The 226,688-nt window shown below is 68.3% G+C and carries 208 protein-coding genes, 1 tRNA gene, 2 pseudogenes and 2 riboswitches (1 of these 213 running past the window's edge); of the genes and pseudogenes, 102 read left to right on the forward strand and 109 right to left on the reverse strand.

Annotation, left to right across the window (positions count from 1 at the left end):
* The 3 genes from BP05_RS06110 to BP05_RS06120 all read right to left on the reverse strand — a co-directional run.
* A partial coding sequence (locus tag BP05_RS06110; protein WP_496361537.1) for a dTDP-glucose 4,6-dehydratase occupies positions 1-503 on the reverse strand: 503 nt, incomplete at its 3' end.
* A 76-nt stretch (positions 504-579) separates the two neighbouring features.
* Positions 580-1,065, reverse strand: coding sequence for a single-stranded DNA-binding protein (gene ssb / locus BP05_RS06115; protein ID WP_496361538.1), 486 nt, complete (start codon positions 1,063-1,065; stop codon positions 580-582).
* 244 nt (positions 1,066-1,309) lie between these two features.
* Positions 1,310-2,221 (reverse strand): helix-turn-helix domain-containing protein, encoded by a 912-nt coding sequence (locus tag BP05_RS06120; protein WP_496361540.1) that lies wholly within the window; start codon positions 2,219-2,221, stop codon positions 1,310-1,312.
* A gap of 345 nt (positions 2,222-2,566) precedes the next feature.
* Here BP05_RS06120 and BP05_RS06125 point away from each other — a divergent pair, with 345 nt between their 5' ends.
* The 3 genes from BP05_RS06125 to BP05_RS06135 are packed head-to-tail and all read left to right on the forward strand — an operon-like array spanning position 2,567 to position 5,536.
* Positions 2,567-3,694, forward strand: coding sequence for a sensor histidine kinase (locus BP05_RS06125; protein WP_496361542.1), 1,128 nt, complete (start codon positions 2,567-2,569; stop codon positions 3,692-3,694).
* Positions 3,691-4,482: a LytR/AlgR family response regulator transcription factor gene (locus BP05_RS06130; protein ID WP_496361544.1), complete on the forward strand. Its 792-nt coding sequence runs from the start codon at positions 3,691-3,693 to the stop codon at positions 4,480-4,482. The genes BP05_RS06125 and BP05_RS06130 overlap by 4 nt, the downstream gene beginning before the upstream one ends.
* A gap of 43 nt (positions 4,483-4,525) precedes the next feature.
* The gene (locus BP05_RS06135; protein WP_496361546.1) at positions 4,526-5,536 is read left to right on the forward strand and encodes a polyprenyl synthetase family protein; all 1,011 of its coding nucleotides are present in this window, start codon (positions 4,526-4,528) and stop codon (positions 5,534-5,536) included.
* A gap of 108 nt (positions 5,537-5,644) precedes the next feature.
* Here the strand turns inward: BP05_RS06135 and BP05_RS06140 are convergent, their stop codons facing one another.
* From BP05_RS06140 to BP05_RS06155, 4 genes are all read right to left on the reverse strand, one after another.
* Positions 5,645-6,424, reverse strand: coding sequence for a dienelactone hydrolase family protein (locus BP05_RS06140; protein WP_496361548.1), 780 nt, complete (start codon positions 6,422-6,424; stop codon positions 5,645-5,647).
* Positions 6,425-6,545: 121 nt separating this feature from the next.
* Positions 6,546-8,006 carry a UDP-N-acetylmuramoyl-L-alanine--D-glutamate ligase gene (gene murD, locus BP05_RS06145; RefSeq protein WP_496361550.1) on the reverse strand — a complete coding sequence of 487 codons (1,461 nt, stop codon included), beginning with the start codon at positions 8,004-8,006 and terminating at the stop codon, positions 6,546-6,548.
* Positions 7,945-9,306: a UDP-N-acetyl-alpha-D-muramoyl-L-alanyl-L-glutamate epimerase gene (murL, locus tag BP05_RS06150; protein ID WP_496361552.1), complete on the reverse strand. Its 1,362-nt coding sequence runs from the start codon at positions 9,304-9,306 to the stop codon at positions 7,945-7,947. Before murL ends, murD begins: the two co-directional genes overlap by 62 nt.
* Positions 9,307-9,378: 72 nt before the next feature.
* Complete coding sequence (locus BP05_RS06155) at positions 9,379-11,961, reverse strand: bifunctional aspartate kinase/diaminopimelate decarboxylase (protein WP_496361553.1); 2,583 nt, start codon at positions 11,959-11,961, stop codon at positions 9,379-9,381.
* A gap of 172 nt (positions 11,962-12,133) precedes the next feature.
* On the opposite strand from BP05_RS06155, the gene BP05_RS06160 reads away from it, so the two are divergent.
* Both BP05_RS06160 and BP05_RS06165 read left to right on the forward strand, forming a co-directional pair.
* On the forward strand, positions 12,134-13,018 hold the full coding sequence (locus BP05_RS06160) for a PhzF family phenazine biosynthesis protein (RefSeq protein WP_496361555.1): 885 nt from the start codon (positions 12,134-12,136) through the stop codon (positions 13,016-13,018).
* Between the two features lie 106 nt (positions 13,019-13,124).
* Positions 13,125-13,922: an SDR family oxidoreductase gene (locus BP05_RS06165; protein ID WP_496361557.1), complete on the forward strand. Its 798-nt coding sequence runs from the start codon at positions 13,125-13,127 to the stop codon at positions 13,920-13,922.
* Positions 13,923-13,970: 48 nt separating this feature from the next.
* On the opposite strand, the gene BP05_RS06170 is transcribed toward BP05_RS06165, so the two are convergent.
* The 3 genes from BP05_RS06170 to BP05_RS06180 form a co-directional block, all read right to left on the reverse strand.
* On the reverse strand, positions 13,971-14,714 hold the full coding sequence (locus BP05_RS06170; protein WP_496361559.1) for a glycine zipper 2TM domain-containing protein: 744 nt from the start codon (positions 14,712-14,714) through the stop codon (positions 13,971-13,973).
* Positions 14,715-14,806: 92 nt separating this feature from the next.
* A complete protein-coding gene (locus tag BP05_RS06175) occupies positions 14,807-15,493 on the reverse strand; it encodes an alpha/beta fold hydrolase (RefSeq protein ID WP_496361561.1) in 687 nt (228 codons plus the stop codon).
* A gap of 11 nt (positions 15,494-15,504) precedes the next feature.
* Positions 15,505-15,942 carry an OsmC family protein gene (locus BP05_RS06180; protein ID WP_496361563.1) on the reverse strand — a complete coding sequence of 146 codons (438 nt, stop codon included), beginning with the start codon at positions 15,940-15,942 and terminating at the stop codon, positions 15,505-15,507.
* Positions 15,943-16,191: 249 nt separating this feature from the next.
* Here BP05_RS06180 and fusA point away from each other — a divergent pair, with 249 nt between their 5' ends.
* The 7 genes from fusA (at position 16,192) to BP05_RS06215 (ending at position 21,941) form a co-directional block, all read left to right on the forward strand.
* Complete coding sequence (gene fusA / locus BP05_RS06185; RefSeq protein WP_496361565.1) at positions 16,192-18,255, forward strand: elongation factor G; 2,064 nt, start codon at positions 16,192-16,194, stop codon at positions 18,253-18,255.
* Positions 18,256-18,478: 223 nt separating this feature from the next.
* Positions 18,479-18,601, forward strand: a complete 123-nt coding sequence (locus tag BP05_RS06190; RefSeq protein ID WP_496361567.1) for a hypothetical protein — start codon at positions 18,479-18,481, stop codon at positions 18,599-18,601.
* 181 nt (positions 18,602-18,782) lie between these two features.
* On the forward strand, positions 18,783-19,433 hold the full coding sequence (locus tag BP05_RS06195; RefSeq protein WP_496361569.1) for a LysE family translocator: 651 nt from the start codon (positions 18,783-18,785) through the stop codon (positions 19,431-19,433).
* Positions 19,434-19,510: 77 nt separating this feature from the next.
* Positions 19,511-20,083 carry a YceB family lipoprotein gene (locus BP05_RS06200; RefSeq protein WP_496361571.1) on the forward strand — a complete coding sequence of 191 codons (573 nt, stop codon included), beginning with the start codon at positions 19,511-19,513 and terminating at the stop codon, positions 20,081-20,083.
* Positions 20,084-20,095: 12 nt separating this feature from the next.
* Positions 20,096-20,746, forward strand: coding sequence for a hypothetical protein (locus BP05_RS06205; RefSeq protein WP_496361572.1), 651 nt, complete (start codon positions 20,096-20,098; stop codon positions 20,744-20,746).
* Entirely contained in the window at positions 20,743-21,462 is a 720-nt protein-coding gene (locus BP05_RS06210; protein ID WP_496361574.1) for a hypothetical protein, read from the forward strand. Before BP05_RS06205 ends, BP05_RS06210 begins: the two co-directional genes overlap by 4 nt.
* Before the next feature lie 8 nt (positions 21,463-21,470).
* Positions 21,471-21,941: a putative toxin-antitoxin system toxin component, PIN family gene (locus BP05_RS06215; protein ID WP_496361576.1), complete on the forward strand. Its 471-nt coding sequence runs from the start codon at positions 21,471-21,473 to the stop codon at positions 21,939-21,941.
* Here the strand turns inward: BP05_RS06215 and BP05_RS06220 are convergent, their stop codons facing one another.
* Positions 21,942-24,248, reverse strand: coding sequence for a DUF5916 domain-containing protein (locus tag BP05_RS06220; RefSeq protein WP_496361578.1), 2,307 nt, complete (start codon positions 24,246-24,248; stop codon positions 21,942-21,944).
* Positions 24,249-24,615: 367 nt separating this feature from the next.
* Positions 24,616-25,080 (reverse strand): annotated as a pseudogene (locus BP05_RS06225) (SET domain-containing protein); the annotation flags it as partial.
* A 734-nt stretch (positions 25,081-25,814) separates the two neighbouring features.
* On the opposite strand from BP05_RS06225, the gene BP05_RS06230 reads away from it, so the two are divergent.
* The 10 genes from BP05_RS06230 (at position 25,815) to BP05_RS06275 (ending at position 35,430) form a co-directional block, all read left to right on the forward strand.
* A complete protein-coding gene (locus BP05_RS06230) occupies positions 25,815-26,282 on the forward strand; it encodes an SUF system Fe-S cluster assembly regulator (RefSeq protein WP_496361580.1) in 468 nt (155 codons plus the stop codon).
* A gap of 43 nt (positions 26,283-26,325) precedes the next feature.
* Positions 26,326-27,807, forward strand: a complete 1,482-nt coding sequence (gene sufB, locus BP05_RS06235) for a Fe-S cluster assembly protein SufB (RefSeq protein ID WP_496361582.1) — start codon at positions 26,326-26,328, stop codon at positions 27,805-27,807.
* A gap of 123 nt (positions 27,808-27,930) precedes the next feature.
* Positions 27,931-28,695, forward strand: a complete 765-nt coding sequence (gene sufC / locus BP05_RS06240; protein ID WP_496361583.1) for a Fe-S cluster assembly ATPase SufC — start codon at positions 27,931-27,933, stop codon at positions 28,693-28,695.
* A gap of 1 nt (position 28,696) precedes the next feature.
* Positions 28,697-30,007 (forward strand): Fe-S cluster assembly protein SufD, encoded by a 1,311-nt coding sequence (gene sufD, locus BP05_RS06245; RefSeq protein WP_496361585.1) that lies wholly within the window; start codon positions 28,697-28,699, stop codon positions 30,005-30,007.
* On the forward strand, positions 30,004-31,239 hold the full coding sequence (locus tag BP05_RS06250; RefSeq protein WP_496361587.1) for a cysteine desulfurase: 1,236 nt from the start codon (positions 30,004-30,006) through the stop codon (positions 31,237-31,239). The genes sufD and BP05_RS06250 overlap by 4 nt, the downstream gene beginning before the upstream one ends.
* An 84-nt stretch (positions 31,240-31,323) precedes the next feature.
* Positions 31,324-31,581: a hypothetical protein gene (locus BP05_RS06255; protein WP_496361589.1), complete on the forward strand. Its 258-nt coding sequence runs from the start codon at positions 31,324-31,326 to the stop codon at positions 31,579-31,581.
* Entirely contained in the window at positions 31,578-32,126 is a 549-nt protein-coding gene (locus tag BP05_RS06260) for a GNAT family N-acetyltransferase (protein WP_496361591.1), read from the forward strand. The genes BP05_RS06255 and BP05_RS06260 overlap by 4 nt, the downstream gene beginning before the upstream one ends.
* A 1-nt stretch (position 32,127) precedes the next feature.
* On the forward strand, positions 32,128-32,451 hold the full coding sequence (locus tag BP05_RS06265; RefSeq protein WP_496361593.1) for a non-heme iron oxygenase ferredoxin subunit: 324 nt from the start codon (positions 32,128-32,130) through the stop codon (positions 32,449-32,451).
* A gap of 92 nt (positions 32,452-32,543) precedes the next feature.
* Positions 32,544-34,706 carry a TonB-dependent receptor gene (locus BP05_RS06270; protein WP_496361595.1) on the forward strand — a complete coding sequence of 721 codons (2,163 nt, stop codon included), beginning with the start codon at positions 32,544-32,546 and terminating at the stop codon, positions 34,704-34,706.
* A 79-nt stretch (positions 34,707-34,785) separates the two neighbouring features.
* Complete coding sequence (locus BP05_RS06275; RefSeq protein WP_496361597.1) at positions 34,786-35,430, forward strand: PepSY-associated TM helix domain-containing protein; 645 nt, start codon at positions 34,786-34,788, stop codon at positions 35,428-35,430.
* Positions 35,431-35,457: 27 nt separating this feature from the next.
* Here BP05_RS06275 and BP05_RS06280 read toward each other — a convergent pair whose 3' ends face one another.
* Positions 35,458-36,078 carry a HutD/Ves family protein gene (locus BP05_RS06280; protein WP_496361599.1) on the reverse strand — a complete coding sequence of 207 codons (621 nt, stop codon included), beginning with the start codon at positions 36,076-36,078 and terminating at the stop codon, positions 35,458-35,460.
* 164 nt (positions 36,079-36,242) lie between these two features.
* Positions 36,243-36,584 (reverse strand): ComEA family DNA-binding protein, encoded by a 342-nt coding sequence (locus tag BP05_RS06285; RefSeq protein ID WP_496361601.1) that lies wholly within the window; start codon positions 36,582-36,584, stop codon positions 36,243-36,245.
* Positions 36,585-36,821: 237 nt separating this feature from the next.
* Here BP05_RS06285 and BP05_RS06290 point away from each other — a divergent pair, with 237 nt between their 5' ends.
* The gene (locus BP05_RS06290; protein WP_496361603.1) at positions 36,822-38,312 is read left to right on the forward strand and encodes a M20 family metallopeptidase; all 1,491 of its coding nucleotides are present in this window, start codon (positions 36,822-36,824) and stop codon (positions 38,310-38,312) included.
* Positions 38,313-38,477: 165 nt separating this feature from the next.
* Positions 38,478-38,738, forward strand: coding sequence for a GlsB/YeaQ/YmgE family stress response membrane protein (locus BP05_RS06295; RefSeq protein WP_496361605.1), 261 nt, complete (start codon positions 38,478-38,480; stop codon positions 38,736-38,738).
* 74 nt (positions 38,739-38,812) lie between these two features.
* Here the strand turns inward: BP05_RS06295 and cysN are convergent, their stop codons facing one another.
* Positions 38,813-40,714: a sulfate adenylyltransferase subunit CysN gene (cysN, locus tag BP05_RS06300; RefSeq protein WP_496361607.1), complete on the reverse strand. Its 1,902-nt coding sequence runs from the start codon at positions 40,712-40,714 to the stop codon at positions 38,813-38,815.
* Entirely contained in the window at positions 40,714-41,664 is a 951-nt protein-coding gene (gene cysD / locus BP05_RS06305; protein WP_496361609.1) for a sulfate adenylyltransferase subunit CysD, read from the reverse strand. The genes cysN and cysD overlap by 1 nt, the downstream gene beginning before the upstream one ends.
* A gap of 258 nt (positions 41,665-41,922) precedes the next feature.
* Between cysD and BP05_RS06310 the strand changes: the two genes are divergently transcribed.
* The 3 genes from BP05_RS06310 to BP05_RS06320 are packed head-to-tail and all read left to right on the forward strand — an operon-like array spanning position 41,923 to position 46,283.
* The gene (locus tag BP05_RS06310; RefSeq protein WP_496361611.1) at positions 41,923-43,791 is read left to right on the forward strand and encodes an assimilatory sulfite reductase (NADPH) flavoprotein subunit; all 1,869 of its coding nucleotides are present in this window, start codon (positions 41,923-41,925) and stop codon (positions 43,789-43,791) included.
* Positions 43,792-43,800: 9 nt separating this feature from the next.
* Positions 43,801-45,546, forward strand: a complete 1,746-nt coding sequence (cysI, locus tag BP05_RS06315) for an assimilatory sulfite reductase (NADPH) hemoprotein subunit (RefSeq protein ID WP_496361613.1) — start codon at positions 43,801-43,803, stop codon at positions 45,544-45,546.
* Entirely contained in the window at positions 45,543-46,283 is a 741-nt protein-coding gene (locus BP05_RS06320; RefSeq protein ID WP_496361615.1) for a phosphoadenylyl-sulfate reductase, read from the forward strand. Before cysI ends, BP05_RS06320 begins: the two co-directional genes overlap by 4 nt.
* A 49-nt stretch (positions 46,284-46,332) precedes the next feature.
* Here the strand turns inward: BP05_RS06320 and BP05_RS06325 are convergent, their stop codons facing one another.
* Positions 46,333-47,325 carry a LysR family transcriptional regulator gene (locus BP05_RS06325; protein WP_496361617.1) on the reverse strand — a complete coding sequence of 331 codons (993 nt, stop codon included), beginning with the start codon at positions 47,323-47,325 and terminating at the stop codon, positions 46,333-46,335.
* A gap of 269 nt (positions 47,326-47,594) precedes the next feature.
* Here BP05_RS06325 and cysG point away from each other — a divergent pair, with 269 nt between their 5' ends.
* From cysG to BP05_RS06350, 5 genes are all read left to right on the forward strand, one after another.
* Positions 47,595-49,046, forward strand: a complete 1,452-nt coding sequence (gene cysG / locus BP05_RS06330) for a siroheme synthase CysG (protein WP_496361619.1) — start codon at positions 47,595-47,597, stop codon at positions 49,044-49,046.
* A gap of 34 nt (positions 49,047-49,080) precedes the next feature.
* Positions 49,081-50,058: a cysteine synthase A gene (cysK, locus tag BP05_RS06335; RefSeq protein ID WP_496361621.1), complete on the forward strand. Its 978-nt coding sequence runs from the start codon at positions 49,081-49,083 to the stop codon at positions 50,056-50,058.
* 118 nt (positions 50,059-50,176) lie between these two features.
* Positions 50,177-51,211, forward strand: coding sequence for an aminoglycoside phosphotransferase family protein (locus BP05_RS06340; RefSeq protein ID WP_496361623.1), 1,035 nt, complete (start codon positions 50,177-50,179; stop codon positions 51,209-51,211).
* A 22-nt stretch (positions 51,212-51,233) separates the two neighbouring features.
* Positions 51,234-51,950: an N-acetylmuramate alpha-1-phosphate uridylyltransferase MurU gene (murU, locus tag BP05_RS06345; RefSeq protein WP_496361625.1), complete on the forward strand. Its 717-nt coding sequence runs from the start codon at positions 51,234-51,236 to the stop codon at positions 51,948-51,950.
* 37 nt (positions 51,951-51,987) lie between these two features.
* Entirely contained in the window at positions 51,988-52,524 is a 537-nt protein-coding gene (locus BP05_RS06350) for a Cif family virulence factor (protein ID WP_496361627.1), read from the forward strand.
* A gap of 38 nt (positions 52,525-52,562) precedes the next feature.
* Here BP05_RS06350 and hda read toward each other — a convergent pair whose 3' ends face one another.
* Genes hda through BP05_RS06365 form a run of 3 tightly spaced genes read right to left on the reverse strand, consistent with a single transcriptional unit; the run spans position 52,563 to position 55,515 of the window.
* The gene (gene hda / locus BP05_RS06355) at positions 52,563-53,285 is read right to left on the reverse strand and encodes a DnaA regulatory inactivator Hda (RefSeq protein WP_496361629.1); all 723 of its coding nucleotides are present in this window, start codon (positions 53,283-53,285) and stop codon (positions 52,563-52,565) included.
* Positions 53,282-54,454, reverse strand: a complete 1,173-nt coding sequence (locus BP05_RS06360; RefSeq protein ID WP_496361631.1) for an AI-2E family transporter — start codon at positions 54,452-54,454, stop codon at positions 53,282-53,284. Before BP05_RS06360 ends, hda begins: the two co-directional genes overlap by 4 nt.
* The gene (locus tag BP05_RS06365) at positions 54,454-55,515 is read right to left on the reverse strand and encodes a DUF2066 domain-containing protein (RefSeq protein WP_496361633.1); all 1,062 of its coding nucleotides are present in this window, start codon (positions 55,513-55,515) and stop codon (positions 54,454-54,456) included. The genes BP05_RS06360 and BP05_RS06365 overlap by 1 nt, the downstream gene beginning before the upstream one ends.
* Before the next feature lie 105 nt (positions 55,516-55,620).
* On the opposite strand from BP05_RS06365, the gene purM reads away from it, so the two are divergent.
* Genes purM through BP05_RS06390 form a run of 5 tightly spaced genes read left to right on the forward strand, consistent with a single transcriptional unit; the run spans position 55,621 to position 59,277 of the window.
* Positions 55,621-56,682 (forward strand): phosphoribosylformylglycinamidine cyclo-ligase, encoded by a 1,062-nt coding sequence (gene purM / locus BP05_RS06370; protein ID WP_496361635.1) that lies wholly within the window; start codon positions 55,621-55,623, stop codon positions 56,680-56,682.
* Positions 56,683-56,742: 60 nt separating this feature from the next.
* Entirely contained in the window at positions 56,743-57,165 is a 423-nt protein-coding gene (locus BP05_RS06375) for a hypothetical protein (protein ID WP_496361637.1), read from the forward strand.
* Positions 57,165-57,830, forward strand: a complete 666-nt coding sequence (purN, locus tag BP05_RS06380; protein ID WP_496361639.1) for a phosphoribosylglycinamide formyltransferase — start codon at positions 57,165-57,167, stop codon at positions 57,828-57,830. Before BP05_RS06375 ends, purN begins: the two co-directional genes overlap by 1 nt.
* Positions 57,827-58,579, forward strand: a complete 753-nt coding sequence (locus BP05_RS06385) for a DUF3108 domain-containing protein (protein WP_496361641.1) — start codon at positions 57,827-57,829, stop codon at positions 58,577-58,579. Before purN ends, BP05_RS06385 begins: the two co-directional genes overlap by 4 nt.
* 8 nt (positions 58,580-58,587) lie before the next feature.
* On the forward strand, positions 58,588-59,277 hold the full coding sequence (locus tag BP05_RS06390; RefSeq protein ID WP_496362298.1) for a DUF3108 domain-containing protein: 690 nt from the start codon (positions 58,588-58,590) through the stop codon (positions 59,275-59,277).
* 66 nt (positions 59,278-59,343) lie between these two features.
* On the opposite strand, the gene murA is transcribed toward BP05_RS06390, so the two are convergent.
* On the reverse strand, positions 59,344-60,621 hold the full coding sequence (murA, locus tag BP05_RS06395) for a UDP-N-acetylglucosamine 1-carboxyvinyltransferase (RefSeq protein ID WP_496361643.1): 1,278 nt from the start codon (positions 60,619-60,621) through the stop codon (positions 59,344-59,346).
* Position 60,622: 1 nt separating this feature from the next.
* Positions 60,623-60,859, reverse strand: a complete 237-nt coding sequence (locus BP05_RS06400) for a BolA family protein (protein WP_496362300.1) — start codon at positions 60,857-60,859, stop codon at positions 60,623-60,625.
* Positions 60,860-60,969: 110 nt separating this feature from the next.
* On the opposite strand from BP05_RS06400, the gene BP05_RS06405 reads away from it, so the two are divergent.
* From BP05_RS06405 to BP05_RS06430, 6 genes are all read left to right on the forward strand, one after another.
* Positions 60,970-61,986, forward strand: coding sequence for a KpsF/GutQ family sugar-phosphate isomerase (locus BP05_RS06405; RefSeq protein WP_496361645.1), 1,017 nt, complete (start codon positions 60,970-60,972; stop codon positions 61,984-61,986).
* A 77-nt stretch (positions 61,987-62,063) separates the two neighbouring features.
* The gene (locus tag BP05_RS06410) at positions 62,064-62,642 is read left to right on the forward strand and encodes a KdsC family phosphatase (RefSeq protein ID WP_496361647.1); all 579 of its coding nucleotides are present in this window, start codon (positions 62,064-62,066) and stop codon (positions 62,640-62,642) included.
* Positions 62,639-63,208 (forward strand): LPS export ABC transporter periplasmic protein LptC, encoded by a 570-nt coding sequence (lptC, locus tag BP05_RS06415; protein WP_496361649.1) that lies wholly within the window; start codon positions 62,639-62,641, stop codon positions 63,206-63,208. Before BP05_RS06410 ends, lptC begins: the two co-directional genes overlap by 4 nt.
* Positions 63,189-63,734, forward strand: coding sequence for a lipopolysaccharide transport periplasmic protein LptA (gene lptA, locus BP05_RS06420; protein WP_496361651.1), 546 nt, complete (start codon positions 63,189-63,191; stop codon positions 63,732-63,734). Before lptC ends, lptA begins: the two co-directional genes overlap by 20 nt.
* Positions 63,734-64,453, forward strand: a complete 720-nt coding sequence (lptB, locus tag BP05_RS06425; protein ID WP_496361653.1) for an LPS export ABC transporter ATP-binding protein — start codon at positions 63,734-63,736, stop codon at positions 64,451-64,453. The genes lptA and lptB overlap by 1 nt, the downstream gene beginning before the upstream one ends.
* Before the next feature lie 151 nt (positions 64,454-64,604).
* Positions 64,605-66,041, forward strand: a complete 1,437-nt coding sequence (locus BP05_RS06430; RefSeq protein ID WP_496361655.1) for an RNA polymerase factor sigma-54 — start codon at positions 64,605-64,607, stop codon at positions 66,039-66,041.
* Here BP05_RS06430 and BP05_RS06435 read toward each other — a convergent pair.
* The gene (locus BP05_RS06435) at positions 66,015-66,236 is read right to left on the reverse strand and encodes a hypothetical protein (protein ID WP_496361657.1); all 222 of its coding nucleotides are present in this window, start codon (positions 66,234-66,236) and stop codon (positions 66,015-66,017) included. The two genes, BP05_RS06430 and BP05_RS06435, sit on opposite strands and share 27 nt — an antisense overlap.
* Here BP05_RS06435 and hpf point away from each other — a divergent pair.
* The 7 genes from hpf (at position 66,235) to mgtE (ending at position 72,627) form a co-directional block, all read left to right on the forward strand.
* Positions 66,235-66,561: a ribosome hibernation-promoting factor, HPF/YfiA family gene (hpf, locus tag BP05_RS06440; RefSeq protein ID WP_496361659.1), complete on the forward strand. Its 327-nt coding sequence runs from the start codon at positions 66,235-66,237 to the stop codon at positions 66,559-66,561. The genes BP05_RS06435 and hpf overlap by 2 nt on opposite strands.
* A 158-nt stretch (positions 66,562-66,719) precedes the next feature.
* Positions 66,720-67,670 (forward strand): HPr(Ser) kinase/phosphatase, encoded by a 951-nt coding sequence (gene hprK, locus BP05_RS06445; RefSeq protein WP_496361661.1) that lies wholly within the window; start codon positions 66,720-66,722, stop codon positions 67,668-67,670.
* A gap of 43 nt (positions 67,671-67,713) precedes the next feature.
* Positions 67,714-68,583 carry an RNase adapter RapZ gene (gene rapZ, locus BP05_RS06450; RefSeq protein WP_496361663.1) on the forward strand — a complete coding sequence of 290 codons (870 nt, stop codon included), beginning with the start codon at positions 67,714-67,716 and terminating at the stop codon, positions 68,581-68,583.
* Positions 68,584-68,659: 76 nt separating this feature from the next.
* Entirely contained in the window at positions 68,660-69,052 is a 393-nt protein-coding gene (locus BP05_RS06455) for a PTS sugar transporter subunit IIA (protein WP_496361665.1), read from the forward strand.
* 78 nt (positions 69,053-69,130) lie between these two features.
* On the forward strand, positions 69,131-69,400 hold the full coding sequence (locus BP05_RS06460; RefSeq protein WP_496361667.1) for an HPr family phosphocarrier protein: 270 nt from the start codon (positions 69,131-69,133) through the stop codon (positions 69,398-69,400).
* A 10-nt stretch (positions 69,401-69,410) separates the two neighbouring features.
* Positions 69,411-71,135 carry a phosphoenolpyruvate--protein phosphotransferase gene (gene ptsP / locus BP05_RS06465; RefSeq protein WP_496361669.1) on the forward strand — a complete coding sequence of 575 codons (1,725 nt, stop codon included), beginning with the start codon at positions 69,411-69,413 and terminating at the stop codon, positions 71,133-71,135.
* A 130-nt stretch (positions 71,136-71,265) separates the two neighbouring features.
* Positions 71,266-72,627, forward strand: a complete 1,362-nt coding sequence (mgtE, locus tag BP05_RS06470) for a magnesium transporter (RefSeq protein WP_496361671.1) — start codon at positions 71,266-71,268, stop codon at positions 72,625-72,627.
* Between the two features lie 47 nt (positions 72,628-72,674).
* Here the strand turns inward: mgtE and BP05_RS06475 are convergent, their stop codons facing one another.
* From BP05_RS06475 to BP05_RS06485, 3 genes are read right to left on the reverse strand one after another with little or no spacing between them, the layout of a single operon-like run.
* Positions 72,675-73,580 (reverse strand): aspartate carbamoyltransferase catalytic subunit, encoded by a 906-nt coding sequence (locus BP05_RS06475; protein ID WP_496361673.1) that lies wholly within the window; start codon positions 73,578-73,580, stop codon positions 72,675-72,677.
* A gap of 34 nt (positions 73,581-73,614) precedes the next feature.
* Entirely contained in the window at positions 73,615-74,076 is a 462-nt protein-coding gene (gene ruvX / locus BP05_RS06480) for a Holliday junction resolvase RuvX (RefSeq protein WP_496361675.1), read from the reverse strand.
* Positions 74,073-74,639: a YqgE/AlgH family protein gene (locus BP05_RS06485; protein ID WP_496361677.1), complete on the reverse strand. Its 567-nt coding sequence runs from the start codon at positions 74,637-74,639 to the stop codon at positions 74,073-74,075. The genes ruvX and BP05_RS06485 overlap by 4 nt, the downstream gene beginning before the upstream one ends.
* A gap of 97 nt (positions 74,640-74,736) precedes the next feature.
* Here BP05_RS06485 and BP05_RS06490 point away from each other — a divergent pair, with 97 nt between their 5' ends.
* The 4 genes from BP05_RS06490 to BP05_RS06505 all read left to right on the forward strand — a co-directional run bounded on the left by BP05_RS06490 (position 74,737) and on the right by BP05_RS06505 (position 77,868).
* Positions 74,737-76,455, forward strand: coding sequence for a DUF8614 domain-containing protein (locus BP05_RS06490; protein WP_496361679.1), 1,719 nt, complete (start codon positions 74,737-74,739; stop codon positions 76,453-76,455).
* Position 76,456: 1 nt separating this feature from the next.
* Positions 76,457-77,020 carry a DNA-3-methyladenine glycosylase I gene (locus BP05_RS06495; protein WP_496361681.1) on the forward strand — a complete coding sequence of 188 codons (564 nt, stop codon included), beginning with the start codon at positions 76,457-76,459 and terminating at the stop codon, positions 77,018-77,020.
* Positions 77,021-77,361: 341 nt separating this feature from the next.
* Positions 77,362-77,511, forward strand: coding sequence for a hypothetical protein (locus BP05_RS06500; RefSeq protein ID WP_496361683.1), 150 nt, complete (start codon positions 77,362-77,364; stop codon positions 77,509-77,511).
* 111 nt (positions 77,512-77,622) lie between these two features.
* A complete protein-coding gene (locus BP05_RS06505) occupies positions 77,623-77,868 on the forward strand; it encodes a hypothetical protein (RefSeq protein ID WP_496361685.1) in 246 nt (81 codons plus the stop codon).
* A gap of 65 nt (positions 77,869-77,933) precedes the next feature.
* Here the strand turns inward: BP05_RS06505 and BP05_RS06510 are convergent, their stop codons facing one another.
* Both BP05_RS06510 and BP05_RS06515 read right to left on the reverse strand, forming a co-directional pair.
* Positions 77,934-79,064 (reverse strand): PilT/PilU family type 4a pilus ATPase, encoded by a 1,131-nt coding sequence (locus tag BP05_RS06510; RefSeq protein WP_496361687.1) that lies wholly within the window; start codon positions 79,062-79,064, stop codon positions 77,934-77,936.
* Between the two features lie 46 nt (positions 79,065-79,110).
* A complete protein-coding gene (locus BP05_RS06515; protein WP_460726572.1) occupies positions 79,111-80,148 on the reverse strand; it encodes a type IV pilus twitching motility protein PilT in 1,038 nt (345 codons plus the stop codon).
* 195 nt (positions 80,149-80,343) lie between these two features.
* Here BP05_RS06515 and BP05_RS06520 point away from each other — a divergent pair, with 195 nt between their 5' ends.
* From BP05_RS06520 to BP05_RS06530, 3 genes are all read left to right on the forward strand, one after another.
* On the forward strand, positions 80,344-80,988 hold the full coding sequence (locus BP05_RS06520) for a YggS family pyridoxal phosphate-dependent enzyme (protein ID WP_496362302.1): 645 nt from the start codon (positions 80,344-80,346) through the stop codon (positions 80,986-80,988).
* 68 nt (positions 80,989-81,056) lie between these two features.
* Entirely contained in the window at positions 81,057-81,914 is an 858-nt protein-coding gene (gene proC / locus BP05_RS06525; protein ID WP_496361689.1) for a pyrroline-5-carboxylate reductase, read from the forward strand.
* Positions 81,915-81,927: 13 nt separating this feature from the next.
* The gene (locus BP05_RS06530; protein WP_496361691.1) at positions 81,928-82,395 is read left to right on the forward strand and encodes a DUF4426 domain-containing protein; all 468 of its coding nucleotides are present in this window, start codon (positions 81,928-81,930) and stop codon (positions 82,393-82,395) included.
* 12 nt (positions 82,396-82,407) lie between these two features.
* Here BP05_RS06530 and BP05_RS06535 read toward each other — a convergent pair whose 3' ends face one another.
* The 3 genes from BP05_RS06535 to BP05_RS06545 all read right to left on the reverse strand — a co-directional run bounded on the left by BP05_RS06535 (position 82,408) and on the right by BP05_RS06545 (position 84,065).
* Positions 82,408-83,205, reverse strand: a complete 798-nt coding sequence (locus tag BP05_RS06535; RefSeq protein WP_496361693.1) for a cobalamin-binding protein — start codon at positions 83,203-83,205, stop codon at positions 82,408-82,410.
* Positions 83,202-83,798, reverse strand: coding sequence for a pyridoxamine 5'-phosphate oxidase (gene pdxH / locus BP05_RS06540; RefSeq protein WP_496362304.1), 597 nt, complete (start codon positions 83,796-83,798; stop codon positions 83,202-83,204). The genes BP05_RS06535 and pdxH overlap by 4 nt, the downstream gene beginning before the upstream one ends.
* A gap of 63 nt (positions 83,799-83,861) precedes the next feature.
* Positions 83,862-84,065: a dodecin family protein gene (locus tag BP05_RS06545; protein ID WP_496361694.1), complete on the reverse strand. Its 204-nt coding sequence runs from the start codon at positions 84,063-84,065 to the stop codon at positions 83,862-83,864.
* 112 nt (positions 84,066-84,177) lie between these two features.
* On the opposite strand from BP05_RS06545, the gene BP05_RS06550 reads away from it, so the two are divergent.
* The 4 genes from BP05_RS06550 to hemE all read left to right on the forward strand — a co-directional run bounded on the left by BP05_RS06550 (position 84,178) and on the right by hemE (position 87,389).
* Complete coding sequence (locus BP05_RS06550) at positions 84,178-84,720, forward strand: shikimate kinase (RefSeq protein ID WP_496361696.1); 543 nt, start codon at positions 84,178-84,180, stop codon at positions 84,718-84,720.
* Positions 84,717-85,856, forward strand: coding sequence for a 3-dehydroquinate synthase (gene aroB / locus BP05_RS06555; RefSeq protein ID WP_496361698.1), 1,140 nt, complete (start codon positions 84,717-84,719; stop codon positions 85,854-85,856). The genes BP05_RS06550 and aroB overlap by 4 nt, the downstream gene beginning before the upstream one ends.
* A 66-nt stretch (positions 85,857-85,922) precedes the next feature.
* Positions 85,923-86,177, forward strand: coding sequence for a WGR domain-containing protein (locus tag BP05_RS06560; RefSeq protein WP_496361700.1), 255 nt, complete (start codon positions 85,923-85,925; stop codon positions 86,175-86,177).
* A 138-nt stretch (positions 86,178-86,315) separates the two neighbouring features.
* On the forward strand, positions 86,316-87,389 hold the full coding sequence (gene hemE / locus BP05_RS06565; protein ID WP_496361702.1) for a uroporphyrinogen decarboxylase: 1,074 nt from the start codon (positions 86,316-86,318) through the stop codon (positions 87,387-87,389).
* 13 nt (positions 87,390-87,402) lie between these two features.
* Here hemE and BP05_RS06570 read toward each other — a convergent pair whose 3' ends face one another.
* Positions 87,403-91,035 carry a hybrid sensor histidine kinase/response regulator gene (locus tag BP05_RS06570; RefSeq protein ID WP_496361704.1) on the reverse strand — a complete coding sequence of 1,211 codons (3,633 nt, stop codon included), beginning with the start codon at positions 91,033-91,035 and terminating at the stop codon, positions 87,403-87,405.
* Positions 91,036-91,175: 140 nt separating this feature from the next.
* Here BP05_RS06570 and BP05_RS06575 point away from each other — a divergent pair, with 140 nt between their 5' ends.
* From BP05_RS06575 to BP05_RS06585, 3 genes are read left to right on the forward strand one after another with little or no spacing between them, the layout of a single operon-like run.
* On the forward strand, positions 91,176-91,883 hold the full coding sequence (locus BP05_RS06575; RefSeq protein ID WP_496361706.1) for a YceI family protein: 708 nt from the start codon (positions 91,176-91,178) through the stop codon (positions 91,881-91,883).
* Positions 91,884-91,920: 37 nt separating this feature from the next.
* Positions 91,921-92,526: a cytochrome b gene (locus BP05_RS06580; RefSeq protein ID WP_496361708.1), complete on the forward strand. Its 606-nt coding sequence runs from the start codon at positions 91,921-91,923 to the stop codon at positions 92,524-92,526.
* Complete coding sequence (locus BP05_RS06585) at positions 92,516-93,064, forward strand: YceI family protein (protein WP_496361710.1); 549 nt, start codon at positions 92,516-92,518, stop codon at positions 93,062-93,064. The genes BP05_RS06580 and BP05_RS06585 overlap by 11 nt, the downstream gene beginning before the upstream one ends.
* A 27-nt stretch (positions 93,065-93,091) precedes the next feature.
* On the opposite strand, the gene BP05_RS06590 is transcribed toward BP05_RS06585, so the two are convergent.
* Complete coding sequence (locus tag BP05_RS06590; protein WP_496361712.1) at positions 93,092-93,355, reverse strand: glutaredoxin family protein; 264 nt, start codon at positions 93,353-93,355, stop codon at positions 93,092-93,094.
* Between the two features lie 111 nt (positions 93,356-93,466).
* Between BP05_RS06590 and BP05_RS06595 the strand changes: the two genes are divergently transcribed.
* Together BP05_RS06595 and BP05_RS06600 are read left to right on the forward strand one after the other, a co-directional pair.
* On the forward strand, positions 93,467-94,849 hold the full coding sequence (locus tag BP05_RS06595; protein ID WP_496361714.1) for an L-serine ammonia-lyase: 1,383 nt from the start codon (positions 93,467-93,469) through the stop codon (positions 94,847-94,849).
* Between the two features lie 115 nt (positions 94,850-94,964).
* A complete protein-coding gene (locus tag BP05_RS06600) occupies positions 94,965-97,157 on the forward strand; it encodes a putative bifunctional diguanylate cyclase/phosphodiesterase (RefSeq protein ID WP_496361716.1) in 2,193 nt (730 codons plus the stop codon).
* 12 nt (positions 97,158-97,169) lie between these two features.
* Here BP05_RS06600 and BP05_RS06605 read toward each other — a convergent pair whose 3' ends face one another.
* The 3 genes from BP05_RS06605 to metX are packed head-to-tail and all read right to left on the reverse strand — an operon-like array spanning position 97,170 to position 100,626.
* Positions 97,170-98,315, reverse strand: coding sequence for a Rossmann-fold NAD(P)-binding domain-containing protein (locus BP05_RS06605; protein WP_496362306.1), 1,146 nt, complete (start codon positions 98,313-98,315; stop codon positions 97,170-97,172).
* Between the two features lie 26 nt (positions 98,316-98,341).
* Positions 98,342-99,553, reverse strand: a complete 1,212-nt coding sequence (locus tag BP05_RS06610; RefSeq protein ID WP_496361718.1) for an O-succinylhomoserine (thiol)-lyase — start codon at positions 99,551-99,553, stop codon at positions 98,342-98,344.
* Positions 99,550-100,626, reverse strand: coding sequence for a homoserine O-succinyltransferase MetX (gene metX / locus BP05_RS06615; RefSeq protein ID WP_496361720.1), 1,077 nt, complete (start codon positions 100,624-100,626; stop codon positions 99,550-99,552). Before metX ends, BP05_RS06610 begins: the two co-directional genes overlap by 4 nt.
* Before the next feature lie 68 nt (positions 100,627-100,694).
* Positions 100,695-100,823: riboswitch (SAM riboswitch) on the reverse strand.
* A gap of 193 nt (positions 100,824-101,016) precedes the next feature.
* Between metX and BP05_RS06620 the strand changes: the two genes are divergently transcribed.
* The 4 genes from BP05_RS06620 (at position 101,017) to BP05_RS06635 (ending at position 105,108) form a co-directional block, all read left to right on the forward strand.
* Entirely contained in the window at positions 101,017-102,111 is a 1,095-nt protein-coding gene (locus BP05_RS06620; RefSeq protein ID WP_496361722.1) for a phytase, read from the forward strand.
* A gap of 7 nt (positions 102,112-102,118) precedes the next feature.
* Entirely contained in the window at positions 102,119-103,048 is a 930-nt protein-coding gene (locus BP05_RS06625) for a peptidoglycan DD-metalloendopeptidase family protein (RefSeq protein ID WP_496361724.1), read from the forward strand.
* A 108-nt stretch (positions 103,049-103,156) separates the two neighbouring features.
* A complete protein-coding gene (locus BP05_RS06630) occupies positions 103,157-104,761 on the forward strand; it encodes a peptide chain release factor 3 (protein WP_496361726.1) in 1,605 nt (534 codons plus the stop codon).
* A gap of 95 nt (positions 104,762-104,856) precedes the next feature.
* Positions 104,857-105,108, forward strand: a complete 252-nt coding sequence (locus tag BP05_RS06635) for a hypothetical protein (RefSeq protein WP_496361728.1) — start codon at positions 104,857-104,859, stop codon at positions 105,106-105,108.
* 58 nt (positions 105,109-105,166) lie between these two features.
* Here BP05_RS06635 and BP05_RS06640 read toward each other — a convergent pair whose 3' ends face one another.
* A complete protein-coding gene (locus BP05_RS06640; RefSeq protein ID WP_496361730.1) occupies positions 105,167-105,790 on the reverse strand; it encodes a sulfotransferase family 2 domain-containing protein in 624 nt (207 codons plus the stop codon).
* Positions 105,791-105,893: 103 nt separating this feature from the next.
* Between BP05_RS06640 and trhA the strand changes: the two genes are divergently transcribed.
* Together trhA and BP05_RS06650 are read left to right on the forward strand one after the other, a co-directional pair.
* A complete protein-coding gene (gene trhA, locus BP05_RS06645) occupies positions 105,894-106,544 on the forward strand; it encodes a PAQR family membrane homeostasis protein TrhA (RefSeq protein WP_496361732.1) in 651 nt (216 codons plus the stop codon).
* Positions 106,545-106,671: 127 nt separating this feature from the next.
* Positions 106,672-108,636, forward strand: coding sequence for an AsmA family protein (locus BP05_RS06650; RefSeq protein WP_496361734.1), 1,965 nt, complete (start codon positions 106,672-106,674; stop codon positions 108,634-108,636).
* Positions 108,637-108,648: 12 nt separating this feature from the next.
* On the opposite strand, the gene BP05_RS06655 is transcribed toward BP05_RS06650, so the two are convergent.
* The 3 genes from BP05_RS06655 to mtgA are packed head-to-tail and all read right to left on the reverse strand — an operon-like array spanning position 108,649 to position 110,879.
* Positions 108,649-109,077 carry a CBS domain-containing protein gene (locus tag BP05_RS06655; protein WP_496361736.1) on the reverse strand — a complete coding sequence of 143 codons (429 nt, stop codon included), beginning with the start codon at positions 109,075-109,077 and terminating at the stop codon, positions 108,649-108,651.
* Positions 109,037-110,056, reverse strand: coding sequence for a glycosyltransferase family 2 protein (locus BP05_RS06660; protein WP_496361738.1), 1,020 nt, complete (start codon positions 110,054-110,056; stop codon positions 109,037-109,039). Before BP05_RS06660 ends, BP05_RS06655 begins: the two co-directional genes overlap by 41 nt.
* 43 nt (positions 110,057-110,099) lie before the next feature.
* Positions 110,100-110,879: a monofunctional biosynthetic peptidoglycan transglycosylase gene (mtgA, locus tag BP05_RS06665; protein ID WP_496362308.1), complete on the reverse strand. Its 780-nt coding sequence runs from the start codon at positions 110,877-110,879 to the stop codon at positions 110,100-110,102.
* 101 nt (positions 110,880-110,980) lie between these two features.
* Here mtgA and hslO point away from each other — a divergent pair, with 101 nt between their 5' ends.
* From hslO to BP05_RS06685, 4 genes are all read left to right on the forward strand, one after another.
* A complete protein-coding gene (gene hslO, locus BP05_RS06670) occupies positions 110,981-111,877 on the forward strand; it encodes an Hsp33 family molecular chaperone HslO (protein ID WP_496361740.1) in 897 nt (298 codons plus the stop codon).
* 143 nt (positions 111,878-112,020) lie between these two features.
* Entirely contained in the window at positions 112,021-112,830 is an 810-nt protein-coding gene (locus BP05_RS06675) for an XOO1806 family protein (protein ID WP_496362310.1), read from the forward strand.
* 229 nt (positions 112,831-113,059) lie between these two features.
* Positions 113,060-115,990, forward strand: coding sequence for a TonB-dependent receptor domain-containing protein (locus BP05_RS06680; RefSeq protein ID WP_496361742.1), 2,931 nt, complete (start codon positions 113,060-113,062; stop codon positions 115,988-115,990).
* A gap of 109 nt (positions 115,991-116,099) precedes the next feature.
* Complete coding sequence (locus BP05_RS06685) at positions 116,100-116,789, forward strand: putative 2OG-Fe(II) oxygenase (protein ID WP_496361744.1); 690 nt, start codon at positions 116,100-116,102, stop codon at positions 116,787-116,789.
* Here BP05_RS06685 and BP05_RS06690 read toward each other — a convergent pair.
* From BP05_RS06690 to BP05_RS06710, 5 genes are read right to left on the reverse strand one after another with little or no spacing between them, the layout of a single operon-like run.
* On the reverse strand, positions 116,786-118,366 hold the full coding sequence (locus BP05_RS06690) for a tetratricopeptide repeat-containing sulfotransferase family protein (protein WP_496361746.1): 1,581 nt from the start codon (positions 118,364-118,366) through the stop codon (positions 116,786-116,788). The genes BP05_RS06685 and BP05_RS06690 overlap by 4 nt on opposite strands.
* Entirely contained in the window at positions 118,363-119,376 is a 1,014-nt protein-coding gene (locus tag BP05_RS06695; protein WP_496361748.1) for a hypothetical protein, read from the reverse strand. The genes BP05_RS06690 and BP05_RS06695 overlap by 4 nt, the downstream gene beginning before the upstream one ends.
* The gene (locus tag BP05_RS06700; protein ID WP_496361750.1) at positions 119,376-119,957 is read right to left on the reverse strand and encodes a 2OG-Fe(II) oxygenase; all 582 of its coding nucleotides are present in this window, start codon (positions 119,955-119,957) and stop codon (positions 119,376-119,378) included. The genes BP05_RS06695 and BP05_RS06700 overlap by 1 nt, the downstream gene beginning before the upstream one ends.
* Positions 119,958-119,965: 8 nt before the next feature.
* Positions 119,966-121,756, reverse strand: coding sequence for a phosphoenolpyruvate carboxykinase (GTP) (locus tag BP05_RS06705; RefSeq protein ID WP_496361752.1), 1,791 nt, complete (start codon positions 121,754-121,756; stop codon positions 119,966-119,968).
* A gap of 12 nt (positions 121,757-121,768) precedes the next feature.
* Complete coding sequence (locus BP05_RS06710; protein WP_496361753.1) at positions 121,769-122,383, reverse strand: TetR/AcrR family transcriptional regulator; 615 nt, start codon at positions 122,381-122,383, stop codon at positions 121,769-121,771.
* A 238-nt stretch (positions 122,384-122,621) separates the two neighbouring features.
* Between BP05_RS06710 and BP05_RS06715 the strand changes: the two genes are divergently transcribed.
* Together BP05_RS06715 and BP05_RS06720 are read left to right on the forward strand one after the other, a co-directional pair.
* Positions 122,622-125,090: an acyl-CoA dehydrogenase gene (locus BP05_RS06715; protein WP_496361755.1), complete on the forward strand. Its 2,469-nt coding sequence runs from the start codon at positions 122,622-122,624 to the stop codon at positions 125,088-125,090.
* Positions 125,091-125,159: 69 nt separating this feature from the next.
* Positions 125,160-125,654 (forward strand): hotdog fold domain-containing protein, encoded by a 495-nt coding sequence (locus BP05_RS06720; protein ID WP_496361757.1) that lies wholly within the window; start codon positions 125,160-125,162, stop codon positions 125,652-125,654.
* Here BP05_RS06720 and BP05_RS06725 read toward each other — a convergent pair.
* Positions 125,622-125,972: a DUF1304 domain-containing protein gene (locus BP05_RS06725; RefSeq protein ID WP_496361759.1), complete on the reverse strand. Its 351-nt coding sequence runs from the start codon at positions 125,970-125,972 to the stop codon at positions 125,622-125,624. The two genes, BP05_RS06720 and BP05_RS06725, sit on opposite strands and share 33 nt — an antisense overlap.
* Positions 125,973-126,025: 53 nt before the next feature.
* Positions 126,026-127,444, reverse strand: a complete 1,419-nt coding sequence (locus BP05_RS06730) for an NTP/NDP exchange transporter (protein WP_496361761.1) — start codon at positions 127,442-127,444, stop codon at positions 126,026-126,028.
* A gap of 180 nt (positions 127,445-127,624) precedes the next feature.
* Between BP05_RS06730 and BP05_RS06735 the strand changes: the two genes are divergently transcribed.
* Positions 127,625-129,211: a GMC family oxidoreductase gene (locus tag BP05_RS06735; RefSeq protein WP_496361763.1), complete on the forward strand. Its 1,587-nt coding sequence runs from the start codon at positions 127,625-127,627 to the stop codon at positions 129,209-129,211.
* Between the two features lie 15 nt (positions 129,212-129,226).
* Here BP05_RS06735 and BP05_RS06740 read toward each other — a convergent pair whose 3' ends face one another.
* Positions 129,227-131,122 carry a M48 family metallopeptidase gene (locus BP05_RS06740; protein ID WP_496361765.1) on the reverse strand — a complete coding sequence of 632 codons (1,896 nt, stop codon included), beginning with the start codon at positions 131,120-131,122 and terminating at the stop codon, positions 129,227-129,229.
* A 118-nt stretch (positions 131,123-131,240) separates the two neighbouring features.
* A complete protein-coding gene (locus BP05_RS06745) occupies positions 131,241-131,837 on the reverse strand; it encodes a LemA family protein (RefSeq protein ID WP_496361767.1) in 597 nt (198 codons plus the stop codon).
* 73 nt (positions 131,838-131,910) lie between these two features.
* Here BP05_RS06745 and BP05_RS06750 point away from each other — a divergent pair, with 73 nt between their 5' ends.
* The 7 genes from BP05_RS06750 (at position 131,911) to BP05_RS06780 (ending at position 140,662) form a co-directional block, all read left to right on the forward strand.
* Positions 131,911-133,302, forward strand: coding sequence for a serine hydrolase domain-containing protein (locus BP05_RS06750; RefSeq protein WP_496362312.1), 1,392 nt, complete (start codon positions 131,911-131,913; stop codon positions 133,300-133,302).
* Between the two features lie 249 nt (positions 133,303-133,551).
* Positions 133,552-136,011, forward strand: a complete 2,460-nt coding sequence (gene lptD / locus BP05_RS06755; RefSeq protein ID WP_496361769.1) for an LPS-assembly protein LptD — start codon at positions 133,552-133,554, stop codon at positions 136,009-136,011.
* Positions 136,008-137,375 (forward strand): peptidylprolyl isomerase, encoded by a 1,368-nt coding sequence (locus tag BP05_RS06760; protein ID WP_496361771.1) that lies wholly within the window; start codon positions 136,008-136,010, stop codon positions 137,373-137,375. Before lptD ends, BP05_RS06760 begins: the two co-directional genes overlap by 4 nt.
* A 3-nt stretch (positions 137,376-137,378) precedes the next feature.
* Positions 137,379-138,359, forward strand: a complete 981-nt coding sequence (pdxA, locus tag BP05_RS06765; RefSeq protein ID WP_496361773.1) for a 4-hydroxythreonine-4-phosphate dehydrogenase PdxA — start codon at positions 137,379-137,381, stop codon at positions 138,357-138,359.
* A gap of 33 nt (positions 138,360-138,392) precedes the next feature.
* Entirely contained in the window at positions 138,393-139,199 is an 807-nt protein-coding gene (gene rsmA, locus BP05_RS06770) for a 16S rRNA (adenine(1518)-N(6)/adenine(1519)-N(6))-dimethyltransferase RsmA (RefSeq protein WP_496361775.1), read from the forward strand.
* A 199-nt stretch (positions 139,200-139,398) separates the two neighbouring features.
* The gene (gene apaG / locus BP05_RS06775) at positions 139,399-139,776 is read left to right on the forward strand and encodes a Co2+/Mg2+ efflux facilitator ApaG/CorD (protein WP_496361778.1); all 378 of its coding nucleotides are present in this window, start codon (positions 139,399-139,401) and stop codon (positions 139,774-139,776) included.
* Between the two features lie 13 nt (positions 139,777-139,789).
* A complete protein-coding gene (locus tag BP05_RS06780) occupies positions 139,790-140,662 on the forward strand; it encodes a symmetrical bis(5'-nucleosyl)-tetraphosphatase (RefSeq protein WP_496361780.1) in 873 nt (290 codons plus the stop codon).
* A gap of 37 nt (positions 140,663-140,699) precedes the next feature.
* Here the strand turns inward: BP05_RS06780 and BP05_RS06785 are convergent, their stop codons facing one another.
* The 14 genes from BP05_RS06785 to BP05_RS06850 all read right to left on the reverse strand — a co-directional run bounded on the left by BP05_RS06785 (position 140,700) and on the right by BP05_RS06850 (position 153,440).
* On the reverse strand, positions 140,700-141,206 hold the full coding sequence (locus BP05_RS06785) for a dihydrofolate reductase (protein ID WP_496361782.1): 507 nt from the start codon (positions 141,204-141,206) through the stop codon (positions 140,700-140,702).
* Positions 141,207-141,226: 20 nt separating this feature from the next.
* Positions 141,227-142,021 carry a thymidylate synthase gene (locus BP05_RS06790; protein ID WP_496361784.1) on the reverse strand — a complete coding sequence of 265 codons (795 nt, stop codon included), beginning with the start codon at positions 142,019-142,021 and terminating at the stop codon, positions 141,227-141,229.
* Positions 142,022-142,034: 13 nt separating this feature from the next.
* Positions 142,035-142,931, reverse strand: a complete 897-nt coding sequence (gene lgt, locus BP05_RS06795; protein ID WP_496361786.1) for a prolipoprotein diacylglyceryl transferase — start codon at positions 142,929-142,931, stop codon at positions 142,035-142,037.
* Positions 142,932-143,038: 107 nt separating this feature from the next.
* The gene (locus BP05_RS06800; protein WP_496361788.1) at positions 143,039-143,527 is read right to left on the reverse strand and encodes a TPM domain-containing protein; all 489 of its coding nucleotides are present in this window, start codon (positions 143,525-143,527) and stop codon (positions 143,039-143,041) included.
* Positions 143,528-143,535: 8 nt separating this feature from the next.
* A complete protein-coding gene (locus BP05_RS06805) occupies positions 143,536-144,429 on the reverse strand; it encodes a TPM domain-containing protein (protein ID WP_496361790.1) in 894 nt (297 codons plus the stop codon).
* A 20-nt stretch (positions 144,430-144,449) separates the two neighbouring features.
* Positions 144,450-145,112 carry a LemA family protein gene (locus BP05_RS06810; protein WP_496361792.1) on the reverse strand — a complete coding sequence of 221 codons (663 nt, stop codon included), beginning with the start codon at positions 145,110-145,112 and terminating at the stop codon, positions 144,450-144,452.
* 168 nt (positions 145,113-145,280) lie between these two features.
* On the reverse strand, positions 145,281-146,015 hold the full coding sequence (locus BP05_RS06815; protein ID WP_496361794.1) for a TerC family protein: 735 nt from the start codon (positions 146,013-146,015) through the stop codon (positions 145,281-145,283).
* A 60-nt stretch (positions 146,016-146,075) separates the two neighbouring features.
* Positions 146,076-146,456, reverse strand: a complete 381-nt coding sequence (locus tag BP05_RS06820; protein WP_496361796.1) for a diacylglycerol kinase — start codon at positions 146,454-146,456, stop codon at positions 146,076-146,078.
* Between the two features lie 220 nt (positions 146,457-146,676).
* A complete protein-coding gene (locus BP05_RS06825) occupies positions 146,677-147,672 on the reverse strand; it encodes an isoaspartyl peptidase/L-asparaginase family protein (RefSeq protein ID WP_496361798.1) in 996 nt (331 codons plus the stop codon).
* Positions 147,673-147,741: 69 nt separating this feature from the next.
* Positions 147,742-148,974 (reverse strand): ABC transporter permease, encoded by a 1,233-nt coding sequence (locus BP05_RS06830; RefSeq protein ID WP_496361800.1) that lies wholly within the window; start codon positions 148,972-148,974, stop codon positions 147,742-147,744.
* A gap of 123 nt (positions 148,975-149,097) precedes the next feature.
* Entirely contained in the window at positions 149,098-149,802 is a 705-nt protein-coding gene (locus BP05_RS06835) for an ABC transporter ATP-binding protein (RefSeq protein ID WP_496361802.1), read from the reverse strand.
* Entirely contained in the window at positions 149,799-151,325 is a 1,527-nt protein-coding gene (locus tag BP05_RS06840; protein WP_496361804.1) for an efflux RND transporter periplasmic adaptor subunit, read from the reverse strand. Before BP05_RS06840 ends, BP05_RS06835 begins: the two co-directional genes overlap by 4 nt.
* Positions 151,326-151,451: 126 nt before the next feature.
* Positions 151,452-152,720, reverse strand: coding sequence for a sensor histidine kinase (locus tag BP05_RS06845; RefSeq protein ID WP_496361806.1), 1,269 nt, complete (start codon positions 152,718-152,720; stop codon positions 151,452-151,454).
* Positions 152,721-152,729: 9 nt separating this feature from the next.
* On the reverse strand, positions 152,730-153,440 hold the full coding sequence (locus tag BP05_RS06850; protein WP_056134602.1) for a response regulator transcription factor: 711 nt from the start codon (positions 153,438-153,440) through the stop codon (positions 152,730-152,732).
* Positions 153,441-153,571: 131 nt separating this feature from the next.
* On the opposite strand from BP05_RS06850, the gene BP05_RS06855 reads away from it, so the two are divergent.
* The gene (locus BP05_RS06855; RefSeq protein WP_496361809.1) at positions 153,572-153,910 is read left to right on the forward strand and encodes a DMT family protein; all 339 of its coding nucleotides are present in this window, start codon (positions 153,572-153,574) and stop codon (positions 153,908-153,910) included.
* Between the two features lie 55 nt (positions 153,911-153,965).
* On the opposite strand, the gene BP05_RS06860 is transcribed toward BP05_RS06855, so the two are convergent.
* From BP05_RS06860 to nudE, 4 genes are read right to left on the reverse strand one after another with little or no spacing between them, the layout of a single operon-like run.
* Positions 153,966-154,268 (reverse strand): Mpo1-like protein, encoded by a 303-nt coding sequence (locus tag BP05_RS06860; protein ID WP_496361811.1) that lies wholly within the window; start codon positions 154,266-154,268, stop codon positions 153,966-153,968.
* 35 nt (positions 154,269-154,303) lie between these two features.
* Entirely contained in the window at positions 154,304-155,206 is a 903-nt protein-coding gene (gene mazG / locus BP05_RS06865) for a nucleoside triphosphate pyrophosphohydrolase (protein WP_496361813.1), read from the reverse strand.
* 4 nt (positions 155,207-155,210) lie between these two features.
* Complete coding sequence (gene cysQ / locus BP05_RS06870; RefSeq protein ID WP_496361815.1) at positions 155,211-156,023, reverse strand: 3'(2'),5'-bisphosphate nucleotidase CysQ; 813 nt, start codon at positions 156,021-156,023, stop codon at positions 155,211-155,213.
* Positions 156,002-156,550, reverse strand: coding sequence for an ADP compounds hydrolase NudE (nudE, locus tag BP05_RS06875; RefSeq protein ID WP_496361817.1), 549 nt, complete (start codon positions 156,548-156,550; stop codon positions 156,002-156,004). The genes cysQ and nudE overlap by 22 nt, the downstream gene beginning before the upstream one ends.
* Positions 156,551-156,624: 74 nt before the next feature.
* Here nudE and bioA point away from each other — a divergent pair, with 74 nt between their 5' ends.
* Together bioA and BP05_RS06885 are read left to right on the forward strand one after the other, a co-directional pair.
* The gene (bioA, locus tag BP05_RS06880) at positions 156,625-158,058 is read left to right on the forward strand and encodes an adenosylmethionine--8-amino-7-oxononanoate transaminase (RefSeq protein ID WP_496361819.1); all 1,434 of its coding nucleotides are present in this window, start codon (positions 156,625-156,627) and stop codon (positions 158,056-158,058) included.
* Complete coding sequence (locus BP05_RS06885; protein ID WP_496361821.1) at positions 158,058-158,795, forward strand: 16S rRNA (uracil(1498)-N(3))-methyltransferase; 738 nt, start codon at positions 158,058-158,060, stop codon at positions 158,793-158,795. The genes bioA and BP05_RS06885 overlap by 1 nt, the downstream gene beginning before the upstream one ends.
* Before the next feature lie 211 nt (positions 158,796-159,006).
* Here BP05_RS06885 and BP05_RS06890 read toward each other — a convergent pair whose 3' ends face one another.
* From BP05_RS06890 to BP05_RS06900, 3 genes are read right to left on the reverse strand one after another with little or no spacing between them, the layout of a single operon-like run.
* Complete coding sequence (locus BP05_RS06890; protein ID WP_496361823.1) at positions 159,007-159,495, reverse strand: chemotaxis protein CheW; 489 nt, start codon at positions 159,493-159,495, stop codon at positions 159,007-159,009.
* Positions 159,496-159,524: 29 nt separating this feature from the next.
* Positions 159,525-160,958: a chemotaxis protein CheB gene (locus tag BP05_RS06895; RefSeq protein WP_496361825.1), complete on the reverse strand. Its 1,434-nt coding sequence runs from the start codon at positions 160,956-160,958 to the stop codon at positions 159,525-159,527.
* Positions 160,951-163,623, reverse strand: a complete 2,673-nt coding sequence (locus tag BP05_RS06900; protein WP_496362314.1) for a response regulator — start codon at positions 163,621-163,623, stop codon at positions 160,951-160,953. Before BP05_RS06900 ends, BP05_RS06895 begins: the two co-directional genes overlap by 8 nt.
* Between BP05_RS06900 and BP05_RS06905 the strand changes: the two genes are divergently transcribed.
* A complete protein-coding gene (locus tag BP05_RS06905; RefSeq protein WP_496362316.1) occupies positions 163,545-164,177 on the forward strand; it encodes a pentapeptide repeat-containing protein in 633 nt (210 codons plus the stop codon). The genes BP05_RS06900 and BP05_RS06905 overlap by 79 nt on opposite strands.
* A gap of 781 nt (positions 164,178-164,958) precedes the next feature.
* Here BP05_RS06905 and BP05_RS06910 read toward each other — a convergent pair.
* The 5 genes and pseudogenes from BP05_RS06910 to pilG all read right to left on the reverse strand — a co-directional run.
* Positions 164,959-167,142 (reverse strand): annotated as a pseudogene (locus BP05_RS06910) (FimL-related protein); the annotation flags it as partial.
* Positions 167,143-167,255: 113 nt separating this feature from the next.
* On the reverse strand, positions 167,256-169,268 hold the full coding sequence (locus BP05_RS06915; RefSeq protein ID WP_496361827.1) for a methyl-accepting chemotaxis protein: 2,013 nt from the start codon (positions 169,266-169,268) through the stop codon (positions 167,256-167,258).
* Between the two features lie 53 nt (positions 169,269-169,321).
* The gene (locus BP05_RS06920; RefSeq protein WP_496361829.1) at positions 169,322-169,885 is read right to left on the reverse strand and encodes a chemotaxis protein CheW; all 564 of its coding nucleotides are present in this window, start codon (positions 169,883-169,885) and stop codon (positions 169,322-169,324) included.
* A 13-nt stretch (positions 169,886-169,898) separates the two neighbouring features.
* Complete coding sequence (locus BP05_RS06925) at positions 169,899-170,264, reverse strand: response regulator transcription factor (RefSeq protein WP_496361831.1); 366 nt, start codon at positions 170,262-170,264, stop codon at positions 169,899-169,901.
* Positions 170,265-170,282: 18 nt separating this feature from the next.
* Complete coding sequence (gene pilG / locus BP05_RS06930) at positions 170,283-170,678, reverse strand: twitching motility response regulator PilG (protein WP_496362318.1); 396 nt, start codon at positions 170,676-170,678, stop codon at positions 170,283-170,285.
* A 238-nt stretch (positions 170,679-170,916) separates the two neighbouring features.
* On the opposite strand from pilG, the gene gshB reads away from it, so the two are divergent.
* Positions 170,917-171,879 carry a glutathione synthase gene (gshB, locus tag BP05_RS06935; RefSeq protein ID WP_496361833.1) on the forward strand — a complete coding sequence of 321 codons (963 nt, stop codon included), beginning with the start codon at positions 170,917-170,919 and terminating at the stop codon, positions 171,877-171,879.
* A complete protein-coding gene (locus BP05_RS06940) occupies positions 171,876-172,769 on the forward strand; it encodes an energy transducer TonB (protein ID WP_496361835.1) in 894 nt (297 codons plus the stop codon). Before gshB ends, BP05_RS06940 begins: the two co-directional genes overlap by 4 nt.
* Positions 172,770-172,788: 19 nt before the next feature.
* Here the strand turns inward: BP05_RS06940 and lepB are convergent, their stop codons facing one another.
* From lepB to mrcB, 5 genes are read right to left on the reverse strand one after another with little or no spacing between them, the layout of a single operon-like run.
* Complete coding sequence (gene lepB / locus BP05_RS06945) at positions 172,789-173,406, reverse strand: signal peptidase I (RefSeq protein ID WP_496361837.1); 618 nt, start codon at positions 173,404-173,406, stop codon at positions 172,789-172,791.
* A 56-nt stretch (positions 173,407-173,462) separates the two neighbouring features.
* Positions 173,463-174,158: a tRNA (adenosine(37)-N6)-threonylcarbamoyltransferase complex dimerization subunit type 1 TsaB gene (gene tsaB, locus BP05_RS06950; RefSeq protein ID WP_496361839.1), complete on the reverse strand. Its 696-nt coding sequence runs from the start codon at positions 174,156-174,158 to the stop codon at positions 173,463-173,465.
* Positions 174,155-176,215, reverse strand: coding sequence for a DNA repair helicase YoaA (gene yoaA, locus BP05_RS06955; RefSeq protein ID WP_496361841.1), 2,061 nt, complete (start codon positions 176,213-176,215; stop codon positions 174,155-174,157). The genes tsaB and yoaA overlap by 4 nt, the downstream gene beginning before the upstream one ends.
* 41 nt (positions 176,216-176,256) lie before the next feature.
* Positions 176,257-176,847: a hypothetical protein gene (locus tag BP05_RS06960; protein WP_496361843.1), complete on the reverse strand. Its 591-nt coding sequence runs from the start codon at positions 176,845-176,847 to the stop codon at positions 176,257-176,259.
* 5 nt (positions 176,848-176,852) lie between these two features.
* Positions 176,853-179,237, reverse strand: a complete 2,385-nt coding sequence (gene mrcB, locus BP05_RS06965) for a penicillin-binding protein 1B (RefSeq protein WP_496362320.1) — start codon at positions 179,235-179,237, stop codon at positions 176,853-176,855.
* Positions 179,238-179,401: 164 nt separating this feature from the next.
* Here mrcB and BP05_RS06970 point away from each other — a divergent pair, with 164 nt between their 5' ends.
* On the forward strand, positions 179,402-181,507 hold the full coding sequence (locus BP05_RS06970; protein WP_496361845.1) for a glycosyltransferase: 2,106 nt from the start codon (positions 179,402-179,404) through the stop codon (positions 181,505-181,507).
* A 10-nt stretch (positions 181,508-181,517) separates the two neighbouring features.
* Here the strand turns inward: BP05_RS06970 and BP05_RS06975 are convergent, their stop codons facing one another.
* The gene (locus BP05_RS06975) at positions 181,518-183,092 is read right to left on the reverse strand and encodes a hypothetical protein (protein ID WP_496361847.1); all 1,575 of its coding nucleotides are present in this window, start codon (positions 183,090-183,092) and stop codon (positions 181,518-181,520) included.
* Between the two features lie 124 nt (positions 183,093-183,216).
* On the reverse strand, positions 183,217-185,364 hold the full coding sequence (locus BP05_RS06980) for a RelA/SpoT family protein (protein ID WP_496361849.1): 2,148 nt from the start codon (positions 185,362-185,364) through the stop codon (positions 183,217-183,219).
* A gap of 57 nt (positions 185,365-185,421) precedes the next feature.
* Here BP05_RS06980 and BP05_RS06985 point away from each other — a divergent pair, with 57 nt between their 5' ends.
* The 3 genes from BP05_RS06985 (at position 185,422) to BP05_RS06995 (ending at position 186,962) form a co-directional block, all read left to right on the forward strand.
* Positions 185,422-185,922, forward strand: coding sequence for a hypothetical protein (locus tag BP05_RS06985; RefSeq protein ID WP_496361851.1), 501 nt, complete (start codon positions 185,422-185,424; stop codon positions 185,920-185,922).
* 53 nt (positions 185,923-185,975) lie between these two features.
* A complete protein-coding gene (locus BP05_RS06990; protein ID WP_496361853.1) occupies positions 185,976-186,398 on the forward strand; it encodes a hypothetical protein in 423 nt (140 codons plus the stop codon).
* Between the two features lie 90 nt (positions 186,399-186,488).
* The gene (locus BP05_RS06995) at positions 186,489-186,962 is read left to right on the forward strand and encodes a hypothetical protein (RefSeq protein ID WP_496361855.1); all 474 of its coding nucleotides are present in this window, start codon (positions 186,489-186,491) and stop codon (positions 186,960-186,962) included.
* Between the two features lie 18 nt (positions 186,963-186,980).
* Here BP05_RS06995 and hrpA read toward each other — a convergent pair whose 3' ends face one another.
* The gene (gene hrpA / locus BP05_RS07000) at positions 186,981-191,015 is read right to left on the reverse strand and encodes an ATP-dependent RNA helicase HrpA (RefSeq protein ID WP_496361857.1); all 4,035 of its coding nucleotides are present in this window, start codon (positions 191,013-191,015) and stop codon (positions 186,981-186,983) included.
* Between the two features lie 76 nt (positions 191,016-191,091).
* On the opposite strand from hrpA, the gene BP05_RS07005 reads away from it, so the two are divergent.
* The 3 genes from BP05_RS07005 (at position 191,092) to BP05_RS07015 (ending at position 194,753) form a co-directional block, all read left to right on the forward strand.
* Positions 191,092-191,652, forward strand: a complete 561-nt coding sequence (locus tag BP05_RS07005) for a Dps family protein (protein ID WP_496361859.1) — start codon at positions 191,092-191,094, stop codon at positions 191,650-191,652.
* Positions 191,653-191,793: 141 nt separating this feature from the next.
* A complete protein-coding gene (recQ, locus tag BP05_RS07010) occupies positions 191,794-193,599 on the forward strand; it encodes a DNA helicase RecQ (RefSeq protein ID WP_496361861.1) in 1,806 nt (601 codons plus the stop codon).
* Positions 193,600-193,955: 356 nt separating this feature from the next.
* Positions 193,956-194,753, forward strand: coding sequence for a class I SAM-dependent methyltransferase (locus BP05_RS07015; protein WP_496361863.1), 798 nt, complete (start codon positions 193,956-193,958; stop codon positions 194,751-194,753).
* A 302-nt stretch (positions 194,754-195,055) separates the two neighbouring features.
* On the opposite strand, the gene BP05_RS07020 is transcribed toward BP05_RS07015, so the two are convergent.
* From BP05_RS07020 to aspS, 20 genes are all read right to left on the reverse strand, one after another.
* Positions 195,056-196,330 (reverse strand): FG-GAP repeat domain-containing protein, encoded by a 1,275-nt coding sequence (locus tag BP05_RS07020; protein ID WP_496361865.1) that lies wholly within the window; start codon positions 196,328-196,330, stop codon positions 195,056-195,058.
* 466 nt (positions 196,331-196,796) lie between these two features.
* Positions 196,797-196,872: transfer RNA gene (locus tag BP05_RS07025), tRNA-Lys, on the reverse strand.
* A gap of 96 nt (positions 196,873-196,968) precedes the next feature.
* The gene (gene queC / locus BP05_RS07030) at positions 196,969-197,667 is read right to left on the reverse strand and encodes a 7-cyano-7-deazaguanine synthase QueC (RefSeq protein ID WP_496361867.1); all 699 of its coding nucleotides are present in this window, start codon (positions 197,665-197,667) and stop codon (positions 196,969-196,971) included.
* A gap of 47 nt (positions 197,668-197,714) precedes the next feature.
* Positions 197,715-198,401: a 7-carboxy-7-deazaguanine synthase QueE gene (gene queE / locus BP05_RS07035; protein ID WP_496361869.1), complete on the reverse strand. Its 687-nt coding sequence runs from the start codon at positions 198,399-198,401 to the stop codon at positions 197,715-197,717.
* 41 nt (positions 198,402-198,442) lie between these two features.
* Positions 198,443-199,255, reverse strand: a complete 813-nt coding sequence (gene ybgF / locus BP05_RS07040) for a tol-pal system protein YbgF (RefSeq protein WP_496361871.1) — start codon at positions 199,253-199,255, stop codon at positions 198,443-198,445.
* Positions 199,256-199,332: 77 nt separating this feature from the next.
* On the reverse strand, positions 199,333-199,851 hold the full coding sequence (pal, locus tag BP05_RS07045; RefSeq protein WP_496361873.1) for a peptidoglycan-associated lipoprotein Pal: 519 nt from the start codon (positions 199,849-199,851) through the stop codon (positions 199,333-199,335).
* A gap of 158 nt (positions 199,852-200,009) precedes the next feature.
* Entirely contained in the window at positions 200,010-201,338 is a 1,329-nt protein-coding gene (gene tolB, locus BP05_RS07050; protein ID WP_496361874.1) for a Tol-Pal system beta propeller repeat protein TolB, read from the reverse strand.
* 136 nt (positions 201,339-201,474) lie between these two features.
* Positions 201,475-202,383 carry a cell envelope integrity TolA family protein gene (locus BP05_RS07055; RefSeq protein WP_496361875.1) on the reverse strand — a complete coding sequence of 303 codons (909 nt, stop codon included), beginning with the start codon at positions 202,381-202,383 and terminating at the stop codon, positions 201,475-201,477.
* A complete protein-coding gene (gene tolR, locus BP05_RS07060; protein WP_496361876.1) occupies positions 202,380-202,820 on the reverse strand; it encodes a protein TolR in 441 nt (146 codons plus the stop codon). The genes BP05_RS07055 and tolR overlap by 4 nt, the downstream gene beginning before the upstream one ends.
* 70 nt (positions 202,821-202,890) lie before the next feature.
* Positions 202,891-203,691 carry a protein TolQ gene (gene tolQ, locus BP05_RS07065; RefSeq protein ID WP_496361877.1) on the reverse strand — a complete coding sequence of 267 codons (801 nt, stop codon included), beginning with the start codon at positions 203,689-203,691 and terminating at the stop codon, positions 202,891-202,893.
* Complete coding sequence (gene ybgC / locus BP05_RS07070) at positions 203,688-204,095, reverse strand: tol-pal system-associated acyl-CoA thioesterase (RefSeq protein WP_496361878.1); 408 nt, start codon at positions 204,093-204,095, stop codon at positions 203,688-203,690. Before ybgC ends, tolQ begins: the two co-directional genes overlap by 4 nt.
* Before the next feature lie 152 nt (positions 204,096-204,247).
* Positions 204,248-205,291 (reverse strand): Holliday junction branch migration DNA helicase RuvB, encoded by a 1,044-nt coding sequence (gene ruvB / locus BP05_RS07075; protein WP_496361880.1) that lies wholly within the window; start codon positions 205,289-205,291, stop codon positions 204,248-204,250.
* A 127-nt stretch (positions 205,292-205,418) separates the two neighbouring features.
* Entirely contained in the window at positions 205,419-207,338 is a 1,920-nt protein-coding gene (locus BP05_RS07080; protein WP_496361882.1) for a potassium transporter Kup, read from the reverse strand.
* A gap of 37 nt (positions 207,339-207,375) precedes the next feature.
* Complete coding sequence (ruvA, locus tag BP05_RS07085) at positions 207,376-207,966, reverse strand: Holliday junction branch migration protein RuvA (protein ID WP_496361884.1); 591 nt, start codon at positions 207,964-207,966, stop codon at positions 207,376-207,378.
* A 13-nt stretch (positions 207,967-207,979) separates the two neighbouring features.
* Entirely contained in the window at positions 207,980-208,501 is a 522-nt protein-coding gene (gene ruvC / locus BP05_RS07090) for a crossover junction endodeoxyribonuclease RuvC (RefSeq protein WP_496361886.1), read from the reverse strand.
* 18 nt (positions 208,502-208,519) lie between these two features.
* Positions 208,520-209,251: a YebC/PmpR family DNA-binding transcriptional regulator gene (locus tag BP05_RS07095; RefSeq protein ID WP_496361887.1), complete on the reverse strand. Its 732-nt coding sequence runs from the start codon at positions 209,249-209,251 to the stop codon at positions 208,520-208,522.
* A gap of 95 nt (positions 209,252-209,346) precedes the next feature.
* A complete protein-coding gene (locus tag BP05_RS07100) occupies positions 209,347-209,991 on the reverse strand; it encodes an esterase/lipase family protein (RefSeq protein WP_496361889.1) in 645 nt (214 codons plus the stop codon).
* A gap of 31 nt (positions 209,992-210,022) precedes the next feature.
* Positions 210,023-210,538, reverse strand: a complete 516-nt coding sequence (locus tag BP05_RS07105; protein ID WP_496361891.1) for a GNAT family N-acetyltransferase — start codon at positions 210,536-210,538, stop codon at positions 210,023-210,025.
* Between the two features lies 1 nt (position 210,539).
* Positions 210,540-210,833 (reverse strand): DNA primase, encoded by a 294-nt coding sequence (locus BP05_RS07110; RefSeq protein WP_496361893.1) that lies wholly within the window; start codon positions 210,831-210,833, stop codon positions 210,540-210,542.
* 5 nt (positions 210,834-210,838) lie between these two features.
* Positions 210,839-212,614 carry an aspartate--tRNA ligase gene (gene aspS, locus BP05_RS07115; protein WP_496361895.1) on the reverse strand — a complete coding sequence of 592 codons (1,776 nt, stop codon included), beginning with the start codon at positions 212,612-212,614 and terminating at the stop codon, positions 210,839-210,841.
* A 192-nt stretch (positions 212,615-212,806) separates the two neighbouring features.
* Between aspS and BP05_RS07120 the strand changes: the two genes are divergently transcribed.
* On the forward strand, positions 212,807-213,697 hold the full coding sequence (locus BP05_RS07120; RefSeq protein ID WP_496361897.1) for a DUF3011 domain-containing protein: 891 nt from the start codon (positions 212,807-212,809) through the stop codon (positions 213,695-213,697).
* A gap of 75 nt (positions 213,698-213,772) precedes the next feature.
* Here the strand turns inward: BP05_RS07120 and BP05_RS07125 are convergent, their stop codons facing one another.
* The 3 genes from BP05_RS07125 to BP05_RS07135 all read right to left on the reverse strand — a co-directional run bounded on the left by BP05_RS07125 (position 213,773) and on the right by BP05_RS07135 (position 218,195).
* A complete protein-coding gene (locus BP05_RS07125; protein WP_496361898.1) occupies positions 213,773-214,114 on the reverse strand; it encodes an FmdB family zinc ribbon protein in 342 nt (113 codons plus the stop codon).
* Positions 214,115-214,220: 106 nt separating this feature from the next.
* On the reverse strand, positions 214,221-216,248 hold the full coding sequence (locus BP05_RS07130; RefSeq protein WP_496361900.1) for a hypothetical protein: 2,028 nt from the start codon (positions 216,246-216,248) through the stop codon (positions 214,221-214,223).
* 96 nt (positions 216,249-216,344) lie between these two features.
* On the reverse strand, positions 216,345-218,195 hold the full coding sequence (locus BP05_RS07135) for an ABC-F family ATP-binding cassette domain-containing protein (protein WP_496361902.1): 1,851 nt from the start codon (positions 218,193-218,195) through the stop codon (positions 216,345-216,347).
* A gap of 200 nt (positions 218,196-218,395) precedes the next feature.
* Here BP05_RS07135 and ybaL point away from each other — a divergent pair, with 200 nt between their 5' ends.
* A complete protein-coding gene (gene ybaL, locus BP05_RS07140; RefSeq protein WP_496361904.1) occupies positions 218,396-220,078 on the forward strand; it encodes a YbaL family putative K(+) efflux transporter in 1,683 nt (560 codons plus the stop codon).
* A 13-nt stretch (positions 220,079-220,091) separates the two neighbouring features.
* A complete protein-coding gene (locus tag BP05_RS07145; protein ID WP_496361906.1) occupies positions 220,092-220,736 on the forward strand; it encodes a YceH family protein in 645 nt (214 codons plus the stop codon).
* A 64-nt stretch (positions 220,737-220,800) separates the two neighbouring features.
* On the opposite strand, the gene BP05_RS07150 is transcribed toward BP05_RS07145, so the two are convergent.
* From BP05_RS07150 to clpB, 3 genes are all read right to left on the reverse strand, one after another.
* Positions 220,801-222,096 carry a cobyrinic acid a,c-diamide synthase CobB gene (locus BP05_RS07150; RefSeq protein WP_496361908.1) on the reverse strand — a complete coding sequence of 432 codons (1,296 nt, stop codon included), beginning with the start codon at positions 222,094-222,096 and terminating at the stop codon, positions 220,801-220,803.
* A gap of 83 nt (positions 222,097-222,179) precedes the next feature.
* Positions 222,180-224,069 carry a TonB-dependent vitamin B12 receptor gene (gene btuB, locus BP05_RS07155; RefSeq protein WP_496361910.1) on the reverse strand — a complete coding sequence of 630 codons (1,890 nt, stop codon included), beginning with the start codon at positions 224,067-224,069 and terminating at the stop codon, positions 222,180-222,182.
* Positions 224,070-224,181: 112 nt separating this feature from the next.
* A riboswitch (cobalamin riboswitch) is annotated at positions 224,182-224,425 on the reverse strand.
* A 196-nt stretch (positions 224,426-224,621) separates the two neighbouring features.
* Positions 224,622-226,688 carry the 3' portion of an ATP-dependent chaperone ClpB gene (clpB, locus tag BP05_RS07160; RefSeq protein WP_496361912.1) on the reverse strand. It continues 519 nt past the right edge of the window, so 2,067 of the gene's 2,586 nt are visible here — the last part of the coding sequence; the start codon falls outside the window, past its right edge; its stop codon occupies positions 224,622-224,624.

Below are 226,688 nucleotides of genomic sequence, written 5' to 3' on the forward strand. Positions count from 1 at the left end.
AGGTGATCGGACGCAGCCTTGGAAGCCGAGTACGGCGAATTCGGCGCGAACGCGGTCGTTTCGGTGAACTTGCCGGTGTCGCCCAGCGTGCCGTACACCTCGTCGGTGGAGACGTGCAGGAAGCGGAAGGCATCGCGCGCCGGCGCGTCGAGCGATTTCCAGTAGTCGCGCGTCTTCTCCAGCAGGTTGAGCGTGCCCACGACATTCGTCTGCACGAACGCCGCGGGACCGTCGATGGAGCGGTCCACGTGGCTTTCGGCGGCGAAGTTGATCACGGCGTCCGGGCGGTGCTCGCGCAGCAGGCGTTCGACCAACTGCGCATCACCGATGTCGCCCTGCACGAAGACGTGGTCGGGATTGCCCTCCAGGGGCGACAGCGTGTCGCGATTGCCCGCGTAGGTCAGCAGGTCGAGGTTGACGACGCGCACCCCGCGCTGAACCGCCTCCAGGACGAAATTGCCGCCAATGAACCCGGCGCCACCGGTCACAAGCCAAGTTGCCACTCGAAACTCCCTTCAATTTCCAGACGATCCAGGTGCCGCAGCCATGCCGGCGCGGTGACGCGCCGGCAGGACGTTCTCAGAACGGAATGTCGTCGTCTGCGAAGTCGGCCCCGAAATCGCTCGCCTTGGCCGGCGCCTGCTCGCGGCGCGGTGCGCCACCCTGCGGCTGCGAGGGACGCGAGGGACGGGATTCGCCGCCGCCGAACTCGCGGCGCGGAGCCCCGCCCTCGGCGCCGCCGCCCAGCATCTGCATGTCGTCGGCGACGATGTCCGTGGTGTAGTGCTTGACGCCGTCCTTCTCGTACGAGCCGTACTCGAGGCGGCCCTCGATGTAGACCTGGCGCCCCTTGCGCAGGTATTCGCCGGCGATCTCGCCCAGCTTGCCGAACAGCTTGACGCGGTGCCATTCGGTCTTTTCCTGGGTATTGCCGTCACGGTCCTTGCGGACCGAAGTGGTCGCCAGGCTCAACGTCGTGATGGCCATGCCGCCCTGGGTGTACTTGGTTTCGGGGTCGTTGCCGAGGTTGCCGACCAGGATGACCTTGTTGATGCCACGTGCCATGGAGTTTGCGGTCCTTTGGAAGGAGATCCCCGCAATGGGGACCCCGGTAGGAGGAGATCGGGACGTCCGTTCCGGCTCGGAGCCGGCCGTGGAGCGGACGCATGCCATCACAGTATATCCGCCGCCCTGAAGCGATCAGGGCGCGGCGCGGGGGCGGGTAGGAAATCCCCGATCGGGGCAAACTGCCGGCCGCCCCTTCCGGGTCGGGAGGGAGCGGCCGTCAAGCCGGGACGCGTGAGCCCGGTCAGACGGAGGCGGTCATCGGCGCATCCGCACCCAGCCCGGCGTCCATCGCCCCCGGCTGGTGACGCGCGCGCCAGGACGAAGCTGTTTCCCCGTGCCAGGCCTTGAACTGGCGGGCGAAGCTGCACGGGTCGTGGAAGCCGCAGGCTTCGGCGAGTTCGGTGATCGACAGCTGGCTGTCGTGGAGGAGGTCACGTGCGCGCTGCATGCGCAGGCGCATCGATGCCTTCTGAAGGGTCTCGTGGTAGACCGCGTGGAAGGTCTTGGACAGCCACCAGCTGGAAAACCGGGTGAGCTCCATCAGGTCCTCGATCCGCAGCATGCGCTGCGGGTTGCCTTCCAGGCACAGCCGCGCCTTCTGAATGCGGGAGAAGATCCGCGTCTTGCGGTGGAAGGACCGGCCGGGGCAGCGCTCGATCATCTCCGCGAATGGCTCCTGCGCGGCCTGCCAGCACTTGAGCAGCGGCTTGAGCGAGCGCATCACCGCGGCGGCGCCGGCGTCATTGGGCAGCCTGGCGCACTGGCGCCACAGCCGCAGGGCGACCCGGCGTTCGGCCAGCGGCATCGAGCCGCGGCCTACCAGCAGCCCGCGGTCCGTCGGGTCCAGCGCGCCGTGCATGACGTCCGCCGGCAGGACGAGTGCGACCGCGAAGCCGTGGTTGTCGGTCTGGATTTCCGGCGCGGACCCCCGTTCCAGGGCGATCCAGTCGCCCGCCCGCAGGGTGAAGCTGCCCTCCAGCGCGGTGACCTGGGCGCTGCCCCGCAGCTGCAGCCAGAACGAGAACATCGTCGCCGGCGCGCGGACCCGTTCGGCGCGGGACACGGCCGTGAAGCGAACCGGCATGGCGGCGGCGCCCGCCGCTTGGGGGGACGGCATGCGCGCGTCGTGCGCGGTGACGAAGGTGTCGGGCATGGCGGGCTCCTGGACGAGGCGGACCTGACGATCGCTGGCGATACGCATTGCAGGGACTGGCGAGGATGTTTGTAGCGCCACCTGGTCTGGGATGCGCGAGGTATTCGGCGAGTTGCCCGAAAAGGCCGACCAGCAGCGGAAAAATCGACGAAACCGCCTTTTGCGCCGACGAAACAACCTCCGAGCGCGTCCTGCGCGCTCATGGGCATGGCGCTAGCGCGCAGCCGCCCGCACCAGCGTGCCGCTGCCCGTCCGTCCGGGTGGCGGCGGCCCGCTTGCATCGCGCGGCCGTCGCGGTTACATCACAGCGCCGGCACGAATCTCGTGGCCACTACCGAAGGTGCAATGACCAGTTCCCGCCAACGCGCCATCGAGGCCATCCCCGGCTTGCGCCGGCTCGACCCGCTCGGCCGTACCGTGCTCGCGCTGACGCTCGCCGTCTGGGCGATGCACTACGCCATGCGCACGATGCTCAGCCTGATGCCCGGCGACAGCTGGATCGAACCGGGCAGCCTCATGGCGCGCACCGTGGCCAGCACCCTGGGCATCGTCCTGTGCCTGGCGATCCACGCGGCGCTCAAGAAGGCCGACAGCAACCGCCCGTGGCGGCTGCTCGGCTACACCCTGGCCCTGAGCTTCCCGGCCGCGCTGCTGCTGACCTGGGCGGGCGAATACATCTTCCGCTACTTCACCGACTACTACGCGATGTATCCGGATCGCTGGATGTCGAGCATGGAACTGGGCGAGACCTACAAGGCCTACCAGTGGAATTTCTTCGCCTGGTGCGCGCTGTACGCCGCCGCGCGCAACAACGCCGAGGTGCGGCGCCGCGACCAGCAACTGGCCGCCGCCACCAATGCCGCGCAACAGGCGCAGCTGCTGGCGTTGCGCCTGCAGGTCAACCCGCACTTCCTGTTCAACACGCTCAACACCCTCGCCGGCCTGATCGTGCTGGGTCGCACCAGCGAGTCGGAGAAGATGGTGCTGAGCCTGTCGCGCTTCCTGCGCTACACCCTGTCGCGCACGCCCTCGCAACTGACCACGCTGGCGGACGAGGTCGGCATGCTGCGGCAATACCTGGAAATCGAAGCCGCGCGCTTCTCCGACCGCCTCAAGGTCACCTGGGACATCCCGCCGTCGTGCATGCAGGCCATGGTGCCGAGCCTGATCCTGCTGCCGCTGGTCGAAAACGCCTTGAAGTACGGGCTGGGCGGCTCCGATCGCCCGGTCGAGATCGCCATCGGCGCGCGCGCCGAACACGGCCAGCTGGTGCTCAGTGTCGAGGACGACGGCGGTAGCGTTCACGGCAATGCCGGCAGCGGGCTTGGCATCGGCCTGTCCAACGCCCGCCAGCGGCTCGCGGCCCTGTACGGCGACGACGCCCGCCTCGACAGCGCGCCGCTCGAGCACGGCTGGCGCAGCGTGATCCGGGTGCCGTTGCAGGAAGACCTGGCGCTGGATCCGGCGGCGTGATCCGGATCCTGCTCGCCGACGACGAGCCGATCGCGCTCGACCGCCTGGAGCTGGCCGTTGCCGGCATTCCCGACGCCGAACTTGTCGCCAAGGCGCGCAACGGCAAGGAAGCGCTGACCCTGATCCGCGAACTGAAACCGGACATCGCGGTGCTCGACATCCAGATGCCGGTAAAGGACGGTTTCGCCGCGATCGCCGAACTCAAGCCCGGCGAACACCTGCCGGAGATCATCTTCGTCACCGCCTACCAGGAGCACGCCGTGCGCGCATTCGAGGTGCACGCGGTGGACTACCTGCTCAAGCCGGTCTCGTTCGAGCGTTTCCGCGAAGCGGTGCGGCTGGCGCGCACCCGGCTGGAAGCGCGCGCCGCCGAGGTGCGCTTCGCCGAACTGCAGCAGCTGATCGCCAGCCTGCGCGCCTCGGGCACGCCCGAGAACGGCGCCGCCTACGAGCGCGAGTTCTGGGTGCGCACGCGCGACGGCATCGTGCGCGTCGCCGCCGACAACATCGAGGCCATCACCGCCGAGGGCGATTACGTGCTGCTGCACGTAGGCGGGAAGTCGCACCTGCTCAAGGAAACGATCAGCTCGCTGGCATCGCGGCTCGACCCTGCGGTCCACCTGCGCGTGCACCGTTCGACCATCGTCAACCTGCGCCAGGTCGCGAGCCTGCACCGGCGCGGTCCCAAGGGACTGTCGCTGACGCTGGCGTCGGGCGGCGACTACGCGATCGGCCCCAACTACGTGGAAACCGTGCTCAAGGTCGTCAACGCGCGACGCTGGCGCTGACCGGACCGTGGCCGCTTGCGCACGGCCCGTATAATCACGGGCTATGTCCGCCGATTCCTCCCTGCGCCCCGTCGCCACGCCACTGCCCGACCTCGCCGCCATCCAGGCCCTCGCCCGCGAGGACATGGCCGCGGTCGATGCGCTGATCCGCCACCGCCTCGCGTCGGACGTGGTGCTGATCAACCAGGTCGCCGAATACATCGTCGGCGCCGGCGGCAAGCGCCTGCGCCCGATGCTGCTGCTCCTGGCCGCGGGCGCGCTGGGGCATCGCGGTCCCGACGCGCACCAGCTCGCGGCCGTGGTCGAATTCATCCACACCGCGACCCTGCTACACGACGACGTGGTCGACGAATCCGACCTGCGCCGCGGCCGCAAGACCGCCAACGCCGTCTGGGGCAATGCCGCCAGCGTGCTGGTCGGCGACTTCCTGTACTCGCGCAGCTTCCAGCTGATGGTCGAACTCGACCGCATGGAAGTCATGCGCATCCTCGCCGACACCACCAACCGCATCGCCGAGGGCGAGGTGCTGCAGCTGCTGCACGTGCGCAACCCCGACACCGACGAGGCCGCGTACCTGCGCGTGATCGAGCGCAAGACCGCGGTGCTGTTCGCGGCGGCGACGCGCCTGGGCGCCCTCCTCTCGGGCGCCGATGCGGCTACCTGCGACGCGCTGCACGACTACGGCATGAACCTGGGCTACGCGTTCCAGATCGCCGACGACGTGCTCGATTACGCCTCGGATGCGGAAACCCTCGGCAAGAACCTCGGCGACGACCTCGCCGAAGGCAAGGCCACGCTGCCGCTCATCCACGCCATGCTGCACAGCGATGCCGACGTGCGCGGCCGCCTGCGCCACGCGGTCGAACACGGCGACACCGGCGCGCTGCCGGACGTGCTGCAGGCCATCCGCGCCACCGGCGGCCTGGAATACAGCCGCCAGCGCGCGTTCGAGTACGCGGATGCCGCCGGGCGTGCGCTGGAAGGGATCGCCGACAACAGCTACACGGCCGCGCTGCGGGGCCTGGCGCGCTACGCGGTCAACCGCGACCACTGAGCGCCGCGACACGCCGCGCCGCGACACGCCTGCCCTAGCGAAAACTTTCATCGCGCCGCAGCGCGCGACGAGGGTCAACTACGAGCCTTTTCCCCGCTCGCCCCGCCCTCACTTCACCCCGAACTTCTCCGCGAAGAAGTCATCCATCATGCGGAATGCGCGCGTCGCCGAACGCTCGTTGTAGCGGCAGTTGCCTTCCGCCTCCTCCGGCTCGGTGTAGCAGTGCACGGTGCCGCCGAAGTCGAGGAACTGCCAGTCCGCCTTCGCCTCGTTCATCTGCTTGACGAAGTTGCCGCGGTCCTCCGCGGTGACGTTGGCGTCGTCCGCGCCGTTGAGGACCAGCACGCTCGCCTTGATGCCTTCCGGCCCGGGTTTCGCGGAGGCCTTGAGGTTGCCGTGGAAGCTGACCACGCCGGCGACGTCGGCGCCGCTGCGGGCCAAGTCGAGCACCGCGCCGCCGCCGAAGCAGAAACCGATCGCGCCGATCCGCTGCGGGTCCAACGGCGCCTTGCCCTGCTGCTTGAGCACCTCCACCGCCTTGGCGACGCGCGCGGCCAGGCCTTCCGGCGCGGCGTAGGCGGACTGCAATGCCTTCATCGCCTCGCCATGGTCCTTGGGATGCACGCCCTTGCCGTACACGTCCGCGAGCAGGATCACGTACTTGTCGCCGGCGATGCGCTTGGCCTTCTCGACCGCGCCGGCATTGACCCCCATCCAGTTGGGCACCATCACCAGGCCCGGCCGCTTGCCCTTCGCTGCATCGTCGTAGACGACGTAGCCGGCGAACGACTGCTTGCCGATCGACCACTCCACCGGCCTGGCCTGCATGGCGGCAAAGGCAGGCACGCTGGAGACGAGCAACAGGGCGGCAACGGCAAGACGGCGCATGGCGGGCTCCTTAGGGGCGGTGGCGGAAGCGTAGGCAGCCCTGGTTCGAGCTGCGTGAAGCCGCGATGGTGCCAGCGCCGGAGCAAGGAGCCATGGCGCACGCTGGCGGCATTTGCCCGGGTCAGGCGATGCCCAGCCCCGGGATGGCGCTGATGCTCTCGGGATCGAAGCCGGCGAGCTCGGCGAAGTGGCGGCCGCGAGCGACGTAATCGCGGTACGCGCCGAAACTCGGCGCTCCAGGTGACAACAGCAGCACGCCATCGCCACCGAGCGCGCGCTCCGCCTGTTTCATCGCGTCGGCCAGATCGGTGGCGGCACCGAGCACGAAGCCGCGTTCGCGCGCCACCGGCGCGAGCAGGTCGTGGATGCGCGGCCCGTTCTGGCCCATGGTCACGATCGCCAACGGCGCGGAGGTCTGCATGGCCCTTGCGAACTCATCCCAGGGCAGACCGCGATCGTGTCCGCCGACCAGCAGGGCCACGCGCCGGCCGCGGAAGACACCCAGCGCGGCCAGGCTCGCGTGCGGCGTGGTGCTGATCGAATCGTTGACGTAGGTGATCCCGTCGCGCACGCCGATGGTCTGCAGGCGATTGGGCAAGGGACGGAAACCGGCGGCGTGCGGCGCCAGCGCGGCGGCGTCGAGCCCGAGCGCCTCGATCGCGGTGAGCACGGCGCAGAGGTTGCCGCGGTTATGGCGGCCCGGCAGCGGCAGCGGGATCGTGTCCATCACGAAGCGCTCGCCGCGATACAGCGCGTCCTCGCGCAGGTGCCAGCCGTCCTCGCGGCCGAACCAGCGCACCTCGCTGTCCGGCAGGTGCAGCGCGGACAGGATCGGATCGTCGGCATTGAGCACGGCGATCCGCGGCCTCGCCTCGGTAAGCAGGCGCAGCTTGTCGGCGACGTAGCGCTCGTGCGAGCCGTGCCAGTCGAGATGCTCCGGGAAGATGTTGAGCGCGACCGCGACGCCGGGGCGCGCCCCGCTCGCGGCGACGTCGCCGGTCTGGTAGCTGGACAGCTCGATCGCCCAGTACTCCGGTACGGGCGTCGGATCGAGCACTTCCAGCAGCGGCAATCCGATGTTGCCGGCCAGCGCAGTCGTGTGCCCGCCCGCGCGCAGCAGGTGTGCGAGCAGCGAGGTGGTCGTGCTCTTGCCCTTGGTGCCGGTGACGCACACGGCGTTGTCGACGCCGCCGGCGGCATCGGCGTGCTCGCCGAACCACAGCGCGGTGCCGCCGATGAAGCGCGTGCCCTGCGCGGCCGCGGCGAGGGCTTCGTCCTTGTAGGGACTGATGCCCGGCGACTTCACCACGATCTGATAGCCGCCCAGGCGCGCCGCATCCGCCTCGTTCTCGATGGTCAGCAGCGTGTCGCCGCTTGCGATCGCGTCGGCGGTCTCCTCGACATTGCAGAACAGCGTCAGCGGCAGCTGCGGCAGGCGCGCGCGGATCGCGTGGTAGGCGGCGCGGCCCTCGCGGCCCCAGCCCCAGAGCGCGACCCTGCGACCCTCGAGTTGCGCGATATCAAGCGGCGAACTGGGCACGCAGGCGTTCCCACAGTTTGGCCGGGATGCGGTGCTCGTCATCGATCACCAGCAGCGGCTCGATGCGCAGTTCCGCGTCATTGAGCTGGGGCCGGATCTCGCGCGCGAAGCGTTCGACCAGCGCGTCCTCGCGCCATTCGGGCCGGCTGCCCAGCGCCGCCATCGCCGCGCGCGACTCGCGGCCCTCGCCGACGCATTCGAACGGCTTGTGGTCCTGGAATTCCAGCAGCGCGTCATACCCGGCCGTCTGCGCGGGATCGTCGAGCAGGTTGCGGCCGAAGATGCCGACCAGGCGCGGCTTGGGCATGAACGGCGCCAGCGCGAGGAACACGAAGTGGCACTTCGGGCACACGCCGCACCAGCGGTTGGCCGGGCGTTCGCCGAGGATGTGGAAGTTGCGGTTGCAGCTGGAGAAGTGCGCGTCGTAGCGGTCGGTCCTGGCGAACTGCCGGGCCACGGCGAGCTCGCTGAGCGGACGCAGCAAGGAGTAGTAGTGCAGGTCGGCGGCGATCTCGCGCTGCACGTAGTCGCCGAAGGCCGACTCGCAGGCCCAGCCCTTCGACCACTGGTGGTTCACCTCGCCGGTACCCTCGATCATGCTGCCGTAGCTGGCCGAGCGTTCGTTGGAGAACACCACTTGGTCGACGCCGAGCAGGACCGCGGCGAACACCATGATCGCCGAGTTCAGTACGGTGACCGGGATGTGCCCGTTCCAGGCGCCTTCGCGGTTGTAGTCGAACAGTTGCGGGGCGAGCGCGCGACCCAGGTTGAGCGTCGGCAGCCCGGTGCGTTCGGCGCAGGCCTTGATCAGTTGCGAACCGCCGATCCAGGTGACGGTCTGCTCGACGCCGAGCGCGCGCAGGGCCTCGATGCTGACCAGCGAATCCTTGCCACCGCCGATCGCGACCAGCGCCTGCTCGCGCAGGCCGAGCGCCGGTGCCGCGGCACGCGGCGTGGCCTCGCTCGGGAAACGGATCCTGCCGTGCAGGTTGAGGCCGTTGCGGTAGGCGAACTCGCCCAGGCCGTTTACGTAGATCAGCTCCAGCATCGCCGCGGTGCCGGCGTCGATCGCGTACGACTCGATGCGGATGTCCTGCGGCACGGCGGCCTTGTAGTAGCTCACGCCGGCGATCAGGTGCAGCAGCTGCAAGGCGCGCTGCGCGGCCGCCGCGCGTTCGCCTTCGAGTTCGAAGGGCGCACCGGGCACGGTGATCGTCTCGATCAGCTCGGGGCCGTCGTCGAAGGCGTACACCAGTTGCGCAATGCCGGTCGCCGCATCGAACGTGCAACGCACGAAGCGGAAGGCCTTGATCGCGTCGCGTTGGAATTTCCAGTCAGTCATTTCGGAACCATCGTGGGGCGGGCCGGGGCCCGCCGTTGGAACATCGTCATCGCCGTGGCGGGCCAGCCCGCCTTACAGCACGTCCTCGGCCGGCAGGGCCCGCAGGTTGTAGGTGTTCGCCATTGCCATGCCGTAGGCGCCGGCGTCGGCAACCAGCAGCACGTCGCCTTCGCTCGTCGCCACGGGCAGCAGCCGGCTGCGGCCGAGCACGTCGCCGCTTTCGCAGATCGGGCCGACCACGTCGAAGGCCGCGGTCGCCTCGTCGTCCAGCCGCGTGAGGTTGTGGATCGCGTGGTAGGCCTCGTACATCGCCGGACGCACCAGCGCGTTCATGCCGGCATCGGCGCCGACGCGACGCACGCCATCCTTCTCCACGACCTGGGTCACGCCCAGCAGCAGCACGCCCGCCTCGGCGACGAGGTAGCGCCCCGGCTCGACCACCAGGCCGTAGCGCGGGTACGCCGACTTGATCTCGTCCAGGCCCGCGCGCCAGGTCGCGAGGTCGAAATCCTGCGCATCGGGCGTGTACGGAATCGGCAGGCCGCCACCGATGTCGATGGTCTCGACCGTGCCGACGTTGTCGGCGAGCCCCGCCAGCTCGGCGTACACGCCGCGCCAGTGCCGCGGATCGTCGATGCCGCTGCCCAGGTGCGCGTGCAGGCCGCTGATGCGCACGCCGAGCTTGCGCGCCTCCGCCAGGAAGGCGTCGAAGCGCGCGACCGGCAGGCCGAACTTCGCGGCGACGCCGCCGGTCTTCACCTTCTCGTGGTGGCCTTCGCCGTGACCGAGGTCGAGGCGCAGCCACAGCGTGCGGTCGCGGAACGTCTCCGGCCAGCGCTGCAGGGCCTCGACGTTGTCGAGCGTGACGGTGACGCCGCGCGCGAACGCCGCTTCGTACTCGCGGCGCGGCGCGAAGCTGGGCGTGAACAGCACGCGCTGCGGCGACAGGTTCGGCACCGTGGCGAAGACGTGGTCGAGTTCGGCCTGCGACACGCATTCCAGGCCGAGGCCCTCGCCCACCAGCGTGCGCAGGATGTCCGGGTTCGCGTTCGCCTTGATCGCGTAGAAGCAGCGATCGATGGCCGGCACCGACAGCAGGTTGCGGGCGCGCTCGCGCACGGTCGCCAGGTTGTAGGCGTAACGCGGCGTGCCCGCCTGTGCGTGCTGCAGCAGGGTCGCGCGCGCGTCCACCCACCAGGCCGGTGCGCGCTCGGCCTTGCCGTGCGCGATCTCGCGCCAGCTCGGCCCGAACACCGTGGCGTCCAGCACCGGCATCGCGCCGCCGCGGATCAGCTCCGCGTGCAGTTGCGGCAGCATGCCGTCGGCATCGGCCTCGTCGATGACGAAGGTCAGGTTGAGGTCGTTGGACGACTGCGAGATCAGGTGCACGCGCTCGCGCCCGAACGTCGCCCAGATGTCCGACAGCTTGTGCAGCAGCGAGCGCATGCCGCGGCCGACCAGGGTGATCGCCGCGCACGGCGCGATCACCTTGACCCGGCAGATCTCGGCCAGGTCGGCGCTGAGCGCTTCGAGCACGTTGGAAGTGACGAGGTTCTCGCTGGGATCCAGCGACACCGTGACGTTGGTTTCCGACGAACCGATGAGGTCGACCGAGAGGCCATGGCGCTTGAAGCGCTCGAACACGTCGGCGAGGAAGCCGACCTGCTGCCACATGCCGATGCTTTCCATCGACACCAGCACGATGCCGTTGCGGCGGCTGATCGCCTTCACCCCCGGCACGGTCGCGGCCGACGCATCGATGCGCGTGCCCGGCAGGTCGAAGCGCTCGGTGTCGAGGATCGCCATCGGCACGCCCGCGTCGCGGCACGGCGCGATCGAGCGCGGGTGCAGCACCTTGGCGCCGGTGGTCGCGATTTCCTGCGCTTCGGCGTAGTCCAGGCGCGTGAGCAGGCGCGCATCGGGCACGTCGCGCGGATTGGCGGTGAACATGCCCGGCACGTCGGTCCAGATCTCCACGCGCCTGGCCTTGAGCAGCGCGCCGAAGTACGCCGCCGACGTATCCGAGCCACCGCGGCCGAGGATCGCGGTGCCGCCATCGCCATGCCGGGCGATGAAGCCCTGGGTGAGCAGCATCGGCGCAGGCTGCCGGGCGAAGCGCTCGACGAAGCCCGCATCGCCGCTGTGGCGGCAGTTCACCGCCAGGCGCTGCGCCCATGGGCTCGCATTGGGCAGCGACACCGCATCGAGCCACTGCCGTGCGTCGCACCAGCCGAAGTCGTGGCCCTGCGTGCGCAGGTAGGCCGCGCCGAGCGTCGAGGACAGCAGCTCGCCCTGCGCCAGCACCTCGGCCTGCCAGTCCAGCGTGCGCTGTGCGGCGCGCGGGTCGGTCGCCAGCGCCTGCAGCGCGGCGAGGCGCTCGCCCAGCACCGCGTCGGCATCGAGGTCGAGTTCGGCACAGAACGCACGATGGCGTTCGACCAGCGCGGCGACGCGGGCGGCGATGTCGTCACCGTTCGCTATCGCCTGCAGCTCGTTGGTCACGCCCGAGAGCGCGGACACCACCACCAGCACGCGCGCGCCGTCCTCGGCCATGCGTTTGGAAGCGAGGCGTCCGATGGTGTCCCAACGATTGCGGCGCGATACGGAGGTTCCGCCGAACTTGAGTACAACCCAGGGATGCGCTCCCGCTGTCACTGATGTGTGTCCTTGTCTTGGTGATGAGGAAAGAAAATGTCCATGCGCCGCCGCGGACCTCTAGAATCCGGCCCTGGCCCACGCCGCGCACGAAACCGCAATTCTAGTCGAAGCGCCCGGCCCCTTCCCCCACTGGACCCGTGCCCTGCGGGTTCCAACCAGAATCCCCCACATGAAACGTCGTTATCTGCAGTTGGACGTCTTCGCCGGCAATCCGGGCGATGGCAACCCCCTGGCCGTCGTACTTGACGCGCAGGGCCTGGACGATGCCGCCATGCAGGCCATCGCCAAGTGGACGCGCCTGCCGGAAACGACTTTCGTCTTCCCGCCCACCCAGCCCGGTGCGAGCTACCGCATCCGCATGTTCAGCCCGCGCCGCGAAGTGCCCTTCGCCGGGCATCCGAGCGTCGGCACCGCCCACGCGGTCCTCGAGGCCGGGCTGGCTACGCCCCGCGACGGCCTGCTGCACCAGGAAGGCATTGCCGGGGTGCTCCCGCTGCAGGTGGTCGGCGAGGGGCGCACGCGCACGATCGCGGTGCGCACGCCGCGCGCCCGGGTGGTGGAGGTCGCCTCTGCCGACGACCCGCGCCTGGCGCCAGCACTGCGCGGCCTGCGACTGGGCACGTTGCCGCCGGTGCTGATGGACGGCGGGCGCCGCTGGTGGCTGGCGGAGATCGCCGACGAAACCGCCCTGCGCGCCGCCACGCCCAACTGGGATGCGATCGCAGAATTGGCGCTGGCCACCGAAGCGATGGGCCTGTTCGTCTACGCCCGCAGCACCGACCCCGTCTACTACTACGCCGTGCGCGCGTTCGTGGGCGCGCCGGCGCGCTTCGAGGATGCGGCTTCGGGCGCGGCCAACGCCACGCTGGCGGCCTGGCTGGCGTCGCGCAATGCCCTGCCCAATGCCGAGGGTCGCTACCGCATCAGCCAGGGCCGCGAAGTCGGCCATGACGCGATCATCGATCTGCACGTTGACGCCGAGGGCGAGGTCTGGTCCGGCGGCCGCGTCTGCGACGTGGTAACGGGCCACATCGACTGGCCCGCCCGCGACTGAACTCGCCAGCGACAGGGCACAAGCCGCGCGGGCGGCCCACGAAACCACAAGCCTCGGGCGTCTGACGCTGCACGCCACCAACGCCGTTCACATGCAGGAAACTCCCATGACCCAACTCGCCAACAAGGTCGTCTGGATCACCGGCGCTTCCAGCGGCATCGGCGAGGCCCTGGCGAAGCTGGCGGCGCAACGCGGGGCCAGACTGGTGCTGTCCTCGCGCCGCGCCACCGAACTTGAACGCGTGCGCCAGGCCTGCCCGCGCCCGGATGAAGTCGCCGTGCTCCCGGTCGACCTCGCCGACTTCGGCGACGCCGATGTGCTCGCCGCGGCGGCCGCCCGCTTCTTCGGCCCGATCGACGTGCTGGTGAACAACGCCGGCATTTCCCAGCGCACCGCGATGCTCGACACCACGATGCCGGCCTACCGCCAGTTGATGGAGATCGACCTGTTCGCACCGATCGCCCTGACCAAGGCGCTGGCGCCCGGCTGGGTCGCGGGCGGCGGCGGCCACGTCGTCGTCGTGAGTTCCGTGTTCGGCACCATCGCCATGGCGCGGCGCACCGGCTATGCCGCGGCCAAGCATGCGCTGCATGGCTTCTTCGACAGCGCGCGCATCGAACTCGGCCATCGCGGGGTGAAGTTCACCCTCGCCTGCCCCGGCTTCGTGCGCACCAACGTGTCGGTGAATGCGCTGGGTCCCGGTGGCCTGCCCAATGGCAAGTCGGACCACGACATCGACGCCGGCATGGACCCGCGGGTCTGCGCCGAGAAGATCTGGCGGGCGGTCGAGGCAGATCGTTACGAGGTCACCATCGCCGGCATCGAGCGTGTCGCGGTGCTGATCAAGCGCTTCCTGCCGTTGCGCTGGTACACGGCGTTTGCGCGGCGATTGAAGATCAACTGAGAAACAGGAAGGGGCCCCGCGGGGCCCCTTTCCGTCCGACGCGTCGGGTCACTCCGCCCGCACATCCACGCGCACGCGGATGCGGTCGCCGGGGTGGTAGTTGGTACGGGTGGTGTACTGGTGGCCAGCGTACTCGTAGGTCACGTCGTACGCGTTCACCGAGCGGTCGTTGCTGCTGTAGTAGCCGCTGCCGGCGGGCTGCGGATCGCACACCGTCACCGTGCCGACGCGGTCGGGCACGCGCTCGCGCTGGCGCTGGCGCTGCTCGTAGATCTGCCGGCCGGCCATGCCGCCGACCATCGAACCGATCGCCGAAGTCGCGTAGCGCGCGCTGCCGCCACCGACCTGGCTGCCGACCGCCGCACCGATGATGCCGCCCACCACGGTCGCCACGGTGGCGCCGGTCTGGGTGCCGCCGCTGCGGCGGCGGTAGTTGCCGTACTGGTCGTAGTAGCCGTCGCGATCGTTCCCGTAGCCGTTGCCGGCGTAGTAGCCGTCGTTGCGGTAGTACCCGTCGTTGTAGCCGTCATTGCGGTAGGTGCCGCCGCCGCCGCGCACGTAGCTGTTGCGCTGGTAGCAGCGCTGCGATTGCGAGGTCGGATACGCCGAGCCGTAGCGCGAATCCAGCACCGGATCGACCCGGATCACGCGGGCGTAGTCGTAGCGGACGTTGGCGTCCTGCACGTAGGTCGGCGCGGAGCTGTACGGCGTTGAACGATAGGTCTGCGCCGAGGCGAGGCCGGTGGTCGCCGCGAGGCACAGCGCCAGGGTGGAAACGGTCAGACGCTTCATGTGAAGAACTCCGCAACGCCGGATGGCGTGCGCGGATCGTGGGTCGGGGGCGGGCAATACAGGCTGAACCCAGCCGGCTCCACGGCTACGGTTTACCTCGCCGACAGCCAGGCCACGACCTGCTCCGCCAGGGCCGCCGCGCCGCGCCCGAGCAGGGGGCCGACATGGCTGGGCGAAGCCGCTTCGATCAGGTCCGCGCCCCAGTCCGCCGCGAGGCTGCGAGTCGTCGCCGGCGGTACATCCTCGTCGGCGGTCGAGACGACGCATAGCACGGGGCAGCGCGGCCGCGCGACATCGATTCCGGCATGCACGGCGCGCAACACCGCGCCGGATTCGTCGCGCCAACGCGCGAAGGCGAACAGCGCCGTTGCCTCGTCGGCATCGGGCAAGGCGCGACGCGTCGATGCCAGCCGCGCATCGCGCCGCCACGGCACCAGCGCAGGCCATTCGCGCGCCGGCAGCGCCTGCGCCCACGGCGCCGGTGGCAAGGGATTCACCAGCACCAGCGCGTCGGCGTCCTCCGCGCACTGCGCCGCCAGCAGCCCGCCCAGGCTGGCGCCGATCAATGCACGCGGCCGGGGCAACGCCAAGAGCGTGGCGAGCGCCTGCCGCCGGTAGTCATCGAGGGTCGTGGCCGCCAGTCCGTCCGCTGCCGGCTGCAGGTCCGGCGTGGACACGTCGATGCGCGCCGCGGTGAGCACGCCGCGCCACAGGTTCCATTCCCAGCCGCCGCCGCCCGCCCCGTGCAGCAGGAGCGCGTGCCCGATCCGCGGTCGCACGCGCGCCGGACTCAGCCCTGTAGCGTCGCCGACAGCGTCACCGGGACCGACAGCGCGCGCGAGATCACGCAGCCGGCCTTGGCGGCCTCGGCGATCTGCTGGAACTGGTCGGCTGTGATGCCCGGCACCTTGGCGTTCACGATCAGGTTGACGCCGGTGATGGTCGGGCCCGGATCCATGCCGGGATCCATGGTGGCCTCGGCGCGGGTTTCGATCTTGTCCGGGGTGAAGCCGGACTTGCCCAGCGTCGCCGACAACGCCATCGAGAAGCAGCCCGCGTGCGCCGCGGCCAGCAGCTCCTCCGGATTGGTGCCCTTCTCGTCGCCGAAGCGGGTCTTGAACGAGTAGTTCTGGTTGGCGAACAGGCCGCTCTGCGGCGTGCTCATGCTGCCCTTGCCGGCTTGCAGGTCGCCTTGCCAGACCGCTTCCGCGAAACGCTTGAAGGCCATGTCCGCTGCTCCATGAAAAGGGGCGCACAGGGTAGCGCCGCGGCCGTTAGCTTTGTGATGCAGGCGTCATGGCGCGAGGGCGCCAGACCCCGGCCTTGACCGGCCGCAGCGGCTGCGGGATGGTTGTTCCCCGGCTTCCGCCGGCACCCCGCCATGACCGCCCTCGCCGAGCGACTGCTCGGACGGCATCGCTTCCGACGCGGACAGCCATGACGGCCTTTCGAACCCAGCCCTGGGAGAAACGGCCTCATGTCGTACAGCACACAGGACATCCGCAACGTGGCCTTGGCAGGCCACCCCGCCGCCGGCAAGACGACGCTCTTCGAAGCCCTGCTGCACGCCGGCGGCGCCATCCAGACAGCAGGCACCATTGAACGCGGCAGCACCGTCTCCGACTTCGATCCGATCGAGAAGGAACGCGGCCATTCCCTCGACGTCGGCATCGCTTCCATCGACCACGGCACGGCGCCCGACAAGCTCGTCCACGTCAACCTGATCGACACCCCCGGCTATCCCGATTTCCGCGGCCCCGCGCTGTCCGCGCTGGCGGCGGTGGAAACCGTGGCGATCGTGGTGGATGCCGACAGCGGCGTCGAATACGGCACGCGCCGCATGATGGAGTACGCCAAGGCGCGCAACCTGTGCCGCGTGCTGGTGGTCAACAAGATCGACCACGCCGACGCGGACAGCGCCCGCGTGCTCGACGAACTGCGCGACACCTTCGGCAACGAATGCCTCCCGCTCAACCTGCCGGCGGACGGCGGCAAGGGCGTGATCGACTGCTTTTCCAACACCCAGGGCGACAGCGACCTGGGTCCGGTCGCCGACTGGCACCAGAAGATCATCGACCAGGTGGTCGAGATCAACGAGACGGTGATGGAGCACTACCTCGACCTCGGCGAGGGCGGCCTCTCCGGCCAGGAGCTGCACGACGCCTTCGAGCAGTGCCTGCGCGAGGGCCACCTCGTGCCGGTGCTGTTCTGCTCGGCGCGCAGCGGCGTCGGCATCAAGGAATTGCTGGACGTCGCCGAACGCTTGTTCCCCAATCCGAGCGAGGCCAATCCACCGTCGTTCCACAAGCTCAACGGCCACGGGCCCGAACCGATCGCGGCCGCCCCCGACCCGGCGAAGCACGTGATCGCCGACGTCTTCAAGATCGTCAACGATCCCTTCGTGGGCAAGCTCGGGATCTTCCGGGTCTACCAGGGCACGGTGAAGAAGGACACGCAGCTGTTCGTCGACGACGGCAAGAAGCCGTTCAAGGTCGGCCACCTGTTCAAGCTCAAGGGCAAGGACCACATCGAGGTCGACCAGGCCGTGCCCGGGGACATCGCCGCGATCGCCAAGGTCGACGAACTGCATTTCGACGCGGTGCTGCACGACAGCCACGACGAGGACCAGATCCACCTGGAACCGCTCGACTTCCCCAAGCCGATGTTCGGCCTGGCGGTGGAAGCCGCGCACAAGGGCCAGGAGCAGAAACTTGCGACGGCGTTGCACAAGCTGGCCGAGGAAGATCCGTGCTTCACCGTCGAGCACGAAGCCGAGACCAACGAGACGGTGATCCGTGGGCTCTCCGACCTGCACCTGCGCGTCAACCTCGACCGCTTGAAGGACAAGCACGGCGTGGAAGTGAAATCGCGGCCGCCGCGCATCGCCTACCGCGAAACCGTCAGCGGCAAGGCCGAAGGCCACCATCGCCACAAGAAGCAGACCGGCGGCGCGGGCCAGTTCGGCGAGGTCTTCCTGCGCATCGAGCCGTTGCCACGCGGTGGCGGCTTCGAGTTCGTCGACGAGGTGAAGGGCGGCACCATCCCCGGCCAGTTCATGCCCGCGGTGGAGAAAGGCGTGCGCCAGGTGCTGGGCCACGGCGCCGTCGCCGGCTATCCGATGCAGGACGTACGAGTGATCGTCTACGACGGCAAGCACCACAGCGTGGACAGCAAGGAAGTCGCGTTCGTCGCCGCCGGCAAGAAGGCCTTCCTCGACGCGATCGCCAAGGCGCGCCCGCAGGTGCTCGAGCCCATCGTCGACCTCGAGGTGAATGCGCCGGAACAGCACATGGGCGACATCAGCGGCGGCCTGGCCAGCAAGCGCGCGCGCATCAACGGCACCGATTCGACGCGTGGCAACGAGATCGTGGTCCGCGCGCAGGTGCCGCTGTCGGAGCTGGAGGGTTACGCGGCGGAACTGAAGTCGGTAACCGCCGGGCGCGGACGTTACTCGCTGGACTTCAGCCATTACGAGCCGGTCCCGGCGCAGGTGCAGCAGAAGCTGGTCGAGGCGTACAAGCCCAAGGCCGAAGAGGACTGAAGCCCGCGCGCATCCGGGCCGCCGTCACAGGCCCGGATGCCCGCTGCCGGGAAGCCGCGGCACCTACACGTTGCTGACCGCGGCAACGGCGGCCGTGAAAATGCGATGCGCGGCACCAACCGGGGAAGTCGCGGGGCCGGCTGCCGAGCCCTGTGATCCGGATCGCAGAACCGGGCCGGCTTCGGGCGTTTCATCCCCCTGCACCCACGGGGGGTCCACCACCATGAACGCCGGAAAGCCAACCCGGTCCACCGACCGGATCGAACGTCTAGCCCGCAGCATGCTCGGAGCCGCGCTGCTCATCGCCGTCACCTGGGCCGTCATCGGTCACACCGCCCTGGCGTAATGCCGGGATCGGATCGGCTGCCCGCGCAGCCGAGTCCGGACAAGATGGTCGCGATGTAGGGCACTGCTCCACGCGCGCAGGCGAGTCGCCCGCCCGCACGCCGCACGACGTCACCCGCCGACGCTCCGCAACCTTGCCCGGGACACCGACCGCCGGGGGCGCGTGGGCGGATAATGCGGCCATGCACCTGTTCGACGCTCCCACCCTGCTCGCCTTCCTCGCCGCGGCCGTCGTGCTGGTGATCATTCCCGGCCCCGGCACCGCGTGGATCGTCGCGCAGACGGTGGCAGGCGGCACCGCGCGCGGACTGCGCGCCGGACTGGGCCTGGAAACGGCCACCCTCATCCATGCCCTCGCCGCCGGCCTCGGACTGTCGGCGGTGCTCGCCACCTCGGCGCTCGCCTTCGAAGTGCTGAAGTACGCCGGCGCGTTCTACCTGGTCTGGCTGGGCATCAAGGCCTGGCGCGGTGGCAGCGACGGCGCCGGCGCGGAGCTGCACCCCGCCCCCGCCCAGGCCTCCGCTGCAACCACCGGCGCCGTGTACTGGCGCTCGGTGATGACCGGCGTGCTCAACCCCAAGGTGGCCTTGTTCTTCCTCGCATTCCTGCCGCAGTTCGTGCATCCCGAGCGCGGGCTGGTGTGGCTGCAGTTCCTCGTGCTCGGCGCGCTGCTGTCGCTGATCGGCTTCAGCCATAGCGCCTTCCTCAGCACCATGATCGGCCGGTTCGGACGCAAGCTGCGTGGCAGCGGGCGCTTCGCGCATTGGCGGCAGCGCGCGTTGGGCGCGTTCTTCATCGGCCTCGGCCTGCGCCTGGCGCTGCAGCAGCGCTGAGGCCCGCCGCAGGTTCACTTGCGATGCCCGGGGACGCGCGTATCGTCCGCACACCCTCGCTTCAACGGGACCCGCCCATGAACCCGCGCCGTCGCTTCCTTACCGCCGCCGCCTTCGGCACCGCACTGGCGCTGGCCGGCTGCTCGACGCTCAGCGCCGTCACCGCGCTGCTCGGCAACCAGGTCAATTTCTCCCAGCCGCAACTGCAGCAGGCGCTCAGTCGCAACTTCCCCAAGCATTACGACAAGCTCGGCGGGCTGGTCTCGATGACCCTGCTCAACCCGCGCCTGTCGATCCCCCAGGGCACCAACCGGCTGCGCCTGGATTTCGATCTCGGCGTTGGCGCGCTCGGCAGCGACAGCAGCCGCCCCAATGGCCACTTCGCCCTGACCAGCGCGGTGCGCTACGACCCCAGCACGCGCGGGCTGCACCTGCAGGATCCGGCGATCGAGCAGGTGAACGTGCCGGCCATGGGCGGCATGATGAACAGCTCGGCGCGCGGCCTGCTCAACAACTGGCTGGCCGGCTACGCCCGCGACGAACCCATCTACCGCTTCGACAACACCCTGCTCGATCGCCTCGGTTCGCGCCGCATCGGCCGCACCGACATCGAGGACGGCCAGGTCGTGGTGCACCTCGACGACAACTGACCCCAGCATCCGATGCGTAACCATTTCAGCGCCCTCCTTTTGCTCTCCACCCTGCTGCTTGGCGCCTGCGGCGACGAAGCGGCCAAGCGCACCGCGGCCGATGGCAGCGGACCCGCCGAACAACTGCCGACACCGGCGGGGACCTCGGGCGGCGTGACCGGCATGCCCGATCGTCCCGGGCCCGGCCATGTCGGCCCGCCCGTCGCGGAAGCGCCCGCGGTGCCGGTGGACGAGGACGGCAATCCGCTCGTTCCCGACGCACCCGAGGGGGACACGGCGGCCGCCGGCGAACCCACGCCGGAGGACGCCGTCGCCGTCGTTCGCGACTACTACGGCGCGATCAACAGCGGCGACTTCGGCCGCGCCTATGCACTGTGGTCGGATGCAGGCCGCTCGAGCGGACAGTCGCCGCAGCAGTTCGCCGCCGGTTTCGCCGACACCACGGGCGTGTCGGTCGAGATGCAGGCGCCGGGCGACGTCGATGCGGCCGCGGGGTCGCGCTACATCGAAATACCGGTGACGATCACCGCGACCCGTCGCGACGGCAGCCAGCAACGCTTCACCGGCGCGTACACGCTGCGCCGCGCGGTGGTCGATGGCGCGACGCCGGAACAGCGCCAGTGGCGGATCGCCTCGGCCAACCTGCAGGAAGCCGGACCGTGACAGCGCGCCGGCTCGGCGCGTTCGCCCTCGCCCTGCTGCTCGCGGCATGCAACCGGCCGGCGCCATCGGTCGAAGCGACGGCGCAGCCCCCGGCCAGCGTCGCGACCACCCCGGCGGATGCGCCGGCCGTTGCGCCGCCCGCCGACGCCTCGTCCGACGCGCTGGTGCTGCCCGGCCCGTTCGCCGCGGACAGCACGCCTGACTCGCTGCGTCGGATCTTCGGCGCAGGCAACGTCCGCATCGGCAACGTGCCGGGCGCGGAAGGCGAGACCTCGCGTGGCGTGATCCTCTTCCCGGACGACCCGGGCCGGCGCGCGTACCTGTATTTCCAGGACGAATCCACGTTGCGCGGCTTGTCGCTGGTGCGCGTCTTCGATCCAGAGTCGCGCTGGCGAATGGACGACGGCATCGCCATCGGCACGCCGCTGGCGGAACTGGTCAGGCGCAACGGCAAGCCGATCACCTACAGCGGCCTGGGCTGGGATTACGGCGGCGTCGCGCAGGACTTCGGCGGCGGCACGCTGGAGGCGAACGGGAACGACCCGGTGCGGCGCAGCTGGCGCCTGGGCCCGAAAGACGACAAGGACGATCCCGCCGACGCGTATCCCATCGGCGAGGGCAGCTACCGCAGCGACGACCCGCGCTATCCGCGCCAGGGCGATACGGTCGTGGTGAACGAGCTGTCGGTGACGTTCCCGGGCGAGGACGACCTGTAGTCCGCGCCGTGGCTTCCTTCGACGCCACCACGGCGACGCCGATGGTCGTCCTGGACACCAACGTGTGCCTGGACCTGTTCGTATTCGACGATCCGCGCTGCGTCCCCCTGCACCAGGCGCTGCACGCGAACGAGCTGGTTGCCGTGACCGATGCCGCCTGCCGCGAGGAATGGCGTCGCGTGCTGTCCTATCCGGTGCTGCGCCTGGACGACACCGGGCGCGCGATCGCGCTGGCCCGCTTCGATGCCCTCATACGCTGCGTGCCGATGGAAGGCAGCACGGACCCGGCCGCGCCAACGCTGCGCTGCCGCGATCCGGACGACCAGAAATTCCTCGACCTGGCCCTGCGCGCAGGCGCGCGCTGGCTGCTCAGCCGCGACGCCCACCTGCTGTCCCTGGCGCGCCGCACCCGGCGCAGCGGACTGTTCGCAATCCTGACGCCGGAGGCCTGGCTGGCGGCGCGCCCCGCCAGCCCGTGATCAAAGTTCGAAGCGGTAGGAAAGCTTCACCAGCAGCTGCTCGCTGTCGCGCAGGCTGAAGGCGTCCTGGAACTCGTCGCGCGCGCGGAAGCCGCCGCCTTCGAGTTCCTCGAAGAACGAACCGCCGCGCACGTAGGCGATGTAGAGGTACGACAGCGGCGCGAGCTCGTAGCGGTAGCGCACCTGGAAGCCCAGGTTGCGCAGGCCGACATCCGGAATCGCTTCGGCCGCGGCCACCGGCTCGCCGTTGGCGGCCACGCGGTACGCCTGCCGCGCCTTGGCGTCCAGGCCGATCGCTTCCAGGCGGACGCGCAGTTCCTGCTTGTCGCTGATCAGGAACACGCTGCCCGCGTTGAGCAGGATCATGTCCTCTTCATAACTGCCCAGCAGGTTGCCACCGCGCCACAGCAGCCAGTCCGGGTTGTGCTCGAAGTACCAGGAAGTGAAGAAGCGCAAGCGGTCGTTGACGTGGAAGGTCGGCTCGAAATCGAGCTGGAGCTGGCCCTTGTGCGGCGTATCCAGGCCTTCGGACGTCCAGCGCGCGTTGCCGTAGAACTCCCAGTGGCCATCGCCCTGGCGCGGGCGATTGCGTTCGTAGAACAGGAAGTACTTCGCCGGCATGTTGACGATGCCGTTGCCGCGCAGGATGCGGTCGTCGTGGCCCGACGACCACCAGGCGATCTCGAAGAAGTCGTTGCCGCCGTCGTGCAGCTGGCCATTGCGGTTCATCGCGAAGGCGTCGGCGATGTGCAGGCCATGGTCGTTGAAGCGCCGCGACGTGGCCCAGTGCCAGTCGGCCGCGCTGTAGCGCGAGGTTTCCGGCAGGTTGGTGAAGCGCTTGCCGAGGTCGTAGCGCGCGTAGTTGAAGTTGTTGCGTTCCAGGAAGCCGAAGTCGTTGAGCTGCAGCTTGTCGCCCAGGTGCAGCATGTACAGCTGCTGGCGCCAGCCCTCGCCCATGTCCCAGTCGATGCGCATCTGCGCGCCCATGTCGCTGCCGGACTCGCGCGGATCGCGCCGGCCGAACGCATCCGTGCCCAGGCCGTCGACGTCGGAGCCGACCAGCGTGGTGCGGATCGACCACTGCGGGCTCGGGGTCCAGCGGTGGTCGACCTCGTAGACATTGGCTTCGCGCCCGATGCAGCCCGCGGCGTCCTGCCCGTAGCAGGGCCGCTCGACCCGCGTGACCATCGCGCCGATACCTTGGGTGTCGCCGTCGTGCGAGGTGCGCACCGCGTAGAAGTCGCGCCCGGCTTCATCGGCCTCGGTCGCGGCGAACACGCCGTAGTTCAATGCCCCGAGGCTGCCGTTGACCTTGACCGCGGCGGTGACGTCGCCGGCCCCGCTGCCATCGTCGGCGTTGGCGCCGATGCGGCGGGTGTAGATCAGCTTGTTGGAGGTGTTGAGCGAGCCGAACGGGATGTCGAAGTAGCTCTGGTTCTCGGTGAAGAACGGGCGCTTGTCGCTGAAGAAGGTCTCGTTGGCGCTGAAGTTCACCACCAGCTGGTCGCTTTCGACCTGGCCGAAGTCGGGATTCAGCGTGGCGCTGAGCTGGAACTTGCCGTTGGGCTTCCAGAAGATGTCGGCACCGGCGTCGAAGTCCGCCTTGTTGGCGATGTTGTCGTACACGACCGACGTGTACGGCGTGATCGCCAGCAGCGACTGACTGAACGCCGGCACCTGCACTTTGTTGAGCGCGGTGAGGAAGCGCGTTTCCTGGAAACTCACCGCCGGCCACGACGCGCGTTCGCCGGTGGCGCCGATGACGCGGTCGAGCTGGATCCCCAGCGTGCGCGTGCCGTTTTCGACGTCACGCATCGGGGCGATGTGCCAGGGGATCAGCATCTCCACCGACCAGCCCGCCTCGTCCTCGCTGGTGGCGTGGCGCCAGTCGCCGTCCCAGTCGGTGTTGAACTGGTTCTCGTTGGAGATGGTGGTGTCGATGATGCTGTTGGAGAGCAGCACCGTGAAGTTGTAGCCACTGCGGCCGTCGCCATCGAAGTCGACGTACAGGTTGACCCGGTCGGCCTGCGCGCCCTGGTCGCGCTGGGCCTGTTGGCGCGTGCGCGCGATCCCGGGTTCCTGCAGGTTGCGGAACGCCACGGCCAGGCCTTCCTCGGTCGCGAGGATCCAGGCCTCGGTCGGCTGCGGCGCCGGCGCGCGCGACAGCGGCTGGGTGAGGCGGAAATCGGTGATGTGCTGGGCGCCCTGCCATTCGGCCGGGTCGATGCGGCCATCGACTTCGACGGCGGCAAAAGCGGAAGGCGCGGCGAGCGCGGCCAGGATGGCGGTGGTCAGCGTTGCACGCATGGAAAGTCCGGAAAGTGGAAAGGCGACGGCGTCCGTTTGCGCTGCCCGCCGGGATCGTCGTCCCGGCTGGCCCGCAGGGTATGGCCGACCCGGGCCATTACCGACTGGCGGAAGTCATGCCAACCAATTGCCTACGTCGCGCATCGCGGCAGGCGATGGCGGATGAACAGGAAGTGGAAGCGCCCCGGGGATCGCCCCGGGGATCGCCCCGGGGATCGCCGCGAGGACGCTGGCGGCGCCGCGCACAACCCGCAAAAAAGAAGCGCCGGGACGAACCCGGCGCTGGCAGGGGAAGGACCGGTCAGTCCTTCTTGCCCTTGCCCTTCTTTTTCTTCTTGTCCTTTTTCTTCTTTTTTTCGGACTTGTCTTTCTTTGGCTGCAGCATCGTGCCGGTGCAGTTCGGGGAGCCGCAGCGGCATTCCCAGATCTTCTTCAGCTCCTTGGTGTGCTTCTCCTCCAGGCGGATGCCGTAGTTGTACGACAGCTCCTCGCCGGGCGCGATGTTGCGCATAGCCTCGATGAACACCCGGTCCTTGCGGCGATCGTCGCCGTCATCCTCTTCCAGCACCGCCTCGCAGTTCGGATCGCAGCTGTGGTTGATCCAACGCGCCGAATTGCCTTCGTAGTTGGCGTCGATCACGTACTTGTCGTTGAGCGTGAACAGGAAGGTATGCCCTGAATCGACGTCGCCGGTGTCGCCTTCGTCGACTTCCTCGTGGGTGCGGCGGCGGCCCTTGTACTCGATCAGGCGCTCGCCCTTCTTGATCGGCGCGACGGCGAACATGCCGTTGCCATGGATGTTGGAACGACGGGTGGCGATCTTGCGGGGCATGCAGGGTCCGGGCGGAAAGGAATTGGCGAAAGGCGGCGATTGTGCTTGAAAGCGAGGATGCCGTCATCGCGGGCACGAAGGCGCGAAGACGGGCCTGTCCGGATGAGCTGCCTGGCCGAGTGACCAACCACGCGACCTCGCGAGCGGCCGGCCGCGCCGCGAGGTCGAAAGGGCCCGCTTGTCCTTCGTGTCGGTGCAGCCTCGTGAGCGGTCGCCGGAGGCTCCTCGCCGGATGACACCTGCCTCGTCGCTGACCGCAACGGCCTCGTCGTTTGACCCCACAGCCTCGGCGTTGACGCGCGCCGACCTCGTCGCCGGAGCTCACCCGCCGCGTCGTTGGACCTCACCGGCCTCGTCGTCCGACCTCGCCGGCCTCATCGTCGAACGCTCGGGCCTCGGCGTCGCGGCTCACCGGCCGCGTCGTCGCATTCCATTCGCCTCGTCGATGCAGCTCACCTGCCTTTTCGTTGGGCCTCACCTGCCTCGTCGTAGGGCCTCGCCTGCCTCGTCGGTGGAGCTCGAAGGCCCGTCGCTGACGCCCTTCTGCCTGGTCGGTGGAGGGCCTGAACCCCGGCGTTGCAGCTCACCTGCCCCGTCGCCGGCCCTCTCCACCCTCGCCGTCGCGCCCCAAGGGCTCGCATTCGCGCCTCCGCGGGGGCGGCGGCGGGGCCCGGCTCGACCCGGCGCAGCCAAATCAGTACAATTCCAGTACGAATTAAACCCGGCCTTGCCGCATGCTCCGAGTCGCCAAGCTCACCGACTACGCCACCGTGGTCATGACCGTGCTCGCCGCCCACCAGGTTGGCGCGCCCGAAGTCGTGCTCAGCGCCACCGAACTGGCTGAACGGGCTGGACTGGAGACGCCGACGGTCGCCAAGGTGCTCAAGCCGCTGGCGCAGGCCGGGCTGGTCTCGGCGGCCCGCGGCGCCAACGGCGGCTACCGGCTGTCGCGGCCGGCCGCGGCAATCGGGCTGATCGAGATCGTCGAAGCCCTGGAAGGCCCGCTCGGCATGACCGAGTGCAGCGTCCACAGCGGCAACTGCGGCATCGAGCAGTCCTGCGGCGTGCGCGCCAACTGGAACCGCATCAACGACGTGGTGATCGACGCCCTGCGCGGCATCACCCTCGCGCAGATGCTGGCCCCGCCCCCTCCCCACCCTGCATCGGCGAAGCGCATCGACCTGCGCCTCGCCGCCACCTAGGACGGCTCCCGCCGTCCGGCCCGACGTTCCATAGGCAGCCACCATGGCCACCGAAGCAACCACCGCCAACATCGCCGAAACTCCGGCGGAAACGAATCGCGAGATCCGTGAACAGCTCGGCCGCAAGTACGAGGCCGGCTTCGTCACCCAGATCGAATCCGAATCGCTGCCGCCCGGCCTGAACGAAGACGTCATCCGTGCGATCTCCGAGCGCAAGAACGAACCGGAGTGGATGACGCAGTGGCGCCTGGCCGCGTACCGCCACTGGCTGACCATGACCGAGCCGCACTGGGCCAAGCTCGACATCGCCCCGATCGACTTCCAGGCGATCAGCTACTACTCCGCGCCCAAGGGCCCGAAGTACAAGTCGCTGGATGAAGTGCCGCAGGAGCTGCTCGACACCTACGAGAAGCTCGGCGTGCCGTTGCACGAACGCGCCAAGCTGGCCGGCGTCGCGGTCGACGCGGTGTTCGACTCGGTGTCCGTGGGCACCACGTTCCGCAAGGAACTGGCCGAAAAGGGCGTGATCTTCTGCTCGATGTCGGAGGCGGTGCGCGAATACCCCGAACTGGTGCAGAAGTACCTGGGCAGCGTCGTCCCCACCCACGACAACTACTTCGCCGCGCTCAATTCGGCGGTGTTTTCCGACGGCTCGTTCGTGTTCATCCCCAAGGGCGTGCGCTGCCCGATGGAGCTGAGCACCTACTTCCGCATCAACGCCAGCGAGACCGGCCAGTTCGAGCGCACCCTGATCGTGTGCGAGGAAAAGGCCTACGTCTCCTACCTGGAAGGCTGCACCGCGCCGCAGCGCGACGAGAACCAGCTGCACGCCGCGGTGGTGGAACTGGTCGCGCTGGACGACGCCGAGATCAAGTATTCGACCGTGCAGAACTGGTACCCGGGCGACGAGAACGGCGTCGGCGGCATCTACAACTTCGTGACCAAGCGCGGCGAATGCCGCGGCGCGCGCAGCAAGATCACCTGGACCCAGGTGGAGACCGGCTCGGCGATCACCTGGAAGTACCCGTCGTGCGTGCTGCTCGGCGACGACTCGGTGGGCGAGTTCCACTCGGTGGCCCTGACCCATCACCGGCAGCAGGCCGACACCGGCACCAAGATGATCCACATCGGCAAGCGCACCAAGTCGAAGATCGTCAGCAAGGGCATCAGCGCCGGTCGCGGCCAGAACACCTACCGCGGCCTCGTCCGGGTGGAGAAGAACGCCGAGGGCGCGCGCAACCACACCCAGTGCGATTCGCTGCTGATCGGCAAGAAATGCGGCGCGCACACGTTCCCGTACATCGAAGTGAAGCATCCCTCGGCGACGGTGGAGCACGAGGCGACGACTTCGAAGATCAGCGACGACCAGCTCTTCTACTGCCGATCGCGCGGCATCGGCGAAGAGGACGCGGTGTCGATGATCGTCGACGGCTTCTGCAAGTCGGTGTTCAAGGAGCTGCCGATGGAGTTCGCGGTGGAAGCCAAGAAGCTGCTGGAAGTCTCCCTCGAGGGCGCGGTGGGGTAAGCACCCACGCCTGGCCGGTACCCAGCCGGCATCGGCTGCGCCGGCCAAGGCCGACCGTACCCCGGCTAGCGCAAGCCAGATTTTTTCGCCACGTGTGGCGACCGAATTCACCAGAGAAACGAAATGCTGAAGATCGAAAACCTCCACGTCCGCGTCGCCGGCAAGGAAATCCTCAAGGGCCTCTCGCTGGAGGTGAATCCGGGCGAAGTCCACGCGATCATGGGCCCCAACGGCGCCGGCAAGTCCACGCTCGGCAACGTGATCGCCGGCCGCGAGGGCTACGAGATCGTCGAGGGCTCCGTCGAATTCGAAGGCCGCGACCTGCTCGCGCTGGCCCCGGAAGAGCGTGCCGCCGCCGGCGTGTTCCTCGCCTTCCAATACCCGGTCGAGATTCCCGGCGTGAACAACACCTACTTCCTGCGCGCCGCGCTCAATGCGCAGCGCAAGGCGCGCGGCGAGAGCGAGCTGGACTCGATGCAGTTCCTGAAGAAGGTGCGCGAGAAGCTGGCGGTGCTGCACCTCAAGGACGACCTGCTGCAGCGCGCGGTCAACGAGGGCTTCAGCGGCGGCGAGAAGAAGCGCAACGAGATCTTCCAGCTTGCCCTGCTCGAACCGAAGCTGGCCATCCTGGACGAGACCGACAGCGGGCTCGACATCGACGCGCTGAAGAACGTCGCCGAGGGCGTCAACGCGTTGCGCTCGGCCGCGCGGGCCTTCCTCGTCGTCACCCACTACCAGCGCCTGCTCGACTACATCAAGCCCGACGTGGTGCACGTGCTGGCCGATGGCCGCATCGTCGAGACCGGCGGCCCCGAACTCGCCCTGCAACTGGAAGAACACGGCTACGCCTGGGTCAAGGACCGCGTCGCCCCCGGAGCGGCGGCCTGACATGAGCGCCCTGCTTGACTCCTTCGCATCCGCCCTCGATGCCCTGCCCGGCCGCGATGCCGCCGGCCTGGGCGAATCGCGCCGCGACGCCCTGGCGGCCGCGCTGCGCGACGGCCTGCCCGGCAGCCGCAGCGAACGCTGGAAGTACACGCCCCTGCGTGCCTTCGAGCGCCGCGCATTCGCCCCGGCGGCCGCGGTGCCGGCCGTGCTGGACGCCGCCCTGCTCGCCGGCATTCCCGCGCCGAGGCTGGTGTTCGTCAACGGTCGTTTCGACGCCGCGCACAGCGACCTGTCCGGCTTGCCCAAGGGCGTGACCCTGCAACCGCTGTCGCAGGCGCTGGCCGACGGCCACGAACGCGAGGTGAACTTCCTCGCCCGCCGCTTCGAGCGCGCCGACGAAGTCTTCGCCCGGCTCAACGCCGCCCTCGCGGACGAGGGCGCGATCCTGCGCGCCGAGGAAGGCGCGTCTTCGACCACTCCCATCCACCTGGTGTTCGCCGGCGCATCCGCGGAGCGCGACCTGGCGTCCCACTCGCGCCACTTCATCGAGCTGCGCGGCGACGCGGAACTGACCGTGGTCGAGCACCACCTCGCCGCAGGCGCGAACGCGCATCTCGCCAACCACTTCGTCCACGTGCACCTGGCCGCGCGCTCACGCCTCACCCATGTGCGCGTGCAGGATGAAGCCGTGACCGCCACGCTGCTGACGCGCACCGATGCCGTGCTGGCGCGCAGCGCCACCTATTTGCGGCTCGATCTCGAACTCGGCGGCGCGCTGTCGCGCCATGAGCTCAATGCGTCGCTGCAAGGCGAAGGCGCCCAGGTGATCGCCAACGGGGTATTGCTCGCGGACGGCAAGCGCCATCTGGACACCCGCTTGGCCATCGAACACGTGGCGCGAAACACCCGCTGCGAACTGCTGTGGCGCGGTCTCGGCGCGGGCCGCTCGAAGGCCGCCTTCCATGGCGGCATCACCATCCGCGAGGGTGCCGATGGCAGCGTCGCCGAGCTGTCCAACAAGAATCTGCTGCTTTCCGAAGGCGCCGAGATCGACACCCAGCCGGTGCTGGAGATCCACGCGGACGAAGTTCAGGCCGCGCACGGCGCCGCCGTGGGCCAGCTCGATCCGACCTCCATGTTCTACCTGCGCAGCCGCGGCATTCCCGAGCCCCAGGCGCGGGCGCTGCTGACCGCGGCGTTCTGTCGCGAGGCGCTTGCCGTCATCGAGGACGCGCCGTTGCGGGATGCGTTGACGGCGAAACTCGACTCGGCCCTGGCGCGCACGGGACACGCACCATCGGAGCCGGCATGAACGCAGCGTCGAACCCCATCATCGACTGGGCCGGCGTCCGCGCCGACTTCCCGCTGCTCACCCGCGAGGTGCACGGCAAGCCGCTGATCTACCTCGACTCCGCCAACACCGGGCAGAAGCCGGCCGCCGTGATCGATGCGGTCGATGATTTCTACCGGCACCACAACGCCAACGTCAGTCGCGCCGTTCACACGCTGGGCACGGAGGCGACGGATGCGTACGAAGGCGCGCGGCGCAAGCTGGCGACGTTCTTCAACGTCCGCGCCGATGAGCTCGTGCTGTGCAGCGGCACCACCTTCGCATTGAACCTGGTGGCGTACTCCTGGGCCCTGCCGCGGCTGCAGCCCGGCGATGCGATCGTGCTCACGCGCATGGAGCACCACGCCAACATCGTGCCTTGGCAGCTCGTTGCCGAACGCACCGGCGCGACGATCAAGGTCGCCGACATCAACGATGCCGGCGAACTCGACCTTGATGCGCTGTATCGGCTGCTCATGCCCGAAGTGAAGCTGCTTTCGCTCACGCACGTCTCCAACGTGCTGGGCACGGTCAATCCGGTGCGGGAGATCTGCCGCGAGGCCCGGCGCCGCGGCATCGTCACCGCGATCGATGGCTCGCAGGCCGCGCCGCACCGGCCCGTGGACATCGCCGCGATCGGCTGCGACTTCTACGCCTTCACCGGGCACAAGATGTGCGGCCCGACCGGCACCGGCGCGCTATGGGCGCGGCGCGAGCACCTCGCCGCCATGCCGCCCTTCATCGGCGGCGGCGAGATGATCAAGGAGGTGCGCTTCGAAGGGACCGTCTACAACGACGCGCCACACAAGTTCGAGGCCGGAACGCCCAACATCGCCGGTTTCGTCGGCCTTGGCGCGGCGGTGGACTACCTGTCATCGCTGGGCATGCACCACGCCGAAGCACGGGAACAGGAACTGCTGCGGCATGCGACCGAGGAGCTGGACAAGGTCGAAGGGCTGCGCATCTTCGGGCGCGCGGGCGAGAAGGCTGCGGTCGTGAGCTTCCTCGTGCAGGGCGCGCATGCGCACGACCTGGCCACCCTGCTCGACCTCGAGGGCGTGGCGATCCGCTCCGGCCACCATTGCGCGCACCCGCTGATGCACCATTTCGGCGTTCCGGCGACGTGCCGTGCCTCGTTCGCGTTCTACAACACGCATGCGGAAGTCGAGGCCTTCGTGGCGGCGCTGCACAAGGTGCGCAAGCTGCTCGCCTGACGTCCCACTGTTGGCAAGTCGCGGACTTGCGCCCGCGTCGGCCAACCTGCGTTACGCTTTTGCCGACCACCTCCGGCAGCCCCCATGTCCGAACAAGCTGAAACACTCGCCCTGCTCCGCGAGATCCGCGACAACCAACGCGAAGCGCTGGCGGTGCAGCGCGAGCACATCACGCTCTACCAGCGCCAACTGGACCGGATCGAGCGCATCAACGACCGCGCCGAGGCCATCCAGGGGCGCGCCGCAAAGGCGGTCCGGGTGATCCTGCTGATCGCCATCCCGCTGGTGTGCCTGCTGTTGGTGCTGATGATGCTTCCCTACGTCTTCCGACTCTTCGCATGAGCCACGAAACCGCATTGAAATTCCGCAGCGCCACCCATGCCGACACCGACGCACTGGTGGCGCTGGTCGAGTCCGCCTACCGCGGCGACGTCAGCAGGCAGGGCTGGACCACCGAGGCGGACATGCTGGAGGGGCGCCGCACTGGCGCCGACGACGTCCAGGCCTGCCTGGGCCGGCCCGACAGCCGCATCCTGATCGGCGAGCGCATCTCCGCGGAAGGTATGCCCGAACTGCTGGCCTGCGCCCACGTGGCAATCGAAGACGGCGCCGGCTATTTCGGCATGTTCTCGGTGCGCCCCCACCTGCAGGGCGCTGGCATCGGCAAAGCGATGCTCGCCGAGGCCGAGCGCGTCGCCCGCGAGGAATGGAAGCTCCCGGCGATGCGCATGACCGTGATCGACATCCGCGACGAGCTCATCGCCTTCTACGAACGCCGCGGCTACCACCGTACCGGCATCAAGAAGGCGTTTCCCTACGGCGACGAACGCTTCGGCGTGCCCAAGCGCCAGGACCTGCGCTTCGAAGTGCTGGAAAAGGCCCTCTGACATGGGCGACTGGGTCTTTGTCTGCGCAACGTCACAACTGCTGCCCGGTGAAACCACCGTTGTGTGGGACGGCGACACGCCGATCCTGGTGGTGAACTACGACGGCGATTACTACGCGATGGAAGACAAGTGCTCGCACGAGGACTTCGAGCTCTCCGCCGGCCATTTTGATGGCGAAGACGCGACCATCGAATGCGCCTTGCATGGGGCGAAGTTCGACGTGCGCGACGGCCGGCCGCTGTGCGCGCCCGCGTATGAGCCGGTGGTGAGGTTTCCGGTCAAGGTCGACGAAACCGGCGTCTGGACCCGCGACGACCGCGACTAGCCATTTCGGCAAACGCGAATCGTTTGCATTTGCGAGCCACTCTCATTAAGATTCGGCGCGACGCGGCTGCGGCCGCACTCAGATTGCCGAACATGATCAACAGCAAGTTTCCGGCCGCCGCCCCGCTGGCCGCCGCCCTCGCGCTCGTCCTTTGTTCGCAGGCCAGCGCGGAACCACTCGATTCGGCCAGCGCCACCGACATCGACGCAGTCCAGGTCTATGGAACGGTCGACTACGGCTATGTCCAGAAGCGCTCCACGACGGCCACCAAGACCGATACCGAACTGAAGGATGTGCCCCAGTCGGTGACCGTGGTCACCGAGGACCTGATCCGCGACCAAGCGATGCAGAACCTCGCCGACGTGGTGCGCTACGTGCCGGGGATCACCATGGCGCAGGGCGAAGGCAACCGCGACACCCCCGTGATGCGCGGCAACAGCTCGACCGCCGACATGTTCGTCGACGGCGTCCGCGACGACACGCAGTACTTCCGCGACCTCTACAACATCGAGCGCGTCGAAGCCCTCAAGGGCCCCAACGCCATGATCTTCGGCCGCGGCGGTAGCGGCGGCGTGCTCAACCGGGTCAGCAAGCAGGCCGACTGGGACACCGTGCGCGGGCTGAACCTGCAACTGGGATCGTGGAACAAACGCCGCATCGCCGGCGATTTCGGCCAAGGCATCAATGACGCGTCGGCCTTCCGCGTCACCGGCATGTTCGAGGATTCCGAAAGCTACCGCGACGGCTACGAGGCGCGCCGCTGGGGCATCAACCCGACCTTTGCCTTCAAGGCCGGCGAGAACACCACGATTACCCTCGGCTACGAACACTTCGAGGACGAGCGCGTCGCGGACCGCGGCGTTCCGTCTTCCCCGAACGCGTTCAATGGCCGCCGCCTGCCGGTGGAAACGGCCCCCTCGACCTTCTTCGGCGATCCGGATCGCAGCTCCGCCACCGCAGACGTGGATGCGTTCAGCGCGCTGGTCGACCACGATTTCGGCAACGGCATGACGTTGCGCAACCGCACCCGCATCGCCGACTACGACAAGTTCTACCAGAACGTGTATCCGGGCGGCCCCATCACGTTCGTAGGCGGCACGCCGATGGCCGATATTCGCGCCTACAACAACGCCACCCAGCGCAGGAACGTGTTCAACCAGACCGACTTCGTCTGGGAGCTCGACGGCGACATCAAGCAGACGCTGTTGTTCGGGGCGGAACTTGGCCGTCAGGAAACCGACAACCTGCGCAAGACGGGCGTCTTCCCTTTGAACGCAACCTGCGGCGCCAACGCGACCAACAAGGTTTGCGTGCCGTTCTCGGACCCGATCTACACCGGCCCGCTCTCATTCGCGCCGTCGTCCAGTGATGCCGACAACCATACGGTGGCCAGGGTCGCCGGGCTTTACGTGCAGGACCAGATCGAGTTCTCGCCGCAATGGCTGGCGATCCTCGGCCTGCGGTATGACCGCTTCGACGTCGACTTCGAAGACCACCGCGCATCAACGCTTCCGGAAAACCGGAATCTGTCGTCCACCGACGACCTGCTCTCGCCCCGCGTCGGCCTGGTCTACAAGCCGGCGGAGCCGTTGTCGCTGTACGCGAGCTACAGCATGACCTACCTGCCCCGCTCCGGTGACCAGATGTCGTCGCTGAGCCCCAGCAACCAGGCGTTCGACCCGGAAGAATCGCGCAACCAGGAAATCGGCGCGAAGTGGGACGTGATTCCCGGCATGTCGCTGACGGCCGCGGTCTATCGCCTCGACAAGAAGAACGTCATCGCAACCGATCCCAACGACCCGACCCACTCGATCCTGACCGATGGCCAGCGCATCGACGGCGTCGAGATCGGGCTGGCCGGCAACATCACCAAGGCCTGGAGCGTCATGGGCGGCTACGCCTGGCAGGACGGCGAGGTCCTCCTTACCGGGCCCAATCGCGGGCACAGGCCGGCGCAGTTGCCGGAGCGCACGGCGTCGCTGTGGAATCGCTACGACTTCAACAGCCACTGGGGCGCCGGGCTGGGCGCCGTCTATCGCAGCGAGCTCTATCCCAACATCGACAACCAGGTCGTGGTGAAGGGCTACACCCGCTACGACGCCGCGGTCTTCTTCCAGGTCAACGAGTTGCTCGGCCTCCAGCTCAACATCGAGAACGTCTTCGACAAAAAGTACTTCGTTTCGGCCAACAGCAACGACAACATCACCCCGGGATCGCCGCGGGCCGCCTACCTGAGCGTCAATTTCAAGTTCTGATCTCAGCCATCGAAACGACCAAGGGAGCCTGCTCTTGAGCAGGGCTCCCTTGGTTTTTCTAAACCCACGGACGTCGCCAATGAACACCACGACCAGCACGGCCGATCTGGCCCGCCGCCGCAGCAACGCCACCTACCGCTGGGTGCGCCAATTGCACCTGTGGGTCGGCGCCTGGGGTGCGCTCGCGGCGATCGTCTATGGCTTCACCGGGTTGGTGATGAACAACCGTTTCGGCGATAACGCCTGGCCGCAGGGCGAGACCAGCGAAGCCGGCCGCACGACGCTGCAGATCCCGGCCGCCGCGCGACGGACTCCGGAAGAACTCTCTCTATGGCTGCGCGAAACCCAGCGCCTCGACGCCCAGGTCATCCGCAAGGGCGGCAAGGACGGTAAGGAGGGCAAGCAATCGCCGAAGTGGAACCTGAGCGGCGGCACGGCGAGCGCATCCTGGTCGCTGGAATACAGCCCAGGACAGGGAACCGCCGAACTCAAGCGCAGTTCGCACACCCCGCTCGCGGCGATCACCCGCCTGCACAAGGGCGTCGGTGGCGGTTGGGCCTGGAACCTGCTGGCCGACAGCTTCGCCGTCGGACTGTTGCTGCTCGGTCTGTCAGGCATCTGGATGTGGGCGCGCGGCCGTACGCCGCGGCAGATGATCGTGAGCGTGCTCGGGGTGTCGGTAGCGATACTGCTGGTCGTGCTGGGCCCCGCGCTGGCCGGATGAGCTGCCGCGTCAGGGCAAGCCGTCGCGCTAGGGCGAGCCGTCCGTTGCATGGTGCGGACTCACGCGCACCAGCAGGAGTTCGCCGCCGCCTTCGACCACGTGCCGCAGCCGTTCCGCGCCGGCCTGCAGGATCGCCGTATCGCCCGCCTCCAGTGCCGGCAGGCCCGAATCGTCGGCAAAACGCGCGCGCCCGGCGAGCAGGTGGACGGCCCAGGTCGTGCCCGCCTCGGCGAAGATCACCATCGGCCCCACCAGCGGCCGGTGCCACAGGTCGGCGTGCACGCGCTCGCGCCGCCACATCAGGTTGAAATCGTGCGTCGGTCCGTCGACCAGTTCACCGGTGACCGCCTGTTCGCCGGCGAAGCGCAGCTTGCCGTGCGGTGGATGCAGCTCGTGCACCTCGCCGTCCGCAAAGCGCAGGCGCAGCCCGTTGCCTGAGAGCAGTACCAACTCGCGGTCGACACCGGGAAACGAGGAGAACGCGGAGTCCCGCTCGATTTCCGCGATGGACAACCGCCAGTCCCACTCGTCCCGATCCAGCGCCTTGTAGATCTCGCGCGTCCAACCCATCTGGTTGCGCCAACGCTCGCGGCGATACTCGTTGGCGGGAATCACCCAGGAGCGAGCGAGGGAAGCGGATTCGACCATGCCCCAGTTTAACGGGCGCGATCCCGGCTGTCGGCCACGCGCCTTGGTTGCAGCCCGCACAGAGATTCGCCCGGCCACGCGTCCCTTCGTGGCCGGGCGACACACATCCTTGTCCAGGCCTGGGCCCGATTTCCCGGGGCATCCTGCCCCGGCCAAACCAGCGATCAGCGCTTGGCCGTCGCCGGGCGGGCCACGGGCACGGCGGGCTTGCGTGCCGGTGCCGGCGCCGGCGCGCCCCCGGCGACCACGATCCGGTCGCGGTTCTTCTCGACGGTCTTCAGGCCGATGCCCTTGACCAGCGTGAGCTGCTCGGCGCTCCTGAAGGCGCCGTTGGCCTTGCGGTAGGCCACGATGGCCTCGGCCTTGCTCTTGCCGATGTTCAGCAGCACACGGTCGATCGTCGCGGCATCGGCGGTATTGATGTTGACCCTCTCGGCAGCGAGCGCGCTACCGGCGAACAGCAGCGAGAGCAGAAGGGTGTGCAGCAGCGTGGCGAACTTGGACATACATGCTCCTTGTGGTGGTCATTCCTGGGTTTTGACGGCCCAACCGGTGGGCCCCGGTCCGTGGGCCGGTGAGGACAGTGTCCGCATCCACCCCACCCGCTCCCATCAGCAAAAGGCCGGCATTGCCCCGGAAACGGCCCGGACTTGAGGTAGGAAAAATCCGGCGTGCGCTAAACTGCCGCACCAATCCCACCCCCGGGCTTTTCCTGCGAAAGGTCCGCAAGCCGGAAAGCCCCGATGGATAGCCGCAAGATCGAGCAGTTCGTATCCGCCAAGTGGGACGAGGAAATCGTTCCGCAACTGGTCGAATACATCCGCATCCCCAACAAGTCGCCGATGTTCGACGCGGACTGGGTCAAGCACGGCTACATGGACGCCGCGGTCGCCCTCATGGAGAAATGGGGACGCGCTCAGGCCATCCCGGGCATGCAGCTTGAAGTCGTGCGGCTCGAGGGCCGCACGCCGCTGATCTTCATCGACATCCCGGCCGCGAACGGCGGCAGCAACGAGGACTGCGTGATCCTCTACGGCCACCTCGACAAGCAGCCGGAAATGACCGGCTGGGACGAGGACCTCGGCCCGTGGAAGCCGGTGATCAAGGGCGACCGCCTGTACGGCCGCGGCGGCGCCGACGACGGCTACGCGATCTTCGGTTCGCTCGCGGCGATCATGGCGCTGCAGGAACAGGGCGTGCCGCACTCGCGTTGCGTGGTGCTGATCGAAGCCTGCGAGGAGTCCGGCAGCTACGACCTGCCCGCCTACGTCGACCACCTGGCCGACCGCATTGGCAAGCCGTCGCTGGTCGTCTGCCTCGATTCGGGTTGCGGCAACTACGAACAGCTGTGGTGCACCACCTCGCTGCGCGGCCTGGCCGGCGGCAACTTCACCGTCAAGGTGCTGGAGGAAGGCGTTCACTCCGGCGACGCATCGGGCATCGTCCCGTCGAGCTTCCGCCTGCTGCGCCAGCTGCTCTCGCGCATCGAGGACGAAAAGACCGGGCGCATCATCCTCGACGGGCTGCATGTCGAAGTCCCGGCCGAACGTCTCGAGCAGGCCAAGGAAGCCGCGCGGGTGCTCGATACCGCGGTGTTCGACAAGTTCCCGCTACTGCCCGGCCTCAAGCCCATGGCGGACGAACTGAGTGAACTCGTGCTCAACCGCACCTGGCGCCCGGCGCTGTCGGTGACCGGCGTGGACGGCATGCCGCCATTGTCGTCCGCCGGCAACGTGCTGCGACCGTTCACCGCGGTGAAGCTCTCGCTGCGCCTGCCGCCGACGCTCGAAGGCAAGAAGGCCGGCGAACTCCTGAAGCAGACGCTCGAAGCCAACCCGCCCAACGGCGCGACGGTCACGCTGGAACTGGAGAAGGCGAGCACCGGCTGGAACGCGCCGGCGATGTCGTCGTGGCTGTCCAACGCGATCGACACGGCGAGCCAGGAGTTCTTCGGCCAGCCCGCGATGTACATGGGCGAAGGCGGCACGATCCCGTTCATGGGCATGCTCGGCGAGAAGTTCCCGGGCGCGCAGTTCATGATCACCGGCGTACTCGGGCCGCACTCGAACGCGCACGGTCCGAACGAGTTCCTGCACATCCCGATGGGCAAGCGCGTCACCGCCTCGGTGTCGCGCGTGATCGCCGAACACCACCTGGCGAGCCAGCGCGGCGAAACGCGCGGGGTAGCCGCGGTGGCCGGCGGGGATCACCACGGCGACCACGGCTGCTGCTGATCCCGCAGTTGCTCAGGAAAAAGCCCGGCTCCGTCCGGGCTTTTTCATTCCGGACGAGCGCCTGGCGCGTGCGCCGCCACGTTGCAGCGCAGCGTGCTGGCGCCCGAAGGCCTGCATAGGATGGCCGCGCCCCACACCAACCAACGATTCAACAGGAGTATCTCCATGTTCGAAGGCGTCATTGGTTACATCATCGGCGGCGCAGTCGTCGGCATCCTCGCGCGCTTCTTCAAGCCAGGCGCGGACCCGATGGGCTGGATCCTCACCATCCTGCTAGGCATCGCCGGCGCCCTGCTCGGCAGCCGGCTCGCCGGGATGCTCAACCTCACCAGCACCGTCATGGTCTGGGTCTGCGCGATCGTGACGGCGATCGTCCTGTTGTTCCTCTACGAAGCCATTCGCAGGAAGACGCCACGCGCGGCCTGAATTGGCGAGCCAGCAAGACAAAACCCCGGCATGCGCCGGGGTTTTGTTTTTTTCCGGCCAGCCTGCGCCGACGCTCAGTCGAGCAGGTGTGCGATCACCTGCTGCGCGAGCGCCTCCGGCGTGGCGTGCACGGTGTCGAGAACGACCTCCGCCCGCTCCGGAATTTCATACGGCGAATCGATGCCGGTGAAGTTCGGAATCTTGCCGGCCCGCGCCTTGGCGTACAGGCCCTTCACGTCGCGCTGCTCGGCCACCGCCAGTGGAGTATCGACGAACACCTCGACGAACTCGCCCGGCGCGAACAGCTCGCGCGCCATCCGCCGTTCCGCGCGGAACGGCGAGATGAAGCTCACCAGCACGATCAGGCCCGCGTCGACCATGAGCCTGGCGACTTCGGCCACGCGGCGGATGTTCTCCACGCGGTCCTCGTCGGTGAAGCCCAGGTCCTTGTTCAACCCGTGGCGCACGTTGTCGCCGTCGAGGATGTAGCAATGGTGCCCCATCGCGTGCAGGCGCTTTTCGACCAGGTTCGCAACGGTCGACTTGCCGGATCCGGACAGGCCGGTGAACCACACGCAACGCGGCACCTGCGCCTTGCTGCGGGCGCGCGCGGCCTTGTCGACGTCGACGTGCTGCCAATGGATGTTGCCGGCACGGCGCAGGGCGAAGTCGATCGTGCCGGCCGCGACGGTGGCGTTGCTCTGGCGGTCGATGAGGATGAAGCCGCCCAGCTCGCGATTGTCGGCGTAGGCCTCGAAGGCAATGGCATGGTCGAGGTAGAGGTTGCAGTAGCCCACCTCGTTGAGTTCGAGGTGCTTGGCGGCGAGCTGCTCCTGCGTGTTGACGTCGACCTTGTGCTTGATCTCGGTGACGCTCGCGCTGACGGTGCGCGTGCCGATCTTCAGCCAGTACGGGCGTCCCGGGAGCAGGCGCTGCTCGCCCATCCACAGCACGTGCGCGGCGAACTGGTCGGCGACCTGCGGCGGCTGTTGCGCCGCGGCAATGACATCGCCACGGCTGATGTCGAGTTCGTCGACGAGGGTCAGCGTAATCGCCTGGCCCGCGACCGCCACCTCCTGGTCACCCTGGGTGCCGATCACGCGGGCGACCTTCGAGCGCCGTCCCGAAGGCAGCGCGACGATCTCGTCGCCCGGCTTCACCGAACCCGCCGCAACGCTGCCGGCGAAGCCGCGGAAATCCTGGTTGGGGCGATTCACCCACTGGATCGGCAGGCGGAAGCCAAGCGCCGCGTCGCGTTCGCCCGGCTCGACGGTTTCGAGGTATTCGAGCAGGCTCGTGCCCCGGTACCACGGCGTGTTGGCCGAGCGTTGCAGGAGGTTGTCGCCCTGGAGCGCGGACAGCGGGATGGCAGTGACGTGATCGATGCCGAGTTGTTCGGCCAGTTCGCGGTAACCGGCCACGATCTCGTCGTACACCACCTGGTCGTAGCCGACGAGGTCCATCTTGTTCACGGCCAGCACCACGTTGCGGATGCCCAGCAACGACACGATGTAGCTGTGGCGGCGCGTCTGCGTCAGCAGGCCCTTGCGCGCATCGACCAGCACCACGGCAAGGTCGGCCGTCGACGCGCCGGTCGCCATGTTGCGCGTGTACTGCTCGTGCCCCGGGCAGTCGGCGACGATGAACTTGCGCTTGTCGGTGCTGAAGAAGCGGTAGGCGACGTCGATGGTGATGCCCTGCTCGCGTTCGGCGGCGAGGCCGTCCAGCAGCAGCGCGTAGTCGATCCCGCCGCCTTGCGTGCCGTGGCGACGGCTGTCCTTGTCGAGCGCGGCCAACTGGTCTTCGAACAGGCCCTTGCTCTCGTACAGCAGCCGCCCGATCAACGTGCTCTTGCCGTCATCGACGCTGCCGCAGGTGATGAAGCGCAGCAGGCCCTTGGTTTCGTGCTGGTGCAGGTAGGCGGAGACGGCGGCCGCGGCATCGCCGCGATCGGCAAACTGGTTCGCGGCATTCATCAGAAGTAGCCCTCCTGCTTCTTCTTCTCCATCGACGCGGACGGGTCGTGGTCGATGACACGTCCCTGGCGCTCGGACGTGGTCGCCACCAGCATCTCGGCGATGATCTTCTCCAGCGTGTCGGCTTCCGACTCGATCGCGCCCGTGAGCGGATAGCAGCCCAGGGTGCGGAAACGCACCTGCCTGAGCACCGGCGTTTCACCGTCGCGCAGCGGCAGGCGCTCGTCGTCGGCCATGATCAGCGCGCCGTCGCGTTCGACCACCGGGCGCTGCGCCGCGAAATACAGCGACGGCACCGGGATCTTCTCGCGGAAGATGTATAGCCACACGTCCAGCTCGGTCCAGTTGGAGATCGGGAAGACGCGCACCGATTCGCCCTTGTGGATGCGGGTGTTGTAGAGGTTCCACAGTTCGGGGCGCTGGTTCTTCGGATCCCAGCGGTGCTGCTCGTTGCGGAAGGAGAAGATGCGCTCCTTCGCGCGCGACTTCTCCTCGTCGCGCCTTGCACCGCCGATGGCCGCATCGAAGCCAAACCGCTCCAGCGCCTGCTTCAGCGCCTGCGTCTTCATCACGTCGGTGTGCACGGTGGCGCCGTGGCTGATCGGCCCGATGCCCTGCGCGAGGCCTTCGGGATTGGTGTGCACGTGCAGGGTGACGCCGGTCTCGGCGGCGCGGCGGTCGCGGAAGGCGATCATCTCGCGGAACTTCCAGCCGGTATCCACGTGCAGCAGCGGAATCGGCGGCTTGCCGGGGGCGAACGCCTTGCCCAGCAGGTGCAGCAGCACGGAGCTGTCCTTGCCGACCGAATACAGCATCACCGGATTGCGGAAGCCGGCGGCGACTTCACGCAGGACGTGGATGCTCTCGGCTTCGAGCCGGTCGAGATGGCTGAGGGCGGCCCGGCTGGGGACGACGGGATTCAGGACTTGGCTCAAGGACGGCAGGGACATCGGCGGGAGGCGGCGCTCATTGGCGCCAATCGTGACGCAATTCGGGGCGGCGTGCCCGGGTCGGCACGCTGGCTGGCGGCCAGTATGTCGTCTGGCTCCGGCCCGCGAGATGCAGGCTCGGCATAAGCGCATAGCGGCAAGTCCTTTCTCCCGCGGCGCCGGCCTAACTAGCCTCGCAGCATCGCCTGACTCCCGAGCTGCACGATGTCCGCCTCGCCTGCCCCCGCTGCGGTTCCGACCGGTGCACTGCCGAACGGCATGCTTGGCCTCGTCGCGCCGCCCTCCCTGCTTTCGCAGGAGCAGGCCGCCCAGCTCGATCTGTTGACCGGCGGCCTGGATGACGCGGGCCTGTGGTGGCTGTCGGGCTATGCCGCGGGCCTCGCGCGATCACAGGCGCTGGCCGCCCCGCGGCCATCCGCCGTTGCGGGCGCGGAGCCGCAGGTCGCCGCGCAGCTGACCATCGTCTACGGCAGCCAGACCGGCAACGCGAAGCGTGTCGCCGGGCAACTCGCGCAGCAGGTCGAAGCCGCGGGCCTGGGTGCGCGCCTGGTCCGCGCCGACGCCTACGCCACGCGCGAACTGAAGAACGAGCGCCACCTCGCCATCGTCATCAGCACCCAGGGCGACGGCGACCCACCGGACGACGCCCGCGGGTTCTTCGAGTTCGTTACCGGCAAGCGCGCGCCGCAGCTGCCCGAGCTGCGTTACGCAGTGCTGGCGCTCGGCGATTCCAGTTATCCGCAGTTCTGCGCCATCGGCCGCCGCCTCGACGACCGCCTGGCCGAGCTCGGCGCCAGGCGCTGGTTCGCACGCGGCGACGCCGACCTCGACATCGATGCCGTGGCGACGCCCTGGCTCGCCAGCGTCCTCGCCGCGGCGAAGGACGCGCTGAAGCCGCAGGCCCCGCTGGCCACGGTCACGCCGCTGCGCCCGCTGGCGAGCCTCTACACGCGCGAGCATCCGTTCCAAGCCGAACTGCTGGTCAACCAGCGCATCACCGGCCGCGGCCACGGCGGCGGCAAGGCGGCTTCAGACAAGGCGGCTTCAAACAAGGCGGCTTCAAGCAAGGATGTCCGCCATATCGAGCTGTCGCTGGAAGGTTCGGGCCTGCGCTACGAACCCGGCGACGCGCTGGGCATCTGGCCGGTCAATCCGCCGCGTCTGGTCGATGCGGTCCTGGCCACGCTCGAACTCGACGGCCAACAGGCCGTCACTGTCGGCGAGCAGACCCTGCCGCTGCGGGAGTGGCTGTCGCATCGGCGCGAACTCACGCGGCTGTCGCGCCCGTTCGTGGCGACGCACGCCGCGCATGCGCAGAGCGCGGAGCTCAACGCCCTGCTCGCACCGGATCGCGCCGCCGACTTCGCCCGCCTACTGGCCGAGCGACAGGTGCTCGACCTGCTGCAAGCGCATCCCGCTGCCTGGACGGGCGAGGAACTCGTCGCCGCGCTGCGTCCGCTGGCGCCACGGCTGTATTCGATCGCCTCCAGCGCCAGGGCCGTCGGCGAGGAGGAAGTCCATCTCACCGTGGCGCATGTCGAATACGAAGTCGCCGGCGGCAACCCGGATGACCGCCTGCGCTGGGGCGCGGCTTCCAACTACCTGGCGCGTGCCGCCGAGGGCGAGAAGCTGCCGGTCTTCATCGAGCACAACGAGCGCTTCCGCTTGCCGAAGGACGGGACGCGCGACGTCATCCTGGTCGGTCCGGGCACCGGCGTCGCCCCGTTTCGCGGCTTCGTGCAGGAGCGTGCCGCCTCCGGTGCGACCGGGCGCAACTGGCTGTTCTTCGGCAACCCGCACGCACGCAGCGACTTCCTCTACCAGTTGGAATGGCAGGAGGCGCTCAAGCGCGGCGCATTGCACCGCCTCGACCTCGCCTTCTCGCGCGACCAGGCGCACCAGGTCTACGTGCAGGACCGCCTGCGCGAACACAGCCACGACGTCTTCGCCTGGCTGGAAGGCGGCGCCCACCTGTACGTATGCGGCGATGCCACGCGCATGGCGAAGGACGTGCACGCCGCACTGCTGGAGATCGTCGCCACGCACGGCGGGATATCGGCCGAGGACGCCTCGGCCTACCTCAACCAGCTGCAGGCCCAGGGCCGTTACGCCCGGGACGTGTACTGAAACGACGCCATGAGCACGCATTCGGTCGAAGACATCAAGAAATCCAGCGCGCGCCTGCGCGGCACGCTGCTGGCCTCGCTCGCCAACCCGGTCACCGGCGCGCTCGCCGACGACGACCAGACCCTGATCAAGTACCACGGCAGCTACCAGCAGGACGATCGCGACCTGCGCGAGGAACGGCGCCAGCAGAAGCTGGAACCGGCCTGGCAGTTCATGATCCGCACGCGCACCCCGGGCGGCGTGGTCACGCCGGAGCAGTGGCTCAAGCTCGACCGCATCGCCACCACGTACGCGGAGCGCGGCCTGCGCATCACCACGCGCCAGGCGTTCCAGTTCCACGGCGTGATCAAGCGCGAACTCAAGGCGACGATGCAGGCGATCAACGCCGCGCTGATCGACACGCTGGCGGCATGCGGCGACGTCAACCGCAACATCGCCGTGTCGGCGAACCCGCACGAGTCCGCCGCGCACGCGTTCGTGCACGCGCAGGCCGCTGCGCTGTCGACGCGGCTGCTGCCCAATACCCGCGCCTACTACGAGATCTGGCTCGACGAGGAACGCGTCGCCGGCAGCGGCGAGGAAGAGGACCGGATCTACGGCGAGGCCTACCTGCCGCGCAAGTTCAAGATCGGCTTCGCCATCCCGCCGTACAACGATGTCGACGTGTTCGCCCAGGACCTGGGCTTCATCGCGATCGTCGAAATGAGCTCGTCAGGAGAGCGCGAGGTCGTCGGCTACAACGTCAGCGTCGGCGGCGGCATGGGCGCGACCCATGGCGATGCGGAAACCTACCCGCGCCTGGCCGACGTGATCGGCTTCATCCGTCCCGACCAGCTCACGGCCGTCGCCGAGGCCGTGCTGACCACGCAGCGCGACTGGGGCAACCGCGTCGTGCGCAAGCGGGCGCGGCTGAAGTACACGATCGACGATCGCGGCCTCGACGCGTTCAAGGCCGAAGTGGAACGCCGCACCGGGTTCTCCCTCGAGCCGGCGCGGCGCTTCGACTTCGTCCACAACGGCGACCGCTTCGGCTGGATCCGGGGCGATGACCGCGAAGGCCACGACGGCCCGTGGCATCTGACCCTGCGCATCGTCGCCGGCCGCATCTGGGATCGCGAACAGCCGCACCTCACCGGGCTGCGCGAGATCGCCAAGGCGTTGCTGCACACCGATGCCGCGCCGGCGCCCGAATTCCGCATGACCGCGAACCAGAACCTGGTCATCGCCAATATCCCCGCCGACCGGCGCCGGCATATCGATTCGCTGGTCGCATCGCACGGCCTGGACGAACACCTGCTCGCATCGCCGGTGCGCCTCAACGCGATCGCCTGCGTCGCGCTGCCGACCTGCAGCCTGGCGATGGCCGAGGCCGAGCGTTACCTGCCCGACTTCCTAACCCGCGTCGAAGCGCTGCTCGACACCCATGGCCTGCGCGACACGCCGATCAACCTGCGTATCAGCGGCTGCCCGAACGGCTGCTCGCGCCCGTACCTGGGCGAGATCGCGCTCGTGGGCAAGGCGCCGGGCCGCTACAACCTGATGCTCGGCGCTTCGCACAAGGGCGAGCGCCTCAACACGCTGTATCGCGAAAACATCGACGAAGCCGCAATCCTGGCCGCGCTCGATGCGTTGTTCGCGCGCTACGCCTCCGGCCGCGAAAGCGGCGAACGCTTCGGCGACTTCCTGGTCAGAAGCGGACTCGTCCGCACGGGTGCCGTCGCCGGCAAATCACTGCCACTGGAACTGGTCGAATGAGCCCGCCCGATCCCGTCACCGCCGCCGAGTCGCCGCGCTCGCTGGACGAACTCAACCAATGGCTGGCGACGCGCTCCGCCGAGGATCGCGTGGCCTGGGGCCTGGCCAACCTGGCAGGCAGCCATGCGCTGTCGTCGAGTTTCGGCGCGCAGGCCGCGGTGTCGCTGCACATGGTCACGCGGCAGCGCCCGGAGATTCCGGTGATCCTGATCGACACCGGCTACCTCTTCCCCGAGACCTACCGCTTCGTCGACGAACTGACCGAACGGCTGGCGCTGAACCTCAAGGTGTACCGCCCGCAGATCGGCATCGCCTGGATGGAGGCGCGGCTGGGCAGGCTGTGGGAACTGGGCGTGGACGGCCTCGACCGATACAACCGCCTGCGCAAGGTGGAACCGATGCAGCGCGCGTTGCGCGACCTCGGCGCGCGCACCTGGATCTCCGGCATCCGCCGATCGCAGTCGCGCGGCCGGGCGGAGACGCCGTTCCTGCAGCTGCACGACGGGCGCTGGAAGCTGCATCCGCTCGCCGACTGGAGCGACCGCGATGTATGGAACTACCTGCAGCAACACGACCTGCCGTATCACCCGCTCTGGCACGACGGCTATGTCTCGATCGGCGACGTGCACACGACGCGGCGGCTGGAAGCGGGCATGAGCGAGGAGGACACCCGCTTCTTCGGGCTCAAGCGCGAGTGCGGCCTGCACGAGGACTGGGACAGCAGCCGGGCGGCATGACGCGGCCCGGTAACAACGAAGGCCCGGGAATTCCGGGCCTTAGGCGTCTTCAGGCAGCCTGGCTGAGCGCTTCGCTCAGTTCGGACCAGCTCGGCGGCTGCGGCCAGTCGGCTTCCTGGTTGCCGGCGAGCACGCGCTGCAGGTCGCGCTGGTCGATCTGCGGCGCCAGCGCATGCAGCAGTTCGATGGTGTAGTCGCGCAGCACGCGTTCGCGCGGCAGCACGGCCCAGGCGATGCATTCGGGGATGGCGGCCGGCGCGGGCAGCGCGACGAGATCGGTGTCCTCGCGTTCGTTCACCGCCATCTCCGCGAGCAAACCGACCCCGAGGCCCGAACGGACGTAGGTCTTGATCAGGTCGGCATCGCGCGCGGTCATCGACAGCTGCGGCTCCAGTCCGGCGGTCGCGAATGCACGGCGCAGCGAGGACTCCGGGCGGGTCGAGGACTCATAGCTCACCAGCGGATGGGCGGCGAGCTGCGCGAGCGTCGGTGGGTTCCCGTTGCGTGCCAGCGGATGCGAGCGCGGCACCAGCACCACGCGCTTCCAGCGGAACAGCGGTACGGCGATGCCGCCGGCCGGGGCTTCGCCTGCGGTGCTGATGAGCGCGAAATCGGATTCGCCGCGGGCCAGCAGGTCGAGCACGTCGCCTTCGGAACTCGGCAGCAGGTGCACGCTGACGCGCGGATAGGTCTGGCGCAGTTGCGCGATCGCCGGCGGCAGGACGAAACGGGCCTGCGTGTGCGTGGTGGCGAGCACCAGGCGGCCGTGGCCATCGCGACGCTGGTTGGCGGCGTAGGAACGGATGTTGGCGGCTTCGGCGAGCAGGCGGCGCGCATGCGCGAGGACCTGGCTGCCGGCGGGGGTGATGCTTTCGAGGCTGCGGCCCTTGCGTGCGAACAGCAGGAAACCGAGTTCTTCCTCGAGCTGCTTGAGCTGCTTGGACAGGCCGGGCTGCGTGGCGTGCACGCGTTCGGCGGCGAGGGTGATGTTGAGGCCGGAATCGGCGATCGCGGCGAAGTAACGGAGCTGCGTCAGGGTCATGGCGGCGTCTGGGGTCGGTCGGGTTGCGGCGTGGGGGTCGGGTACTTGGAAGCGGCGGAAATACGCGCGTGACACCAGGCAAACATCGGGACGGATTTCATTTGGTTATCTCTTTATGCGGATGAACGGATAGACCATAGCGTCATGGCCGGGGCGATGTCCAGCGCCGGTCATGCCATGAGGGCATGAAGCCACAGCCGCGGATCATTTCCGCCGCTGCGGCCACAACGCTAGGTTGCGAAAACGCCTCGCTTCCGGCCGTCTGCCCCATGTCCGCGCCTCCCCTCTTCCCGCTGTTCACCCATCTCGCCGGCCGCGCCGTGCTGGTGGTCGGCGGTGGCGCCGTGGCCCGACGCAAGGTCCAGGCGTTGCTGCCCACCGGCGCCAGCGTCCGGGTCGGTGCGACCGTGCTGGACTCGCAACTGGCGCAACTCGCCGCGCAGGGCCGGATCGAGGTGCTGGCCGGTCCGTTCAATGAGGCCTGGCTGGAAGGCGCCTGGCTGGTCGTCGCCGCGACGGACGACCGTGCCGTCAATCGCGCCGTCGCCGCGGCGGCGGAAGCCCGGCGCGTGTGGGCCAACGTGGTCGACGATGCGGAACTGTCCAGCGCGCACCTGCCGGCCCGGGTGGAACGCGGCGCCGTGCAGATCGCCATCTCCAGTGGTGGCGGCGCACCGATGCTCGCGCGGCACCTGCGGGAGCAGCTGGAAACGCAATTCGACGAATCGCTCGGCGCCCTCGCCGAACTGTTCGCGCAGACCCGCGAACGCATCCGCACGCATCTACCCGATCTGGCCACGCGACGGCGCTTCTTCGATCGCGTGCTGCGGGGAGCCATCCCGACCCTGCTGCGGCGTGGCGAGACCGCGAAGGCGCGCCGCGAATTCATCGGCCTGCTGGAGCAAGCGCAGCAGGCCCGATCCGGCAGCGTCGTCCTGGTCGGCGCCGGGCCCGGCGATCCCGGGCTGCTCACCCTGCGCGCCCTCCGCGTGCTCAACGAGGCGGACGTGATCCTGCACGACCGCCTCGTCGGCGCCGAGGTTCTCGCGCTCGCGCGTCGCGACGCGGAGCTGATCGACGTCGGCAAGCAGGTCGGCGGCGACCACCACACCACACAGGAGTGCATCCATCGCCAGTTGCTGGAACACGCGCGCCGCGGCAAGCGCGTGGTCCGGCTCAAGGGCGGCGACCCGTTCGTGTTCGGCCGCGGCGGCGAAGAGCTGGAAGTGCTGCGCGAACACGGCATCGATTTCGAAGTCGTGCCTGGGATCACCGCCGCGATCGCCTGCGGCGCCTACGCGGGCATTCCGCTCACGCATCGCGACCACGCGCAGTCGGTGCGGTTCATCACCGCGCACACGAAGGACGAGGACGATGCCTTCGACTGGGCCGCGCTGGCGCGGGAAAAGCAGACGCTTGCGTTCTACATGGGCGTGGCGGGGTTGGAGCGCATACGGGACCGCCTGCTCGCCCACGGCCGCGCCGCGTCGACGCCCTTCGCGATCATCGAGAACGGCACGCGTCCTGAACAGCGCGTCGTGCTCGGCACCTTGGCCGCTCTGCCGGAACTAGCGCGTTTCCACTGCGTGGGCGCGCCGGCACTGGTGATCGTGGGAGAGGTCGCCGCGCTCGCGGCGAGCCTGCACTGGTTCGGTAGCGAACCTTTAACAACAGCGGGCGCAGGATGCGGTCCGCTCGCAAATCTCGCGCAGGCCGCGTGATTCCCCCGCCCTTTCCGAGTACACATCCCCCGTCATGACTATTTACAACAGCATCCTCGACACCATCGGCTCCACGCCCATCGTCAAGCTGCATCGCATTGCGCCCAGCCACGTCACGCTGTACGCCAAGAACGAAGCATTCAACCCCGGTGGTTCGGTCAAGGACCGGCTCGCGCTGGCGATCGTGCTCGACGCGGAGCAGAAGGGCCTGCTCAAGCCGGGCCAGACCATCATCGAAGCGACGTCGGGCAACACCGGCATCGCGCTCGCCATGGTCGCGGCGGCACGCGGCTATCCGTTCGTGGCGGTGATGTCGGATTCCTTCTCGATCGAACGGCGCAAGCTGATGCGCGCCTACGGCGCGAAGGTGATCCTGACGCCCGCGGCCGAACGCGGCAGCGGCATGGTGCGCCGGGCGAACGACCTTGCTCAGAAGCACGGCTGGTTCCTTGCGCGCCAGTTCGAGAACGAGGCCAATCCCGCCTACCACCGCAGCACCACCGGCCCGGAAATCCTGCGCGACTTCGCCGGCCAGCGCCTGGACTATTTCGTCAGCGGCTGGGGCACCGGCGGCACCATCACCGGCGCCGGCGAGGTGCTCAAACTCGCGCGTCCGGCAATCAAAGTGATCGCCAGCGAACCGGCGGGCGCCGCATTGCTGTCGGGCAAGGAATGGGCCCCGCACAAGATCCAGGGCTGGACCCCGGACTTCCTGCCGCAGGTGCTCAGCCGCACGATCGCCGACGAGATCCTGCCGATCGACGAGGTCCTGGCGCGCGACACCGCGCGTCGCCTTGCCGCCGAGGAAGGCGTGTTCGTCGGCATTTCCGCCGGCGCCACGGTCGCTGCCGCGCTGCAGGTCGCCGAGCGCGCGCCGGAGGGATCGGTCCTGCTGGCGATGCTGCCCGACACCGGCGAGCGCTACCTCTCGACGTTCCTGTTCGAGGGCGTCAGCGACGGCTCCGATGACGAGTGGCTGGCCTCGCTCACGGGCGAGGCCGCCGCGGCCTGATCCGCCGGCAGGACGCGCCCGCAACGCCCGTGCGGAAACCGGCGGCAGCGCACATCCCCGCGCCGCCGCCGTCGCGCCATGCGTTTATGCTGTGGCCACCCGATCCACGCCGTTCCGCATGACTTCCGACGATCTTTCCGCCCGCGAGGCCGCCCGCCTCGCCTGGGCCCGCGCCGCCAGCGGCGACGCCACGCTCGAACTCCACCGCGCCTCGATGGACGCCGGCTTCCGCAGCTACTGGCGCGGGGCGGTCGCCGGCGTCGACGGACCCGGCAGCGTGATCGTCATGGATTCCCCGCCCGACAAGGAAGACGTGCGGCCCTGGTTGCGCATCCGCGACCTGCTCGAACGCGGCGGCGTGCGCGTGCCGCACGTGCTGGCGCGCGACGAGGACGCCGGCTTCCTGCTGCTGGAAGACCTCGGCGCGGATACCTACCTGCATGTAATCGGGCCGCACAACGCGGACGAATTGTTCGACGCCGCGATCGGCCAGTTGCTGCGGATCCAGGCCGTGCCTTGCCCCGAGGGCTTCCCGGCTTACGACGACGCCTTGTTGTCGCGCGAGCTGCGCCTGTTCGACGAGTGGTACCTCGGCCGGCATCTCGGGCTGTCGCTGGATTGCGGCGACATGGACAGGCTCGAGCTCGTCTACCGGCGCCTGATCGACAACGCACTGGCGCAGCCGCAGGTGTTCGTGCACCGCGACTTCATGCCGCGCAACCTGATGCCGGCGAGCGACGGCCCGGCCGTGCTCGATTTCCAGGACGCGGTGCGGGGACCGATCGCGTACGACGCCTTGAGCCTGTTCAAGGACGCGTTCCTGAGCTGGCCCGAGGATCGGGTCGAGGTATGGCTGGCGCGCTACCACGCGCGCGCCCAGGCCGCCGGCCTGCCGGTGCCCGACTCCGCCCGTTTCCGCCGCGATGCCGACTGGATCGGCGTGCAGCGGCACCTGAAGGTGATCGGCATCTTCGCGCGCCTGTGGCATCGCGATGGCAAGCCGAAGTACCTGGCCGACGTCCCGCGCTTCTTCGCCTACCTCGATGCCGTGCTGCCGCGCTATCCGGAGTTCGCGCCGCTGGTCGAACTGATCGAGCAGCGCGTGAAGCCCGCGCTGGCCGAACAGGTGCGCGCGCAAGGAGACGCAGATTGAACGCTTCGCAGCGGCCATTGCGATGAAGGCGCTGATCTTCGCCGCCGGCCTCGGCGAACGCATGCGGCCGTTGACCAACCACACGCCCAAGCCGCTGCTGCCCGTGGGCGGCAAGCCGCTGATCGTGTGGCACCTGGAGAAGCTCGCCGCCTTGGGCGTGCGCGACGTGGTGGTCAATACCAGCTGGCTCGCCGAGCAGTTCCCCGCCACCCTCGGCGATGGCGAACGCTGGGGCCTGCGCCTGCACTTTTCCTTCGAAGGCCCGACGCCGCTGGAGACCGGCGGCGGCATGTGGCACGCGGCCCCGAACCTGGCCGAGGGCGATGCGCCGTGGCTCGCGGTGAACGGCGACATCTGGAGCGACTACGACTTCGCGCACCTGCCGCGCGACGTCGCGGGCGACGCGCACCTGGTGCTGGTCGACAACCCGCCGCAGCACCCCGATGGCGACTTCGCCCTCGATACGCGCGGATGCGTGCTCGGCGACGGCGAGCCGCGCCTGACCTTTTCCGGCATCGGCCTGTACCGCCCATCGCTGTTCGCGGACTGGCGCGGCATCATCGGCGCCGCCGCAGGTGCCGACGAAACCCCGCCACGCTTCAAGCTCGCGCCATTGCTGCGCGCCGCGATGGTGGGAGGACGCGTCAGCGGCGAACACCACCGCGGCCGCTGGACCGACGTCGGCACCCCGCAGCGCCTGGCGCAACTCGATGCGGAACTCGCCCCGCCCGTGCGCTGACCCGCCCCCAACCACCCCCTGCAATGGAGTGCACACCGTGAAATCGATTCCGCTCGTCCTCGCCTGCCTGCTGGCGGCCCCCGTCTTCGCCCAGCCCCCGGCGAATCCGTCCGCCACTGCCGGAGCCAGCACCGCCGAAGCGGCGGACGCGCAGATCCGCGCGGTGATCGAAGCGTTCCGTACCGCGATCATCAAGCGCGACCAGCCCGCCTTCGAACGCCTGTTCCTGCATGAGCGCATCACCTGGCAACCGGTGACGAGCGACGCCGCGCTGCAGCGGATCCTGCAGAAGCACCCGACGGCGAAGAAGGTCACGGTCGATCCCGCCCGCACGCCCTACTCCTTCATTGCCGGCATCGTCGCCAGCAAGAACACGTCCGAGGAAACCTTCGACAACGTGCGGATCGACAGCGACGGCGACCTCGCCTCGGTCGTATTCGACTACGCCTTCCTCAGCAACGGACAGGAAACCAACCACGGCCGGGAAGCGTGGCACCTGCTGCGTACGCCGGACGGATGGAAGATCGCATCGGTGATCTGGTCGGTGAACCTGAAGCCTGAAGCGGCGAAGTAACCGCGGCACAGGCGGTCGTGCCTGCGCGCGCCTTCGCGTTACAGGTCCAGCGTCTGCCGCAGGAAGGGCACGGTGACGCGTCGCTGCGCCGCCAGCGACGCGCGATCGAGCTGGTCGAGCAGCGCGGTGAGCCCCCCCAGGTCGCGGCCCACGCGTTTCAGCAGCCACTCGAGCGCCGCCTCCTCGAGCACCAGGCCGCGGCGTTGCGCGCGCTGCTGGAGCACTTCGCGGCGCCCCTCGTCGTCCAGCGGCAGCAGCGTGATGCGCGTGCACTGACCCAGGCGCGAGCGCAGGTCGGGCAGCACCAGGCCGATCGCATCGGGAATGTCGCGCGCGGCGTAAACCAGGGCGACGCCGGCCGCGCGGGCCCGGTTGTGCGCGTCGAACAGCGCGATCTCGTCCTCGCGGTTACCGGCGATGGCATCGAGGCCGTCGAGGGCGATGAGGTCGTTGCCCTCCAGTGCCTGCAGGGCATCGCGCAGACGGCCCGCGGCCGCGATCAGGGGCAGGTAGGCGGCGCGCTGGCCGGCGGACTCGGCGGCCGCACAGGTGGCCAGCAGCAGGTGGGTCTTGCCCACGCCCAATGGCCCCGCGAGGTACAGCGCGTCGCGCGCGACAGCTGGATCGGCAGGGGTACCTGCCGCATGGCGCAACTGTTCGATCGCACCGGGAGGCGCGCACACGAACGCCTCCAGGCGCTGGTCGGGTGGGTAGCGCAATGCCAGCGGCAATTGCGGCACGCCATGCACGGAACGGCTCACTCCGGCTGGCGCTCCACCGCCGTTTCGATGGCCGCCTGCCCGGCTGCCGCCTGCCGCGCCGCCGCGGCCAGGGGGGCCGCCTGCTCACCCGCGTACAGGCGACTATGCGTGTAGCGCTGCTCGGCGTAGCGCAGCAGCACGTTGGCGACGGCCGCCACCGGTAGCGCGAGCAGCATGCCGAGGAAGCCGAACAGCTGGCCGCCGGCGAGCACGGCGAAGATCACCGCCGCCGGATGCAGGCCGATGCGGTCGCCGACCAGCTTGGGCGTGAGCCAGTAGCTCTCGATCACCTGGCCGACGCCGAACACGATCAGCACCCCCGCGAGGTGCTCCCAGTCGCCGTACTGCACGAGGGCGGCGATGCAGCCCAGGATGATGCCGCTCGCCGGACCGAGGTACGGCACAAACGTGAGAAGCCCGGCGATGATCCCGATCAGGATGCCCAGGTCGAGGCCCACGCCCCACAGCCCCAGCCCGTACATCACGCCGAGGATCACCATCACCAGGAACTGCCCGCGCAGGAAGGCGCCGAGCACGTCGCCCGACTCGCGCGCGAGCCGCGACGCGGTACCCAGGTAGTCCCGCGGGATCAGCGCGGCGACGCGCGCCACCAGCAGGTCCCAGTCGCGCAGGAAAAAGTACGTCAACACCGGCAGCAGCGCGACGTTGGCGACCAGCGCCAGGATCGCGAAGCCGGAGCGCGACAGGTAACCCAGCAGGGTCGTGGCGATGCCGCCGGCGCGCTCCCAATTGGTGCGGACGAGTTCGACGAGATGGTTGAAGTCGAGCCAGGTCGCGATCTGCATCCCGGTCCGCCGCTCCAGCCACGGTATCGCGACCTGCAGCAGCCAGTCGCGGTAATGCGGCAACGAGGCGATCAACGTCGCGATCTGGCGCTCGATCAGCGGCACCAGGATCACCAGCACCGCGATCACGACCAGGGTCATGGCGCAGAAGACGAGTGCGACCGCGGTGTTGCGCGAGCGGCCGGTGCGTTGCAGCCGGTTCACCAGCGGATCGCCCAGCCACCCCAGCATCGCGGCGATCACGAACGGCGTGAGCACCGGCGCCAGCAGCCACAGCAGCCACAGCGCGCCCAAGCCGAGCGCGGTCCATTGCAGCCGCCGCAGGAAGCGGGCGATCTCGTGCAGGGAGGCGTGGGAGTCCATCAACGCAGCCGGTAGACGGGCGCATCGCCCTCGGCGGCGACGATGACGCCGTCGCGATCGGCCATGCGCCTGAAGCCCGACAGGCCCGAGGCGAGGTCGAGCGAGAACGTCACGCTGTCGGGCGTGGCGCGCTGCGGCGTGATCTTGCGCACGATGGCGAGCTTGTCCAGGTAGCCGGCCAGGCGCATGTAGTCATCGCTGCTGTGGATGCCGGTGAACGTGACCGCATAGCTTCCGGGGGGGCCGGCGGCGCCGCGCTTGGCGTAGCGCTTGGTCAACGCATCGGCGGCGCCATCCGCGCCGGTGGCGATGGCACGGCGCGCGTCGGGATCGGTGGTGCTCCAGCTCGACAGCACCTTGCCGTTGTCGACGAAGGTCCAGTCGGCCTTCCAGCCGGCGCCGCTGCGGTAGACCTTGCCGATCAGCTGCATCGGCGGCGAGTAGCGCAGCGACGCACGCGCGACCGCGGCGCTGTCGCCGCGCCAGATGGCCCCGACCGTGGCCTGTTCGGCGGCGTTGCCCGCGGGCAGCCCGAGCGCGTAGCCGCGCTCCTTCGCGCGGCTCAGCGCGGAGCGCGCCGCATTGGCCTGCGGCAGGCCGACCAGCCGCGGTCCCTTGCCATCGTCGATGCCCAGCCACAGCACCGGCTTGGGCCGCGGCAGCGGCCATACGGGCAGGCCGACGGTTTCGATGAGATCGTCGACCTGCTCCTGGTCGAAGCGCACGATCAGGGTGGTGCCGAAGGTCGGCGCGCCGGTCGGACCCACGCCCTCGTCCTGGCGGTAGTCGTAGCTGCGCACGTACTCCTTGGCCCGGCGCAGTTCCTGGCCGACCCCCGGCTGCCCGGCGACGCTGCGGACGCCCGACAGCTTGGCCAGCACCGACGAGAGCGCGCGGGCGAAGCCCGTGTTGCGTTCGGCCTCGCCCTGGCCGTTGACGTTCACCTCGGCCTCGTAAGGACCCTGCGCGCCGGCGCGGTCGCCCTCGACGCGCTGCGCCGTGGCGGTGAAGCTCACCAGCAGCAAAGCCGCCAGCCAGAACCCTCTAAATGCGCGAACCATCGCTGTCCCTGGTCGGTATAACCGACTGAAATGGTGCCGTACGGGCCCAAGGACGTCCATTCGCGTCCGTCGCGGCTGGTAAAATCGCCCGTCTTCCGCCCCGCGATGCCTCTCGTGACCCCGCCTTCCGTGAACAATCCCACCCCGCTCACCTACCGCGACGCCGGCGTCGACATCGACGCGGGCAACGAAGTGGTCGAGCGCATCAAGCCCGCGATCAAGCGGACCCTGCGCCCGGAAGTGCTCGGTGGCGGCATCGGCGGGTTCGGTGGCCTGTTCGACCTGTCCGGCAAGTACCGGGAACCGGTCATGGTCTCGGGCACCGACGGCGTGGGCACCAAGCTGATCCTGGCCAAGCAGCTGAACAGGCACGACACGATCGGTATCGACCTGGTCGCGATGTGCGTCAACGACGTGCTCGTGCAGGGCGCCGAACCGCTGTTCTTCCTCGACTACTTCGCCACCGGCAAGCTCGACGTCGACACCACGGTGGACGTGGTCGGCGGCATCGCCAGGGGCTGCGAGATCGCCGGCTGCGCACTGATCGGCGGCGAAACCGCCGAGATGCCCGACATGTACCCGCCCGGCGAATACGACCTCGCCGGGTTCACCGTGGGCGCGGTGGAGAAGGCGCGACTGATCGACGGCAGCCGGGTGCGCCAGGGCGACGTGCTCATCGGCATCGCCTCCAGCGGCCCGCATTCCAATGGCTATTCGCTGGTCCGCAAGATCCTCGCCCGTGCGGGCAATCCGCTCGAGCTGGACCTGGGCGGAGTCAAGCTCGCCGACGCGCTGATGGAACCCACGCGCATCTACGTCAAGCCGGTGCTGGAACTGCTGCAGCAGCACGACATCCACGCCATGGCCCACGTCACCGGCGGCGCCCTGGTGGAGAAGATCATCCGCGTCGTGCCCAAGCCGCTCGGCCTGGAAATCGACACGTCGTCGTGGCCGCTGCCGCCGGTGTTCGACTGGCTGCAGCGCGAGGGCAACGTGCCGCGCGAGGAGATGTGGCGCACCTTCAACTGCGGCATCGGCTTCGTGCTGATGGTGGCGCCCAGCGATGTCGCGGCCGTGAATGCACACCTGGACACCCTCGGCTTGCCCCATTGGCAGATCGGCCAGGTCACGGCCGGCGGCGACGGCGAACGCCTCCGTATCTCCTGACGCCCAGCCTCGCACCGGCGGCCGCCGTCACCACTTCGACAACCCACATGGGGCGCATGCTTGAGCACTAGCGATCCGGCCTCGCTGCAAGATCGGCAACACCTGGACCTGCTTGGCGTCTTCCACTACGTGGTCGCCGCCCTGGGCGCCCTGTTCTCCCTGTTCCCGGTGATCCACCTGGTGATCGGCATCGCGATGGTCAGTGGCCACCTGAGCGGCGGGCAGAAGCCCGGGGAGCCCGATCCGGCGCTGTTCGGCTGGTTCTTCGTCGGTATCGCCGCCCTCATGATCGTTTTCGGCCTGACCTTCAGCGCGTTGCTCGCCTACGCCGGCCGCTGCCTGCGCCAACGCCGGCGCTACACGTTCTGCCTGGTGATGGCGGCGATCAGCTGCGCTTTCATGCCCTTCGGCACCGTGCTGGGCATCTTCACGCTGATCGTGCTGACCAAGCCATCGGCCAAGTCGCTGTTCGCGCGAACGTGATGCGCCTGGCCATCCTCGCCTCGGGCCGCGGCAGCAACCTGCTTGCCATCCTCGACGCGATCGCGCGCAAGCAGCTCGACGCGACGGTGGCCGGCGTGTTTTCCGACAAGGCCGATGCGCCTGCGCTGCAGCACGCGCGCGACGCGGAAGTCCCGGCCCGCAGCCTGTCGCCGAAAGGCTTCGCGTCACGCGCCGACTTCGATGAACACCTGTTCAGCCTGGTCGATGCAGTTCAGCCCGATCTCATCGTCTGTGCCGGATATATGCGCCTGATCAGCGACGGCGCCGTCGCTGCACGGACCGGACGCATGATCAACATCCATCCCTCGCTGTTGCCCGAGTTCAAGGGCCTGCGCACGCACCAGCAGGCGCTCGACGCCGGTGCGCGCATGCATGGCGCCAGCGTGCACTTCGTCACGCCCGAACTCGACGGCGGGCCGGTAATAGCGCAGGCGCGCGTCGCGGTGGAAGCCGGCGACGACGCAGGCACCCTCGCCGAGCGTGTATTGCGGCGCGAACACCCGCTGCTGCTGGCGACCCTGCAGCAGCTGGCCGAGGGCCGCATCGCGCTGAATGATCATCGCGTTCACTACAACGGTCATCCGCTCGCGTCACCCTTGCAACTCGATGCCGGCAATCGCCTGGTCGAGGAAATTTCCGCATGAAATCCTTCCATGGCGCCCTGATCGCGGTCGCTTCGCTGCTGTCGACGCCGGTCATGGCCGATGCGACTTCGCCCGCGACGGCGGCCGTCGATCCGCGACCGCTCGAGCCGTTCATCGCGCAATACCAGGTCTACAAGGACGGGCGCGTGCTCGGCGATGCGGTGATGCAGGTGGTGAAGAACGACGATCGCCGCTGGCGCGTCGACCTCAACATCCGCGGCACCCAGGGGCTGGTTGGCCTGGCCGGCATCGCCGCGCAGCAGAGCACGGTGTTTGACGTGGCGGGCGGTCAGTACCGGCCGCTCGCGCAGAGCACGCTGCGCAAGACCGTGTTCACGAAGAAGCAGACCGTGGGCGTCTACGATTGGCGCTCGCACCAGGCGCGCTGGACTGGCGATGTAAAGGACTCCCGGCGCGCACCGGTTCCCCTGCAGGACGGCGACCAGAGCGGCCTGCTCATCAACCTTGCGGTAATCCGCGATGCCCAACCCGGACAGTCGCTGCATTACCGCTTTGTCGACGACGGCCGCGTCCGCGACCATCGCTACGACGTGTCCACCCAGTTCGACGACGTGAAGGTCGGCGACCTGGATTACAACGCGATGCGGGTTTCACGTGCCCAGGCGGGCAACGAGGAAACGGTAATCTGGGTTGTGGATGGCGTCCCGACGCCGGTCCGCATCCTGCAGCGCGAGGATGGCCAGGACAAATTCGACCTGCGCCTGGTGGAGTACAAGGGAGCGCAATGATGACGACGTTGAAGAAGATCCCCGCCTTGAAGTCTGTGCTGGCTTCCGCGGCACTGCTCGCGGCCAGCCTGACCGCGAACGCGGGCGAGGTGAAGGCGTTCACGGCCGATTACCACGCCAGCTACATGGGCATCCAGGGCATCGGCCGCATGGTGCTCGCGCAGGCGGGCGCCAATCGCTGGCGCTACAGCCTCGACATCGGCGGATCGATGGCCAACCTCAACCAGACCACGGTGTTCGAGGACAGCAACGGCGAATGGCGACCGATTTCCAACAGCGACAGTTCGGAGCTGCTGGTGAAGCGCAAGCAGAAGAACGCCACCTACGACTGGTCGCGGGGCGAAGCGCGTTGGAGCGGCGACGTGAAGCCCGACCGGGCCGGCCCGGTCAGGCTGCAGAGCGGCGACCTTGACGCGATGCTGATCAACCTGGCCATTGCGCGCGATGTCGCCGCGGGCAAGCCGTTGCGCTACCGCATGGTCGACGACGGCCGGGTCAAGCAGTTGAACTACCAGGTCGCGGGCAAGGAGACGATCACCGTCGCCGGCAAGGCCCGCCAGGCGACCAAGGTCACCCGCGTGGACGGCGACAAGCAGGAAATGCTCTGGCTGGTCGACGGCATGCCGGTGCCCGCGCGCATCCTGCGCCGCAAGGACGGCCAGGACGAGATGGACCTGCGCCTGCAGACGCTGCACTGACCAAGCCGCCCTACGAAAGAGCCCCGCGAATGCGGGGCTTTCTTTTTGCAGCGCCGGCAGCAGGCATCAGCTGATGCGGCGGATCTTCGCCCCGAGTCCGGACAGCTTTTCCTCGATGTTCTCGTAGCCGCGGTCCAGGTGGTAGATGCGGTCGATGACGGTCTCGCCGTCGGCGACCAGCCCCGCCAGGATCAGCGACGCCGATGCACGCAGGTCGGTCGCCATCACCGGCGCGCCGCTGAGCTGCTGCACGCCGCGCACCACCGCGGTGTGGCCGTCGACGCGGATGTCGGCGCCCAGGCGCAGCAGTTCGTTGACGTGCATGAAGCGGTTTTCGAAGATCGTCTCGTTGATCACGCCGACACCGTCCGCGATGCAGTTCATCGCCATGAACTGCGCCTGCATGTCGGTCGGGAACGCCGGGTGCGGCGCGGTGGTGATGTTCACCGCCTTGGGGCGGCGGCCGTGCATGTCCAGGGTGATCCGGTCGCCGTCGACGGTGATCTCGGCGCCGGCTTCGGTGAGCTTGTCGAGCACCGCGTCGAGGGTGTCCGGACGCGCCTTGCGCACGGTCACGCGGCCACCGGTCATCGCGCCGGCGACCAGGAACGTCCCGGTCTCGATGCGGTCGGCGACCACCGAATGCTTGCCGCCGTGCAGGCGCTCGACGCCCTCGACGACGATGCGGCCGGTGCCGGCGCCTTCGATCTTCGCGCCCATCGCCTTGAGGCACTCGGCCAGGTCGACGATTTCCGGCTCCATGGCCGCGTTCTCGAGCACGGTGGTGCCCTGCGCGAGCGTGGCTGCCATCAGCACGTTCTCGGTGGCGCCGACGCTGACCATCTCGAACACGTGGCGCGCGCCCTTCAGCCGCTTCGCGCTGGCCTTGATGAAGCCATGGTCGACGCTGATGTCGGCGCCCAGCGCCTGCAGCCCCTTGATGTGCAGGTCGACCGGACGCGAACCGATCGCGCAGCCGCCGGGCAGCGACACTTCCGCATCGCCGTATTTCGCCAGCAGCGGCCCCAGCACCAGCACCGACGCACGCATGGTCTTCACCAGCTCGTACGGGGCGACATGGCTGTTGACGCTGCGCGGATCGACGATCACGCCGCTCTCGCTGCCCCGGCCGATGGTGCCCTGGTCGACGGTGATCCCGGCGCCCAGCCCGGCCAGCAGCTTGGCGGTGGTGACCACGTCGTGCAGGTGCGGGACGTTGCTGATCTCAACCGGCGCGTCGGCCAGCAAGGTCGCGCACAGGATGGGCAATACAGCGTTCTTGGCGCCGGAGATCTGGACCTCGCCGTTAAGCCGCTGGCCGCCTTCCACCACGATCTTGTCCATGTCAGGCGGCCTCGTCCGGGGTGACGGTCTTCAGGGCCAGGGCGTGGATTTCCCCGCCCATGCGGTCGCCGAGGGTCGCGTAGACCATGCGGTGGCGGGCCAGCGGAAGCTTGCCGCGGAAGGCTTCGGCCACGACGGTGGCCTCGAAATGGACCCCGTCATCGCCGCGCACGTCGGCGCGGGCGCCGGGGAGGCCTTGTTCGATGAGGTGGCGGATGGTGTCTGCGTTCAAGTCGATGTGTTCCGGCGGTGCGGTGGCGGCCGGCGGGCATCGCACGGCGCTTTGCGCATAAAATGAACGGATTAGCCTAGCGGAAAGCCCCCCGGCCTTAAATGGCAATGTCCGAAATGGCGACCTCGCCCCCACATCCCCTGCCCGGCGCCGAGCCTGGCGCCCTCACCGGCCTGGCCAACAGCGGCCGCCGCGTGTTCGCCATCGAGGCCCAGGCCCTGGCTGCCGTCGCGGCGCGCCTGGACGGCGAATTCTCCGCCGCCTGCCGCCTGATGCTGGCCACCTCCGGCCGCGTGGTCTGCACCGGCATGGGCAAGTCGGGGCACATCGCCCGCAAGATCGCCGCGACGCTGGCGTCCACCGGGACGCCGGCGTTCTACGTGCATCCGGGCGAGGCCGCGCATGGCGACCTCGGCATGATCACGGACGCCGATGTCGTGCTGGCGTTGTCGTATTCCGGCGAGAGCGACGAGATCCTGCTGCTGCTCCCGGTACTGCGGCGCCAGGGCAACAAACTGATCGCCATGACCGGGCGCGCCAACTCTTCGCTCGCGCGCGAAGCCGACGTCCATCTCGACGTCAGCGTGCCGGCCGAGGCGTGCCCGCTCGACCTCGCCCCCACCTCGAGCACCACCGCATCGCTCGCCATGGGCGACGCCCTGGCCGTGGCGCTGCTCGACGCGCGTGGCTTCACCGCCGACGACTTCGCCCGCTCGCATCCGGCCGGCGCGCTCGGCCGGCGCCTGCTCCTGCACATCTCCGACGTGATGCACGCCGGCAACGACGTGCCGCGCGTGGCCGCGGATGCCACCCTGAGCGAAGCGCTGGTGGAGATGAGCCGCAAGCGCCTGGGCATGACCGCGATCGTGGATCCCGAGGGAAGGCTGCTCGGACTGTTCACCGACGGCGACCTGCGCCGGGCCCTCGACGATCGCAACGTCGACCTGCGCAGCACGCGCATCGCCGACGTGATGACGCACTCGCCCAAGACCATCGGCTCCGACGCGCTCGCCGTCGAAGCCGCGCAACTGATGGAAGCGCACAAGATCGGCGGCCTGCTCGTGATCGACGCCGATCGCCGCGTCGTCGGCGCCCTCAACATTCATGACCTGTTGCGGGCGCGAGTGGTGTAACAACGCAACCTGCGGATTCCGGCGTGCCACGGCACCGCCGGCGCCGCCTTCGAACCATCACCAACCGCCGCGGCACCATGCCCTATAGCCATCTCAACGACTATCCCGCCGACATCCGCCACCGCGCGGCGCGCGTGCGCCTGGCTTGCTTCGATGTCGACGGCACGCTGACCGACGGACGCCTGTTCTTCGACAGCGAGGGCGTGGAGCTCAAGGCGTTCCATGTGCATGACGGCCAGGGCCTGGTGCTGTTGCGCAAGGTCGGCATTGCGGTCGCTTTCGTCACCGCGCGTCCCAGCGTCATCGCGGAACAGCGCGCGGCCGAACTCGGGCTGGAAGCCCATACCGGTGTGAAGGACAAGCTCGCCTGCGTCCAGGGCATCGCGGACCGCCTCGGCATTGCGCTCAACGACGTGGCCTTCATGGGCGACGACCTGCCCGACCTGCGCGTGATGGCGCAGGTCGGCTTGTCGGCGGCGCCTGGCGACGCGCATGCCTGGGTCCGCGAACGCGCGCACTGGCGCACGACCGCCCACGCGGGCCATGGCGCCGCGCGCGAGTTCTGCGACTTGCTGCTCGCCGCGCAGGGCAAGGCCGAAGCGCTGCTCGCCGAAGTCACGCGCTTGGAAGGCGAGCGCGTCGAGGGCAAGGCATGAACTGGCGCGCGATTGTCACCGTCGTCCTGCTCGTCGGCGCGCTGGTCAGCGGCTGGTCGGTCTGGACCCAGCGCAAGAAGGAGTCCGCGCTCGCCGCGCCGGCTGCACGATCCGATTACGTGCTGATCGATTTCGAACTGACCTCCCTCAACCCGCAGGGCAAGGAATCGTTCACCCTGCGCGCGCCGCGCCTGGCGCGCGACCCGGAGAAGCGGACGATGGACATCGCCACGCCGCTGTTCGTGATTCCCCCGGGCGAAGGGGCTGGCAACGATGCCTGGGAAGTGCGGGCGAAGAATGGCTGGGTCAGCGCCGAAGGCGACGAGCTGCGCCTGCGCGGCAATGTCCGTGGCGTGAGCTCGGGACTGACCAGTCCGGCGACCACGCTGGCGACCCGCGAACTGAACATCTACCCCGATGCGCGCCGTGCCACTTCGCCGGGCAAGGTCGAGGTCAGCCGCCCGGGTTCTATACTCAGCGGTCGCGGCCTGGAGCTGGATCTGGCCAGCAAGCGCTACTCGTTCAAGTCCGAGGTCCACCAACACTATGTCCCGACCGCCCGTTAAGCCATTCGCCGTGCTCGTGGCCGGCGCCCTGCTCCTGGCGTCGACGGGCGCGTGGGCGAGATCTTCGGACCGCAACCAGGCGATGGACATCGAGGCCGGTTCCACCAGCGGCTCGCTCGACGATCGCCAGCCGACGGTCCTGTCCAACGGCGTCACCATCAACCAGGGGTCCCTGAAGATCGAAGCCGCGACGGCAACGATCACGACCCGCGGCGGCGACCCCGTGCGTGCAGTGCTGACCGGCGGGCCGGTCAAGCTCAGCCAGCAACTGGACGATGGCACCCCCATGAACGCCACCGCAGGCCGGGTCGATTACGACCTGACCACAGAGGTCGTGATCTTCAGCGACAAGGTGAATATCCAGCAGCCGCGCGGCAGCCTCTCCGGCCCCCGCGTGGTCTACAACATGAAGACCGGCATGGTGAACAGCAGTTCGGACAGCAGTGGCCGGGTAAAGATGACCATCCAACCCCGCCAGGCCGCACCCGCGCCGGCCAAGCCCGTTCCCAAGAAGGGGACGAACTGATGCTGGCTGCCAAGGGCCTGCGCAAGGCCTATCGCTCCCGGGAAGTCGTCCGCGATTTCGCCCTGACGCTGGACGCCGGCGAAGTCGTCGGCCTGCTCGGCCCCAACGGCGCCGGCAAGACCACCTGCTTCTACATGATCGTCGGCCTGGTGCCGGCCGATGCCGGCCAGATCGTCCTGGACGGCAAGGACATCACCGGCGAACCGATGTATGCGCGCGCCAAGCACGGCGTCGGCTACCTGCCGCAGGAGCCCTCGGTGTTCCGCAAGCTCAGCGTCGCCGACAACATCCGCCTGGTGCTGGAACTGCGCGACGACCTCGATCGCAACGGCATCGAAAAGGAGCTCGCCAGCCTCATGGACGAGCTGCAGATCACCCACGTCGCCGACCAGATCGGCGCCAGCCTCTCCGGCGGCGAGCGTCGCCGTGTCGAGATCGCCCGCGCGTTGGCAGCCAAGCCGCGCCTGATGCTGCTGGACGAGCCTTTCGCCGGCGTGGACCCGATCTCGGTGGGTGAAATCCAGCGCATCGTGCGCCACCTAAAGAACCGCGGCATCGGCGTGTTGATCACCGATCACAACGTGCGCGAGACGCTGGGCATCTGCGACCGCGCCTACATCCTCAACGAAGGCGCTGTCCTCGCGCAGGGCTCGCCTGATGCGCTGCTCTCCAATCCGGATGTGCGTCGCGTGTATCTGGGCGATACGTTCCGCCTGTAACCATTGCCACGTGTGATGCAGGTTCCGGAACACCCGTGCCGGCGCCACGCTACTGAACAGGCAGCATCGACGCCCCCCGCGTCGGCGTGCATGATGGTGTCGCTTCTGACGGACCGGCCGTCGGTCCCGCCAGATCCCGTTCGAATTCCTTATGAAGCCCCGCCTCCAGGCCACGCTCGGACAGCAACTGGTGATGACCCCGCAACTGCGGCAGGCCATCCGTCTGCTGCAGTTGTCCGCGACGGAGCTTGAGGTCGAGATCGCCGAAGCGGTGGAATGCAATCCGCTGCTGGACTGGACCGAATCGAGCATCGCCACCAATGGCGGCGACGGCGCCCAGGCCGATGGAGTCCATGACGGCGCCAAGGAAGACGGCTTCGAAACCGAAACGCTGGCGCCCGCGGATGTCGAATGGGGCCCCAGCGACGGCGAGGCGTGGTACGAGCGCACGGGGCCAGCCGACGCGGACGACGAAACGCCCGGCGCGGAACAGGTCGCCGAAGGCGAATCGCTGCAGGACCACCTGTTGTGGCAGTTGCACCTGAGCCCGCTTTCGCAGCGCGACCGCATGATCGCGGTGACGCTGATCGAGGCGATCGAGGACGACGGCTACCTGCGCGAGCCGCTCGAGGCCATCGCCGAGACCCTCGGTCCCGACTTCCATGCGCAGGCGGATGAGATCCTCACCGTGCTGCACCAGGTGCAGCGCTTTGATCCGGTCGGCGCCGGCGCACGCACTCTGGGCGAGTGCCTGCGCCTGCAACTGTCCACATTGCCCGACGACACGCCCGGCAAGGCGCTGGCGCACAAGCTCGCCAATGGGCCGCTCGAGCGCCTGCCCAAGGTGGGAACTGCCGGTATCGCCGCCGAGCTCAAGCTCGACGTCACCGAGGTCGAGACCGCGGTGCATCTGCTGCGATCGCTGGATCCCAAGCCGGGCCTGCAGGTCGGCAGCATCAGCAGCGATACCTATGTCGCGCCCGACGTTGTGATCTGGCGCCAGCATGGCCTGTGGCGGGTGGCGCTCGCCGACAGCATGCGGCCGCGCATCAGCATCCATCGCGGCTACGAGGGCATGATCCGCCACGCCAGCGCCGCCGACGCGCACTACCTGCGCGGCCACCTGCAGGAAGCTCGCTGGTTGCTCAAGAGCCTGGAAGCGCGCGGCGAGACCCTGCTCAAGGTGATGCGCTGCCTGCTGCAGCAGCAGGCAGCGTTCCTGGAATTCGGCGACAGCGCCCTGCGCCCGTTGACGCTGCGCGAAGTCGCCGCGGAAATCGGCCTGCACGAATCCACGGTTTCTCGCGCGGTGGCCCGCAAGTACGCGCGCACGCCGCGCGGAACGATCCCGCTGCGTTCGTTCTTCGCTTCCGGCATCGATACCGGCGCCGGCGGCGAGGCTTCCAGCACCGCCATCCAGGCCATGATCCGGCAGCTGATCGAAGCGGAAAACCCGCGCAAGCCGCTGTCGGATGCACGCCTGGCGGAAACGCTGAAGGCGACCGGGGTGCCGGTTGCCCGACGAACGGTCGCCAAGTACCGCGAAGCGATGAGCATTCCTTCATCGCAGGATCGCGTGCGCATCTAGACCGGTTTCACGATTCGCGCCGCCGTTTGTCGCACCGGCGAAAACACGCTTGAATCGGCCTTCCGGCATGCCTATGTTGGCTGGATAACGAAATCCTTCGGCCTTCTTGTTCCTGCCCTTACGTTGCATTGCCATTCGCGCGAAACAGGCGTTGAATGGGGTCACCCGTAGCCAGCGAGTAAGGAGGTCAAGCATGCGTATCGAAACCTATGGCCAGCAGATCGAGGTCACCACTGCGCTCCGGGACTACGTCGAATCCAAGATGGCACGGCTGAAACGTCATTTCGACCAACCCTTCGATGTCCGCACGCAATTGAGTTTGGACAAGCCCGATCACAAGGCCGAGGCGACCGTAACCTTCTCCGGCCGCGTGCTGCACGCCGATGCTGCAGCGATGGATATGTATGCCGCGATCGACCTGCTTGCCGACAAGCTCGATCGCCTCCTGATGAAGCACAAGGAAAAGATCGTGGACCACCATCGCGGCGAGAGCCTCGCCCGCAGCGGCGACTTCGCGTAACCGATCGGGCGAAACGTCCACGGACGAGCCGATCGATTTCGCCAGAATCAGCACGGGGGCGGATCCGCAAGGAACTGCCCCCGTTGCATTTCCGGGGCCGCTTCCGCATCCGCCGGCCCGTCCAGTTACCATTGGCCGGGGACACGCGGAGCGGCGGCATGAACCTGAGCATCAGCGCAGCGCAGCTTTTCGAACAACAACGCGACAAGCTCGGCCTGCGTTGGCTGGCGGGCGAACGCGTCGGTGGCCAGCGCGTGCTCGAAGCGGTGGACACCGTCGCGCGCCGCCCGTCGCTGGCCGGCTACCTCAACACCATCTATCCCAACAAGGTGCAGATCCTCGGCAGCGAGGAACTGGCCTGGCTCGATGCGCTCGATTCGCGGCTGCGTTGGGACACCATCGTCAAGCTGATCGACTTCAAGCCGCTGGCGCTGGTGATCAGCAAGAACCAGGCCTGCCCCGAGGACCTGCGCCGGCTCGCGGAGGAAAGCGACACGCCGCTGTGGGTGTCGCCGCGGCGCGGCCACGAGCTGCTGAACCACCTGCAATACCACCTCGCGCGCAAGCTCGCACCGCGCGTGACGCTGCACGGGGTGTTCATGGAGATCTATTCGATCGGCGTGCTGATCACGGGCGAGTCCGGCGCGGGCAAGAGCGAACTGGCGCTGGAGCTGGTGACCCGCGGTCACCGCCTGGTCGCCGACGACGCGCCGGAGTTCACGCAGATCGCACCCGACGTGCTCGACGGCGCCTGCCCGGACCTGCTCCAGGACCTGCTCGAGGTACGCGGCCTGGGCGTACTGAACGTGCGCCAGATGTTCGGCGACACGTCGGTGAAAAAGAACAAGTACCTGCGCCTGATCGTCCATCTCACCAAGCCGGCGCTGGAACCGCAGCCCGGTGGCATGGAACGCCTCACCGGCGACCTGGGCTCGCGCCGCGTGCTCGACCTCGACGTACCGATGATCACCCTGCCGGTCATGCCCGGGCGCAACCTCGCGGTGCTGACCGAGGCCGCTACCCGCACGCACATCCTGCGCGCCAAGGGCGTCGATCCCGCGGCCGCCTTCATGGCACGCCACAGCCACTTCCTCGAACGCGCGGAATGAGCGCACCCCCCCTTCCCTCGCCGCCACGACAACACGGGCCCACATGTCGACCGCTCCCACCTTGATCATCGTCAGCGGCATGTCCGGCTCCGGCAAATCGGTCGCGCTCAACACGCTCGAGGACCTCGACTTCTACTGCGTCGACAACCTCCCCGCGGAACTGTTGCCCCAGTTCGTCCAGAGCGTTACCGGCCAGAGCAATGCGCCGGAAAAGCTCGCGGTCGGCATCGACGTGCGCAATCGCCGCGACCTGGCCAACCTGCCCGAGTGGCTGGCCGCCGTCGGCAGCCTGGGCCTGGACCCGAAGCTGGTGTTCTTCGATGCGAGCGACGCGGTGCTGCTGAAGCGCTATGCCGACACGCGCCGCCGCCATCCGCTGAGCACGCTGGGCCTGCCGCTGGTGGACGCGATCGCGCTGGAGCGCCAGGTCCTGCGCCCGCTGCGGCAGATCGCCGACGCAGTCGTGGATACCAGCGACATGAACGTGCACAAGCTGCGCCGGCACGTCATCACCGAGTTCGGCATCGGCGGCGATGCGACCGTGTCGCTGCTGTTCGAATCCTTCGCCTACCGGCGCGGCGTGCCCAGCGACGCGGACTTCGTCCTCGACGCGCGCGCCCTGCCCAACCCGCACTGGGATCCGAGCCTGCGCCCGCTGTCCGGCCGCGACGCCGGCGTTCGCGAATACCTCGAGGCCGACCCCGACGTCGCGCTGTTCGTGCGCCAAGTCAGCGAGTTCCTGGACGTGTGGCTGCCCCGGCTGAAGTCGGAAGGTACGCGCAGCTACGTCACCGTCGCCTTCGGCTGCACCGGGGGCCGGCACCGCTCCGTGTACCTGGCCGAACGCCTGGCCGAACATGCACGGCAGAACGGCTGGGAGGAAGTCGCAGTGCACCATCGCGAGCTGGACTGAGCCGCTCCCATCGCCGCACCGCGGCCGTCCATCCGGACGCTTCCTGACTGTAACCCGGCTCTGTTAAGTTGCGGGCATGTCCGTCGGCGTCCTGCTCATCACCCATGAAGGCATCGGCTCGGCCATCCTGGCCGTGGCGACCCGCCTGTTGCGTACCTTGCCGCTGCGAACGGAAGTGCTGGAGGTGCCTTTCGACGGCGACCCCGACGAGCTGCTGCCGATCGCAAGCGCCGCGCTCCGGCGCGTGGACGGGGGCCAGGGCGTCCTGGTCCTGACCGACCTCTACGGCGCGACCCCGAGCAACCTGGCGGCCAAGGTCGCCCGATTGGGGACGCCGGTGCATCGCGTCTCGGCGCTGAGCCTGCCGATGCTGCTGCGGGTGATGAACTATGCGGAGCAGGAACTGGACGAGTTGCCCTCGGTGGCGTCCGCCGGTGCCCGCAACGGCGTGATCATCGACGAGGCATGAGGGCACCGGCACGGTCGACGCGCGACGGACGAACGCAATACGGACGGAACAAGAAGCACTGGATGAGGCCCTGAGACGATGATCGAACGTGAACTCACCGTCAGCAATCGCCTGGGCCTGCACGCACGCGCCACCGCCAAGCTGGTGCAACTGCTGTCGGCCTACCGGAGCACGACCACGCTCACGGCCAAGGGCCGCGAGGTCAATGCCAAGAGCATCATGGGGGTGATGCTGCTCGCCGCCGGGCAAGGCACGCAGGTAAAGCTGCGGGTCGAGGGCGAGGACGAAGCCGCGACCGCCGAGGCGGTGTGCGCGCTGTTCGACCGCCGCTTCGACGAAGACGCCTGAGGGCCGGCGCGTGCGGCAGGAGTTCAAGGGTCTGGGCGCATCGCGCGGTAGCGCGCTGGGCCGCGCCCGCGTGCGCCTGCCGCACGCCCTGGAAGTCGCCGAAGAGCACGTCGCCGAAGCGGAGGTCGAGGCCGAACGCGCCCGCCTGCAGCGGGCGATCGACACGGTCCGTTCGGAAATGCATGCCCTGCGCCAGCGCCTGCACGGCGCGCTGGCGCACGAGATCGGCGAATTCCTCGACCTGCACGCCCTGCTGCTCGACGATCCCGAACTGCTGCAGGGGCTGGACAGCCTGATCCGCACCGGCCGGTATACGGCCGACTACGCGCTGCGCCTGCAACGCGACCGCATCGCCGCGGTGTTCGCCGGGATGGATGATCCCTATTTGCGCAGCCGCATCGACGACATCGACCAGGTCGTCGGCCGCATCCACGCCGCGCTGCACAGCCGCGAGAACGGCGCCGAAGGCGTTGCCGGCGAAATCCTGATCACCGACAACGTCGCGCCCGCCGAACTCGCGCAACTGCAGGCGCAGGGCGTGGTTGCGATCGTGACCGCCGCGGGCAGCGCGCTGTCGCACAGCGCGATCCTGGCGCGCAGCCTGCACCTGCCCCTGGTCGTGGGCGTGCCCGGCGCGCTGCTCAAGATCAACGACGGCGATGCCCTCGTCGTCGATGGCGGCAGTGGCCTGGTCGTCGTGGAGCCAGCCCCGCAGGACCTGCGCGCTCACCGCACGCGCGAGCGCGAGTACATCCGCGAGCGGAAGGAACTGCACCGCCTGCGCCGCGAACCCACGCGCACCGTCGACGGCGCCGACATCAAGCTCTACGCGAACGCGGAGTCCCGGGAAGACGTGGCCGAGGCGCACGCGCTGGGCGCGACCGGGATCGGCCTGTACCGCACCGAGTTCCTGTTCCTGCAGCGCCGCGAACTGCCGGACGAGGAAGAGCAGTTCCGTGCCTATCGCGACGTCGTCCTCGGCATGAGCGGCCGCCCGGTCACCATCCGCACGCTGGACCTGGGGGCCGACAAGGCCGATCGCACCGGCCTGGTGCTGCGCGACGAGCCCAACCCGGCGCTGGGCCTGCGCGGCGTCCGCCTGTCGCTGGCACGGATGCCGCTGCTGGAGACCCAACTGCGCGCGCTGCTGCGCGCCTCGGGCTACGGGCCGTTGCGCATCCTCGTGCCGATGGTGAGTTCACGCGAGGAGATCAGGGAGGTGCGCGCGCAGCTCAAGCGCATCGCCCGCGACCTGCGCACGCAGGGCCACGAGATCGCCGACCACGTGCCGCTGGGGGCAATGATCGAAGTGCCCGCCGCGGCGATCGCATTGCCCGGCTTCATCGGCAACGTCGACTTCCTCTCCATCGGTACCAACGACCTGGTGCAGTACCTGCTCGCGGCCGACCGCAACAACGAAGCCCTCGCCGACCTGTACACGCCCCTGCACCCGGCGGTGCTGCGGTTGCTGCGCGACGTCATCCGCCTGGCGCGCCTGCGCCAGAAGCCGATCGCGGTGTGCGGCGAAATGGCTGGCGATCCGCTGTATGCCCCGCTGCTGCTCGCGTTGGGCCTCACCGAGTTCAGCCTGCATCCGAACACGCTGCTCGAACTGCGCCGGGTGATCCGCGGTTGCGACCTGACTGCGCTGCGCAAACGCCTGCCACTGCTGATGCGCGCGCGCGACCGCATGGGCATCGAGTCCTGGGTCGAGTCGCATCGTCCCGCCGACTAGATCGGGCATCCGGGCCGGGCCGGGGTGGGCAGCGTCGGCCCGCATCGTCATAATGGGTGCATGAACGCCCCGCTCTGATCAGCGCACCTCGTCGCGCCCTCGTGGCCCGACCTCGCCATTGGAAGTACGCATGGCCGAAGCCGTCCGCCACGACAAGACCGCGCGCCAGCTGCGCCTGCTTTCGGACGCGCTCGACTCCGGCCGCCTGGGCCCGGTGCGCCGGCTGGTCAACACGCTGTCGCCGGCCGAGATCGGCAACCTGCTCGAATCCCTGCCGCCCGCCAAGCGCACCGTGGTCTGGGGCCTGGTCGATGCCGAGGACGACGGCGAGGTGCTGGTCCACGTCGGCGACGAGGTGCGCGAGAGCCTGCTCGCGGAGATGGACCCGGACGAAATCGTCGCCGCGGTCGAGGACCTCGACATCGACGACCTTGCCGACCTGGTCGAGGACCTCCCGGATACGGTCATCGATGAAGTCCTCAAATCGATGGACCGCGAGAACCGCGAGCGCCTGGAGCAGGTGCTGTCCTACGACGAGGACACCGCCGGCCGCCTGATGAACCCCGACGTGGTGACGGTACGCGCCGACACCACGGTCGACGTCGTGCTGCGCTACCTGCGCCTGCGCGGCGAGCTGCCCGAACACACCGACCACCTCTACGTCGTCAGCCGCCGCCACCAGTACCTCGGCCGCATCGCGCTGCAGGCGCTGCTCACGCACGAGGCCAACACGCCCATCAACCAGCTGGTCGACGACGAGCAGCCGGCGATCGGCGTGGAAGAGTCGGCGGACGAAGTCGCGCGGCAATTCTCGGACCACGACTGGATCTCGGCGCCGGTCGTCGACGAGAACAACATCCTGCTCGGCCGCATCACCATCGACGACGTGGTCGACATCATCCGCAGCCAGGCCGAACACCAGGCCCTGGGCGCGGCGGGCCTGGACGAGGACGAGGACCTGTTCTCGCCGGTGCCGCGCGCGACCAGGCGCCGGCTGCTGTGGCTGGGGATCAACCTCGCCACGGCATTCCTCGCCGCCAGCGTGGTGGGTCAGTTCCAGAACACCATCTCGCACATCGTCGCGCTGGCCGTGCTGATGCCGATCGTCGCCGGCATGGGCGGCAACGCCGGCACCCAGGTGCTGGCGCTGGTGATCCGCGGCCTCGCCCTGGGCCAGGTGGGCGCCGCGAACGTGCGCGTGCTGATCTGGAAGGAAATCCGGGTCGCCCTGCTCAACGGTCTCGCGCTGGGCATCATCCTGGGCGTCATCGTGTTCCTCTGGTTCCGCGAATGGCCGCTTGCGCTCGTCATCGCGAGCGCGTTGACGATCAACCTGCTGTCCGCCGCGCTGGCGGGCGTGCTCGTGCCGATGACGCTCAAGCGCATGGGCTTCGATCCCGCCCTGGCCGGAGGCGTGATCCTCACCACCGTCACGGATGTGATGGGCTTCCTCGCCTTCCTCGGGCTGGCGACGCTGATCCTGCTGCGCTGACCACGCAGTTCACGCACGCGCGCGTGCGCCGATCCCGGTAGCCCGCGCTATCCGGCCAGCAGCCGTTCCAGCACCGCCATACGCACCGAGACGCCATTGGCGACCTGCCGCAGCACGCGCGACTGCGGGCCATCGGCAACTTCGTCGGTGATCTCGACGCCGCGGTTCATCGGGCCGGGGTGCATGACGATGGCGTCGGCCGCGGCACGGCGCAGCCGCGCGGCGGTCAGGCCGTAATCGCGGTGGTAGTCGTCGAGCGAGGCGATCAGGCCGTCCTCCATGCGCTCGCGCTGGATGCGCAGCATCATCACCGCGTCCACGCCGTCGAGCGCCGCGTCGAAATCGGCCGTGACGTGGCAGCCGTGCAGCGTGCCCTCATCCGGCAACAACGAGGCGGGCCCGCACACACGGATCTCGCCTGCACCCAGCGTGCGCAGCGCGTGCAGGTCGGAACGGGCGACCCGCGAGTGCTTCACGTCGCCCACGATGAGGACCTTGAGCCGGGAAAAGTCCCTGCCCTTCGCCTGCCGCAACGTGAGCATGTCGAGCAGCCCCTGGGTCGGATGCGCGCTGCGGCCGTCGCCGGCATTCAACAGCGCAACCCCCGGATTGGCGGCCGCGGCCAGCGCGGCCACCGCGCCGTCGGCCTTGTGCCGGACGATGAAGCCGCGTACGCCCATCGCCTCGATGGTCTTGAAGGTGTCGAGGTCGGTTTCGCCCTTGGTGGTCGACGAGCTCGACGCGTCGAAACCAAGCACGTGCGCACCCAGTCGCTGCGCCGCCAACTGGAAGCTCAAGCGCGTGCGCGTCGACGGCTCGAAGAACAGCGTGCACACGGCGATCCCCGACAACGCCTGCGGCGCCTGCGCGCCTTCGGCGAACGCCTGGGCGCGATCCAGCAGGGTTTCCACGTCGGCGCGCGGCAGGTTGTCCAGCGTCAGCAGGTGCTTCATTGCGTGCATTCGGATGAAGGTGGGAGGCGTGCCGTCAGCCGGCGGGAATTTCGGTCGCGTCCTGCGGCGCGGCAAGCCAGCGCTCGACGATCACGGCGGCCGCGACCGCATCCAGCGCTTCGGCGTCGCGACGCCGCTTGCGGCCTTCGGCGCGTTCGCCGGCGAAACGTTGCGCGGCTTCGATCGAACTGGCGCGCTCGTCCACGAGAACCACCGGCTTCTTGAAGCGCGTGGCGAGCTCACGGGCGAAGCGATGCGCGCGCACCCGCGCCGGCTGGTCGCCACCCTCGAGTGTCATCGGGTCGCCGACGATGAATCCGTCCGGCCGCCACTCCCGGCACAGGCGCTCGATCGACGGCCAGTCCGGCCCATGGGCATGCACGTCGATCACCGCCAACGCCCGCGCGCCGGAGCCGAATGCGCTGCCGACGGCTACACCGATCCGACGTGCGCCGACGTCGAAGCCGAGCACGGTGCCGTCGCTGCGGATGCTCATGCGTGCCCGGCGTAATCGGCCAGGTGCGCGAAGTCGACGCCGATGCGCCCCGCCGCCGCGACCCAGCGGGATTCCAGCGGCAGCGCGAACAGCAGTTCCGCGTCGGCGGGCGCGGTCAACCAGTCGTTCTCGGTGAGCTCGTGTTCGAGCTGGCCCGAACCCCAACCGGCGCAACCCAGCGCCACCAGGGCGTGGTCCGGGCCCTCGCCGCGCGCCATCGCCTCGAGGATGTCGCGCGAGGTGGTCAGGAACAGCGTGTCGGTGATGGCCAGCGTCGAATCCCAGCGCGGACCACCGTCGTGGAGGACGAAACCGCGCTCCGGGTGCACCGGTCCGCCGGCCAGCACCGGCTGGGCGCGCAGGGACTCGGTGCCGCCCTCGACGCCCATCTGCCCCAACACCTCGCCCAGCGTGTATTCGGAGCGCCGGTTGACCACGATCCCCATCGCGCCGTCGTCGTCGTGCTGGCAGATCAGCGCGACGCTACGCGAGAAATTCGTTTCCGCCAGCGCCGGCAACGCGATCAGCAGCTGGTTGGTCAGGGGCTCGGGCATCACGGGCATGAGGGACATTCTAGCGCGCAGGCCGGTGTGCGCCAGCTGACGGGATGGTTGGCACAGGGCGTAGGATGCGTCTTTCCGCCCCTTATCGCGCATCGCCATGACCGCATCGAATCTCCGCCCGCTCGTCCTCGGCTGCCTCGTCGCGCTGTCCGGTCTTTCACTGACGCTGGTCGCCTGCAAGCCGCAACCCGCGCAGGACGCCACGCCGTCCGCCGCGGCATCCAAGCCCGCCGCAGCGTCTTACGCGCAGGCCCACGCCGGTGACTATGCCGTGGTGCCGCTCAAGGCCGACCTCTCGCACCTGGACGAGAACACCCGCCGCATGGTCGCCAAGCTCGTGCAGGCCGCGGACATCATGAACGAGCTGGCGTGGCGGCAGAGCTGGGACGGCGATCGCGCGGCGTTGCTGGCGCAGGCCCCCGACGACGCCACGCGCGAGCTGGTCAGCATCAACTTCGGCCCCTGGGATCGCCTGAACGAGGACACGCCCTTCATCGACGGCATCAAGCCGCGCCCCCCCGGCGGCCCGTTCTACCCGATCGACATGAGCAAGGAGGAGTTCGAGTCCGCCGATCTCCCGGACAAGAAGTCCAACTACACCCTGCTTCGCCGCGATGCCGCCGGCAAGCTGATCACGGTGCCCTATCACGTCGAATACAAGGCGGAGCTCGAGCGCACCGCGGCACTGCTGCGGGAAGCGGCGGAACTCAGCGGCGACAAGAGCTTCGCCGACTACCTGCGCATGCGCGCCGACGCGTTGCTGAGCGACGACTTCCGGCCCAGCGACATGGCCTGGATGGACATGAAGACCAATCCGGTCGACGTCGTCATCGGCCCCATCGAGACCTACGAGGACCAGCTGTTCGGTTACAAGGCCGCGTACGAAGGCCTGGTGCTGGTGAAGGACACGGAATGGAGCAAGAAGCTCGCCCGCTATGCCGGCTTCCTGCCGGAACTGCAGCGCGGCCTGCCGGTGGAGGCGAAGTACAAGGCCGAGAAGCCGGGCGCCAAGGCCGACCTCAACGCCTACGAAGCCGTGTACTACGCAGGCGACGCCAACGTCGGCGCCAAGACCATCGCCATCAACCTGCCCAACGACGAGGAAGTGCAGCTGGCCAAGGGCACGCGGCGCCTGCAGCTGGAAAACGTCATGAAGGCGAAGTTCGACGCCATCCTAATGCCCATCGCGAAGCAACTGATCGCGGAAGACCAGCTCCAGCACGTCACCTTCGACGCATTCTTCGAGGACACGATGTTCCATGAAGTCGCCCACGGCCTTGGCATCAAGAAGACTCTGGATGGCAAGGGCACGGTCGACGAGGCGCTGAAGGATTATTCGTCCAGCTTCGAGGAAGGCAAGGCCGACATCCTCGGCCTGTACATGATCGACGCGCTCAGCAACAAGGGCGAGATGGACAAGGCCAAGATCATGGACAGCTACGTGACCTTCCTCGCCGGCATCCTGCGATCGGTGCGATTCGGCGCGGCCGATGCGCACGGCAAGGCGAACATGCTGCGCTTCAACTACTTCGCCGACGCCGGCGCGTTCAGCCGCGATGCCAACGGCCGCTACCGCGTGGACTTCGACAAGATGCGCGCGGCGATGAACTCGCTCAGCGCCAAGCTCCTCACCGTGCAGGGCGATGGCGACTACGCCGAGGCCAAGCGCATGACCGACACCCTGGGCGTGATCAAGCCGGAACTCGCCGCGGACCTGGCGAAGCTGAAGGACGCGAAGATCCCGGTCGACGTGCGCTTCGAACAGGGCCTGGACGTGCTGGGGCTGTCCCAGTACGCGACGCCCGCCACGAAGTGACATGTCGGGGTATTGCGATTTCGCGCGGGGCCATCCGCTGCATGGCCCCTACCACGACACCGAGTACGGATTCCCCAGCCGCGACGAGGCGGTGCTGTTCGAGCGGCTGGTGCTGGAGATCAACCAGGCCGGGCTGAGCTGGGAGACGATGCTGCGCAAGCGCGCTGGCTTCCGCCGCGCGTATGCCGGCTTTGACGTCGACACGGTGGCGGCCTACGGCGAGCTCGATCGCGCGCGGCTGCTCGCCGACGTCGGCATCGTCCGCAACCGGCTAAAGGTGGATGCGGCGATCCACAACGCACAGGTGATCCAGCGCCTGCGTGAGTCCCATGGCAGTTTCTCCGGCTGGCTGGATGCTCACGTGATGGAAGGCGATGCCGCACGCGACAAGACCGGCTGGGTCAAGCTGTTCAAGCAGACCTTCCGCTTCACCGGCGGCGAGATCACCAACGAATTCCTGATGAGCCTGGGCTACCTGCCCGGCACGCACCGCGCGGACTGCCCGGTGTTTGCCACCATCGCGGCACTGGAACCGGCCTGGCGCCACGCGGACCGGTACCGCTGACACCCGCTAGAACCTCGCCAGCCCACGCCGCGCCCGGCACATGGACAAGAAGCCGTGTCCTGGGACGTCGGTTGTCGCGACGGCTTCCCGCAGTCGACCAATGCGCATTCGCGAGCGTCGTGCACGTGGCCCGGCATCGGATTCAGCGAACGCACGCTTGATCGCCAGGGCTCATGCCGGATTCGCCCCTCTCGGACGAAGCCGCGCGCTCGACGAAGCGAAGTCGACGCATTGCGAGCGGCTACGCCGCCAACGAGATCCGCGCGGCCTGAATCCGCGTCGCACGCGCCAGCGTCACGGCGGATGTGCTTGCATGGGCGTGCAAACCGGAGGAATCGCCAATGATCCGCAAGCTCCAGTCCGGCGAATATCGGCTGTACTCGCGCAAACCCAATCCCCGCACCGGCAAGCGCAGGAACCTCGGCACCTTCCGCTCGCGCGCCGCCGCAGAGAAGCACGAGCGCGAAGTCCAGTACTTCAAGCGGCATTAGCGGTGGCGTGCGGGGCCGTGGCTGGCCCGTGATCTCCACGCAGGCTTCACGCAGGCAAGACGGATGTGCGGCCAGGATGCAGGTGCCGGCCGCCAACACAAGGAGTTGCACATGGGCGCTTCCAGTGCGGGCAAATTTTCCTTCAAGCGGCGCGACGAGCTCGACGCCCTCATCGACGGTTTCGAACAGGACCTGTCGGTTCGGCTCGACGAACTGGTCTCGTACTGCAACGGCTACGCCAACACCATCCTGTCGGTGACGGGCGCGGACGACGACCAGTACGTGTGCAACCGCATCAACACGATCCTCCAGGAGCGCGGCATGCCGTTCGACGCCCTGGAATCGCACGAAAGCTGAGGCCATGCCAAAAAAGAAAGCCGGGGAATCCCCGGCTTTTCTTTTGTTCCTGGCAAGCGCGGGCGCTATCGCACTTCCGCGACTTCCACGCCGTCCAGCCCCTGCGACAGGGTCCTGGCGTCGCCGCCTTGGGCCAGCTTGATGCGCAGGCGCACTTCGTTCTGCGAGTCGGCGTAGCGCAGCGCGTCTTCGTAGGATATCTCGCCGGCCTGGTACAACTCGAACAGGCTCTGGTCGAAGGTCTTCATGCCCAGCTGCACGGACTCCTTCATCACTTCCTTCAGCTTGTGGATCTCGCCATCGCGGATGTAGTCCTGCACCAGCGGCGTGCCGAGCAGGATCTCCATCGCCACGCGTCGCCCCTTGCCGTCCGGGGTCGGGATCAGCTGCTGCGCCACCACGCCCTTGAGGTTCAGCGAAAGGTCCATCAGCAGCTGGCCGCGGCGGTCTTCCGGGAAGAAGTTGATGATGCGGTCCATCGCCTGGTTGGCGTTGTTGGCGTGCAGCGTGCACAGCACCAGGTGGCCGGTTTCGGCGAAGGCGATCGCGTGGTCCATGCCCTCGCGGGTGCGCACCTCGCCGATCATGATCACGTCCGGCGCCTGGCGCAGCGTGTTCTTGAGCGCCGCATCCCACGTGTCGGTATCGATGCCGACCTCACGCTGGGTGATGATGCAGCCTTCGTGCTTGTGCACGAACTCGATCGGATCCTCGATCGTGATGATGTGGCCGGTCGAGTTCATGTTGCGGTAGCCGATCATCGCCGCCAGCGAGGTCGACTTACCGGTACCGGTGGCGCCGACGAAGATGATGATGCCGCGCTTGGTCATCGCCAGCGTCTTGATGACTGGCGGCAGGTTCAGCTCTTCGACGGTCGGGATCTTGGTCTCGATGCGACGCAGGACCATCCCGACCTGGTTGCGCTGGTAGAAGCACGACACGCGGAAGCGGCCGACCCCGGTCACGCCGATCGCGAAGTTGCACTCGTGCGTCTTCTCGAACTCCTCGCGCTGCTGCGGCGTCATCACGTTGAGGACGAGGTCGCGGCTCTGCTGCGGGGTGAGCGGGTTCTGCGTGATCGGCGAGATCTTGCCGTGGACCTTCATCGACGGCGGCATGCCAGCCGTGATGAACAGGTCCGACGCCTTCTGGTGCGCCATCAGCTTGAGGAAGGAGGTGAAGTCGATGGTGCTCATGGTTAACTCCGTGCGAAGGTGGTCCGCGCTTCAGACCGATCGCCGATCAGTCGAACAAGCGCTTGTCCTTGGCGTACATGCGGGCCTGCGGCTTGAGGATCAGGCCGCGCTTGACCAGGTCCTGCAGGTGCTGGTCGAGGGTCATCATTCCGTACTGCTGGCCGGTCTGGATGGCCGAGTACATCTGCGCCACCTTGTCCTCGCGGATCAGGTTACGGATGGCCGGGATACCGACCATGATTTCCCATGCCGCGGTACGGCCGCCGCCGACCTTCTTGAGCAGCGCCTGCGAGATCACCGCGCGCAGCGATTCCGACAGCATCGAGCGCACCATCGGCTTCTCGCCTGCGGGGAACACGTCGATGATGCGGTCGATGGTCTTGGCTGCCGAAGAGGTATGCACGGTCGCGAACACCAGGTGGCCGGTCTCCGCGGCGGTCAGCGCCAGGCGGATGGTTTCCAGGTCGCGCAACTCGCCGACCAGGATGTAGTCGGGGTCTTCGCGCAGTGCCGAGCGCAGCGCCTCGTTGAAGCCGTGCGTGTCGCGGTGCACCTCGCGCTGGTTGATCAGGCACTTCTGCGAGGTGTGGACGAATTCGATCGGATCCTCGACGGAGAGGATGTGCGCGTATTCGCTCTTGTTGATGTGATCGAGCATCGCCGCCAGCGTGGTCGACTTGCCCGAACCGGTCGGCCCGGTCACCAGGATCAGGCCCTGCGGCTGGTCGATCAGTTCCTTGAAGATGCGCGGACAGCCCAGGTCGTCGAGCGTCAGCACTTCGGAAGGAATGGTACGGAACACCGCGCCGGCGCCGCGGTTCTGGTTGAAGGCGTTGACGCGGAAGCGGGCCAGGCCGGGGATCTCGAACGAGAAGTCGACCTCGAGGAATTCTTCGTAGTCGCGCCGCTGCTTGTCCGACATGATGTCGTAGACGAGCGCGTGCACCTGCTTGTGGTCGAGCGCCGGGATGTTGATGCGGCGGACGTCGCCGTCCACGCGGATCATCGGCGGCAGGCCGGCCGACAGGTGCAGGTCGGACGCTTTGTTCTTGACCGAGAACGCCAACAGTTCGGCGATATCCATGCGTGCTCCCCTGCACTGCAAAATGGCCGGTTTAACCGGAACGGGTAACGCAACGTACCGGCAGAATGCTGGAACGGTTATACCCCGCGAGGCAGTATAGCCCCCTCCCCCTGCCGCAAAACCAGCCCCCATCGTGGGTCCCGAGCGAGAACTGCGAACGTGCTCACGCACGCCCTGCACGACACCCTACACCGGATAGAAAACGCGTCCCGCGAGGCTGGACGGCCATTGCCGCGCCTGTTGGCCGTCAGCAAGACCCAGTCAGCCAGCGCGATCGCCGAATTGGCGGGCCACGGCCAGCGCGCTTTCGGCGAGAACTACGTGCAGGAAGCGGCGTCCAAGCAGTTCGCCCTGCAACCGCTCGGCCTGGAGTGGCACCTGATCGGCCACCTGCAGTCGAACAAGGCCCGGGAAGCCGCCGAGCGATTTGCCTGGGTCCAGACGGTCGACCGGGAGCGCCTGGTGGTGGCCCTGAACAAGCACCGGCCGCCTGAACAGGCGCCGCTCAACGTCCTGATCCAGGTGAACATCGACGACGAAGCGAGCAAGCACGGTTGCCAGCCCGACCAGGCCCTCCTGCTCGCCGACCTGATTGCCGCGCAACCGCGATTGCGGCTGCGTGGCGTGATGGTGATCCCGGCGCCGCATGCGCGGATCGAAGCCCGGCGACCGGCGTTCCGCCGGGCGCGGCAATTGTTCGATGCGCTTGCCGGGAATCATGCCCACGTCGATACCCTGTCGATGGGCATGAGCGATGACCTCGAAGTCGCCATCGCCGAAGGCGCCACGATGGTGCGTGTCGGCACCGCGTTGTTCGGCGCGCGTCCGACCAAGGCCTGATCGCGGCCGACTGCGCCGCCGGCCCTTCGCGCATCCCGGTGCGCAGGCTAGGATGCGATCCGTTTCCAATGCATGGTTCACGCGCGCCGATGACTTCGCATTCCTTCGCTTCGGGCACCGTCGCTTTCGTCGGTGGCGGCAACATGGCCCGCAGCCTCATCGGCGGGCTCGTCGCACGCGGCGTGCCCGCCGCGGCGATCCGGGTCGCCGAGCCCGTCGCCGAGTCGCGCGATGCGCTGGCCCGCGACTTCGGCATCCACAGCTTCACCGACAACACCACGGCGACCGCGAACGCCACCACCTGGGTCCTGGCGGTGAAACCGCAGGTCATGCGCGCGGTGTGCGAGGCGCTCGCGCCCGCCGCCCAGGCGACGCGGCCGCTGGTGGTGTCGATCGCCGCAGGCATCACGGCGGCCCAGCTCGAGCGCTGGCTCGGCGGCGGCATCGCCGTCGTGCGCGCGATGCCCAACACCCCTTCCCTGCTCGGCGCAGGCGTCACCGGCCTGTACGCCAATGGCCTGGTGGATGCCGTGCAGCGCGCGCGGGCCGCCGACCTGATGGAAGCGGCCGGCAAGAACGTGTGGATCGACGACGAGGCGCTGATGGACGCGGTGACGGCCGTTTCCGGCAGCGGTCCCGCCTACGTGTTCCTGCTCGCCGAAGCCATGCAGGCGGCCGGCGAGGCCGAGGGACTTTCGTCCGAGGCAGCGCGCACGCTGGTGCAGCAGACCATCCTGGGGGCCGCGCGCATGCTGATCGAGAACGACGAAATGCCCTCGGAACTGCGCCGGCGCGTGACCTCGCCGGGCGGCACGACGCAGGCCGCCATCGAAACTTTCGAAGCCGGCTCCTACCGCGACCTCGTGGCGCGCGCGATCCGCGCCGCAACCGAACGCGGCCGCCAGCTCTCGGCCGCCAACGACTGACCGGAGAAAGACGATGCGCCACTTCGTGTTCGCCCTCTCGTTCGCGCTGGCGTTGGGAGGTTGCGGCGGCAAACCGCCGCCGCCCGCGGTAGCCGCCGCCCCGCCCGAGGAGGCCATCAGCCGGATCGGCGACGTCACCATCCGCGCCACGGCCCTGCCGACCGCGACGCTCGATGCCGAAGTCGCCAGCCGCTACGGCATCGTCCGCGACCAACGCACGGTCATGCTCCTGGTAGGCGTGCGCAAGGGCGCCGACGCGCAGGAGATCGCGCTGCCGGCACGAATCACGGCCACGGCGACCAACCTGAGCGGACAACGTCAATCGATCGCGCTGCGCGAACTGCGCGCCGACGGGCTGCTCGATTACGTCGGCACGGTGGAAACCACCTTGCCGGATACGCTGCGGTTCGAACTGACGGTCGTGCCGGAAGGCGGTACCGCTTCGACGATGCAGTTCAGCCGCGAGTTCTACCCGCGCTGACGTCGTCCCACGTCATTGGCGCTGCGCCCAGCGCCGGATATGGGCGGCGATCTCCGCCACGCCCTCGGTCAGCGCGGCCGGACCGGGCTGCAGGATCACGGGCGACTTGATCTCGTGCAGCGCGCCGTCGCGTACCGCCGGGATGCGCTCCCAGCCGGGACGCGCGGCGACCTTGTCGGGACGGAACTTCTTGCCGCACCACGAGCCGAGGATGATGTCCGGCGCGCGCCGGACCACTTCGTCGCCGTCTTCGAGGATGCGCTGTTTCGCCAGCGGCTCGGCGGCGCGTTCGGGAAAGATGTCATCGCCCCCGGCGATGCGGACCAGCTCCGCCACCCAGCGGATCCCGGTGATCAGCGGTTCGTCCCATTCCTCGAAATACACCTTCGGCCGGCGCGGCAGCGTTGCCGCTTCGCGTTCGATCGCGTCCAGGCCACGCCGCAGTTCCCCGGCATACGCGTCCGCCTTCCCGGCCGCGCCGACCAGCGCGCCGAGGCGGCGGACGTAATCGAGGATGCCCTCGACGCTGCGGTGGTTGCTGATCCACACCTCGACGCCGTTCCGGATCAGCTCGGCGGCGATATCGGCCTGGATATCGGAAAACCCGACCACGAAGTCCGGCCGCAGCTTCAGGATCTCGCCGATCTTGGCCGAGGTGAAGGCGCTGACCTTGGGTTTCTCCTTGCGCGCAAGCGCCGGCCGCACGGTGAAGCCGCTGATGCCGACGATGCGGTCCTGCTCGCCGAGCGCGTACAGGACTTCGGTAGGTTCCTCGGTCAGGCAGACGATGCGGCGCGGGCCGTGGCTCACGGATACAGCATCCGCTTGCCCCACTCGCCGGCGCGGTTGCGTTCGTAGAGCCAGCGTTCGTGCAGGCGGAAATCGGCGCCGAACCAGAACTCGATCCGCTCGGGCTTCACCCGCAGGCCGCCCCAACGCGGCGGGCGCGGAATGTCGCGGCCATGGAACTCGGCCTCGGCCTGGGCGACGCGCTGCTCGAAGGTTTCGCGCGACTCCAGCGTTTCCGACTGCTTCGACGCCCAGGCGCCGAGCTGGCTGCCGCGCGGGCGCGTGGCGAAGTACGCGTCCGCCTCGGCATCGGCGACGATCTCGACGGTGCCTTCGATGCGCACCTGGACGCCGTTGCGCACGCGCGGCCAATGGAACAGCAGCGCCGCGTGCGGGTTGGCCTGCAATTCGCGGCCCTTGCGCCCGTCGAGGTGGGTGTAGAAGACGAAGCCGCGCGCGTCGTGCGCCTTGAGCAGCACGGTCCGCGCCGCTGGCCGCGCATCCAGTCCCGCAGTGGCGACGACCATGGCGGTGCGGTCGGGCTCGCCGGCGGCCAGGGCTTCTTCGAACAGGCCGTCGAAGCTGGCGAGGGCTTCGGCGTAGGCAGGGGAAATGGTCATGCGCCAATTGTCGCGGGCGCCGCAGCCCCTGTCATCCCGGCAGCACAGGCAGCGGGCTCACTGCACGACGAAGGTCACCCGCAGGTTGACGCGCCACTCGGTCACGTTGCCGTTTTCGTCGGTGACCACCTTGATCTCGTTGACCCACGCGCCCTTGATGTTCTTCACCGATTCGGCGCACTTCTTCAGGCCGGCCTTGACCGCGTCTTCCATGCTGGTCTTCGAAGCGGCGTTGAGTTCGATGATCTTGGCTACGGACATGGCGGCTCTCCTGGGTGGCCGGCGCGTCGCCGGATTGCAGCTGCGGGGCGGCAATGACGAAGGTCCCGACGCTACGCCGCGTTCTGTTAAGCCGGCGGCTAGAATCGCTGGCATGAACCCCGCCGCCAACCTGATCCTCGTGGGCCCGATGGGCTCCGGGAAGACCACGATCGGCCGCGACCTGGCCGGGCAGTTCGGGTTGCGCGCAGTCGATGCGGACCAGGAGATCGAGCGCGAGGCCAAGGCCACGGTGGCGCAGATCTTCGCGCGCGAGGGCGAGGCGGGCTTCCGTGCCCGCGAATGCGCGATGCTGGCTTCGCTGCTACGCCTCGACGGCATCGTGCTGGCCACCGGCGGCGGCGCCGTGCTCGATGCGGACAATCGCGCGCTGATGCGCGCACGCGGCTTCGTCGTGCACCTGCACGCCAGTGTCGAACAGCAGCTGCAGCGCCTCGCCGGCGATGAGACGCGGCCACTGCTGGCACGGCCGGATCGGGAACTGGTGTTGCGCGAACTGGCCGCCGCACGCGCGCCGTGGTACGCGGAAGTCGCCGACCTCGCATTCGATACCGCCGGGCAGGACGCGCACGACATCGCTGCGCAACTGGCCGTGCTGCTGTCGCGGCACTGGCAGCGAAACGGAGCCGTCGCATGACCCTGCTGCACCATTCCGCCCGGCGCACGGTCGACGTGGCCGGCGACGCGCCTTACGCCATTGCGATCGGCCCCGGCCTGCTGGATCCGCACGTGGAAAACGCCCGGCGGCTCGCTCCGTTGCTGCGCGGCCGCCATGTCCTGATCGCCAGCGACAGCCACGTCGCCCCGCTGTACGCCGAACGCGTCAAGGCGCTGCTGCATGCGGCCCAGCCGCAGCTGGCCATCTCGACCTGGGTAATGCCCGCGGGCGAACGCGAAAAGACCCTCGCCCGCTTCGGCGAATGCCTGGAGGCGCTCGCCGCGCTGGGCGCCACCCGCGACGCGACCGTGGTCGCGCTCGGCGGCGGCGTCGTCGGCGACCTGGCCGGGTTCGCCGCGGCGTGCTGGATGCGCGGCATCGACTGCGTGCAGCTGCCAACCACGCTGCTGTCCATGGTCGACTCCTCCGTGGGCGGCAAGACCGCGGTGGACCTGCCGCACGGCAAGAACCTGGTCGGCGCCTTCCATCCCCCGCGTGCGGTGATCGCGGACACCACCGTGCTGCGCACGCTCCCCGACCGCGAGCTGCGCGCGGGCCTGGCCGAGGTGGTGAAGTACGGTGCCATCTTCGACCTGGACTTCCTCGCCTGGCTCGAGGCCCACGCCGGCGCGCTGCTGGCGCGCGACGATGCCGCGCTGACCGACGCGATCGCCCGGTCCTGCGAGTTCAAGGCCGACGTGGTGGCGCGCGACCCGTACGAACGCGGCCACCGGGCCCTGCTCAACTTCGGCCATACCTTCGGCCATGCGATCGAGGCGGAACAGGGCTACGCCGGCGCCGGCCGCGATGCGCTCAACCACGGCGAGGCCGTGGCCGTGGGCATGGTGCTGGCCGCTCGGCTCTCGACGCTGTTGGGCATGGCACCCGCGGAGGATGGCGACCGCCTGGCGGCCCTGCTGCAGCGCTTCGGCCTGCCCACGCGGATCCCGGCGGGCCTGCCGGCCCCGGCCCTGATCGCACGGATGCGCCTGGACAAGAAGGCCGATGCGCATGGGCTGCGGTTCGTGTTGTGGGACGGCGCGGGCTCGGCGCGCGTGGTGGCCGGGGTAGCCGAGGAAGCCGTCGCCGCGGTCCTTCACCCCGACGCTGGCTGAGCGATCCGGCCAACCCCGGAGCGGAATGCGGGGCGTCGTGAGCGGTGCCGCTACAATGCGCCTCCCATGCGCCTGCTCCTGCAACAACGCCCCCAAGGCCACGAAGCGCCGCGCTTCGTGCAACTGATGCTGCAGCCCGACCTGTTCGGCGGCTGGGAGCTGGTGCGCGAAACCGGCCAGATCGGCGGCCGCAGCTCGGTACGGCGTGAGGTCTTCCTCGACCAGGCAGCCGCCCTCGCGGCGCTCGAGCACGCGCGCGACCAGCAGCTCAAGCGCGGCTTCCAGCTGATGTTCGCCCAAGGCGCGGAAAAGCCGAAGTGAATCGCTGACGCCATCCGATCCACCCCGTTCGTCCCTGGCGCTTCGCGCCGAAGTCGAGGGGCCTCGCGATGTCTCCGGCTTCGCGGCGCTGCGTTCAGGACGACCGGGCTTCCCCTACATCCAAGCAAGGAACCTGCTTTGTCCTCCCCGCCCAAGAACGACCGCTTCCTCCGCGCGCTGCGCCGCGAGTCCGTCGACCGCACGCCCGTCTGGCTCATGCGCCAGGCCGGACGCTACCTGCCGGAATACCGCGCGACGCGGGCCAAGGCCGGCAGCTTCCTGGCGATGGCCAAGAATCCCGAGCTCGCCTGCGAAGTCACCCTGCAGCCGCTGCGCCGCTTCCCGCTCGATGCCGCGATCCTGTTCTCCGACATCCTCACCGTGCCCGACGCCATGGGCCTGGGGCTGTATTTCGTCGAGGGCGAAGGCCCGAAGTTCGAGCGCCCGATCCGCTCGGCCGCCGACATCGATCGCCTCGCGGTTCCGGACATGGAGACCGACCTGCGCTACGTGATGGACGCGGTGCGCACCATCCGTCGCGAACTCGACGGTTCGGTGCCGCTGATCGGCTTCTCCGGCTCGCCATGGACCTTGGCCTGCTACATGGTCGAAGGCGGCGGCAGCGACAACTATTCCAAGGTGAAGGCGCTCGCGCTCAACGAGCCGGCCGCGATGCACAAGCTGCTCGAGGTCACGACCGACGCCGTCATCGCCTACCTCTCCGCGCAGCACCGGGCCGGCGCGCAGGCGTTGCAGGTGTTCGACACCTGGGGCGGCGTGCTGTCGCCGTCGATGTACCGCGAGTTCTCGCTGCGCTACCTGCAGCGCATCGCCGCCGGACTGCCGCGCGGCGCGGGCAACGAGCGTGCGCCGCTGATCCTGTTCGGCAAGGGCAACGCGCCGTACGTCGAAGAGCTGGCCGCGAGCGGCACCGAAGCCGTGGGCGTCGACTGGACGATCGAGCTGGGCGACGCGGCGCGCCGTGCCGGCGGCAAGGTCGCACTGCAGGGCAACCTCGATCCGGTCACGCTGTATGCCGAGCCCGACGCGATCCGCCGCGAAGTCGGCCGCGCCCTCGACAGCTACCGCGACGGCAACGGCGGCTCGCGCGAAGGCCACGTCTTCAACCTCGGCCATGGCCTGTCGCCCGACATGAAGCCCGAGCACGTCGGCGCCCTGGTCGACGCCGTGCACGAACTCAGCGCGCGCTGAGCGCGCGCGCCACTCAGAACGCAACCGACAGGGAAGGATCCACTTCCCTGTCGTCGCGCACCGCCCGGGCAGGCACCGCGCGCTCCAGCAACGCCGCCAGCATCGCCAGGGTCATCGGCTTGCGGATGAAGTGATCGAAGCCGGCTTCGAGCGCATCCGGCTCGGCCCCCGCATCGGCGCGGGCGGTGACGGCCACGAGCGGCGGGGCGAAGCCCTGGACGCGCAACTGCCGGGCCAGCGCGAGCCCGTCCATGCCGGGCAGGTCGAGGTCCAGCAGCGCCGCGTCGAACGGCGTCGTGGCGACCGCCGCCAGCGCGGCCAGGCCGTGCGCCACGTGCACCACATGGTGCCCCTGCAGGCGCAGCATTCCGATCAGCACTTCGGCGACCACGGGATCGTCCTCCACCAGCAATAGCGACAGGCTGTGGGGCCCCTCCGGCGCCGGCACTTCCGCACCGGGCTCGCTGGCGACCGCATTGGCCGCGATCGCGGGCTGCAGTGGCAGCCGGACCTTGAAGCGCGTGCCCTCGCCCGGCGCACTGTCGATCTCGATGCGTCCGCCCATGGCCGCCGCCAGCTCCTGGCTGATCGCCAGCCCCAGTCCGCTGCCGCCGTAGCGTGCGCTGGTGCGCGCGCCCTCGGCCTGTTCGAAGCGGCGGAACAGGCGCGACCTCTGCTCGGCATTCAATCCGGGCCCGGTGTCGGCGACCTCGAAACACACGCCTTCGGGAGCTTGCTTCGCCACCGCCAAGGCGACGCTGCCGTGCTCGGTGAACTTCACCGCGTTGCCCAGCAGGTTGAGCAGGATCTGGCGAACGCGGGCGACATCGCCGCGCAAATAGCGCGGCGCGTCCTCGCCGATCGCGACCGAGAACGCCAGCCCGCGCTGTTTCGCCAGCGGTCCGACCAGGGCCGCCAGTTCCTCCATCAGCGCATGCAGGTCGAAGGTGTCGTCGGCCAGTTCGAGCCGGCCCGATTCGATGCGGGCCAGGTCGAGCGCGTCGTTGACCAGGCGCAGCAGGTGCTCGCCCGCGCCGCGGATCGCGCCGACGTAGCCGCGCTGCTGCGGATTGAGCGCGGTGCCCAGCAGGAGTTCGCTCATGCCCAGCACGCCGGTCATCGGCGTGCGCACTTCATGGCCGAGCGTGGCGAGGAAGCGGGTCTTGGCCTGCGAGGCCTGTTCGGCGAGTTCGCGCTTCTGCTTGGCCAGTTGCCAGGCGTGGCGGCGCTTGAGTTTCTGTCGGTAGGCGTTGGCCAGCACGCCCACCACGGCGACGGCGGCGAGCGCCAGCAGCAGCGTGGCCCACCACGTGCGCCACCACGGTGGCTGCACCTCGAACGCGAGGACCTGCACCGGCGACCACCGGTTGTCCGCCGCGCGGGCCTGGACGTGCAGGCGGTAACGGCCGGGCCTCAGGCGGGAGAACACCCGTTCGCCGGAATTGCCGTTCTCGATCCAGCCGTTGTCGTAACCGTCCAGGCGGAAGCGGTAGGCGTGGTTGCGCGCGTCGTTGAACGACAGCAGCCGCGCGACGACGCGGATGTCGCGATCGCCATGCGCGAGGGCGATCCCGGCTTCGGGCGTGAAGGAGACCTTGCCGTCCTCGCGCAACGCGTCCACCGACTCGACCACCACCCGCGGCTGCGCGCCGCCACCCTTCACCGCCGCGGGATCGAAGATCACCAGCCCCTCGTTGGCGCCGGCCAGGATGCGGCCGTCCCCCGGGCGCACCACGGGCGCGTCCTCGAATTCCTGCCCCGGCAGGCCATCGTGGACGCCGTAGATGCGCACCGAACGGTCGGCCGGGTCGACCCGGATCAGACCGCGCACGCTGGTGAGCCAGAGACGCCCGGTCAGGTCCACGACCAGTCCGTTGGGTTCCAGGGCCGGAAAACCGTTGCGCGTATCGACCGCGGATTCGAGCGCCATCGCGGCACCATCCCAGCGGTAAGACTCGACGGCGCCGAAGCGCGCGAGCCAGATGTGCTGCTTTTCGCCGCCGGCGAACGCGAACACGGGCCGGCGTGGCGCGCCCGGCACGGGCTCGAACCGCCGCGCCCCGGCATTCCACATCAGCAGCCCCTTCGATCCCGCGAGCCACAAGGCACCGTCGGGCCCGCGTCCGATCTGCTCGATGTACACATCGGCCGGCAGGCCGCCCTCGCCCGCCTGCAACGACAACTGCACGCGACCGCCTTCGTCGCGCAACTGCACGCCGCGCTCGGTGGCGATCCACAACGTCCCATCGTCCGTCTGGACGAAGCGCGGCTCTCCGAACAGCGCCGCGTCGGCCGCCGCATTGTTGCTCCAGCGCGTCACCGCGCCACTGGCCGGATCGATGCGCGCCAACCCGGTCTGCCATCCGGTCCATACCTGCCCGCGGCGGTCCTCGAACACGCTCGCCGGCACGTAGCCGTTGCCGACATCGCGGGCGACATGGGTCACGTCGCCGGTTTCCGGGTCGAGCCGATCGAGCACGCCGCCGCTCCCCACCAGCCACATCGCGCCATTGGCCGCCGGCGCGATCCCGCGCACGTGCGCATTGCCGAGCGAGTCCGCGGCGTCTGCGCGGCGCGACAGCACCGAGAAGCGCCGCCAGTTCCGCGGCAGGTACCACAAGCCGTTGCTGTAGCTGAGGAACCACATTCCCCCTTCGCCATCCTCGTGCGCGCCCACCCAGGACGGGCGCACCAGCCCATTGGCGGCGGTGCTGTACAGCGGCACGGCTTCGATGCCGCGGGCGCCGGCCGTGCCCAGGCCGTCGGGCACGTCGAGCCAGAACTGCCCGCTGCGATCGTGGCCGAGCACATGCAGCACCTTTCCGCCGCCCGCGGACGGCGGCAGCGGGGTCTTCGAATACGTGCCGTCCCGGCGCCGCACGCTCACGCCTTCGGGCGTGCCGATCCAAAGCGTGCCATCGCGTTCGACGCTGAGCGCGTTCACCACCGGCGAATTCAATGCGCCCGCCGGCACGCGCTCGAAATCGCGCCCGGTCCAGCGCGCCGCGCCGCCCTGCGTGCCCACCCACAGAGTGCCGTCGGGTGCGACGGCGAGGCGGTTGACGCTGGGATGGGGCAGGCTGCGCGGATCGTTGGCGCGCGGCATGAAACGCGCGACCGACCTGCCGTCGCTGCCGAGCCGGTACAGGCCGGCATCCGCGGTGCCGAACCAGATCGCGCCATCCGCAGTCGAGGCGACCGACCACACGTCGTTGCTGGCCATCGCCGGGGTATTGCCGCGGTCGTAGTAGCGGAAGCGGCGCCGCTGCGCATCGAACATGCCCAGTCCCGCCTGGTGCGTGCCGAACCACACCCGGTTGCGCGCATCCACGTGCACCGCCCAGACGAAGTTGTCGTGCAGGCCCTGCTCCACCCGCCAGGTACGGAATTCGACGCCGTCGTAGCGGGCCAGGCCATCGCTGGTGGCGATCCACAGGTAGCCCGGCCGGTCCTCGGCCATGCCGTTGATGCGGTTGGAAGGCAATCCATCCACCACCGTGAACTGGCGCAGGCGCGGCGTCTCGGGCAGGCCGGCATGCGCCGCCACCGCCAGTCCGGCCGCGAACAGGCCCACCCACAACGTCCCTGCAAATCGGACCCAGCGCGCAACCTTCAGCGCCGCCAGCGCCTTCCCGGCTCTTGCCATGCATCGTCCCCCGGATTCCCCCGCCGCTAAGGTCGAACAAGCGGCGGCCGACTTCAAGTCGCCGGAGTTGGTTCCCGTTCCTGCGGACCGGCCTAGAATCGATTGCTCGTGGAAATCGCGCATTCAGCCGAGGACATCCCATGCCGCATCGCGTCCGTTGTTTGCTTGCCAGCGTCGGTTTGCTGGTCGCCAGCACGCGGGGCGCCGCCGCGGAGCCCGACGCCTATACCCTCGACCCGGTGCACACCCGGGTCGTGTTCCTGGTGGAGCACGCGGGTTTTTCGCATGCGATGGGCGCGATTTCCGGCAGTACCGGCACGCTCCGTTTCGACCGCGACGACTGGCGCAGCGCGCAGCTCGACGTTACGGTGCCGGTGACCCGCCTGGACCTGGGCGATGCGAAATGGAATGCGGCGGTGCTGGCCACCAACCTGCTCGATGGCAACCGCCACCCGGAGGCACGGTTCGTCTCCCGTGACGTGCAGGGCGCGGATGCCGGGCACGCCCGCGTCTGCGGCGACCTCACCCTGCGCGGCGTGACCGGCCCGCTCTGCATGGACGTGACGTTCAATGCGCTCAAGCGGCATCCATTGCCGCCGTTCCGGCGGACCGCGGGCTTTTCCGCCACGGCGACGCTGAGCCGCAAGGCCTTCGGCATCACGGCCTGGCCAAGCGTGATCGGCGATGAGGTGCGGTTGCTGATCGAAGCCGAGGCGGTGCGCGCGCGCAGGACTGGCGAGCCCGAGGCAGACAACCCGGAGCCCGGGCCAGAACCGGTTCCGGCTGATGTTCCCGAACCCGTTCCGCCGGAAAGCGAACCCAATCCGCCTCCGCCTGCCTCTCACTAGTTGCCCCGCACACCCCGTCCGCCATCCCGAGGCCGCCATGACCTGGAAGAACACCACCGACCGCTGGGGCGCCATCAGCCAGCTGCTGCACTGGCTGATCGTCCTGCTGATCCTGGCCCTGGGCATCGTCGGCCTGGTGATGACGGAGATGCGCAACAGCCCGGACAAGATCCAGGTCTACCTGCTGCACAAGTCGTTCGGGCTCGCCGTGCTCGCCCTGATGGCGCTGCGCCTGCTGTGGCGCCTGTTCGCCGGCGCGCCGCGCCCCGTGCCGGGCACGCCGCACTGGCAGGAGCGCATCGCATCGCTCACGCATGGCGCCTTGTACGCGCTGGTGTTCGCAATGCCCATCAGCGGCTGGGTGCTCAATTCGGCTGCGGGCTACCCGCTGCGCTGGTTCAACCTGTTCAACCTGCCGGCGATCGCCGGCAAGAGCGAGTCGCTGCGCGAACTGGCCGAGGAAGCCCACGAATGGCTGTTCTGGATCCTGATCGCGCTGGCGCTCGTGCACGCCGCGGCCGCGATCTACCACCACGCCTTCCAGCACGACGCCACGCTGGCGCGCATGCTGCCGCGCGGCTGGCTGCGTGCGCCCGCCACTTCCCTCTCGCCCGTTGCCGAGGACCGTCGTGATGTCGTCTAGGACCCTCCTGCTTGCCGCGTTGCTTGCGGCCGCGCCTGCCTACGCCGCGGACTACCAGCAGGCGCCCGGCTCGGTGCTCGCCTTCGCCGGCACCTACCAGGGCGAGGCGTTCACCGGCCGCTTCCCCGGCTTCACCACGAAGATGTCGTTCGATCCCGCGCAGCTGGCGACATCGAAGCTCGATGTCGCCATTCCGCTCGTCACCGCCAGCACCGGCAACAGCGACTACGACGGGGAGATGCGCGGCAGTTCGTTCTTCAACGCGTCGAAGTTTCCGCAGGCGCGCTACACCGCGACGAAGTTCCGCGCACTGGGCGGCAACCGCTACGCCGCCGACGGCACGCTCAGCCTGCGCGGCGTGAGCAAGCCGGTCACCCTGACCTTCACCTGGACGCCGGGCGCCAGGCCCGTGCTCGCCGGCAAGGCGACGGTGAAGCGGCTCGACTTCGGCGTCGGCGAGGGCGACTGGGCCGACACCTCGCTCATTCCCAACGACATCGCGGTGAGCACCAAGGTGCTGTTCGTGCCGTCGAAGTAGGCATCGCAATCCGCGGGCACGGTCGCGCTACGCGCCGGGGTGGTTCCCCTCGGGCGGCACGCGGTCCGAGAGCCACTTCCGCACCTCGTCGGCGGCGAACGGCCAGTCCAGTTCGGCACCGGACGCCGGATCGCGCAATACCGGCACCCGCGCGCCATACAGTTCCTCCAGCGCATCGTCGCCATCGATGAACACGCTTTCGAATTCGGGCAAGCGCGCCTGCGCCAGCACGTCCAGGGCGAGATCGCATAGGTGGCAGTCGTCTCGCTGGTACAGGACAGGCGACGTCATGGGGCTCGATACGGCGGCGGATAGTGAATGCGCGGGGGCGCGTGTGCGCCAGGAGCATAGAATAGGCGTATTCACGCAGCCGACCCGGCGCGTCTCTTTCCCGGAATCCGCATGGCTGTCAGCACCTTCGACCTCTTCAAGATCGGCGTGGGCCCGAGCTCGTCGCACACCGTCGGACCGATGCGCGCCGCGTGCCGCTTCGCCCAGAAGTGGCTGGAGGAGAACGGCAACCTCGCCGCGACCGCGCGCGTGCGTGCGGAAGTGTTCGGTTCGCTGGCACTGACCGGCCGCGGCCACGGCACCGACAAGGCGGTGCTGATGGGACTGGAGGGCCACCTGCCCAATGAGATCGATCCGGATGTGATTCCCGATGCGCTCGCGCGTATCCGCGGGGAGAAGAAGCTCCGCCTGCTCGGCAAGCACGAGGTCGCCTTCGACGAGAAGAACGACCTGATCATGAACAAGCGCCAGAAGCTGCCGTTCCATACCAACGGCATGCGCTTCACCGCCTACGACGCCGCGGGCGAGGTGCTGGCGACGCGCGACTACTACTCGGTCGGCGGTGGCTTCGTGGTCAACCAGGACGAGGCGGCGGAAGACCGCATCGTCGCCGATACCACCGAACTGCCCTACCCGTTCCACAGCGGCGCCGACCTGCTGCGGCAATGCGAGACCCACGGCCTGAGCATCGCCCAGATGATGTTCGCCAACGAACACGCATGGCGTTCGGGGCCCGAAATCCGCGACGCCCTGCGCGAGATCTGGGTGGCGATGCAGAACTGCGTGGCCCGCGGGATCCGCGAGGAGGGCACCCTGCCCGGCGGCCTGCATGTCGCCCGGCGCGCCCCCTCGCTGTACAACGAGCTGTCAACGCGCCCGGAAGCCGCGATGCGCGACCCGCTGACCGTGCTGGACTGGGTCAACCTGTATGCCCTCGCCGTCAACGAGGAGAATGCCGCGGGTGGCCGCGTGGTGACGGCACCGACCAACGGCGCCGCCGGAATCATTCCCGCGGTCCTGCACTACTACGACCGCTTCTGCCCGGGGGCCAACGAGCAGGGTGTGTTCGACTTCCTGCTGACCGCGGCCGCGGTCGGCATCCTCTACAAGGAAAACGCCTCCATCAGCGGCGCCGAAGTCGGCTGCCAGGGCGAGGTGGGCGTGGCCTGCTCGATGGCCGCGGCCGGGTTGACCGCCGCGATCGGCGGCACCCCGGGGCAGATCGAGAACGCCGCCGAGATCGGCATGGAACACAACCTCGGCCTGACCTGCGACCCGATCGGCGGGCTGGTGCAGATCCCCTGCATCGAGCGCAACGCCATGGGCTCGGTCAAGGCGATCAATGCCTCGCGCATGGCCATGCGCGGTGACGGCAAGCACAAGGTCTCGCTGGACAAGGTCATCAAGACCATGCGCGACACCGGGCGCGACATGCAGGACAAGTACAAGGAAACCTCGCGTGGCGGCCTCGCCGTCAACGTGATCGAGTGCTGACGCCGGGACGCCGCGGACTGGGGCGGAGGTCCCGCCCACGCCACGACGTCGCCCCACGGAGCTTGTGGTAGACCTTACGGCCACGACCCGGAATTTGCCCTGTAGACTGGAACGCATGCACGGAAAGGCCCGCGACATCCAACGTTTCCTGCTATGGACTGCGCTCTATTTCGCCAGCGCGGTGCTCGCTTCGCGCTACCTGCGCGGACCGGAAGGCGCTTCGATGCTGTGGCCGAGCGCCGGCATCGGCTTCGCGGTCGCGGTCCGCTATGGAATCCGCTGGTCCGCGGTGGTGGCGGTGGGCACGCTGTTGTTCACCCTGCTGCTCAGCCAGCCGACGGCGTTGTTCCTGGTGCTCACCGTCCTCGGCAAGACCGCCGCGACCGCAATCGCCACCTGGTACGTCCTGCGCGGCCGGGTCCTGCACCTGCGGATCGAGGACGGCATGCGCCTGCTCGGCGGCGGGGTGTTGCAGAGCGTGCTGAGCGCCGCCTTCGGCATCTTTGCCCTGCAGCAGACCGGGCGCCTGGAAACGAGCCATATCCCCGAAGCGTTCGTGCGCTGGACCCTGGGCGACATGCTGGGCATCGCCGTGATCGCGCCGACGATCCTGCTGTGCACGACCGCGCGCAATCCGCAGCACAAGCTTTCACCCTCCTACGAACCTTCCACGCTGCGAGAGCGCGTGTTCTGGATGGCGCTGCTCGCCACCAGCTTCATCGCGATCCATTCGCTCGGCGGCCGCGGCATCTACGTGCTGGGGCTGATCAGCCTGCCGCTCGTCCTGCTGCTCTGGGCGGCGCTGCGCTTCTCGCCGGTGTGGGCCTCCGCGTCCACCGGCATCACGGTCATCTACCTGAGCGCCGCGACGGGCATGGGCCTGGGCGGTTTCACCGCGCCTCGGACCCTGCTGGAGACCACGGTACTCCTGCTCCTGCTGTGCCTGGTCGCGGTGATCCCGGTAATGATGGCCCTGGCGGGGCTGGAACAGCGCACGACGTCGTATGCGCTGTACCAGCGCGCTACCCGCGACACGCTGACCGGCCTGCTCAACCGCACCGCTTTCGAGGAAGAGGCCCGCAAGCGCTTGGCCAGCACCGATACCCCGGCGACGCTGCTGTACCTCGACCTGGACAACCTCAAGATCATCAACGACAGCACCAGCCATGTCGCCGGCGACGACATGATCCACGCGATCGGCGGTGCGATCGCGGCGGTAGTCGGGGACCATGCACTGGTGTCGCGTACCGGCGGCGACGAATTCGCGATCCTGCTCCCGCGCGGCGAAGCCGGCGCGATAGTGGAAGCGCGCCGCATGCTCAACGAGATCGAGGCGATGCGCGTGCCCTGGGGCGACCAGGTGCTGACGACAACCGCGAGCATCGGCCTGGTCTCGGCCACATCGAAGGAGGATGGCCGCGATTACGACGCGCTGTTCTCGCACGCCGACGCGGCATGCTTCGCGGCGAAGGAGCTCGGCGGCAACCGGTTCCACGTGTCCTACCCCAGCAGCGATGAGGCGCAGGCGCACAGCGCGGTCATGCGCTCGGCACTGCGCATTCGCGAGGTGTTGGAGCGTGAGCAGTTCCTGCTCTACGTGCAGCCGATCGTGCCGAACCACAAGACCGCCAGCGAAGGCGTCCATTTCGAGGTGCTGCTGCGCTGGCAGGAACCCGGCGGCCGCATCCACGTGCCGGCGGAATTCATTTCCGCGGCCGAACGCTTCCGCATGGGGCCGCGCATCGACCGCTACGTCATCGACGCCGCGCTGCGCTGGCTCGAACGCAACCCGCAAGCCGCCAAGGGCGTGGCCAGCTGCGGCATCAACCTGAGCGGCGCCACGCTCACCGACGAGCACTTCGCCGACTACCTGGCCGCGCGCCTGCGCCGGAGCAGTTTCCCGGCGGAGAACCTGTGCCTGGAAATCACCGAGACCAGCGTCGTGCGCGACCGCCAGCGCGCGCAGCGCTTCATCGGCCAGATGCGCGACCTCGGCTGCCGCTTCGCGCTGGACGACTTCGGCACCGGCTTCTGCTCGTTCGGCTACCTCAGCGACCTGGATGTCGATTACATCAAGATCGACGGCAGCTTCATCCGCGGGATCGAAGCCTCGCCCCTGTCGCAGGCGGTGGTGCGTTCGATCGGCGACATCGCGCACGTGATCGGGAAGAGCACCATCGCCGAGCAGGTGGAGACCGAAGCCGAGCATCGGCTGCTGCAGGAAATGCAGGTCGACTACGCCCAGGGTTACCTGTTCGGGCGGCCGCAGTCGATCGAGACGTTCTTCGCCACGCCGGCGGTGGCGTAACCCGGCGCGACCTCAGCGCGCGGTGCGCAGGCAGTCGTCCAGCAGGGCGGCCGCCGTGACCTCGGCTCCAGCCCCCGGCCCCTGGATCACCAGCGGCTGCTCCCGATAGCGATCCGACCAGATGGCGACCTTGTTGTCGTTGCCCGCGCCCGCGGCCAGCGGGTGGTCGCCCGGCAACGACTCCAAGCCGACGCGCGCACGGGCATCGCCGGCGGCGTCGCGCTCCAGCCGCGCGATGAAGCGCAGTTTTTCGCCGTTCTTGTACGCCGTGGCGAAGCGCTCGCGCAGTGTCGCGTCCAGCGCGGGCAGCGCCGCGTCCAAGGCGTCCACGGGCAGCGTCGCCAGGTGTGGCGGCACCAGCGATGCCACCCCGACGTCCCGGGCGTCCAGCTCGACCCCGGCCGCGCGCGCCAGGATCACGATCTTGCGCCGCACGTCCTCGCCGGACAGGTCGTCGCGCGGGTCCGGCTCGGTGTAACCGGCGGCGCGCGCCTGCCGGACCAGCACGGAGAACGGACGCATGCCGTCGTAGTGGTTGAACAGCCAGGCCAGCGAACCCGACAGCACGCCGGCAATGGCGAGGATGCGGTCGCCGCCGTCCTGCAATTCGCGCAAGGCGCGCAGCAACGGCAAGCCGGCGCCGACCGTGGCGCTGTCGCCATAGCGCGTCCCGCCATCGCGGCACGCCGCCCGGATCTGGCGCCAGCGCAACAGTGACGTGCCCTGCCCCAGCTTGCACGCCGTGACCACGTCGATGCCCTGCGCGAGCCAGTGCGCATGCCGCGACGCCACGGCCTCGCTCGCGGTGGCGTCGACCACGATGCGCCTGCCGGTGCGGCCCAGGGCCACGGCCACGCCGTCGAGCGACGAACTCACTGTGGCCAGGGGACTGGCGCTCGCGACGCCGATTCGCGGTGCCTCCGGATCGGCCGCCACGCCCAGCGCCAATGCGACCTGGCGCGGGCACGCGCCGAGCGCATTGGCCACCGCGACGCGCGAGTTGGCGGCGTGCACCAGTCGCAATCGACCGCCAAGCGCGGTTCCCTGCCACGACGCCAGGCGCGCCAGCACCGCGCGCCCCACCGTTCCGCTACCGAGCAGGGCGACGCGCGCCTCCGCCCGCACCTCCGCGGGCGTGCGCACGGCGGGGGCGCGCACCGGATCGAACGCGTCGACCACGGCGTTCATTTGGCCACGCGGCGTGCGTTGCCGGTGATCGCGGCCGCGCGTTCCAGCGCCGCCGCGACGTCGGCCACCAGGTCGTCGGCATGCTCGATGCCCACCGACAGGCGCAGCAGGCCGTCGCCGATGCCGGCGGCAGCGCGCGCTTCGGGCGCCATCGCCGCATGCGTCATGGTCGCCGGGTGCGCGATCAGGCTTTCCACGCCGCCGAGCGATTCGGCCAAGGTGAAGTACTGCAATCCGTCGAGGAAGGCACGCACCGCCTCGGTGCCGCCTTCCAGCTCGATGCCGAGCATCGCGCCGAACCCCTGCTGCTGCTTGACCGCGACGGCATGGCCGGCGTGGCGCGCCAGCCCCGGGTAGTGCAGCGCGGCGACCGCCGCATGCTCGTCGAGCAGCTCCACCAGCGCCTGCGTGTTCTCCTGGTGGACGCGCAGGCGCGCGTCGAGCGTGCGCAGGCCGCGCAGCGTGAGAAAACTGTCGAACGGCGCCCCGGTCAGCCCCAGCGCGTTGGCCCACCACGCGACGTGCCGATGCTGCGCGGCGTCCCGGGACACGACCGCGCCACCGACCACGTCGCTGTGGCCGTTGATGTACTTGGTCGTCGAATGCACGACGAAATCGGCCCCGAACGCGATCGGCTGCTGCAGCGCCGGGGACAGGAACGTGTTGTCGACCACGGCGAGCCCGCCGGCCTTGTGCGCGGCTTCGATCACGAAGCGCAGGTCGGTGATGCGCAGCAGCGGATTCGACGGCGTCTCGATCCAGACCAGCGCGGGCGGCTCGCGCAGCGCCTCGGCCAACGCGCGCGGATCGGTCAGGTCGGGGCTGACCAGCTCGAATGCGCCCTTCTGCGCCAACGCGTTGAACAGGCGCCAGCTGCCGCCGTAACAGTCGTGCGGCACCACCAGGCGGTCGCCGGGTTGCAGCAGCGCATTGAGCAGCAGCGTGATCGCGCCCATGCCGGTGGCCGTCACCACGCCGCCGGCGCCGCCTTCGAGTTCGGCCAGCGCCTCGCCCAGCAGGTCGCGGGTGGGATTGCCGCTACGGGTGTAGTCGTACTGCCGCTTCTGTTCGAAGCCGGCGAAGCTGAAGTTGGACGACAGCACGATCGGCGGCGTCACTGCGCCGAACGCGCTGTCGCGATCGATGCCCGCGCGCACGGCGCCGGTACAGCGATGGCGGGCGGCAGGATTGCGCGACTGGGCGCTCATGCGGCGTCCTCGATGCGGCTCGATCCAGGTCGGAGGGACGTCGCAGCTGCCTGCAGCGCCTGGGTCAGCACGGCGGCGATCGCCGCTTCTTCCTTGAGGAAGGCGTCGTGGCCGTAGAGAGAAGAAAGCCTGTGCAGGCGGGCGCCGGCGCCCAGGCGGTGGGCGAGGTCCACGCAGTCGGCGACCGGGACCAGGCGATCCCCTTCGATCGCGACGACCGTCGTCGGCACGCGGACGGACTCGGGGTCGAGGTGCTGCAGGTCGATCGATTCGGACAGGCGCTGGAACGCCACCGGCAAGGTGCGGGCCGTGTACTGCGCACCGCAATGGTCGAGATAGGTCTCCGCCGCGACCCGCACGCGACCGTCGACGACCTGCGCGGCATCGAAGCGCGCGTCGAACTCTTCTGGCGTGCGATAGCTCAGGATCGCGAGCTGCCGCGCGAGCGCAAGGCCCTGGCTTTCGTCGCACTGCAGTGCGCCAAGAGCGACCGCGCGGCGCTGCAGGGCCCGCCAGGCGCTGGAGAACGGATGCGCGCGATGTGCGCCACTGACCGCCACCAGGTGACCGAGCCGGTCGCCGTGGCGTGCGGCGAACTGTAGGCCGACCATGGCGCCGTAGGAGCAACCGATGAAGGCCTGCAGGTGCTCGATGCGCAGCGCATCGAGAACCGCGGCGATGGCGTCGGCCTGGTCGGCGGGGTCGATCACCGCGTCGAGTTCGCCGCCGCTGCCGAGCCAATCGAAGGACACGATGCGATGGCGCGTCGGATCCAGGGCACGGCCCGGGCCAACCTGAGCTTCCCACCAGCCCACCTGGGCGAAGGCCTCGCTGCTGCCGGCATGGCGATGGGCGGAAATCCCGCCGGCGACGAAGACCGTGGGCAATGCCGCGTCGCCCAGCACCTCGTAACGCAGGGCAACGATGCGCGTGCCGGCATGGCGCAGGGCGAGCGCAATGGCGACCTCGCCGCGCGATGCCGGCACCGCGACCGGCGCTGCGCCGATAGGCGCCGGGTGGGCGGTGGCCGCGCGACCACTGGGAAGGGATTGGGAGCAGCTGGCAAGACTCATGGCGGTGATTCCATCCGGAAGGGACCACCGAGCTCAGCTGCGCGTTCGCCCGGGCCGGGCGAATGTCACAACCATCTTCCGGACACCGCGCGCGGGTCCGCAGGAGTTGGCACCTTCCCGCCCCAGCCGCGTAGCGGTGGAAGCGGTAGGTTGCCCCGGCGTCAAAGGGCCTGTCCCTCAGCCGGTCTCGATGGATGGACGCAGTCTGCCTGCGACCGGCCGGTCGGTCAATCGCTTGATCGCGATAAAGCGATACATATTCGATTTGGTCATGACGGCCCGCCCGGCACGGGCACCCGTCGCGAATTGGCGGACAACCCGTTTTCGATCCGACGCGGTTTCGACACAATCACCGCCAGCATCGCCTTGCCTTCCGTACACTCCAGTCGCATGAACCCACGCCTCCTGACCGCGGCAGGCCTCGCCGTCCTGCTGAGCGCCTGCGCCACCGCCCCGCGCGAATCCACGCCTCCCGCGCCTGTCGTCGCCCCCAACCCCGTGACGGTGGTCGAGGCCTACATCTCCGCCGACGTCCCCTCCGAGGAGCTCGACTCGCTCGCCACCTGGCCGACCGAAGACGGCAAGACCTGGCTGATCGCTACGGGCAAGTCGAGCCACCGCCTGGTGGTGTTCGACGCCGACACCGGCGAGCAACTGCGCACGTTCGGCGAGGAAGGCCCGGGCCCGGGCCAGTTCAAGCGTCCCAACGGCATCGCCGTGCAGGGCGACTACCTGTTCGTGGTCGAGCGCGACAACCACCGCGTGCAACTGCTGTCGCTGCCCGACTTCAAGACCGTCGGCACCTTCGGCGAGAAGGAGCTGCGCAGTCCGTACGGCATCTGGCTGACCGAGAAGGAGCCGGGCGAGTACGACGTCTACATCACCGACAGCTTCATGTACGGCAAGAAGTTCGACGTCGTGCCGCCGTTCGAGGAACTGAACCAGCGCGTGCGCCGCTACCGCGTGGTTTTCGACCAGGATGGCGCGATGCGCGCGCAGTACGCCGGTTCCTTCGGCGATACGCACGAGGAGTCGGCGCTGCGCATGGTCGAGTCGATCGCGGGCGACCCCGAGAACGACCGCATGCTGGTCGCCGACGAGGACCGCCGCCACCTGTCCACGCTGCGCGAATACACCTTCAGCGGCAAGTACACCGGCCGCAGCCTGCCCCAGGACGCGTTCGGCGCGGAGGCCGAGGGCGTGGCGCTGTGGACGTGCCCCGATGGCAGCGGCTACTGGATCGCCGTGGACCAGCTCGCGCCGCTGACGATCTTCCATCTGTTCGACCGCGTGACCCTCAAGCCGGTGGGCAGCTTCCAGGGCGCGAAGACCGCGCGCACCGACGGCGTCACGCTGCACGCCGCGGCGATGGCGGGATTCCCCGGTGGCGCGCTATTTGCCCAGAGCGACGACAAGGCCGTATCCGCCTTCGATCTGCGCGATGTGGCAAGCTCGCTGGGCCTGAAGCAGGGGTGCACCGAGTAACACCGTCATGGCAGTCCAACGTTCCATCGTTGCCGTTTTCGTCGCCGCGCTGATGTGCGGCGTAGTGGCGGGCGCGCATGCGGCGAAGGTCTACAAGTGGACCGACAAGAACGGAATCACCCACTACGGCGACAACGCGCCCGACGGCGCCAATCCCGCCGTGAAAGCGGGCTCGGTGAAGGTCATTCCCGTCGTCGCCGAGCCGCGCGCGGTCGCGCGCCTCCGGCTGGAAACCAGCAACGGCCGCTACCTCGCATTCGCCGACAACAACCTCGCCGGCCCGATCGAGGTGTTGCTGCAGGCGCGTGGCGGCGGCGTCGACAGCGATCCGCCGCTGCCGGCGCGAGCCACGGTTCCCGCACGCGGCACCACCCTGGTCGCGGTGCTGGACGCCACGCGCGGCGGCGAACTGCTGATGGACAGCCTGCCCGGTGATCCCAGCGCGCGCCCGCGCGACTTCGAATACCTGCTGCCGTTGCAGCAGCGCGCCCTGCGCATCGACCAGGGCTTCGGCGGCAGCTTCAGCCACAACGATCCGCAGAACCGCTACGCGATCGACCTCGCCGCCGATGTGGGCACCCCGGTGGTGGCGGCGCGCGAGGGCGTGGTGATGCAGGTCGAGAACGATTTCGAGAAGGCCGGCCTCAACCGCGAGCGGTACGGCGGCCGCGCCAACTTCATCCGCATCCTGCACGACGACGGGACCATGGCGCTGTACGCGCACCTGAAGTCCGAGGGGGCGATGGTGCGGGTCGGCCAGCGCGTCCGCGCCGGCCAGCAGATCGGGCTGTCCGGGAACACCGGCTTCACGACCGGGCCGCACCTGCATTTCGTCATCCAGGTCAATCGCGGCATGAAGCTCGAATCGCTGCCGTTCCGCATGCGCGGCCCGGCGGGCCCGCTGCGGATTGCCGGCGGCGCCGGCGGCCAGCCGTAGCCCGACGGTAAGCCGGTCAGGCCCGGCCCGCCGGAAGATCGGCGACCGGCTCGCCTATAATCTGCCCCCTTCCCCGCTTCCCGACGCGCCCTCCCGCGCGCCGCTGCCATGTCCGACGTTTCCCTCGAAGCCCTGCGCCGCCGCACGTTCGCGATCATTTCGCACCCCGACGCCGGCAAGACCACGCTGACCGAAAAACTGCTGCTGTTCGGCGGCGCGATCCAGATGGCCGGTTCGGTCAAGGGCCGCAAGGCCGCGCGCCATGCGACTTCCGACTGGATGGCGCTGGAAAAGGAGCGCGGCATCTCGGTGACCTCGTCGGTGATGCAGTTCCCCTACGAGGGTCGCATCGTCAACCTGCTCGACACGCCCGGCCACGCCGACTTCGGCGAGGACACCTACCGCGTGCTCACCGCGGTCGACTCGGCACTGATGGTCATCGACGTGGCCAAGGGCGTGGAAGAACGCACGATCAAGCTGATGGAGGTGTGCCGCCTGCGCGACACCCCGATCATGACCTTCATCAACAAGCTCGACCGCGAGGGCAAGAATCCGATCGACCTGCTCGATGAAGTCGAATCGGTGCTGGGCATCCAGTGTGCCCCCGTCACCTGGCCGATCGGCATGGGGCAGCGCCTCAAAGGCGTGGTGCACCTGATGTCCGGCGAAGTGCACCTGTACGAGCAGGGCAAGAACTTCACCCGCCAGGATTCGACCATCTTCGGATCCATCGACGATCCCGCGCTCGAAGCGCGCATCGGCGCCGCCATGCTGGCGGAACTGCGCGACGAACTGGAACTGGTGCAGGGCGCCTCGCATCCGTTCGATCCGGCCGCCTACCTCGCCGGCAGGCAGACGCCGGTGTTCTTCGGCTCGGCGGTGAACAATTTCGGCGTGCAGCTGCTGCTGGACTTCTTCGTCGAGCACGCGCCGTCGCCCAAGCCGCGCGCGACCACGACGCGCGAAGTCGCGCCGTACGAGACCCACCTGTCCGGCTTCGTGTTCAAGATCCAGGCGAACATGGACCCGCAGCATCGCGACCGCGTCGCGTTCATGCGCATCTGCTCGGGCAAGTTCAGCGCGGGCATGAAGGCCTTCCATCCGCGCAGCGGCAAGGAAGTGAAGCTCGCCAACGCGCTGACCTTCATGGCCAGCGACCGCGAGATCGCCGAGAGCGCCTGGCCCGGCGACGTGATCGGCATCCACAACCACGGCACGATCTCGATCGGCGACAGCTTCAGCGAGGGCGAAATGCTCGCCTTCACCGGCATCCCGAACTTCGCGCCCGAGCTGTTCCGCCGCGCGCGCCTGCGCGATCCGCTCAAGCTCAAGCAGCTCCAGAAGGGCCTCGCGCAACTGTCCGAGGAAGGTGCCACGCAGTTCTTCCGCCCGCTGATGTCGAACGACCTGATCCTGGGCGCCGTCGGCATGCTGCAGTTCGACGTGGTCGCCTACCGTTTGAAGGACGAATACGGCGTGGATGCGAGCTTCGAGCAGGTCAACGTCGCCACCGCGCGCTGGATCCGCTGCAACGACGCGAAGAAGCTCGAGGAGTTCCGCGACAAGAACGCCATGAACCTGTCCGTCGATGCGGCCGGCGAGCTGGTCTACCTGGCGCCTACCCGAGTCAACCTGCAGTTGGCGCAGGAGCGCGCGCCCGACGTGCAGTTCCTCGCCACCCGCGAGCATGCGCACGCGGTCGCCATGGACTGAAGCGTGACAGGCTTCACACTTCCCTTTCGATGGGCTAGTGTCCGGAGGCCGCCGGGGGCGGCGTTCGTCCAAGCATCCAATTCAAGGGGAAACGTATGTTCTGGTTGGGAGTCATCCTGTCGTTAGTCGGTAGCCTGTGGATCGTGGTCAATGCTTTCCGCACCAGCGTGCTGTGGGGCCTGGGCTCGCTGTTCGTTCCGTTCGTGTCGCTGGTCTTCGCGCTGCTGAACTTCGCGGACAACAAGATCCCGCTGCTGCTGTGCGTGCTCGGGATGGTGGCGTGCTTCATGGGCTGGGGCAGCTACGTAGCGCAGTTGCAGGACGCGGGCGCGATGATGCCGCAATAACAAGCACCTTGAGGCAGCACCGAACGCCCGGCACGCGCCGGGCGTTCCTGTTTCGGCCTCAGAAGCCGTAACCAAACAGTTCCAGGTCCCGGGCGTACAGCTCCGCGACGCCATCGATGAGCGCCTGGTCGTAATAGTCGCGGTACTTTCCGCGCTTGGAGCTGTTCACCTGCCCCAGGGGCGAGGACGGAATCCCGATCCTCGCGCAGACCTCGTCGTATGACGCCTGCATCTCTTCAACGCGCCCGACGTAGTCGGCCAGCAGCCGCCCCTCGTCGTCGGTGACGAATGTATGCTGCGGCTGGAACAGGACATGGTGCATCGGCCGCAACTCGAACAACATCTTGCGCATGACCTGCTGCGGGTCCTTGTCGAATCCGCCGGTCTCGCGGGTCATGAACGCGCAATAGGACACGAAGCGGTCGAAGGGATTGCGCACGAAGGCGAACTTGAAATAGCCCAAGAACGCTTCCTCGCCCAGGAATGGCCTCACCTGCTGCAGGCTGATGTGCCCGTGGCGGATGCGCGCCAACTCCTCGAATGGAAAGCGCTTGTTGACGAAGAGTCCCACCTGCTCGAGATCCTCCGCACTCATGTGCTCGCGCAAGGCCTGCCTTACCGAATGCGTTCCCGTCTTGGGAATGGCGGCGAAGACGAAACGATGCTGGTGGGAAATGATCATCCGCGTGTAATCATCAGCCGCGCTGGGCGTTCGGGCCCCAGATCATAAGGCCCCGGGACCGACCCAGAGCATTTGCTCCAGCCAGGACATCGATGCTCCGACCATGACGACGAAGCCCGCGAGCCACACGATCCGCGAGGAAATCGCGAATGCCCTGACCCACGGGGTCGGCGCCACGGCCGCTCTCGCCGGCGGCGCGGTGCTGGTCGCGCTGGCGGCGCGGTTCGGGGATGGCTGGCAGCTCATCGGCGCGATCGTCTTCGGCGTCTGCCTGCTGCTGCTGTACGTCGCCTCGACGCTCTACCACGCGATCCAGCACCCAGTGGCCAAGGCGCGGCTGAAGGTGTTCGATCACTGCGCGATCTACCTGCTCATCGCCGGCACCTACACGCCCTTCACCCTGATCGGCCTGCGCGGGGCGCTCGGCTGGTGGCTGTTCGTGGCGATCTGGACGCTGGCGTTGGCCGGCATCGTGTTCAAGCTGTTCTTCACGGGCCGCTTCAAGCTGCTGTCCACGCTCATCTACGTCGCGATGGGCTGGCTGGTCTTGGCGGCGATCATGCCCGTATTCCGCGCACTCGATGGCTGGACCTTCGGTTGGCTGCTGGCTGGGGGCGTGTGCTACACGCTGGGCACGGTGTTCTACCATCGGCCCTCCATGCGCTACTCGCATGCGGTATGGCACATGTTCGTGATCGCCGGCAGCGTGTGCCATTACGTCTCTGTGATGGCACAGGTCGTTCCCGCGGCCTGACGCCTCTCCGCTGAATCCGCGACAACGCGTTCACCGACGCTTGACCCGCATTTGCCGATGGTGACGGCAATGGCGATGCGCCGCGGAAGCCAGGAGGTCCCGCTCCGCGGGCCCTCGATCCTCCGACATGGATACGCAACGTTCCCCCGGAAAGGCCTTGGCGACTGTCACCGCATTGCGGCGGCATCCGTGGCTGACGGCGCTCGCCCTGGTCATCTGCGGGCTGATCGTCCTGGTCCTGCTATGGGACTGGAACTGGTTCAAAGGCCCGATCGAACGCCAGGTGGAGGCGCGTACCGGCCGGACCTTTGATATCGGTGGCGATCTCGATGTCGACCTCGATTGGCGCGCGCCGACGATCCGCGCGGACGCGGTCAAGTTCGGCAACGCCGCGTGGTCGAAGCAGCCGATCATGGCCTCTGCCGATCGCGTCCAATTCCGCATTGGCATCTGGCCGCTGCTGCGCCGCCAGGTACGCATCCCGGACCTGCGGCTCACCCGCCCCGTCCTGCATCTCGAAGTCGGGCCGCAGCGCATCGGCAACTGGAAATTCGGGCAAGGCGGTGAACCTAACGCGCAGTTCTCGCAACTATGGATCGATGACGGGCGGCTGACCTACGTCGACGCCGCGAATCGAACCGACATCGCGACCAGCGTGGCCAGCGATCGCGATGCCGACAACGCGGCGTCATCGGTCAAGATCGAAGGCGGCGGCCGCTGGAAGGGCAACCGCTTCGCCATGCACGGCCGTGCCGAATCGCCCCTGGCCCTGCGCGACCGCCAGCGCCCGTATCGCATCGACGTGCACGGCAGCGCGGGCAACACGCGCGCGCACGCGCGCGGCACGCTGGTGGACCCGGTGCTGCTGCGAAACTTTGACCTGCAGCTCGCCCTCTCCGGCAAGGACATGGCGGACCTCTACCCGCTGCTCGGCATCGTCACCCCCAACACCCCGCCCTACCAGCTCGACGGGCGCCTGACGCGGGACATCGTCGATGCGAAGAAGCGCACTTGGCATTACGACAACTTCCACGGCGTCGTTGGCGACAGCGATCTTGCGGGGGATGCCAGCGTAACCGTCGGTGGCGCACGCCCATTCCTGCGCGCGACCATGGCGTCGAAGCGGCTCGATTTCGACGACCTCGCCGGCTTCATCAACAAGGCACCGCAATCCGGCAATGGCGAGTCGACCAATGCCGAACTCGCAGCCCGGGCCGCGAACGATCGCGCGCGCGCGCGCCTGCTACCCGACCGCCCGTACGAACTGGACAAGCTGCGGGCCATGGACGCGGACGTCCACTACAAGGCCCATCGCATCAATGCGCCGAAATGGCCGCTGGACGACATGGACACGCACCTGCTGCTCGAGAACGGCCTGCTGCGCCTGGAGCCGCTCAACTTCGGCGTCGCCGGCGGGCAGATACGCGCCGTCGTCCGCATGGACGCGCGCGAGAGCCCGATCCGCACCCGCGCCCGGATCGATGCGCAGGGACTGAAGCTGCGCGAGATGGTCCCGGACGTGAAGCTCGCGCAGGATGCGATCGGTCGCATCGGCGGCGACATCTCCCTGAGCGGCACGGGCAATTCGATCGCATTGATGCTCGGAAGCAGCAACGGCGACGTGGCCATCGGCATGGGCAGCGGCCAGATCAGCAACCTGCTGATGGAACTGGCGGGCATCGATATCGCCGAGGCGCTCAAGTTCATGGTGCGGGGCGACCGCAAGGTTCCGGTGCGTTGCGCGTTCGGCGACTTCGACGTGAGCAATGGGGTGATGACAACACGCTCGCTCGCCTTCGACACCACGGACACCATCATCGTCGGCGAAGGCACGATCAACCTGCGCGACGAGACGCTGCAGCTCAAGCTGCGCCCACGCCCGAAAGATCGCAGCCTGTTCGCGCTGCGCGTACCCCTGTGGATCGACGGCACCTTCAGGAACCCCGAATTCCACCCCGACTACGGCCGGATCGGCCTGCGCAGCGCCTTGGCACTCACCCTCGCCAACATCGCACCGCCAGCCGCGCTGCTGGCGACACTGGAACTGGGACCCGGCAAGGACGCGCAGTGCGGCGGTCGCTACGCCAGGTGATGCCGGACGCGATCAGCTCGCGATGTAGCGCTGCAACTGGTCGAGTTCGACCTGCTGGTCCTCGATCACCGCTTTCACCAGGTCGCCGATGGATACGACGCCGATCACCTCGCCGCCACGCACCACCGGCAGGTGGCGGATGCGCTCGTTGGTGACGATCTGCATGCAACGATCCGCGGTGTCTTCGGGCCGCACGGTGATGACGTCGCCGGTCATGATCGTGCTCACCGGCGTGTCGCTGGACGAGCGCCCCTGGAGGACGATCTTGCGCGCGTAATCGCGCTCCGACAGGATGCCGACCAGGCGCGAACCTTCCATCACCAGCACGGCACCAATGCGCTTCTCGGCCATCAGCCGGATCGCATCGATTACCGGCGCATCAGGCTCGATTGCGTAGATCTCAGGGGCTTTCGCTTCGAGCAGCTGCCGTACGGTGCGCATGGCTCTCTCCTTCGATGGCGACTGGCGAGGAAGAGAATACTCCTGCGGCGGGCTTCCAGGCATCGACCAGGTAGAGCGGCCGCTGCTTGGCTTCCTCGTACAACCGGCCGAGGTATTCGCCGATCAGGCCCAGGGCGATGAGCTGCACGCCCCCCAGGAACAGGATGACCGCCATCATGGTCGGCCAGCCGGCGACCGGATCACCCCAGAACATCGCCTTGATCACGATCCACAAGGCGTAGACGAAGGCGACCGCAGCGGTCATCAGCCCCAGGTAGGTGGCCAGGCGCAACGGCGCGGTGGAGAAACTGGTGATGCCCTCCAGGGCGAAGTTCCACAGCCGCCACAGGTTGAACTTGCTGGCCCCGGCGCTGCGCGCTTCGCGGTGGTAGGGAATGGCGACGGTATTGAAGCCGACCCAGCCGAACAGTCCTTTCATGAACCGGTGGCGTTCCCGCAGTTGCCGCAGGGCGGCCAGCGAACGCTGCGAAAGCAGGCGGAAATCCCCGGTATCGGCGGGGATCGGGGTGTGCGACAGACGGCCGATCACGCGGTAGAAGGCATGGGCGGTGCTGCGCTTGAGCCAGCCTTCGCCCTCGCGTTCGATACGGGTGCCGAATACGTCGTCGTAACCCTCGCGCCACTTGGCGACGAACTGCGGAATCAGTTCCGGCGGATCCTGCCCGTCGGCGTCCAGGATCAGGGCCGCGCCCGCCTCGACGTGGTCCAGGCCTGCGGTCAGCGCCGCCTCCTTGCCGAAGTTGCGTGACAACCGCAGCAAGCTCACGCGCGGATCCTCGGCGGCGATGCGCTGCAGCACGGCCCAGGTGTCATCACCGCTACCGTCGTCGATGTAGAGCACGCGGCCCTCGACGTCCGGCATGCCGTCGAGCACGGCCCGCAGGCGCGGATGCAGGAGCGGCAGGGCCTGGGCCTCGTTGAAGGCTGCAACGACGACGGTCAGCAGGTCACGGATCATGGGCGAATGGTACCGGTCGGCGCGCACCGGTGCGTCTTCGCGCTCAATCGATGCGCTGCAGGAAGGGCGGCCCACCCATGTAGCGCATCTGCCGCTGGATCGCGTTGCTGCGCCGCTGCACGTAGGGACCGGGGCGCGCGATGCTGTAGCGGCGAGGATTGGGCAGCACGGCCGCCATGCGCGCGGCCTCGGCCGGCGCGAGGTTCCTTGCATCCTTGCGGAAGTACGTGCGCGCTGCAGCCTGTGCCCCGTATACGCCGTCTCCAAGCTCGACGGTGTTGACGTACACCTCGATGATGCGGCGCTTCGGCCAGGTGGCTTCGATGAGCACCGTGTACCAGACCTCCAGCCCCTTGCGTGCCCAGCGCGTGACGCCCTGCCCCTTCCACAGGAACAGGTTCTTCGCCGTCTGCTGGGTGATCGTGCTCGCGCCGCGAATGCGCTTGACCGGGCGATTGCGCTTGCGTGCCCGTTCTTCTGCGCGCTCGTTATGGACGCGCGCCTTCTCGATCGCCTTGAAGTCGAAGCCGCTGTGGGTGGCGAAGTTCTGGTCCTCCGACGCGATCATCGCCAGGGGAACGTTCCGCGAGATCTCATCCAGATCGCGCCAGTCGTAGGCGATGCGGAAGCCGAAATCGCCCGACCCCCACGCCTCCAACTGCCGCGCGGTCATGAACGCGGTGAACGGTGGATCGAAGAAACGTAGGAGCAGGACCTGCAGCGCCGTCAGAGCAACAAAGAGCAGGGGCAGCCGCCACAGCCAGGCCCGCCAGCGCTGACGCGCTGGCTTCGGGGCGATGACCCGGCCTGGAGCTTGTTGAATCGCGTCTTGCACCCGGTGTCCCCCGTCCCCATTTCGCGGTCATCCCGCAACCGATGGCGCGCATTATCGTGGATGTCGCGCGCCTTACCGTACGAGCCACCATGACGACCTCCGCAGACCGTGACCAGCTGACCCGTTTCCTGATCGAAGGCGCGGGCGTCCGCGGCGTGCGTGTCCATCTGCAGGATACGTGGCAGCAGATCCGCACCCGGGCCGAATATCCTCCGGCGGCCTCCGAACTGCTGGGCGAAACCGCCGCCGCGGCCGCGCTCTTCACCGGACACGCCAAGGTCGACGGCCGGCTTTCGGTCCAACTGCGTGGCCACGGCGCGCTGCGCACCCTCTTCGCGGAGTGCACCGCCGCGGGAACGCTGCGCGGCATCGCCCAACTCTCGGAGGAAGGCACGGTTTCGCGTGACCTGCGCGAGCTCGGCCCCGACGCGATGCTTGCCATCACCATCGAGAACCCGTCGCGCGATGGCCGCGAGCCGATGCGATACCAGGGGCTGGTCGGTCTGGAATCCGATTCGCTCGCAGGCGCTTTTGAGGACTATTTCCGCCGTTCGGAGCAATTGCCCACGCGCCTGCTGCTCGCCGCGGACGACAACGCCGCCGCGGGCCTGATGCTGCAGAAGCTACCCGGCGATGCGGGCGATGAGGACGGATGGGTGCGCGCGGGGGCCCTCTTCGACACGCTCACCCCCCGGGAACTGCTGGAATGGAGCGGCGAAGAGCTGGTCACCCGGCTCTTCCACGAAGATGGCGTGCAGCTGCTGGGGAGCCGCCCCCTGTCCTTTGCCTGCTCCTGCTCGCGTGAGCGGGTCGAAGCCATGCTGACCTCGCTAGGGCACGAGGAGGCCCATGCCGCGCTGGCCGATGGGGAAGCGGTGGTCCGTTGTGAGTTCTGCGGACAGTCGTACCGCTTCAGCCCCGAGCAGATCGCCGGGCTCTTCGTGGTTAGTCCGGACCTCCAGCCGGCGCCCGAACGGACCCAGTGACGGGCTTGCGACGCACCGCACAGATTGTTAAATAAGCATAAAGTAGCTATAGTCCTAGGCCCAGAAAGCGGGGAACTTCACCGGCAGGACCCGGTCGTAACCACGCCATGAAAGCGCGCCTCTTCCAGCTGCCACTCGCCATCCTGCTCGCCCTGGGCGCAGTAGCGGGCGCGCACGCGCAATCGGGCGGAGGCAAGACAGACGCCACCCTGCTGCCGGTCTGGAACACCAACGGCAAGCTCGAGGCGGTCCTCCAACTCGAGCCCAGCACCACTCCCACGGCCGGCGCCCGCTGGCGCGTGGGCGGCAATACGCTGGACGCGGCCTTTGGCGTCGCCGCCGGCGACACACTGGGCCTGGTTTGCGACCGCCAGAGCGGCCTGGCATCGGCCATCGGCAATCTCGCCAACCATTGCATGCTGGCCACCCTCGACAACGACGGCAGCGATCGCCAATTCGCGGCAGGAGCCAGCCTGACCCGCGGCAGCGGCCGCCTCGGACTGATTCTGGGCAACGCTCGCGACGCCCTCCCCGGTTGGCTTAGCCCCAACACCAAGGCCGGCAGGCTCGACCAGAACAGCCTCACGCTGTACGGCCAGAAGAATATCGGCCGCGAAGCTACCGTTTCCATCGGTGGCACGCTCGCGCGCGCGCGCCTGATCCCGGCCGACGACATCCCCTCCGAAATGGCCGATCGCTGGACCACCAAGACCTTCACGGTGGGCGCCGGAGTAGGCAATTTTGGCGCGAACATCATCGGTCGCGTCATCGACACCCCAGGTGTTCCGGGCGAATGGGGCGGCCTCGGCCTGGGCTTCACCTGGCGCACTCCTTGGAGCGGTCAACTGACCGTCGGAGCGGAAAACGTGGTGACCCGGGGCAAGAACCCGTTCGCCCCCAGCGACAAGGACGAAGGCACCGTGCCCTACGTCCGGTACGAACAGGACCTCTGAGTCCCGGGTTAGTTGCACCCGCCCTCCCAGGGCGTTTCTCCCTCCCTGAACACCGCTCGGGACCCCTCCGTGGGGCTGTCGCGACCATTCGTCGGCGCTTGTTAACGACACTTTAATTTTTCCGGGGAGCCGTCTACTATCCGGACGGCCTTGCCGGTTTTGGTGTCTTCCTTGACTCCGCCGGGGAGGTTCCCATGGGAAACAAACCAAGACCGACTTGGAGAGAGAGATGACCTTGAAGACCACCAAGCTCCGCGATGCGATCACCCTCGCAATCGCCGTGGGCACCATTGCGGGTACCGGCACTGCGTTCGCGCAGGAAACGGCACCGCAGCCGCAAGAAAGGGAAGCCACCACCCTCGATCGCATCGAAGTGACCGGCTCGCGCATCAAGCGCACCGACATCGAAACTTCGCAGCCCGTGTTCTCGCTGAGCCGCGACGAAATCAGCGCGCAAGGCCTGACTTCGGTCGGCGACGTGATCCAGAACATCACGTCCAACGGTTCGACCCTCAACAGCACGTTCAACAACGGCGGCAACGGCGAAACCCGCGTCAGCCTGCGTAACCTCGGTTCCAACCGCACCCTGGTGCTGGTCAACGGCCGTCGCTGGATCGGTGGTACCGGTCTGGGCGGCGCGGTCGACCTCAACACCATCCCGACCGCTGCGGTCGAGCGCATCGAAGTGCTGAAGGACGGCGCCTCGTCGATCTACGGCTCCGACGCGATCGCCGGCGTGGTCAACGTGATCCTGCGCCAGAACTTCGACGGCGCCGAAGCCAACGCTTACATCGGCCAGTTCGACAAGGGCGACGGCACCCGTCAGGCCTACGACTTCACCGTCGGCAGCGCCGGCGACCGCTGGGCTGCCATGCTCGGTATCGGTTACGTGAAGGAAGAGCCGGTGTGGGCGGGCGACCGCGACATCTCCGCTGAGCCCGTTGCCGGTACCGGCACCGCGTTCGGCAGCTCGACCACCCCCGGCGGCCGCTTCGCCCTCTGCACCGGCGTAATCAACCCGATCACCGGCGGATGCAGCGTGGCGGAAACCCGCCCGACCACGGCGACGCCTGGCGGCACGGCCGGTGGCGGCACCCAGACCCCGGGTTCGGTTGGCCAGTTCACCTACAACGACGGCACCGCCGGACGCGACTGGCGCAACCGTACTGGCGCGGACTTCTACAACTTCGCTCCGGACAACTACCTGCTGACCCCGCAGGAACGCCGTTCGATCTTCGCCAACGGCTCGCTGGACATCACCGACAACCTGCGCTTCAAGACCACCACGACCTACAACGAGCGCGTGTCCGAGCAGCTGCTCGCGGCGATGCCGATCGTGCTGGGTAGCGGCCCCGGTGCCAACACGCAGTCGCGCCAGATCAGCATCAGCGCCAACAACATCTACAACCCGTTTGGTGCTCCGGTCAGCCGCATCCAACGCCGCGCCGTGGAAACCGGCGGCCGTTCGTTCAACCAGGACGTGTCGACCTTCGCGTTCGACGGCGCGTTCGAAGGCAGCCTCGGCATCTGGAACGACCGCGTCCTTGATTGGGAAACGGGCTTCTTCTGGGGCCGTAACCAGTCGAACAACGTCACCAACGGTCTGTTCAACGTCCTCGCGCTGAAGAATGCGCTGGGCCCGTCGATGCTCGACGCTTCGGGCACCCCGGTCTGCGTAACCACCGCCGGCAACCTCGGCACGGTCATCCCGGGCTGCGTCCCGCTGAACCTGCTCGGCGCCCCGGGCTCGATCACTCCGGAGATGCTGGACTACGTCACCTTCGTGGCGCACGACCAGTTCGAGTACAAGCAGAAGACCTACTACGCCAACATCGGCGGCGAGCTGTTCGACATCGGCGACGCCGGTGCGTTCGCGTTCTCGTTCGGTCTGGAACACCGCACCGAGTCGGGCTTCGACTCGCCGGACGCGCTGATCAACTCGGGCAACACCACCGGTAACGCCCGTACCGCCACCGCCGGTGGCTACAGCGTCGACGAAGCGTACCTGGAACTGGCGATCCCGCTGCTCAAGGATGTGCCGTTCGCACGTCTGCTCGACCTGAGCGTCGCGACCCGCTACTCCGACTACAGCAACTTCGGTGACACGCTCAACAGCAAGTTCGGTTTCCGCTGGAAGCCGATCGACGACCTGATGATCCGTGGTAACTGGGCCGAAGGCTTCCGCGCTCCGTCGATCGGTGAACTGTTCGCCGGTCTGGGCGACTCGTTCCCGACCATCGCCGACCCCTGCAACCTGGCTTCGTTCCCGAACCTGTCGCCTGACGCGCAGGCTCGCTGCGTGGCCCAAGGCGTGCCGGCCGGTGGTTACGACCAGGGCAACCCGCAGATCCGCATCAATGTCGGCGGCAACCCGAACCTGCGTCCGGAACTGTCGACCTCCAAGACCCTGGGCTTCGTCTACAACCCCAGCTGGCTGGAAGGCTTCGACATCTCGCTGGACTGGTGGCAGATCGAGATGCAGGACACGATCACGGTCACCAGCGGTCAGACGATCGTCGATGGCTGCGTACGTGATGGTCGCCAGGACTTCTGCGCCCTGTTCACCCGCAACCCGGGCGGTTCGCTCAACCTGACCTCCGGTCCGGTGAACTTCGGCGATCTGAAGGTCGAAGGCTACGACATGACCGTCGGCTACAAGCTGCCGGAAACCGCGTGGGGCAAGTTCAGCTTCACCTGGGACACCACGTACCTGGCGAAGAGCGAAGGCACGGCGGCCCCGACCGCGATCGGCGAGTACAGCCAGAACAACAACGGCTGGCGCATCCGCTCGAACGTGGCCACGCGTTGGGAGATGGGCGACTGGGGTGCGACCTGGAACATCCGTTACTACGATGACCAGGACGAAGACTGCCAGGCGTTCGTCGACTACGGCTACTCGTTCCTGTGCTCGGACCCGGACCGTATCGTCGACGTCGAAGGCGTGCCGACCCCGGCTGCACAGAACCACATCGGTGCGACCACGTACCACGACGCCAGCGTGTACTGGAATGCGCCGTGGAACGCGAAGATCACCCTGGGTCTGAACAACGTGTTCGCCAAGGACCCGCCGCGTTCGGTGCAGGCGTTCGCCAACAGCTTCGACCCGCAGTACGAAGTCCCGGGCCGCTTCTACTACATGCGTTATACGCAGAAGTTCTGATCGGCTTAGTTTGTAAGTACCACCGCTACGGCCCCGAAAGGGGCCGTAGTTTTTTGCGCGGTCGGAACAAACGGTAGACTTGCCTGCATCCGCACCGCGACCAGCCAACATGCCCTTCGAGATCAGCCCTGTTTTTGCCGTTCCACTCGTCCAGGACTGGCTGCCGAACGCGGAATCCTTGAACGCCCAGTTGAAGCAGCTCCTGCTGGCACGCGAGGGCGAGGGCGATCGCTACGCGAACCCCAGCCCCTCCCTGAAGCAGCAGGCAGGCGTGTTCGAGAGCGACTTCAACCTGTTCTCCTGGCCGGAGACGTGCGTGCAGCAACTCCGGCAGTTCTGCTGGGCCACGCTCGGGCGGGCCATACAGCAGCTCAATGGCTACAGCGCGGAGGAAATGCGGCTGCTGCAGATCTTTTCGCACACCTGGTTCCACGTAACCAGGAACGGCGGATTCACGATCCTGCACACCCACCCGATGGCTTCCTGGTCGGGGGTGTACTGCGTCGATCCGGGAACGACTCCGGAGGACCGTCCGGAGTCAGGCGTGCTGCGATTCCACAATCCGCACCACTACAGCAACTACTTTCTGGATTCGGGCAACCTGCGCCTGCGCGCGCCCTACCACCATGGAACCTGGAGCGTCCGGTTCCAGCCTGGTCAGCTGGTCCTGTTTCCCTCGTGGCTGCAACATGAGGTCCTGCCCTTCTTCGGGAACGACACCCGCATCACCATCGCTTTCAACTGCTGGTTCGGGATGAAGGACGCGGACCGCGCTGGTCAGGCGGCGCTCGGCGCTTAGATCAGCCCCAATTCGGACAGGCGTCCCAGCATCGGCTGCAGGTGCTCCTCATAGGGCTTCCATGCGGCGCCGCGATTGGTGAGGATGCCCTGCCGCACGTGCGCGCTGCTCGCGGTCGACACGGCGCCCGTCGAACGCTCCACCCGCAGCGCGTCCCCTTCATACGGAAGGCCGCAGAAGTCGAAAATCCGCCCGGCGGTGGCCGGGGTGTCGTTGACGAGATCGTCGTAACCGATGTCGAGCAGCCTCGTGGGCATGACCTCGCGCCAGTGCTGCATCAGGTCGCGGTACTGGCCGAAGTGGTTCGCGAGGGTGACTTGGTCGAACGAATACAGCGCCGCGTTGGAGAAGTATGTGCGCAGATTCGAGAAGCAGGTATCGATCGGATCACGCACCATGTGCAGTATCTTCGCGCTCGGAAGCGCCTTGGCGATGAAGCCGGCGTTGATCAGGTTCGGCGGCAGCTTCTCGGTCAGGTAGGGCTTGTTCTTCGCCCGCCAACGCGAACCCTCGACGAACCCTCGACCGATCGCGTCGAAGTCTGCACCCGGCAGGCGCCGGGCAGCGTCGATATCCAATGCGTGCTGGATCTTGTGGTCGCTCGCGATCTTGAGCTGGGCGGTGAACGCATAGGTTTCCCCGCCATCGGACACCATGCTATGGCCGCCCAGGATGCGTTCGAGCAGCGTCGTTCCCGATCGATGCATGCCGACGATGAATATCGACGTGTATTCATCCTCGCGCGGAGGCGATTGCACGAAATCCGCAGTGCAGATCGACTTGACCGCCGCGAACAGCTCCCGCCCCTTGGCATCGTCGTAGGGATCGATCTTTTGCTTGGCCTTGCAGCCGCGTTCCAGCATCGCCCACGACTCCTCGTACCGTCTCAGGTCGTGGAGCTCGTTGTGCAGCGCGAACGCCAGGTATGCCTCGGCTTCGGTGCCCGACGGAGTCTGCGCAATGAGTTTGCTCAGGCGTTCGACGTGGTTTTCCCCATCGGACCACTTGCGTAGCCTGGAAAGCACCCAGTGCGACTGGGCGAAGGTCGGCAGCAACCGGATGCTCGCCTCGAGCTCCTGCTCAGCCTCTTCCATCCTGCCCAGGAACATCAGCACGGTGCCGCGCAGGTAGCGCGGTTGCGCGCCGCGCGGATCCATGTTGACGGCCCGGGTCACCAGTTCCAGCGCCAGCTCCTGGTCGCCCACCGAACTCACGATGAGTGCCATCTCCGTCAGCATGCGGGGATCGGCCCGCTGTGCGAAGCCACTGCCCTTGACCAGGCGCAGGAGGAGTTCGGCTTCGTGGAACGTACGCAGCTTCCGGCCCAACTCCATCACCAACCCGGGATGGTTGTTGGCCAGCTTGAGCGCGGCCAGGAGGTTTTCGCGCGCGGCCCGGTACGAATCGAGACGCAGCAGCGCACCGGAGGACTTCAGCAACGCCGGCAGGTGCCTGGGATCCCGGGCCACGATGGCGGCAAACGCGTCTGCCGCTTCGCGCCACTGCTTGGCATTCGAGGCCGCCTCGCCGCGATTCCACAAGCGCCCGATTTCCTGCTCCAGCGGTGTTGCTTTCATGTCAGTGACCAGCTCGATGCTGCATTCAAGGCCTGCGGGTGGAGATGCGGCAGGACATGCGTCGCCGCCCAATCCTTGGCGCGCGCGATCACCGGAGCAAACGTACGCTCCAGGTAGCGCGAGTCTTCCGCGCGCTGGCCCGGGCTATAAGCCGCTTCGGTCGCCTTGGCGTTACGCCCACCCTCGCGCAGGCAGCTGGCGTGCAGTTCGGCGTCAGGTATGTCCAGCTGCAGCCATCGCGCGGCCGCCGCTGCAACACCGGGCAGGTCCGCGAGGAGGGTCGACATGTCGACGACGCGCATCCGGGCCGGACCTGCGGCCCCGATGATCTGCCTGAGCAGCTCACGCTGTGCCGCCCATTGTATGACCGCCGCACACAGCAGATCGGGCGGATCGAACGCGGCAGGCGGCAGGCGCACATGGAATCCGGATGCCTGCACCGCCCGTTCCGCCAGCAACGGAATCTTCGCCTGGGACTCGGCCGATTTCTTCAGGTTGGACACCAGGAAATCGTCCAGCGACGACGTCAGCACCAGTGCTGGGCTTGCGGGCGTCTGCGCCAACAGGTCCGCGGCGACGTTTAGCGCGGCGTGCGTCGGCTTGATGACAACCCGGCCGCCTTCATGCCAAGGGCGCGCCAGCAATGCGACCGCAGGCCCTATGACCCCCTCGATGGCTTGGCTGGCATGGCGGGCATCGCCCAACCGCCGCAGCACCAGCGGTTCGCGCAGGCAGGTGCTGTGGGGAGGAGCGTGCAGGATGCGCGCCAGCAGGGTCGATCCGCAAAATGACGTGTGCAGCAGCCAACTCACCCGCGGCGATACCGGGAGGTCGCTTGCGGCATCGGCTGGCCCCGCCAGGGCTTCCGCCAGCGGCGCCTCGATGCGCGTGTCGAGGAAGCTGGACGTTTCGAGCACACGCTCGTCCAGGCGCAGGAACGCGAACCGTCCTTCCCGTACGTGCAAGTCCACCGGGAACCAGTGGGCGTCATTCAGATCGACCGATTCCATCACTGGCCGGTTACGCGTTCGAACTTGATCGCGAAGGTATAGCGCGGCGCATAACAGATGCGATTGGGCGGTCGGCCCACGTGCTTGATGGCGCCGTCGAACACGACCAGGCGACCGGGCTTGGGCGTCACGGCGCAGGCCACCTCATCCCGTGCGTCGTAGAACATCGTTTCTCCGCCCCATTCGATGTCCCATCGCTCGCACAGGTACCACAGCGCGGTCAGGTCATGCTGGTCCGGAAGGCAATCGGTGTGGGTGAACAGCATGTCGCCGTAGCTGGCGACATTGGTATAGGCCCGGTATGGCTTGTAGCCGACGCCCTGGGAACAGAATGCCGCGACTGCCTGTCGCGTGACCTCGAAGATGGGCTGCCGGACCAGGGCGTCCAGCTTGATTTCGGTCGCCCAGTGCTTGTACTCGGCGGTTTCGGGCCTGGCGATCTCGGTACGGGTGAATGCCGCGCGCGACAGGCCCTGCACGTATTGGTCGACGTTCGGCAACAGACCATCGAACACCCGCAGCGGGCGGCCATCGATCAGCAGTTCGCGACTGGCCGCGATCGCGGCGGGGTTCGAGTTCATCGGTTGCCTTAGCCGGCGAGCAACTGGGCGATGCGCCGCTGCTCGTCGTGCAGCGTCTGCGGCATCCGCGGACCGTATTCCCGCAGGTACTCGCCGATGCTGTCGAACTCGGCGCGCCACCCGGCCTGGTCGAAACCGAACAGCTTGGCCTTGGCCTCGTCGCTGAGCGCAATGCCTTCCACGTTGATGTCGTCCGTGCTCGGAAGGTTTCCGATCGGAGTTTCCTGGGCTCCGGCCTCGCCCTTCACGCGCTTGATCATCCACTCGAGCACGCGCAGGTTGTCGCCGAATCCGGGCCACAGGAACTTGCCGTCGTCGCCCTTGCGGAACCAGTTGACGTGGAAGACCTTCGGCAGGTTGGCGTCAGGCGTGTCGAACGACAGCCAATGGTTGAAGTAATCGGCGAAGTTGTAGCCGCAGAACGGCTTCATCGCCATCGGATCGCGGCGCATCACGCCGACCGCGCCCGTGGCCGCGGCGGTGGTTTCCGAGCCCATTGCGGCACCGACGAGCACGCCGTGGGTCCAGTCGCGCGCTTCGAACACCAGCGGCACGAGCGATGCGCGGCGTCCGCCGAACACGATGGCGCTGATCGGCACGCCCTGCGCGTCCTCCGCCTTCGGTGAATACGATGGGCATTGCTTCGCGCTCACGGTGAAACGCGAGTTCGGATGCGCGGCCGGGCCCTTGCTGGAATCGTATTCATTTCCGCGCCAATCAATGGCGGGCTTGCCTTCGCCAAGGCCCTCCCACCACGGCTGGTTGTCCGCGGTCACCGCAACGTTGGTGAAGATGGTGTCGTGCGCAACTGTCTTGAGCGCATTCGGATTCGAGTTGATCGACGTACCCGGCGCGACGCCGAAGAAGCCGGCTTCCGGATTGATCGCGTACAGGCGGCCATCGGCGCCGGGACGCATCCAGCAGATGTCGTCGCCGATCGTCCACACCTTCCAGCCATCCTTGCGGTAGCCCTCCGGCGGGATGAGCATGGCGAGGTTGGTCTTGCCGCAGGCGGACGGGAACGCAGCGGCGACGTAGTGCGTCTCGCCCTGCGGGCTCTCGAGGCCGAGGATCAGCATATGCTCGGCGAGCCAGCCTTCCGACCGGGCCTGGTGCGATGCGATGCGCAGCGCGTGGCACTTCTTGCCGAGCAGGGCGTTGCCGCCGTAGCCCGAACCGAACGACTTGATCGTCAGCTCTTCGGGGAAATGCATGATGAAGCGGCGGTTCGGATCGAGTTCGCCGATGGAATGCAGGCCCTTCACGAACGAGCCCTCGCGCTCGATGCGGGCCAGCGCCGCCGCGCCCATGCGCGTCATGATGCGCATGTTGGCGACGACGTACGGCGAATCGGTGATCTCCACGCCGCAGCGCGACAGCGGCGAATCGATCGGGCCCATGCAGTACGGGATCACGTACATGGTGCGGCCCTTCATGCAGCCGGCGAAAAGCGCATCCATCTGCGTGTGGCCGTCGGCGGGCGACATCCAGTGGTTGTTGGGGCCGGCGTCGTCCTTGTCGGAAGTGCACACGTAGGTCAGGTGCTCGACGCGGGCGACGTCGTCCGGATGCGAACGGTGCAGCCAGCTACGCGGATGCGTCTGTTCGTTGAGGCGGATGAGCGTGCCTTCGGCCTCCATCCGCGCGACCAGCATGGCGTTTTCGGCGTCGCTGCCATCGCACCAGTGGATGGCATCGGGCTGCGTCAGCGAAGCGACTTGCGCGACCCACTCGTTGAGCGCGGCAAGTTTGCTTCGTCCGGCGTTTTCAGCCGGAGCCGTCTGCGACAGGTTGTTCATCGAAAGACCTTCTTACGGATTGGGAATCAGGGTTGCGGCCATGTGCTCGACATAGGCCTCGAATTCGTCGTGCTGCATCCGCGTCTGGTGCAGCTGCAGGTTGAGCTGCAGGAATCCGACATAGGCCGAATACAGCAGCTGGGCGCGATGGCGCGCATCGGTGCGCGACAGGCCCGCCTGGCGGAAGGAAGCGGTGAGGTAGTCGAGGCGGCGCTCGGACACGCGACCGATCACCGGCTGCACGGCCGGGTGGTCCATCGCCTTGATCAGTTCGGAATAGACCACGTGCGACTTGTACTCGTGCGCCACCAGGGTGAAGAGGGCGCGCAGGCGCGCGCGCGGATCGTTGATCGGCTCGAGTTCCCCGAACAGCAGTTCCTGCTCCATCTTTTCCCAGCGCTCCAGCGCGGCCACCAGCAGGGCCTCGCGCGATGGGAAATGCCAGTAGAAACTACCCTTGGTCACTCCCAGGCGCCGGGCCAGCGGTTCGACCGCCACTGCGGAGACCCCCTGCTCGGCAATCAGGTCGAGGGCGGCCGCGGCCCAATCGTCGGCGCTGAGGCGTCCGGTGCGCTCCTTGGCGGCGTCGGGCTTGGTCGGGTCAGGCTTGGCGGCGGCGGTCGTCATGGTGACAAGTTTAACCATACGGTGGCGACTGTGACAGTACGCACAGCTCTTTCAAACGGGCGTTGGATGCGGTTGACAGCGCCCCGGCAGCAGAACCATACTCGGCCGTATGTTAAGTGTTTCATGCCGCTGTTTGAAACGCCCGCAACCGGAAGCGGGCTTTCAGAATTCGGCTACGGGACGCTGGACAACCTGACCGCCAGCCCGTCAACGCCACGTCGCGTCGGAGCCACCTTCAATGAGCATTGCCCTTCCCTTTCTCGCCCTGCTGGTCGTCGGCGCCGTTGCCGCCTACCACCGACTGCGTCTGGTCGTCTGGGCCGCCGCCACGCTGACCGCGCTGATCGGCTGCCTGCTGCTGGATGCCAACATCACCGCCACCATCATCGCCACCGTGCTGGCTGCACTGGTCGCGGTGCCGCTGCTGGTGCCGCAGATCCGGCTGCCCTTCATCACCAGGCCGCTACTGGGCTTCTACACCAAGATCCTGCCGCCACTGTCGGAGACCGAACGCGTCGCCCTGGAGGCCGGCACGGTTGGCTGGGAAGGCCAGTTGTTCTCGGGCAAGCCCGACTGGGACGTGCTGTTCGACCAGCCCAAGCCGGACCTGCGTCCGGATGAGCAGGCGTTCCTCGACGGTCCGGTCGAAGAGGTCTGCCGCATGACCAACGACTGGCAGATCACCCATGTCAACGCCGACCTGACCCCGGAGATCTGGGAGTACATCAAGAAGAACCGGTTCTTCGGCATGATCGTGCCCAAGGAGTACGGCGGCCTGGGCTTCACCGCCCTGGGCAACCACAAGGTCATCCAGAAGCTGGCCACCGTGTCGACCGTGCTCAGCTCCACCGTCGGCGTACCCAATTCGCTGGGTCCCGCCGAACTGCTGATGCACTACGGCACCAAGGAACAGAAGGACTACTACCTGCCGCGCCTCGCCGACGGCCGGGAGGTGCCCTGCTTCGGCCTCACCGGCCCTTGGGCAGGCTCGGATGCGACGTCCATTCCCGATTTCGGCATCGTCACGATGGGCGACTGGAACGGCGCCCGCGTGGTCGGCGTGAAGCTGACCTTCGACAAGCGCTACATCACCCTCGCGCCGGTCGCGACGCTGATCGGCCTGGCGTTCCGCATGTACGACCCGGACGGACTGATCGGCGACAAGCGCGACATCGGCATCACCCTGGCGCTGGTGCCGCGCGAAACGCCCGGCATCGACATCGGCCGGCGCCACTTCCCGCTCAATTCGCCCTTCCAGAACGGTCCCATCCATGGCAAGGAAGTCTTCATCCCGCTCAGCCAGCTGATCGGTGGCGAAGCCTTCGCCGGCAAGGGCTGGCAGATGCTGGTCGAGTGCCTGTCGATCGGCCGCTCCATCACCCTGCCCTCCACCGCAAGCGGCGGCGCCAAGTTCGGCGCGGTCGTCACTGGGGCGTATGCGCGCATCCGCAAGCAGTTCGGCCTGTCGGTCGGCCGCTTCGAAGGCGTCGAGGAAGCGCTTGCGCGGATCGGCGGCAAGGCCTATGCGATCAGTGCACTGTCCGAAGCCGCGGCCGCGGCGGTCACGCGCGGCGAGCTGCCGGCGGTGCCGTCGACGATCGCCAAGTACCACTGCACCGAGATGGCCCGCGAAGTCGCCACCGACGTGATGGACATCCACGGCGGCAAGGGCATCATCCTCGGCCCGAAGAACTATGCCGGCCGCAACTGGCAGGCATTGCCGATCATGATCACGGTGGAAGGCGCGAACATCATGACGCGCTCGCTGATGATCTTCGGCCAGGGCGCGATCCTGTGCCATCCGTGGGTGCTGAAGGAAATGAAGGCCGCCGGCCTCGCCGATCCAGACGAGCGCCTGACCGAGTTCGACCGCAACCTCTTCGGCCACGTCGGCTTCGCCTTCTCCAACGCCGTGCGCAGCTGGTGGTATGGCTTCACCGGCGCGCGCGTCGGCAAGGCGCCGGGCGATGCGTACACGCGCCGCTACTACCGCAAGCTCAACCGCTACTCCGCGGCGCTCGCGCTGGCCGCGGACACCTCGATGCTGCTGCTCGGTGGCAAGCTCAAGTTCAAGGAATCGCTGTCGGGTCGCCTGGGCGACGTGCTGAGCCAGCTGTATATCGCCAGCGCGATGCTCAAGCGTTACGAGGACCAGGGCCGTCCGGTGGCGGACCAGCCCCTGCTGGCCTGGGCCATCCATGACTGCGTGAACAAGATCGAGACCGCCTTCTCCACCGCGTTGCGCAACTTCCCGGTGCGGCCGGTCGGCTACCTGCTGTGGGCACTGATCTTCCCGTGGGGCCGCCGCGCGCAGGCGCCGAGCGACCGCCTTGGCCACAAGATCGCATCGCTGCTGATGTCGCCGAACGAAGCGCGCGATCGCCTCGCCGCCGGCACCTTCCTCACGCCCTGCGCCAACAACCCGGCCGGCCGCATCAACAGCTACCTGCCCAAGGTGGTGCTGGCCGAGCCGGTGGAGCGCAAGTTCCTCAAGGCATTGAAGAACAGCGACATCGAAGCTCTCGACTTCATCTCGCAGCTCGACGAGGGCGTCCGCGAAGGCTGGATCACCGTGGACGAGCGCCGGCAGCTCGAGGAACTGCGCGAGATGACGATCGACGCGATCAGCGTCGACGATTTCGACACCGAGGAGCTGCGTTCGGCCGGCTATCGCCACGACATTTACGACAGCCGCGTCGCGGCCTGACCGTTCGCCATACCAACACGACGACACGACGGCGGGCACGGCCCGCCGTCTTCCTTTCCGGAGTCCTGCATGCCCGCCTCCGTATTGTCGATGTACCGCCGCCTGCGCCGCTGGCCCGCCGGAAGCTGGCTGTTTTCCCGTGCTGTCTGCCTCCGGGCTCCCTACTTCGCCACCATCGCTCCGCGTTTCGCCATGCTCGAGCCGGGCCGTTGCGAGGTCACCATGAGCGACCGTCGCGCCGTGCACAACCACATCGGCACCGTGCACGCGATCGCGCTGTGCAACCTCGCCGAACTGAGCGGGGGAGTAATGACGGAAGCGTCCCTCCCGGCCTCGATGCGCTGGATCCCCAAGGGCATGACCGTGGAGTACCTGAAGAAGGCGCGCGGGACCATGCGCGCCGTGGCGACGCCGGACATCCCCATCGTGGAATCCAGCAGCGGCTACGAATTGCCGGTGACCGTGTCGGTTCGCGACCCGCAGGGCGACGAGGTGTTCAAGGCGCGGATCCTGATGTGGCTCTCGGTGAAGTCAGGCGGCAAGGACGGCGACCAGCGCCAGTAACGCAGGGAATGACTGCACGAGAAATATCCGCTTGTTGACCGTCGCTGCACCGTAGAGCCCGGCGACGATCACGCACGCCAGGAAGAACACCTCGAATTCGCGCGAGGCCGTCGCAACGCCGTAGACCAGGCCGGCGGCGAGGAATCCGTTGTAGAGCCCCTGGTTCGCAGCCAGCACACGCGACTGCTCGGCCTTCTCCGCCGACTGCCGGAATACCTTCAGGCCCACGGGTCTGGTCCAAAGGAACATTTCCAGCACCAGGAAGTACAGGTGCAGCATGGCCACCAGCAGGACGAGGAGGGTCGCAAGCAGCTGCATCGTTGGTTTCCCTTCGGGATGATTGCCTAGATACGCGGCGGGCGAGGCTCGGCCTACGCCGCGCCAACCTGGTGTGCCGGCAGCGAGGTCTCGCGGCGCGCGGAATCCGCGAGGCGCCAACCAACCGCGGTGGCAATGGCGCCCCACGAGGCCGCCAGCAGCGAGAAGCCCGCGATGCCGACCCCGAAGCCGCGCAGCCCATCCATGATGGAAGCGACGCTGAGATCACCGAATCGCCAGACCGCGGTATCGACGGCGTTCTTGCCCTTGTAGCGCACGCTGCGGGGCACCATCGAAAACAGACTCTCGCGCGCAGGGCCGACCAGTCCGTAGGCCAACGCACGACTCACCACCAGCGCCAGCGCGACCCATGGCATCAACAGCAGGAAGCTGGCCATCGACCGGGCCAGGTCCACCAGGACGCCGCTCCCCTGCATCCCTGCAACCGATTGTGCGACCTGCGCGGCGTGCAGCCCGGTTACCGCCGCATGGGGATCCGCGGCGAAGAACACCAGCAGCAGGACCACCACGACGCCAAGGCCCCATGCGGCGATCAGCACGCCCGCGCCGCTGCGCGGCAGCAGCCAGCGGGTCACCGTGACCTGCAGGACCACCTGGAGAAGGTTGGTCGTCAGGTCCATGCCGCTGAAGAAACGCGTGCGGGCCACGGCGTCGGCAAAGTGGTCCTTGGCATAGTCGGCGACCAGCGCATAGTTGACCGTGCCGATGCCGTCCCCCAACAGCAGCAGCAGGGACATGCCACGGACGAACGGATTGGCGAACACCTGCTTCAGGCCGTCCCACATGCTGCCGCCGACCGCGGCTTCGTGCCCCACTTCGAACCTGCGCGCCCCGTGCATCCGAGCCCAGCGCCCCAGTGCCACCGCGCAGACCGTCGCAGCCGCCAGCAGCGCGGCTGACACCACCAGCAGCGGCGCCACGCCAATTCTCGCGACCAGGACCTGCGTCAACGCCGGCCCGAATACCGCGCCGGCGGTGCCGCCCAGCGCGATGATCGGGAACAGCCGCCGCGCCTGTGCTTCGTCCCAGATATCGGCCATGAAGCTCCAGAACACGGCCACCACGAACAGGTTGAAGACACTGACCCAGACAAAGAACACCACGCCCAGCGCGTACGGCGTGAGCATCCCCTCATAGGTGAAGAACGGTATGAAACCGAACAGGCAGGCGATGAAGAACACGTACACCACCGGCACGACGACGCGTCGCGGGTAGCGCGATGCCAGCGCCGAGAACACCGGGGTCAGGGCGAGGGTCGCGGCGAATACCGTGGCGTAGAACCAGGTCTGGTGGGTGGATCCACCGACCGCGGCGAACAACTGCTCGCGGACCGGGCGCAGGATGTAGTACGCGGCAAGCACGCAGAAGAAGTAGGTGAACGACAGCGCGGCGGCCCGCCATTCGCCGGAGTGGATGCGCCGGTTCGCGTCTGCGACGTGAAACGTCCCCATGCGGCCACTCCACCAGAAGTGGCGCCACGGTAGCCCATGCCCGGCGCGTGCGCTACAACGCCTTGCGGAGTGACGCGACCCGCAGTTCCCGCATGCGGACGCGCGGCCAGAGCAATTGCTCTAGCCGCCGGGCATAGCGTCGGCGCGTCATTGAGCGGTTGCGCAGCTGGGGACGGCACGTTGTACGACTACATCATCATCGGTGCCGGCTCCGCCGGTTGCGTGCTGGCGAACCGGCTGTCCGAAGACCCCGACTGCAAGGTCCTGCTCCTCGAGGCCGGCCCGCGTGACTGGCATCCCTTCATCCACATGCCTGCGGGGCTTGCCAAGCTGGTCGGCAAGAAGGGCGTGAACTGGGACTACAGCACCGCCCCCGAGCCGCACCTCAACAACCGTGTGTTGTGGTGGCCGCGCGGCAAGGTACTCGGCGGTTCCAGTTCGATCAACGCAATGTGCTACATCCGTGGCGTAGCCCGCGATTACGACGACTGGGCCGAGTTGGGTGCGACCGGCTGGAACTGGAACAGCGTCCTGCCCTACTTCAAGCGCAGCGAGCACAACGAGCGCGGTGGCGATGCGCTGCATGGCGAGAATGGGCCGCTCTACGTCTCCGACCTGCGCTACACCAATCCGCTCTCGCAGGCCTTCATCGACGCCGGCCGACAGGCGGGTTATGCGCTTAACCACGATTTCAATGGCGCGCAGCAGCAGGGATTCGGGTTCTACCAGGTGACGCAGAAGGATGGCGCCCGCTGCTCTGCGGCAGTGGCCTACCTGCAGCCCGTGCGCGAACGCCACAACCTCACCATCGTCACTGGAGCCAACGCCGGCCGCATCACCTTCGACGGAAAGCGCGCCAACGGCGTAACCTACTCCGTCGGCGGCAAGGCCTTCCACCAGGTGGCCGAGCGCGAGGTGCTGCTGTGCGGCGGCGCGATCAACTCGCCGCAGCTGTTGATGTTGTCCGGCATCGGCCCCGCCGCCCACCTGCGTAGGCATGGCATCGACGTGCTCGTCGACGCGTCGCAGGTCGGGGAGAACCTGCAGGACCATCTCGACATCTGCACGCTGCAGCACTCGACGCAGCGCGTTAGCTACGACCGCGTCAGCGACGCGAAGATCGCTTTCGACTACTACCTGCGCGGGCACAGCGGACCGGGCAGCAGCAACATCGCCGAAGCGGGGGCTTTCATACGTTCATCGCACGCGGCAGACGATCGCGCCGACGTCCAGTTCCACTTCGTGCCCGCGATGCTGGACGACCATGGCCGCCACCGCCTCGCCGGGGATGGGTACACCGCCCATGCCTGCTTCCTGCGACCGCGCAGCCGGGGCCGCATCCTGCTCGCGAGCGCGAGCGCCGGCGACAAGGCGCGCATCGAGGCCAACTACCTCAGCGATCCGGAAGGCTTCGACCTGAAGATGATGGTCGAGTGCGCCAAGCTGTCGCGCGAAGTCTTCGCGCAGAACGCGTTCGATCCCTACCGCGGCGCGCCGATCTTCCCGGCACGTAACGACTTGTCGGATGCGGAACTGGCGGAGTTCATCCGCGCGAAGGCGGAAACCGTGTACCACCCGGTCGGCACGTGCCGGATGGGCAGCGACGCGCAATCCGTCGTCGACCCGCAGCTCCGCGTGCGTGGCGTGGAAGGCCTGCGCGTGGTGGACGCCTCGGTAATGCCGACGCTCATCAGCGGCAATACCAACGCCCCCACGATGATGATCGCCGAGCGCGCCGCCGATCTGATTGCCGGCCGCGCCAACTGACCGCAAGACAACCCGTCAGCTGTGTGCCAGCATCGGCGGCAGCGGGCAATGCAGCGTGCCGCAGATCGCGCGGAGCAGTTCCGCCTCGGCGATGGCGATCCTGCCGTCGTGGCTGATCGTCGCCGCGATGGCCTCCACCAGCACTTCCTTTGCCAACGGGTCGAGCGCATCCAGCGGCGCCCACGCATCGTCCAGGGCGAGCAGGCCGTTCGAGCGCGGCAAGTAGGGCAAGGGCTGGTCGGGCACCACGCGCTGGATGCCGGTCAGATAAGCCTGGCGCGCGCCTTCGGCATCCGAATTGCCGTACTGCGCCACCACGGCGAGCAGCGTCGCGATCTCGCTGCGCACTTCACTGATCTTGCGCCGTCCGAAGCGCGCGTAACGCGCCGGATCCAGCGACTCGCGCACGTGCACCGTGAGCAGGCGCGCGAGGCAGTACTCGAACAGGGAGACGTTGCCATCCGCGTAGACCATGGCGTTTACCGTGTCGAGAAAGACGTCCAGCTCCGGTCTTGGACGCAGGCGCAGCGAGGGAAACGCCAGCGAGGCGAGCGGCAGGCGCAATGCCGGATGCAGCGGCCCCAGTACCTGCACATGCAGTCTGCGCGCCTCCAGCGCCACGGTCTTGCCCATGCGCGCGGCGACTTCGTCCTGCTGCCGGTCGGCGACGAGTTGCTGTCCATCCAGGAGCAAGCCCAGCACCAGCGGCACGACCGACTCGCGCTGCGCCGCCAGTGCCCGCAGGTCGTCGGGAATGTGCGCCGCGATCGCGTCGGCGCGCCGATAGTCGTCCACGCCCGGGTGCGCGACCTGTGCCGCCACCGCCGCGGGCGTCACCGCCTGTTGGGCCGCGATGGCGGGCAGCGGCGACGCGGCCAGCCCCAGGTGCGCATCTTCTTCCAGTCCGTCGGGCGGCGCCGCATGCCATTGCTGGCGCAGGCGTTCGAGTTGTTCGCCACTGAAGCCCGGGTCCAGCGCCTTGATGCGTTCAACCAGGGGCGGATGCGTCGCAAACCAGCTGCGCAATCCGACGCCGTCACCGAACAGCATGTGGCTGATCTCTTCCGCGTCGCCGCGATGGCTGAGTTTGCTGCCCTCGTCCACGCCGCCGATCTTCTTCAAGGCGCCGGCGAGCCCTGCCGTCTGGCGGGTGAACTGCACTGCGGAGGCGTCGGCCAAGCGTTCGCGCGAGCGGCTCACTCCGGCCTTGATGAGGCGGCCGAAGAACAGCCCGATGTAGCCGACGACCATTGCGATCAGCGCTGCAACGAGGATCGCACCGGCATTGCGGTCGCGCCCCCGCCCAAGTTCGAGCACCTTGCGCCCGATGATGGCGAGCATGAGGATGCCGAACAGCACGCCGATCAGGCGGATGTTGAGGCGCATGTCGCCGTTGAGGATGTGGCTGAACTCGTGGGCGATCACGCCCTGCAGCTCATCCCGGTTCAAACGCTCGAGCGCGCCGCGCGTGACCGCGACGACGGCGTCGGAGGGCGCATAGCCTGCGGCAAATGCGTTGATTGCCGCCTCGTGCTCCAGCACGTAGAGCCTGGGCATGGGCACACCGGAGGCGATCGCGATTTCCTCAACCACGTTGCGCAGGCGCCGCAAATGGAAATCGCTGCTCTGCTCGGGCACGGCGACGCCTCCCATCTGCAGCGCGACGGATTCACCGCCCCCGCGAAGCGTCGCCACGCGGTACAGGGATCCCAGGCCGATGATCCCCAGGGTGACCAGCGTGGTGAACACGAGCATCGCGCCGGTTTCGCCCGGCAACGCGTCCTTGCTGGCAAAAACCAGCCACACGGCGAAGTCCACGGCCAGGACGATGCCCGCCACCGCCAGCGCGAACAACACGACTAGCCGGGACGAATAGCGCCGCGCCGCGGCCTGGTGCTCGAAGAAGTTCATCTACGGAAGCCCGGAAGTCTGGCTGCAGGAGCGCGAGTGCGCGCCGCGTAGTCAACAGGCGCCGCCAGCGGGACAGTCGCCGCCATCCTGCACCGCCCGGCGTGCCTGGCGGACCCGACTAGAACTGCACCTTGGGCGCCGCACGCACCTGCGCCTGCTGGTCCGCCGGAATTTCCAGCAGCGCAGCCGGGGTGAAGTTGAACATCCCCGCGATGATGCTGGAGGGGAACACCTCTCGCCGGTTGTTGTAGGCCATCACGCTGTCGTTGAAGGCCTGGCGGGCGAAAGCCACCTTGTTCTCGGTGGAGGTCAGCTCTTCGGTGAGCTGCATCATGTTCTGGTTGGCCTTGAGATCGGGATAGGCCTCGGCCACTGCCAGGAGGCGCCCCAGGGCGCCATTGAGCTGGCCCTGCGTCGCCGTCAGTTGCTCCATCGCCGCCGGGTCGCCCGGACTGGCCTTGGCCGCCGACAGGCCGGCGATGGCCGCGCCGCGGGCGGCGATCACGGCCTCCAGGGTCTCGCGCTCGTGCGTGAGATAACCCTTGGCGGTCTCGACCAGGTTGGGGATCAGGTCGAAACGGCGCTGCAGTTGCACGTCGATCTGGGCGAAGGCGTTCTTGAACGCATTTCGGGCCGTGATCAGGCCGTTGTAGATGCCCATGGCCCAGAACGCCAACACGATCACCAAACCCAACAAAATCAGCAAGCTGAACATGCTTGTTTCCCCTTCCCTTGAATTTTGGCGCTATGATCGGGCGCGTTTAGAGCATACGCAGGCGCTGCTAGCGATGAAAGAACCATCCAGCCGCCGGTCCCGCAGGATGTGGCAAGCCGGATTGATTCTCTCCTGCCTGATGACGCAGGCAATTGGCTCGTCTGCCCAGACTCCGCTGCGCTGGGAAGGCAAGACGGGTGCGCAGGTGCCGGTGCCCCGCTCCGGCACCATCGATCGCGCCGCCCCGCGGAACGTACTGCCGCTGGGCTCGAACTTCGACGTTTCCCAGTTCGAGGCCATGGCCCAGCAACTTGTGGCGAGCCGCCGCATTCCTGGCCTGGCGATGGCGATCGTCCATGACGGACGAATTCTCAGCGCCCGTGGTTACGGCATTACCGATACCCGCGCGCCGCTTCCGGTCGACGGCCATACCGTGTTCCGCCTGGCTTCGCTGTCCAAGGCTTTCGCCGGCACGCTCACCGGCCTGATGGTCAACGACGGCACGCTGCGCTGGGATACCCGCCTTACCCAGTACGACCCGGGCTTCCGCCTGGCCGATCCGACCGCGGCGAGCAAGATCACCGTCGCCGACCTGCTGAGTCATCGCGTCGGCCTGCGCCACAACGCCTACGACCGCGACCTCGAAGCCAACGTCGACTACGCCACGCTGACGCAGAAGCTCGCCTTCGCTCCCATGGAGTGCGCGCCGGGCACCTGCTACGGCTACCAGAACATCGCCTTCAGCCTCATTGGTGACGTCATCCAGGGCGCATCCGGGCAACCGTACGCGCAGGCCGTGCAGAACCGCATCCTGCGCCCGCTCGGCATGAACGACGCGAGCGTTGGCCTGGACGGAATCCTCACGAGCCAGAACTGGGCGCGGCCGCACGTGCGGACCCGCGGCGGCTGGCTGTCGCTGACGCCCAAGCCGGCCTACTACCACGTGCTGCCCGCCGCGGGGGTCAATGCGAGCGCCAGCGACATGGCGCAATGGCTGCTGGCGCAGACGGGCCACCGCCCGGACGTTCTGTCGGCCCCGTTGCTGGCGACGCTGCACCAGCCTCTGGTCACGACTCCCACCGAGATGCGTGGCTCGTCGTGGCGACGCGAGCGCCTCAACGCCGCCAGCTATGCGCTGGGCTGGCGCGTCTACGACTACGCCGGCAACAACCTGGTCTTCCACGGCGGCGCCGTGCAGGGCTATCGCGGGGTCGTGGCACTGTTGCCCGATCGGGACCTGGGCATTGCCATCCTCTGGAACAGCGAGAGCTCGCTGCCCACCGGGCTGCTGCCCACCATGCTCGATCGTGCCGTCGGCCTGAGCGACCGCCCCTGGCTCGACGTCGAGTTCGACGAGCCGACGCTGTTCGCCGGCAATACCGACAAGCCGGCCGACGCCGCAGCAAGCCCGGCACGCAACGAGGCCGGCACGGCCAGTACCAAGACGACCGCCGCCCCTCGATAAGGGGATGCCTGCACTCCGACACCGAAGCGGCGGATCGCACCCGATCCGCCGCTTCCGTTTTTGCGCTTCGCTCGGGCTCCTCGTCCTGAGTTGGGCAGTGCGTGTCGCGCGGCATTGGTCACGCCGACCCGAGACGGACTGCAAGGCATTCGCGCGACGCAGCACGGGAGCCGCCACCAGGCCTCTGCATTGCCCCTATGCATGGGATGCGGCAAGCTAGCGGCCGTTTGTACAGACCCGGATGCCCGCGTGCGCCCCAGCCTTCGCCTGCTCCCGTTGTCGCTCTGCATCGCGCTGGCCCTGCCGGCCTACGCCAAGGACGACGACGACGAGAACTGGGGACTTTGCCCGGTCGTCGACGCCCTCCCCGGCTTCGATGTCCCCGCGCCCGCCGCGGACGCCGGCACCCCGGAGACCCGGGCCCAGCAACCGACCGACATCGAAGGCGACGAACTCCAGGACCTGGAGAATTCGAACACCCTGGTCCAGGGCAATGTCTCCCTGAACCGCGGCGACCAGTCGCTCCACACCGACAAGCTCACCTTCAACCGCGATACCGGCGATTACGTCGCCGAAGGCAGCGTCCGCTACCAGGACGCCGGGATGCGCGTGATCGCCGAACGCGCTTCCGGCAACCAGGACAAGGACACGCACCGGATCGAGGACCTCAAGTACCAGCTGACCCGCCGGCGCGGCAATGGCGGCGCGGACGCCATCGAGATGCACGGCGCCGAGGGCTCGCTGATCGGGTCGACCTACTCGACCTGCGACCCCGGACAGCGCGTGTGGGAACTGCGCGCGCGGCGCATCGATATCAACACCGACGAGGGCATGGGCGTCGCCCACAACGCGACCCTGCGCATCGGCAAGGTGCCGGTGCTGCACGTGCCGTGGCTGATGTTTCCGATCGACGACCGTCGGCGCACCGGCCTGCTGTATCCGTCGATCTCCGTGTCCGGTCGCAACGGTTTCGACTGGCGCCAGCCGATCTACCTGAACCTGGCGCCGAACTACGACGCCACGCTCGTTCCCCGCTACATGAGCAAGCGCGGCATTGCCCTGGGCGGCGAGTTCCGGTGGCTGTATCCGGAAGGCAGCGGCATCGTGTCCGGCAACTACATGCCGCACGACAACCTGCCGGGCGATGAGCCGGATCGCTACCTCAGGGACCTCGCCGGCAATCCAATTCCGGACGCGACGTTGCCGGAAGACAACCGCGGCATCTTCCAGCTCAACGCGATTCATCGCTTTGGGCACGGCTGGTTCGCGCGCGCCGATCTGGGCTGGGTCAGCGACACGCACTACTTCGAGGACTTCAACAACAGTCTCTACGGCCTGTCGGCGTCCTTCGTCACCAGCAGCGCCGGCATCTACGGTCGCGGTCGCTGGTGGGAAGCCGGGTTCATGGCCGACCACCACAAGCTCGCCGACTACACGCTCAACGAGCTCAGCCTGCCGTTTGATCGGCTGCCCCGGGCCTACGTGCATTGGGCGCAGCCGTTCGGCGACTGGTTCGAGGCCGGGCTGGATTCGGAGGCAGTACGGTTCCAGCACCAGGACATTGAGCAGTTCGGGCCCAATCTCGACATGCCGGGCGGAAGCCGTTTCGACTTCAAGCCCTACATCAGCCTGCCGCTGGAGGGCAGCAGCTGGTTCCTGAAGCCGAAGCTCGCGTGGCGCTACACGGCCTATCGTCTCGACGGAACCGAGCAGGAGCGCGCCGACGAGTACTTCGCCCGCCACAACCTGTTGGCAGCGCCCGGGCAGTTCCGGGAAGACAATCCGACCCGCAGCGTGCCCATCACCAGCGTCGATGCGGGACTGTTCTTCGATCGCGAGGCCGTGATACGGGGCGACCGCTACCTGCACACGCTGGAACCGCGCCTCTATTACCTGCGCGTCCCGTACGAGGACCAGAGCGGGATCCCGATCTTCGACACCTCGCCGCTCACCTTCAGCTGGGGACAGCTGTTCCGCGACAACCGCTTCGGCGGCGCGGATCGCCAGTCCGATGCCAACCAGCTCACCGCCGCGGTCACCACGCGCCTGATCGGCGAGGACGACGGGCGCGAGCGCCTGTCGATCAGCCTGGGCCAGATCAAGTATTTCGATGCTTCGCGCGTCGTCATGCCAGGTGAGGCGCTGGTCGAGCAGGGCAAGTCCGCCTGGGTCGCGGAAACCACGGTTGCGCCCAGCGACCGGTGGAACATCTCCGCTGCGTACCAGTGGGATCCCAAGTACCGCGGCACCAATCTGGCCAGCCTGCGTGCGCGCTACCTGATCGGCGACCAGGGCATCGTCAACATCGGCTACCGCTATCGCCGCAACGCGATCGATCGCACCGACCTGTTCAAGCAGGCCGACTTCTCGTTCCTGTACCCGGTCAACCCGAACTGGAGCGTGGTCGGTCGCTATTACTACTCGCTGCTCGACCACAAGCCGCTGGAACAACTGGCCGGCGTGCAGTGGGAGAGCTGCTGCCTGGCGGTGCGCGTGCTGGCTCGGCGCTACCTGCGCAACCGCACCGGCGAGCTGAACAACAGCTTGCAGGTGGAGTTCGAACTGAAGGGCCTGGGCTCCGCCGGGCAGGACACGAGGCGTATCCTGCGCCGTGCTATTCTCGGCTACGACCGCGACGACCTCTATCTCGTCCCGCCCTCGTCGGTGAATCGCACCGACCGCGACCTGGTTCCCGATCCGATTCCATGAAGAAATTCCTTGCGTGCATCCTCGCGGCCGCCGCGCTGTCCGGCGCTACGGCCTTCGCCCAGCAGCAAGCTGCCACCATGCAGCCCGTCGACCGGATCGCCGCGATCGTCGACGAAGACGTGATCCTGCGCAGCGAGCTTGATCGCGCTGTTGCAAACATCAGCCGGCAGTACGCCGGCCGCGAAAACCAGTTGCCGCCGCGCGAAGTCCTGGAGCGCCAGGTACTCGAGCGGCTGGTGCTGCTCAAGCTGCAGGTCGCGCGCGCCGAGCAGACCGGCGTGCGGGTCACCGACCAGGAAGTCGATTCGGCGATCGGCAATCTCGCCCAGCAGAACAAGCTGACGATGGACCAGTTGCGCCAGCAGACCACGGCCGAGGGCGGCAGCTTCCAGGATTTCCGCGACTCCGTCCGCGACGAACTGGTCGTGCAGCGACTGCGCCAACGTTTCGCCCAGAGTCGCGTTTCGGTGAGCGAAGCCGAGGTCGAGGCGGCGCTGGCAGCGCAGAAGACGTCCGGCACGCAATACCACCTCGCCCATATCCTGGTCGCGCTGCCCGACGGCGCCACCGCGGAACAGATCAAGACCGCGCGCGCCAAGATCGAAGGCGTGCAGGGCCTGCTCGATCGCGGCGAGATGGATTTCCAGGCCGCGGCCGTGCGCTACTCCGACAGTCCGAACGCGCTGGAGGGCGGAGACCTGGGCTGGCGTTCGATCGACGAAATCCCGGCCGCCTTCGCCACCTTGGTGAAGAACATGAAGCCCGGCGACGTCAGCGCCCCATTGCGTGGCGCCAGCGGCTTCCAGTTGCTGCGACTGGTGGAAGTGCGTGACGAGTCGCAGTCCGCCGGCGCCAACATGGTCACCCAGGTGCATGCCCGCCACATCCTTGTCCGGATCGGCGACACCACGACCGAGGCCACGGCGAAAGCGAAGATCGACACGATCGCCGCGCGCATCAAGGGTGGCGCCGACTTTGCCCAGGTCGCACGCGAAGAATCGCAGGACCTGAACTCACGCGCCAAGGGCGGCGACCTCGGCTGGTTCACGCCCGAGCAGTACGGTGTCGATTTTGGTGGCCAAGTCGCGGCACTGGGCGACGGACAGGTGTCCGCACCGTTCCGCACCGATGCCGGCTGGCACATCGTCCAGCGGATCGCTTCGCGCCAGACCGATGCGAGCGAGGACAACCGCCGCGCACGGATCAGCGACACCATCGGTCGCCGCAAGCTCGAGGACGAATGGAACCGCTTCCTCCAGGAACTGCGCGGCGAAGCCTACTTCGTCGACATGCGTAACGGCCTGCCCGCCGAACAAACCGCGCCGGCGCCTGAAACCAAGCCGTCCGCGCAGCCCAACGGCTGATAGATGAAACCGATCCGGCTCGCGCTGGTGCCGGGCGAACCGGCCGGCGTCGGGCCGGAGTTGTGCGTGCGGCTTGCCCAACAGCCGCGCGAGCACCAACTCACCGTGTTCGCGGATTCACGCAGCCTGCGCGCCGCGGCCGAAGCGCTGTCACTTCCCCTGACCCTGCTTGATCCCGGGCAAGTCGCCACCCGTGCGAGCGAACTCGTTGTGGTGGATGTCGCCAACGCAGCCGTCCCCAAGTTCGGCATCCCGGATCCGCGCAACGCAGGCGCCGTCATCGGTGCGCTGAAACAGGCAGCGGCTGGATGCCTGCGCGGCGAGTTCGACGGATTGGTCACCGGCCCCGTGCACAAGGCGGCCATCAACGACGGCGGCATCGCCTACAGCGGCACCACCGAACTCCTGGCCGAACAGGCCGGTTGCGACGTGGTCATGATGCTGGCCAACGATATCGTCCGTGTCGCACTGGTCACGACCCACCTGCCGCTGCGCGCCGTCGCCGACGCCGTGACGCCACGTGCGCTCGAGCGGACGCTGCGCATCACCCACGACGCACTGCATCGCGACTTCGGCATCGTCGACCCGGTCATCGCCGTGCTCGGTCTGAATCCGCACGCCGGCGAGGCCGGCCACCTCGGCAGCGAGGAAATCGAGGTCATCGAACCCGTGCTCGCCGCCCTGCGCAGCGAGGGCATGCAACTCGTCGGCCCGCTCCCGGCGGATACGGCCTTTCTGCCCGGCAAGCTGCGCGGCTTCGATGCGGTGGTCGCGATGTACCACGACCAGGGACTGCCGGTGCTGAAGTACAGCGGCTTCGAGCGGGCGGTGAACCTCACGCTGGGACTGCCCTACCCGCGCGTCGCCGTCGACCACGGCACCGCCCTGGACCTGGCCGGCCGGGGCATCGCCGACCCTTCAAGCCTGGCCGCGGCCACGGACACCTGCGCACGCATCGCGGCGCTGCGCCCGCACCGAAAGTAAGCGTGGCTGCCCGCGCGGGGCGATAATCCGCGCATGACCCGATCCGCTGCCTTCACCGAACCGGCCAAGAAACACCTCGGCCAGCACTTCCTGCACGAACGCGGGATCATCGCCAAGATCGTGCAGGCGGTGGATCCGCAGCCGGGCGATCGCCTGGTCGAGATCGGGCCGGGCCAGGGCGCGATCACCTTTCCGCTGCTCGACCGGCACGGCGAGCTCACCGTGATCGAATTCGACCGCGACCTGATCTTCCCGCTGACCGAAGCCGCGCGCGCGCACGGCACCCTCGAGGTCATCCATCGCGACGTGCTGACCGTCGACTTCACCGCGCTGGCGCACAACGGTGGCGAGAACGCACGGCTGCGCCTGGTGGGCAATCTGCCCTACAACCTGTCCTCGCCGATCCTGTTCCATGCGCTGGAGCACGCGGCGGCGATCCGGGACATGCATTTCATGCTGCAAAAGGAAGTCGTCGATCGGATGGCCGCCGAACCCGGCAGCAAGGTCTATGGCCGCCTCAGCGTGATGCTGCAGGCGTACTGCCATGTGACGCCGCTGTTCACCGTACCGCCCGGCGCGTTCCGTCCGCCGCCCAAGGTCGATTCCGCGGTAGTACGCATGGTCCCGCGCGATCCTTCGACGATCGGCGTCCGCGACCCGGCGAAGCTCGAAGCCGTGGTGCGCGATGCCTTCGGGCAGCGTCGAAAGACCCTGCGCAATGCGCTGTCGCAGCAGTGCGATGCCGCGGCAATCGAGGCCGCCGGCGTGCGTCCCGATGCACGCGCAGAACAGATCGACGTTGCGGGCTTCGTCCGCTTGGCGAATTCGCTTTCCGGGTGAGGCCGCGTCCGGCGCTAACGGTGCGGATGCGCGCTCGTGCGTCTTCGGCCGGGCGCTGGCGCACGCAGTGCCCGCACTGCATCCCAGCCACGATCTTCGGGCACCGGGCCAGCTTCACAGTCGCGGCGGCACCGGGGCAACTGCGCGCCGTCGTTGCTGCGGCGTTCCCGATCCGCGCATCGCGCACTACACTTCGGTAATGGAACGCCCTTACGCCATCGATATCGATGTCGCCACCCGCTACCTCGACGACCAGTCCGAGCCGGAGCAGGATCGCTACGTCTTCGCCTACACCATCCGCATCCGCAACACCGGCCGGGTGCCCGCACGCCTGCTGACGCGCCACTGGATCATCACCGACGCCAACGGCAAGACCGAGGAAGTCGAAGGCGATGGCGTCGTCGGCGAGCAGCCTTACCTGCGGCCGGGCGAGGATTTCGAATACACCTCCGGCGCGGTGCTGGAGACCGACCTGGGCACGATGCATGGCGGCTACCAGATGTTGGCCGACGACGGCACGCGCTTCGAGGCACCGATTCCCGCCTTTACCCTGACCATTCCGCGGACCCTGCACTGATGGCGGCCTTGACATGAGTGTTTGGGCGATCGGCGACCTCCAGGGCTGTTACGACGCGACGCAGCGGATGCTGGAAAAACTCGCGTTCGATCCTGCGCGCGACACCCTGTGGTTCTGCGGCGACCTGGTCAACCGCGGCGGCCAGTCGGTCGAGACGTTGCGCCTGGTGCACTCGCTGCGTGCCAACAGCATCGTCGTACTCGGCAACCACGACCTCTCGTTGCTCGCCATCAGCGAGCGGCGCGAGGAGGAGCAGCGCAAGGTCAATCCCGACCTGCAGGGCGTGCTGTTCGCGCCCGACCGCGACGAATTGATCGGCTGGTTGCGCATGCAGAAGCTGGTGCACGCGGACCGCTCGCTCGGCTGGATGATGGTGCACGCAGGCCTCGCGCCCAAGTGGACCACGACGATGGCCGAGCGGCATGCGCGCGAGGTCGAGGAGCGCCTGCACGGCGACCAGCCCGGCCGCCTGCTGAAGAACATGTACGGCGACAAGCCGGCATGGCATCCGAAGCTGGCCGGTGTCGACCGCCACCGCGCGATCATCAACGTGTTCACGCGCCTGCGTTATTGCACGCCACGCGGCCGCATCGGGTTCGAGGACAAGGGCGCACCGGGCACGCAACAGCCTGGCTTCTATCCCTGGTACGAGGTACCGGGACGTGTCGAGCGCGACCTCAAGATCGTCTGCGGGCACTGGTCGACCCTGGGTCTGTTCATCGGCCACGGCGTGCACGCGATCGATACTGGCGCGGTGTGGGGTGGCAAGCTCACCGCGCTGCAGTTGGACACCGACGAGCTGCGCGTCGTGCAGGTGCCAGGACGCGACGTGCCCGCAAACCCGCCCAAGCCGCGGCCGCCGTATCACCGGCCGCCGGCAAGATGACAACCGCTCGTGGCCACTGTCGGCCGCGAAACCAACTTCAGGCCGCGTTGCCGACCCTGCAGTAGTCGACGAACTCGAACGCGAACTCGTGCTTCGCGTCGGCCGGGTGCCGCTCGCGTGCCGTGACCTGCCAGTCCTCCGCCGCGAATGCCGGGAAGAATGCATCCGCACCGTCGACGACCAGGTCCACGTGGGTGAGATGCAGGTGGGTGGCCTCGGGCAGGCACAGTGCGTAGATCTCGCCGCCGCCGATCACGCACAGCTCGTCCGCCCTTGCTTCCTTCACCCGCTGCAGCGCTTCGTCGAGCGAAGCCACCGCCTGCATGCCCTCGAACGGAACCTGCCCGGAACGGGTGAGCACCAGGTTCTGCCGGCCCGGCAGCGCGCGCCCCAGCGACAGCGCCGTCTTGCGCCCCATCAGTACCGGCTTGCCCAGCGTCAGCGCCTTGAAGCGCTTGAGGTCGTCCGGCAGGCGCCATGGCAGCGCGTTGTCGCGGCCGATGCCGCGGTTGCGGTCGAGTGCCGCCAGCAAGGCAATGCGCATCGAAGGCCAGGACGCCACGATCAGACCGCTACCGGCGCCTTGATTGCCGGCAGCGGGTCGTAGGCCTCGATCGCGATGTCGTCGTAGGTGAATGCGAAGATGTCACGCACGTCGGGATTCAGACGCAGCCGCGGCAATGCGCGTGGCTCGCGCGCCAGTTGCTCGCGCGCCTGCTCGAAGTGGTTCGAATACAGGTGCGCATCGCCGAGCGTGTGCACGAAATCGCCCACGCCCAGTCCGCAGGCCTGAGCGACCATGTGGGTGAGCAGTGCGTAACTGGCGATGTTGAACGGCACGCCGAGGAAGATGTCACCGCTGCGCTGGTAGAGCTGGCAGCTGAGCTTTCCGTCCGCGACGTAGAACTGGAACATCGTGTGGCACGGCATCAGTGCCATCTTCGGCAGGTCGGCGACGTTCCAGGCCGAGACGATCAGGCGGCGCGAATCCGGGTTGCGTTTGATCTCCTCGACCACCCAGCGGATCTGGTCGATCTCGCTGCCGTCGGCGGCCGCCCAGCGGCGCCACTGCTTGCCGTACACCGGCCCGAGCTCGCCTTCGGCGTCGGCCCATTCGTCCCAGATCGAAACCTTGTTGTCCTTGAGGTAGGCGATGTTGGTCTCGCCTTTCAGGAACCACAGCAATTCGTGCACGATCGAGCGCAGGTGCAGCCTCTTGGTGGTGACCAGCGGGAAGCCCTGGTTGAGGTCGAAGCGCATCTGCCAGCCGAACACGCTGCGCGTACCGGTGCCGGTACGGTCGGACTTTTGCGTGCCGTGCTCGAGGACGTGGCGAAGGAGTTCCAGGTACTGCTTCATCCCATGCGTCTCCTTACTGCGAAAGGGCCGGCCGCAGCGTCGGCGAACGCCGCGACTGCCAGAGCAGGAAAAGCCCCAGCGCGATGAGCGGCAGGCTCAACACCTGCCCCATCGTCAGCCAGCCGAATGCCAGGTAGCCGATCTGGGCGTCGGGCACGCGCACGAACTCGACGACGAAGCGGAAGATCCCGTACAGCAGCGCGAACACGCCGGACACCGCATAGCGCGGACGCGGCTTGCGCGAGTACCACCACAGCACCACGAACATCACCAGGCCCTCGAGCCCGGCCTGGTACAGCTGCGACGGATGTCGCGCGAACTGGTCGAGTGCGCCGGTGGCGAACTGCGCCTGGATCTGCTGCATCGACAGTCCCTGCAATTCAGGCGCCGACGGGAACACCACGCCCCAGGCGGCGTCGGTCGACTTGCCCCACAGCTCGCCATTGATGAAATTGCCGAGGCGGCCGAAGCCCAATCCCGGGGGCACCAGCGGCGCGATGAAATCGACGGTGTCGAACAGATGCAGCTTGTGCCGGCGCGACCACCACCACGCCGCAACGACGACGCCCAGCAGTCCGCCATGGAAGCTCATGCCGCCCTGCCAGATCTTGAATACCTGCAGGGGCTGGTCGAGATACGTGGCCAGGTCGTAGAACAGGATGTAGCCGAGGCGCCCGCCCAGGACCACGCCCAATGCGCAATAGAAGACGAGATCGCCGTAGGCCTGCTCGTCGACCCCCGGCAGGCGTCCCTCGTGCACGCGACGCCGCCCCAGCCACCACGCGGCGATGAACGCGAGCAGGTACATGATTCCGTACCAGTGGATCTGCGGGTGCACGCTGCCAAGGACCGGCAGGTTCCAGGTGCCCAGGTCGAGGGCGATGGGATCGATCTGGTGCAGGAAGCTCATGCGGCAATAGCGCTCCACGGAGGACGCCGTATTGTGCCGCAGGACGCGGCCAGACTCGGCACTGCTGCCGCCGAACGCGCAACGTTTCGTGCAGGCCGGCGCGGCGCTTACAGCAGGTGCGGGGTATCCGGCAGCTCGTTGTCGTCGACATAGCCCGCCTCGCGCGGGAAATGCGCCTCGACCAGCGCGGACAGCGCTTCCAGGCCGCGCAGCACAGCGGCCTCGGGCTCACCCGCCTTGAGGCGCTCCTCGATCAGCAGGCACGCCCCGCGCCATTGCTCCGGCGTGACCAGGCCCTCGAAGCCGCGGTCGGCCACGACTTCGATGCGATGGTCGGCCAGCAGCAGGTACAGCAGGACGCCGTTGTTGGCGCGCGTGTCCCAGACCCGCAACTGGGCGAAGACTTCCTGCGCGCGATCCCGCGCCTGCATGCCCGCCAGCACCGCGCGCGGATGCAGGGCGCTTTCCACGGCAAACTGGATCTCGCCGGTGTGCCGCGCCTCGCTGGCGGCGATCGCGGCGGCAATGCGCTGCAGTGCATCGGCGGCGAACAGCCGTTGCGAGGGCATGGCGAACAGGTGCCTGAGCAGTCGCATCGCGTCTCCTACCAGCTGCCGGAGGCGCCACCGCCCCCGCTCATGCCACCACCGCCGGACCAGCCGCCACCGCCGCCGCCGAACCCGCCGCCGCCAAAGCCACCACCGCCCCAGCCGCCGCCACCGCCGAAACCGCCCCAGCCGCCGTGACCGGCATGGCGCCCGCGCGGCATGCTGGCCAGGCCCACCAGGAAGCCGATGATTCCCCCCAACCCGCCCACGAGCGCCAGCGACGAAATCAGCCAGGCGACCCCGCCCGCTGCGACACCGCCCAGCAGGCCGCGCAGGAAGGAGGGGACGGGATTGAGGAAGGCGCGGGCGACCTGCGCGACGATGAAGGCCGCGAACAGCGCAAACAGGAAACCGCTACCGCGGCCCTGGCGCTGCGGTCGCTGCTCCACCAGCGGCGCGGGCAACTCCTCGCCGTCGATCAGCTTGACCAGCGCCGCGGTCGCGTCGATGAGGCCGCCGTTGAAATCGCCGGCGCGGAACTTCGGGGTCATGTATTCGGTGATCACGCGGATCGCCGTCGCATCGGGGATGGCGCCTTCCAGCCCATAGCCGACCTCGATGCGCGCGCGACGGTCGTCCTTCGCCACGACCAGCAGGACGCCATCATTGGTGCCCTTGCGGCCGAGCTGGTACTGGTCGAAGGCACGCACGGCGTACTGGGCGATGTCTTCCGGTTCGGTCGTAGGGACGACCAGGACCTGCAGCTGGCTGCCCTTGCGCTGTTGCAGGGCGAGCGCCTGGGCCTCGAGCTGCTGCTTCGTCGCCGCGTCCAGGGTCATCGTGGTGTCGATGACGGGGCCGGTGAGCGCCGGAATCGCGGCCAGCTGCTGCGCCTGCGCGGCCGCGCAGGCGAGCAGGAACAGGACCAGTGCGAGCAGCCGTCTGAGCATCGGCGGCTACGTTCCCTGGGTCAGCCGCCCGACGGCGCGGGCTGTTGGGCCGGCTGCTGCGCGGGAGCGGGTTGCGCCGGCGGCTGCTGCGCGGGGGCCGGCTGGCCGAAATCAACCTTCGGTGCTTCCTGGATCTGCTGCTCGTTCTCGACCGTGAAGTTCGGCTTGGTCTTGTACCCGAACATCATCGCCGTGAGGTTCTGCGGGAACGAACGGATGTACGTGTTGTAGTCCTGCACCGCGGTGATGTAGCGCTGGCGCTCCACCGCGATGCGGTTCTCCGTTCCTTCCAACTGCGCCTGCAGCTGCAGGAAGTTCTGGTCGGCCTTGAGTTGCGGGTAGTTCTCGCTCACCACCAGCAGGCGGCTGATCGCGCTCTGCAGCTCGCCCTGCGCCTGCTGGAACTGCTGCAGCGAGGCCGGGTCTTCAGCATTGACGTTGATGCTGCCCACCTTCGAGCGCGCTTCGGTGACCTGGGTAAGGACCTGCTGCTCGTGGGTGGCGTAGCCGCGCACGGTGGCGACCAGGTTGGGCACCAGGTCGGCGCGCCGCTTGTAGACGTTGAGGACCTGCGACCAGGAGGCCTTCACCGCCTCGTCCTTCTGCTGGATGGTGTTGTAGCCGCAGCCCGAAAGCATGGCGGCGAGCGAAACCAGGACCAGTGTCATGAGCAGCTTGCGCATGGGAGTTTCCCTAGGTGGGCGATGGCAATTGGAACGACTCGTCGCGCATTACGGCATCGGCCGGAATTAAGCCGGCGTGATGGCTCGGGCGTCGCCTCCACGGTGGGGCAAGCACCGGCGGAATTCAATGCGCCCGGGTCGGCCTCGCGGCCGGTCCGCGCGCACAGGTCAATCCGCCTCGATCCGCCGCAGCGCGTTGCGCTTGGCCCAGAGGTTGAGGCATTCCACCAGCGCCGAGAACCCCATCGCGCCATAGATGTAGCCCTTCGGGATGTGCAGGCCGAAGCCGTCGGCGATCAGGTACACGCCGACCAGCACGATGAATGCCAGTGCCAGCATCTTGATCGTCGGGTTGCGCTCGATGAAGTGGCCCAGTGGCGTCGCCGCCAGCAGCATCACCCCGACCGCGAGCAGGATCGCCGCGACCATCACCGGGGTCTGGTTGGCCATGCCGACCGCGGCGATGACCGAATCCAGCGAGAACACGATGTCGATGACCGCGATCTGCGCGATCACGCCCATGAAGGAAACCGCCGGCCGGGTGTGCACGTCTTCGGATTCGGCTTCACCGACGATCAGGTCCTTGATCTCGCTTGAGCCCTTCACCAGCAGGAACACGCCGCCCAGGATCAGCACCAGGTCGCGCATCGAGATGCCCTGGCCGAACACGTGGAACAGGTCCGTGGTCAGCCCCGCCAGCCAGGCAAGGGTCAGCAGCAGGCCGATACGCGTGAGGCAGGCGACGGCGATACCGAACTTGCGCGCCTTCTCGCGCTGCACCAGCGGCAGCTTGCTGACCGCGATCGAGATGAACACCAGGTTGTCGATGCCGAGCACGATTTCGATCGCGCTCAGGGTGATCAGGGTGATCCAGGTTTGCGGGTCGGTCAGCAGTTCAATCACGAGCACGTTCTCGGTTCGGCGGGCCGTGGGTCCGCCATCGGGTCTGGCAAGGGGATCGGATTACAGGACGCGGGGCAGGAGAATCGCGCCCCACACCAGCAGCACGTTCATCATCAGCACGAACACCGCCGCAGAACCCATATCCTTGGCGCGTCCGGCCAGTTCGTGGAACTCGGCGCCGTAGCGCTCGATCACCGCCTCGATCGCCGAGTTCAGCAGTTCGGTGCTCAGCACCAGCAGCATCGAGCCGATCAGCAGGATGCGTTCCACCGGGGTCTGGCCCAGCCACCAGCCCAGCGGCGCGAGCACCACGAACAGGTAGACCTCGAGCCGGAAGGACGACTCATGCTTCCAGGCGGCGCGCAGGCCCTGCATCGACCACTTGGCCGCCTTGAGGATGCGTGAGGGGTGGCGCGGGAGATGTCCGATGGCATCAGCCATGGCGGCGCTCCTGGAACGTGGCGGGCAGCGGGAGGGGCATGTCGTGGGCGGTCTGGACGGCCGCGAACGGGGCCGGGCGAAGCGGCCGGAAAGCCGCGATCAGCCTGAGATTCTGCCATAAGGCCCCACCACCCGCCCCGGCCGCGCGGGATTGCCGGCACCGCAAACCGCCGCCCGGCCAGTGCGCAATTTGCGGGACGCGTGCTGCGCCCGCCGCCGCTCAGTGCTCGTCGCGGAAAATCGCGGTCCCGCGGGTGCCATCCGGCTTCAGCCAGGCACGGTACATGCCCGAGGTGTTGAAGGGCATCGCGATGTTGCCGTCGCGGTCCAGTGCGATCGCGCCGCCATCGCCGCCGCTCGCGGGCACGATCTTGTTGATGACCTCGTCGGCCGCCGCAGCCAGCGCATCGCCGCGGTACGCCACGCGCGCGCAGATGTCGTGGGCGACCGCGTTGCGGATGTAGAACTCGCCCCAGCCGGTGCCGGACACGCCGCAGCGCTCATCGGCCCAGGTCCCTGCGCCGATGATCGGCGAATCGCCCACCCGGCCCCAGCGCTTGTTGGTCATCCCGCCGGTGCTCGTGGCCGCGGCGATGTGGCCCTGCGCATCAAGCGCGACGGCGCCGACGGTGCCGAAGTACTTGCCCTTCTCGACGATCGCCGCTCCGGCCTTTTCCTTCGCCTGCGCCTCTTCGAGCTGCTTGCGGCGGCGCTCGGTGTCGAACCAGTTGTTGGCCACGCGCTCGATTTCCGGCCGGCCGTCGGCGAATTTCTCCGCTCCAGCGCCTGCGAGCATCACGTGCGGGCTGTGTTCCATCACCGCGCGCGCCAGCCTGACCGGATTGCGCACCGTGGTGACGCCGGCGATCGCCCCGGCGCGGCGGGTGTGGCCTTCCATGATCGATGCATCGAGCTCGTGCTTGCCCTCGGCGTTGAACACGGCGCCCTTGCCGGCGTTGAACTGCGGCGACTCCTCCATCACCACGATCGCCGCCTCCACCGCGTCGAGCGCGCTGCCGCCCTTGGCCAGCACGGCATTGCCCGCATCCAGCGCGCGGTTGAGCACGGCGCGGATCTCGCGTTCGTCGTTCGAACTCAACGCACTGCGTTCGATCACGCCGGCGCCGCCATGGATCACCAGTGCGGTCCGGGGTTTGTCGGCGGCGTGGGCACTCATGGCGGCAAATGCGAGCAGCAGGGCGGGAAGGTGGCGCATGGCAGGCCTCGGTTGGTCATGACCGTCCAAGCATAGTCGGCCCGCGGGCCGGGATCCGTGCGCAGGAAGTCACTGCTGCCGCAGCGCCTCGATCGGATCCAGTTGGGAGGCCTTGCGCGCCGGGTAATAACCGAAGAACAGGCCGGTGGCGATCGAGAAGCCTGCCGCCAGTGCAATCACCTGTCCGTTCAGCGCGACCGGCAGCGAGCCGAAGCGGCCCACCAGCAGCGCGCCCACCACCCCCAACGCGATGCCGATCACCCCGCCGATCAGCGAGATGAGCATGGCCTCGGCGAGGAACTGCCGGCGGATGTCCGAGGGCCCCGCGCCCACCGCCATGCGCAGGCCGATCTCGCGGATCCGCTCGGTCACCGACACCAGCATGATGTTCATGATGCCGATGCCGCCCACGACCAGCGAGATCGTCGCCACGGCGCCGAGCAGCAGCGACATCAGCCGGGTGGTCTGCGTGCGCGTGGCCACGACCTCGGCGATATTGCGCACGCTGAAGTCGTCCTCGTCGCCCGGCTGGATCCTGTGGCGCTGGCGCAGCAGCGCCTCGACCTCGTCCTGCACGTAGTTGACGTCCTCGGCGCGGGCCACGCCCAGCGCGATCTGCTGCACCGCGCCCGGCGGCACGTTGGCGGCGCCCATCAGGCGGCGGCGCGCGGTTTCCAGCGGTACCAGGACGATGTCGTCCTGGTCCTGGCCGAAACCGCCCTGGCCCTTGGGCCTGAGCACGCCGGCCACGGTGAACGGTACGCGGCCGATGCGTACCGTCTGGCCGACGGCGTCCTCGTCCGCGAACAACTCGCGCCGCACGGTTTCGCCCAGGATCACCGACTTGGCGCCGTTGTAGTCGCGCGTGTCGAATCCGTTCCCGCTGCCGACCTCCCAGCCGTTGATGGCGAAGAAATCGGGCTGCACGCCCTGCCACTGGGTCGACCAGTTGCTCTCCGCGTACACCACCTGGGTGCCACCGCGCAGCATCGCGGCGACGTATTGCACTTCCGGGATTTCGTCGCGGATCGCCTGGGCATCGGCTTCGTCCAGCGTGTAACGACTGCCTGCGGCGACGCGCGCACCACCGCCGCCAAAACCGCCGGCCCCGCCGATGTCGAGCCGGTTGGAGCCCAGCCCGGAAACAAGCTTGTCGATTTCCCTTTGCGTGCCTTGCCCCACCGACACCATCACGATGACCGCCGCGATGCCGATGATCACGCCCAGCGAAGTCAGCGCGCTGCGCAGCCAGTTGCCGCGCAGGGCGAAGACGGCGGTGCGGAGGATTTCGAGGAAGTTCACGGGTTCATTTCTCCAGGCTTCCAGGTGCCGTCCGTGGCGCGGACTTGCCGTGCTGCAACTTCCTGCCCGGCCATCCATGGCCGGGCGCTCATCACCGCAGCCGATGCCGATAGGGCATCGGCTTTACGCGTTGATTCGCCCATCGCGCATGAGGAAGATTCGGTCGCAGTGCGTGGCCACGTCGGGGTCGTGGGTGATCAGCACGACGGTGTGGTCGTCCTGCTGCAGGCGCTTGAACAACTTGAGGATCTCCTCGCCGGTCCTGCTGTCGAGGGCGCCGGTCGGTTCGTCGGCCAGCAGGATCGGCGGCCGGTTGATCAGGGCGCGCGCCACCGCGACGCGCTGCTGCTGGCCGCCGGACAGTTCGCTGGGGCGGTGATCGGCGCGGTCGCCCAGTCCGACCGACTCCAGCGCCGCGCGGGCGCGCTGCAAGCGTTCCTCGCGCGGCACGTTGGCGTAGCCCATCGGCATCGCCACGTTCTCCAGTGCGCTCATGCGGGGCAGCAGGTTGAAGCCCTGGAAGACGAAACCGATCTTCTCCAGCCGCAACGCGGCTCGTTCTTCCGCGTCGAGCGTGGCCACGTCGATGCCATCGCACAGGTAGCTCCCGCTGGAGGGCGTGTCCAGGCAACCCAGCAGGTTCATCAGCGTGGACTTGCCCGAACCCGACGGCCCCATGATCGCCACGAATTCGCCGCTTCCGATGCGCAGGTCGACGTCGCGCAGCGCGACCACTTCAGCCGCGCTCCCGGCGGCATACACCTTGCCCAGTCCCCGGGTTTCGATGACCGTCCCGGCAACATCGCGGCTGTCGGCGGCTGCGCTCATTTGGCCGCGCGCCCGCTGCCGACGATCACTTCATCGCCTTCGCGCAGGTCGCCGGACACTTCGGTATTGCTGCCGTCGGATGCGCCCACGCGCACGGTCACGGCCTGTGGCTTGCCGTCGACGAGCTTGTAGAGCGGCGCACGGCGCGAACCCAGCAGCGCGGCGACCTGCTTGTCCCATCGCGCCTGCTGGTTGTCGTCGAGCGTGGCTTTGAATGCAGCGAACTGTTGGCTGAAACGTTCGGCCATGCGCTGGCGCATCGCACCGGCATTGCCGCCGCCATTGCCACTGCGATTGCCGCCACTGCCCGGACCGCCTCCGGGCCCGCGGCCGAACAGGCCCGCGCCCTGCTGTTGCGCCGGCGCCGCCTGCCGCGCCGCTGCGCGCTGGCGAATCGCCGCCAACGCCGCGTCGAAGGCGGCCTGCTGGCGGGCGTCCAGCTTGAGCGTGCCGGCGATGCGCGCGAAATCCTGGGCGAAGTTGCCGCGGCCGCCACCGGACTGCGCGGCGTTGGCACCTTCCTCGTCCGGCTTGTAGCGCAGCGCCGCATTGCTGACACGCAGGACATTGTCGCGGTGGCTGACCTCGATCTCGGCGTTGGCGGTCATTCCCGGGAGCAACGACTGGTCGCTGTTGTCCACCGCAACGACGACCGGATAGGTGATGACGTTGCTGGTATTGGTCGCCGCCAGTCGGACCTGCTTCACCTTGCCGCGGAAGCGGCGCTCGGGGAAGGCATCGACGGTGAAGTCCACGCCTAGCCCCGGCTTGACCTGCCCGATGTCGGCTTCGTCGACGGCCAGCAGGATCTCCATCTGCGACAGGTCCTCGGCAATCTGGAACAGCACCGGCGCCTGCAGGCTCGCCGCGACCGTCTGCCCGGGCTCGATCGAACGCGACAGCACCACGCCGTCGACGGGGGAACGGATCACGGTGCGTTGCAGGTTCAAGCGCGACGTCTGGGTCGACGCGGTCTGCTGGCTGATCTGCGCCTGCGCCGATGCGACCTGCGCGCGGGCCTGGTCGCGTGCGGCGCGCGCGAGGTCGAGGTCGCCGCGTGCGATCAGCTGCTGCTGGGCGAGTTCGGCCTTGCGGTTGTAGTCGGCCTCGGCGTTGCGCAGCGTTGCCTGCGCGGTGGCGAGGCCGGCGCGCGCGCTGTTGACCTGCGCGTTGCCCTGCGCGATCTGCGCCTCGTACGTGCTCGGGTCGATGCGCGCGATCACCTGGCCCTTGCTGACGTGGTCGTTGTAGTCGGCCAGCACGTCGGTGACCTGCCCGGAAATCTGGCTGCCCACGTCAACTTGCGAGGTCGCGTTCAAGGCGCCGGTGGCGGAAATGGTGACGCGGATGTCGCCGCGGTCGACTTTCGCCGTGCGGTAGGCGGAGGCCGCTTCCTCGTTGCTGCGGTGGCGCCAGAAGTAGGCAGCGCCGGCGATGACGGCGAGTGCGATCGCGGCGGCGGCGACGCGCGCGGTCCAGCCGGATGGTTTGCGGACGCGGGATGGCTTGCGGGTGGCGCTCATTGAACGGGGCAATAGGAAGGCGAGGAAAATAACGCGCGAAAGGGCGCGCGGTTGACAAGCCCCGACGCGGTCTACGATTGCGGCGTTGCCGCCCGATCAGGCAAAGCGGCAACCGGCGAGACCCGATCAGCCGAAGCGGATGGTTGCGACCGTGCCCTGGCCCGGCTGGCTTTGCAGGCTCACCGGCCAGCCGAAGCGCTCGCCAAGGCGGCGCACGATCGACAGCCCCATGCCGCGACCTTCCTCGCGCGCGGGATCGGCCCGGTAGAACGGATCGAATGCCTTGATCAGGGTTTCCGGCGTCATGCCCACGCCGGTGTCGCGCACTTCGATGCGCTCGGGCGCCAGCAGCAGCACGATGCGGCCCGAATCGGTGAAGCGCACCGCATTGCCCAGTAAATTGCCCACCATCACCGCGAGCACGTGCGGCGGTGCAAACAACTTTGGCGCGCCTTCGTCCACGACCTCCAGGTCGATCGGCCGGCCCGACAGCAGCGGCTGCACGCGCGCCACCTCGTGCGCGATCACCTCGCGCACGTCGAATTCCTCGCTCAGCGGCTCGATCTCCGCCTCGCGCGCGAGGATCAGGAACGCGTCGATCACTGCCTCCATGTCGCGGCCTGCGCGCTGGACGCGCGCCAGCGAGCGGATCTGGCGCTCGCTTGCGTCGGGATCGGCGAGCATCAGGTCGGTGGCGACGCGGATGACGGTCAGGGGCGTACGCAGTTCATGGCTGGCATCGCGGGTGAAGTCGCGCTCGCGTTGCACGAAGTCGGAAACGCGGTCGGCCAGGCCGGTGAGCGCGCCGGTGAGCTGGCGTACCTCGCTGCCCGAATCGGCCGGCAGCGCGCCCGGGCGGATGCGGCTGGTGTCAGGTGCGCGCGGGTCCCAACTGGCAACGAGGTCCGCGAGCCAGCTGACGGGCGCGACCATCCGCTTGGTCGTGCGATAGGTCAGCCAGGCCATGGCGTAGGAAGTGAACAGCGCAAACAGCAACGCGCCCAATATGGTCCACGCGATGACCATGTCGATCACTTCGGTGTCGAGCGTCACGACAAAGCGGCCCGCCGGCGTGTCCTCGACATAGGCGAACTGGCTGAAGGACAACTGGTTCAGGCCCTTGTCCAGGTCGCGCATGGTCGGCGGCAAGGCGGCGAAGTCGCCCTCCGCAGGGTCGAAGTAACTGTGGATCGCCCGACCCCGCAGGAGGGCCTCCCCGACGCCGCTGGGTTTCTGTTTCCAGAACTGGGCCGCCTCGCGGTGGACCACCCAGACCACGACCGACTGGCGCACGGCCAATCCCACCGCCAGCATGAAGAGGCAGAGCACGACGCTCGCGATGAGCGCCTGGGCGATGAAGGCGAGTTTTACCTTCCGGGGCAGCCCCTGCGGCATGACGGGTGGTCAGTCCGGCGGCTGCGATATGTCCGCCACCCGGTAACCCGCACTCTGCACCGTATGCAGCAACTGCTTGTCGAACGGCTTGTCGATCGTCTTGCGCAGGTTGTAGAGGTGGCTGCGCAACGTATCCGAATCCGGCAGGCCGTTGCCCCAGATCTCGCGTTCGATCTCCTGGCGGCTGACCACGCGCGGCGACTCGCGCATCAGGATCGTGAGCAGGCGCAGGCCGATGGGCGACAGTTGCAGTTCGGTGCCGCCGCGGGTCACCCGCAGGCTGGCGGGATCCAGCACGAGATCGGCGACCTTGAGCACCTCGCCGCCCACCTGGCGCCGCTCGCGACGGATCAGCGCGCGCAGGCGCGCCTCCAGTTCCTGGATCGCGAATGGCTTGGTGAGATAATCGTCGGCGCCTACGGACAGGCCGTTGAGCTTCTCGTCCAGCGTGTCGCGGGCCGTGAGCATCAGCACCGGCGTGGACTTGCGCGCTTCCTCGCGCAGCTTCTTGCAGACCTCGATGCCGTCCATGCGCGGCAGCATCAGGTCGAGCACGATCACGTCGTAGCTGTTTTCGGTGGACAGGCGATACCCGTCGAGGCCGTCGGCCGCGAAATCCACCTCGAAACCGCGCCCTTCGAGGTACTCGCCCACCATTTCGGAGATGTTGCGGTTGTCCTCGACGATCAGGACCAAACCGCCGTCGCGTGTTGACTGCATGACCAGAAGCTCCAGTTCGACTTCAGGTTTGTGAAACTGCACCGCCGAGGGTAGACGCTCCGTGAAGATCGCGCCAACAGTCTGAATTCATTCATCTTTCTACCCGCCACACCCGCCGGAAACGCCATCCCATGCTCGAACGCCTCGCGCCTGCCCTCCTCCTGATCGCCTCCAACGTGTTCATGACCTTCGCCTGGTACGGGCACCTGCGCTACAAGTCGGCCCCGCTCGCCCTCGCCATCGCCGCGAGCTGGGGCATCGCCCTGTTCGAGTACTGCCTGATGGTGCCCGCCAACCGTCTGGGCAGCGCGATGTATTCCGCGCCCCAGCTCAAGGGCATGCAGGAGGTGATCACGCTGTTGGTCTTCGCGGGCTTCTCCACGTGGTACCTGGGCCAGCCGCTGAAGTGGAACCATTGGGCCGGCTTCGCCCTGATCGTGGTGGCGGCGTGGCTGATCTTCCAGGAGTGAGTGACCGGCCGGCACGCGGGCGCCCGCACCGCGGCAAGCGCTGGCATGTGGATTTTCAGAGCCGGATCCGGCCGATGAGGATGTCCTTGAACATCACCCAATCCCCGGCGAACGAGTAGAAGGGATGCTTGAAGGTCGCGGGCCGGTTCTTCTCGAAGAAGAAGTGGCCGATCCAGGCGAAGCCGTAACCGCACACCAGCGCGCCGAGCACGAACCAGGCGTTGCGGTTCCAGATCGCGAGCGCGAGCAGCGCGAGCACGCCGCAACTGCCGATGAAGTGCAGGCGACGGCAGGTGCGATTGACATGCTCGCCGAGGTAGAACGGATAGAAGTCGCGAAAGCTCGAGAACTGGCGCATGGGTTCCGGCCTCATCGGGCAGGTTGCAGGAAACCTTACTTGGGCGCCGTGCCTTTGCCGGCCGCGCGCGCGGCATCGGCACCATGGGCACTCGGCGTGGTTGCCGGGCGCTTCTCGTCGTCCTTGGCCCGGTTCCAGTAACGATCCTGCGCTTCCAGCGGGAGCGCGGCAAGCGCGTGGCCGTCGGCGTCCGCCAGCGCTTCCATGGCGCGGAAACGCCGCTCGAACTTGAGGTTGGCGCGGCGCATTGCGCTGCCGACATCCACCTTGGCGTGGCGCGCGATGTTGGCGGCCACGAACAGCAGGTCGCCGATCTCGTCCTCCAACCTGTCGCGCGCGTCCATGTCCGCCGGGTTCGCGGCGACCGCGGTGAACTCGGCGCGCACCTCCTCGATCTCCTCGTGCAGCTTGGCGATCACCGGCGTGATGTCGGGCCAGTCGAAGCCGACCGTCGCCGCGCGCTTCTGCAGCTTCACCGCGCGCTGCCATTCCGGCAGGCCCCGGGCGATGCCGGCGAGCGCGGACGCGTCCTCGTGGCCCGATGATTCGCGCTCGCGCCGCTTCTGCTCTTCCCACGCCGCGGTCTGCGCCTGCGCATCCTCGACCGTGGCGTCGGCGAACACGTGCGGATGCCGGCGGATCATCTTGTCGCTGATCGCGGCGACGACGTCTCCGAAGGCGAAATCGCCCTGTTCTTCCGCCATGCGCGCATGGAAGACGACCTGCAGCAGCAGGTCGCCCAGTTCGTCCTTCAGTGCGTGCAGGTCGTCGCGGTCGATCGCGTCGGCGACTTCATAGGCTTCCTCGATCGTGTAAGGCGCGATGGTCGAGAAGGTCTGCTCCACGTCCCAGGGACAGCCGTCCTGCGGATCGCGCAGGCGTCGCATGATCTCGATCAGCGTGTGGATGTCGCGGTGGTCTTGCGGAAGTCGGTTCATCGGATCACGCCAGCCAGCTGCGCCAGGGCAGCGATGCATCGCCCAGGGCGACGAAGTCGCCGTTGAGCACGCGCTCGCGCTGGTTGTAACGGAACGGCCGCCCCAGCGGGTCGAACAGCGCCCCGCCCGCGCCCTCCAGGACGCACTGGCCCGCCGCCGTATCCCATTCGTTGGTCGGGCCGAAACGCGGATAGACGTCGAGCGTGCCTTGGGCAATGCGGCAGAACTTGAGCGACGACCCCAGTCCGACCGGTTCGACCTCGCCCATGCGGTCGATGAACGCCTGGGTACGGGCATCCCGGTGCGAACGGCTGGCGGCGACGCGCAGCGGTGCGGTAGCCGGAGCGCGCGCGCGCAGCGCCGAGTCGCGGCCGTTCTCGCGCAGGAACGCGCCGAGCGTGGCGCCGCCGTGCCAGAGCTGCCCGGTCACCGGCGCCTGCACCACGCCGAACTCGGCCACGCCATTTTCGATCAGGGCGATGTTGACGGTGAACTCGCCGTTGCGCTTCACGAACTCACGCGTGCCGTCGAGCGGATCGACCAGCCACAAGCGTTTCCAGCGACGCCGCTCGTCCGTGGCGACTTCGTGCGCCGACTCTTCCGATAGCACCGGGATGTCCGGGGTGATGCGCGCCAGGCCCTCCACGATGCAGCGGTGCGCGGCCAGGTCGGCCGCGGTCAGCGGGGAGTTGTCGTCCTTGTGCTCGACCGCGAACTCGCTGTCGTAGATGCCGAGGATCGCGGCGGCGGCATCCTGCGCCAGGGCGATGACTTCCTCGCGGAGTTCCCGGTCGATCACGCCTGCATCCTCAACCATTCGCGGGCGATGAACAACGCGGCGATGCTGCGGCCTTCGGAGAAATCCTCGCGCAGGATCAGTTCGTGCAGCGCGTCCAGCTTCCAGGGAATCACTTCGAGTTCCTCGGGTTCATCGCCCGGCAACCGCTCGGGGTACAGGTCGCGGGCCACGACCAGCTGCGCGGTGTGGCTCATGTAGGTGGGCGCGAGCGTGATGTCGCGCAGCAGGGTCAGCGTGCGCGCGCCGTAACCGGCTTCTTCCTTCAGTTCGCGATCGGCGGCCTGCAGCGCGGTCTCACCGGCATCGATGCGCCCCTTCACCAGCCCGAGCTCGTAACGGTGCATGCCCGCCGCGTACTCGCGCACCAGCAACACCGTGTCGGCATCGAGCATCGGCACCACGACCACGGCACCATGCCCGCGGCCGTGCAGGCGCTCGTAGTTGCGGCGCTCGCCATTGGCGAACTCCAGCTCGAGGCGCTCCAGCCGGTAGGGACCGGCGTCGTGCTCGGTGATGCGGTGGATGGTCGGCAGGCGGTGCGTCACCGGCCACCTCCCCGGCGGCGCGGGCATGGCCGCGGGCGCGGCGTAGCGGCCCCCGGGACTGCGATAATGGCGGGATGCAGGACAATGCTCACGATGAAGCGATGATAGCGGACGCGGATGCATGGCGTTCGCGCGACCTGGCCGTGCTGTGGCACCCGTGCACGCAGATGCGCGAACACCCCGACACGCTGCCATTGCTGCCGATCGCGCGCGGCGAAGGCCCCTGGCTGGTTGGTCGCGACGGGCGGCGCTACCTCGACGCGATCAGCAGCTGGTGGACCAACCTGTTCGGCCATGCCGAGCCCCGCATCGCCGCCGCGATCGCCCGCCAGGCGTCCACGCTGGAACACGTCATCCTCGCCGGCTGCTCGCATGCGCCGGCGGTCGAACTGGCCGAACGGTTGCTGGAAATCGCGCCGCGACAGGGCGGCCGCGCGCCGCTGGCCAAGGTGTTCTACGCCGACAACGGTTCGGCGGGCGTCGAAGTGGCGTTGAAGATGGCGTTCCACTGGTTCCGCAACCGTGGCGAGCTGGGGCGGACCAAGTTCATCGCGCTGGAGAACGGCTACCACGGCGAGACCCTCGGCGCCCTCGCCGTGGGCGACATCCCGCTGTACCGCCGCGTGTATGCGCCGCTGCTCGCCGAAGCGCTGTTCGCGCCCTCGCCTGACGCCTACCTGTGCGCGGCCGGGGAGACGCCCGCGCAGCGCGCCGCGTTCGCGGCGGAAGGCTTGCGCGAGCTGCTGGAACGCCATGCCGGCGAAGTCTGCGCGCTGATCCTCGAACCGCGCGTGCAATGCGCCGGTGGGATGCGGATGCACGACCCCGTGTATCTGCGCCTGGCGCGCGAACTTTGCGATGCGCACGGGGTGTTCCTGATCGCCGACGAGATCGCGGTTGGATTCGGCCGCACCGGGACGTTGTTCGCTTGCGAGCAGGCCCCCGCCGATGCTCGCATTGGCGGATCGGGCGGGGTCCAGCCGGACCTGCTGTGCCTGTCGAAAGGGCTCACCGGCGGCGCGCTGCCGTTGGCGGCGGTGCTGGCGACGCAGTCGATCTACGACGGCTTCCTTGACGACTCCCGCGAGCGCGCGTTCCTGCATTCGCACAGCTACACCGGCAATCCCCTCGCCTGTGCCGCGGCGCTGGCTTCGCTGGACATCTTTGCCAGCGACGACGTGATCCAGCGCAACCGCGTCACCGCGACGCGCATGCGTGAGCTGGCACTGCCGCTGGCCGACCACCCGCACGTCGCCGACGTGCGCCAGGCCGGGATGATCGTCGCGTTCGAACTGGCCAAGGGCGGCGACCGGCGCCAACCCTTCGCGGCGGCGTCACGCGTGGGCCTGCGCGCCTACCGCACCGCGCTCGCGCGCGGGGTGCTGCTGCGCCCGCTTGGCGACATCCTCTATTGGATGCCGCCCTACTGCATCGACGACGAGGCGCTCCGCTTCCTGGCCAGCGTCACGCGCCAGGCGATCGACGACGCGACTACGGAGGCCGGCTGATGCGCACGACCCGCGTGCACGTCGACGCGCCCCTTGCGCAGGGCATCGAGCTGGCATTGCCCGAGAATGCGGCGCAACACCTCGCGCGCGTGCTGCGGCTCAAGGTCGGCGACGAATGCGTGCTGTTCAACGGCGATGGGCACGACTACCCGGCACGCATCGTGGCCCAGGACAAGCGCCAGTTGCGCGTCGCCGTCGGTGCGGCGCGCGACGTCGACAACGAGTCGCCGCTGCGGCTTACGTTGCTCCAAGGCGTGGCGCGCGGCGAGAAGATGGACCTAATCCTGCAGAAGGCGACCGAACTCGGTGTCGCCGCCATCGCGCCGCTGTGGTCGCAGCGCAGCGAAGTGAAGCTCGATGGCGACCGCGCGGAGAAGCGCCTGGCGCACTGGCGCGGCGTGGTGGTGTCCGCCTGCGAGCAGTGCGGGCGCGTTCGCGTGCCCGCCGTGGCCGCGCCTGTTCCGCTCGCTGCGGCCTTGGCCGCGCTCCCTGCGGGCGGCGTGCGGCTGATCCTCGACCCGGACGGCAAACTCGCGTCCGGAACGCTCGACATCGACGCGACGACCGGCGTCGTGCTGGCCGTGGGCCCGGAGGGCGGATGGTCGCCGGCCGATCACACGCAACTGCAGGAAGCCGGGTTCCAAGGGCTGCGCCTGGGTCCGCGCATCCTGCGCACGGAAACCGCCGGACTGGCGGCGATCGCCGCGCTCCAATCGCGGTTCGGCGACCTGGCGTAGCCGGGGAGCAGCACGTGAAGTCCTGAACTGGCGGAGCGTCGCGTTGCGCTGCGTCCTGCGCGAAGGAGACCGCGGAATCAACGGCGCCCAACCACGGCGCTCGCGCATGCATCGCTGACCCCGGCAGCGGCCCCGCAAGATCCGATCAGTGGCAGGCGTTTGCCCGAGTCAAAGGCCGGAGCAAGCGACGCCGGCCTCGGCCCTACTGGTGTCAGGCCGCCTGCGCCTGGGCGAGCGCATCGCCGATCAGGGCCTGGATCGCCTCGAGATTGGGAACGAACGCCTCGTCCTCATTGAGCCATACGCGGGCGTGGACGCCGCGCGGCAGATGCTCGTCGGGTTCGTGCAGGAGGCGATCGGTGGACACCGTGACCAGCCGCGGGAAGCCTTGGGTCAGGATCGCGAAGTATGGAGACTTGGCATCGCCGCCGAGCGCCTTGAGGACCACCACTTTGCTGCCCAGGCCGCCCGCCTCCGGGGCGATGTCCGCCATCCGCGAGAATGCGATCAAAGGCAGTTCCCAGCCGCGCCAGCGGATGCGGCCCAGCAGCCAGTCCGGTGCGCCTTCCACGGGCGACGGCGGTGCGAAGGACAACACCTCGGCGATGGTGGCGTTGGGCAGCAGCAGCCGCGCGCGCGCCACCGCGATGAGGACGCCTCGGATGTCATTGGGCTGGGCGTTCTGGTGCTGGGTGTTCATCGACGTTTCCGGATTCTTCTAGTGCGTGCTCAGTGCCAGCGCTCGGCGAGTCGGAGCGCGAGCTCCTGGGGTTTGCCGGCCTGGCCGCCCCGTGAAGCCAGCGCTGCCGGCGCGGCCACGTCATAGCAGCCGTCGAGCGCCTGGCCCGCCACCAGCGTGCCGGCCGCGGCCATCTTCATCACGGTATCGACCTGGGCCGGGTCTGCACCGCTCAGCAGCAGCACCGCGCTGTCGTTGGCCGGCAGCGATGCCAGCAGCTCCGCCGGTGATTCGTTGAAAACGAGCTCCTGGCCGAGTTCGGCCACGCCGAGCGTCGGCGGCAGGATGTAGACCGTGCCGCCCTGCAGCGCGTCTCCGCTGGCGGCGAGCTTCACCGGCAGCGTGGTGGCGCGCTGCATCTGTGCGACCAGCTTGTCGTAGTGGCCGCCGTCGAGGCGCTGCTGGACCAGCACGGCGCGCGGAAAACCTTCCGGCAGCGCGCCCAGCAACTGGCGGACGGCGTCAGGACCTCCGATGCCCGCCATGATCAGCACCGCGCCGCGCGTGGACGCGGTCGTCCGATCCTCGACCAGTTCCATCTCCGCGATGCGCGAATGCAGGTCGGCCATGTCGCTGCGGAACCGGCTGGCGTCGGCCGGCTGGTCGTCGTCGAATTGCAGCCCCTCGATACTGATCTCGGTCGGGGTGTCGTCCGCGAGTTCGAGTTCCAGCTTGCCTACGAAGGGCGGCAGCGTATCCGCACCGTGTTCGTGGACGTAGTGCGTGGCCTCGTCACCCAGTTCGATGGCGACCAGGTCCATGTCGGAGTGCACGTCGATCGGCGCGACGGCATCGTCGTCGGCGAGCGACAGTTCCATCGTGGGCGCCGCTTCCGGCAGCGGCGGAATGACGAACCCGGCCGACGATGAAGTTTCTTCCACCGCGTCCTCGTTCGTGAGGGACAGTCCTCCCAGGAACGCGTCGTCCGGCAGCGGCGGGATGGCGGACGGCGGTGGCGTCTCTTCCGCCGCATCGTCGTTGGCGAGCGACGTCTCCGTCGCGGGCGCGAGTTCCGGCAGCGGCGGGATGACCGAGGCAAGCGGCGATGCAGCATCGTCCGCCATCGTTCCCCGGCCGGGCGGAAGCACGCTGTCGGCGTGCCCTAGCTTGGCGCGAAGGTGGCGCACCCAGCGCGCCGCGTCCCATCCGACGCGCCCGAGGGCGAGTTCGGCTTCCTCGAAGAGGACCTCGATCCGAGGATTCGACAGCACGCCGTCGAAGCGCTCGAGCGCTTCGTCCGTGGCGGCGTCGAGCACAATCAGGGCCACGTCGGGCTGGGCGGAAAGCACCGCCTCCTGCTCGCTCGTGGCCGGGTCGGCTTCCAGCACGATGTTGGCGCCGGCCTGGTCCAGTGCCTCACGCATGCGGTCGCGGGCCGCGCCGGGGCGGGCCAGCAACGCGACGCGGCGGGCGTTGTTACTCATGTGTGCGCGCTATCCCTAGCAGTTCGAATACGTTGCGCAGCAATTCCGGCTCCTGGTACGGCTTGCCCAGGTAGCGGTTCACGCCGATGTCGAACGCGCGCTGGCGGTGCTTCTCGCCGGTACGCGAGGTGATCATCACGATCGGCACGTTGCGCAGGCGCGGGTCGGCCTTCATCGCCGTGGCGAGTTCGTAGCCATCCATGCGCGGCATTTCGATGTCGAGGAGCATCAGGTCGGGCACGTGCTCGATCATCTTCTCCAGCGCATCGAGGCCATCCTTCGCGGTGAGCACCTCGAAGTTGTTGCGCTCCAGGACGCGGCCCGTGACCTTGCGCATGGTGACGGAGTCGTCGACCACCATGACCATCGGAATGCGGCGGGTTTCGACGGCAGGCGCGGCCGGCAGGTACTCCGGAGCGAGCACGACCTGGCGGCGCACGAGCGGCGCGACGTCCAGGATCACCACGACGCTGCCGTCGCCCATGATCGTGGCGCCGAAGATGCCCGGGACCGATGCGACCTGCGGACCCACCGGCTTCACCACGATTTCGCGGTTGCCTACCACCTGGTCGACGCTGACCGCCGCACGCAGGTCACCGGCACGGATCAGCAGCAGCGGCATCTGCATCTGGCCTTCGGCCTTCGCCGTGGCATGACCGACGAGCGTGCCGAGGTCGTGCACCGGATAGTCTTCGCCACCGTACTGGTATGCGGCCCCTGCCTGCAGCTGGTCGCGCGGGATGCGGCCGACGCCGCGCACCGATGCGATCGGCACGGCGAAGGTCGTCTCGCCGATGCGCACGAACACCGCCTGGGTGACGGCGAGCGTCTGCGGCAGGCGCAGGGTGAATCGGGTGCCTTCGCCTGGCTTGGAATCGATATCGATCGTGCCGCCGAGCTGGCGGACTTCCGATGCGACCACGTCCATGCCGACGCCCCGTCCGGCGAGGCGGCTGACTTCATCGGCCGTCGAGAAGCCCGGCTCGAAGATCAGCATGTCCAGGTCGTTGTCGCTCAGGACAGCGTCCTGGCGCACCAGGCCGCGTTCCTCACCACGCTTGCGGATCGCTTCGCGATTGAGGCCGGCGCCGTCATCGGCGACTTCCAGGACGACTTCCGAGCCTTCGCGGCGGATCGCGATGCTGATCGCGCCCTCTTCCGCCTTGCCCGCCTTCTTGCGTTTTTCCGGCTTTTCCAGGCCGTGCGCGATCGCGTTGCGGAGCATGTGCTCCAGCGGCGCGGTCATGCGGTCGAGGACGTTGCGGTCGAGTTCGCCCTGGGCGTTGCCGAGCTTGAGCTGGGCCTGCTTTCCGGTTTCGCCCGCGGCCTGGCGCACGACGCGGCGCAGGCGCGGAACCAGCGAGTCGAACGGCACCATGCGCGTGCGCATGAGGCCTTCCTGCAGTTCCGAGCTCACGCGGGACTGCTGCAGCAGCAGGGTTTCGTACTGGCGAGTCAAATCGTCCAGCGTGATCTGCAGGCTGGTCTGGTCGGCCGCCGATTCGGCAAGCGCACGCGACAACTGCTGCAGGGTCGAGAAACGGTCGAGCTCGAGCGGATCGAACGTCGCATCGGCCGTGTCGTGTTCGCGCTGGAAGCGCGCGATGATCTGCGCTTCGGTTTCGATTTCCAGGCGGCGCAGCTGGTCGCGCTGGCGCACGTTGGTCTGGTCCATTTCCGCGATCGCGGCACGGAACGCACCCAACTGCTGTTCCAGGCGGGCGCGGTAGATCGCGACTTCGCCGGCGTAGTTGACGAGGCGGTCCAGCAGGTCGGCGCGGATGCGCACCTGTTCCTGCGGCGCGCGCGCGCCGACATCGTCTTCGTCGCCCTGCGGCGCGTCGACCATCGGAGCGGACAGCGGCTTGAGTTCCAGCGGCACCGGTGCGGCGGGGTGCGCGGGAGCTTCCACCGCGGCGTCCATGGAGACGGCCGCGTGCCGGCCGCGCGAACGCGCGTCGAATTCGGCGATGAGCGCTTCCGGCATTGCGATGGCCTGGCGCGCACCGACGCGCGTGACCATCGCATGCAGGCGGTCGAAGCCGCGTTCGAGCAAAGGCACGCCATCGCTGCCGAGCTCGACGCGGTTTTCCACCACGGCCTCGAGCAGCGACTCCATGGTGTGGCCGAGTTCGCCCACGGCCATGATGCCGGCCATGCGCGCGCCGCCCTTGAGCGTATGCAGGTCGCGCTGCAGGCCGATCAGCGGTTCGCGGGAATCGGGCGCTGCACGCAGTTCGGCGAGCAGGCCGTCGGAATGATCCAGCAGGTCGGCACCTTCTTCCACGAAGATGTCGACGAGTTCGGGATCCAGCCCGGTTAGGTCGAGGACTTCGTCCGGGTCTTCGCTGCCGGCCCGGGCCTGCGCCAGGATTGCGGCGACCGCGGGTTCGGGTTCCGGCAAGGTCGTCGCGGCCGCCAACGCGGCAGCGGCGGCGGCCGCCTCGCGCTGGGCGCGCTCCTCGGCTTCGCGGACTTCCTCGGCACGGCGCACGGCTTCGGCTTCCGCATCGGCAGCGGCCTTGGCCGCAACCGCCTGCTCTTCGGCCAGACGCTCGGCTTCGAGACGTTCTTCCTCGGCAACGCGTGCGGCTTCGACGCGCGCCGCCTCTTCGGCCGCCTGTTCCGCGGCGAGACGCTCGGCCTCGGCCTGCTCAGCCGCCACGCGCGCGGCTTCGGCGTATTCGGCCTCGAGGCGGGCGTACTCGGCTTCCTCCGCGGCAAGGCGCTCGGCCTCTTCCGCTGCGGCGCGTTCGGCTTCGGCACGTTCGGCTTCGGCACGTTCGGCTTCGACGCGTTCGGCTTCGACGCGCTCGGCTTCGACGCGTTCGGCTTCGACGCGTTCGGCTTCGGCGCGTTCGGCTTCGACGCGTTCGGCTTCGACGCGTTCGGCTTCGACGCGTTCGGCTTCGACGCGTTCGGCTTCGACGCGCTCGGCTTCGGCGCGCTCGGCTTCGGCACGCTCGGCTTCGGCACGTTCGGCTTCGGCGCGTTCGGCTTCGAGGAGTTCCGCATCGACAGGCGATGCGTCGTATTCGATTTCCTCGGAATCCGTGTCGGCAATCGCCACTTCCACGGCAGCGCCGGCGCTGCCGAGAGCAACGCTTTCGAACGCCTCCCGTTCCAGCGACATCGCCGGAGTCTTGGGAGCGGCGGCATCCGGGGCGGCATGCACCTCGCCCGGCACGACTTCGCTCGCCAGGTCGGCAAACTCGCTGAAGTCGAAAGCAGGCAGGTCTTCTGCCGCTTCCTCCACGAACTGTTGCGAACGCGCTTCCGGCAGGCTGTCGCGCAACGCCTGCATGCGCGCAGCGAGGCCGTCGAAATGCGGGACATGCGGCACTTCGGCCTGCAACCCCTGCATCGTGCCGCCGATGGCTGCGGCGACATCGCCGAGCGCGGACACGCCCTCGCTCGTCGGAAGGATGCCCGCGGCGAGAAGCCGCTTGATGTAGGTCTCACTCGGGCCGGTGATCTCGGTGATCACCGGCACTTCGGTCATGGCGAATGCACCATTGAGCGTGTGCACCGCGCGCTGCAGCGATTCTGTCGCCGGCTGCGGCATGTTGCGCGCGCTTTCCAGCCAGCTCTCGATCGTGACCAGGTGGCCGCCGACTTCGCCAGCGAGGATTTCCAGCAGAACCGCATCCACCGAAGCGCGCACGCCCGGGATTGGCGCAGGCTCGAGGCTGGCCTGCGCGGCGGGAAGTTCTGGTTCGATGCCAGGGATTTCGGCGTGCAGGTCACCGGCATCGATCGAGACGATCGCCGCCTCGGCCAACTCCGGCTCGCCTTCGCTACTTGGCTGCGGCGCAGGCGCCACGGCGGCCGGAGTGAAGAACGCTTCCTCGCCTGCCGCAAGCCGATCCGCGACCGCTTCGAGGCCGGCCAGATCAGCGGTGATCGAGCCTTCGCCGCGCAGCGCGGCATGCAATTGGGGCAGCGCGTCGTAGGTCTGCCCGACGAGGGCGACGACCGCGGGGCTGGCCGGGCGCGTGCCGTCCAGCACGCGGTTGAGCATGTTCTCGACCTTCCAGCTGAACTCGCCCAAGGTCTTGGCGCCGACGAGGCGGCCACTGCCCTTGAGGGTGTGGAAGACGCGGCGGATCGGGCGCAGGCGCTCGCCGTCGTCGGGGTGTTCGCGCCACGGCGGCAGCAGCTCGCCGAGATTGGCGATTTCTTCCTGCAGTTCCTCCAGGAAGACTTCGCGGATTTCGTCGTCGATGTCGTCGCTGCGCTCGAAGCCGCCGGCGGCGACCGCATCGGCGCTGCTGGCGACCGGGGCGGCCGTAGTTGCCGGCGGCGCGGGTTCGACCGGAACATCGACCATCGAATGCGTCGGCGCACTCGCCGGTGCAGGTTCCGCCTGCCCCTGTGCGCCGCCACGGAACGGCTCGATCTTGCCGAAGTCCAGCGCATCGACCAGTTCCGGCGACAATTGCAGCGCCTCTGCCGTGGTCGTTGGCGCGCCCGCTTCTTCCACCGCCGGCAGCGGCCAATACCGCAGGCGCTCGAGTGCGTGGCGCGCGATCTCGAGGATTTCGTCGCGGGCCGGGCGCTGGTCGCGCAATGCTTCGAGGTAGTACTCCAGGCTGGCCAGCGCGTCGGCCATGGTGTCGAGCTGCTGGCTGTTCGGCACGCGCTTGCGGTTGAGCAGTTCGACTTCGACGTAGCGCTTCACCGCGGTGAGGTAATCGGCGGGAAGCTGCTGCTCGAGCATGCGCAATGCGCCGCCGACTTCATCCAGCAGGCGCGGGACTTCGCCGAGCTCCGCGTGCTCCCAGCCGGTTTCGACGAATGCCACGAACGACTGGCGGGCGTCGCCGAAGTTCGCGATGGCTTCACGGACCACGACGTCGATGACCTTGTTGCGCTCGCCAGTGGCGAGATCTTCCTCGCCGCCCGCATCGGGGCGACCAAGACGTGCGACCTGGTCGTCCAGGGACGCATCGACGTACAGCAGCGCCCCTGCGACATCGAGCAGCGCGCCCTCGTCCGCGGCGCGGCGGCCGGTGACGATTTCGCGCATAGCATCGCGCTGCTGGATGACCACGTTGCGGGCGACGCCCAGGCCCATCATGCCCAGCGTATCGCTGACGCGCGTCAGTGCATCGACCTGCGGTTGCAGTTCGTTGACGTCGGTCTGGCGCGTACGCAGGTGCAGGTCCAGCGCGTCCTTCACCCGCAGGAGGTCTTCCTTGATCGCGGCCGATACGGTGTCGAGCAGGGCGCGGTTGCGGCCGCTGAGGCTGCCGCGTGCATGTTCGAGTTCGTCCTCGCTCGGCAGCTGGCCGGCAAGGTCGAAGGTCTGGCGCAGGCTGTTGAGCGCCGGATGCTGGCTCGTGCTGTGCGCGACGTGGTAGAGCAGCTGCCGGGTGGGTTCGGCGGCGGCATCCGCGCGCGGCGCGGCGAAGCCGAAGCTGTCGTCGACCAGCGTCTGCCGCGCTTCGCGCTCGACGCCTGCAAAGGCCTGCCGCACGCCGCGATTGGCGGCCAACGCGCCGTCGCGCAGAGCACCGGCGACGGACGAGGCGACCCACAGCATGCGCCGCAGGGGTTCGGTATCGACCTGTGCGAGCAGCGAGTCGACGGTCCGTGCGAGCTGCGTGGCATCGGCGGGCGCGCCGTCTTCCGGCCAGGCGTTGAGCGCGTCGCGCAATGCGCCCAGTTGCGTCATCAGTTCATCGCGGGCCGGCTTGGGCGCCGACGGCGCCGGTGCGGGCAGGTCTTCCGGCAGCGGACGGTCGAGGTCGGGCGAGAACAGCACGCTTTCGCTCAAACCAGGCTCGCCGCGGGTCGCACGCAGTTCGTTGAGCAGCGGCAGCAGCACGATCGGAATGTCGCGGTGGCCGCCCTGCAGGCGTTCCAGGTAATCGGGCAGCTGCACCACGCCACGCATCAGCGCCGCGCAGGCGTCGTCGCGCTCGGCGACTTCGCCGCGCAGCAGCGACAGCGACAGCCGCTCCATCTCCTCGGCGACCATCGCCGGCGCATACAGCTCGATCATGCGCAGCGTGCCATGCACCTGGTGCATGTGCGCCGCGCAGGTCTTCATGTGCGAGACCAGCGAGGGGTTTTCAGCGAACGCCTCGATTTCGTCCCGCGCCAGGCGCAGGGTGGCATCGAGTTCGGGCTTTACCCAGCCCAGCGTGGTCGTGTCGATCGCGTCGCGCAACACGGTCATGGGTTGCCTCCGTGTCGGCGCGCGCCCATGACGCCTGCCCCATGGGCGGGCGCGGACGCGTTGCGATTTGCCTTCTGGCCGAGCATCACGTTATTCGTTCCGTCCGCTATCGATCAGGCCGGCAGCTTGAAGTCGGCGACCGAACGGCGCAGGTCCGCCGCGAGTTGCGCCAGGTTTCCAATCGATTGCGCCGTCTGGCTCGCACCCTGCGAGGTCTGGGCGGTAATCGACTGGATGGTGTTCATCGTCTGGGTGATGTTCGACGCAGCGCTGGACTGCTGCTTCGCCGCCGTCGAGATGCCTTGAATCAGTCCGGACAAGTCGGACGACACCTTTTCGATCTCGCCCAGCGCGGTACCCGCGTCTTCGGCGAGGCGTGCACCGGCAACCACTTCCGAGGTCGTCTGTTCCATCGAGGACACCGCTTCGTTGGTGTCCGACTGAATCGTCTGCACCAGCGTTTCGATTCGCTTGGTCGCGTTCGAGGCGCGTTCGGCGAGTCGTTGCACTTCGTCCGCCACCACCGCGAAGCCGCGGCCCGCCTCACCGGCCGAGGCCGCCTGAATCGCCGCGTTCAGCGCCAGGATGTTGGTCTGTTCCGAGATGTCGTTGATCAGTTCCACGATCGAACCGATTTCCTGCGACGACTCACCCAGTCGCTTGATTCGCTTCGAGGTTTCCTGGATCTGGTCGCGAATCGAGTCCATGCCCGCGATCGTCTGGCGCACGACGCCGGCGCCCTTGGTCGCGATCTGCACGGAGCGCTGCGCCACGTCCGCGGACTCGGCGGAGTTCTTCGACACCTGGTCGATGCTCGCCGCGATTTCGCTGATGCGGTCGGAGGCCGAGCTGATTTCCTGCGCCTGGTGTTCGGCGGCTTCGGCGAGGTGCATGGCGGTGGCCTGCGTTTCCTGCGCGCTCGACGCCACCTGCACCGAAGTGTCGGTAATCGTCTGCACCAGGCTGCGCAACTGTTCGACGGCGAAGTTGATCGAGTCCGCGATCGCGCCGGTCATGTCCTCGGTGACGGTCGCCTTTACGGTCAGGTCGCCTTCCGCGAGCGAACCCATTTCGTCCAGCAGGCGCATGATCGCCTCCTGGTTACGGTCGTTGAGTTCCTTGGTGGTCTGGTAGCGCTTCTGCTGCGCGCGGTTCAGCGAGAACAGCAAGCCGGCGATGGCGATGATCGCGGCGATGCCCGAGAGCACCGATACCAGGATGTGGCCGATCGGGTTCTTGCTGCGCACCGAACCGAACGCGGTCAGCGAGCGGAACAGCGATTCGCTCTGGCCCAGCAGGGTGTTGGATTCGCTGGTGATCGTGCCCGCCGCGGCCTGCGCGTTGAACAGGTTCTTGGAGCCGGCGCTGATCGCGTCCAGGTCCTTCTTCATGTCGGTCCAGAGCGTCTCGGCCTGGCCGAGGGCGGCGAGCGCGCCGCCGTTGGAGAGCGGGGTGACGCCCAGCGCGGCGTCGCCCTTGCGCAGGCCGGACAGCACGTTGCCGAACACGGCCGCGGTGCGGGCCAGCTGGTCGCCGGCGATCGAGGCGCCCGCGCCGCCGGCGCGCATCGCGGTGATGTTCTTGTCGATCTGGCCCGCGAGTACGTTCTGGCGCAGCGCGAGGTAGACCTGCGAGGCCGGCGAACCGCTCGAAGACATCGCGCGCACCAGTTCGTCCAGGCGTGCCTGCAGCTGCGGCACCTTGGCCGAGAAGCTGTCTGCCTTGCTGGCCAGCCCGGTCACGGCCGCTTCGGAGGAGATGACCTGGTCGGCGTTCTTGCCTACCAGGTCCCAGGTGTTGCTGACCTTTTCGATGTCGCCGGACACCCCCAGTTCGCCGCCGAAACGATCGTTGAGCTGCTTCACGTCGGCGTCCATCTGTGCCTTGGTGGCCTTGAAGGCCGCGTAGGCCTCGCGGTCACCCGCCACGGCCTCGGCGCCCTGCACTGCCAGGCGCTGCGAATTCACCTGTAGTGCCGAAGCCGAGGAGCTGGCGTTGGCGAGGCGCGAGCCCTTGTAGGTGGCATAACCGGCGTTGAGGCCGAAGATGACCACCGAGATGCCGAGGATCGTCAACCAGGTATTGACGCCGAGGCCGCGGCCCTTGGGATTCATCACAGTGCTCATGGTTCAACCTCGTTGGCGATTGCTGCTTGCGTGTTGCTGGTTGTTGGATGACGTCAGCCGGCGGCTTGACGGAATTCGGGTGTACGGGCCAGCCGGTCCAGGCTGAAGATGCCCCACGCATGCTGGTCGACGCGGTAGGCGCGGTCGACGAAGTGGGCGTAGCGTCCCTGGTAAAGCGGATTGTCTTCGGTGTGCAGGTCGGTGAGCTTCTGCGGCTCGGTGAAACTGCGCTGGCCGTAGAGCTCGTCGATCAGCACGGCGACGTCGCCACCGGGCTGGCGCACCAGCAGCACGCGCTGGCTTTCATGCAGGACGGTGCGCTCGCCTTCCAGGAACTGCTTGAGGTCGACGATGGGCAGCAGGTTGCCGCGCACGTTGGCCACGCCCAGCATCCAAGGCTGCGCACCCGGAACCTGGGTGATCGGGGGCAGCGGCAGGATCTCGCGCACTTCGTCGAAGCCCGAAGCCAGGCGGGTCGAACCGACGCGGTAGCCGACGCCGCGCCACAGGCCGGGCGCATCGAGCTGTTCCGGCAAACCGGCGACATGCTCGAGGCTGCGCTGCTCGTAGTCGGCCAACAGCTCGAACGGACTGAGCGCGGAAGCGTTGCTGCTCACTTGGGAAACCTGTTCAGTGACCGAGCACTGCGTTGATGCGGGCGATCAGCTCGTCCTCGCGCGGCGGCTTGACGATGTAGTCGCGCGCGCCCTGGCGCATGCCCCAAGCCTTGTCGGTGTCCATGTCCTTGGTGCTCACGATGAGCACCGGGATGGCGCTGGTCGCGGCATCGCGCGACAGCGCGCGCGTGGCCTGGAAGCCATTCATGCCCGGCAGGACCACGTCCATGATGACGAGGTCGGGCATTTCGCGCTTCGCAGCGGCGATGCCGTCTTCGGCGCTGCCGGACGAAAGGACCTGGTGTCCATTGCGTTCCAGCAACTGGGTGAGAACCGCCGTGTCGGTCGGCGAATCCTCGATCAGCAGAATACGTGCCATTGATGCCCTACCCCCCGGTCAGGCGTGTACATGATTACGGATCGCGTCGAGGAGCTCCTCGCGCGTGAATGGCTTGGTCAGATACTGCTCGGAACCGACGATGCGGCCGCGGGCCTTGTCGAATAGGCCATCCTTGGACGACAGCATGATCACCGGCGTGTTCTTGAACAGGTGGTTGTTCTTGATCAGGGCGCAGGTCTGGTAGCCGTCCAGACGCGGCATCATGATGTCGACGAAGATGATCTGCGGCTGCTGGTCGGCGATCTTGGCCAGGGCCTCGAAGCCATCGGTCGCGGTCACCACGTCGCACCCTTCCCGTTTGAGCAAGGTCTCGGCGGTGCGGCGAATGGTCTTGGAATCGTCGATCACCATGACCTTCAGACCGTCGAGGTTGCCGTTGCGACCCTCTTGCATGCTTTCAATCCCCTGTGCGATCACGGCGAGCCCCGCACGTCGCGAAGTGCCTTTATTTCAAGCATAGCGCGTACTGTCAAGCGACATCTCACAGGGCGGCCTCCCTGAATGTGCGGGGCTGCACAATCGCGACCCGGTTTGCACTTGCGCGGCCAGAACGTGACGTTTTGCGGCATGCGCGGGCGCGCCTCGGACCCCGCCTGCTACCATCGCGCGCATCGTTTTCACCACAGCCAACATGCCCTCGCAACCGGGTGTCGACATCATCGTGGTGATGGATCCGATCGGGTCCATCAAGATCGCCAAGGACTCCACCTTCGCCATGCTGCTGGAAGGCCAGCGCCGGGGGCACCGGCTCTGGTACGTCCGTCCCGGCGGCCTGGCCGTGTCCGGAGGCCGGGCCCAGGCGACCGTGGCCGCCCTGGCGGTGAAGGACGATCCGGCCGGCTGGTACGAACTGGGCGACTGGACCCACTGGACCTTCGGTCCCGGCCAGATCGTGCTGATGCGCAAGGACCCGCCGGTGGATCCGGACTACGTCAACGACACCCAGATCCTGGGGTTGGCCCAGCGTGCCGGAGCCCTGGTGGTCAACGACCCCCAGGGGCTGCGTGACATGAACGAGAAGCTGGCGGCGCTGGAATTTCCGCAGTGCATCCCCGCGACCCTGGTCAGCCGGGATGCCGCCCAGATCAAGGCGTTCGTCGCCGAGCACGGCGACACCGTGCTCAAGGTGCTCGACGGGATGGGCGGGCGATCGATCTTCCGGGCGCGAACCGGCGACCCCAATAACAACGTGATCCTGGAAACCCTCACCGAGGGCGGGCAACGTCTCGCGATGGCCCAGCGCTACATTCCCGAGATCAATGAGGGGGACAAGCGCATCCTGCTCATCGACGGCGTGCCGGTGGACTACTGCCTGGCGCGCATCCCCCAAGGCGACGAGTTCCGCGGCAACCTGGCCGCCGGCGGCAAGGGCCGCGGCCAGCCCCTGAGCGACCGCGACCGCTGGATCGCGGCCCAGGTCGGCCCCGAGCTGCGCCGTCGCGGCATGGTCTTCGTCGGCCTGGACGTCATCGGCGACTACCTGACCGAGGTGAACGTCACCAGCCCGACCTGCATCCGTGAGCTCGATGCCCAGTTCGGCTTGAACATCGCCGGCCTGCTGTTCGACTGCATCGAGCAGAAACTATCCGCATGAGTACGGTCGCCGCCCGCGTCCCGCCCCACCCCGGCGAATACGCCCTGGGCGAGAACCGGCGCATCAGCGCGACGATGGTGTTGTCGGTGCTGGTCCACGCCATGCTCCTGCTGGGGGTGGGCTGGGCGGTGGAGAGCGCGGCGCCGGTGATGCCGACGCTGGACGTGATCCTCACCGAAACGACCTCGCCGCTGACGCAGAAGCAGGCCGACTTCCTCGCCCAGGCCACCAACCAGGGCGGCGGCGAGCACGACAAGACCACCCGCCCGCGCGAAAGCCAGTCCGGCCTGGCCCCGCAGCCCGAGCCGGGGATCGCCCCGCGTCCGCTGCGCGCGCAGTCGCCGGCACCGCAGCCGGCACCGCGGGAGCGGGTGATCAGCACCCTGCACAGCGTGACCGAGGTCGCCCGGGCCCGGGCCACGCCGCCGCCCGACGAGCAGCTGCTGCCGCGGGGCCGCGAGAAGGTCGCCCGCGACATCGCCATGGCCCGCCTGGCCGCGGAAATCCACCTGCGCTCCGAGCGCTATGCCAAGCGTCCCAAGCGCAAGTTCGTCTCCGCCAGCACCACGGAGTACGCCTGGGCGACCTACCTGAGCGAATGGGTCAAGCGCGTGGAGCGGGTGGGGAATCTCAATTACCCGGATGAGGCGCGGCAGCGGCACCTGGCCGGCAAGGTCGTCATCACCATCGCCATCCGCCGCAACGGCACGGTTGAACGCGCGCAGGTGATCGAGTCCAGCGGCATCCCGCTGCTCGACTCGTCGGCACTGCGCATCGCGAAGCTCGCCGAGCCCTACGCGCCGCTGCCCAAGACCGAAGAAGACCCCGACATCCTGCACGTCACCCGCACGTGGCTGTTCATGCCGGGCGGCGAACTGATCGACGACTGAGGCCCCGGGCCGTCCTGCATCACAGGCGTTTCCAGACCGGGCCTTCGCCGCTGCGCCAGTACACGTACGTCGCCTTCGCGTACAGGGACGTCGCGGGCACCAGGCCGAAGTAGCGGCCGTCGAAGCTGTCGCCGCGGTGATCGCCCAACACCAGCACCTGCCCGGCCGGAATGACCGTATCCAGCACGTCGCGACCGCCGCCGCGATCGAGGTTGAGCTCGGCGCGGTGCGCGCCGAAGCGCTCTACATAGGGCGTCGCTTGCGCGGCCAGGGACACGCCGTTGATGGTGAGGTGTCCATCGACCACGTTGACGCGATCGCCACCCACCGCGGCCACGCGCTTGATCAGGCGCGTGCCGTCGACGGGCGACTTGAACACCGCGATGTCGCCGCGCTGCGGCTGCCCACGTTCGACCAGGGTGATATCGGTGAACGGAACCCGCAGGCCGTAGGCCGACATGTCGACGATGACGTGGTCGCCCGGCTTGAGCGTGTTCTCCATCGAACCGCTGGGCACCGTGTAGTGGTTGGCGAACGACGTGCGCGCGACCGCCAGCAACGCCAGCATCAGCACGATGGACTTGGCCTCGCCGATGATGCGGCTGCGCTTGCCCGGATCTTTCACACCTGCGGCCATGGTTGCCCTCCTTCGGATGTCGGAGGGAATGACCCGGGCCGAAGGTGGGGAGTTCCCTAGCGCGAGCGGCGCAGCGCCTGCTGCTCGGCGATGGTGAGGGCGACGTTGTCGCGCAGGTAGGCCGGCTCGGCAAATTCGGGCGCCACGACCTCGCCACGGGCAAAGGCCTTCGCGGCCAGGCGGGCGACGTCGCCGGCATGCGGCAACGCGGCGGCGTCGATCGCAGCAAACCGAGGCCGCAGGCGCGCGGCCAGGGCCTCGCCCTGCGCGGCGAAGCCGGTGCCCACGCCCTGCCAACCGGGGGCCTCGTCGGGCAACACCACCGCGTCCGGCGGCACGACCCGTTCGGCATCGAGCGCGATCGCATCGCCGTCGCGCAGTTCGAACGCGGCCGCATAGACCTCGCCCATGCGCGCATCGATGGCGGCGAGCACGCGCGATCCGTTGGCCTGGAGCGCCAGCGCTGCCAGTGTCGAAACCGGGACCACGGCACGATCGAGCGCGAGCGCCATGCCCTGTCCGATCGCTATTGCGAGGCGCACGCCGGTGAACGCGCCCGGGCCGCGTCCAATGGCGATCGCATCGAGCTGCGACTTGGCGACGCCCGCCTCGGCGAGCAGTTGCCCGGCCCACGGCAGCGTCAGCTCGGCGTGCCGGCGTGGCGCCAGCTCAAAACGCTCGCGCACCTCGCCGTCGAGCCAGAGGGCGACGGAGCAGGCTTCGGTGGCGGTTTCGATGGCGAGAAGCTTCATGGTCGATCAGGCACGGGGTCAGCAGGAGGCGGCTCTTGTGCATGGGATTCTGGCGCAAAAAACGCGACCACATCATCCAGGCGCCGCGTCCTGGGCAACGGCGGTAGCGAATCGAGGAATACCTTGCCGTAGGTCTTCGAGGTGATCCGCGGGTCGCACAGTACCAGCACGCCACGATCGCCCTCGCTGCGGATCAGCCGGCCGGCGCCCTGCTTCAGCGCGATCACCGCCTGCGGCAGTTGCTCGTCGCGGAAGGGATTGCCGCCGTTGCGGCGGATCGCCTCCAGGCGCGCCTCGAACACGGGATCGTCCGGCGCGGCGAACGGCAGTTTGTCGATGATCACCACGCTCAGCGCCTCGCCGACGACGTCGACGCCCTCGCGGAAGCTCGCCGCGCCGAGCAGCACGCCGTTGCCCGAGGCGCGGAAGCGCTCGAGCAACACCGGGCGCGGCGCCTCGCCCTGCACGAACAGCGGCCACGGCCCATCGCGCAGCAACTCGGCGGCTTCGCGCAGTGCACGATGCGAGGCGAACAGCAGGAACGCGCGGCCGTTGGACGCCGCGAGCACCGGCCGCAACTTGTCGACCAGGCTCTCGCTGTAGTGGCGCACGATCGGGTCGGGCAGGCCCGTGGGCAGGTAGCACAGGGCCTGGTGCGGCCAGTCGAACGGGCTCGGGGCGAGCAACGTGCGCGGATCCTTCAGCCCGAGCTTGGCCGCGTAATGGTCGAAACGGCCGCCGACCGCGAGCGTGGCCGAGGTGAATACCCACGCGGCGTGGGAGCGCTCGCGGTGCTGGGCCAAGGGGCCGGCGACATCCAGGGGGGTGCGGCTGAGGCGGAAGCCACGCGCGGTCAGCTCGTACCAGTGCACGCCGCCGTCGTCCGCCCGCTGCGCGGACGGCGGGATGTCCATGTCGTCCGGCGCTGCCTCCGATTCGTCCAATGGCAGGTCGACGTCGGCGTCGCCCGGCGTCGCCTCGCCTCGCCAGCGACGCAAGCGCGAGAGGAATTCCTGCGCGCGCGCGGCGCAGCCTTCGAAACCCGGCGCGGCATCGCGCAGCGGCTCGAGCACGGCGCGCAGGTGGTCGAGCGCAGCATCCAGCGTTTCGAAGGCCTGTTCGGCGGCCGCCGACTCGCCCGCGCGCCGGCGCGTGCCGCGCACCGGCAGTTCGTCCATCGCGCTGCGCAGTGCGCGCACCGCGTGCTCCAGCTCACGCGCCGGTGCCTGCACCGTCGCCAGCGAGCCGGGGACGTCCTTGCACTCGGCGATGGCGTCGCGCGCCAGCTCCACCAGCGGCCGTGCGCTGAGCGCCTCGCCAAAGAACTGCGCGGCCAGGTCCGGCAACTGGTGCGCTTCGTCGACGACGAACGCCTGCGCGCCGGGGAGGATTTCGCCGAAGCCTTCCTGCTTGAGCGCCAGGTCGGCGAGCAGCAGGTGGTGGTTGACCACGACCACGTCGGCGGCCTGCGCGCGCTGGCGCGCCTGTACGACGAAGCAGTCGCCGAAGAACGGGCATTCGCTGCCCAGGCAGTTGTCGGCGGTCGAGGTCACCATCGCCAGCAGCGGCGAATCTTCGGGCAGTGCCTCCACTTCGGCGAGGTCGCCCATGCGCGTGCGCCCGCTCCACGCCACGATGCGCTGGAACTGCGCGATCTGTTCGCGGTTGGCGAACTTCGGCTCGCCCTTCGCCTGGTCCAAGCGGTACAGGCACAGGTAGTTCGCGCGGCCCTTCAACAGCGCCGTCTTCAATCCGCGTCCCAGCGCATCGCGCACGCGCGGCAGGTCGCGGTGGTAGAGCTGGTCCTGCAACGCGCGGGTGCCGGTGGAGATGATCGTCTTCATGCCCGACAGCAGCGCGGGCACCAGGTACGCGAAGGTCTTGCCGGTGCCGGTGCCGGCCTCGGCGATGAGCGTGCCGCGGGTCTCGAAGGCGTCGGCGATCGCGGCGGACAGGTCCTGCTGCGCCGCGCGCGGCGCGAAGGCATCGATCCTCGATGCCAGTTCGCCGCCCTCGCTCAACGCCGCGCGGCTGGCTTCGGCCAGGCGTCCCGTCATCGCTGGCTCGTCATCGCTGGATCGTCATCGGCAGGTAGTCGTCAGAAGCGGCTGGGCGCGGCCACGGTGCACGCGTCGCGCTGCGTGCGCGCGCCGCGCACCCCCGCGGCGGCGGCCGCCACGCGCGCGCTTGCCTGCGCCGTGCTTTCGCCGCGCCGGACCACGCGATCGTTGGCGCGCAGCAACGCCGCCTGCAGCTGCGTCTCCCAATGGCGGCGGCACAGCGGCCCGGTGGTGGAACCCAGGTCGATGGCCTGCTTCGCCAGTTGCTGGGCCTGCGCCGGCTCCTGCAGCAGAAAGGCGAGCTCGGCACGCTCCTGCAGCAATGCGGGGTCGCTGGCGTTGAGCTGCAGCGCGCGATCGAGCAGCTCGGCCGCGCCGCGGTACATGTGCCTGGCCTCGAGTTGCACGGCCTGCTGCCGCAGGTCTTCCACCTGCGGGTCGCGCAGCGGATGCACCTCGAGTTCGCTGGACGCGGACGTGCCCGCGGCGCGAATCGCCTGCACGATCGCGGCGGCGTCATACACCGGGGCCGCGGGCTTCATCGCGGGCGTGGTGCAGGCGCCGAGCAGCAGCATCGCCGCGGCGATCCAGCCTCCCTCCCTGATCGACCCCATCGGAATCGGCTTCATCGGCGTCATTGCTGGTCGGGCGGAGGCGGTGCCTCGCGCTGTTCCTCTTCGTCCTTGTCGCGCCCCAAGCCGAACCAGTCGCGCCAGCCGCCGCCCTCGCCTTCCTCGGCCTGCGGTTGCGGCATCGGGCACGGCGCGTACTGCGGGGCGAAGCCGGCGACGAAAGCGAACCGGCGCGCACCCGCGCAATCGGCGTCGGTGGTGTTGCTGCCGATCACCCATTGCCAGTCGATGCCCTTGCTGCCCACCTGCAGCGGCGCGCTCGGCAGCCGCGCGAAGATCGCCGACCACACGCGCATCGCGCCGGTGGCGCCGTACAGGCCGGTTTCCTTGTTCTGGTCGTTGCCGACCCAGATCACGGCGAGGTGGTCGCCGGTCCAGCCGGCGTACCAGCTGTCGCGGCCGTCGTTGCTGGTGCCGGTCTTGCCCGCCGAATTGAGGCGGCCGAGGCCATCGCGCGCGAGTTGCGCCGCGGTGCCGCTGGTCACGGTCTGCTGCCCGGCGATCGTGATCAGGCGCGCCGCGATCGCATCGCCTTCCTGCGCCGGCGCCGGCTTGGTGTCGTAGCGGTTGAGCGCGCGCCCGTTGGCATCGAGCACGCCCCGCACCGCGTGCAGCGGCTGGATCTGGCCGCCGCTGGCGAGGAACTGATACAGCTGCGCCATCGCGTACGGACTCTGGTCCACCGCGCCGAGGATCAGCGACGGGCGCGGCTCGGCCTGGATGCCGGCGAGCGTGCGGATCAGGTCGGCGATGCGCTCGGGCGCGACCTTCATGCCGATCCGCACCGTCGCCTGGTTGTAGGACATCGCCAGCGCATCGATCAGGCGCACGCTGCCGTGGCTGCGGCCGTCGGAGTTCCCGGGATTCCAGCGCTTGCCGCGGCCGAGATCGACCGTCACCGGGGAATCGTCGACGTAGCTGGCGAGCGAATACTGGTCGGGCGTGGCCAGGGCGAGCAGGTACACGAACGGCTTGATCAGCGAGCCGACCGGGCGCTGTGCCTCGACCGCGCGGTTGAAGCCGTGCTCGGCGTATTCGCGGCTGCCCACCACCGCGACGACTTCGCCGTTGTGCACGTCGGTGACCACCAGCCCGGCCTGCAGCGGCGGCCGGCGCTTGCTGTCCAGGCTCTTGAGCGTGCGCGTCACGGCGCCTTCGGCCATTGCCTGCGCCGCCGGCGACATGCCGGTCATCACGCTCAGGCCGGCGCCGGCGAGCTGGTCGGCGGGATAGTCGCGCGCCAGCTGGCGGCGGACGAGATCGACGTAGGCCGGGAAGCGGTTCGGCGCGAGGCTGCCCGCGGCTTCGGTCACGCCCAGCGGCGCCTTCAGCGCGCGCTGGTATTCCTTCTCATCGATCAGGTTGGTTTCGCGGAATTCGCCCAGGGCAAAGTTGCGTCGCTCCAGCGCGCGCTCCGGATTGCGCCGCGGGTCGTACCACGACGGGCCGCGCACGATGCCGACCAGAAGCGCGATCTGCTCGGTGCTGAGGTCGCGCAGGTCGCGTCCGAACCAGAACTCGGACGCGGCGGCGACGCCATGGATCGCCTGCGAGCCGCGCTGGCCCATGTAGACCTGGTTGAGGTACGCCTCGAGGATGTCGCGCTTCTCGTAGCGCGCATCGATGATCAGCGCGTACAGGATCTCCTTGCCCTTGCGCGTCCAAGTCTGTTCCTTGCCGATGCCGAGCAGGCCGCTGCGCGCGAGCTGCTGGGTCAGGGTGCTCGCGCCCTGCTTGCGCCCGGTGGCGGTCTTGAACGCCGCGCGCAGCATGCCGCTGAAATCGATGCCGATGTGGTGGTTGAAGTCGCGGTCCTCGACCGCCTGCAGGCCGGTCACCAGCAGCTCGGGGACTTCCTCGATGCGGACCAGGCGGCGTTCTTCCTGCTGCTGGCCGTAGAGCGTGGCGATGCGCGCGGGATCGAGCCGCGCGACCTTCAGCGACCCCTTGCTGGCGGCATCGCGGACGCTGGCGACGCGGGAGCCAGACACCACCACCTCCAGCCGTCGCGCCGGCACCGCGCCGTCGACGTCATTGAAGCCACGGCTGGAGATCTTCCAGCGACCGCCGTTCTGCGCGTAGCTGCCTTCGCGGGCGCCGTCGCCCTCGTGGTAGCCGGCGGCGTCGAGTTCGGTCTTCAGCGTGCGCATGTCCAGCGCCAGCCCCGGGCGCAGCTCCAGCGGTCGCGCGTACACGCGGGTGGGGATCTGCCACTTGAGGCGGCCGAAGCGCTCGGTGACCTGGTGGTTGAGGTACAGCGTGTACGGGATCAGGAAGCCCAGGCCGAGGCCGATCGCCGCCAGCGTCCAGGTGACCAGCCGCCGCTTCCACTGCCCGCTGTCGCTGCCCTCGCCGTGCCCGCCGCCTTCGTCTTCGTCGTAATCGATCGCCACTGGATGCCAGAATAGGTGGGCTGCGCCCGAATTGGGCGAGTCTAGCGCAGGCCGATCATGGGCCCGCGCGCCGATCGTCCCGGTTCACGCGAACGCATGCGCGAACCGTTCATGCCCCGGACAGGCAGCCCCCCAACGGAGTTCAAAGCGGACGCACCATGGGCATGAACTGGACCGACCTGCGGTTCTTACTTCGTCGCAGCGCGGGACTGTTCAGGCGTGGCATGGCGAGCCTGCGCACGCGCGGCCTGCACGCCTCGTGGCAGCGGATGCAGAAGCACCTGCGCCGCGTGCCGCAGGCACAGCGCGACGTGCTGCACCTGCCTGCGGCCATGCCGTTCGCTCCTTTCCCGCTGCCGACCGGCGCCGCCGGCGAGACCCCGCGGGCCAGCATCGTCATTCCGGTGTTCAACCAGTTCGCGCACACGCTGGCGTGCCTGCGTTCGCTGGCCGCGCACCCGCCGCGGATGCCGGTCGAGATCATCGTCGTCGACGACGGCTCCAGCGACGACACCGAGGCCTCGCTGCTGCAGGTGACCGGATTGCGCTACCACCGCCGCCGGAGCAATGGCGGCTTCATTGCCGCGTGCAACGACGGCGCCGCGATCGCACGGGGCGAATACCTGGTGTTCCTCAACAACGACACCATCCCGCAACCGGGTTGGCTGGACGCGTTGCTGGAGACCTTCGCCGACCATCCGCAGTGCGGACTGGCCGGCGCGCAACTGCTGTATCCGGACGGACGACTGCAGGAGGCCGGCGGCATCGTCTTCGCCGACGGCAGCGCCGCCAACTATGGGCGCTTCGAATCGCCCGGCGAGCCGCGCCTCGCCTGCGTGCGCGAGGCCGATTACTGCTCGGGCGCCGCGATCGCGCTGCCGCGCCGTCTGTTCGAACAACTCGGTGGCTTCGACACGCGCTATGCGCCGGCCTACTACGAGGACACCGACCTGGCCTTCGCGGTGCGCGCGGCCGGTTACCAGGTGCTGTACCAGCCGGCCTCGCGCGTCGTGCACATGGAGGGCGCCACCGCCGGGACCGACACCAGCAGCGGGATCAAGGCCTACCAGGTCCGCAATCGCGAGGTGTTCCGCGCCAAGTGGCGCGACGCGCTCGCGCACCATCCGGCCCCGGGCAGCGATCCCGAAGACGCCGCGCATCGCGGCCAACGCCGCACCGTGCTGGTGATCGACGAATCCACGCCGCATCCCGACCGCGATTCCGGCTCGCTGCGCCTGGTCAACCTGTTCCGCCTGCTGCGCGAGGAAGGGGCGCACGTCGTGTTCCTACCCGCGGACCGCGCCTACGACGACGCTTGGACCCCGGCGCTGCAGCAGTTGGGCGTGGAGGTCTGGCATGCGCCCTTCGTCGAGCGGGCGACGAGCTGGCTGCGCCGGCACGGGTGTCGCTTCGACACCGTGGTGGTGTGCCGGCACTTCGTCGCACGCGAGTTCCTGCCGGCGCTGCGCGAACATGCGCCGCGTGCGCGGATCGTGTTCGACAGCATCGACCTGCACTACCTGCGCGAACGCCGCGGCGCCGAACTCGCCGGCGATCCGGCACTGTTGCGTGCGGCCGAGCGCACGCGCGAGCTCGAGCTCGAGGTGGTCGCGCACTGCGATGCCACCCTGGTCGTCAGCGGGATCGAACGCGACCTGCTCGCCGCGGACGCGCCGGGCGCGACGGTCGAGGTGCTGTCCAACCTGCACCGCGTCGCCGGCCCAGGGCTCGCATTCGACCGCCGCCATGACCTGGTCTTCGTCGGCGGCTTCCGTCATCCGCCCAATGCCGATGCGGTGGCGTGGTTCGTCGAGTCGGTGCTGCCGCGGATCCGCCAGCGACTACCCGAGGTGCGCTTCCATTGCGTCGGCGGCGACGTCCCCGATGCGATCGCCATGCTCGCGGCGCATCCGGGCGTGGTCGTGCATGGCCATGTCGCCGACATCGCACCGTTCATGGACGGCGCACGCGTCGCGGTGGCGCCGCTGCGCTATGGCGCCGGGGTCAAGGGCAAGGTCAACCTGAGCATGGCGCACGGCCAGCCCGTGGTCGCGACCGCGTGCGCGGTGGAAGGCATGCACCTGCAGGCCGGCGAGGACGTGCTGGTCGCCGACGACGCGGAGAGTTTCGCGGACGCGGTCGTGCTCGCCTACCGTGATGCGGCGCTGTGGCAGCGCCTGGCCGCGAATGGCCTGCGCAACGTGGAACGCCACTTCTCGCTCGACGCCGGCCGCGAGGTCGTGCGGCGGGTGCTGCTGGCCTGACGCCCCGCGCTTATTGCTGGCGCGCCTCGGGTTCGGTGGCCATGCTCGCGATGCGCAGGCGCTCGGCGAATGCGGCGAGTCCTTCCGCGGCGGGATCCAGTGCGCGCGCTGCGTCGAGCGCCGCCCGCGCGGCCTGGATTTCGCCGGCACTGAGCCGCTGGTCGCCGAGCGCGATCCAGCGCTGCGCCAGCTCGCTGCGTCCGCCGCGCACGGCCGCGGCGTCGCCCTCGAGAGTTCGGCGCACGTCCAGGCATGCCCCGGCGCGTACGAGCTTGTTGGCACGCAGCGCATCGTCGAAGCACTCCACGGCGGCGGGCAGCAACCGCGCCGACGCCGCGCGCACGCGCGGGTCCTGCGGCGCCAGTGCCCGCGCCGCGCGCAGCTTGTCGAACGCACTGTCACCCGGCGGCGTGAGCAGGTCGCCGCGCGCCTGGGCCTGCGCGGCCTCCGCGAGCAACTCCGCCACGCGCCGGCGCTGGGCCGCGGTGGGCGCGGCAGCGCTGCTGTGCCGTTGCGTCTGCCGCGCGCGCGCCAGATGCTGCTGGGCCTCGGTAATGGCCGGCACCTGCGACGCGGACGTGCCGGCGATCTTCGTCGCCTCGCGCAGTTCCGCCTCTGCGTCGGCGAAGCGGTAGTCCGCGGCCAGACGCTCGCTCCGGCGCGCATGCACGGCGGCCACCGCCTGCACGCCACGCAGGGCATCGGGATCGTCCGGATCCACCACCAGCACGGCACCGTATTCCTGCAGCGCACCGGTCACGTCGCCGCGGCGCAATGCGCGGTCGGCCTGCGCGCGGGTACGCTCCGCGCCCTTGCCCAGTTCGGCGAGCATTTCGGGCAATTCCACGTGACCCGCATCCGCCGCCTGCACGCTGCGCACGATCAGTGCGGCGGCGACCAGGTTGCCAGCGGACAATCGCGTACGCGCCTGCTGCAACAGGTCCGACAGCGTGTCCTCGCGGCCCTCCAGCGCCTCGGTGCTGGCGGGCTCCAGCTCCAGCACGCGCTGGTACAGGGGCAGTGCCCCGCCCTCGCCGTCGAGCCTTCCTGCCTGGCGCGCGGCCGCGGCCCGGCGCAGCAGTTCGTCGATGCCGACCGACGCGGCCTCGTTGCGCCGCAACGTCTCGCGCAACGCGTCGACCTGTGCACGCGGCACCGACAAGGCATCCGCAAGCTGTAGCGCCTCGTGCGCCTTGTCGAACTGGCGCCGCGCAATCGCGGCACGCGCCTGCGCGAGCGCGGCCTGACCGACGCGATCCAGTCCTGCGCGCGCATCGGCACGGTCCGGGTCCAGCGCCAGCGCCGCCGAATACAGTTCGCGCGCACCGCTGCCATCGGGAGCGGTGAGGCGGCCGGCGGCTAGCGCATGTTCGGCGCGGACGTGGAGTCGTTCGGCGCGCGTCTGCGGCCACAGCCAGTCGGCGAGCGGCTGCCTCAGGATGAGCAACAGGGCGACCGCGAACGCCAGCAGCGCCAGGGTCCAGCGCCAGTCCCACTCGCCCAGCCGCCGCAGGAAGCGCGCCTTGCGCAGGCCGCGCACGCGCCCAGGCCGCGGACGGAACTGCAGTTCGTCGAAACGCCCCATCGCCGGCTCGCGCGGTGGCGTGCGTGTCGAATCCGAACCTGGCTCCTGAGCAGTCATCCACCGGAGGATAGCGCCTCGCCAATGACCGGGCCGTGCGCGCGGTGAGGCAGCCGAAGCAGCGCCTTCAGCTGCGCTGCGCGTTTTCGACGCCGGGCAGCGCCGACAGCTTGCCCAGCAGGGCCGAGAGCTGGCCGTAATCGTTCACCCGCAAGCGCGCCCGCAGGCGCACGTGCGCACCGTTGCGCTCGAGCTGGCTGCTGATGCTGGTGACGTGGGCGTTGGCCTGGGCGATGACGTTGCTGACTTCCTTGAGCAGCCACTTGCGATCGAGCGCCAGCACTTCGACATCGACTTCGTAGCCACCGCCCTTCTGGCCCCATTCCACCGGCAATACCCGCTGCGGTTGCGCCGCCGCCAGGCGCAGATAGGACGCGCAGTCCGGCCGGTGCACGCTGACGCCGCGGCCGCGCGTGAGGTAGCCGACGATGGGTTCGCCCGCGACCGGCTGGCAGCAGCGCGCGAGCTGCACCAGCAGGTTGCCGACGCCCTCGACGGTGAACTCCGTCGCTCGCTTCGGCACCTTGCGCGGCGCCCGCGTCACGGAAATCGCCGAGGCCGCGTCGTCGGCGACGGAACGCTCCGCCTCCATCAGCGCCCGCGCGACCTGGTGCGGGCCGACGTCGCCAAGCGCAACCAGCACGTGCAGGTCGCCATCGCTGTCCACGTTGAACCGTGCATGCACCGGCGCCAGGTCCGCGCCCAGCAGGCCCAGGCGGCGCAGTTCCTTGTCCAGCAGCTCCTTGCCTTCGTGTTCGTTGCGCGCCCGATCGAGCTTGTGGAACCAGGTACGCACCTTCTCGCGCGACCGGCTGCTGGCCAGGAAGCCGTTGGCGGGCACCAGCCAGTCGCGCCGCGGCGACTCGGTCTTGCCGGTCAGGATCTCGACGCGATCGCCGGTGCGCAGCCTGTAATCCAGGGGAACGATGCGGCCGTCGACCTTCGCGCCACGGCAGCGATGCCCGACCTGCGTGTGCACGTGGTAGGCGAAGTCCAGCGGCGTCGCCCCCGTGGGCAGGTCGATCACTTCGCCCTTGGGCGTGAGGACATAGACGCGGTCCTCGACCAGTTCGCTGTCGAATTCGCCGCTGAGCGCGGCCTCGCCCTCGCCGTGCGCCTCCAGCAGCTTGCGCATCCAGGCGATCTTGCGGTCGAAGGCCGCGTCGGCGCTGTGGCTGCCGACTTCCTTGTATTTCCAGTGCGCGGCGACGCCGAGCTCGGCCTGCCGGTGCATGTCGAAGGTGCGGATCTGCACCTCCAGGGTCTTGCCTTCCGGGCCGATCACCGCGGTGTGCAGCGAGCGGTAGTCGTTGCGCTTGGGCCTCGCGATGTAGTCGTCGAACTCGCTCGGCACCGGCGCCCAGGTCGAATGCACCACGCCGAGCGCGGCGTAGCACGCGGCCACGTCGTCGACGAGCACGCGCACGGCGCGCAGGTCGTAGAGCTCGCTGATCGGCACGTCCTTGCGCCGCATCTTCTTCCAGATGCTGTAGATGTGCTTGGGGCGCCCGGCGACGTCGGCGCGGATGCCCTGCGCCTCCATCGCGTGCTGCAGCGTCTGCCTGACCGCATCGATGTAGCGCTCGCGATCGCCGCGCTTCTCGTCGAGCAGGCGCGCGATCTGCTTGTAGGTTTCCGGCTCGAGGTAACGGAACGCGAGGTCTTCCAGTTCCCACTTCAGCTGCCAGATGCCGAGCCGGTTCGCCAGCGGCGCGTGGATGTCGCGGGTGAGTTCGGCGAGCGCGCGTTGCTGGGCCTCGGGCAGGCCGGCGGCGTTGCGCATGCGCGCCAGCTGCCGCGCGAGCAGGATCGGCACCACGCGTAGGTCGCGCACGATGGCCAGCAGCAGGCGACGCAAGCCTTCGTTGCTGGCGTGCGAACCATGCTCGGCATGCAGCGACCACACCTGCGCGGCGGCGTTCTGTCCTTCCACCAGCGCGGCTACCGCCGGGAACTGCTTTTCGATCGCGGCCAGGCCGCCCGCGGGCGGGGCATCGTGCAGCAATGCCGCGGCGATGGTTTCGCCGTCGGCACCGAGCTTGGCCAGCAGGTCCAGCGTGGTCGCGACCACCGCCTGCGAGTCGCGCAGCCTCGCGCCGACCTCGCCATACGCGGACTGCAACGCCAACCGCAGCGCAGGCGCGATCGCGCCCGCCGAAGGCATCGCGGCGGGCAGCGTCAGGATTTCGTCGAGGCGCAGGGCAACGGAGGACATGGGGAGGAACCGGATCGACCGGTCTACACTAGCCCCCAACCGCCCGGAGGAACAGCCATGCAGAAGATCCGCCTGCGTCCGTTTTGGAATTCGCTCATGTTGCTCGGCCTGCTCGCGCTGGTACCGCCGGCGCACGCGCAACCGCCGATCGAACGGCAGATGACGCCGGAGCAGTTCAAGGCCGCCGGGCTGGACAAATTGTCGCCACAGGAACTGGCCAACCTCAACGCATGGCTCAACAACACGCTCGAAGTCGAAACCACCAAGGCGGCCACCCAGGCCAAGGAGCGGGTGGAAACCGAGAATCGCGGTTTCTCCAGCTTCGGCAAGAGCGATCCGATTGCCGCCAGGATCAGCGGTGAATTCCGCGGCTTCGCGCGCGGCCGCAGTTGGACGCTGGATAACGGCCAGGTGTGGGAACAAGTCGACGCCGCATCGCTGGCCGGCGTTCGCAAGACGGACCCGCAGGTGAAGATCACCCCCAGCCTCATCGGCAACAGCTGGTACCTGCAGGTCGAGGGCTACAACACGCGTGCAAGCGTGCGGCGGGTGAAATGACGCCCGCGACCCGGTGGCGGCGCTGGCGCCGCTCCGCGTGCACGCTTGCAGTGATGTTGCTCTGCGCGGGTCCGGTGGCGGCCCAGGGCGCCTACGTGGCCCTCGAGCAGCGCCTGTCCGCCGAGCAACTGCATGCCACGGGCCTGGACCAGCTCAGCGACGACCAGTTGTCCCTGCTCAACCAGTTGCTGCGCGACGAGCAGGCCAAGGCCGCGGCGGAGCGCGCACGCGATGCCGGGCGGCAGCAGGACGCGCCGGTGACCAGCACGATCAGGGGCGAGGTCCGCGGCTGGTCGGCGGGCACCGTGTTCGCACTGGAAAACGGCCAGCGCTGGCGCGTGGTCGAAGGCGATTACTACGCGCCGGTGCCGTTGCGCAGCCCCAGGGCGACGGTGCGCCCCGGGGTTCTGGGCAGCTGGTACCTCCGGATCGAAGGCATCAGCGTGGGCGCCAAAGTCCGGCGGATCGCCCCGTGAGTCGCGACCGCCGCTGACACGCAACTGCAACATCCGCCCCCCACGATGGCCCGTTGGCGCCTGCCAACCTGCCCCGAGGAGCGCGTGAGGATGTTGCGCAAGATCATTGGTGGCTTCGCCCTGGCGATTGCATTCGCCCTGCCCGCGGGCGTCCGCGCCCAGGCCGCCGGCATCCAGCAGCGCCTGAGCGCGGAGGAGATGCACGCAGCCGGCCTGGACACGCTCACGCCGGCGCAACTGGCGGCGCTGGACCGGTTACTGCGCGAGAAATGCCTGCCGCCGACATCGGCACCGCGGGACGATGATGACCGCGTGCCGCGCGCCTACGTTGGCCTGGACGACAAGCCGATCCACACCCGCGCCAAAGGCGCCATCTCCGGTTGGGAGCCGGGCATCGTGTTCATGCTGGAAAACGGCCAGCAATGGAAGGTGCTGAAGGGCGAGATGAAGCTGCGCAAGCCGCTGCAGGACCCGGACATCCTCGTCGTGCCGGGGATCGCCGGGCGCTGGTTCCTGCAGGTCGACGAGGACCTGCCGAAGGCGCGCGTCTACCGGATCGACTGACGCACCCTTGCCGCGGACTCAACCCCGCAGCGCAGCCAGGCGCTGCGCCAGCTTCTTCGGCGACACGCCGCCGCGTGCGCCCAGTTCCTGCGCGAACAACGACACCCGCAGTTCCTCCAGCTCCCAGCGCAAGGCCTGCCACCCGGGGGCTTCGGCCTCACCCTGCTCGACCGCGGCCGCGAGCGCATCGGCGAACGGCTTGAGCTCGAGCATGCGCGCCTGGTCGCGGCTGGGATCGCGTAGCGCGCGCTCGCCGCGCAACGACAGCGCCTTGAGGTAGCGCGGGTATTCGCGCAGCGCGTCGGCGGGTACGTCGCGCAGGAAACCGGGGGGCGTGAGCGCGGCGAGGTGCCGGCGCATGTCGTCGAGGTTGCCGCTGGCCCAGCCCATCAGCGGCGATTCCAGCTTGGCGCGAACCTCCGCCACGGCGCCAAGGATCGCCTCGGCCTGGCGCAGGCGCTCGGTGGCTTCCGGAAACAACTGCCTGGCCACGGCATCGCGGCGCTCGCCGAAGCCGACCGCGTCGCGGATGCCGTCCAGGCCATCGCGCGTCAACGCATCGAACGCGCCATCGACCAGGTCGGCGCGCAGGCGGTCGCCGTCCTTCAGTCCGTCCACTCGCGGCGATGCGGATTCGATCGCGGCGTAGAGCAGGCCGATCTTCGGCGACACCGGCAACTGCTTGCGCGCCTGCTTGAGCTTGTCGGCGAGCGCGATCGCGAGCAGGCGGCGGACGCCGCGCGGATGCGCACGCTGCGCGACTTCGCGCTCGGCGTGGACGCGCAGCGATGCGCTGTCGCGGTCGTCGTGCAGCGCCGGGTAGGCCGGAACGCCGCCCGCACCCGGCACCGACACCGGGATCGCGGTGTCGGGAAACGCGGTCAGTCCGCTCTGCGCCAGGCCATCGGCGGCCTTCGCCGCGAACGCCGCGGCGGCGCGTTCGCCGAAGCGGCGGCGCAGGTCGTCGAGGTCGCGTGACTCGGCGAGGACGTGCCCGGCTGGTGCGGTGCGGCCGTCACCGCCCTTCGCGGGCACGTCGAGCAGGCGCAGGTTGATGCGCAGGTGGGGCTCCAGCGCGGCCTCGTCGAAATCGGTCGCGGCGAGTTCCACGCCACCGAGCTTGCGCAGGAAGCGCGCCAGCTCGCCCGGCAGCGAATCGGCCGACGGCTGCGGATGCGCCTCATGGAACGCACGGGCGAAATCCGGCGCCGGCACGAAGTTGCGGCGCAGCGTCTTCGGCAAGGACTTGATCAGGCCCGCGGCCTTGTCGGCGACGAAGCCGGGCGCCAGCCAGGACAGCCGCGCCGGGTCCAGCGCATTGAGCAGGTGCAGCGGCACGGCGACGGTCATGCCGTCGTCGGGCGCGCCCGGTTCGAAGCGGTACTTCACCGCGAGCTTCGCGTTGCCCAGGGTGAGGTACGGCGGGAAGCGCGCCGCTTCGGTCTCGCCACCGATCATCAGGTCGTCGAAAGACCATTCCAGCTTCGCCTTCTCCGCGGGCGGCAGCTTGCCGTACCACGCATCCAGGGCCTGCGCGTTGTGCACGTGCGGCGGCAGGCGGTCGAGGTACCACTGCGCCATCCACTCCTCGTCGACGACGAGGCCGGCGCGGCGCTGCTTGGCTTCCTCCTCCTTCGCCTTCGCCAGGGTGGCGAGGTTGCGCGGCAGGAACGCGCATCGCGTGTTGATCTCGCCGGTCACCAGCGCGTCGCGGGCGAAGATGACGCGGCTCTCCTCGGGGAACAGCGCGCCGTAGTGCACCGGGCGCTTGGGCGCGAGCACCAGGCCGAACAGGCTGATCTGCTCGCTGCCGACGACGCGCCCCTGCGAACGTGCCCAGTGCGGATCGTGATGGCGACGCGAGAGCAGGTGCGGCAGCTCGCTGATCGCCCAGTCCGGTTCGATCGCGGCGTTGGTGAGCGACCACACCCGCTCGGTGTCGAGCAGGGTCGCGGCCAGCACCCACGGCGGCGGCTTCTTGGCCAGCGGCGACCCGGGAAACAGCTGGAACTTGCGTCCGCGCGGACCGTCGTAGAAGCCCTTGTCGCCGCGCTGGCCGATCTGCGTCGGCAGGCCGGCGAGCAGGGCGCGGTGCAACGTGGCGTAGCCGGCGTGGTCGAGTTCGCGGGCCGGCGGCTCGTCGGCGCGACGGCTCGTCCACCCCAGCTCGTCGCACAGCACCTTCAGCTGCCGATGCAACTCGCGCCATTCGCGCATGCGCAGGAAGCCGAGGAAGTGCTTGTCGCACCACGCCCGCAGCTTCGACTGGGTGAGCTCCTCGTGCGCGGCCTGGTAGGCATCCCACAGCTTGAGGATGCCGACGAACTCGGAACGCGGATCGGCGAACTGCGCATGCGCGTTGTCGGCCGCGGCGCGCTGGTCGGCGGGACGCTCGCGCGGATCCTGGATGCCGAGGAAGGCGGCGATGGCGAGCATTTCGCGCAGGCAGCCGTGCGTGTTGGCGGCGACGAGCATGCGCGCGAGCTTGACGTCCACCGGCAGGCGCGCCATCAGCTTGCCGATCGGCGTCAGCCGGCGCCCCGCGCCTGCGGTGTCTATGTCGATGGCGCCGAGCTCGCCCAGCTGCTGCCAGCCATCGGCGATCGCGCGCGGATCCGGTGGCTCGAGGAACGGGAAATCCTCGATCCGTCCCAGCCCCAGCGACAGCATCCGCAGGATCACGCCGGCAAGCGCGGCGCGGCGGATTTCCGGATCCGTGTAGCGCGGCCGCGATTCGAAGTCGGCTTCCGAATACAGCCGGTAGCAGGTGCCTTCGGCGATGCGCCCGCAGCGGCCCTTGCGCTGGTCGGCGCTGGCTTGGGAGATGTCCTCGATGTGCAGGCGGTCGAGCTTGCCGCGCGGGCTGTAGCGCTTGACGCGCGCCAGGCCGGGGTCGACCACGTAGCGGATGCGCGGCACCGTCAGCGACGTCTCGGCCACGTTCGTCGCCAGCACGATGCGGCGCTTCGGGCCCGGGTTGAAGACGCGGTCCTGGTCGCGCACCGACAGCCGCGCATACAGCGGCAATACTTCGGTCTCGCGGTACTTGCGCCGTTCCAGCGCCTGGTGCGCGTCCCGGATCTCGCGCTCGCCGGGCAGGAAGATGAGGACGTCGCCGCGCGGATCCTCGCGGGTGATCTCGTCGCAGGCGCCGAGGATGCCGTCGTTGATGGTGCGATCGCCGGCCTCTTCGCCTTCACCCTCGAGCGGCCGATAGCGCACCGTCACCGGATAGCTGCGGCCTTCGACATTCACCACCGGCGCATTGTCGAAATGGGCGGCGAAGCGCTCGGTGTCGATCGTCGCCGAGGTCACGATCACCTTGAGGTCGCGGCGCTTGAGCAGCAGCTGTTTCAGGTAACCGAGCAGGAAGTCGATGTTGAGGCTGCGCTCGTGCGCCTCGTCGATCAGGATCGTGTCGTACTGCGACAGCCAGCGATCGGACTGGATCTCGGCCAGCAGGATGCCGTCGGTCATGAACTTCACCGCGGTCTGCTCGCCCACGTTCTCGGTGAAGCGCACCTGGTATCCGACCGCGCCGCCGAGCGTCGTGTTCAATTCTTCGGCCACGCGGCGCGCGACCGCACGCGCGGCGATCCGGCGCGGCTGGGTGCAGCCGATCATGCCCGCGGCACCGCGGCCGGCGGCCAGGCACAGCTTGGGAATCTGCGTGGTCTTGCCCGAGCCCGTCTCGCCGGCGATCACCACGACCGGATGCTTCCGGATCAGCTCGACGATGCGCTCGGCCTCGGCCGCAATCGGCAGCGAGGGATCCACCGGTGCCTGCGGCAGGGCGGCGACGCGCGCCTCGCGTTGCGCCACCGATGCCGACAGGGCCTGCGCGAACGCGGCTTGCGCCTGCTCATCGGCCGGCTTGGCGCTCCAGCGCGACCACAGGCCATGCAGGCGGCCGCGGTCGCGGCTCAGCGCGCCGTCGATCGCGCGGCGAGCCTCCTGCAACGTAGCGTCGGGCGCGGCCGCGCCAGCGGGCCGGGCGCGGTCCTTGCCGCCTCGCCGTGACGCAGCCTTAGCGTTTGCATCGATAGGGTTCATCTATCCAACTGAAAGAAACAATCCACTTCAAACGGTCCGCCCGCGGGCCTATTGTCGCCGCAAGTGCCCCAGGGAGATGAGCATGGCCAAGAACAAGTCCTCGAAGCCGGAGCCTGCCCCGTCGCAGCCACGGGCCGTCGAAACGCCCACGGGCGACGCGCCCGCCATCGATATCGGGATCGGCGGCGGCGATCGCAAGAAGATCGCGGAAGGGCTGGCGCGGTTCCTGTCGGACAGCTTCACCCTGTACCTGAAGACCCACAACTTCCACTGGAACGTCACCGGGCCGATGTTCAACGCCCTGCACCTGATGTTCGAGACCCAGTACAACGAGCAGTGGACGGCGCTGGACGAAACCGCCGAACGCATCCGCGCGCTCGGCTACAACGCGCCGGGTTCGTACGCCGAATTCATCCGCCTCACCTCGATTCCGGAGGAACCGGGACTGAGCGACACCGCGGCCTGGCGCGAAATGGTCCGCCAGCTGGTCGTGGGCAACGAAGCCGTCGCCCGCAGTGCGCGCAAGGTGCTCAAGACCGCGGACGATGCCGGCGACGATCCGACGGTGGACCTGATGACGCAGCGCCTGCAGGTGCACGAGAAGAACGCCTGGATGCTGCGGTCGCTGCTGGAATAGGCCGCCCACCCGCAACCGGCTTACTGCCAGGCCCCGCATTTGCGGGGCCTGTCGTTCTCCGCCGGCAGAATCGGAAAAATCCCAGCGCCCGTGATGGCGATGTCCGTCCGGCGCGCCGAGCCCGCCCCGTAGAATAGGCGCATGCCTGACGCCGCCCTCGACCTGCTCCACCGCATCTTCGGCCACCCCGGATTCCGTGGCGAACAGGCACAGATCGTCCAGCAGGTCGCCAGCGGCGGCGATGCGCTCGTGCTGATGCCCACCGGCGGCGGCAAGTCGTTGTGCTACCAGCTGCCGGCGCTGCTGCGCGAGGGCTGCGGCATCGTGGTCTCGCCGTTGATCGCGCTGATGCAGGACCAGGTCGAGGCGCTTCGCCAGCTCGGCGTGCGCGCGGCCTACCTGAATTCCTCGCTCGGCGCGCAGGAAGCCGGCGACGTCGAACGCCAGTTGCTCGCCGGCGAACTGGACCTGCTGTACGTCGCGCCCGAGCGCCTGCTGACGCCACGCTTCCTGTCGCTGCTGGACCGCGCGCGGATCGCGCTGTTCGCCATCGACGAGGCCCATTGCGTGTCGCAGTGGGGCCACGATTTCCGCCCGGAATACCGCCAGCTCACCGTGCTGCACGAGCGCTGGCCGCAGGTGCCGCGCATCGCCCTCACCGCCACCGCCGACGAACCGACCCGGCAGGAAATCGCCGAGCGCCTGGCCCTGGAGGACGCGCGCCGCTTCGTCAGCTCGTTCGACCGCCCCAACATCCGCTACCGCGTCGTGCTGAAGGACAACACGTTGCGGCAGCTGCGCGATTTCCTGCACGAACACCGCGGCCACAGCGGCATCGTCTATGCCTTCTCGCGCAAGCGCGTGGACAGCATCGCCATGCAGCTGTGCGAACTCGGCATCGACGCCCTGCCCTACCACGCCGGCATGGATGCGGCGACGCGCGCGGCGAACCAGCGCCGCTTCCTGCAGCAGGACGGCGTCGTGATGGTGGCGACGATCGCCTTCGGCATGGGCATCGACAAGCCGGACGTGCGTTTCGTCGCCCATGTCGACCTGCCCAAGTCGGTGGAAGGCTATTACCAGGAGACCGGCCGCGCGGGCCGCGATGGCGAACCGGCCGAGGCATGGCTGTGCTACGGCCTGGGCGACACCATCAACCTGCGCCAGCTGATCCTGCAGTCGGAAGCCGGCGAGGAGCGCAAGCGCCTGGAACTGCGCAAGCTCGACGCGCTGCTGGGCTACTGCGAATCCACGGCGTGCCGGCGGCAGTCCTTGCTGGGCTGGTTCGGCGAGGCGCACGCGGGTGGCTGCGGCAACTGCGACAACTGCCTGGACCCTCCGCAGAGCTGGGACGGCACCCAGGCGGCGCGCAAGGCGCTGTCATGCGTGTACCGCAGCGGCCAGCGCTTCGGCGCCGCGCACGTCATCGACATCCTGCGCGGGGTGAGCACCGAGCGTGTGCTGCAGCTCGGCCACGACCAGATCAGCACCTGGTCCATCGGCAGCGACCTGGACGAGCGCCAGTGGCGCAGCGTGTTCCGCCAGCTCGTGGCGCACGGCCTGCTCGAAGCCGACGTCCATGGCGCCCTGCAACTCACCGATGCCGCCGGGCCCGTGCTGCGCGGCGAGCGCAGCCTGCACTTCCGCACCGAGCAGCCCAAGCAGCCGCGCCGCCGCCGCGATCGGGGTACCGCTGCGACGGACCAGGAATTCGACCTCGCCCCGGACGCGCTGCTGCGCTTCAACGCGCTGCGCGTCTGGCGCGCCAACACCGCCCGCGAGCAGAACGTGCCGGCCTACGTGATCTTCCACGACAGCACCTTGCGCGCGATCGCCACCAACGCGCCGGAAGACCTGGACGAGCTCGCGCGCATCCCCGGCATCGGCGCCAGCAAGCTCGATCGCTACGGCGAGGACGTGCTGCAGCAGTTGTTCGACGCGGCCTGAAGCCAGGGGCCAAGGGGTGTTCGTGCGCCACGGCGCGCGCACACGCCCGCTTCGCGCGCGACGGCTGTGCGAGGCCGCTCGTGCCGCACCGGGGGTTTTCCCCTGCCCTTGGTGGGTGCGATTCCGGATGGAAGCAATGCATCACGCAGGCCAATCTCCCGGTAGCTGCAGGCCGGCCCATCCCCTCGGCCCGCGGTCGGAGCCCGCCGCGAGAGCGGCGGGCTTCCTTTTTCCTGGCCGCAAAAGCAGATCGCGAACGCGGCCTGCTGCCTTCGAAGTCCGCTTTGCACAGCCACTGGCGAAATGCGGCCCTGTGCTATCGTCGCCAGCCAAGTTGGGGATGGACGGAAACGCTAGTGACAAGCGCCGTGCCGCAAGACGAACAGCCCGAATATTGGCGATCCTTTTCCTTCAATGACCTGGCGGCTCGCGTTGCGGCCCTGCATGCGCAACGCCGCGAACTGCGTCAGGCGAAGGAAGATGCAGAGATACAAACGGCGCGTCGGGCCTTCGCCGCGGCCTTCGTCCGCGGGTCCGGCATCGAGGTGGGCGCCGGCTCGCGCCCGTTTCCCATTCCGGATGGCGCCACGTGCTACTACGGCGACGTGCGCGACGCGGATCAGCTTGCCACCTATTTCGGCACGGACCAGGTCCAACTCACCGGCCAGATCGACGCCGAGACCATGGCCGGCGTTCCCCTGGCATCGCAGGACTTCGTCATTTCCGCGCACGTCATCGAACACCTCTGGAATCCGATCGGCGCGATCGAGGCGACCATCCGGCGCCTGAAGCCCGGCGGCCACTTCCTGCTCGTGGTGCCCGAGATGTCGGCCACCTGGGATCGCAAGCGCCCGCCGACCACTCTGGAGCACGTTCTGGCGGATTGGCGGGATGGTGGCGCGGGCACGCGTCTGCAGGCCTACATCGAACATGCACGCTTCGTGCACCCGCTGCTGTCGGGCGAAGTCATCCCGGAGCACCTGCTCGAGGCGGATGCAACCAGAGTCATGGCGGCCGGAATGGATGTCCACGTCCATGCCTGGCGGATGCAGGATTTCCGCGAGATGCTTGATTACGTGGGACCGCGCATTGGGTTTGAAATTGCTGCCCAGTTGCAGGTCATCAACGAAAACCTGTTTGTGCTGCGGGCATAGCGCAGGCCGTGCGCTACGCATGCGCGTAGCACAACCGGCGTCGTGACGCTCGGGCATCGCGAAGCAGACGCGAATGGCCCGGGGGAGGATTTGAACTTGCACGGTCCCGACGGCGCACGGCGCTTCGTCGAGCGCATGTCGCGGCTGCCTGATGGAGCCGACTGAGACCGCTGGCCCAAGTCAGGCCAGCGAGATCCCGCCACTGGCGACTGCAGCGGCGAGCGCGCGAAACCGTTTGGTGCGTCGTGCCAGCTCCGGTCCAATCCTCTGGTCGTCGTTATCCATTCCGCGACGACCAGCCCTTAAGCAGGAGCTTTAGAGGTTTCTTGATACGTGCACACCAAGCGCTTTAGTGGCGTCGCTGCGCGTTGCCGTGACGGGAGCGGGGACGTCAAGCTCGCCGCTTCGAGCGAACCGTCCACCGCTACTACCTGGTAACGGCAAGTGACAGGGGCACGGCGCTTGACGGGGCATCCTTGCCCATACAACAGCACGGGCGACTGACTCCCCCGGGAGATCACTAGATCGCCGCATCTGTCGTGGTTGAGGTCGCCTGCCGCGAAGTAGTACTTCCGACCGTGGTACTGCTGCGCCTGAATGACGTTCTCGGGCGTGAAACCGGTACTGGTCTGGAGGTAATAGCCAACGTAGCCCCATCCAGTGTGCGCAAACGCCAGGTCGGTCCGGCCATCACGGTTGAGGTCGGATGCGATCAGATTGCCGGACCCGCTCTGTCTCGCGATATCGAGGCTTGACGTGAAGTGGCCCTGCGGATCCTGGAAATACAGATGCACGTTGGCAATATCCTTCACTTCGTCCAACGCCAGGTCGCCACGGCCGTCCCCGTTGAAGTCGCCGACGGCGAGTGACGACGTGTGATTGGAACCCAGCGGCAGCGAGAGCACCACTGGCGCGGCATAGCCTCCTGATGCCAGTGCCGGGTAGACCCGGAATTCCTCCAGCGGTCTGTTGAATATCGTGCCGAGAATGAGATCGTCCAGGCCGTCGCCGGTGACGTCCCCCGTTGTGCGAACCGCTGACGCGGGTACCGGCACCGTCGAGATGCGGTCGATAACGCCGCGGCTGTTGCCGTGGACGACCGAGGCCGACAGGTTGCTCGAGTCGGCGAGCACGTCGAGATAACCGTCGCGATCGACGTCGGTCGCGATCAGATCCATGACCCCGGATTCGCCGACCATGGCCGTGCTTGAAGCAAACGAGCCATCCGCGTTCGAGCGGAGCACCACGACGCCGTTGTAGATGGTGGTGATGATTTCACCCGCGCCGTTGCCGTCCAGATCGGCGATCAGGACCTGGTATGCGAACGTGTAGCCGGTTTCCGTGATCTTGAACGCCGCATCGAGGGAGCCATCGTCGCGCTGGTAGGCGACGTAGATCTCCATGCGGTCATACGCCGGATTGGCTGCGTAGCGCGGGGACAGGAACACGAGGTCGTCCCGCCCGTCGCCGGACACGTCGCCAACGGCGACGCCGCCCGCGTGCGCGGCCTCGGGATCGGAAAGGAACACCGGCGCGGCCATCGAGTAGGCCTGCTGTGCAAGGGACACCGGCGCCATCGACGCAAGATCGACACTTGCTGGATTGCGCGGGCGTACATCGGACGTGGCGCCTGGCGGTCGGCGTGCATCGGACGCCGCGCCTGTCGACCGGCGTGCGTTGGACGCCGCGCCTGTCGGAATGCTCGCCCGCGAATCCCAGGGCCGGCCAGCGAGCTCGGTCAAACCGCTCGCAGCCCAGAGCAGCCCTGCGAATACACAGCTGGCCATGACCAGCAGCACCCTGCCCGATCGTCCGTCCACGCGCATCCCCTTCGTGAGCAGCGCGGAGTATATCGTCGGGTGTCGTCCGCCCTCAGGATCGAACAGCGTCCATCATCGCCAAGAATTCACGACGCAATCCGGGGAACATCCATGGCTTCGTCCAGATCCCGTCGCGCAGGCGCAAGTTCCTGCCGGCAATGCAATGGGGGATCGTCCGCGGCCCACGGGGCCTGATCGCCACCCAAAGTTGGCAAGTCATCGATGGTGGGTCGTGTCGGAATCGAACCGACGACCAGCGGATTAAAAGTCCGATGCTCTACCGACTGAGCTAACGACCCACGTGAGCAACAACGATGTTGTTGTGGTCCCGGCCTTGCGGCGGGGTGCGCATTCTAGCGCAGGGCAGCGGCTCCCTGCAGGGTTGCCACGGCGGGTCAGGCGTACCGGGTCGGGTCGGGTACGCCGGCACTGGCGAAACCTTCGGCGCGCAGGCGGCAGGCGTCGCAGTGGCCGCAGGCACGCCCTTCCGCGTCGGCCTGGTAGCACGACACGGTCTGGCTGAAGTCGACGCCCAGGCGCATGCCTTCACGCACGATGTCGGCCTTGCTCAGGAACTGCAGCGGCGCGTGCACGCGCAGCCCGGCGCCCTCGACGCCCGCCTTGGTCGCAAGGTTCGCAAGATCCTGGAACGCGGCGATGAATTCGGGGCGGCAATCCGGATAGCCCGAGTAATCGACCGCGTTGACGCCGCAGAAGATGTCACTGGCGCCTAGCACTTCGGCCCAGCCCAGCGCCACCGACAGCATGATCGTGTTGCGCGCGGGCACGTAGGTGACGGGAATGGCGTCCTTTGCCGCGGCGGCCCCCACGGCGTGGCCATCAGCATCGGTGGGAACCAGGATCGCCTCGTCGGTCAACGCGGAACCACCGATGCTGCGCAGATCGACGTTCACCGTCTTGTGCGCGACCGCGCCCAGTGCCTGCGACACGCGGTCGGCGGCATCGAGTTCGGAGGTGTGGCGCTGGCCGTAGCGCACGCTCAGCGCATGCACGGCAAAACCCTGCTCGCGCGCGATGGCGATGACGACGGCGGAGTCCATGCCTCCGGAAACGAGAACGACGGCATTCTTCATGGCGTGATCTATGTCGAAGCGGGAAACGGAACGAATGGGAGCGTGTATCAGCGCCCGCGCTCATCGTTCCACAGGAGCTTGTGCAGCTGCGTCTGGAAGCGCACCGGCAGGCGGTCGGCGACGATCCAGTCGGCCAACTCGCGCGCGGAGACCTGGGCGTAGCTCGGCGAGAACAGCACTTCGCACCGCTGGGCGAGCCGGTGCTCGTCGACCACGGCTTTCGCCCAGTCGTAATCCTCGCGCGAGCAGATCACGAACTTCACCTGGTCGTGCGGGGTCAGCAGCGGCAGGTTCGACCACAGGTTGCGATGCGCTTCCGCCGAACCTGGGGTCTTGATGTCGAGCACGCGCGAGACTCGCGGGTCGACATCGCCGATGTCGATGGCGCCGGAGGTTTCCAGGGAGACCTCGTAACCCGCGTCGCACAGGCGTTGCAGCAGCCCGATGCAGCGCTTCTGCGCCAGCGGCTCGCCGCCGGTGACGCAGACATGGCGTACGCCGTGCCCGGCGACTTCGACGAGGATGTCGTCGACGGTCCGCCACTCGCCGCCGTGGAAGGCGTACGCGGTATCGCAGTACTGGCAGCGCAACGGGCAACCGGTCAGGCGCACGAAGACCGTGGGCCAGCCCACCTGGCGGGCCTCGCCCTGCAGCGAGAGGAAGATTTCGGTGATCTTGAGGCGATCCGCGGAGGCCGCCGCCTCGCTGGAAATGCCCTCGAAAGCGGCGTTCATGCCGCCATTGTAGCCTGCGGCCCCGAACGGCCCCGGCCGCGTCACTTGTTGCTCAGCTGGCCCAGGCGTATGGCATTGAGGCGATCGGCGGCCGTGCGCGCGGCGTCGGTGCCCGGGTAGCGGCTGGTGACCTGGCTCAGGGTGCGCTCGGCGGCCTCGAACTGGCGGGCGCCGTACTGCGCCAGCCCGACCTTGAGCAGCGCGCCGGGCGCCTTGTCGTGGGTGGGATAGCGGTCGAGCAGGGCCTGGAACTGCTCCTGCGCCAGCGCATAGTTCTGGGTGACGTAATAGCTCTCGCCGAGCCAGTACAGGGCGTTGGGCGTGTAGCTGCCGTTGGGATACTGCTGCAGGAAGTCCTGGAACAACGTCGCGGACTGCACGTACTGCCCCGCTTTCAGTGCGTTGAAGGCGGCGTCGTAGGCCGCGCGCTCGCCCGCTCCCTGCGCGATCGCGCTCTTGTCCCCGTACACCACGGGGGCCTTGTCCGGGACGGTCGGGGCCGCGCTCGAAGCGGATGGTTTGGCGGGCGTGGTCGCCGGCACGACCGGCTTGGACGTGGTTGGTGCGACGCCCTCGAGGCGGTTCATGCGGTCATCGAGGTCGAGGTATTGCGCCTTGGCCGTCGACTGCAACTGCTGGTTCTGCTGCTGCAGTTCCTCGACCTGCGCGCGCAGGGCCTGCACTTCCGAGCGCAACTGGGTGAGCTGATTCAGCAGGTCGACGTTGGCCTGGTTGTTGCTCGCGCGGGCTTCCAGCGCGGCGACGCGATCGGCCAGGCTGGCGCGCTGGGCGGCGGCGGGCGCGGCCGCGAGGCAGGCAACGAGCAGCAGCGGCAGCAGGAATCGGAAGCGCATGGTGTTTGGACCGGCGGAAACGGAAAAGTTCTTACCCGGTCGCCCTCCCCCTTGCGAGGGAGGGCGGGGAACCGGCCTTACTTGGCGGTGTAGACGATCTCGACGCGGCGGTTCTTGGCCCAGCAATCCTCGGTCGAATCGGTGCAGGTCGGGCGTTCCTCGCCGTAGCTGACCACCGTCATCTGGCCGCCGGAGCCACCGTTGGCCTGGACCGCCGACGACACCGCGTTGCCACGGCGCTCGCCCAGGCCCTGGTTGTACTCGCGGCTGCCGCGTTCGTCGGCGCTGCCTTCCAGGGTCATGCGCGAGGACGGACGGTCGCGCAGGTACTTGGCGTGGCAGGCGACGATGTTCTGGAACTCGGGACGCAGCGCGTCCTGGTCGAAATCGAAGTAGACCACGCGCTGGCGCAGGCAGGCATCGGTGTCGAGGTCTTCGGGACGGTAGGCGCCCGGGGTGCTCGGAACCGGCTGCGTGACCGGCGCTTCGGTGGTCGGGCCGGTTTCGGCCGGCGGGACTTCCTTCACCTTCTTCGAGCAGGCGACTGCCGTGGCGCACAGGAGCGCGGCGACAAGAATGCGAGTGGTGTTGTTCATGGCTTTCCTCGTCAATGAGCGTGAAGCGGGGGTGCGGGGAGATGTCTCGAGCATCTGAACGAGCATCTGGGCGGTCCAACTAGACTAGCAGTCAACATGAATAGGGGAGCGTGACGGGAGTTGCATGGCAGCATCCGTCGCCGCCACCGGCCAGATGCTCACCTGCGGGTGCGGTAGGGGCCCCACGCCGGTTCGCGCACGTCGCCGTCGGCCAGCACCAGGCGCTGGCGTACGCGCGCGTCCGAGGAAACCGCATAGAGCACGTCGCGGCGACCTTCGCGCGCGGCATAAAGCACCATCATCCCGTTCGGCGCGAAGCTGGGCGACTCGTCGAGGGAACCCGGGGAGAGATTGGTCCAGGCGCCGCCGACACTGCGGTCCATCATCGCGATGCGGTAGCCGCCGCCGCTCTGCTGCGTGGTCGCCAGCTTCTTGCCGTCGCTGGAGACGGTGGGATCGGCGTTGTAGCTGCCCTGGAAGGTAACGCGCGTGGCGCCGCCGCCGCTGGAGGGCACCTGGTAGATCTGCGGCTTGCCGCCACGGTCGGACGTGAAATACAGGGTGCCGCCATCGGCGCTCCACACCGCCGAGGTATCGATGGCGAAATGGTTGGTGACCTGCGTCAGCGCGCGGCTGCCCAGGTCCATCACGTAGATTTCGGGATTGCCGCCCTTGGACAGCGTGAGGGCCAGCCGGCGGCCATCGGGGGAGAACGAGGGGGCGCCGTTGATGCCGCGGAACTTGGCGATGAGTTCGCGCGCGCCCGAGGCGATCGTCTGGATGTAGATCGAGGAGTTGCCGCCTTCGTAGCTCACGTAGGCGAGCCGGCCGCCATCCGGGCTCCATGACGGCGACAGCAAGGGCTCGGACGAACGCACCACGGTCTGCGGGTTGTAGCCATCGCTGTCGGCGATCATCAGCGCGTAGCGCGTGGCCCTGCCGGTGCCGATGGCGGTGACGTAGGCGATGCGGGTGAAGAAGGCGCCACGGATGCCGGTGACCTTCTCGTAGACCGCGTCCGCGATCTGGTGCGCGACGTCGCGCATCGCGTTGCTGCGGGCGCTGAGCGCGAACCCGAGCAGGCGCTCCTTGCGCGCCACGTCGAACAACTCGTATTCGACCCGGTAGCTGCCGTCGCCGCCTTCCAGGACGCGGCCGACCAGGATGTAGTCCTGGTTGAGAGCGGCCCAGTTCGGATAGTTGATCTCACCACCGCGCGTCGGCCGTTCGACCATGTCCTTGTCCGGCAGGCTGCGGAAGGAGCCGGAACGATTGAGGTCCGCGGCCACGACCTTGGCGATGTCGGTCTGCAGCGTGGCGGGGCCCTGCATCGGCACCACCGCGATCGGCACGGCCGAGGCGTTGCCGCCGACGATGTCGATCTCCAGCCCCTGCTGGGCGTTGGCGGCGATCGGGAGGAGCAGACTCAGGAGCGCGGTAAGCCAGCGCAGCGCAAGACGGGTCGGGTGCGGCGTAGGTGAATTCATCAGCGCTCCAAAGCGTGGGGGATGGGCTTGAGGCGGAACGGGCGGTCGGCTCGTTCAGTTTCATCATTCTTAACAACAGTTTGGTTAACGCCGACTCAAGTTGCCTGTCGGCGGGCTGAATGGGCAAATCCCGCGGTCAACGATCTTCGGCGCGGAAGTTGAGGTTGAGGCTGCGGTTGAAGACCGATTCGAAGCCGGCATACGGCAGCGGTTGTGCCTTCAGCACGGCGGCTTCAATGGAGCGGCGCCCCTGCTCGTCGTAGGAACACGGCGACGACACTTCGACCCCCATCACCTGCCCGCCGGGGAGCTGCCGGATGTTGAGCCGGCAGGTGGCGCCCAGCGGCACGGTATCGGGGCGCGTCCACTTCGCCAGGATCGCGGCCTGCAGGGCGGCCGCGTATCGGGCCTTGAGGCCATCGTCGGCGCCGTTGGCGCCGCCGGCGTCGGCGTCGCTCTGTGCGGCGGCTTCCGCGGCATTGCTGGCGCGCGCGTTCGCCAGCTGCGCCAGACGCTGCTCGGCGAGCGCGGCCTCGTGCGCGGCGGCGGCGCGTCGGCGGCGCACGTCCTCCAACTGCTTGAGCCGCTGGATGTCCTGCTCGACCAGGCGCTGGTTGCGCTGCACGGCCTGCTGGCGTTCCTGTTCGGTCAGGTCGATCTGCTCCTGGCGCTGCTTGGCTTCCTGCGGCCTCTTCTCTTCGGCAGGCGTCGGCGTCGGTTGCTCGGTGACCGCTTCCTGGTTGACGTCGTCAGGTAGCGGGATGAAATCCTGCGGCTTGCGCTGGGCCTCGACCGGTTCCGGTAACGGTTCGGGCAAGGGCTCGGGCTTCTCCACCGGCAGCGGCTCGGGTTGGCGTTGTAGGGTACTGCGCATCGCCGACGACAGCTGGCTGGCGTCCATCAGCTCGGCGGAAATCGCGCCGGCCGCGGCCGGCGTCGCGCTGCGCGTCCACCACAAGCCGATGAACAGCACGGCGAACAACGCCAGGTGCAGCACCACGGCGAGAACGAAAGCCTGCGCGGTATCGGCAGGGGTTTCCTTCATTTACCGCTGCCCTTCGGATCACTCATGAGGCCGATCTTCTTCACGTCGGCGCGCTGCAGCAGCTCCATGACGTCCATCACGTCCTGGTATTTGCCCTCGCCCTGCGCCGCGACGAAGATCGACGCGTCCTTGTTCTGGCCGACGATCGCGCGCACGCGCGCTTCCAGCGCCTTCGCCGTCACCGCTTCGTTCTTGCCGGCCTTGACCGCGAGCGCGTAGCTGCCGTCCGGGTAGACGCTGACGACGATCGGATCGTTCTTCGCATTCACCGACTTCGCATTGGTCTGCGGCAGGTCGACATCGACGCCGAGCGTGAGCAGGGGCGCGGTGACCATGAAGATCACCAGCAGCACCAGCATCACGTCGATGTACGGCACGACGTTGATCTCGGCCTTGAGCTTGCGCTTGCGATGGCGGCGCATGGAGAGGACGGACATGGCAGCTCTCGTGTTCGTTCAACGGCGGTCCGGCATGCGCTGTAACGCGCGACGCCGGACAAGCGGGTTATCACTCGTCGGCGTGCGCCTGGCGCTGCAGGATCGAGGAGAACTCCTCGGCGAACGCGTCGTAGCGGACGGCCAGGCGCTCGACGCCATTGGCGAAGCGGTTGTAGGCCCACACCGCCGGGATCGCGACGAACAGGCCCATCGCGGTGGCGAGCAGGGCCTCGGAAATCCCGGGCGCCACGTCCTTGATGCCGACCTGCGCGCCGCTGGCGAGCAGGCCGTGCATGGTCACCATGATGCCGAACACGGTGCCGACGAGGCCGATGTACGGCGCGGTCGAACCGATGTTGGCCAGCAGCTCGAGGTTGTGCTCGAGCCCGTCGATCTCGCGCGAGCCGGTCGCGCGCATCGCGCGTTGCGCACCTTCCAGCTGGACGCGCGAATCCACGCCCTTGCGCTGGCGCAGGCGGCCGAATTCGCGGAAACCGGCTTCGAAGATGGCTTCCATGCCGCCGGATGGACCGCGGCCCTGCGTCGCCCCCGCATAGAGCTTGGTCAGCTCCGCGCCGGACCAGAAGCGCTCCTCGAAGCGTTCGGCTTCCTTGTGCGCCCGCGAGATCACGCTGCGTTTGCGGAAGATGATCACCCACGACACGATCGACGCCACGATCAGCAGCGCCATGATCAGCTGCACGGGCAGGCTCGCGTCGAGGACCAGGCGAAGCAGGTCCAGGTTGGTGTTGGCGGCCGCGGCGGCGCCGGTCGTGGCGGCGGTATCGGCAAGCGCAGTGGCCTGCGCCGGCGCGTCTTCCGGTATCGCCTCGACGGTGGCCTGCATCGCCATGAAAGTTGCGGGGGTCATGCGTCTTTCTCCACCAGTGCGTTCATTTCGTCGTACAGCGGTTGCGGAATGGGGGTCGGGCGGAAATCCGTGCCCAGCGCGGCGACACGGACCGTGGCGGTAAGCAGCAGCTCGTCGCCGCGGCGGATCTCCTGGCGGAAGATCACGCTGGCGCGCCGGCACTCCTGCAATGCCGCGGACACCGCGAGCGCATCGTCCAGCCGCGCCGGCTTGAGGAAATCCAGCTGCATCGCGCGGACCGCGAACAGCAGGCCGTGGTCTTGCCGCAGCAACTCCTGCCCGTAGCCCTGCGCGCGCATCCATTCGCTGCGCGCGCGCTCGAGGAAGGCCAGGTATTGCGCGTGGTACACGACGCCGCCTGCGTCGGTATCTTCCCAATAAATGCGGACGGGGTGGCTGAACATGCGTTAAGAATTCCGGGAAATGGGCGGTGTCGGCAGCGTTGCATCGATCTTGCGACAGGCGTCCGCGAGCATGCACGAATCGCCAACCCGCACCCGCAGGCGCGTGCCGCATGAAGGCAGGGAAGTGCGCGCGCGCTCACATTCCCGGCGGGTCATTCTTCGTTGCCGGCTCGTTCCGCAAACAGGTCCGCGGCGCTGGTCTTGGGCTTGAAGCCCATGTGCCGGTAAGCCTTGTGGGTCGCCATGCGCCCGCGTGCGGTGCGCACCAGGAAGCCCTGCTGGATGAGGTAAGGCTCGATCACGTCCTCGAGCGTGCCGCGCTCCTCGCTCAAAGCCGCCGCCAGCGATTCGACCCCGACGGGACCGCCATCGAAGGCGTCGATGATCGTCGTGAGCAGGCGGCGATCGAGGTCGTCGAAGCCCTCCGGATCGACCTTGAGCATCTGCATCGCCGCGTCGGCGACGTCGTTGGTGATGCCTCCATCCGCCTTGACCTGCGCGTAGTCGCGCACCCGGCGCAGCAGCCGGTTGGCGATTCGCGGCGTGCCGCGCGAGCGCCGGGCGATCCCGGCGGCGCCCTCGGCATCGCAGGTGATGCCCAGGATCTGCGCGGACCGGCGCACGATGCGGGTCAACTCCTCGGCGCTGTAGAACTCCAGGCGCTGGACGATGCCGAAGCGGTCGCGCAGCGGCGCGGTCAGCAGCCCGGCACGCGTGGTCGCGCCGATCAGGGTGAAAGGCGGCAGGTCGAGCTTGATCGAGCGGGCCGCGGGGCCTTCGCCAATCATGATGTCGATCTGGTAGTCCTCCATCGCTGGATACAGGACCTCCTCGACGACGGGCGAGAGGCGATGGATCTCGTCCACGAACAGCACGTCGTGCGGCTGCAGGTTGGTGAGCAGCGCGGCCAGGTCGCCCGCCTTCTCGATCACCGGCCCTGACGTCTGCCGCAGGTTGACCCCGAGTTCGTTGGCGATGACGTGGCTGAGCGTGGTCTTGCCCAGGCCGGGGGGGCCGAATATGAGCACGTGGTCGAGCGCTTCGCCGCGCCGCTTCGCCGCCTCGATGTAGATCTGCATCTGCTCGCGCACGGGCGCCTGGCCGAGGTACTCGTCCAGGCGCTTGGGACGGATGGACGCCTCGATGGCGTCCTCTTCACGGGTGGCGGCGGGAGACACGATGCGGGTTTCGTCCATGCGGCATTATGGGCACGCCGGGATGGATTGCACACGCGACGACGCCGACCGCGCCAGCGCGCCGACGATCTCCCGGGACGCAACAACCTGCAATGCGCCGCCGTGGACCACGGCGACCGGGATGCCATCAGATCTCGACCTGGGCCCCCAACTCCACTAGCCGGTTGCCCGGAATACGGAAGAACCCGGTCGCCGGCGCGGCGTTGCGGTGCATCACCGCGAACAGCTTGTCGCGCCAGTACGGCATGCCGCGGTGGCGGCTGGCCACCACGGTCTCGCGGCTGGCGAAATAGGTCGTGTCCATCGGATCGAAGTGGATGCCGCCCTTGTCGCAACTGCGCATCAACGCCAGCGGCACGTCCGGCGTTTCCATGAATCCGAACTTGATCACCACGCGGTAGAAATCCTCGCCGCTGATCGATTCGATCTTCAGCCGCTTCTCTTTCGGCGCGTGGGGCACGTTCATCGTCTCAACGGTCAGGAACACGTTGCGATCGTGCAGCACCTTGTTGTGCTTGAGGTTGTGCAGCAGCGCGTGCGGAACCACGCCCGTCTGTGCGGTCATGAAGATCGCCGTGCCGGGCACGCGCACCGGTGGCGCCAGCATCAGGCCGGGCAGGAAGGTATCGAGCTGGATGCCTTCCTTGCGGATCTCGGCATGCAGCAGCTCGCGGCCGCGGCGCCAGGTGCGCAGCAGGGTGAAGGCGAGGATCGCCAGCACCACGGGCACCCACGCGCCGTCGAGGAACTTCACCCCGTTGGCGATCAGGAATGCCACCTCGATGACGGCAAACAGCAGGCACAGCGGCAGCACCCACCGCCGCGAATCCGGCCAGGTCGCGCGCGCCACCAGCGCCAGCAGCAGGGTATCGATCAGCATCGTGCCGGACACCGACACGCCGTACGCCGAGGCCAGCGCCGTCGACGTGCGGAAGGTCAGCACCAGGGCGATGACCATCACCATCAGCGTCCAGTTGATCCCCGGGATGTAGATCTGACCGATGGTGTCCTTCGAAGTGTGCTTGATCGCCATGCGCGGGATGTAACCCAGCTGCATCGCCTGGCGCGCCACCGAGTACGCACCGGTGATCACCGCCTGCGAGGCGATGACCGCAGCGGCGGTGGCCAGCGCGATCATCGGGTACATCGCCCAGTCCGGCACGCCGATGTAGAAGGGATTCTTGATCGCCGTGGGATCGGCAAGGACCAGCGCGCCCTGCCCCAGGTAGTTCAGCATCAGCGCCGGCAGCACGAAGAAGTACCAGGCATAGCGGATCGGCTTGGCGCCGAAATGGCCCATGTCGGCGTACAAGGCCTCGCCGCCGGTCACGGCGAGCACGACGGCGCCCAGGATGAAGATGCCGTGCCAGCCATGCTCGATGAAGAACTCGACGGCCCACCACGGGTTGAAGGCCTGCAGCACTTCCGGGTTATGGCCGATGTTGAGCAGGCCCAACGCCGCCAGCGAAGCGAACCACAGCGCGGTGATCGGGCCAAAGACCTTGCCGACCTTCTCGGTCCCGAAGCGCTGGGTCATGAACAAAGCGAGCAGGATCAATACCGCGAGCGGCACGATCCAGGTGTGCAGCCTGGGAGCCGCGACCTCGATGCCTTCGAGCGCGGACAGCACCGATACCGCCGGCGTGATCACGCCGTCGCCGAAGAACAGCGACGCGCCGAAGATGCCGAGGATCCCGACCGCGTACGCGGAGCGGGAGCCCTTGGGCAGGGTGCGCTGGGCCAGGGCCATCAATGCCATGATGCCGCCCTCGCCTTCGTTGTCCGCGCGCATGATGATGGTCACGTACTTCAGCGTGACCACGATCACCAGGGACCAGAACACCAGCGACAGCACGCCCAGCACGGTGGCGTGGTCCGGGGTCAGCCCGTAGTGCGGGATGAAGGCTTCCTTGATCGTGTACAGAGGGCTGGTGCCGATGTCGCCGAAGACGACACCGATCGCCCCGACGATCAACCCGAACAGCCCCACGTTGCCGTGGCCGCCATGGCCGTGCGCATGGGAATTGGTGGTGCTGGAACTGGCCATGGGCCTTCCTGGATCTGAAGACGCGAAGAAGCGGGCGTCAGCGAAGCGCGGACTTTAGCGCTTTGCGGATGATGGTGGCGGCGTCGTCGCCGGCGGATACGGCGGCGGCCGCCATGCGCGCGGCTTCGGCGGGCTTGTAGCCGAGCTGCTGCAGGGCGATGACGGCTTCCGACTGCGGATCGGCCGGCGCGCCGGACATGTTCAAGGTGGCCCCGCCGCCCGCGAGGTCGGCGGCGCGATCGCGCAGTTCCACCACCATGCGCTCGGCGGTCTTCTTGCCGATTCCGGGAATGCGCGTCAGCGCGGTGACGTCGCCGGCCTGCACCAGACGCGCGAATTCATCGACGCTGACGCCCGACAGCACGGCCAGGGCGATCTTTGCGCCGATGCCACTGACCCGTTGCACGTCGCGGAACAGGCGGCGCTCGCCTTCGCGCAGGAAGCCGTACAGCGAGACGCTGTCTTCCTTTTGCGCGTAGTGGGTGAACAGCGAGACCTCGCGGCCCAGTTCGGGCAGGTCGTAGAACGTGCTCATCGGCGCCTCGAGCTCGTAACCCACGCCGTTGACGTCGACGACCAGCCAGGGCGGCTGCTTGTGCACCACGATGCCTTTCAAACGACCGATCATTTGCGTCCCCGCGTCATTTCCGGCCCCAGGCCTGTTTGGTGCTCACGCCCAACCGCAGCGCGGTCGAGCGCACATGCGCATGCGTGATCGCGACTGCGAGCGCGTCGGCGGCGTCCGCCTGCAACTTGCCTTGCAGGCCCAGCATCACGCCGACCATGTGCTGCACCTGGACCTTGTCGGCACCGCCCTGCCCGACCACGGCCAGCTTGATTTCCTTGGCGGCGTACTCGTGCACGGGCAGGTCGCGCAGCACCGCGGCGCACAGCGCCGCGCCACGCGCATGGCCCAGTTTCAGCGCGGCATCGGCGCTCTTGCCCATGAATACCTTTTCGATCGCCACTTCGTCGGGCCGGTAGGTTTCGATGATCTCCGCGAGACCATCGAGCAGGCGCTTGAGGCGCTGCGGGAATTCGCCATCGCCAAGCAGCACCAGTGGCGCGTGGAAGACATGGCGCGCACGCCCGGTCGCATCGGCGTCGACAATGCCGACGCCGGTCCGTTGCGAGCCGGGATCGATTCCCAGGATACGGGTCACGTGCGCAGCTTACGCCTGTCAGGCGTAGGCATCCTCGCCGAGGTCGGCGTTGGAGTAGACGTTCTGCACGTCATCCATGTCTTCCAGCCAGCGCAGCAGTTTCGCGACCTGCTGGGCGGTGTCGCCGCTGACGGCGATGTCGTTGTCGGCGCGCAGCGTGACTTCGGCGAGGTCCGGCTTCAGCCCCGCCGCCTCCATCGCCGCCTTCACGTCGGCGAAGGCATCGGGCGAAGTGATCACGTCGATGGCGCCGTCCTCCGGGTACACGACGATGTCGTCGGCGCCGGCTTCGATCGCGGCCTCGGTGATCTTCTCTTCATTGACGCCCGGGGCGTACGAAAGCACGCCGAGCTTCTTGAACATGAAGGACACCGAGCCATCGGTGCCGAGGTTGCCGCCGAACTTGCCGAAGGCGTGGCGCACGTCGGCCACGGTGCGGACCTTGTTGTCGGTGAGGCAGTCGACGATCACTGCCACGCCACCGGGCGCGTAGCCCTCGTAGCGGATCTCCTCGTAGACGACGCCTTCCAGCTCGCCCGTGGCCTTCTTGATGGCGCGCTCGATCACGTCCTTGGACATGTTCACCGACAGCGCCTTGTCGACTGCCGAACGCAGGCGCGGATTGCCGGCCGGGTCGCCGCCGCCGGCGCGCGCCGCGACGCCGATCTCGCGGATGATCTTGGTGAAGATCTTGCCGCGCTGCGCGTCGACCGCGTTCTTGCGGGCCTCGATGGAAGGGCCTCTACCCATGGACGTTCCGTGCTGTGGCTTGTGACGAAGTTGGGAATTTTACCCCGCCGCGGCGGCGACGGGCGTGCGGCGTGGCCGGCAGGCGCGGAGGCCGGTCATGGCGCCTCGTCCACCCGGTCCAAGTCGTCCCCGGCGAAAAACCGGCCTGCGCGGAAGAAGCGGATTGCCAGCCGCGCGGCCTCGCTGGAGAACAGCATCCCGCTGTGGCTGGCACGGATCACGGCATGGTCGGCCAGTCCCGGCAGGCGGGTTTCGGCCACGGCGACCGAGCCGTCGTGCTCCCCTTCGAAATCCCCGAACACGTGCCCCAGCCCGCGCGGCAGCGAGCCGGCTACGGAACCGACTTCGGCAACCCCCTGCCACCGTTCGAAGCCGCGCTCCAGCAGGGGCGCGGCGTGTCCGAGCGTCGCGGCCGCCCAGGGATGCTGGCGCATGCCATGCACCGCGCGGCTACCGCGCAGGGGCGAACCCAGGCACACCACGCGCCGGACCGGAAGCTGCGCATGCTCGTGCAGTGTCTGCAGCGTCACCAGGCCGCCGAGGCTGTGCGCCAGCACATGCGCCGGCCCGCGGGCGAGTTCGTCGCGCAGCCGCCCCGTCGCCTCCGCCGTGCTGCGGGTCACGCCGTGGTAGTGGAACGTCCCGCAATCGAAGCCGGCCTCGCGCAATCGCGCCGCCATCCAGGCCATGACGGTGCCCGGCATCCAGATGCCGTGGACGAGGACGACGCGTTGGGACATGAGGCGGGCTCGCAGGGACCTGCCGGCCGTTTTACCGGCGCGGGACGCGCCGGAACATGAATTCGTGGTCGCGCTGCTTGCCGACGATGAACTCGTATTCCCCGGCCTTCTCGAAGCCATAGCGCGTGTAGAAGCGCTGCGCGCCATGGTTCTCCGACCACACGCTGATCCACAGCGTGCGCGGACCGTCGCGCTCGAGCCAGGCCAGGGCCTGCTCCAGCAGGCGCGCGCCCACGCCGCTGCCCTGCGCAGCGCCGGTCACGTACAGGCGCTTGAGTTCGCCGTCCTCCGGCTTCGCGTCCGCGTGCGGCAGGCCGCAGGGTCCGGCCAGGGCGTAACCGATCGCCTCGCCCTGGTCCTCCGCCAGCCACAGCGCGTACAGCGGGCTCTGCAGGAGCGTCGCGTACGCCGACACCGCGTGCGATTCGTCCAGAAACGCCTGCAGGTCTTCCTGCGAGTACAGGTGACCGAAGGCGTCGACGAACGTGCGCGCACCCAGCTCCGCGAGCACGGCGGCGTCGGTGGGCTGGGCGCGGCGGATCAGCATGTCAGTCGTCGTCTTCTTCGGACTCTTCGTCTTCCTCGTCCGACTCCTCGTCGTCCGACTCCTCGTCGTCCGACTCTTCCTCGTCCTCTTCGTACTCGTAGTCGTCCTCGCCGAAGTCCTCGCCGTCCCAACGGCCTTCGCCGTCCGGAACGAAGGCCAGGGCCATCGCGTTCGGCGCGGATCCCACGCGCACCAGCCAGCCACCGAACACGCGGGCGCGTTCGGTCACCAGGCCGGCGTCGGCGCCTTCATTGGCGAGTCTTTCCCACTGCAGGGCAAATGCGGTCTCGGTCATTTGGTTCATTCCTTGGAGACAAGCTTGGGACGAATCTGTACATGCACTTCCGCCAGCTGCGCGTCCGGCACCGGCGACGGCGCGCCGGTCATCAGGCACTGCGCGGTGGTGGTCTTCGGGAACGCGATCACGTCGCGGATCGACTCGGTGCCCGCCATCAGCGCCGCGATGCGGTCGATGCCGAAGGCGATGCCGCCATGCGGCGGCGCGCCGTACTTGAGCGCATCGAGCAGGAAGCCGAACTTACCCTCGGCCTCTTCCGCGCCGATGCCGAGCAGTTCGAACACCGCCGACTGCATCTGCGAATTGTGGATGCGGATCGAACCGCCGCCGATCTCGTTGCCGTTGAGCACCATGTCGTAGCCGCGCGACACCGCGGTCTTCGCGTTGGCGCGCAGCTCCTCGATCGAATCCACGGCCGGCGCGGTGAACGGGTGGTGCAGCGCGACGTAGCGCTTTTCCTCGTCGTCCCACTCGAACATCGGGAAGTCGGTGACCCACAGCGGACGCCAGGCGTCGGCGACGAGGTTGAAGTCCTTGCCCGCCTTGAGGCGCACCGCACCCATGAAGTCGCTGACCTTGTTGTAGGCGCCGGCGCCGAAGAACACGATGTCGCCGTTGCCGGCGCCGACGTGCCCGAGCAGCGCGGCGAAAGCGTCTTCGCTGAAGAACTTGGCGACCGGCGAATTGATCGCACCGGATTCGTCGATCTTGGCGTAGGCCAGGCCCTTGGCGCCGAACTTGGCCGCGTGCGCGGCGTATTCGTCGATCTGCTTGCGCGACAGCGTCGCGCCGCCGGGGATGCGCAGCGCGGCGACGCGGCCGTCCGGATCATTGGCGGCCGCGGTGAACACGGCGAACTCGCAGCCCTTCACCAGCTCGGCGACATCGACGAGCTCCAGCGCGATGCGCAGGTCCGGCTTGTCCGAACCGTAGCGGCGCATGGCCTCCGCGTAGGTCATGCGCGGGAACGCCGCATCGAGCTCGACGTCTATCACTTCGCGGAACACGACGCGGATCATTTCCTCCACGGTGTCCTGCACGTCGCGCTCGGACACCCACGCGAATTCCATGTCGAGCTGGGTGAACTCGAGCTGGCGGTCGGCGCGCAGGGCCTCGTCGCGGAAGCAGCGCGCGATCTGGTAGTAGCGGTCGAAGCCCGCCATCATCAGGATCTGCTTGAACAGCTGCGGCGACTGCGGCAACGCGTAGAACTCGCCCGGGTGCATGCGCGCCGGCACGAGGAAGTCGCGCGCGCCTTCCGGCGTGGCCTTGGTCAGGATCGGGGTCTCGATGTCCTGGAAGCCGCGCTCGTCGAGGTAACGGCGCAGCGCCTGCACCAGCTTGATCCGCGTGCGCATCTTGCGCTGCATGTCCGGCGTGCGCAGGTCGAGGTAGCGGTACTTGAGGCGGATGTCCTCGCCCGGATTCTCGTGGGCGTGGAACGGCAGCGGCTCGGCCTTGTTGAGCAGCTCGATCTTCGTGGCGACGACTTCGACCTGGCCGGTGCGGATCTTGCTGTTGACCGATTCGCGCTTGCGCACGACGCCGGTGATGCGCAGGCAGTCCTCGTAGCCGACATGAGCGGCCGCTGACAGGACTTCGGCGTTACCCGGAACATTGGCGGCCGGTTCAGCGACGACCTGCACGATGCCTTCATGGTCGCGAAGATCGATGAAGCACAGGCCGCCGAGGTTGCGGGCAACGTCGGCCCAGCCGCACAAGGTCACGGTCTGGCCGATCAGGGCCTCATCGATGAGGCCGCAGAAGTGGGTACGCATGAAGACTCCGGGAAATGCATTCGTTCCGGCCACGGCGTGGGCCAGGCGGCGGCCGCGATACCAGGCGGCCCCGTGGGCGGGGAAGACGGCATTTTAACGGCAGCGGCGCATTACTTGCTGCCGGCGTGTTGTGCACAAGGCAGCGGCGGGCTCCCCGCCGCGGGAATTTCACCGATCGAGAAGGGGCAGCTCATGAAGACGCTGTTGAAACCGATGCTGGCGGCCATGTGCCTGCTGGCCCTGTCCGCGCCGGCCACGGCGCAATACCAGACCCGGGCCTATGCGCCGCAGGATCTGCGCACCCTGTCCTACAACGACCAGGTCCGGGTGATCCGCCAGGAGTACCGGGACCAGGCCGGCCGCGAGATCGCCAATGACCAGCTGCAGTTCTACCTGGACCAGGTCAACCGCTCCAGTTGGCGCTTCAGCGACATCCAGCGGGACATCTCGCAGTCGCTGGCCGGCAACTCCACCGGTCCGATCGCGGGCGGCGCCATCCGCTGCGAAAGCACCGACAACCGCAACCGCGTCTGCCGGACGCCCTGGAACGGGTTCTCCCGGCTGGGCCGTCAGCTGTCCGGGACCCGCTGCGTCGAAGGCAGCAACTGGAGCTCGCAGAACGGGCAGGTCACGGTCTGGGGCGGCTGCCGCGCCGAATTCGTCGAGGGCTGGGGTGGCGGCCAGGCCGGCACGATCCGTTGCGAGAGTTCGGACAACCGCACCCGCAACTGCGCGACGCCCTGGCGCGGACGCTCCCAGGTGGTCCGGCAGCTTTCCGACCGCGCCTGTCGCGAAGGCCAGAACTGGAACAGCAGCAACGGCCAGGTCACGGTCTGGGCGGGCTGCCGTGCCGAGTTCGGTCCGATCCGCGGCAACTGGAACGGTGGCGGCAATGGCTACACCGTGACGTGCGCCAGCGACAACGGCCGCTACACCACCTGCAACTGGCCGCCGGGCCAGGGCCGGCCGCGCCTGATCCAGCAACTGTCGGAGCAGAGCTGCATCGAGGGGCGCACCTGGGGCATGGCCAGCGGCAATCGCATCTGGGTCGACGGCGGCTGCCGCGGCCGCTTCGGCAACTGACGGCGGGCAATCCGCAGAAAAGCAACGGCGGCCTCGGCCGCCGTTCCTTTTTTGCGACTTTACCGCTTGGCCATGTCAGGTGGGTTTCGCCGCGGATTTGGCCGGCTCGGACTTCTTTTCGGCGGGCTTGCTCTCGGCAGGCTTGCTCTCGGCTGGCTTCGCCTCCGCCGGCTTGCTGCTGTCGGTGGCCGGTGAGGACCCGCCCTCGCCCGCCAGGTTGCGCTTCTTGTCCCCGTCCTTCTTGAAGTCGGTCTCGTACCAGCCGCCGCCGGCCAGGCGGAACTGCGGCGCCGTCAGCTGACGTCGCACCTGCTCCTGGTTGCAGGCCGGGCAGCTCGCGGGGTCCGGATCGGACAGCTTTTGCAGGCGGTCGAAGCTATGGCCGCAGGCGGCACATTCGAAGGCGTAGATGGGCATGGGCGGGGAAAACGTGCTGCGAACAGAGGCCCAGAGTCTGGGGGCGTTGCGACCCAAATCAAGCGGCGCCCCGCCCGGCCATGCAGGATGACCGGGCGGCGCCGGGTCACTGCTTCTCGATGTAATTGACGCTGGTCGACCGGATGAAGTTGTACGGCTGGGCGTAGCTGGAGCTGCCCAGCAGGTAGGACTCCTGCAGGCCATACAGGCGGTTGCCCACCCGGGCGAGCGGCCGGAAGTAGCGGATCTGGTACGGGGCGCACTGGGTCGCACCGCGCAGATAGGCCTGGGCGCAGCTGCTGAACCCGCTGGTGTACGGGACGCCCGTACTGACATTGGCGCGGTAACGGGTCTCGTAAAGGCTGCCATCGAACAGCTGCCAGCCGAAACGAACCCTAAAGTCGTAGGGGCCATCCGGCGGGTCGTAGTAGTACGTATCGTTGCGGGTGGTCGTGCCATCCGGCTTGCGATCGAAAACGGTGGTGACCGGCACCAGGTCTTGGGTGTAGCCGTAGGGCGTCCGCGCGGAATCGAAACTCCAGTAGCGCCAGATCCCCGACGGCGCCAGGTCGGCGAAGTCGCCCGACAGGTTCGCATTGATCATGCCGGTCAGACCGACCACCGACAGGGTGTCCGCGCCGTCCTGGGAACGCGCCAGGAACGCCAGCGTATCCACCGCGTCATTGGCGTGCTCCAGGCGCCAGTAATTCGCGGTCACGTTGAGATACGTCAGGTCCAACCGCATGCGGCGGTTGATGCTCCACTGGAACAGCTCGCTTCCGTTCGCCACCACCGGCTGGCCGATGGCGTCGATCTTCAAGCCCACGCGCTCGGTGGAGCCGAGGTTGTTGCCGCTGAAGTGATGCACCGCGCTTTCGCAGGTCTCCAGTTGCTGCGCTACCCCCGTCGCCAGTGACCGCTTGCAGGCAAACGGCAAGCCGCGATCGCCGGCCACGTCCGTCGGCCGGAACGGCAGCACGCCGTCGAGGCTGGAGACCGCGTACAGCGCCAGGCGTGAAGCGGATTTCGGTGCCTGTGCGGGGTATTCCGGATAGCTTATGACCACTTCGGTACGCACGGCCCACAGACTGTAACGGTCGCCGGCGAAGAGCTGGCGATAGGTTTCACGCACGATCTGGCTGCGCTCCACCGCGAACACGCTGGTCTGGGACGGATCCACCGGGGTGCCGGTCAATGCGTCCGAAGTGACGGTCCCCTGCGCGGCCAGCACGAAGTCGCCGGATGCCGGGAAGCTGGGCGTGAAACGCGAGTTCCGCCGGGAGTCGGCGTAGGAATTCCAGCTGCTGCCGTCCTGGCTGAGGATTCGCACGCCCGGGTTGAACATCGCGATGCCGCGCGGAGGGATGGCGCCCGTCAGCAGCATGTTCGGACTCAACTGGCCCGGAAGGATCGGCACCGACGGGGCCGACATGGGATTGAAGCTGCCACTGCCGTTCTGCGCGATGTATGCGCGGTAAGCGGTTCGATCCCGGAGCAGCGCGTAGCCGTCGGGGAAGCCTGCCGGCAACACGGTGCGACCTTGGGCGAGGTCATCGAGAATGCCGGCGGCCGCGAACAGGTCGTCGCTCATGAGGGAACGGACCACGCGCTCGTGCTCGGCGTCCGACGCCGGCAGGCGGCCGAGTTCACGCTGGACGAAGAAGTACATCGCGGTGCTGAAAGGCGTGACGCGGACGCGATCCGATTCGGCTGCGGACAGGCGTCCGTCGGTGCCGGCCTGCCGCTTGAGCTTTCCGAAGCTGCCGAGCAGCGAGGCGAAGCGGTAGCTGGGGGTCGCGATCTCCATCGAGACCATGTCGTTGCTCTGGGCGCTGCTGACGACGAAGCTGTAATCCGGCGAGACCGAGATGGCGCGCGTTGAGACCGCGTTGCCCACGCGCAGGGTCAGCGTGCCCGCCATCGGCGCGCTGCCAATGACGGTGCCGTCGATCGTGACCGACGCGACCGCCCCCGGCCGCGCGGACGTCGTGCGCGCGGTGGAAAGCGCCTGGGCCTGCTGGCGCTCCAATTGCCGCTCGGCGCGGACGGCAGCCAGCTCCGATGTGAAAACAAGCGCAGCGGCACCGCCGGCGGTCAGCACGCAGGCGACCGCCATCCATTTCTTCAGATTCATCCCTTCCCCTAAGTCAGTACGAGCGCAACTGGGACGGCATGGTAGCGGGATGCACAGGTGCGATGACAGCCCGGCCCGCGGCGGGGCCGCGAGCGATCACGCCGCGTCGTACAGGGATAGCAACGCTTCCTCGGCGGTGGCCAGGTCAGCAGCCAACGCATCGCGCTGGCGCGACAACTCGCTGGCATTGGTGCCGCCATCGGCATAGACATCGGGATCGGCCAGGTCCATGTCGATGGCGTGCAGCTTCGACTCCAGCTCGGCGACGCGGGCCTCGGCCTCGGCCAGCTTGTGCGCATTCGGTGCCTTCTTCTTCGACCCGGCCACCACGGGCGCGGGGGCGGCCTTCGCCGGCGCCTTGGGCTTGGCCTCGCTGCTCTCGCGCGTGCGCAGCCACACCGCGTAGGCATCGAGGTCGCCGTCGAACGGCTGCGCCACGCCATCGGCCACGCGCCAGAACGTTTCGCAGACCAGGCCGATCAGGTGGCGGTCGTGCGAGACCAGCACGATCGCGCCATCGAACGTCGCCAGCGCTTCGGCCAGGGCCTCGCGCATGTCCAGGTCGAGGTGGTTGGTCGGTTCATCGAGCAGCAGCACGTTGGGCTGGCGCCATGCGATCAATGCCAGCGCGAGGCGCGCACGTTCGCCGCCGGAGAACTTGTCGACCGATTCGAACGCGCGGTCGCCGGGGAAATTCCACTTGCCGAGGAAGTCGCGCAGCTGCTGCGTCGACACGCCCGGGGCGATGTCGCCGAGGTGATCGATCGGGCTGGTGCCCTCGCGCAGCGACTCCACCGTGTGCTGGGCGAAGTAGCCGATGCGCAGGTCCGGATGGCCGCCGCGCTCGCCGGTGAGCAGCGGGATCTCGCCGACCAGCGACTTCACCAGCGTCGACTTGCCGGCGCCATTGGGGCCGAGCAGTGCGACCCGGTCGCCGGCTTCGAGGATGAAACTTACCTGGTCGAGAACCACGTGCTCGCCATAGCCGCAATCGGCATGCATCAGGCGCAGCAGCGCGTGCGGCAGCTTCGCCGGCGGCGGGAATTCGATCCGCAGCGCGCGCTCGACGCGCACCGCCTCGGTGTTGGCCATCTTGGCCAGGCGCTTGACCCGCGACTGCGCCTGCTTGGCCTTGGCGGCGCTGGCGCTGAAGCGGTCGATGAAGCTCTGCAGGTGCGCGCGCTCGGCCTGCACCTTCTCGTGGGTGATCTGCTGCAGGCGCAGGTGCTCGGCGCGCTGGCGCTCGAACGCGGTGTAGTCGCCGGTGTACAGCTTGGCCTTGCCGTCGTGCAGGTGCAGCGTGTGGGTGGTGACCTCGTCTAGGAACTCGCGGTCGTGCGAGATCAGCAGCAGCGTGCCCGGATACTTCAACAGCCACTGCTCCAGCCACAGCACCGCGTCGAGGTCGAGGTGGTTGGTGGGTTCGTCGAGCAGCAGCAGGTCCGACGGCGTCATCAGCGCGCGCGCCAGGTTCAGGCGCACGCGCCAGCCGCCCGAGAATTCCTTCACGGCGCGCTCGTGGGTGTCGGGCGTGAAGCCCAGGCCGTGCAGCAGCTTGCCCGCGCGCGCGGTGGCGTCGTAGCCGCCGATCTCCTCAAGCCGGTGGTGCGCCTCGGCGACGGCTTCCCAGTCTTCGCGTTCCATCGCCTCGCGCTCGGCGCGCAGCACGGCGTGCACCACAGCGTCGCCGGAGAGGACGAAGTCGAGCGCGGGATCGTCGAGCGCCGGGGTTTCCTGCGCGACGCTGGCGATGCGCACGCGCGCGGGGACGTCGATGTCGCCGCGGTCGGCCTCGACCTCGCCCTGGATCGCCGCGAACAGCGAGGACTTGCCGGTGCCGTTGCGGCCGATCACGCCCACGCGCCAGCCCGCGTGCAGGGCCAGGTCGACGTTGGACAAAAGGAGGCGCTCGCCCCGGCGCAGGGCGAAATCACGGAAAGCAATCATGGGCTGTATTGTACGGGGACGGCCCGGTGAATCCGGCCGCACAGGCTCCATGAAATGATCGTCCCCGCGCTCGACCGGCCTTAGTGGGGCCGGCCTTCGCCGGACTGGCCTTTGCAGGATGGGGCCGTTGCCCGCGCCGCGCTGGATGCCGCCCTCCCGTGGCCCCAATGGGTATCGACGCCCACCGACAACGAGGTCGAATGCACCACACCTCCCTCATCGCCATCCTCGTTGCCGGCTTCGGCCTGGCCTTCATCTTCGGCGCGGTGGCGCAGCGCCTGCGCCTGTCGCCGCTGGTGGGCTACCTGGTTGCCGGGATCATCGCCGGCCCGTTTACGCCGGGCTTCGTCGGCGACCAGACGCTCGCGCCGCAGCTGGCGGAGATCGGCGTGATCCTGCTGATGTTCGGCGTCGGCCTGCATTTCTCGCTGAAGGACCTGCTCGAGGTAAAGCGGATCGCGGTACCGGGCGCACTGGTCCAGATCGTGTTCGTGTCGCTGCTGGGCTGGGCGCTGGGGCGGTCGTTCGGTTGGAACAATGGCGCGGCGCTGGTGTTCGGCATCTCGCTCTCGGTGGCCAGTACCGTGGTGGTGCTGCGCGCGCTGGAGGAGCGCCGCCTGCTCGACACCACCCGCGGCCGCATCGCGGTGGGCTGGCTGATCGTCGAAGACCTGGTGATGGTGCTGGTGCTGGTGCTGCTGCCGGCGATGGTCGGCATGCTCAAGGGCCAAGGCGGCGACGCCACCGCGATCCTCACCGAATTGATCAAGACCGTGTTCAAGGTCGGCGCCTTCATCGCGGTGATGCTGCTGGTCGGACGCCGGGTGGTGCCATGGATCCTCGAACGCGTGGCCGGCACCGGCTCGCGCGAACTGTTCACCCTGTGCGTGCTGGCGATCGCGCTGGGCGTGGCGTTCGGTTCGGCCGAACTGTTCGGCGTCTCCTTCGCCCTGGGCGCGTTCTTCGCCGGCCTGCTGCTCAACGAATCCGAGTTCAGCCATGAAGCCGCGAACGAGACCCTGCCGCTGCGCGACGCGTTCGCGGTGCTGTTCTTCGTCTCGGTCGGCATGCTGTTCAACCCGAGCATCCTGATCGAGCGCCCGGTGGAGGTGCTGGCGACCTTCGCGATCGTGGTGGCAGGCAACGGCATGGCCGCCTGGTCGGTGTCGCGGTTGCTCGGCAAGACCGGCACGACCGCGCTGCTGCTGGGGATCTCGCTCTCCCAGATCGGCGAGTTCTCCTTCATCCTCGCCGGCCTCGGCGTGCAGCTGCAGGTGCTGCCCAAGGACGGCCAGGACCTGATCCTCGCCGGCGCCCTGCTCTCGATCACCTTCAACCCGCTGCTGATGGCATGGCTGGATCGCCGCACCGCGGCCGAGAAGCGCATCGCGCAGAAGCGGGCCGACGACGAAGCGCCGCCGATTCCGGAAGGCATCCGCGACCACGTGCTGCTGGTGGGCTACGGCCGCGTCGGCCGCGAATTCGCCCGGGTGCTGCGCGAGCATGGCGTGCCGCTGGTGGTGATCGACGGCGAGGACTACCTGGTCGACCGCGCCCGCGCCGACGGCCTGCCGGCGATCCGCGGCAACGCCGTCAACGAAAGCGTGCTGCGCGAAGCCGCACCCGAGCGCGCGCACATGGCGTTGCTGGCAATACCCAACGCGCTGGAAGCCGGCGAGATCATCGCCACCCTGCGCAAGGTGAATCCGACCCTGAGCATCGTCGCCCGCGGCCACAGCGACACCGAGGTCAAGCACCTGCTCGAACACGGCGCGGACGCCGCGGTGATGGCCGAGCGCGAACTCGCGCACAGCTTCGCCGAGATGGTCATGGCGACGCCGCCCTACCGCGGCGGACGCCACCTGCCGCCGGCCACGACCTGACGGGAGACATGACATGACGGACGAAACCCAACGCGAAGCGCGCCTCACCCCGGTCCAGGCCCGCATCCTCGGCTCGCTGGTCGAGAAGGAAGCCACCACGCCGGACGCCTATCCGCTCACGCTCAACGCGATCGTGCTGGCCTGCAACCAGAAGACCGCGCGCGAACCGACCATGGAACTCGCGTCCGACGAAGTGGCGCAGGCGCTGCGGCAGCTGGAACCCAAGGGCTGGGTGAAGTCGCAGCATTCCAGCCGCGCCGAGCGCTATTCGCATCGGGTCGAACGCATGCTGGAGGTCACCCAGCCGCAGTGCGCGCTGCTCGCCCTGCTGATGCTGCGCGGGCCGCAGACCGCGCATGAGCTGATGACGCGCGGCGAGCGCATGGCGAAATTCGAATCGGTGGACGACGTGGTACACGCGCTGGAGCGCCTGGCCAGTCGCGGCCTGGCCGTAATGCTGCCGCGACAGGGCGGCCAGCGCGGCGACCGCTACGCGCACCTGCTGTGCGGCGAGCCGGACGTCGCGGTCGACGCGGCCGACACGGCTCCCGCCGCCACGCGTACCGGCTTGGCCGAGCGCATCAACGACCTGGAAGCGCGGGTGGCGGAACTCGAGGCGCGCCTGGCGGCGCTCGGCAGCACGAACTCCGAAGGGTGAAACCCGCGATGCCGCTGCCCGCGGCGTAGCAGGCGCATGACGCCGGCACGCTAACCGGCCACGCTCAGGGCAGGAACAGCCGCATCGCCGCCTCGGGATGCGACGGAAAGTAGAAGTGCACGAAGCTCGCGGTCAGGCGCCGATCGCGGTACACCGCTTCCCGGCTGGGCGCGCCGTTGGGATTGGTCGCGGTGGCCAGCGGCGGGGCGGCGATGTCGGCCTGCGCGTGGTGAAAGGTGTGCCCGCGCAATTGGCCTTCCGGGAGCTGCACCGCCTGCAGTCCGATCGCGGCCAGCTGCGGTTGCAGGCGGGCATCGCCGCGCAACAGGCCGGCCATGGGCAGCGACGCGCCATCCACCCCCGCCAGCGAATCCAGTGCGTACAGCATGCCGCCGCACTCGGCCAGCAGCGGCTTGCCGGCATCGCGGTGCGCGTGCAGCGCATCGCGCAGATGCAGGTTCTGCGCGAGCGCGTGCAGATGCAACTCCGGATAGCCGCCCGGTAGCCACACGGCATCGCAATCGGGCAACGCATCGCCGGCGACCGGCGAGAAGAAGCGCAGCACCGCGCCGGCCGCGTGCAACAGTTCGAGGTTGGCCGGGTAGAGGAAGCAGAACGCGTCGTCGCGGGCGACGGCAATGCGCACGCCGCGCAATCGCGGGGCGACCGGCGCCGCATCGCCGCGGGGAAAGGCGACGGGCGGCGGCAGCGATGCATCGGCGTGCACGGCCCAGGCGTCGGCGAGCGCATCGAGCCTGGCCTCCAGATCGTCGAGTTCGCCGGCCGATACCAGCCCCAGGTGCCGCTCCGGCAGCGCCAGGCGATCGTCGTCCGGCAAGGCGCCGAGCCAGCGCAGCGGCGCCGGCAGGCTCTGCGCGAGCAGTTGCGCGTGGTAGGCGCCGCCGATGCGATTGGCCGCGACGCCATGGACCTGGACGCCATCGTGGTAACGCGCCAATCCCATGGCCACCGCGCCGAAGGTCTGCGCCATCGCGCCACCGTCGATCACCGCGAGTACGGGCAGGCCTAGGGTCTGCGCCAGATCGGCGCTGGAGGGCGCGCCGTCGAACAATCCCATCGCGCCTTCGACCAGGATCAGGTCGGCTTCCGCCGCGGCCGCGTGCAGGCGCGCACGCACGTCCGCCTCGCCGTTCATCCACAGGTCGAGCTGGTACGCCGGATGGCCGCTGGCGCGCGCGTGCACCATCGGGTCGAGGAAGTCCGGCCCGGTCTTGAAGACACGCACCCGCCGGCCCTGGCGTGTGTGCCAGCGCGCGAGCGCGGCGGTGACGCTGGTCTTGCCCTGGCCGGAGGCGGGTGCGGATACGAGCAGCGCGGGACAGTGGCGATCGGCGGTCATCGTTGCGGCCTGGGTTCGCCCGTGACCTTACCGCGCGACGCCGCTGCGCGCCGCTCCGCTTCCGGAGCGACGCGCATGCGGACTCACTCCGCCGGGCGGTAACGCACGCTCAGCAGGTAGGTACGGCCCAGCTGGTTGTAGAACGCAGCGGTTTCGTACCGCTTGTCGAACACGTTGTCGGCATTGAGCTGCACCGTCCACGCCGGCGTCAGCGCGTAGCCCAGGCGCAGGTCGGTGGTGGCATAGCCGCCCATGCGGCGGGTGTTGGCCGGATCGTCGTAGCGATAGCCCGCCGCCGTGACGCTGGCACCAAGGTTGAAGGCACCGAAGCGGCGGTCGGCATCGAAGCGCGCGGACTGGCGGGCGCGGCGCGGCAGCAGGTTGTCGCGGTCCTGGCCTTCGTCGTCGCGCGGATCCAGCCAGGTCGCGCTGCCGTGCAGGCTCCAGCCGGCCAGCGTGGTTTCGCCGGTGAGCTCGACGCCGCGGATGCGTGCGCTGTCGATGTTGTTGGCGCCGCCGAAGGGCAGCCCGGCGCGCGGCGTCGGATCGTAGGCGATCAGGTCCTCGGCGCGGGTCTCGAACGCATTGACCGACCAGCCGCCCCACGCATGCTGGCCACGTAGGTCCAGTTCCGCGCTGCGCGACGTTTCCGGCTGCAGGGTCGGATCGCCGAAGAACGGGAAGTACAGTTCGTTGAAGCTCGGCGCCTTGTAGGCGGTGCCGTAGCGCGCGGTGAAGCGCAGCGCCTGGGTGAAGTCCCAGCCCCACAGCACCGCGCCCGTGGTCTCGCCGCCGAACTGGTCGTCCTCGTCGCGGCGCACGCTCAGCTGCAGCGAATGCGCACCGAACGTGCGCTGCCACTGGCCGAACGCGCCACGGTCGATGCGCTGGGTGACCGCGTATCCTGCGTCGCTGTCGACGCGGTCGCGCAGCCAGTCGAAGCCCACCGAGAACACGCCACCAGCCGCGGCGATGTCGGCCTGCAGCGACGCCTGGCGGCGATGGGTGTCGAAATGCCCCACCGCGGCCGCATCCTTGTAGTCGTCGCTGAGGTCGGCGCTCTCGCCCGCGTTGAGCGTGAGGGTGAGGGCCTGCGTCGGCCGGTAGCGCAGGCGCGCGTTGGCGATCTGCTCGACCACGCTGGAACGGTTCTGGAAGTCGCCGTCGTATTCGTTGCGGCCTTCGGCGCGCATGAGCCGCGCTTCGGCATCCCACTGCTCGTTGAAGCGGTAGCCGCCCTGCGCGGACAGCGACGTGTTGCGGTAAGCGTCCTTGTCGGGCTCGCTGGTGAAACAACCGGCGAAGACCGGGAAGCCCGCGCCGCGGCAGCTGTCGATGCCGTCGGTGCGCTCGTGCGCCGCATTCACCGAATACCAGCCGCTCTCGCCGCGGCCACCGACGCCGGCGGCCAGGCGCGCGGTGTCGTGGCTGCCGACCGCGAGACTGAAGTTCGGCGAGAACGCGCCCTGCGGACGACGGGTGAAGATCTGGATCACGCCGCCGATCGCTTCGGAACCGTACAGGCTGGAGAACGGACCGCGCACGATCTCGATGCGCTCGATCTGGTCGACCGGGATGTCCTGCAGCGCCGCCTTGCCGGCGGTCGCCGAGCCGATCCGGATGCCGTCGACCAGCACGATCACGTGGTCGGATTCGGCGCCGCGCAGGAACACCGAGCTTTCCTTGCCCATGCCGCCGTTGTTGGAAATCGCCAGGCCGACCTGGCCGCGCAGCAGGTCCGGCAGCGACGCCGGCTGCAGGCGATCGATCTGCGCACGCGTGATCACGCTGAGCGCCGCCAGGGTGGCGTCCTGCGCCTGCGCGGTGCGCGACGCGGTGACGATGACATCGTCGATGTCGGTGGCCTGGGCCGAAGCATCGGCGGCGAAGGCGGGTGCGCTGGTGAGCATCGCGCACACGAGGCCGGCCGCCAGCGGCGAGCGGCGGGTAAGACGGGAACTGCGGAACTGCATGGGAAACTCCTTGGAACGCGCCTGCCCGCGCGTGGTGTCGGGAACGAAAGACAGGCGGAAGGAGCGCGAGACGCCACGCGACAGCGAGGCCCCCGCGACAATGCCCACCGCATGTCGGGTCAGGCCTGTGGCCGGTCTCCGGGCTCGTGCGCGGACGCGTCATCGCGTCCGGGAGCGGCGCCTTCCCGTGCAGTGCGCACAGTGGCATTCGCCGGTCCCGAGCCATCCTGGCTCAACACTTACCGTTGCGGGGGCAGCTCCGGAATTGCTCGTCGTGTCGACCAGACACGCGGCGCACCGGATTCCCGTTTCAACCACCGGCCTGGCCGGCGGTCACCTCAGGCGGCGCGCAGTCTAGCGTGTTCCCCAGGCTCGCGTCCGGTGAACCCCAAAGTTTGCTGCGCAAACTTCGGGCCCCTACGCGCGCTGCCACACCCCCATTCGCGCCTGCGGCGCGAATCGCCCCCTGACTCAGGGGGCTGCGGCTCTTGAAGTCCCGCCGGTCAACATGGTGCGCACACAGACCTGCCTCCCGGCCCGATCGCCGCGGCGTCAGCCCTTGCGGAACACCAGCTGCCCGCCTTCGGCCTCGACCTGCACCGTGTCGCCACTGGCGAACTCGCCCGCGAGGATGCGCTGCGCCAGCGGGTTCTCCAGTTGCTGCTGCACCGCGCGCTTGAGCGGACGCGCGCCGTACACCGGGTCGAAGCCGACGTTGCCGAGCAGCGCGAGCGCGTTGTCGGACAGCGCCAGCTTGAGGCCGCGCTCGGCCAGGCGCTTGTCGAGGCCACGCAACTGGATCCGCGCGATCTCGCGGATCTGCGCCTTGTCGAGCGGATGGAACACGACGATATCGTCGAGGCGGTTGATGAACTCCGGGCGGAAGTGCGCCTGCACCACGCCCATCACCGCGGCCTTCATCTGCGTGTACGCCTCGGGCGAGTCGTCGCTGGCCATGTCCTGGATCATCTGGCTGCCCAGGTTCGAGGTCATGATGATCACGGTGTTGCGGAAATCGACCGTGCGGCCCTGGCCGTCGGTGAGGCGGCCGTCGTCGAGCACCTGCAGCAGGATGTTGAACACGTCCGGATGCGCCTTCTCGACCTCGTCGAGCAGGATCACGCTGTAGGGACGGCGGCGCACCGCCTCGGTGAGATACCCGCCTTCCTCGTAGCCGACGTAGCCCGGAGGCGCGCCGACCAGGCGACTCACCGCGTGCTTCTCCATGAACTCGCTCATGTCGATGCGCACCATCGCGTCCGCGCTGTCGAACAGGAATTCGGCCAGCGCCTTCGACAGCTCGGTCTTGCCCACGCCGGTCGGGCCGAGGAACAGGAACGAACCCGAGGGCCGGTTCGGATCGGACAGGCCCGCGCGCGATCGGCGCACCGCGTCGGCGACAACCTTGATCGCCTCGTCCTGGCCGACCACGCGGCCATGCAGCACGTCTTCCATCTTCAGTAGCTTCTCGCGCTCGCCCTCGAGCATCTTGCTGACCGGGATGCCGGTCCAGCGCGAGACGACCTCGGCGATCTCCTCCGCGGTGACCTTGTCCTGCAGCAGCGTGAAGCCCTTGGTCTCGGCCTCCTGCGCGGCGTGCAGCTGCTTCTCGAGTTCGGGAATGCGGCCGTACTGGATCTCGCTCATCGCGGCGAAGTCCTGCTTGCGCTGCGCCGCCTCGAGTTCGAGCTTGGCCTGCTCGATCTGCTCCTTGATCTTGGTCGCGCCCTGCAGCGTGGCCTTCTCGGCCTTCCACACTTCCTCGAGGTCGTTGAACTCGCGCTCCAGGCGGGCGATCTCGTCCTCGAGGTCGGCCAGGCGCTGCTTGGAGGCCTCGTCCTTCTCCTTCTTCAGCGCCTCGCGCTGGATCTTGAGCTGGATCAGGCGGCGCTCCTTGCGGTCGAGCTCCTCCGGCTTGGAGTCGATCTCCATGCGGATGCGCGAGGCGGCCTCGTCCATCAGGTCGATGGCCTTGTCGGGCAGCTGGCGGTCGGCGATGTAGCGGTGCGACAGCGTGGCCGCGGCGACGATCGCCGGGTCGGTGATCTCCACGCCGTGGTGCACGGCGTACTTCTCCTTCAGGCCGCGCAGGATGGCAATGGTGTCCTCGACGCTGGGCTCGCCCACGAACACCTTCTGGAAGCGGCGCTCCAGCGCGGCGTCCTTCTCCACGTACTTGCGGTATTCGTCGAGCGTGGTCGCGCCGATGCAGTGCAGCTCGCCGCGTGCGAGCGCGGGCTTGAGCATGTTGCCGGCGTCCATCGCGCCCTCGGCCTTGCCGGCGCCGACCATGGTGTGCAGTTCGTCGATGAAGAGGATCACCTGCCCTTCGTTCTTGGCCAGGTCGTTGAGTACCGCCTTCAGCCGTTCCTCGAACTCGCCGCGGAACTTGGCGCCGGCGATCAGCGCGCCCATGTCCAGCGACAGCACGCGCTTGCCACGCAGGCCTTCGGGCACTTCGCCGTTGATGATGCGCTGGGCCAGGCCCTCGACGATCGCGGTCTTGCCGACGCCGGGCTCGCCGATCAGCACGGGATTGTTCTTGGTCCGGCGCTGCAGCACCTGGATGGTGCGACGGATCTCCTCGTCGCGGCCGACCACCGGATCGAGCTTGCCGCT

The sequence above is a fragment of the Lysobacter oryzae DSM 21044 genome (genome assembly GCF_059568595.1).

Excerpts from the sequence above, each read along its gene's own strand:
- BP05_RS06170 (WP_496361559.1), bottom strand. The coding sequence starts at position 14,714 with ATGAAGCGTCTGACCGTTTCCACCCTGGCGCTGTGCCTCGCGGCGACC.
- BP05_RS06180 (WP_496361563.1), bottom strand. The coding sequence starts at position 15,942 with ATGGCCTTCAAGCGTTTCGCGGAAGCGGTCTGGCAAGGCGACCTGCAA.
- BP05_RS06940 (WP_496361835.1), top strand. The coding sequence starts at position 171,876 with ATGAGTACGGTCGCCGCCCGCGTCCCGCCCCACCCCGGCGAATACGCC.
- tolB (WP_496361874.1), bottom strand. The coding sequence starts at position 201,338 with ATGAATTCACCTACGCCGCACCCGACCCGTCTTGCGCTGCGCTGGCTT.
- aroB (WP_496361698.1), top strand. The coding sequence starts at position 84,717 with ATGACCCTGCTGCACCATTCCGCCCGGCGCACGGTCGACGTGGCCGGC.
- mgtE (WP_496361671.1), top strand. The coding sequence starts at position 71,266 with ATGGCCGAAGCCGTCCGCCACGACAAGACCGCGCGCCAGCTGCGCCTG.
- BP05_RS07080 (WP_496361882.1), bottom strand. The coding sequence starts at position 207,338 with ATGGCCAGTTCCAGCACCACCAATTCCCATGCGCACGGCCATGGCGGC.
- BP05_RS06700 (WP_496361750.1), bottom strand. The coding sequence starts at position 119,957 with ATGAACTCGAACCCCGCCGCGATCGCGGCCAGTCGCGAACTGCTGATC.
- hrpA (WP_496361857.1), bottom strand. The coding sequence starts at position 191,015 with ATGAACCCTATCGATGCAAACGCTAAGGCTGCGTCACGGCGAGGCGGC.
- BP05_RS06260 (WP_496361591.1), top strand. The coding sequence starts at position 31,578 with ATGAGCCACGAAACCGCATTGAAATTCCGCAGCGCCACCCATGCCGAC.
- lptC (WP_496361649.1), top strand. The coding sequence starts at position 62,639 with ATGAACTGGCGCGCGATTGTCACCGTCGTCCTGCTCGTCGGCGCGCTG.
- BP05_RS06820 (WP_496361796.1), bottom strand. The coding sequence starts at position 146,456 with ATGGCTGATGCCATCGGACATCTCCCGCGCCACCCCTCACGCATCCTC.
- BP05_RS06510 (WP_496361687.1), bottom strand. The coding sequence starts at position 79,064 with ATGAGCACCATCGACTTCACCTCCTTCCTCAAGCTGATGGCGCACCAG.
- hpf (WP_496361659.1), top strand. The coding sequence starts at position 66,235 with ATGCGTATCGAAACCTATGGCCAGCAGATCGAGGTCACCACTGCGCTC.
- BP05_RS06435 (WP_496361657.1), bottom strand. The coding sequence starts at position 66,236 with ATGCTTGACCTCCTTACTCGCTGGCTACGGGTGACCCCATTCAACGCC.
- BP05_RS06410 (WP_496361647.1), top strand. The coding sequence starts at position 62,064 with ATGCCCTATAGCCATCTCAACGACTATCCCGCCGACATCCGCCACCGC.
- BP05_RS06270 (WP_496361595.1), top strand. The coding sequence starts at position 32,544 with ATGATCAACAGCAAGTTTCCGGCCGCCGCCCCGCTGGCCGCCGCCCTC.
- BP05_RS06740 (WP_496361765.1), bottom strand. The coding sequence starts at position 131,122 with ATGAACTTCTTCGAGCACCAGGCCGCGGCGCGGCGCTATTCGTCCCGG.
- BP05_RS06550 (WP_496361696.1), top strand. The coding sequence starts at position 84,178 with ATGAACCCCGCCGCCAACCTGATCCTCGTGGGCCCGATGGGCTCCGGG.
- BP05_RS06705 (WP_496361752.1), bottom strand. The coding sequence starts at position 121,756 with ATGAACAACCTGTCGCAGACGGCTCCGGCTGAAAACGCCGGACGAAGC.
- BP05_RS06385 (WP_496361641.1), top strand. The coding sequence starts at position 57,827 with ATGAAATCCTTCCATGGCGCCCTGATCGCGGTCGCTTCGCTGCTGTCG.
- BP05_RS06430 (WP_496361655.1), top strand. The coding sequence starts at position 64,605 with ATGAAGCCCCGCCTCCAGGCCACGCTCGGACAGCAACTGGTGATGACC.
- BP05_RS06640 (WP_496361730.1), bottom strand. The coding sequence starts at position 105,790 with ATGATCATTTCCCACCAGCATCGTTTCGTCTTCGCCGCCATTCCCAAG.
- BP05_RS06135 (WP_496361546.1), top strand. The coding sequence starts at position 4,526 with ATGTCCGCCGATTCCTCCCTGCGCCCCGTCGCCACGCCACTGCCCGAC.
- murA (WP_496361643.1), bottom strand. The coding sequence starts at position 60,621 with ATGGACAAGATCGTGGTGGAAGGCGGCCAGCGGCTTAACGGCGAGGTC.
- BP05_RS07055 (WP_496361875.1), bottom strand. The coding sequence starts at position 202,383 with ATGAAGGAAACCCCTGCCGATACCGCGCAGGCTTTCGTTCTCGCCGTG.
- BP05_RS06560 (WP_496361700.1), top strand. The coding sequence starts at position 85,923 with ATGCGCCTGCTCCTGCAACAACGCCCCCAAGGCCACGAAGCGCCGCGC.
- ybgC (WP_496361878.1), bottom strand. The coding sequence starts at position 204,095 with ATGTTCAGCCACCCCGTCCGCATTTATTGGGAAGATACCGACGCAGGC.
- BP05_RS07130 (WP_496361900.1), bottom strand. The coding sequence starts at position 216,248 with ATGAATCTGAAGAAATGGATGGCGGTCGCCTGCGTGCTGACCGCCGGC.
- bioA (WP_496361819.1), top strand. The coding sequence starts at position 156,625 with ATGCAGGACAATGCTCACGATGAAGCGATGATAGCGGACGCGGATGCA.
- BP05_RS06200 (WP_496361571.1), top strand. The coding sequence starts at position 19,511 with ATGAACCCGCGCCGTCGCTTCCTTACCGCCGCCGCCTTCGGCACCGCA.
- BP05_RS06890 (WP_496361823.1), bottom strand. The coding sequence starts at position 159,495 with ATGAACACCCAGCACCAGAACGCCCAGCCCAATGACATCCGAGGCGTC.
- trhA (WP_496361732.1), top strand. The coding sequence starts at position 105,894 with ATGACGACGAAGCCCGCGAGCCACACGATCCGCGAGGAAATCGCGAAT.
- BP05_RS07105 (WP_496361891.1), bottom strand. The coding sequence starts at position 210,538 with ATGCTGATCCGCCGCGCCCAGCCCACCGACGCCGCCGTGCTCGCGGAG.
- BP05_RS06680 (WP_496361742.1), top strand. The coding sequence starts at position 113,060 with ATGACCTTGAAGACCACCAAGCTCCGCGATGCGATCACCCTCGCAATC.
- BP05_RS06485 (WP_496361677.1), bottom strand. The coding sequence starts at position 74,639 with ATGCCCGTGATGCCCGAGCCCCTGACCAACCAGCTGCTGATCGCGTTG.
- murD (WP_496361550.1), bottom strand. The coding sequence starts at position 8,006 with ATGACGAGCACCGCATCCCGGCCAAACTGTGGGAACGCCTGCGTGCCC.
- BP05_RS07005 (WP_496361859.1), top strand. The coding sequence starts at position 191,092 with ATGAGCATGGCCAAGAACAAGTCCTCGAAGCCGGAGCCTGCCCCGTCG.
- BP05_RS06725 (WP_496361759.1), bottom strand. The coding sequence starts at position 125,972 with ATGCAGCTGCTTGCGACCCTCCTCGTCCTGCTGGTGGCCATGCTGCAC.
- BP05_RS06120 (WP_496361540.1), bottom strand. The coding sequence starts at position 2,221 with ATGCCCGACACCTTCGTCACCGCGCACGACGCGCGCATGCCGTCCCCC.
- BP05_RS06915 (WP_496361827.1), bottom strand. The coding sequence starts at position 169,268 with ATGAGCACTGTGATGAATCCCAAGGGCCGCGGCCTCGGCGTCAATACC.
- BP05_RS06500 (WP_496361683.1), top strand. The coding sequence starts at position 77,362 with ATGATCCGCAAGCTCCAGTCCGGCGAATATCGGCTGTACTCGCGCAAA.
- BP05_RS06285 (WP_496361601.1), bottom strand. The coding sequence starts at position 36,584 with ATGTCCAAGTTCGCCACGCTGCTGCACACCCTTCTGCTCTCGCTGCTG.
- yoaA (WP_496361841.1), bottom strand. The coding sequence starts at position 176,215 with ATGACGGGACGCCTGGCCGAAGCCAGCCGCGCGGCGTTGAGCGAGGGC.
- BP05_RS06845 (WP_496361806.1), bottom strand. The coding sequence starts at position 152,720 with ATGCCGCAGGGGCTGCCCCGGAAGGTAAAACTCGCCTTCATCGCCCAG.
- BP05_RS06885 (WP_496361821.1), top strand. The coding sequence starts at position 158,058 with ATGCGCACGACCCGCGTGCACGTCGACGCGCCCCTTGCGCAGGGCATC.
- BP05_RS06805 (WP_496361790.1), bottom strand. The coding sequence starts at position 144,429 with ATGCTCAGACGGCTGCTCGCACTGGTCCTGTTCCTGCTCGCCTGCGCG.
- BP05_RS06980 (WP_496361849.1), bottom strand. The coding sequence starts at position 185,364 with ATGTCCTCCGTTGCCCTGCGCCTCGACGAAATCCTGACGCTGCCCGCC.
- BP05_RS06515 (WP_460726572.1), bottom strand. The coding sequence starts at position 80,148 with ATGGATATCGCCGAACTGTTGGCGTTCTCGGTCAAGAACAAAGCGTCC.
- cysI (WP_496361613.1), top strand. The coding sequence starts at position 43,801 with ATGAGCACGCATTCGGTCGAAGACATCAAGAAATCCAGCGCGCGCCTG.
- BP05_RS06750 (WP_496362312.1), top strand. The coding sequence starts at position 131,911 with ATGAAAGAACCATCCAGCCGCCGGTCCCGCAGGATGTGGCAAGCCGGA.
- murU (WP_496361625.1), top strand. The coding sequence starts at position 51,234 with ATGAAGGCGCTGATCTTCGCCGCCGGCCTCGGCGAACGCATGCGGCCG.
- BP05_RS06340 (WP_496361623.1), top strand. The coding sequence starts at position 50,177 with ATGACTTCCGACGATCTTTCCGCCCGCGAGGCCGCCCGCCTCGCCTGG.
- BP05_RS07125 (WP_496361898.1), bottom strand. The coding sequence starts at position 214,114 with ATGCCCATCTACGCCTTCGAATGTGCCGCCTGCGGCCATAGCTTCGAC.
- BP05_RS06925 (WP_496361831.1), bottom strand. The coding sequence starts at position 170,264 with ATGGCACGTATTCTGCTGATCGAGGATTCGCCGACCGACACGGCGGTT.
- BP05_RS06490 (WP_496361679.1), top strand. The coding sequence starts at position 74,737 with ATGACCGCATCGAATCTCCGCCCGCTCGTCCTCGGCTGCCTCGTCGCG.
- hslO (WP_496361740.1), top strand. The coding sequence starts at position 110,981 with ATGACGACCTCCGCAGACCGTGACCAGCTGACCCGTTTCCTGATCGAA.
- BP05_RS07020 (WP_496361865.1), bottom strand. The coding sequence starts at position 196,330 with ATGGCGCCGGTGTCCCTTGCACAGCAGGCCTACTCGATGGCCGCGCCG.
- BP05_RS06630 (WP_496361726.1), top strand. The coding sequence starts at position 103,157 with ATGTCCGACGTTTCCCTCGAAGCCCTGCGCCGCCGCACGTTCGCGATC.
- fusA (WP_496361565.1), top strand. The coding sequence starts at position 16,192 with ATGTCGTACAGCACACAGGACATCCGCAACGTGGCCTTGGCAGGCCAC.
- purN (WP_496361639.1), top strand. The coding sequence starts at position 57,165 with ATGCGCCTGGCCATCCTCGCCTCGGGCCGCGGCAGCAACCTGCTTGCC.
- sufB (WP_496361582.1), top strand. The coding sequence starts at position 26,326 with ATGGCCACCGAAGCAACCACCGCCAACATCGCCGAAACTCCGGCGGAA.
- ruvA (WP_496361884.1), bottom strand. The coding sequence starts at position 207,966 with ATGATCGGTCGTTTGAAAGGCATCGTGGTGCACAAGCAGCCGCCCTGG.
- BP05_RS06860 (WP_496361811.1), bottom strand. The coding sequence starts at position 154,268 with ATGCGCCAGTTCTCGAGCTTTCGCGACTTCTATCCGTTCTACCTCGGC.
- BP05_RS06785 (WP_496361782.1), bottom strand. The coding sequence starts at position 141,206 with ATGCGCATTGCCTTGCTGGCGGCACTCGACCGCAACCGCGGCATCGGC.
- pdxA (WP_496361773.1), top strand. The coding sequence starts at position 137,379 with ATGAAACCGATCCGGCTCGCGCTGGTGCCGGGCGAACCGGCCGGCGTC.
- BP05_RS06715 (WP_496361755.1), top strand. The coding sequence starts at position 122,622 with ATGAGCATTGCCCTTCCCTTTCTCGCCCTGCTGGTCGTCGGCGCCGTT.
- btuB (WP_496361910.1), bottom strand. The coding sequence starts at position 224,069 with ATGCAGTTCCGCAGTTCCCGTCTTACCCGCCGCTCGCCGCTGGCGGCC.
- BP05_RS06590 (WP_496361712.1), bottom strand. The coding sequence starts at position 93,355 with ATGACGTCGCCTGTCCTGTACCAGCGAGACGACTGCCACCTATGCGAT.
- BP05_RS06810 (WP_496361792.1), bottom strand. The coding sequence starts at position 145,112 with ATGCGCAAGCTGCTCATGACACTGGTCCTGGTTTCGCTCGCCGCCATG.
- BP05_RS06530 (WP_496361691.1), top strand. The coding sequence starts at position 81,928 with ATGCGCCACTTCGTGTTCGCCCTCTCGTTCGCGCTGGCGTTGGGAGGT.
- BP05_RS06610 (WP_496361718.1), bottom strand. The coding sequence starts at position 99,553 with ATGAGCGCCCAGTCGCGCAATCCTGCCGCCCGCCATCGCTGTACCGGC.
- BP05_RS06165 (WP_496361557.1), top strand. The coding sequence starts at position 13,125 with ATGACCCAACTCGCCAACAAGGTCGTCTGGATCACCGGCGCTTCCAGC.
- ruvX (WP_496361675.1), bottom strand. The coding sequence starts at position 74,076 with ATGAGCATCCGCAGCGACGGCACCGTGCTCGGCTTCGACGTCGGCGCA.
- cysN (WP_496361607.1), bottom strand. The coding sequence starts at position 40,714 with ATGAATGCCGCGAACCAGTTTGCCGATCGCGGCGATGCCGCGGCCGCC.
- BP05_RS06855 (WP_496361809.1), top strand. The coding sequence starts at position 153,572 with ATGCTCGAACGCCTCGCGCCTGCCCTCCTCCTGATCGCCTCCAACGTG.
- BP05_RS06365 (WP_496361633.1), bottom strand. The coding sequence starts at position 55,515 with ATGGTTCGCGCATTTAGAGGGTTCTGGCTGGCGGCTTTGCTGCTGGTG.
- ssb (WP_496361538.1), bottom strand. The coding sequence starts at position 1,065 with ATGGCACGTGGCATCAACAAGGTCATCCTGGTCGGCAACCTCGGCAAC.
- BP05_RS06220 (WP_496361578.1), bottom strand. The coding sequence starts at position 24,248 with ATGCGTGCAACGCTGACCACCGCCATCCTGGCCGCGCTCGCCGCGCCT.
- BP05_RS06585 (WP_496361710.1), top strand. The coding sequence starts at position 92,516 with ATGTCGTCTAGGACCCTCCTGCTTGCCGCGTTGCTTGCGGCCGCGCCT.
- BP05_RS06195 (WP_496361569.1), top strand. The coding sequence starts at position 18,783 with ATGCACCTGTTCGACGCTCCCACCCTGCTCGCCTTCCTCGCCGCGGCC.
- BP05_RS06570 (WP_496361704.1), bottom strand. The coding sequence starts at position 91,035 with ATGGCAAGAGCCGGGAAGGCGCTGGCGGCGCTGAAGGTTGCGCGCTGG.
- mazG (WP_496361813.1), bottom strand. The coding sequence starts at position 155,206 with ATGAACCGACTTCCGCAAGACCACCGCGACATCCACACGCTGATCGAG.
- BP05_RS07120 (WP_496361897.1), top strand. The coding sequence starts at position 212,807 with ATGAAGACGCTGTTGAAACCGATGCTGGCGGCCATGTGCCTGCTGGCC.
- BP05_RS06545 (WP_496361694.1), bottom strand. The coding sequence starts at position 84,065 with ATGTCCGTAGCCAAGATCATCGAACTCAACGCCGCTTCGAAGACCAGC.
- BP05_RS06690 (WP_496361746.1), bottom strand. The coding sequence starts at position 118,366 with ATGAAAGCAACACCGCTGGAGCAGGAAATCGGGCGCTTGTGGAATCGC.
- BP05_RS06850 (WP_056134602.1), bottom strand. The coding sequence starts at position 153,440 with ATGCAGTCAACACGCGACGGCGGTTTGGTCCTGATCGTCGAGGACAAC.
- BP05_RS06475 (WP_496361673.1), bottom strand. The coding sequence starts at position 73,580 with ATGAAGCACCTGCTGACGCTGGACAACCTGCCGCGCGCCGACGTGGAA.
- BP05_RS06620 (WP_496361722.1), top strand. The coding sequence starts at position 101,017 with ATGAACCCACGCCTCCTGACCGCGGCAGGCCTCGCCGTCCTGCTGAGC.
- BP05_RS06685 (WP_496361744.1), top strand. The coding sequence starts at position 116,100 with ATGCCCTTCGAGATCAGCCCTGTTTTTGCCGTTCCACTCGTCCAGGAC.
- purM (WP_496361635.1), top strand. The coding sequence starts at position 55,621 with ATGCCTCTCGTGACCCCGCCTTCCGTGAACAATCCCACCCCGCTCACC.
- sufC (WP_496361583.1), top strand. The coding sequence starts at position 27,931 with ATGCTGAAGATCGAAAACCTCCACGTCCGCGTCGCCGGCAAGGAAATC.
- BP05_RS06995 (WP_496361855.1), top strand. The coding sequence starts at position 186,489 with ATGTTGCGCAAGATCATTGGTGGCTTCGCCCTGGCGATTGCATTCGCC.
- BP05_RS06405 (WP_496361645.1), top strand. The coding sequence starts at position 60,970 with ATGGCGACCTCGCCCCCACATCCCCTGCCCGGCGCCGAGCCTGGCGCC.
- lptA (WP_496361651.1), top strand. The coding sequence starts at position 63,189 with ATGTCCCGACCGCCCGTTAAGCCATTCGCCGTGCTCGTGGCCGGCGCC.
- BP05_RS06190 (WP_496361567.1), top strand. The coding sequence starts at position 18,479 with ATGAACGCCGGAAAGCCAACCCGGTCCACCGACCGGATCGAACGTCTA.
- BP05_RS06455 (WP_496361665.1), top strand. The coding sequence starts at position 68,660 with ATGTCCGTCGGCGTCCTGCTCATCACCCATGAAGGCATCGGCTCGGCC.
- BP05_RS06290 (WP_496361603.1), top strand. The coding sequence starts at position 36,822 with ATGGATAGCCGCAAGATCGAGCAGTTCGTATCCGCCAAGTGGGACGAG.
- ybgF (WP_496361871.1), bottom strand. The coding sequence starts at position 199,255 with ATGCGCTTCCGATTCCTGCTGCCGCTGCTGCTCGTTGCCTGCCTCGCG.
- queE (WP_496361869.1), bottom strand. The coding sequence starts at position 198,401 with ATGAACGCCGCTTTCGAGGGCATTTCCAGCGAGGCGGCGGCCTCCGCG.
- BP05_RS06985 (WP_496361851.1), top strand. The coding sequence starts at position 185,422 with ATGCAGAAGATCCGCCTGCGTCCGTTTTGGAATTCGCTCATGTTGCTC.
- BP05_RS06230 (WP_496361580.1), top strand. The coding sequence starts at position 25,815 with ATGCTCCGAGTCGCCAAGCTCACCGACTACGCCACCGTGGTCATGACC.
- BP05_RS06625 (WP_496361724.1), top strand. The coding sequence starts at position 102,119 with ATGGCAGTCCAACGTTCCATCGTTGCCGTTTTCGTCGCCGCGCTGATG.
- ybaL (WP_496361904.1), top strand. The coding sequence starts at position 218,396 with ATGCACCACACCTCCCTCATCGCCATCCTCGTTGCCGGCTTCGGCCTG.
- lepB (WP_496361837.1), bottom strand. The coding sequence starts at position 173,406 with ATGGCCGCAGGTGTGAAAGATCCGGGCAAGCGCAGCCGCATCATCGGC.
- BP05_RS06295 (WP_496361605.1), top strand. The coding sequence starts at position 38,478 with ATGTTCGAAGGCGTCATTGGTTACATCATCGGCGGCGCAGTCGTCGGC.
- BP05_RS06325 (WP_496361617.1), bottom strand. The coding sequence starts at position 47,325 with ATGACCCTGACGCAGCTCCGTTACTTCGCCGCGATCGCCGATTCCGGC.
- tolQ (WP_496361877.1), bottom strand. The coding sequence starts at position 203,691 with ATGACCCCCGCAACTTTCATGGCGATGCAGGCCACCGTCGAGGCGATA.
- BP05_RS07110 (WP_496361893.1), bottom strand. The coding sequence starts at position 210,833 with ATGACCGAGACCGCATTTGCCCTGCAGTGGGAAAGACTCGCCAATGAA.
- BP05_RS06730 (WP_496361761.1), bottom strand. The coding sequence starts at position 127,444 with ATGGGGACGTTTCACGTCGCAGACGCGAACCGGCGCATCCACTCCGGC.
- BP05_RS06595 (WP_496361714.1), top strand. The coding sequence starts at position 93,467 with ATGGCTGTCAGCACCTTCGACCTCTTCAAGATCGGCGTGGGCCCGAGC.
- pal (WP_496361873.1), bottom strand. The coding sequence starts at position 199,851 with ATGAACAACACCACTCGCATTCTTGTCGCCGCGCTCCTGTGCGCCACG.
- BP05_RS06720 (WP_496361757.1), top strand. The coding sequence starts at position 125,160 with ATGCCCGCCTCCGTATTGTCGATGTACCGCCGCCTGCGCCGCTGGCCC.
- BP05_RS06710 (WP_496361753.1), bottom strand. The coding sequence starts at position 122,383 with ATGACGACCGCCGCCGCCAAGCCTGACCCGACCAAGCCCGACGCCGCC.
- pilG (WP_496362318.1), bottom strand. The coding sequence starts at position 170,678 with ATGCAAGAGGGTCGCAACGGCAACCTCGACGGTCTGAAGGTCATGGTG.
- murL (WP_496361552.1), bottom strand. The coding sequence starts at position 9,306 with ATGACTGACTGGAAATTCCAACGCGACGCGATCAAGGCCTTCCGCTTC.
- rsmA (WP_496361775.1), top strand. The coding sequence starts at position 138,393 with ATGACCCGATCCGCTGCCTTCACCGAACCGGCCAAGAAACACCTCGGC.
- BP05_RS06320 (WP_496361615.1), top strand. The coding sequence starts at position 45,543 with ATGAGCCCGCCCGATCCCGTCACCGCCGCCGAGTCGCCGCGCTCGCTG.
- BP05_RS06140 (WP_496361548.1), bottom strand. The coding sequence starts at position 6,424 with ATGCGCCGTCTTGCCGTTGCCGCCCTGTTGCTCGTCTCCAGCGTGCCT.
- BP05_RS06280 (WP_496361599.1), bottom strand. The coding sequence starts at position 36,078 with ATGGTCGAATCCGCTTCCCTCGCTCGCTCCTGGGTGATTCCCGCCAAC.
- BP05_RS07150 (WP_496361908.1), bottom strand. The coding sequence starts at position 222,096 with ATGACCGCCGATCGCCACTGTCCCGCGCTGCTCGTATCCGCACCCGCC.
- BP05_RS06265 (WP_496361593.1), top strand. The coding sequence starts at position 32,128 with ATGGGCGACTGGGTCTTTGTCTGCGCAACGTCACAACTGCTGCCCGGT.
- BP05_RS06205 (WP_496361572.1), top strand. The coding sequence starts at position 20,096 with ATGCGTAACCATTTCAGCGCCCTCCTTTTGCTCTCCACCCTGCTGCTT.
- BP05_RS06310 (WP_496361611.1), top strand. The coding sequence starts at position 41,923 with ATGCTTGGCCTCGTCGCGCCGCCCTCCCTGCTTTCGCAGGAGCAGGCC.
- BP05_RS06780 (WP_496361780.1), top strand. The coding sequence starts at position 139,790 with ATGAGTGTTTGGGCGATCGGCGACCTCCAGGGCTGTTACGACGCGACG.
- BP05_RS06575 (WP_496361706.1), top strand. The coding sequence starts at position 91,176 with ATGCCGCATCGCGTCCGTTGTTTGCTTGCCAGCGTCGGTTTGCTGGTC.
- BP05_RS06655 (WP_496361736.1), bottom strand. The coding sequence starts at position 109,077 with ATGCGCACCGTACGGCAGCTGCTCGAAGCGAAAGCCCCTGAGATCTAC.
- BP05_RS06360 (WP_496361631.1), bottom strand. The coding sequence starts at position 54,454 with ATGGACTCCCACGCCTCCCTGCACGAGATCGCCCGCTTCCTGCGGCGG.
- BP05_RS06580 (WP_496361708.1), top strand. The coding sequence starts at position 91,921 with ATGACCTGGAAGAACACCACCGACCGCTGGGGCGCCATCAGCCAGCTG.
- gshB (WP_496361833.1), top strand. The coding sequence starts at position 170,917 with ATGCCCTCGCAACCGGGTGTCGACATCATCGTGGTGATGGATCCGATC.
- recQ (WP_496361861.1), top strand. The coding sequence starts at position 191,794 with ATGCCTGACGCCGCCCTCGACCTGCTCCACCGCATCTTCGGCCACCCC.
- BP05_RS06600 (WP_496361716.1), top strand. The coding sequence starts at position 94,965 with ATGCACGGAAAGGCCCGCGACATCCAACGTTTCCTGCTATGGACTGCG.
- cysK (WP_496361621.1), top strand. The coding sequence starts at position 49,081 with ATGACTATTTACAACAGCATCCTCGACACCATCGGCTCCACGCCCATC.
- aspS (WP_496361895.1), bottom strand. The coding sequence starts at position 212,614 with ATGCGTACCCACTTCTGCGGCCTCATCGATGAGGCCCTGATCGGCCAG.
- BP05_RS06660 (WP_496361738.1), bottom strand. The coding sequence starts at position 110,056 with ATGATCCGTGACCTGCTGACCGTCGTCGTTGCAGCCTTCAACGAGGCC.
- BP05_RS06495 (WP_496361681.1), top strand. The coding sequence starts at position 76,457 with ATGTCGGGGTATTGCGATTTCGCGCGGGGCCATCCGCTGCATGGCCCC.
- BP05_RS07100 (WP_496361889.1), bottom strand. The coding sequence starts at position 209,991 with ATGTCCCAACGCGTCGTCCTCGTCCACGGCATCTGGATGCCGGGCACC.
- BP05_RS07145 (WP_496361906.1), top strand. The coding sequence starts at position 220,092 with ATGACGGACGAAACCCAACGCGAAGCGCGCCTCACCCCGGTCCAGGCC.
- ruvB (WP_496361880.1), bottom strand. The coding sequence starts at position 205,291 with ATGGACGAAACCCGCATCGTGTCTCCCGCCGCCACCCGTGAAGAGGAC.
- BP05_RS06800 (WP_496361788.1), bottom strand. The coding sequence starts at position 143,527 with ATGCGACTGCTCAGGCACCTGTTCGCCATGCCCTCGCAACGGCTGTTC.
- BP05_RS06505 (WP_496361685.1), top strand. The coding sequence starts at position 77,623 with ATGGGCGCTTCCAGTGCGGGCAAATTTTCCTTCAAGCGGCGCGACGAG.
- BP05_RS06250 (WP_496361587.1), top strand. The coding sequence starts at position 30,004 with ATGAACGCAGCGTCGAACCCCATCATCGACTGGGCCGGCGTCCGCGCC.
- lgt (WP_496361786.1), bottom strand. The coding sequence starts at position 142,931 with ATGAGCTTCCTGCACCAGATCGATCCCATCGCCCTCGACCTGGGCACC.
- queC (WP_496361867.1), bottom strand. The coding sequence starts at position 197,667 with ATGAAGAATGCCGTCGTTCTCGTTTCCGGAGGCATGGACTCCGCCGTC.
- rapZ (WP_496361663.1), top strand. The coding sequence starts at position 67,714 with ATGTCGACCGCTCCCACCTTGATCATCGTCAGCGGCATGTCCGGCTCC.
- BP05_RS06975 (WP_496361847.1), bottom strand. The coding sequence starts at position 183,092 with ATGGGGCGTTTCGACGAACTGCAGTTCCGTCCGCGGCCTGGGCGCGTG.
- cysD (WP_496361609.1), bottom strand. The coding sequence starts at position 41,664 with ATGTCCCTGCCGTCCTTGAGCCAAGTCCTGAATCCCGTCGTCCCCAGC.
- cysG (WP_496361619.1), top strand. The coding sequence starts at position 47,595 with ATGTCCGCGCCTCCCCTCTTCCCGCTGTTCACCCATCTCGCCGGCCGC.
- BP05_RS06990 (WP_496361853.1), top strand. The coding sequence starts at position 185,976 with ATGTTGCTCTGCGCGGGTCCGGTGGCGGCCCAGGGCGCCTACGTGGCC.
- BP05_RS06160 (WP_496361555.1), top strand. The coding sequence starts at position 12,134 with ATGAAACGTCGTTATCTGCAGTTGGACGTCTTCGCCGGCAATCCGGGC.
- BP05_RS06650 (WP_496361734.1), top strand. The coding sequence starts at position 106,672 with ATGGATACGCAACGTTCCCCCGGAAAGGCCTTGGCGACTGTCACCGCA.
- BP05_RS07135 (WP_496361902.1), bottom strand. The coding sequence starts at position 218,195 with ATGATTGCTTTCCGTGATTTCGCCCTGCGCCGGGGCGAGCGCCTCCTT.
- proC (WP_496361689.1), top strand. The coding sequence starts at position 81,057 with ATGCATGGTTCACGCGCGCCGATGACTTCGCATTCCTTCGCTTCGGGC.
- metX (WP_496361720.1), bottom strand. The coding sequence starts at position 100,626 with ATGAGTCTTGCCAGCTGCTCCCAATCCCTTCCCAGTGGTCGCGCGGCC.
- tolR (WP_496361876.1), bottom strand. The coding sequence starts at position 202,820 with ATGTCCGTCCTCTCCATGCGCCGCCATCGCAAGCGCAAGCTCAAGGCC.
- BP05_RS06840 (WP_496361804.1), bottom strand. The coding sequence starts at position 151,325 with ATGAGCGCCACCCGCAAGCCATCCCGCGTCCGCAAACCATCCGGCTGG.
- BP05_RS06745 (WP_496361767.1), bottom strand. The coding sequence starts at position 131,837 with ATGTTCAGCTTGCTGATTTTGTTGGGTTTGGTGATCGTGTTGGCGTTC.
- BP05_RS06275 (WP_496361597.1), top strand. The coding sequence starts at position 34,786 with ATGAACACCACGACCAGCACGGCCGATCTGGCCCGCCGCCGCAGCAAC.
- cysQ (WP_496361815.1), bottom strand. The coding sequence starts at position 156,023 with ATGGTTGAGGATGCAGGCGTGATCGACCGGGAACTCCGCGAGGAAGTC.
- BP05_RS07095 (WP_496361887.1), bottom strand. The coding sequence starts at position 209,251 with ATGGGTAGAGGCCCTTCCATCGAGGCCCGCAAGAACGCGGTCGACGCG.
- BP05_RS06695 (WP_496361748.1), bottom strand. The coding sequence starts at position 119,376 with ATGGAATCGGTCGATCTGAATGACGCCCACTGGTTCCCGGTGGACTTG.
- apaG (WP_496361778.1), top strand. The coding sequence starts at position 139,399 with ATGGAACGCCCTTACGCCATCGATATCGATGTCGCCACCCGCTACCTC.
- BP05_RS06760 (WP_496361771.1), top strand. The coding sequence starts at position 136,008 with ATGAAGAAATTCCTTGCGTGCATCCTCGCGGCCGCCGCGCTGTCCGGC.
- sufD (WP_496361585.1), top strand. The coding sequence starts at position 28,697 with ATGAGCGCCCTGCTTGACTCCTTCGCATCCGCCCTCGATGCCCTGCCC.
- BP05_RS06255 (WP_496361589.1), top strand. The coding sequence starts at position 31,324 with ATGTCCGAACAAGCTGAAACACTCGCCCTGCTCCGCGAGATCCGCGAC.
- hprK (WP_496361661.1), top strand. The coding sequence starts at position 66,720 with ATGAACCTGAGCATCAGCGCAGCGCAGCTTTTCGAACAACAACGCGAC.
- lptB (WP_496361653.1), top strand. The coding sequence starts at position 63,734 with ATGCTGGCTGCCAAGGGCCTGCGCAAGGCCTATCGCTCCCGGGAAGTC.
- BP05_RS06835 (WP_496361802.1), bottom strand. The coding sequence starts at position 149,802 with ATGAGCGCAGCCGCCGACAGCCGCGATGTTGCCGGGACGGTCATCGAA.
- BP05_RS06895 (WP_496361825.1), bottom strand. The coding sequence starts at position 160,958 with ATGAGTAACAACGCCCGCCGCGTCGCGTTGCTGGCCCGCCCCGGCGCG.
- BP05_RS06460 (WP_496361667.1), top strand. The coding sequence starts at position 69,131 with ATGATCGAACGTGAACTCACCGTCAGCAATCGCCTGGGCCTGCACGCA.
- BP05_RS06825 (WP_496361798.1), bottom strand. The coding sequence starts at position 147,672 with ATGCGCCACCTTCCCGCCCTGCTGCTCGCATTTGCCGCCATGAGTGCC.
- tsaB (WP_496361839.1), bottom strand. The coding sequence starts at position 174,158 with ATGAAGCTTCTCGCCATCGAAACCGCCACCGAAGCCTGCTCCGTCGCC.
- BP05_RS06635 (WP_496361728.1), top strand. The coding sequence starts at position 104,857 with ATGTTCTGGTTGGGAGTCATCCTGTCGTTAGTCGGTAGCCTGTGGATC.
- BP05_RS06125 (WP_496361542.1), top strand. The coding sequence starts at position 2,567 with ATGACCAGTTCCCGCCAACGCGCCATCGAGGCCATCCCCGGCTTGCGC.
- BP05_RS06790 (WP_496361784.1), bottom strand. The coding sequence starts at position 142,021 with ATGAAGCAGTACCTGGAACTCCTTCGCCACGTCCTCGAGCACGGCACG.
- BP05_RS06970 (WP_496361845.1), top strand. The coding sequence starts at position 179,402 with ATGGGCATGAACTGGACCGACCTGCGGTTCTTACTTCGTCGCAGCGCG.
- BP05_RS06960 (WP_496361843.1), bottom strand. The coding sequence starts at position 176,847 with ATGAAGCCGATTCCGATGGGGTCGATCAGGGAGGGAGGCTGGATCGCC.